This is a genomic window from Burkholderia sp. LAS2, assembly GCF_018417615.1.
Lineage (GTDB): Bacteria > Pseudomonadota > Gammaproteobacteria > Burkholderiales > Burkholderiaceae > Burkholderia > Burkholderia sola.
This window is the reverse complement of record NZ_CP071053.1, coordinates 741942-970955: the sequence shown is the minus strand read 5'-3', so window position 1 is coordinate 970955 and position 229014 is coordinate 741942. Positions and strand designations below refer to the sequence as shown.

203 protein-coding genes and 5 pseudogenes (2 of these 208 running past the window's edge) are annotated in these 229014 nt (G+C 67.1%); 102 read left to right on the top strand and 106 right to left on the bottom strand.

Annotated features, from left to right (window positions below):
- Positions 1-292, bottom strand: the 5' end (the start) of a protein-coding gene (gene folE / locus JYG37_RS24760) for a GTP cyclohydrolase I FolE (protein WP_050017185.1). The gene continues 344 nt to the left of window position 1, outside the view; the window shows 292 of its 636 coding nt (coding positions 1-292); its start codon is at positions 290-292; its stop codon lies off the left edge, out of view.
- Positions 293-388: 96 nt separating this feature from the next.
- The gene (locus tag JYG37_RS24755; RefSeq protein ID WP_050017184.1) at positions 389-1315 is read right to left on the bottom strand and encodes a LysR family transcriptional regulator; all 927 of its coding nucleotides are present in this window, start codon (positions 1313-1315) and stop codon (positions 389-391) included.
- A 117-nt stretch (positions 1316-1432) separates the two neighbouring features.
- Here JYG37_RS24755 and pobA point away from each other — a divergent pair, with 117 nt between their 5' ends.
- The 7 genes from pobA (at position 1433) to JYG37_RS24720 (ending at position 8401) form a co-directional block, all read left to right on the top strand.
- Positions 1433-2665 (top strand): 4-hydroxybenzoate 3-monooxygenase, encoded by a 1233-nt coding sequence (pobA, locus tag JYG37_RS24750; RefSeq protein WP_213346630.1) that lies wholly within the window; start codon positions 1433-1435, stop codon positions 2663-2665.
- Between the two features lie 143 nt (positions 2666-2808).
- Positions 2809-3525, top strand: a complete 717-nt coding sequence (locus tag JYG37_RS24745) for a 3-oxoacid CoA-transferase subunit A (RefSeq protein ID WP_213346629.1) — start codon at positions 2809-2811, stop codon at positions 3523-3525.
- A 20-nt stretch (positions 3526-3545) separates the two neighbouring features.
- Positions 3546-4202: a CoA transferase subunit B gene (locus JYG37_RS24740; protein WP_006482308.1), complete on the top strand. Its 657-nt coding sequence runs from the start codon at positions 3546-3548 to the stop codon at positions 4200-4202.
- Positions 4203-4290: 88 nt separating this feature from the next.
- Entirely contained in the window at positions 4291-5664 is a 1374-nt protein-coding gene (locus JYG37_RS24735; protein ID WP_213346628.1) for a 3-carboxy-cis,cis-muconate cycloisomerase, read from the top strand.
- Entirely contained in the window at positions 5664-6449 is a 786-nt protein-coding gene (gene pcaD, locus JYG37_RS24730; RefSeq protein ID WP_050017181.1) for a 3-oxoadipate enol-lactonase, read from the top strand. The genes JYG37_RS24735 and pcaD overlap by 1 nt, the downstream gene beginning before the upstream one ends.
- 10 nt (positions 6450-6459) lie before the next feature.
- A complete protein-coding gene (gene pcaC, locus JYG37_RS24725; RefSeq protein ID WP_050017180.1) occupies positions 6460-6846 on the top strand; it encodes a 4-carboxymuconolactone decarboxylase in 387 nt (128 codons plus the stop codon).
- A 196-nt stretch (positions 6847-7042) separates the two neighbouring features.
- Entirely contained in the window at positions 7043-8401 is a 1359-nt protein-coding gene (locus JYG37_RS24720; protein ID WP_213346627.1) for an MFS transporter, read from the top strand.
- A gap of 132 nt (positions 8402-8533) precedes the next feature.
- On the opposite strand, the gene JYG37_RS24715 is transcribed toward JYG37_RS24720, so the two are convergent.
- The 3 genes from JYG37_RS24715 to JYG37_RS24705 all read right to left on the bottom strand — a co-directional run bounded on the left by JYG37_RS24715 (position 8534) and on the right by JYG37_RS24705 (position 10766).
- Positions 8534-8782 (bottom strand): hypothetical protein, encoded by a 249-nt coding sequence (locus JYG37_RS24715; protein WP_050017178.1) that lies wholly within the window; start codon positions 8780-8782, stop codon positions 8534-8536.
- Positions 8783-8892: 110 nt separating this feature from the next.
- Positions 8893-9510, bottom strand: coding sequence for a LysE family translocator (locus tag JYG37_RS24710; protein WP_089493017.1), 618 nt, complete (start codon positions 9508-9510; stop codon positions 8893-8895).
- Between the two features lie 437 nt (positions 9511-9947).
- Positions 9948-10766: a hypothetical protein gene (locus JYG37_RS24705; RefSeq protein ID WP_213346626.1), complete on the bottom strand. Its 819-nt coding sequence runs from the start codon at positions 10764-10766 to the stop codon at positions 9948-9950.
- 917 nt (positions 10767-11683) lie between these two features.
- On the opposite strand from JYG37_RS24705, the gene JYG37_RS24700 reads away from it, so the two are divergent.
- Positions 11684-12532, top strand: a complete 849-nt coding sequence (locus JYG37_RS24700; protein ID WP_349631910.1) for a S66 peptidase family protein — start codon at positions 11684-11686, stop codon at positions 12530-12532.
- 8 nt (positions 12533-12540) lie between these two features.
- On the opposite strand, the gene JYG37_RS24695 is transcribed toward JYG37_RS24700, so the two are convergent.
- Both JYG37_RS24695 and JYG37_RS24690 read right to left on the bottom strand, forming a co-directional pair.
- Complete coding sequence (locus JYG37_RS24695; protein WP_213346624.1) at positions 12541-13707, bottom strand: MFS transporter; 1167 nt, start codon at positions 13705-13707, stop codon at positions 12541-12543.
- A 106-nt stretch (positions 13708-13813) separates the two neighbouring features.
- On the bottom strand, positions 13814-14122 hold the full coding sequence (locus JYG37_RS24690; protein WP_213346623.1) for an ectoine synthase: 309 nt from the start codon (positions 14120-14122) through the stop codon (positions 13814-13816).
- A 585-nt stretch (positions 14123-14707) separates the two neighbouring features.
- Here JYG37_RS24690 and JYG37_RS24685 point away from each other — a divergent pair.
- Positions 14708-15967: an MFS transporter gene (locus JYG37_RS24685; protein ID WP_213346622.1), complete on the top strand. Its 1260-nt coding sequence runs from the start codon at positions 14708-14710 to the stop codon at positions 15965-15967.
- 120 nt (positions 15968-16087) lie between these two features.
- Here the strand turns inward: JYG37_RS24685 and JYG37_RS24680 are convergent, their stop codons facing one another.
- On the bottom strand, positions 16088-16867 hold the full coding sequence (locus tag JYG37_RS24680; protein ID WP_213346621.1) for a TetR/AcrR family transcriptional regulator: 780 nt from the start codon (positions 16865-16867) through the stop codon (positions 16088-16090).
- Between the two features lie 101 nt (positions 16868-16968).
- Between JYG37_RS24680 and JYG37_RS24675 the strand changes: the two genes are divergently transcribed.
- From JYG37_RS24675 to JYG37_RS24645, 7 genes are all read left to right on the top strand, one after another.
- Positions 16969-18681, top strand: coding sequence for a bifunctional 3-(3-hydroxy-phenyl)propionate/3-hydroxycinnamic acid hydroxylase (locus tag JYG37_RS24675; protein WP_213346620.1), 1713 nt, complete (start codon positions 16969-16971; stop codon positions 18679-18681).
- 7 nt (positions 18682-18688) lie between these two features.
- A complete protein-coding gene (locus tag JYG37_RS24670; RefSeq protein WP_213346619.1) occupies positions 18689-19759 on the top strand; it encodes a VOC family protein in 1071 nt (356 codons plus the stop codon).
- Positions 19760-19795: 36 nt separating this feature from the next.
- Complete coding sequence (locus JYG37_RS24665) at positions 19796-20752, top strand: fumarylacetoacetate hydrolase family protein (protein ID WP_213346618.1); 957 nt, start codon at positions 19796-19798, stop codon at positions 20750-20752.
- Positions 20749-22710 carry an acyl-CoA synthetase gene (locus JYG37_RS24660; protein WP_213346617.1) on the top strand — a complete coding sequence of 654 codons (1962 nt, stop codon included), beginning with the start codon at positions 20749-20751 and terminating at the stop codon, positions 22708-22710. Before JYG37_RS24665 ends, JYG37_RS24660 begins: the two co-directional genes overlap by 4 nt.
- 210 nt (positions 22711-22920) lie before the next feature.
- Positions 22921-23646 (top strand): OmpW/AlkL family protein, encoded by a 726-nt coding sequence (locus tag JYG37_RS24655; RefSeq protein ID WP_213346616.1) that lies wholly within the window; start codon positions 22921-22923, stop codon positions 23644-23646.
- 341 nt (positions 23647-23987) lie between these two features.
- Positions 23988-24428, top strand: coding sequence for a DUF2844 domain-containing protein (locus tag JYG37_RS24650; protein ID WP_213346652.1), 441 nt, complete (start codon positions 23988-23990; stop codon positions 24426-24428).
- A 5-nt stretch (positions 24429-24433) separates the two neighbouring features.
- Complete coding sequence (locus tag JYG37_RS24645; protein ID WP_213346615.1) at positions 24434-25681, top strand: DUF3443 domain-containing protein; 1248 nt, start codon at positions 24434-24436, stop codon at positions 25679-25681.
- 61 nt (positions 25682-25742) lie between these two features.
- On the opposite strand, the gene JYG37_RS24640 is transcribed toward JYG37_RS24645, so the two are convergent.
- On the bottom strand, positions 25743-26861 hold the full coding sequence (locus JYG37_RS24640; protein ID WP_050017167.1) for a helix-turn-helix transcriptional regulator: 1119 nt from the start codon (positions 26859-26861) through the stop codon (positions 25743-25745).
- Between the two features lie 246 nt (positions 26862-27107).
- Here JYG37_RS24640 and JYG37_RS24635 point away from each other — a divergent pair, with 246 nt between their 5' ends.
- Complete coding sequence (locus tag JYG37_RS24635; protein WP_124654588.1) at positions 27108-29189, top strand: hypothetical protein; 2082 nt, start codon at positions 27108-27110, stop codon at positions 29187-29189.
- Between the two features lie 187 nt (positions 29190-29376).
- On the opposite strand, the gene JYG37_RS24630 is transcribed toward JYG37_RS24635, so the two are convergent.
- Positions 29377-30111: a polysaccharide deacetylase family protein gene (locus JYG37_RS24630; protein ID WP_050017165.1), complete on the bottom strand. Its 735-nt coding sequence runs from the start codon at positions 30109-30111 to the stop codon at positions 29377-29379.
- Between the two features lie 103 nt (positions 30112-30214).
- On the bottom strand, positions 30215-31369 hold the full coding sequence (locus tag JYG37_RS24625) for a glycosyltransferase (protein WP_060733715.1): 1155 nt from the start codon (positions 31367-31369) through the stop codon (positions 30215-30217).
- Positions 31370-31849: 480 nt separating this feature from the next.
- On the opposite strand from JYG37_RS24625, the gene JYG37_RS24620 reads away from it, so the two are divergent.
- The 3 genes from JYG37_RS24620 to JYG37_RS24610 all read left to right on the top strand — a co-directional run bounded on the left by JYG37_RS24620 (position 31850) and on the right by JYG37_RS24610 (position 36654).
- Complete coding sequence (locus tag JYG37_RS24620) at positions 31850-33148, top strand: dicarboxylate/amino acid:cation symporter (RefSeq protein ID WP_050017156.1); 1299 nt, start codon at positions 31850-31852, stop codon at positions 33146-33148.
- A 453-nt stretch (positions 33149-33601) separates the two neighbouring features.
- Positions 33602-35536: an NHL repeat-containing protein gene (locus tag JYG37_RS24615; RefSeq protein ID WP_213346614.1), complete on the top strand. Its 1935-nt coding sequence runs from the start codon at positions 33602-33604 to the stop codon at positions 35534-35536.
- 287 nt (positions 35537-35823) lie between these two features.
- The gene (locus JYG37_RS24610) at positions 35824-36654 is read left to right on the top strand and encodes a peptidylprolyl isomerase (RefSeq protein WP_213346613.1); all 831 of its coding nucleotides are present in this window, start codon (positions 35824-35826) and stop codon (positions 36652-36654) included.
- Between the two features lie 68 nt (positions 36655-36722).
- Here the strand turns inward: JYG37_RS24610 and JYG37_RS34870 are convergent.
- Both JYG37_RS34870 and JYG37_RS24605 read right to left on the bottom strand, forming a co-directional pair.
- A pseudogene (locus tag JYG37_RS34870) lies at positions 36723-36824 on the bottom strand (GNAT family N-acetyltransferase); the annotation flags it as partial.
- A gap of 42 nt (positions 36825-36866) precedes the next feature.
- The gene (locus tag JYG37_RS24605; RefSeq protein WP_176016747.1) at positions 36867-37823 is read right to left on the bottom strand and encodes an LAPAL motif-containing putative phage structural protein; all 957 of its coding nucleotides are present in this window, start codon (positions 37821-37823) and stop codon (positions 36867-36869) included.
- 59 nt (positions 37824-37882) lie between these two features.
- Here JYG37_RS24605 and JYG37_RS24600 point away from each other — a divergent pair, with 59 nt between their 5' ends.
- Positions 37883-38161: a hypothetical protein gene (locus tag JYG37_RS24600; RefSeq protein ID WP_143328923.1), complete on the top strand. Its 279-nt coding sequence runs from the start codon at positions 37883-37885 to the stop codon at positions 38159-38161.
- Between the two features lie 46 nt (positions 38162-38207).
- On the opposite strand, the gene JYG37_RS24595 is transcribed toward JYG37_RS24600, so the two are convergent.
- The 12 genes from JYG37_RS24595 to hchA all read right to left on the bottom strand — a co-directional run bounded on the left by JYG37_RS24595 (position 38208) and on the right by hchA (position 50380).
- Positions 38208-38495, bottom strand: coding sequence for a barstar family protein (locus tag JYG37_RS24595; RefSeq protein ID WP_050017163.1), 288 nt, complete (start codon positions 38493-38495; stop codon positions 38208-38210).
- A gap of 31 nt (positions 38496-38526) precedes the next feature.
- The gene (locus tag JYG37_RS24590) at positions 38527-39582 is read right to left on the bottom strand and encodes a MerR family transcriptional regulator (RefSeq protein WP_204383979.1); all 1056 of its coding nucleotides are present in this window, start codon (positions 39580-39582) and stop codon (positions 38527-38529) included.
- An 82-nt stretch (positions 39583-39664) separates the two neighbouring features.
- Positions 39665-41131, bottom strand: a complete 1467-nt coding sequence (gene xylB / locus JYG37_RS24585) for a xylulokinase (RefSeq protein WP_213346612.1) — start codon at positions 41129-41131, stop codon at positions 39665-39667.
- Positions 41128-42063, bottom strand: a complete 936-nt coding sequence (locus tag JYG37_RS24580; protein WP_209939483.1) for an AraC family transcriptional regulator — start codon at positions 42061-42063, stop codon at positions 41128-41130. The genes xylB and JYG37_RS24580 overlap by 4 nt, the downstream gene beginning before the upstream one ends.
- A gap of 29 nt (positions 42064-42092) precedes the next feature.
- A complete protein-coding gene (locus JYG37_RS24575) occupies positions 42093-43286 on the bottom strand; it encodes an ABC transporter ATP-binding protein (RefSeq protein WP_124631466.1) in 1194 nt (397 codons plus the stop codon).
- A gap of 3 nt (positions 43287-43289) precedes the next feature.
- Positions 43290-44324 carry an NAD(P)-dependent alcohol dehydrogenase gene (locus JYG37_RS24570; protein ID WP_176016742.1) on the bottom strand — a complete coding sequence of 345 codons (1035 nt, stop codon included), beginning with the start codon at positions 44322-44324 and terminating at the stop codon, positions 43290-43292.
- A 10-nt stretch (positions 44325-44334) separates the two neighbouring features.
- Complete coding sequence (locus JYG37_RS24565) at positions 44335-45162, bottom strand: carbohydrate ABC transporter permease (protein ID WP_050017147.1); 828 nt, start codon at positions 45160-45162, stop codon at positions 44335-44337.
- The gene (locus JYG37_RS24560; RefSeq protein ID WP_249746080.1) at positions 45150-46109 is read right to left on the bottom strand and encodes a carbohydrate ABC transporter permease; all 960 of its coding nucleotides are present in this window, start codon (positions 46107-46109) and stop codon (positions 45150-45152) included. The genes JYG37_RS24565 and JYG37_RS24560 overlap by 13 nt, the downstream gene beginning before the upstream one ends.
- Complete coding sequence (locus tag JYG37_RS24555) at positions 46093-47358, bottom strand: ABC transporter substrate-binding protein (RefSeq protein WP_245170284.1); 1266 nt, start codon at positions 47356-47358, stop codon at positions 46093-46095. Before JYG37_RS24555 ends, JYG37_RS24560 begins: the two co-directional genes overlap by 17 nt.
- A gap of 198 nt (positions 47359-47556) precedes the next feature.
- Entirely contained in the window at positions 47557-48642 is a 1086-nt protein-coding gene (locus tag JYG37_RS24550; RefSeq protein ID WP_089489966.1) for an ATP-binding protein, read from the bottom strand.
- Positions 48639-49376, bottom strand: a complete 738-nt coding sequence (locus JYG37_RS24545) for a response regulator (protein WP_050017144.1) — start codon at positions 49374-49376, stop codon at positions 48639-48641. The genes JYG37_RS24550 and JYG37_RS24545 overlap by 4 nt, the downstream gene beginning before the upstream one ends.
- A 122-nt stretch (positions 49377-49498) precedes the next feature.
- A complete protein-coding gene (gene hchA / locus JYG37_RS24540; RefSeq protein WP_011548634.1) occupies positions 49499-50380 on the bottom strand; it encodes a glyoxalase III HchA in 882 nt (293 codons plus the stop codon).
- A 360-nt stretch (positions 50381-50740) separates the two neighbouring features.
- Here hchA and JYG37_RS24535 point away from each other — a divergent pair, with 360 nt between their 5' ends.
- Entirely contained in the window at positions 50741-52408 is a 1668-nt protein-coding gene (locus JYG37_RS24535) for a fatty acid--CoA ligase (protein WP_176016741.1), read from the top strand.
- 298 nt (positions 52409-52706) lie between these two features.
- Positions 52707-55472: a winged helix-turn-helix domain-containing protein gene (locus JYG37_RS24530; protein WP_176016740.1), complete on the top strand. Its 2766-nt coding sequence runs from the start codon at positions 52707-52709 to the stop codon at positions 55470-55472.
- 16 nt (positions 55473-55488) lie between these two features.
- On the opposite strand, the gene JYG37_RS24525 is transcribed toward JYG37_RS24530, so the two are convergent.
- Positions 55489-56361, bottom strand: coding sequence for a LysR family transcriptional regulator (locus JYG37_RS24525; RefSeq protein ID WP_027813897.1), 873 nt, complete (start codon positions 56359-56361; stop codon positions 55489-55491).
- 194 nt (positions 56362-56555) lie between these two features.
- Between JYG37_RS24525 and JYG37_RS24520 the strand changes: the two genes are divergently transcribed.
- The 3 genes from JYG37_RS24520 (at position 56556) to JYG37_RS24510 (ending at position 59146) form a co-directional block, all read left to right on the top strand.
- Positions 56556-57593, top strand: coding sequence for an NAD(P)H-quinone oxidoreductase (locus tag JYG37_RS24520; protein ID WP_176016767.1), 1038 nt, complete (start codon positions 56556-56558; stop codon positions 57591-57593).
- Positions 57594-57730: 137 nt separating this feature from the next.
- Positions 57731-58720, top strand: a complete 990-nt coding sequence (locus JYG37_RS24515) for a LysR family transcriptional regulator (RefSeq protein WP_176016739.1) — start codon at positions 57731-57733, stop codon at positions 58718-58720.
- 57 nt (positions 58721-58777) lie between these two features.
- Positions 58778-59146, top strand: a complete 369-nt coding sequence (locus JYG37_RS24510; protein ID WP_176016738.1) for a BON domain-containing protein — start codon at positions 58778-58780, stop codon at positions 59144-59146.
- Between the two features lie 125 nt (positions 59147-59271).
- Here JYG37_RS24510 and JYG37_RS24505 read toward each other — a convergent pair whose 3' ends face one another.
- Together JYG37_RS24505 and JYG37_RS24500 are read right to left on the bottom strand one after the other, a co-directional pair.
- A complete protein-coding gene (locus JYG37_RS24505; RefSeq protein ID WP_006483086.1) occupies positions 59272-59427 on the bottom strand; it encodes a DUF3309 family protein in 156 nt (51 codons plus the stop codon).
- A 119-nt stretch (positions 59428-59546) separates the two neighbouring features.
- A complete protein-coding gene (locus JYG37_RS24500; RefSeq protein ID WP_023474879.1) occupies positions 59547-59753 on the bottom strand; it encodes a DUF1737 domain-containing protein in 207 nt (68 codons plus the stop codon).
- A 172-nt stretch (positions 59754-59925) separates the two neighbouring features.
- Here JYG37_RS24500 and JYG37_RS24495 point away from each other — a divergent pair, with 172 nt between their 5' ends.
- The 6 genes from JYG37_RS24495 (at position 59926) to JYG37_RS24470 (ending at position 65482) form a co-directional block, all read left to right on the top strand.
- Positions 59926-60600 (top strand): histidine phosphatase family protein, encoded by a 675-nt coding sequence (locus tag JYG37_RS24495; RefSeq protein WP_124594872.1) that lies wholly within the window; start codon positions 59926-59928, stop codon positions 60598-60600.
- Between the two features lie 19 nt (positions 60601-60619).
- Complete coding sequence (locus JYG37_RS24490) at positions 60620-61651, top strand: phosphotransferase (RefSeq protein WP_050017142.1); 1032 nt, start codon at positions 60620-60622, stop codon at positions 61649-61651.
- A gap of 50 nt (positions 61652-61701) precedes the next feature.
- Positions 61702-62466, top strand: coding sequence for an SDR family oxidoreductase (locus tag JYG37_RS24485; RefSeq protein WP_050017141.1), 765 nt, complete (start codon positions 61702-61704; stop codon positions 62464-62466).
- Between the two features lie 7 nt (positions 62467-62473).
- Positions 62474-63232, top strand: coding sequence for an SDR family NAD(P)-dependent oxidoreductase (locus tag JYG37_RS24480; RefSeq protein WP_213346611.1), 759 nt, complete (start codon positions 62474-62476; stop codon positions 63230-63232).
- 38 nt (positions 63233-63270) lie between these two features.
- Entirely contained in the window at positions 63271-64515 is a 1245-nt protein-coding gene (locus JYG37_RS24475) for an acyl-CoA dehydrogenase family protein (RefSeq protein WP_209925907.1), read from the top strand.
- A 61-nt stretch (positions 64516-64576) separates the two neighbouring features.
- On the top strand, positions 64577-65482 hold the full coding sequence (locus JYG37_RS24470) for a LysR family transcriptional regulator (protein ID WP_050017138.1): 906 nt from the start codon (positions 64577-64579) through the stop codon (positions 65480-65482).
- A 51-nt stretch (positions 65483-65533) separates the two neighbouring features.
- Here the strand turns inward: JYG37_RS24470 and JYG37_RS24465 are convergent, their stop codons facing one another.
- From JYG37_RS24465 to kdgT, 4 genes are all read right to left on the bottom strand, one after another.
- Complete coding sequence (locus JYG37_RS24465; RefSeq protein WP_176016735.1) at positions 65534-66664, bottom strand: J domain-containing protein; 1131 nt, start codon at positions 66662-66664, stop codon at positions 65534-65536.
- A 180-nt stretch (positions 66665-66844) separates the two neighbouring features.
- Entirely contained in the window at positions 66845-69229 is a 2385-nt protein-coding gene (locus JYG37_RS24460; protein ID WP_209939475.1) for a DNA polymerase II, read from the bottom strand.
- Positions 69230-69308: 79 nt separating this feature from the next.
- On the bottom strand, positions 69309-69605 hold the full coding sequence (locus JYG37_RS24455; protein WP_050017120.1) for a hypothetical protein: 297 nt from the start codon (positions 69603-69605) through the stop codon (positions 69309-69311).
- A gap of 139 nt (positions 69606-69744) precedes the next feature.
- On the bottom strand, positions 69745-70764 hold the full coding sequence (gene kdgT / locus JYG37_RS24450; protein ID WP_050017119.1) for a 2-keto-3-deoxygluconate transporter: 1020 nt from the start codon (positions 70762-70764) through the stop codon (positions 69745-69747).
- Positions 70765-70973: 209 nt separating this feature from the next.
- On the opposite strand from kdgT, the gene JYG37_RS24445 reads away from it, so the two are divergent.
- Positions 70974-71345 (top strand): hypothetical protein, encoded by a 372-nt coding sequence (locus JYG37_RS24445; RefSeq protein WP_050017157.1) that lies wholly within the window; start codon positions 70974-70976, stop codon positions 71343-71345.
- Between the two features lie 18 nt (positions 71346-71363).
- Here JYG37_RS24445 and JYG37_RS24440 read toward each other — a convergent pair whose 3' ends face one another.
- Positions 71364-72968, bottom strand: a complete 1605-nt coding sequence (locus JYG37_RS24440) for an EAL domain-containing protein (RefSeq protein ID WP_089490026.1) — start codon at positions 72966-72968, stop codon at positions 71364-71366.
- A gap of 425 nt (positions 72969-73393) precedes the next feature.
- Between JYG37_RS24440 and JYG37_RS24435 the strand changes: the two genes are divergently transcribed.
- On the top strand, positions 73394-73690 hold the full coding sequence (locus JYG37_RS24435; protein ID WP_050017117.1) for a hypothetical protein: 297 nt from the start codon (positions 73394-73396) through the stop codon (positions 73688-73690).
- Positions 73691-73712: 22 nt separating this feature from the next.
- Here JYG37_RS24435 and JYG37_RS24430 read toward each other — a convergent pair whose 3' ends face one another.
- Positions 73713-74021, bottom strand: a complete 309-nt coding sequence (locus JYG37_RS24430) for a hypothetical protein (RefSeq protein ID WP_050017116.1) — start codon at positions 74019-74021, stop codon at positions 73713-73715.
- Positions 74022-74356: 335 nt separating this feature from the next.
- Here JYG37_RS24430 and JYG37_RS24425 point away from each other — a divergent pair, with 335 nt between their 5' ends.
- Positions 74357-74887 carry a YcxB family protein gene (locus tag JYG37_RS24425; RefSeq protein WP_089489973.1) on the top strand — a complete coding sequence of 177 codons (531 nt, stop codon included), beginning with the start codon at positions 74357-74359 and terminating at the stop codon, positions 74885-74887.
- Between the two features lie 74 nt (positions 74888-74961).
- Here the strand turns inward: JYG37_RS24425 and JYG37_RS24420 are convergent, their stop codons facing one another.
- The 3 genes from JYG37_RS24420 to JYG37_RS24410 form a co-directional block, all read right to left on the bottom strand.
- Entirely contained in the window at positions 74962-76581 is a 1620-nt protein-coding gene (locus JYG37_RS24420; RefSeq protein WP_213346610.1) for a histidine-type phosphatase, read from the bottom strand.
- Positions 76582-76763: 182 nt separating this feature from the next.
- Positions 76764-77198 carry an HAD family hydrolase gene (locus tag JYG37_RS24415; RefSeq protein WP_050017113.1) on the bottom strand — a complete coding sequence of 145 codons (435 nt, stop codon included), beginning with the start codon at positions 77196-77198 and terminating at the stop codon, positions 76764-76766.
- A gap of 326 nt (positions 77199-77524) precedes the next feature.
- Entirely contained in the window at positions 77525-78883 is a 1359-nt protein-coding gene (locus JYG37_RS24410; protein ID WP_213346609.1) for an NAD(P)/FAD-dependent oxidoreductase, read from the bottom strand.
- 100 nt (positions 78884-78983) lie between these two features.
- Between JYG37_RS24410 and JYG37_RS24405 the strand changes: the two genes are divergently transcribed.
- The 3 genes from JYG37_RS24405 to JYG37_RS24390 all read left to right on the top strand — a co-directional run bounded on the left by JYG37_RS24405 (position 78984) and on the right by JYG37_RS24390 (position 82290).
- The gene (locus JYG37_RS24405) at positions 78984-79937 is read left to right on the top strand and encodes a LysR family transcriptional regulator (RefSeq protein ID WP_034203040.1); all 954 of its coding nucleotides are present in this window, start codon (positions 78984-78986) and stop codon (positions 79935-79937) included.
- A 405-nt stretch (positions 79938-80342) separates the two neighbouring features.
- On the top strand, positions 80343-81266 hold the full coding sequence (locus JYG37_RS24395; protein WP_213346608.1) for an AraC family transcriptional regulator: 924 nt from the start codon (positions 80343-80345) through the stop codon (positions 81264-81266).
- A 136-nt stretch (positions 81267-81402) separates the two neighbouring features.
- Complete coding sequence (locus tag JYG37_RS24390; protein WP_213346607.1) at positions 81403-82290, top strand: NmrA family NAD(P)-binding protein; 888 nt, start codon at positions 81403-81405, stop codon at positions 82288-82290.
- A gap of 21 nt (positions 82291-82311) precedes the next feature.
- Here JYG37_RS24390 and JYG37_RS24385 read toward each other — a convergent pair whose 3' ends face one another.
- Together JYG37_RS24385 and JYG37_RS24380 are read right to left on the bottom strand one after the other, a co-directional pair.
- Complete coding sequence (locus JYG37_RS24385; protein ID WP_213346606.1) at positions 82312-83514, bottom strand: benzoate/H(+) symporter BenE family transporter; 1203 nt, start codon at positions 83512-83514, stop codon at positions 82312-82314.
- Between the two features lie 175 nt (positions 83515-83689).
- Positions 83690-84715, bottom strand: a complete 1026-nt coding sequence (locus JYG37_RS24380; protein WP_213346605.1) for a fatty acid desaturase — start codon at positions 84713-84715, stop codon at positions 83690-83692.
- 243 nt (positions 84716-84958) lie between these two features.
- Here JYG37_RS24380 and JYG37_RS24375 point away from each other — a divergent pair, with 243 nt between their 5' ends.
- On the top strand, positions 84959-85783 hold the full coding sequence (locus tag JYG37_RS24375) for a phosphate/phosphite/phosphonate ABC transporter substrate-binding protein (RefSeq protein ID WP_213346604.1): 825 nt from the start codon (positions 84959-84961) through the stop codon (positions 85781-85783).
- Between the two features lie 53 nt (positions 85784-85836).
- Here JYG37_RS24375 and dbpA read toward each other — a convergent pair whose 3' ends face one another.
- The 4 genes from dbpA to JYG37_RS24355 all read right to left on the bottom strand — a co-directional run bounded on the left by dbpA (position 85837) and on the right by JYG37_RS24355 (position 90776).
- Positions 85837-87234: an ATP-dependent RNA helicase DbpA gene (gene dbpA / locus JYG37_RS24370; RefSeq protein WP_124556785.1), complete on the bottom strand. Its 1398-nt coding sequence runs from the start codon at positions 87232-87234 to the stop codon at positions 85837-85839.
- Entirely contained in the window at positions 87231-87428 is a 198-nt protein-coding gene (locus tag JYG37_RS24365; RefSeq protein ID WP_006483193.1) for a hypothetical protein, read from the bottom strand. The genes dbpA and JYG37_RS24365 overlap by 4 nt, the downstream gene beginning before the upstream one ends.
- Before the next feature lie 286 nt (positions 87429-87714).
- Positions 87715-89358, bottom strand: coding sequence for a malate dehydrogenase (quinone) (gene mqo, locus JYG37_RS24360; protein ID WP_502775991.1), 1644 nt, complete (start codon positions 89356-89358; stop codon positions 87715-87717).
- A 548-nt stretch (positions 89359-89906) separates the two neighbouring features.
- Positions 89907-90776, bottom strand: a complete 870-nt coding sequence (locus JYG37_RS24355; RefSeq protein ID WP_050017101.1) for a mechanosensitive ion channel family protein — start codon at positions 90774-90776, stop codon at positions 89907-89909.
- Between the two features lie 302 nt (positions 90777-91078).
- Here JYG37_RS24355 and JYG37_RS24350 point away from each other — a divergent pair, with 302 nt between their 5' ends.
- Positions 91079-92452, top strand: coding sequence for a M23 family metallopeptidase (locus tag JYG37_RS24350; RefSeq protein ID WP_213346603.1), 1374 nt, complete (start codon positions 91079-91081; stop codon positions 92450-92452).
- Positions 92453-92542: 90 nt separating this feature from the next.
- Here JYG37_RS24350 and JYG37_RS24345 read toward each other — a convergent pair whose 3' ends face one another.
- The 3 genes from JYG37_RS24345 to JYG37_RS24335 all read right to left on the bottom strand — a co-directional run bounded on the left by JYG37_RS24345 (position 92543) and on the right by JYG37_RS24335 (position 94787).
- Complete coding sequence (locus JYG37_RS24345) at positions 92543-93277, bottom strand: fucose-binding lectin II (RefSeq protein ID WP_124594895.1); 735 nt, start codon at positions 93275-93277, stop codon at positions 92543-92545.
- A gap of 175 nt (positions 93278-93452) precedes the next feature.
- Positions 93453-94274 carry a fucose-binding lectin II gene (locus JYG37_RS24340; protein WP_089489980.1) on the bottom strand — a complete coding sequence of 274 codons (822 nt, stop codon included), beginning with the start codon at positions 94272-94274 and terminating at the stop codon, positions 93453-93455.
- Between the two features lie 123 nt (positions 94275-94397).
- The gene (locus JYG37_RS24335; protein ID WP_050017095.1) at positions 94398-94787 is read right to left on the bottom strand and encodes a fucose-binding lectin II; all 390 of its coding nucleotides are present in this window, start codon (positions 94785-94787) and stop codon (positions 94398-94400) included.
- 198 nt (positions 94788-94985) lie between these two features.
- Between JYG37_RS24335 and JYG37_RS24330 the strand changes: the two genes are divergently transcribed.
- From JYG37_RS24330 to JYG37_RS24320, 3 genes are all read left to right on the top strand, one after another.
- The gene (locus tag JYG37_RS24330; protein WP_124631451.1) at positions 94986-95240 is read left to right on the top strand and encodes a hypothetical protein; all 255 of its coding nucleotides are present in this window, start codon (positions 94986-94988) and stop codon (positions 95238-95240) included.
- A 509-nt stretch (positions 95241-95749) separates the two neighbouring features.
- Positions 95750-97459 (top strand): 2-isopropylmalate synthase, encoded by a 1710-nt coding sequence (leuA, locus tag JYG37_RS24325; RefSeq protein ID WP_213346650.1) that lies wholly within the window; start codon positions 95750-95752, stop codon positions 97457-97459.
- Between the two features lie 293 nt (positions 97460-97752).
- Positions 97753-97953 (top strand): hypothetical protein, encoded by a 201-nt coding sequence (locus JYG37_RS24320; RefSeq protein ID WP_213346601.1) that lies wholly within the window; start codon positions 97753-97755, stop codon positions 97951-97953.
- 162 nt (positions 97954-98115) lie between these two features.
- On the opposite strand, the gene JYG37_RS24315 is transcribed toward JYG37_RS24320, so the two are convergent.
- Positions 98116-98436 carry a helix-turn-helix domain-containing protein gene (locus JYG37_RS24315; protein ID WP_050017915.1) on the bottom strand — a complete coding sequence of 107 codons (321 nt, stop codon included), beginning with the start codon at positions 98434-98436 and terminating at the stop codon, positions 98116-98118.
- Positions 98436-98771, bottom strand: coding sequence for a SymE family type I addiction module toxin (locus JYG37_RS24310; RefSeq protein ID WP_213346599.1), 336 nt, complete (start codon positions 98769-98771; stop codon positions 98436-98438). The genes JYG37_RS24315 and JYG37_RS24310 overlap by 1 nt, the downstream gene beginning before the upstream one ends.
- 681 nt (positions 98772-99452) lie before the next feature.
- Between JYG37_RS24310 and JYG37_RS24305 the strand changes: the two genes are divergently transcribed.
- From JYG37_RS24305 to JYG37_RS24275, 7 genes are all read left to right on the top strand, one after another.
- Complete coding sequence (locus JYG37_RS24305) at positions 99453-99800, top strand: ArsR/SmtB family transcription factor (protein WP_050017913.1); 348 nt, start codon at positions 99453-99455, stop codon at positions 99798-99800.
- A gap of 21 nt (positions 99801-99821) precedes the next feature.
- Positions 99822-100316: an arsenate reductase ArsC gene (locus JYG37_RS24300; RefSeq protein WP_089489983.1), complete on the top strand. Its 495-nt coding sequence runs from the start codon at positions 99822-99824 to the stop codon at positions 100314-100316.
- Positions 100317-100381: 65 nt separating this feature from the next.
- The gene (arsB, locus tag JYG37_RS24295; RefSeq protein ID WP_213346597.1) at positions 100382-101479 is read left to right on the top strand and encodes an ACR3 family arsenite efflux transporter; all 1098 of its coding nucleotides are present in this window, start codon (positions 100382-100384) and stop codon (positions 101477-101479) included.
- Positions 101476-102198 carry an arsenical resistance protein ArsH gene (arsH, locus tag JYG37_RS24290; protein ID WP_213346595.1) on the top strand — a complete coding sequence of 241 codons (723 nt, stop codon included), beginning with the start codon at positions 101476-101478 and terminating at the stop codon, positions 102196-102198. The genes arsB and arsH overlap by 4 nt, the downstream gene beginning before the upstream one ends.
- Positions 102199-102445: 247 nt before the next feature.
- Positions 102446-103117 carry a MarC family protein gene (locus JYG37_RS24285; protein WP_089489986.1) on the top strand — a complete coding sequence of 224 codons (672 nt, stop codon included), beginning with the start codon at positions 102446-102448 and terminating at the stop codon, positions 103115-103117.
- 107 nt (positions 103118-103224) lie between these two features.
- Positions 103225-103431, top strand: coding sequence for a type II toxin-antitoxin system VapB family antitoxin (locus tag JYG37_RS24280; RefSeq protein ID WP_089489987.1), 207 nt, complete (start codon positions 103225-103227; stop codon positions 103429-103431).
- The gene (locus tag JYG37_RS24275) at positions 103428-103808 is read left to right on the top strand and encodes a type II toxin-antitoxin system VapC family toxin (protein WP_050017907.1); all 381 of its coding nucleotides are present in this window, start codon (positions 103428-103430) and stop codon (positions 103806-103808) included. The genes JYG37_RS24280 and JYG37_RS24275 overlap by 4 nt, the downstream gene beginning before the upstream one ends.
- 58 nt (positions 103809-103866) lie before the next feature.
- Here the strand turns inward: JYG37_RS24275 and JYG37_RS24270 are convergent, their stop codons facing one another.
- Both JYG37_RS24270 and JYG37_RS24265 read right to left on the bottom strand, forming a co-directional pair.
- Positions 103867-104703, bottom strand: a complete 837-nt coding sequence (locus JYG37_RS24270) for an ion transporter (protein WP_124639190.1) — start codon at positions 104701-104703, stop codon at positions 103867-103869.
- A gap of 86 nt (positions 104704-104789) precedes the next feature.
- Positions 104790-105752, bottom strand: coding sequence for a LysR substrate-binding domain-containing protein (locus JYG37_RS24265; protein WP_176016722.1), 963 nt, complete (start codon positions 105750-105752; stop codon positions 104790-104792).
- Positions 105753-105908: 156 nt separating this feature from the next.
- Between JYG37_RS24265 and JYG37_RS24260 the strand changes: the two genes are divergently transcribed.
- The 3 genes from JYG37_RS24260 to JYG37_RS24250 all read left to right on the top strand — a co-directional run bounded on the left by JYG37_RS24260 (position 105909) and on the right by JYG37_RS24250 (position 109183).
- Complete coding sequence (locus JYG37_RS24260) at positions 105909-107078, top strand: M20 aminoacylase family protein (RefSeq protein WP_213346593.1); 1170 nt, start codon at positions 105909-105911, stop codon at positions 107076-107078.
- A gap of 70 nt (positions 107079-107148) precedes the next feature.
- On the top strand, positions 107149-107943 hold the full coding sequence (locus JYG37_RS24255; protein WP_213346591.1) for an ABC transporter substrate-binding protein: 795 nt from the start codon (positions 107149-107151) through the stop codon (positions 107941-107943).
- Positions 107944-107998: 55 nt separating this feature from the next.
- Positions 107999-109183 carry a porin gene (locus tag JYG37_RS24250; protein WP_124654331.1) on the top strand — a complete coding sequence of 395 codons (1185 nt, stop codon included), beginning with the start codon at positions 107999-108001 and terminating at the stop codon, positions 109181-109183.
- Between the two features lie 78 nt (positions 109184-109261).
- Here JYG37_RS24250 and JYG37_RS24245 read toward each other — a convergent pair whose 3' ends face one another.
- From JYG37_RS24245 to JYG37_RS24225, 5 genes are all read right to left on the bottom strand, one after another.
- Complete coding sequence (locus JYG37_RS24245) at positions 109262-110071, bottom strand: TlpA family protein disulfide reductase (protein WP_124631445.1); 810 nt, start codon at positions 110069-110071, stop codon at positions 109262-109264.
- Positions 110072-110609: 538 nt separating this feature from the next.
- The gene (locus JYG37_RS24240) at positions 110610-111200 is read right to left on the bottom strand and encodes a DUF4410 domain-containing protein (protein WP_050017900.1); all 591 of its coding nucleotides are present in this window, start codon (positions 111198-111200) and stop codon (positions 110610-110612) included.
- 222 nt (positions 111201-111422) lie between these two features.
- The gene (locus JYG37_RS24235; RefSeq protein ID WP_213346589.1) at positions 111423-112424 is read right to left on the bottom strand and encodes a hypothetical protein; all 1002 of its coding nucleotides are present in this window, start codon (positions 112422-112424) and stop codon (positions 111423-111425) included.
- A 256-nt stretch (positions 112425-112680) separates the two neighbouring features.
- Positions 112681-114024: a type II toxin-antitoxin system HipA family toxin gene (locus JYG37_RS24230; RefSeq protein WP_213346649.1), complete on the bottom strand. Its 1344-nt coding sequence runs from the start codon at positions 114022-114024 to the stop codon at positions 112681-112683.
- A gap of 2 nt (positions 114025-114026) precedes the next feature.
- Positions 114027-114290, bottom strand: a complete 264-nt coding sequence (locus tag JYG37_RS24225) for a helix-turn-helix domain-containing protein (RefSeq protein ID WP_089489994.1) — start codon at positions 114288-114290, stop codon at positions 114027-114029.
- Between the two features lie 98 nt (positions 114291-114388).
- Between JYG37_RS24225 and JYG37_RS24220 the strand changes: the two genes are divergently transcribed.
- Complete coding sequence (locus JYG37_RS24220) at positions 114389-114766, top strand: hypothetical protein (RefSeq protein ID WP_143328924.1); 378 nt, start codon at positions 114389-114391, stop codon at positions 114764-114766.
- A gap of 18 nt (positions 114767-114784) precedes the next feature.
- On the opposite strand, the gene JYG37_RS24215 is transcribed toward JYG37_RS24220, so the two are convergent.
- Positions 114785-115822, bottom strand: coding sequence for an aldo/keto reductase (locus JYG37_RS24215; protein WP_089489995.1), 1038 nt, complete (start codon positions 115820-115822; stop codon positions 114785-114787).
- A 126-nt stretch (positions 115823-115948) separates the two neighbouring features.
- Between JYG37_RS24215 and JYG37_RS24210 the strand changes: the two genes are divergently transcribed.
- The 5 genes from JYG37_RS24210 to JYG37_RS24190 all read left to right on the top strand — a co-directional run bounded on the left by JYG37_RS24210 (position 115949) and on the right by JYG37_RS24190 (position 120280).
- Positions 115949-116830 carry a LysR family transcriptional regulator gene (locus tag JYG37_RS24210; protein ID WP_050017895.1) on the top strand — a complete coding sequence of 294 codons (882 nt, stop codon included), beginning with the start codon at positions 115949-115951 and terminating at the stop codon, positions 116828-116830.
- 177 nt (positions 116831-117007) lie between these two features.
- Positions 117008-117307, top strand: coding sequence for an ArsR/SmtB family transcription factor (locus JYG37_RS24205; protein WP_050017894.1), 300 nt, complete (start codon positions 117008-117010; stop codon positions 117305-117307).
- Between the two features lie 20 nt (positions 117308-117327).
- Positions 117328-118680 (top strand): pyridoxal phosphate-dependent decarboxylase family protein, encoded by a 1353-nt coding sequence (locus JYG37_RS24200; protein WP_050017893.1) that lies wholly within the window; start codon positions 117328-117330, stop codon positions 118678-118680.
- Positions 118681-118863: 183 nt separating this feature from the next.
- Positions 118864-119331, top strand: a complete 468-nt coding sequence (locus tag JYG37_RS24195) for a cupin domain-containing protein (protein ID WP_124594904.1) — start codon at positions 118864-118866, stop codon at positions 119329-119331.
- 115 nt (positions 119332-119446) lie between these two features.
- The gene (locus tag JYG37_RS24190; protein WP_089489997.1) at positions 119447-120280 is read left to right on the top strand and encodes an SDR family NAD(P)-dependent oxidoreductase; all 834 of its coding nucleotides are present in this window, start codon (positions 119447-119449) and stop codon (positions 120278-120280) included.
- A 63-nt stretch (positions 120281-120343) separates the two neighbouring features.
- Here the strand turns inward: JYG37_RS24190 and surE are convergent, their stop codons facing one another.
- The 3 genes from surE to JYG37_RS24175 all read right to left on the bottom strand — a co-directional run bounded on the left by surE (position 120344) and on the right by JYG37_RS24175 (position 122286).
- Positions 120344-121123: a 5'/3'-nucleotidase SurE gene (gene surE, locus JYG37_RS24185; RefSeq protein WP_124556763.1), complete on the bottom strand. Its 780-nt coding sequence runs from the start codon at positions 121121-121123 to the stop codon at positions 120344-120346.
- A gap of 127 nt (positions 121124-121250) precedes the next feature.
- Complete coding sequence (locus tag JYG37_RS24180; RefSeq protein ID WP_050017889.1) at positions 121251-121559, bottom strand: AzlD family protein; 309 nt, start codon at positions 121557-121559, stop codon at positions 121251-121253.
- A complete protein-coding gene (locus JYG37_RS24175) occupies positions 121552-122286 on the bottom strand; it encodes an AzlC family ABC transporter permease (RefSeq protein WP_124631440.1) in 735 nt (244 codons plus the stop codon). Before JYG37_RS24175 ends, JYG37_RS24180 begins: the two co-directional genes overlap by 8 nt.
- 126 nt (positions 122287-122412) lie before the next feature.
- Between JYG37_RS24175 and JYG37_RS24170 the strand changes: the two genes are divergently transcribed.
- From JYG37_RS24170 to JYG37_RS24160, 3 genes are all read left to right on the top strand, one after another.
- Positions 122413-122871 carry an Lrp/AsnC family transcriptional regulator gene (locus tag JYG37_RS24170; protein ID WP_039322714.1) on the top strand — a complete coding sequence of 153 codons (459 nt, stop codon included), beginning with the start codon at positions 122413-122415 and terminating at the stop codon, positions 122869-122871.
- A gap of 226 nt (positions 122872-123097) precedes the next feature.
- Positions 123098-123667, top strand: a complete 570-nt coding sequence (locus tag JYG37_RS24165; protein ID WP_050017887.1) for a hypothetical protein — start codon at positions 123098-123100, stop codon at positions 123665-123667.
- Between the two features lie 148 nt (positions 123668-123815).
- Entirely contained in the window at positions 123816-124490 is a 675-nt protein-coding gene (locus tag JYG37_RS24160) for a YebB family permuted papain-like enzyme (RefSeq protein ID WP_124639183.1), read from the top strand.
- A gap of 34 nt (positions 124491-124524) precedes the next feature.
- Here JYG37_RS24160 and JYG37_RS24155 read toward each other — a convergent pair whose 3' ends face one another.
- The 4 genes from JYG37_RS24155 to JYG37_RS24140 all read right to left on the bottom strand — a co-directional run bounded on the left by JYG37_RS24155 (position 124525) and on the right by JYG37_RS24140 (position 127503).
- Positions 124525-125157 (bottom strand): LysE family translocator, encoded by a 633-nt coding sequence (locus JYG37_RS24155; RefSeq protein WP_124639182.1) that lies wholly within the window; start codon positions 125155-125157, stop codon positions 124525-124527.
- Between the two features lie 142 nt (positions 125158-125299).
- Positions 125300-126169, bottom strand: coding sequence for a PASTA domain-containing protein (locus JYG37_RS24150; protein ID WP_050017884.1), 870 nt, complete (start codon positions 126167-126169; stop codon positions 125300-125302).
- A gap of 110 nt (positions 126170-126279) precedes the next feature.
- On the bottom strand, positions 126280-126612 hold the full coding sequence (locus JYG37_RS24145; RefSeq protein WP_050017883.1) for a DUF2322 family protein: 333 nt from the start codon (positions 126610-126612) through the stop codon (positions 126280-126282).
- A 186-nt stretch (positions 126613-126798) separates the two neighbouring features.
- On the bottom strand, positions 126799-127503 hold the full coding sequence (locus JYG37_RS24140) for a flavin reductase family protein (RefSeq protein WP_124556756.1): 705 nt from the start codon (positions 127501-127503) through the stop codon (positions 126799-126801).
- Between the two features lie 232 nt (positions 127504-127735).
- Between JYG37_RS24140 and JYG37_RS24135 the strand changes: the two genes are divergently transcribed.
- Together JYG37_RS24135 and JYG37_RS24130 are read left to right on the top strand one after the other, a co-directional pair.
- Positions 127736-128062, top strand: a complete 327-nt coding sequence (locus tag JYG37_RS24135; RefSeq protein WP_069620320.1) for a thioredoxin family protein — start codon at positions 127736-127738, stop codon at positions 128060-128062.
- A gap of 10 nt (positions 128063-128072) precedes the next feature.
- Positions 128073-128492 (top strand): secondary thiamine-phosphate synthase enzyme YjbQ, encoded by a 420-nt coding sequence (locus tag JYG37_RS24130; protein ID WP_050017880.1) that lies wholly within the window; start codon positions 128073-128075, stop codon positions 128490-128492.
- Between the two features lie 90 nt (positions 128493-128582).
- Here the strand turns inward: JYG37_RS24130 and atsR are convergent, their stop codons facing one another.
- The 3 genes from atsR to JYG37_RS24115 form a co-directional block, all read right to left on the bottom strand.
- Positions 128583-130403: a hybrid sensor histidine kinase/response regulator AtsR gene (gene atsR, locus JYG37_RS24125; RefSeq protein WP_176016716.1), complete on the bottom strand. Its 1821-nt coding sequence runs from the start codon at positions 130401-130403 to the stop codon at positions 128583-128585.
- 1 nt (position 130404) lies between these two features.
- Positions 130405-130908: a putative pterin-binding protein gene (locus JYG37_RS24120; protein WP_050017878.1), complete on the bottom strand. Its 504-nt coding sequence runs from the start codon at positions 130906-130908 to the stop codon at positions 130405-130407.
- Between the two features lie 69 nt (positions 130909-130977).
- Complete coding sequence (locus JYG37_RS24115; RefSeq protein ID WP_050017877.1) at positions 130978-131850, bottom strand: response regulator; 873 nt, start codon at positions 131848-131850, stop codon at positions 130978-130980.
- 361 nt (positions 131851-132211) lie between these two features.
- Here JYG37_RS24115 and JYG37_RS24110 point away from each other — a divergent pair, with 361 nt between their 5' ends.
- From JYG37_RS24110 to JYG37_RS24080, 7 genes are all read left to right on the top strand, one after another.
- Entirely contained in the window at positions 132212-132799 is a 588-nt protein-coding gene (locus JYG37_RS24110) for a tetratricopeptide repeat protein (RefSeq protein WP_213346587.1), read from the top strand.
- Positions 132800-132919: 120 nt separating this feature from the next.
- Positions 132920-133747, top strand: coding sequence for a hypothetical protein (locus JYG37_RS24105; RefSeq protein WP_124655273.1), 828 nt, complete (start codon positions 132920-132922; stop codon positions 133745-133747).
- A gap of 122 nt (positions 133748-133869) precedes the next feature.
- Positions 133870-134889, top strand: a complete 1020-nt coding sequence (locus JYG37_RS24100) for a hypothetical protein (protein ID WP_124594911.1) — start codon at positions 133870-133872, stop codon at positions 134887-134889.
- Between the two features lie 397 nt (positions 134890-135286).
- Entirely contained in the window at positions 135287-138370 is a 3084-nt protein-coding gene (locus tag JYG37_RS24095; RefSeq protein ID WP_089488950.1) for an ATP-binding protein, read from the top strand.
- A gap of 119 nt (positions 138371-138489) precedes the next feature.
- Complete coding sequence (locus tag JYG37_RS24090; protein WP_205781944.1) at positions 138490-138678, top strand: hypothetical protein; 189 nt, start codon at positions 138490-138492, stop codon at positions 138676-138678.
- Positions 138679-139046: 368 nt separating this feature from the next.
- Positions 139047-139721 carry a response regulator gene (locus JYG37_RS24085; protein ID WP_050018240.1) on the top strand — a complete coding sequence of 225 codons (675 nt, stop codon included), beginning with the start codon at positions 139047-139049 and terminating at the stop codon, positions 139719-139721.
- A 79-nt stretch (positions 139722-139800) separates the two neighbouring features.
- Positions 139801-142815 (top strand): hybrid sensor histidine kinase/response regulator, encoded by a 3015-nt coding sequence (locus tag JYG37_RS24080; protein WP_213346585.1) that lies wholly within the window; start codon positions 139801-139803, stop codon positions 142813-142815.
- A 278-nt stretch (positions 142816-143093) separates the two neighbouring features.
- Here the strand turns inward: JYG37_RS24080 and JYG37_RS24075 are convergent, their stop codons facing one another.
- From JYG37_RS24075 to JYG37_RS24015, 13 genes and pseudogenes are all read right to left on the bottom strand, one after another.
- On the bottom strand, positions 143094-146144 hold the full coding sequence (locus tag JYG37_RS24075; protein ID WP_213346583.1) for a two-partner secretion domain-containing protein: 3051 nt from the start codon (positions 146142-146144) through the stop codon (positions 143094-143096).
- A 176-nt stretch (positions 146145-146320) separates the two neighbouring features.
- Positions 146321-149740 carry a GLUG motif-containing protein gene (locus JYG37_RS24070; protein WP_213346581.1) on the bottom strand — a complete coding sequence of 1140 codons (3420 nt, stop codon included), beginning with the start codon at positions 149738-149740 and terminating at the stop codon, positions 146321-146323.
- Between the two features lie 177 nt (positions 149741-149917).
- Positions 149918-151420 (bottom strand): ShlB/FhaC/HecB family hemolysin secretion/activation protein, encoded by a 1503-nt coding sequence (locus JYG37_RS24065; RefSeq protein WP_249746079.1) that lies wholly within the window; start codon positions 151418-151420, stop codon positions 149918-149920.
- A gap of 468 nt (positions 151421-151888) precedes the next feature.
- The gene (locus JYG37_RS24060) at positions 151889-152923 is read right to left on the bottom strand and encodes an acyltransferase family protein (RefSeq protein ID WP_124631820.1); all 1035 of its coding nucleotides are present in this window, start codon (positions 152921-152923) and stop codon (positions 151889-151891) included.
- A 7-nt stretch (positions 152924-152930) separates the two neighbouring features.
- Positions 152931-154034, bottom strand: coding sequence for a hypothetical protein (locus JYG37_RS24055; RefSeq protein WP_213346577.1), 1104 nt, complete (start codon positions 154032-154034; stop codon positions 152931-152933).
- Positions 154024-155316, bottom strand: coding sequence for a polysaccharide biosynthesis protein (locus JYG37_RS24050; protein ID WP_124639419.1), 1293 nt, complete (start codon positions 155314-155316; stop codon positions 154024-154026). The genes JYG37_RS24055 and JYG37_RS24050 overlap by 11 nt, the downstream gene beginning before the upstream one ends.
- Positions 155310-156512 carry a polysaccharide pyruvyl transferase family protein gene (locus JYG37_RS24045; RefSeq protein ID WP_124639417.1) on the bottom strand — a complete coding sequence of 401 codons (1203 nt, stop codon included), beginning with the start codon at positions 156510-156512 and terminating at the stop codon, positions 155310-155312. The genes JYG37_RS24050 and JYG37_RS24045 overlap by 7 nt, the downstream gene beginning before the upstream one ends.
- Entirely contained in the window at positions 156509-157756 is a 1248-nt protein-coding gene (locus JYG37_RS24040; RefSeq protein WP_213346576.1) for a glycosyltransferase family 4 protein, read from the bottom strand. Before JYG37_RS24040 ends, JYG37_RS24045 begins: the two co-directional genes overlap by 4 nt.
- Positions 157753-160047, bottom strand: a complete 2295-nt coding sequence (locus JYG37_RS24035) for a polysaccharide biosynthesis tyrosine autokinase (protein ID WP_124631818.1) — start codon at positions 160045-160047, stop codon at positions 157753-157755. Before JYG37_RS24035 ends, JYG37_RS24040 begins: the two co-directional genes overlap by 4 nt.
- Complete coding sequence (locus JYG37_RS24030) at positions 160044-160523, bottom strand: low molecular weight protein-tyrosine-phosphatase (protein WP_213346574.1); 480 nt, start codon at positions 160521-160523, stop codon at positions 160044-160046. The genes JYG37_RS24035 and JYG37_RS24030 overlap by 4 nt, the downstream gene beginning before the upstream one ends.
- Positions 160520-161680 (bottom strand): polysaccharide biosynthesis/export family protein, encoded by a 1161-nt coding sequence (locus JYG37_RS24025; protein ID WP_124654092.1) that lies wholly within the window; start codon positions 161678-161680, stop codon positions 160520-160522. The genes JYG37_RS24030 and JYG37_RS24025 overlap by 4 nt, the downstream gene beginning before the upstream one ends.
- 52 nt (positions 161681-161732) lie before the next feature.
- The gene (locus JYG37_RS24020) at positions 161733-163145 is read right to left on the bottom strand and encodes an undecaprenyl-phosphate glucose phosphotransferase (RefSeq protein WP_050018203.1); all 1413 of its coding nucleotides are present in this window, start codon (positions 163143-163145) and stop codon (positions 161733-161735) included.
- Positions 163146-163715: 570 nt separating this feature from the next.
- Positions 163716-163832, bottom strand: a pseudogene (locus tag JYG37_RS24015) (1-aminocyclopropane-1-carboxylate deaminase); the annotation flags it as partial.
- A 1-nt stretch (position 163833) separates the two neighbouring features.
- Between JYG37_RS24015 and JYG37_RS34865 the strand changes: the two are divergent.
- Positions 163834-163896 (top strand): annotated as a pseudogene (locus JYG37_RS34865) (Lrp/AsnC family transcriptional regulator); the annotation flags it as partial.
- A gap of 461 nt (positions 163897-164357) precedes the next feature.
- Here the strand turns inward: JYG37_RS34865 and mdeB are convergent.
- Entirely contained in the window at positions 164358-167105 is a 2748-nt protein-coding gene (mdeB, locus tag JYG37_RS24010; RefSeq protein WP_213346572.1) for an alpha-ketoglutarate dehydrogenase, read from the bottom strand.
- Positions 167106-167269: 164 nt separating this feature from the next.
- On the opposite strand from mdeB, the gene JYG37_RS24005 reads away from it, so the two are divergent.
- The 3 genes from JYG37_RS24005 (at position 167270) to JYG37_RS23995 (ending at position 170737) form a co-directional block, all read left to right on the top strand.
- The gene (locus JYG37_RS24005) at positions 167270-167797 is read left to right on the top strand and encodes an Lrp/AsnC family transcriptional regulator (RefSeq protein WP_050017644.1); all 528 of its coding nucleotides are present in this window, start codon (positions 167270-167272) and stop codon (positions 167795-167797) included.
- A 210-nt stretch (positions 167798-168007) separates the two neighbouring features.
- A complete protein-coding gene (poxB, locus tag JYG37_RS24000) occupies positions 168008-169729 on the top strand; it encodes a ubiquinone-dependent pyruvate dehydrogenase (RefSeq protein ID WP_176016407.1) in 1722 nt (573 codons plus the stop codon).
- Between the two features lie 420 nt (positions 169730-170149).
- Complete coding sequence (locus JYG37_RS23995; protein WP_050017647.1) at positions 170150-170737, top strand: class I SAM-dependent methyltransferase; 588 nt, start codon at positions 170150-170152, stop codon at positions 170735-170737.
- Between the two features lie 40 nt (positions 170738-170777).
- On the opposite strand, the gene JYG37_RS23990 is transcribed toward JYG37_RS23995, so the two are convergent.
- The 3 genes from JYG37_RS23990 to JYG37_RS23980 all read right to left on the bottom strand — a co-directional run bounded on the left by JYG37_RS23990 (position 170778) and on the right by JYG37_RS23980 (position 174162).
- Positions 170778-171917: an acyltransferase family protein gene (locus JYG37_RS23990; protein ID WP_213346570.1), complete on the bottom strand. Its 1140-nt coding sequence runs from the start codon at positions 171915-171917 to the stop codon at positions 170778-170780.
- Positions 171914-172741 (bottom strand): OXA-1043 family class D beta-lactamase, encoded by an 828-nt coding sequence (blaOXA, locus tag JYG37_RS23985; RefSeq protein WP_425542623.1) that lies wholly within the window; start codon positions 172739-172741, stop codon positions 171914-171916. Before blaOXA ends, JYG37_RS23990 begins: the two co-directional genes overlap by 4 nt.
- A 425-nt stretch (positions 172742-173166) precedes the next feature.
- Positions 173167-174162: a hypothetical protein gene (locus tag JYG37_RS23980; RefSeq protein ID WP_249746078.1), complete on the bottom strand. Its 996-nt coding sequence runs from the start codon at positions 174160-174162 to the stop codon at positions 173167-173169.
- Between the two features lie 241 nt (positions 174163-174403).
- Between JYG37_RS23980 and JYG37_RS35090 the strand changes: the two genes are divergently transcribed.
- Both JYG37_RS35090 and JYG37_RS23970 read left to right on the top strand, forming a co-directional pair.
- Positions 174404-174754 (top strand): hypothetical protein, encoded by a 351-nt coding sequence (locus JYG37_RS35090; protein WP_050017652.1) that lies wholly within the window; start codon positions 174404-174406, stop codon positions 174752-174754.
- 128 nt (positions 174755-174882) lie between these two features.
- Entirely contained in the window at positions 174883-175434 is a 552-nt protein-coding gene (locus tag JYG37_RS23970) for a hypothetical protein (RefSeq protein ID WP_124639404.1), read from the top strand.
- Between the two features lie 27 nt (positions 175435-175461).
- On the opposite strand, the gene JYG37_RS23965 is transcribed toward JYG37_RS23970, so the two are convergent.
- Complete coding sequence (locus tag JYG37_RS23965) at positions 175462-176337, bottom strand: LysR family transcriptional regulator (protein ID WP_027782171.1); 876 nt, start codon at positions 176335-176337, stop codon at positions 175462-175464.
- Between the two features lie 160 nt (positions 176338-176497).
- Here JYG37_RS23965 and JYG37_RS23960 point away from each other — a divergent pair, with 160 nt between their 5' ends.
- From JYG37_RS23960 to JYG37_RS23945, 5 genes and pseudogenes are all read left to right on the top strand, one after another.
- Positions 176498-177817: a DUF3422 family protein gene (locus JYG37_RS23960; RefSeq protein ID WP_124631812.1), complete on the top strand. Its 1320-nt coding sequence runs from the start codon at positions 176498-176500 to the stop codon at positions 177815-177817.
- A gap of 34 nt (positions 177818-177851) precedes the next feature.
- Positions 177852-178055 carry a hypothetical protein gene (locus JYG37_RS23955; protein ID WP_050017655.1) on the top strand — a complete coding sequence of 68 codons (204 nt, stop codon included), beginning with the start codon at positions 177852-177854 and terminating at the stop codon, positions 178053-178055.
- Between the two features lie 237 nt (positions 178056-178292).
- A pseudogene (locus JYG37_RS35140) lies at positions 178293-178445 on the top strand (putrescine ABC transporter permease PotI); the annotation flags it as partial.
- Positions 178446-178521: 76 nt separating this feature from the next.
- A complete protein-coding gene (locus tag JYG37_RS23950) occupies positions 178522-178956 on the top strand; it encodes a GNAT family N-acetyltransferase (protein ID WP_050017693.1) in 435 nt (144 codons plus the stop codon).
- A gap of 221 nt (positions 178957-179177) precedes the next feature.
- Positions 179178-180131, top strand: coding sequence for a CgnE/CgnB domain-containing protein (locus JYG37_RS23945; RefSeq protein WP_124630849.1), 954 nt, complete (start codon positions 179178-179180; stop codon positions 180129-180131).
- Positions 180132-180147: 16 nt separating this feature from the next.
- Here the strand turns inward: JYG37_RS23945 and JYG37_RS23940 are convergent, their stop codons facing one another.
- Positions 180148-180657, bottom strand: coding sequence for a GNAT family N-acetyltransferase (locus tag JYG37_RS23940; protein WP_050014396.1), 510 nt, complete (start codon positions 180655-180657; stop codon positions 180148-180150).
- Between the two features lie 307 nt (positions 180658-180964).
- Here JYG37_RS23940 and JYG37_RS23935 point away from each other — a divergent pair, with 307 nt between their 5' ends.
- A complete protein-coding gene (locus tag JYG37_RS23935; protein WP_089489031.1) occupies positions 180965-181297 on the top strand; it encodes a type II toxin-antitoxin system RelE/ParE family toxin in 333 nt (110 codons plus the stop codon).
- Positions 181294-181623, top strand: coding sequence for a helix-turn-helix domain-containing transcriptional regulator (locus JYG37_RS23930; RefSeq protein ID WP_006479699.1), 330 nt, complete (start codon positions 181294-181296; stop codon positions 181621-181623). Before JYG37_RS23935 ends, JYG37_RS23930 begins: the two co-directional genes overlap by 4 nt.
- Positions 181624-181646: 23 nt before the next feature.
- On the opposite strand, the gene JYG37_RS23925 is transcribed toward JYG37_RS23930, so the two are convergent.
- Entirely contained in the window at positions 181647-183665 is a 2019-nt protein-coding gene (locus JYG37_RS23925) for an LssY C-terminal domain-containing protein (RefSeq protein ID WP_213346568.1), read from the bottom strand.
- Between the two features lie 114 nt (positions 183666-183779).
- The gene (locus JYG37_RS23920; RefSeq protein ID WP_050014390.1) at positions 183780-184232 is read right to left on the bottom strand and encodes a hypothetical protein; all 453 of its coding nucleotides are present in this window, start codon (positions 184230-184232) and stop codon (positions 183780-183782) included.
- A gap of 333 nt (positions 184233-184565) precedes the next feature.
- Here JYG37_RS23920 and JYG37_RS23915 point away from each other — a divergent pair, with 333 nt between their 5' ends.
- Positions 184566-185213 carry a response regulator gene (locus tag JYG37_RS23915; RefSeq protein ID WP_050014388.1) on the top strand — a complete coding sequence of 216 codons (648 nt, stop codon included), beginning with the start codon at positions 184566-184568 and terminating at the stop codon, positions 185211-185213.
- A complete protein-coding gene (locus tag JYG37_RS23910) occupies positions 185210-187021 on the top strand; it encodes a sensor histidine kinase (RefSeq protein ID WP_050014386.1) in 1812 nt (603 codons plus the stop codon). The genes JYG37_RS23915 and JYG37_RS23910 overlap by 4 nt, the downstream gene beginning before the upstream one ends.
- Positions 187022-187182: 161 nt before the next feature.
- On the opposite strand, the gene JYG37_RS23905 is transcribed toward JYG37_RS23910, so the two are convergent.
- Both JYG37_RS23905 and JYG37_RS23900 read right to left on the bottom strand, forming a co-directional pair.
- The gene (locus JYG37_RS23905; protein WP_050014384.1) at positions 187183-188493 is read right to left on the bottom strand and encodes an MFS transporter; all 1311 of its coding nucleotides are present in this window, start codon (positions 188491-188493) and stop codon (positions 187183-187185) included.
- Between the two features lie 123 nt (positions 188494-188616).
- A complete protein-coding gene (locus JYG37_RS23900; RefSeq protein ID WP_124630853.1) occupies positions 188617-189642 on the bottom strand; it encodes an ABC transporter substrate-binding protein in 1026 nt (341 codons plus the stop codon).
- A gap of 237 nt (positions 189643-189879) precedes the next feature.
- Here JYG37_RS23900 and JYG37_RS23895 point away from each other — a divergent pair, with 237 nt between their 5' ends.
- On the top strand, positions 189880-190545 hold the full coding sequence (locus JYG37_RS23895) for a response regulator transcription factor (protein WP_050014383.1): 666 nt from the start codon (positions 189880-189882) through the stop codon (positions 190543-190545).
- Entirely contained in the window at positions 190532-191956 is a 1425-nt protein-coding gene (locus JYG37_RS23890; RefSeq protein ID WP_213346566.1) for a sensor histidine kinase, read from the top strand. The genes JYG37_RS23895 and JYG37_RS23890 overlap by 14 nt, the downstream gene beginning before the upstream one ends.
- Before the next feature lie 56 nt (positions 191957-192012).
- Here JYG37_RS23890 and JYG37_RS23885 read toward each other — a convergent pair whose 3' ends face one another.
- The 5 genes from JYG37_RS23885 to JYG37_RS23865 form a co-directional block, all read right to left on the bottom strand.
- On the bottom strand, positions 192013-192465 hold the full coding sequence (locus JYG37_RS23885) for a hypothetical protein (protein ID WP_050014379.1): 453 nt from the start codon (positions 192463-192465) through the stop codon (positions 192013-192015).
- An 87-nt stretch (positions 192466-192552) separates the two neighbouring features.
- Entirely contained in the window at positions 192553-193317 is a 765-nt protein-coding gene (locus tag JYG37_RS23880; protein WP_213346565.1) for an ABC transporter ATP-binding protein, read from the bottom strand.
- Positions 193314-194171 carry an ABC transporter ATP-binding protein gene (locus JYG37_RS23875; RefSeq protein ID WP_089489028.1) on the bottom strand — a complete coding sequence of 286 codons (858 nt, stop codon included), beginning with the start codon at positions 194169-194171 and terminating at the stop codon, positions 193314-193316. Before JYG37_RS23875 ends, JYG37_RS23880 begins: the two co-directional genes overlap by 4 nt.
- An 11-nt stretch (positions 194172-194182) precedes the next feature.
- On the bottom strand, positions 194183-195994 hold the full coding sequence (locus JYG37_RS23870) for an ABC transporter permease (RefSeq protein ID WP_050014374.1): 1812 nt from the start codon (positions 195992-195994) through the stop codon (positions 194183-194185).
- Between the two features lie 34 nt (positions 195995-196028).
- Positions 196029-197222, bottom strand: coding sequence for an ABC transporter substrate-binding protein (locus JYG37_RS23865; RefSeq protein WP_213346563.1), 1194 nt, complete (start codon positions 197220-197222; stop codon positions 196029-196031).
- Positions 197223-197577: 355 nt separating this feature from the next.
- On the opposite strand from JYG37_RS23865, the gene JYG37_RS23860 reads away from it, so the two are divergent.
- From JYG37_RS23860 to JYG37_RS23845, 4 genes are read left to right on the top strand one after another with little or no spacing between them, the layout of a single operon-like run.
- Complete coding sequence (locus JYG37_RS23860; protein ID WP_213346561.1) at positions 197578-198591, top strand: LysR substrate-binding domain-containing protein; 1014 nt, start codon at positions 197578-197580, stop codon at positions 198589-198591.
- On the top strand, positions 198588-200048 hold the full coding sequence (locus JYG37_RS23855; protein ID WP_213346559.1) for an NAD(P)-binding domain-containing protein: 1461 nt from the start codon (positions 198588-198590) through the stop codon (positions 200046-200048). Before JYG37_RS23860 ends, JYG37_RS23855 begins: the two co-directional genes overlap by 4 nt.
- The gene (locus JYG37_RS23850) at positions 200045-200575 is read left to right on the top strand and encodes a CMD domain-containing protein (protein ID WP_050014370.1); all 531 of its coding nucleotides are present in this window, start codon (positions 200045-200047) and stop codon (positions 200573-200575) included. Before JYG37_RS23855 ends, JYG37_RS23850 begins: the two co-directional genes overlap by 4 nt.
- Positions 200572-201165: a peroxidase-related enzyme gene (locus JYG37_RS23845; RefSeq protein ID WP_050014369.1), complete on the top strand. Its 594-nt coding sequence runs from the start codon at positions 200572-200574 to the stop codon at positions 201163-201165. Before JYG37_RS23850 ends, JYG37_RS23845 begins: the two co-directional genes overlap by 4 nt.
- Positions 201166-201410: 245 nt before the next feature.
- Here JYG37_RS23845 and JYG37_RS23840 read toward each other — a convergent pair whose 3' ends face one another.
- The 4 genes and pseudogenes from JYG37_RS23840 to JYG37_RS23825 form a co-directional block, all read right to left on the bottom strand.
- Entirely contained in the window at positions 201411-204167 is a 2757-nt protein-coding gene (locus JYG37_RS23840) for an Hsp70 family protein (RefSeq protein ID WP_213346558.1), read from the bottom strand.
- Between the two features lie 5 nt (positions 204168-204172).
- Entirely contained in the window at positions 204173-206014 is a 1842-nt protein-coding gene (locus JYG37_RS23835) for an Hsp70 family protein (RefSeq protein WP_204384059.1), read from the bottom strand.
- Positions 206011-206600 (bottom strand): annotated as a pseudogene (locus JYG37_RS23830) (DUF2760 domain-containing protein). The gene JYG37_RS23835 and the pseudogene JYG37_RS23830 overlap by 4 nt, the downstream one beginning before the upstream one ends.
- A 251-nt stretch (positions 206601-206851) precedes the next feature.
- Positions 206852-207292 (bottom strand): Rrf2 family transcriptional regulator, encoded by a 441-nt coding sequence (locus tag JYG37_RS23825; protein ID WP_050014361.1) that lies wholly within the window; start codon positions 207290-207292, stop codon positions 206852-206854.
- Positions 207293-207432: 140 nt separating this feature from the next.
- Here JYG37_RS23825 and JYG37_RS23820 point away from each other — a divergent pair, with 140 nt between their 5' ends.
- From JYG37_RS23820 to JYG37_RS23800, 5 genes are all read left to right on the top strand, one after another.
- Positions 207433-208347: an NAD(P)/FAD-dependent oxidoreductase gene (locus JYG37_RS23820; RefSeq protein WP_213346555.1), complete on the top strand. Its 915-nt coding sequence runs from the start codon at positions 207433-207435 to the stop codon at positions 208345-208347.
- Positions 208348-208473: 126 nt separating this feature from the next.
- A complete protein-coding gene (locus JYG37_RS23815) occupies positions 208474-209433 on the top strand; it encodes a LysR substrate-binding domain-containing protein (RefSeq protein ID WP_089489024.1) in 960 nt (319 codons plus the stop codon).
- A 129-nt stretch (positions 209434-209562) separates the two neighbouring features.
- Positions 209563-210693, top strand: a complete 1131-nt coding sequence (locus tag JYG37_RS23810) for a DSD1 family PLP-dependent enzyme (protein ID WP_050014357.1) — start codon at positions 209563-209565, stop codon at positions 210691-210693.
- A 103-nt stretch (positions 210694-210796) separates the two neighbouring features.
- Positions 210797-211768 (top strand): ornithine cyclodeaminase family protein, encoded by a 972-nt coding sequence (locus tag JYG37_RS23805; RefSeq protein ID WP_089489023.1) that lies wholly within the window; start codon positions 210797-210799, stop codon positions 211766-211768.
- A gap of 23 nt (positions 211769-211791) precedes the next feature.
- Positions 211792-212514 carry an HAD family hydrolase gene (locus JYG37_RS23800; RefSeq protein ID WP_124554413.1) on the top strand — a complete coding sequence of 241 codons (723 nt, stop codon included), beginning with the start codon at positions 211792-211794 and terminating at the stop codon, positions 212512-212514.
- Between the two features lie 59 nt (positions 212515-212573).
- Here the strand turns inward: JYG37_RS23800 and JYG37_RS23795 are convergent, their stop codons facing one another.
- Positions 212574-213191, bottom strand: a complete 618-nt coding sequence (locus tag JYG37_RS23795; protein WP_204384057.1) for a glutathione S-transferase family protein — start codon at positions 213189-213191, stop codon at positions 212574-212576.
- Positions 213192-213286: 95 nt separating this feature from the next.
- Positions 213287-213655: a hypothetical protein gene (locus JYG37_RS23790; protein ID WP_050014352.1), complete on the bottom strand. Its 369-nt coding sequence runs from the start codon at positions 213653-213655 to the stop codon at positions 213287-213289.
- A gap of 81 nt (positions 213656-213736) precedes the next feature.
- Here JYG37_RS23790 and JYG37_RS23785 point away from each other — a divergent pair, with 81 nt between their 5' ends.
- Both JYG37_RS23785 and JYG37_RS23780 read left to right on the top strand, forming a co-directional pair.
- The gene (locus JYG37_RS23785) at positions 213737-214204 is read left to right on the top strand and encodes a MarR family winged helix-turn-helix transcriptional regulator (RefSeq protein WP_050014351.1); all 468 of its coding nucleotides are present in this window, start codon (positions 213737-213739) and stop codon (positions 214202-214204) included.
- A 149-nt stretch (positions 214205-214353) separates the two neighbouring features.
- Positions 214354-215115 carry an isocitrate lyase/PEP mutase family protein gene (locus tag JYG37_RS23780; protein WP_050014349.1) on the top strand — a complete coding sequence of 254 codons (762 nt, stop codon included), beginning with the start codon at positions 214354-214356 and terminating at the stop codon, positions 215113-215115.
- Between the two features lie 177 nt (positions 215116-215292).
- Here the strand turns inward: JYG37_RS23780 and JYG37_RS23775 are convergent, their stop codons facing one another.
- The gene (locus JYG37_RS23775; RefSeq protein ID WP_050014347.1) at positions 215293-216192 is read right to left on the bottom strand and encodes a LysR family transcriptional regulator; all 900 of its coding nucleotides are present in this window, start codon (positions 216190-216192) and stop codon (positions 215293-215295) included.
- 101 nt (positions 216193-216293) lie between these two features.
- On the opposite strand from JYG37_RS23775, the gene JYG37_RS23770 reads away from it, so the two are divergent.
- Positions 216294-217172 (top strand): aldo/keto reductase family oxidoreductase, encoded by an 879-nt coding sequence (locus tag JYG37_RS23770; RefSeq protein WP_050014346.1) that lies wholly within the window; start codon positions 216294-216296, stop codon positions 217170-217172.
- A 353-nt stretch (positions 217173-217525) separates the two neighbouring features.
- Here the strand turns inward: JYG37_RS23770 and JYG37_RS23765 are convergent, their stop codons facing one another.
- Positions 217526-218728 (bottom strand): MFS transporter, encoded by a 1203-nt coding sequence (locus tag JYG37_RS23765; RefSeq protein WP_089489022.1) that lies wholly within the window; start codon positions 218726-218728, stop codon positions 217526-217528.
- A gap of 70 nt (positions 218729-218798) precedes the next feature.
- Here JYG37_RS23765 and JYG37_RS23760 point away from each other — a divergent pair, with 70 nt between their 5' ends.
- A complete protein-coding gene (locus JYG37_RS23760; RefSeq protein ID WP_089489021.1) occupies positions 218799-219848 on the top strand; it encodes an AraC family transcriptional regulator in 1050 nt (349 codons plus the stop codon).
- Between the two features lie 37 nt (positions 219849-219885).
- On the opposite strand, the gene JYG37_RS23755 is transcribed toward JYG37_RS23760, so the two are convergent.
- Together JYG37_RS23755 and JYG37_RS23750 are read right to left on the bottom strand one after the other, a co-directional pair.
- The gene (locus JYG37_RS23755) at positions 219886-220050 is read right to left on the bottom strand and encodes a hypothetical protein (RefSeq protein WP_012338702.1); all 165 of its coding nucleotides are present in this window, start codon (positions 220048-220050) and stop codon (positions 219886-219888) included.
- A 68-nt stretch (positions 220051-220118) separates the two neighbouring features.
- Positions 220119-222044: a transglutaminase family protein gene (locus tag JYG37_RS23750; protein ID WP_213346648.1), complete on the bottom strand. Its 1926-nt coding sequence runs from the start codon at positions 222042-222044 to the stop codon at positions 220119-220121.
- Between the two features lie 708 nt (positions 222045-222752).
- On the opposite strand from JYG37_RS23750, the gene JYG37_RS23745 reads away from it, so the two are divergent.
- Positions 222753-223616, top strand: a complete 864-nt coding sequence (locus JYG37_RS23745; RefSeq protein ID WP_050017230.1) for a crotonase/enoyl-CoA hydratase family protein — start codon at positions 222753-222755, stop codon at positions 223614-223616.
- A 49-nt stretch (positions 223617-223665) separates the two neighbouring features.
- Here JYG37_RS23745 and pdeR read toward each other — a convergent pair whose 3' ends face one another.
- Entirely contained in the window at positions 223666-225669 is a 2004-nt protein-coding gene (gene pdeR / locus JYG37_RS23740) for a cyclic di-GMP phosphodiesterase (RefSeq protein ID WP_213346554.1), read from the bottom strand.
- A gap of 584 nt (positions 225670-226253) precedes the next feature.
- Positions 226254-229014: the 3' portion of a hydantoinase B/oxoprolinase family protein gene (locus JYG37_RS23735; RefSeq protein WP_213346552.1), read on the bottom strand. Its footprint extends 878 nt past the window's final position; 2761 of the gene's 3639 nt are visible here — the last part of the coding sequence; its start codon lies off the right edge, out of view; it ends in the stop codon at positions 226254-226256.

Here is a 229014-nt window from a genome sequence, read left to right as displayed (position 1 = left end):
CCATGTGATGCTCGCAGTAGCTCTCGAAGCGGATGTCCTTCAGCACGATCATTTCGTCGTAGCCGTCGACCTCGCTGAACGTGCGCGCGAGGATGTCGCGCGGCTCCAGCGCATAGCCGGCGAAGAACTGCTCGTAGGCGCGCACGACGCGTGCGGGCGTGTCGAGCAAACCTTCGCGCGCGGGATCGTCGCCGGCCCAGCGCAACAGCACGCGGACGGCGTCTTCTGCTTCTTCACGGCTCGGCCGCGAGGCGACCGGCTCGGGCTGTGTGGTTTTCTTTCCCTTACCCATGTAGTGGCTCCATCGAAGGCCGCCTGCGGCGGCCGATATCCGGCCATTGTTTCATGCTTTCGCCGGTCGTGTGTGCGGGCCGCCGCGCCCGCTTCTTTACTTCGGCCATTCGTCCTGCTCGTCGTTGAACAGCGACGCGACGACGCCGCGCAGCCATGCGGTGCGCGGATCGTTGTGGTACTTGCGATGCCAGTGCTGTTTCAGGTCGAAGCGCGGCAGCGCGAGCGGCGGCTCGACGGGCACGATGAACGCGTGCTCGGCCGCGTACGCATAGCCGATCGCATGCGGCACCGTCGCGATCAGGTCGGTGCGGCTCAGGATGAACGGCAGGCTCATGAAGTGCGGCGTTTCGAGCACCGCGCGGCGCTGCATGCGCTGCTTCGCCAGATATTTCTCGAGCACCTCCTGGCTGCGGCCTTCGGCGCGCACGACGGCGTGGCCGCACGTGAGGAACTGCTCGACCGTGAACGGCGGCGTCTGCTCGAACGGATGGCCGCGCCGCATCAGGCAGACGAACCGGTGCGTGAACAGCCGCTGCTGGAAGAAGTTGTTGCCGTCGAGATCGGGGAAGTAGCCGACCGCGAGATCGATCGACCCGGCTTCGAGGCCGCGTCCGACTTCGTCGTGCGCGAGCGAGACCGAACGCAGGTTCGCGTGCGGCGCAAGCGTCGCGAACGCCTGCAGCAGCTTCGGCAGGAACACGATCTCGCCGACGTCGGACAGCGCGATCGAGAACGTATGCGTGCTCGCGGCCGGGTCGAAGTCGTGCGGCGCGACGAGGCCGCGCTCGATCTGCGCGAGCGCGTCGCGGGCGGCCGGCAGCAGCGCGAGCGCGCGCGGCGTCGGCTCCATCCCGCGCGACGTGCGCACGAACAGCGGATCGCCGAAGTATTCGCGCAGCCGGCCGAGCGCCGTGCTCACGCGCGGCTGGCTCACGCCGAGCAGGTCGCCCGCGCGGCTGACGTTGCGCGTGTCGTCGAGTGCGACGAGGTAGGGAATCAGGTTCAGGTCGAGCGGGTCCATCGCCGGGGCTGGTATCTTCAAAACGTATACAACATATCTCCTGAATCGCGTTGCCGCATAGTCGGGAAAGCGCTCAAATGTGTTCCATTATTCGAACCAAAGTTCTGGAGACGAACAATGCGCACCCAAGTCGCGATCATCGGCGCCGGTCCGTCCGGCCTTCTGCTTTCCCACCTGCTGCGCCTGCAAGGCGTCGATTCCATCCTCGTCGAAGCGCGCTCGCGCGAATACTGCGAGAACCGCATCCGCGCCGGTGTGCTGGAGCAGGGCACGGTCGACACGCTGAACGAAGCCGGCCTCGGCGACCGGATGCGCCGCGAAGGGCTCGAACATCACGGCATCGAGCTGCTGTTCGATGGCCAGCGCCACCGCATCGACCTGTCCGAACTGACCGGCGGGCGCGCGATCACCGTCTACAGCCAGCATGAAGTCGTGCGCGACCTGATCGCGGCCGGCGTCGAGCACGGCCATCAGATGCACTTCGAAGTGAGCGACGTCGCGCTGCACGACGTCGAAAGCGAGCACCCGTTCGTCACGTTCAAGCACGCGGACGGCCGCGCCGACCGCATCGACTGCGATTACATCGCCGGCTGCGACGGCTTCCACGGCATCGCACGCCAGACGATTCCCGCCGAGCGGCTGAACACGTTCGAGCGCGTCTACCCGTTCGCGTGGCTCGGCATCCTCGCTGACGCGGCGCCGTCGCTCGACGAGCTCGTGTATGCGCATCACGACAACGGTTTCGCGTTGTTCTCGATGCGCTCGCCGACGGTCACGCGCCTGTACCTGCAGTGCAAGCCGGATGAAGACCTCGCCGAATGGTCCGACGCGCGGATCTGGGACGAACTGCACACGCGTTTCTCGAACGACACCGGCTGGACGCCGACCGAGGGCCGGATCACGCAGAAGAGCGTGACGCCGATGCGCAGCTTCGTGTCGGAGACGATGCAGCACGGCCGCCTGTTCCTCGCCGGCGACGCCGCGCACATCGTGCCGCCGACCGGCGCGAAGGGGATGAACCTCGCGGTGGCCGACGTCCGCGCGCTGTCGCGCGCGCTCGGCGCGCGCTACCGGACGGGCGACGCGACGCCGCTCGAGCGCTATTCGGCGACCTGCCTCGAACGCGTGTGGCGCGCCGAGCACTTTTCTTACTTCATGACGAACATGCTGCATGCGTCGCCGCACGACTCCCCGTTCGTCAATCGCCTGAAGTTTGCCGAGCTGAAATACGTGACGCGTTCGCGGGCCGCCGCGCAGTCGCTCGCCGAAAACTACGTCGGCTTGCCGTTCGACGACGCGACGCCCCCCGAGCGAACCCGCCTTGACAACGCGCTGTGCGCGACTCTATGATCGGCCATCGTTCGCTAATCGAATCAAGGTTCGAATAGCGAACAAAAGCCGAGGGTCGACGAAGGCCTCCGGCGCGGCACGCGGCACGCGCGTGTCCCCTCGACAGGCCGCGCACGAGCCGCGGGTTCGCATCAGGAAGAGACATGGTCAACAAGATTTTCGAATCGCTTCAGTCGGCGGTTGCCGACGTCCACGATGGCGCGACAATCATGATCGGCGGCTTCGGCACGGCCGGCATGCCGTCCGAGCTGATCGACGCGCTGATCGAACAGGGCGCGCGCGACCTGACGATCGTCAACAACAACGCGGGCAACGGCGAGACGGGTCTCGCGGCGCTGCTGAAGGCGAAGCAGGTGCGCAAGATCATCTGCTCGTTCCCGCGCCAGAGCGACTCGCAGGTGTTCGACGCGCTGTACCGTGCGGGCGAGATCGAGCTGGAGCTCGTGCCGCAGGGCAACCTCGCGGAGCGCATCCGCGCGGCGGGCGCCGGCATCGGCGGCTTCTTCACGCCGACGGGCTACGGCACCAAGCTTGCGGAAGGCAAGGAAACGCGCGTGATCGACGGCAAGCCGTACGTGTTCGAGACGCCGATCCACGCCGATTTCGCGCTCGTGAAGGCGTACAAGGGCGATCGCTGGGGCAACCTCGTGTATCGCAAGACCGCGCGCAACTTCGGGCCGATCATGGCCAGCGCGGCGAAGGTCGCGATCGTCCAGGTGTCGGAAGTCGTGCCGCTCGGCGGGCTGCACCCGGAACACATCGTGACGCCGGGCATTTTCGTGCAGCGGATCGTCGAGGTGCCGCAGGCCGCGCACGCGGCCGAGCTGGCCGCCGAACACGCTGCATCGCAAGCCGCCTGACCGCCTGGAGGAAAACCGACATGAAACGACTGACCCGCGATGAAATGGCCAAGCGCGTCGCCCAGGACATCCCCGAAGGCGCGTATGTGAACCTCGGCATCGGCGTGCCGACGCTGGTGGCGAACCACCTTGACCCGAGCAAGGAGATCTTCCTGCACAGCGAGAACGGCCTGCTCGGCATGGGCCCGGCGCCCGCGCCCGGCGAGGAAGACGACGAGCTGATCAACGCCGGCAAGCAGCACGTGACGCTGCTCACCGGCGGCGCGTATTTCCACCACTCGGATTCGTTCGCGATGATGCGCGGCGGCCATCTCGACTACTGTGTGCTCGGCGCGTTCCAGGTATCGGCGAACGGCGACCTCGCGAACTGGCATACGGGTGCGCCCGATGCGATTCCGGCCGTCGGCGGCGCGATGGACCTCGCGATCGGCGCGAAGCAGGTGTTCGTGATGATGGAGCACCTGACGAAGCAGGGCGAGAGCAAGATCGTCGCGCAGTGCTCGTATCCGGTCACCGGCGTGCAATGCGTGAGCCGTATCTATACGGATCTCGCCGTGCTCGACGTGACGGCCGATGGCCTCGCGGTGAGCGAGATCTTCACCGACCTGTCGTTCGACGAGTTGCAGAAGCTGACCGGCGTGCCGCTGATCGACGCGACGCAGAAGGCAGCCGCCTGAACGGCAAGCGTGCCGGTGCGCGCTTTCGTGCGCACGCCGGCACGCTTGGGTAGACAATAGGCGCACGCCGTTTCCCCATTCCGATGCCATGCTCGAAGACAGCGCCCGCCTGACCTCCCTGATCTGCGGCACCGAGCCGCTCAACCGGATCTGGTCGCCTCGCGCGACGATCCAGCGGATGCTCGACGTCGAGGCCGCGCTTGCGCGCGCGCTCGCCGCGCAGCGAGTGATTCCTGCCACCGCGGTCGCGCCGATCGAACGCGCGTGCGACGCCGGCCGGCTCGACGCCGATGCGCTCGCGCACGGCGCGGCGCTCGGCGGCAATCTCGCGATTCCGCTCGTCAAGCAACTCACCGCGCAAGTGAAGGCCGACGACCCCGAGGCCGCGAAGTTCGTGCACTGGGGCGCGACGAGCCAGGACATCATCGATACCGCGACCGTGCTGCAGTTGCGCGACACGCTCGACGTGCTCGAATCGCTGCTCGACGAAGCCTGCGCGTCGCTCGCGGCGCTCGCGCGCGCGCACCGCGCGACGCCGATGATCGGCCGCACGTGGCTGCAGCAGGCGCTGCCGATCACGCTCGGCCTCAAATTCGCCCAATGGCTCGATGCGCTGCTGCGCCATCGCGCGCGCTTCGTCGAGTTGCGCGAGCGCGCGCTCGTGCTGCAGTTCGGCGGCGCGGCCGGCACGCTCGCGAGCCTGCGCGAGCATGCGGCCGGCGTGAGCGCCGCGCTCGCGGCCGACCTGAAGCTCGCGTTGCCGGCCGTGCCGTGGCATACGCAGCGTGACCGCATCGCGGAAGCCGCGTCGTGCTTCGGGATGCTGACCGGCACGCTCGGCAAGATCGCACGCGACGTGTCGTTGCAGATGCAGACCGAAGTGGGCGAGCTCGGCGAACCGGCGGCCGCCGGCAAGGGCGGCTCGTCGACGATGCCGCACAAGCGCAACCCGGTCGGCTGCGCGGCCGTGCTGACCGCCGCCGTGCGTGCGCCGAACCTCGTCGCGACCGTGTTCGCGGGGATGGTGCAGGAGCACGAGCGCGCCCTCGGCGGCTGGCAGGCCGAATGGGATGCGCTGCCCGATCTCGCGCGCCTGACGGGCGGCGCGCTCGCGCAGATCGCGCAGATCGTCGCGGGCCTCGACGTCAATACCGACCGCCTCGCCGCGAACCTCGACCTGACGCACGGGCTGATCCTCGGCGAAGCCGTGATGCTCGCACTCGGCGACAAGATCGGCCGGCTCGATGCGCACCACGTCGTCGAGCATGCGTCGAAGGAAGCCGTGCGCACCGGGGCGACGCTGTTCGACGTGCTCGCCGCCGATGCGACGGTGTCGGCCCACCTGTCGCGCGACGCGCTCGCGCGGCTGCTCGATCCCGCCCATTACGTCGGCGAGGCACAGGCCTACGTCGACGCCGTGCTCGCGCTGCACGCGGGCGCGAAACAACCAGGAGAACATTGATGCCTTTCGCCACTGTCAACGGCGTGAAACTGCATTACCGGATCGACCGTGCCGCACGCGACGACGCGCCGTGGCTCGTCTTCTCGAACTCGCTCGGCGCCGACCTGCAGATGTGGGCGCCGCAGATTCGCCCGCTCACGCAGCACTTCAATATCCTGCGCTACGACACGCGCGGCCACGGCCATTCCGACGCGCCGGCCGGTTCGTACACGATCGAACAGCTGGCCGGCGACGTGATCGGCCTGCTCGACCACGTCGGCATCGACTGCGCGCATTTCTGCGGGATCTCGATGGGTGGATTGACGGGCGCCGCGCTCGCCGCGCGCTACCCGTCGCGCATCGTGCGCGCGGTGCTGTCGAATACCTCGGCCAAGATCGGCTCGCCGGAAGTGTGGGCGCCGCGTGCGCAGAAGGCGCGCGCAGAAGGGATGGCCGCGCTCGCCGACGCCGTGCTGCCGCGCTGGTTCACCGACGCATTCGTCGACCGCGAGCCGCGCCTGTTCGACGCGATCCGCGACACCTTCGTGCATACCGACAAGGACGGCTACGCGGCGAACTGCGACGCGCTGAACGCGGCCGACCTGCGCGAGGAAGTGAAGGGCATCGCACTGCCGGTGCTTGTCGTGACCGGCGCGAAGGACATGTCGACGCCGCCCGATCAGGGCCGCGCGCTCGCCGCCGCGATTCCCGGTGCGCTGCACGTCGAATTCGACGCCGCGCACATTTCGAACATCGAGTGCACCGACGGTTTCAACCGCGCGCTGCTCGATTTCCTGACTGCGTGAGGCACCGGCGATGGACGACCAGGAACGTTATGAAGCAGGGATGAAGGTGCGTCGCGCGGTGCTTGGCGACGCGCACGTCGACCGTTCGCTCGAGAATCGTACCGAAGTGACGGAGGAATTTCAGAACCTGATCACGCGCTATGCGTGGGGCGAGATCTGGACGCGCGACGGCCTGCCGCGCCATACGCGCAGCCTGCTGACCATCGCGATGATGGTCGCGCTGAACCGCGGCGAGGAGCTGGCGCTGCACCTGCGCGCCGCGCGCAACAACGGCGTGACGCGCGACGAGATCAAGGAAGTGCTGCTGCAGACCGCGATCTATTGCGGCGTGCCGGCCGCGAATTCCGCGTTCCATCTCGCGGACAAGATCTTCAAGGAACAAGATGGGGCCGGTTAAGTGCTGGCGGTAATCTGATCGATTGGCCCGCCGAGGTTGGCGGGCCGTCGTCGATGAAGAACGCGCCGGCAGCGAATCGGTGCGTGAACGAAGGAAAGGCGCGGCCACGAGGCCGCGCTTGTTGCATCTATATCAATGTTGGATGCGACCGGATCGAGCGCTGACGCGCCCACGCCGGCCGACAAGGAGACAAGCGATGAATCGCACACCCGTGGTCGATGTCCAGACCTTCATCAACGAGCAGCCGTTCGGCGGCTTTCAATGGCTCGTATTCCTCATGTGTTTCGTGATCGTGCTGCTCGACGGCTTCGATACGGCCGCGATCGGCTTCATCGCGCCGTCGCTGCTCGGCGAATGGAACCTCACGAAGCCCGATCTCGCGCCGGTGCTCAGCGCCGCGCTGTTCGGCCTGGCGTGCGGCGCGCTCGTGTCGGGCCCGCTGTCCGACCGGCTCGGCCGCCGCTCGCTGCTGCTCGGTTCAGTGTTCCTGTTCGGGGTCGCATGCCTGATGTCCGCGTTCTCGAACACGATCGGACACCTGACGATCCTGCGCTTCATCACCGGCGTCGGGCTCGGCGCAGCGATGCCGAACGCGGTCACGATGATGGGCGAATTCTGCCCGGACAAGCGCCGCGCGACCGTGATCAACCTGATGTTCTGCGGCTTTCCGCTCGGCGCCGCGTTCGGCGGTTTCCTGGCCGCATGGATGATTCCGCATTTCGGCTGGCGCAGCGTGCTGATGCTCGGCGGCGTGACGCCGCTGCTGCTCGGCGTGCTGTTGGTGCTCAAGATGCCGGAATCGGTGCGCTTCATGGTCGCGAGCGGCCAGTCCATCGACAAGATCCGCGCCACGCTCGCACGGATCTCGCGCGACGCGCTGAACGCCGGCTCGTTCGTGCTGACCGAAGCCGCGCCGCAGACCGGCGGCAAGGGCCTCGGCGTCGTGCTGTCGCGCTCGTACCTCGTCGGCTCGGTGATGCTGTGGCTCGCATACTTCATGGGCCTCGTGATCTTCTACGCGTCGATCAACTGGATGCCGATTCTGCTGAAGGATGCGGGGCTGACGCCGAAGAGCGCGACGCTGATCTCCGCGCTGTTCCCGCTCGGCGGCGTGGGCGCGGTGCTGTGCGGCGTGCTGATGGACCGCTTCAACGCGAACCGCGTGATCGCCGTGTGCTACGCGCTGACGGCTGTGAGCGTATATGCGATCGGGCAGGCAGCCGGCAACGTCGGGTTGCTGGTGCTGGTCGTGTTCGTGGCCGGCGTGCTGATGAATACCGCGCAATCGTCGATGCCGGCGCTGGCCGCCGCGTTCTATCCGACCGAAGGGCGCGGCACGGGCGTCGCATGGATGCTCGGCGTCGGTCGTTTCGGCGGGATCGCGGGGTCGTTCCTCGTCGCCGAACTGACGCGCCGGCACTTCTCGTTCGCGGGCGTGTTCGCGACGATTGCCGTCGCGGGCGTGCTGGCCTGCGCTGCGCTACTGATCAAGCAGATGGCGCGGCCGCATGGCGTCGCGCAGCCGGCAGGCAAGATCGAGTCGCTCGGGCATTGAGCGGCGTACGGGCCGGTGCGGTGCGCCGGCCCAGTGCATGACGGATTCGGGTCGGTTGCAAGCCAATCGACCGACGCACGACAGCAGACCGGGCCGCCTTCGCGGCCCGTCGGCATTCCGGCCGTCGCACCGTTACTCCTCCGCGTCGTGTTCCTTGACGAAGTTGCGCAGATACGCGCGCAACGCGGCTTCCCGGCTGCGATGATCGTCGTGGTTCGCGGCGCCCATTTCCTCCTCGTCGCCGAACAGCGTCGGCGGCGCGCAGTAAGTGCCGACTTCGATGTTCTCGCGCAGCACGCGGATGTCGTGCGTGAGCGGGTGATACTCGGCGATCCAGTGCATGCCCTCGATGTGCTCGCCCGCTCTCAGCATTGGCTTCATCAGCAATCTCCATGCAGAGCAGCGGTGCAACCGCCGAAGCGGTCGCACGCGCCCGTACCGAAAGGGTACGCCTGCCGCACGCGAAGCTCAACGGGCGCGCTGGTGAGCGCTTACTGCGGCAGCAGATGGGCGACGAGCGGGTACAGCGACAGGATCAGCAGCACGGCCATCGTCACGTTGAAGATGCGCAGCGCGCGGGGATTCGACAGGAAGCGCCGCAGGCCGAGGCCGAACGCGGCCCACAGGCAGATGCACGGGAAGCCGATCAGGATGAACACGACGGACATCCATGCGGCGTTCATCCCGTAGTCGGCGGACAGCTGGACCGTCGTCGCGGCGGTCAGCACCATCATCCACGCTTTCGGATTGACCCACTGGAACGCGGCGGCTTCGATGAACGTCATCGGCCGCGGCTTGGCGCCGTGCGCCTTCACTTCGCCCGACGTGCCGATGCGCCACGCGAGGTACAGCAAATAGGCGACGCTCGCGGCTTCGAGGATCGTGTACAGCAGCGGCAGGCGCTTGAACGCCTCGCCGAGGCCGAAGCCGACGCAGAGCATCAGGATCGCGACGCCGATGCTGATGCCGAACAGGTGCGGCATCGTGCGGCGGAAACCGAAGTTGACGCCGGACGCGAGCAGCATCGTGTTGTTCGGGCCGGGCGTGATCGACGTGACGAGCGCGAACAGCATGCCGGCCGGCAGCGCGCTGAGGGTGAGGAATTCCATCGCGGATTCTCCATTCGGTTCGAGGCTGGGATGGAGTCAGTGTAGCGACGGATTTCTGTACAGTACCGGTACAGTTTGCTTGGCGGATGCCGGTACGGGGCGAGACTTATTGGGGCGGGTGTTCCTTCGTTGTTGTTGTCTCTCAGAAAAGATGTCCGCAGTCTCAATATGTTGTCTTTGAGGATTTGAGAAGTGAATCTGAGGTAAGCGTCGTGGACGCCCAGCCGCGGGATGGTCTTCGCTTTCCTCTATCGGTATGATAGCCGACGAGATTTGATCGACCTCGCGACTCCGCGACTCCGCGTTGACAGGCGATTAGACGGAGGTAGGCGCCGATTTCGCAATGGAGAATACGTAAATTTATGCATCTACGACGCCTATGTCTTCTGCTTAGTAAAAAATCGTGATGTCTTATTTAGGTGCTTGGCCAACTTTGACTAAAGAGCGCATTTCCTTGGAAGTTCGAACTTCACTCCGGTGACTCCCTTTGCGGCCGTGACATAATTCTCATCACCTAAGGACGCCGTTCGATAATTGGATGGCATCTTGCACTCTACACCTGGGTACATATCAAGCTCGTATATCGAGTTAGCAATGAGCCATTCTATTCTTGGATTGTTCTCACCGAGAGCATGCAGAAAAATTTTTGGTGTAACGGCTCCAATCACGGAATAGAAGATTGTTTGAAAAATAACGGTCGCAATTATGTAGCGGTATTTTTCTTTTTTAATCTCAATGCCTAAAATCCATTTTGTGATTCGTGGCGATTCATTCATGAATTTTGAGATGTATATCGCGGCTGGGGTGAGGATTATGGATAGTGGCACATAGACTGCCCCGGCGGCCACAAACAGGAAGGGAATGGTGAAGATCGCGAGAAATGACAGGGTGTGCGGGAATGTCGAAGCTGGAACGTGCGTCAATTCACCGATGACTTTTCCTGAGATGCTAAAGGCGAGATTGGAGCCAAGGGCAAATGCAATCGCAATGAGGCCTTTTCCAATCAGGGTGCTGGAAAGTGAGACGTATATCCGACAAATATCATATGTTGCTACGCCGAGGCAGTATGTGTAGAACAAAAATAGAAGTGGGACGAACAGCGTTTTGGGGTCCAGCAAGTAGATATAGATCAGGAATGGAATGCACAGTACAACGTTAAGGTACAGTTGCTGATGGCGACTGAGCCCTTCATACCAACTTAGTGAGATGTTTATAATGTTGGAAAATAAGAATCTCCCGGGATAATTGATCTGCAAGATTCTTATGCTGAGGGTCGGAATTAGTAATATTAGGCTTGTGGTGAGGTATACGGTTCGCCAACTGACTGGAATTAAAGTCATCAATACCGCCAGCATCGCAATGCATATGGATACTCTCTTTAATAAGTCCCGAAAACTTTCACGTCGACTCGGAGATGGGCGTGAATTGTTGTCGACAGGTTCGGGATTTTTTGATTTTTCGCTATTCTGCATCAGTTGGTTCGATTGTTGATGGGTTGTCGTGTTTTGGGGTGTGATGCCCGTTCCTGATATCGGCGGGAGGAAGAATAACTTTAGATTTGATGTGTCAATGGCAAATGTCGATATGCAGCAGCCGATCTTTGTTGTGATATGAATATCAAGAAAAGTGACTTTTAGTCTGTTATTGGTGAGTGATGCATATTGCGTTCATGTGGAGGTCTGATGTGGCTTGGGCTGCCGAGGAGCTGACATCAAGTAGTCACGATCCAAAATTCATGCTCAGAGAATCCTGGTTCCCACCTTGGTTGCGGCCATATCGTGCTCACCATCACTTTGATTCCGGCACTTCATCGATAGTTGCGAGCAGTTCACTATCCGAACGATGTCGCGCAAAAAATGCAGGACACTCAAGCTAACGGTGATGAGCTTTGTCGTCAGGGGGCGAGATACCTAGGCCGGGGCGCGATGTTCGCAGAGACAATTTTTCTGAGAATTTACGAGCCCAGGGCCATCTTTTCTGAGACGGGCGCAATGCGATTTGCTCACAAAAGATGTCCAAGTCCTTGATTTTTATCCGGTCCCAAAGACACCTTTCTGAGAGCCCACAAGAGCGTGTCGCCTCGCAGGTGTGAGCGGCTCGCGAGTGGTATCGGCTATATTCAGCGGATTCTTATCCTCACGCTATCCGTTCAATGGAATCAAGACGCAAGACAGTGCGCGTCGTCGCGCCCGCAGGTGTGCCCGATCCGCAAGGAATCGAGCGCGGCATCGCGCTCCTCGAAAGCTGGGGCTTCAAGGTCACGACGAGCGCACATCTCGGCAGCCGGTACCGCTATTTCGCCGGTACCGCCGAGGAGCGCGCGGACGATCTGCGGCGTGCCTTGATGGATCCGTCAATCGATATCGTCTGGCTCGCGCGAGGGGGATTCGGTTGCGCGCATCTGCTCGAGCGCCTGCCCGACGAGATCGCGACGCCGAAGACGATCGTCGGTTTTTCCGACGCGACGTCGCTGTTCTGCGCGCTCGCCGACCGCCCCGGCGTGCGCTTGTTGCATGGTCCGACATTCCACAGTCTGGCGACCAAGGTCGACGACGCGACGCGTGCCGACATGCGCGCCGTGCTGACCGGCGGCAAACGCGCTCCGCTGAGCCTGCGGCATTTGTCCGGCGCCGCTGGTGCGGTGCGGGGACGTCTGTGCGGCGGCAACGTGACGGTGCTCGCGAGCGTCGCGGGTACACGCTGGTCGCTTCGCTCACGCGACGCAATCGTACTCCTGGAGGACGTGACGGAGTTCGGCTACCGGCTAGACCGCAGCCTGACGCAACTGCGTCTGAGCGGCGCGTTCGACGGGGCCCGCGCGTTCGTGCTCGGCCAATTCACGCGCTGCCCGATCCCGGACGGCGCGGATTTCACGCTCGAGCAGATGCTTGTCGACGTGCTGAGCGGCTTCGGCCTGCCGATCTACTCGGGTCTGCCGATCGGACATGAACACCGCAACATCACTTGGCAATACGGCAACCAGGCTGCCATCGAGAACAGCACGATCCGGTTCGTCGCGTAGTGTCGAATCTAGAAGGACAGGAACGCCAGCAACCCGAGGCAGCCCATGCAAACGGACAGCACCATGATCACCGTGTCGGGTCCGAAACGCGTCGAGAACGCGCCTACCGCGACGCCTGCGAGCGGCTGTGTCATGTTGTTGAGGAGGATGACGACGCCCGTCGTCTTGCCGTAGTCGCGCGCGGGGATGATCTTCTGCCGCGTGCTCCGGATGTACACGTTGAACATCTTGTCGAACCCGACGATCAGTAGGAAGCCGAACACGTACCCCGCAATTCCCGGGCTGGCTGCCGCGATGACGCCGCCGACACAGATCGAACCGAAGCCGACGAGGCCGAGGATGCGCCTGGGGACATGCAACCTCGCCGTCATCAGCAGAATCGCGATCGTCACGCACGCACCTGCCGTTTGCAGCCCTGCGTAATAGCGTCCGCTTTCGTGATGAAAGCCGGTGACCATCGCGGCGGATGTCGCGAGCGTGACGCCGATCACGAGGTTCTCAGCGGCCGCCAGCATGATGACGGACTTGAGACCCGGGAGATGGACGACGTGAGACAAGGCCGTCTTGATCGGCGTGAACCAGGTGCCGTGCGTGCCTTCCGGCATCGTGAATTCGAACGCGCTGGCCTTTTGCCAATAGGCGAGCGCGACGTCGGCCGTGACGAACAGCACGGCCGCGGCCGCCACGACGAATTCCCAGTGCCACCAGGACAGCAGAATCGCCGCGAGCATGGGGCCGAGCACCAGGCCAAGCTGGTCTGCCAATTGCGAATACGACAGCACTTTTTCGAAGCGATGGCTGCTGAATATCTGCGGCAGCATCACCTCGCGCGCAACAATGCCCTGACTCGTCAGCATGCCGCACAACGCGGACAGCGCGATCAACCATCCGATGCCGCCGACGAGGTCGTAGGCGGCGACGCCCGCGACGCATACCGCCGCGCGGAGAATCTGACTGACGCGCATCAGTTTCGTGGGCGAATACCGATCGCAAAGCGCGCCCAGAAACGGGAAGCTCAGGTATCTCGGCAGTGTTTCGAGCGAAAACGCGATCCCCGACCAGGACACGCGCCCTGTCATCTGAAAGATGACCAGCGGCACGAGAAACAACAGGATCTGGTCGGCGAGGCGGGCAAGGAAAAGCGAATGGAAAAAGGCTTGATGCTGGGCGCGCACGAACGATCACCTTTCTTTTGCGTGGAGCACGCGATGCATGCGTACTCCTGCGGACGTTGCCGGGAGGGTGGGTACCCAGGTCCTCCCGGAATGAGCGTATCGAGCCTCAGTAAGCGGATGCTTCTGCTGACGCCAGGTTATGCCGTTCGTGTCGATCGAGCACGTAGAGGGTGCCCGGGCGGATCGGAAAGACGTTACCGTCCATGTCTTCGACCTCGCGTTCGCCTGCAATGCAATAACAGGCTTCGAGATGATTGCGGTATTGCAGAAGCGATTCCGTACCCGCACGCGCCACTGTATGACACACGCCGTAGCCCATGCAGTCCTTTTCCGTCAACAAGCGATGGCTCATGCCGGAGCCCCATTCGACGAGCAATCCATTTTTTTCGACATCGCTCAGGTTCCTGACGAACATATTCGCATTCCTTTCTTTTGCGTAAGAAGCTATTGTCCTGCTCTCGGCGGAAGCGAAGCCATGAAAAGCAAGCCAGTGCCTGTAACAGAATGGCCGGCTAAATCATGTAGTTTTTCAACATTAACCGCTGACGGCGTGGTGCGTCAAGGGCGGGATATGGGGGAATTTCCGAGGATTATGTAAATCTGCGTTGGAGGTGTTGCGACTAAGCTGGATCGGCGTATTGTAGTTTATCTACATTTTTTGGGATTGCGTGGCTTGCCGACATAGTCTGTGGCGGTGTCGATGAGTGTTTTGATAATTTGGGAAGCGTTGGGTGTTCTGTCTTTGATGGATGTATTAAACCTGCCATTTCTGCGAGGTGCGTGATCCTTAATCATCGAATTGATGCTGATTGGTAATTGTAAAAAACGCGAGGACATTGTTCCGTTGTTCGCACGGCCGCTGACGGATTTCCTCGATACCGTGGTCCTAAGCGGCGCCGTGTTGTACCACAGCGCCAATGCCGCTCAGCAAGCCAACTCGGACGAACTCGCGTTCCGGGACATGTTGCTGATTTCCATTTCCTCAGCGAGATGAGCTGTCGTGAAGTCCGAGCTGGTTCTAGAAAAACGCGCGTCGTCTTCGTTGGCGCAGTTGTACGTCTGGTTGTCGTTCAAGACGATCTCCGACATCAGTTCGACGATGATCGGCATCGTGCTGGCGACCTACGCACTCGAGGTCACGGGCTCTGCCGCGCTGCTCGGCCTGACGATGGCGTCGCGCTTGCTGGGTGCGGTCGCGGGCGGTGCCGCGGTGCCGCGGCTGAGCCGGTTTTCCCGCCGTACCCTGATCTTCGCCGCGGAAGCGGGTAGTGCACTGGCGATCGGCGTGCTGGCGACGTCGTCGCGTGCCGCCGACGCGTCGCTGATCTATTTCGTACCTTTCTTCATCGGCCTTTTCCAGGGAATGTACCGGGTGTCCATCATGTCCGAGGTTCCGGAAATGGTCGGGCAGGAGGGCCGGCATCGCTTCAATGCGATCCTCAGTGCGACCGATGGCGTGTCGGTGGTCGGCGGCAGCCTGCTTGCATCGGTGATCACGCAGTACCTGGCCTACAAGCGCGTATTCCTGATCGATTCGATCACGTTTGCGGTTTCCGCCATTGCATTTCTGATGCTGGTGGGCAACATGCCGCGCCGACATCGACCGGCCGAGGCGGCACACGTTGCTGCCGCGGCCGGCGTATTGCCAGGCACGGCGCGTTATTTGTCGGCCATCGTGATGCTGGTGATCGGCGCGCGCTTCGTCGAAGCGTTCGGTTCCGGTACGCACAACGTCGGCTTCCCGATCAGGTCGCAGCTGTTCGACGCGAATCAGCCCGCGTTTCTGTACGGCTGGCTGATGGCGGTGTGGGGTGTCGGACGGCTCGTTTCCGCGGCTGTGACGCCGCGCTCGCTGGAGCGTCTCGAATCGCGTCACCAGCCGCTCGAGCCGTATTTCATCGGGTTGCTGATTTTGACCTTCGCGTGCTTCCTCGGCGTGTTCGAGGTGCGTGGCATGCCGGGCATGTTGGGCTTCGTGTTGCTGGCGGGCGTTTTCGACGCGGCTACGGAGACGATCTACTATTCGCTCCTGCAATCGGCACCGGCGGCGTCACGCAATCGCGTGATCGGTATCTCGTACGTCGCGGAGCGCGCCGGCCTCGGATTGGGCATGCTGGCGGTCGGCTTCGTGTTCTCCCGGCTGGGAACGGACGTGACGGCGCTGCTGTTCTATGGTGGATCCATCGCGCTGGCCGCCCTGGCGTTCGTGGGCGTCAAAAGACGGCTGGTGCATGAGGCAGCGGTCCGGCAGATCGGCTGATTCCGGATGTTTTCCCTGATCCGTCCAGGCGGGCAAAGACCTCTTCTCCGGGAGCCCACAACAGGCCGACGAGCGTTGAATGATCAAAGAGGTTTCCGATCGCGGGCGAACGGTAGATCGCTAACGTTCCGGCGATTCGTTGAGCGCTGACGTCACGGCTGGCGGCAACGGGCGACTCGCAATCTCTATCGCTTCACTCCGCGGCACACCCAGCGTCTGCAAAAGGGATGAAGCTGCACGCTCGGCAAAGCCGTTCCGACTGTACCCGATCATGTCCAACATGTCGGTAACCGGCTTCTCGTTTGCATCGAATCCTAGCTCGATTGCAATGGCGGTCAGTGCCGCGCCCCCGACCGTGATAACGCTCATCAGCGGATCGTTTGCCGAGAATCTCTCGGCGAGGATCCCTTTCTGAATATCCCTCAACAACCGAGGTCCGAGGCCGCGGCTGAGTGCTCGCATGGACAGCCCTTCGCGGAGAAGAAATTGTCCCCAGACCGGCTCACTTCTGGCTCGCAGCAAAGTATGGCGCAACGACACGGAAATGATCTCGGCCGGGTCGGCGAGGCTGCCTGCGATGCGGTCCAGGGTATCCGCGAACTCCTCGAACACGACTTCCAGAACCGCGGCATGAATCGCTTCTTTTGATTCGAAGTGGTTGTAGAACGAGCCGAACCCCACGTCCGCGGCTTCCGTAATTTCATTGATCGCGACGCCTTCCATCCCTTTTTGCGCCATGAGTACAAAGGCGGCATCCAGCAGGCGTGCCCGCGTCTCGCGCTTTCGGCGCGCGCCCCGCGGCTCGCGAACCTCGGGGCCCGACGGCGCTTGCTCGTTCGAGACGGCCGGCGGCGGTGTTCTGGTGCGACGGGAAGAAGTGTTGGGCATCGGCGTGCACATGGGTTCGATGTTCCGAGTATACGTTCGAACATCAAAATTGACAAAATCATCAGTAATGACTTTAATGTCATCAAGGCGGCCGGCAGCGGCCTGTCTGAAGAATGGGAGGCAGAGCGGTGGTGGAGACAAAACTGATGTGCGAATCGGGCGTCCATGAAGGCAACGACAACGCGAGCCGTGCCGGCGGCCGCGACTTGCCGTCGGATGTAGACGTGCTTGTTGTGGGCTGTGGTCCCGTCGGCGCGGCGATCGGCGCGCTCCTCGGCCGGGACGGCGTGCGCGTGCTTGTCGTCGACAGGGCGGCGGAGATCTTCATGGCGCCGCGTGCGATCGCGCTCGACAACGACGCGCTTCGCATCCTGCAGTACGTCGGGGTAGATGAGGCCGACCTCGATACGGTGGCGATTCCATACGTCCGGATGCGCTCGCCCTGGTTCGGGGAATTCGGGCGTATCAATACGCTGGGAAGCATCGACGGCCATCCGAAGCTCGTGACGTTCTATCAACCGGACCTCGAGCGATGCTTGCGTGCCCGACTGACCGCGCACCGCACCGCCCGAATGGCGCTCGGTGTGACGCTCGTGTCGCTCGACGAGCACGCCGATCACGTCGCCGCCACGCTCGACAGCGGCCAGGGCGCGCGGCACCTCGTGCGCGCTCGCTACGTCGTCGGCGCAGACGGTGCCAGCTCGATCGTGCGCCAGTTGATCGGACGGGATTTCAAGGGCAAGACGTTCGCGGAAGACTGGTTGATCGTCGACGCGCGCAGCGTGCGACGCCCCATCGATCATGTCGAGTTCATCTGTGACCACCGGCGGCCGACGCCGCATATGACCGCCCCCGGTGGGCGCGAGCGTTGGGAGTTCATGCTCCATCCCGGCGAGACGCGAGAGGAGATGGAATCCGACGAACGCATCCGCGAGCTGCTCGCGCCGTGGGGCGACATCAAGGACATGGTGATCGAACGCAAGGCCGTGTACCGTTTTCACGCTCGTACCGTCACGACATTCAGCAAAGGACGCGTATTTCTTGCAGGCGACGCCGCCCATATCACTCCGCCGTTCGTCGGTCAGGGGCTCGTCGCCGGTCTGCGTGATGCCGCGAATCTCGGCTGGAAACTGGCATGGGTCGTCAAGGGCCACGCCACCCCGCAAATTCTCGACTCCTACGATCTGGAGCGCCGACCGCACGCCAAGGCGATGATCGGCGTCGCGAAATTCATGGGGAAGCTCGTGATGCCGCGAAATGCCGGGATCGCGTTGTTCACGCATGGTCTGATGCGATTGACGCGGCTCGTTCCGGCGCTTCGGAATCACTTCGACGAGCTCGGGATCAAGCCGAAGAATGCATTCCGGAGAGGTTTGTTCGTCCGTGGCTATTCGCCTACGCGGCTCGTGCGCGGTGCAGCCCTTCCACAGGGTTGGCTGCGTAGGCACGATGGGGCGATCCGCCTGAGCGACGACGTGCTCGGCAGCGGTCTCGCGTTGATCGGATTCGGACGGGATCCAGGCGTCGAGCTCGACGCTGGCGCGCGCGCCGCGCTGATTGCGGCGGGTGGTGTCGTGGTGCAGGTCGTGCACCGCGGGCAGCGCCTTCACCGCATTGACAACGACGGATGGGAAGACCTGGACGGTACGTTCATGCCGGGTGTCGTGCGGTTTGGCTGGGCGGCCGTGATTCGGCCGGACAAAACGGTCCTGCATGAAGGCCCGGTGGCCGAGTCGACCCGCCTCGTTCTCGAATCCCTGCAATTGCTTGGCGCGCGCACCTCGTCGTCGTCGCTATCCGATCACATTGTCCAGCCGACTTCCTGAGGCCCCCATGAAGCTCACTACTGCACAACCCGCACGGAGTCCCCGGCCGACGACGAAGGCTCGGGCGCTTTCCTATTTGATGTTCGAGCGTCCCGATCTCGAACGGGCCGAACGATTCCTCAACGATTTCGGCCTGCGGACGGTATCCCGTGACGGCGAATATCTGTTCCTCCGAGGCACGGCGGCCACACCGTTCTGCTACGTCGTCCGGCGGGCTGAAAAAAGCCGCTTCATCGGCTTCGGGCTTGAAGTTGACGACATCGATGCACTGCGCAAGCTTGCCGACGTACCGGGCGCGTCGGACGTGGAGCCGTCGCCGTGGCCCGGCGGCGGGCATCGCGTCACGCTCGTCGATCCATCGGGTTTTCGTGTCGACGCAGTCGCGGGACAAGCGCGGGCCGGCGCCTTGCCGCACCGGTCCGCGTTACCGTTCAACTCGCCCGATTCCGTCGTTCGCGTGAACGATACCCAGCGTCCGCCGCTGGAGGCGCCGGAAGTGATTCGCCTCGGTCATGTCGTGCTCGAACTCGCCGATTTCCAGGCGACCTGCGCGTGGTACACGTCTCACTTCGGCTTCATCCCGAGCGACGTTCAGGTGTTGCCGGATGGATCGCCCGCCGTCGCGTTCCTGCGACTCGATCGCGGGGCGACGCCCACGGATCACCATACCCTGGCATTGGCACAGGGATTCGCAGCGCTCTACAGTCACTCGGCATTCGAGCTGGTCGACGCGGACGCGGTGGGGATCGGGCAGCGCGTGCTGAGCGAAAAAGGATGGACGCACGCATGGGGGGTGGGGCGCCACATTCTCGGTAGCCAGGTCTTCGACTATTGGCAGGACCCGTGGGGCGACAAGCACGAACACTATTGCGATGGGGACATGTTCACGGCGGACGTGGCGACCGGCATCCACGAAGTCAGCCGTGAAGCGATGTCGCAGTGGGGCCCCCCGATGCCGCGCAGCTTCACCAAACCGAAGCTCACCGCGGCAAGCATCGCATCGCTCATTCGAAACCTCCGGACCAGTCCGGACGTCACGTTCGCGAAGCTGCGCACGCTCGCGAAGCTGTTTGCGTGACCTTCATCTTCACTCAGACCTGTTCGAGGCATCTTCATGGCATTGCACGTCCTGCACTACCGGCATCAGGGGCGCGCCCAATGGGGCGTGGTGAGGAATCACCGGATCACACCGATACCGGGCGACTACGCGACGACCGGCGAATTCGTGCGAGCACATCGGATCGATGAACTCGCCGCGCTTGGCGGAGAAACGATTCCCGAGTCGGACGTCGAGTGGCTGTCGCCGGTCACGCGCAATCAACGGTTCGTTTGCCAGGGCGCCAACTATCGCCAGCACATGATCGAGTCCGGCATGAATCCGGATGCGAAGTCATTCAACATGATCTTCACGAAGGCGACCAGCTGCATCGTCGCCGCCGATTCCGACGTCATCCGGCCGCAACATGTGCAGTTCCTGGACTACGAGATCGAACTGGGGCTCGTGCTTCGCCGCGACATCACGTCCCGGCAAGCCATCACGGACAAGAACCTGCACGAGTACGTGGCCGGCCTCGTGATCGTCAACGACTATTCCGCACGCGATATCCAGATTCCCCAGATGCAGTTTTACAAGGGGAAAAGCTATCGGACGTTCGGGCCGGTGGGGCCGTATCTGTGCCTGCTGGAGGCAAGCGATATCGCGCGGCTGCGCGCGCTGACACTCACACTGACCGTGAACGGGGAAGTGCGGCAGAGCGATTCGACCGGGAACCTCGTGTACGGTCCGGCCGAAACGCTCACCGAGCTTTCGGGGGTTCAGGATCTGGACGCCGGTGACTTGCTTGCAACGGGCACGCCGTCCGGATGCGCGCTCAGCATTCCGTCGCCGGCGAAGCAACGACTTGCCGCGTTGCTGCCCGAGCACGTGAAGTGGCGGATGTTCACGAAGGTTCAGGCCGCGCGCCCGCAGTACCTGAAGGCCGGCGATCTGGTCGAATCACGGATCCGGAGCAGGGATGGAGCGATCGACCTCGGTGTGCAACGCAACCGAATCGTGGACGAGCTCGCATGAACGCCATCGCAACCGAAGCGGACGTGCTTCGGATCGAAAACCAGGGGCCGCCTGCCGACCTCCCGGCCAGCACTTACGAATTGATCGGCCGTGGTGCGGCGATCGACCCGACCGCACCGTCCTTGTCATTTTTCCTGCGCGCCGACGATCATCGCAAGCCATTGCGCTGGACCTATGCGGAGCTGTTGCGGGATATCACGCGGACCGCGAACGTGTTTTCGCGCCTCGGCATCGATCGGCACTCGGTGGTCGCCTACGTGCTGCCGAACTTGCCGGAGACGCATTTCGTCATCTGGGGCGGCGAAGCGGCCGGGATCGTATGCGCGATCAATCCGTTGCTGGAGGGGCCGGCAATCGCATCGCTGCTCAAGGCCGCGAACGCAAAAGTGCTGGTGACGCTGGCGCCCTTTCCGGGAACGGATATCTGGTCGAAGATCCAACCGATCCTGAGCCAGGTGTCGTCGCTGCAAAGCCTCGTCCTGATCGACCTGGCCGAGCGCGTGCAGGGGTGGCGCCGAATGGCGGCACGCATGATGCAGCGTCGCGAATGCAAACGGCTGCACGGGCGCGCGGGCGTGCGGGGCGCCGTTCCGCGCCACATCGCGATCCACGATTTCGACAATGCGATGTCGCGCGAATCCGGTGATTCGCTGCTGATTCCCCGGCGTTTCGAAGCCGACGACATATCGTCCTACTTCTGCACGGGCGGCACGACGGGATTGCCGAAAATCGCGATTCGTCGGCACGGCAACGAGGTGGCCAATGCCTGGAGCGTGGGGCAGGTCGTCGGTGCCGGGATGGGCCCCGGGAAGACCGTTTTCTGCGGACTACCGCTGTTCCATGTCAATGCCGTGCTGGCAACGGGCCTGGTGCCGTTCTCGCGCGGTGCACATGTCGTGCTGGGTACGCCACAGGGCTATCGCGGCGACGGAGTCGTCAAACGATTCTGGGAAATCGTCGAGCACCACCGGATCAATTTCTTCAGCGCGGTGCCGACCTTGTATTCGGCATTGCTCGACGTGCCCGTCGACGGCCGGAATATCGACTCGCTCGAGTATGGGCTTTGCGGTGCCGCGCCGATGCCCGTGGAAGTATTCCGCACGTTCCAGGATCGCACCGGGGTCCGGATCCTCGAAGGTTACGGACTCACCGAGGGCGCATGCGTCAGCAGCGTCAACCCGCCGGGCGGCGAGCGGCGTCTCGGTTCGATCGGCTTGCGCATCCCCGGCCAGATGATGAAGGCGGTGATACTCGACGACGCCGGCCGCTACGTGCGCGATTGCGTCGAGAACGAAGTCGGTGTGCTGACGATTTGCGGGCCGAACGTGTTCGCGGGCTATCTTCAGGAAGATCAGAACAAGAGCCTGTGGCTCGATCTCGGCGACGGCCGGCAGTGGCTCAACACCGGGGATCTCGCGCGACGCGATGCACAGGGCTACTTCTGGCTCACGGGTCGCCGCAAGGAACTCATCATCCGGGGCGGTCACAACATCGATCCGGCGACGATCGAAGAACCGCTGCACCGCCACCCGGCAGTGCAAATCGCCGCGGCAATCGGACGTCCCGACATGCATGCAGGCGAGCTGCCAGTCGCGTACGTGCAGTTGAAAGCCGGCGCAACAGCAACCGAGACGGAGCTCGACACATTCATACGCAGCATGATCGGCGAGCGTGCTGCGCTTCCGAAGCGGATTCATATCGTCGATGCGATGCCGCTGACGGCGGTCGGCAAGATCTTCAAGCCCGAACTCAAACGATGGGAAACGTTCGACGCGCTGATCTCCGCGCTGAAGGATGCCGGCGTCGAGGGTGCGCGGGTGAGCATGGTGGACGACCCGTCGCGCGGGCTCACCTTGCATGTAGCGCTGAGCGATCGCGCGCAGATAGCGAACACCAATACGGTGATGGGCCGCTTTCCGTTTGCCTTTTCAACTTCGGTCGAACCCGAACATCACTGATTGTCGATTCTCGGAGTGTTTGAGGTCGAGGTAATCCAATAACTTTGCAGTGCGAAGTTACTGAAGGAGTTTGGATTAACGAAGAAGAACCCGATGCCTGTAGCGTCGCGCTTCATCAGTGTAGGGACAGCCCGCGAGTCACGTCTGGTGCTCGGGGACGAAGCAGGTTGCACGATTCTTGAACATCAACACCAAAATATGGAGACATTCATGAAACGAATCAGCGCAGGAACCGTCGTACTGCTCGCGGCCATCTCCGGCGCGCATGCACAATCGGCCGGCCAGTGGGTAGTCAATGCCGGCTGGTCCCACTTCGCCCCGCAAGGATCGGCGGATCCGCTGACCGTCAATGCGCTCGGCCAGTCGCAAGTGATGACCGGCAGCGGCGGGGAGATCGCAAGCGGCGATACGTTCGGACTGACCGCGACGTACTTCCTGACCGACCATATCGCGGCGACGACGGTCATGGGTTTTCCGCCGACATGGCACTTGAACGGCGCAGGTACGCTCAGCGGCTTCGGCGAGCTGGGGACCGCGCGGGCATGGAGCCCGGCGATCATCTTCAACTACTACTTCGGCCAGCCGAATGCACGGTTCAGGCCGTATCTGGGCGCCGGCGTCACCTACACGTGGTTCAGCAACATCAAGCTCAGCAACCCCGTTTCCACCGGCCAGATCTATTTCTCGCCGACCGTCGGGACGGCGCTCGAGGGACCGACATCCGTGTCGCTCAGCAATTCCTTTGCGCCCGTCGTCAACGGCGGCCTGACCTACAACATCGATTCTCACTGGTCGATCAACGCGTCGGTGGCGTACTCCTGGGTATCGACGCGCGCCACGCTGACTACGCGGTCCTCCGTCGGCACGGTCACGAGCACCAGCAAATTCCGGGTCAATCCGATCGTGACGTTCCTTTCGGTCGGATACCGCTTCTGAGCCGCATTGACGCGGATACGGCACTTGCGTGTTTCAACCCGCGCCCGTGTGCGGTCGTGCGGATGACGAACGTGACATCGACGTTAAGAAATATTCGAGGATACGTTCGATCAACATGAGTGACTAAAATATCAGTATTGAGTTTAATGTCACAAGATGCCGCGGCCGGCCTTCGTGAGGGCTCGTGGTGACCGGTCTCGGCGTCGAGGGTTGCTTGATTCCAATGGAGCCAGCTTGCAGCAGAGGCGTTTCGAACCTCTTGCGCTGGTGTTACCACCCGGGAGGGAAATGTGAAGTCGATTAGCTGTGCTTACGCCACTGCGCTCATCGCGGGACTGGCGATGCCATACGCGCATGCCGAATTGGGTGGCGCACCGATGTCGCTGTCCGCCGCCGATCATGCCGCGAAAGTGCGCGTGATACGGCCTGCGAATCGAGCGGCCGATGGCCTGACGGCGAACCCAGCCGCTTACATCATCCGTGAATCTACGCTCGGATCGGGAACCGTGATTCGCGAATACACATCGGGCGACGGAATCGTCTTCGGCATAGCGTGGCAAGGACCGACGGTTCCCGATCTCGCGTCGGTGTTCGGCGGGTATCTTCGCGATTACAGCGCAGGCGTGGAAGCCGCGCATGCGCTTCGTGGCTGGCGTACGCCGGTATCTGTATCGACGAGCAATGTCGTGATCAAAACAGGAGGGCACATGGGGACATTTTCCGGACAAGCCTGGTTGCCGCCTGCGCTTCCATCCGGCCTGACCGGCAACGATATCCTGTAACCCCAATGACAATGATCACGAGCATTTTTCGTACTGTCGTTCGGTGGTCAAGCATATTCAGCTTGATGACCGTCTCGACAGCTTTCCTCGTTGCGTGCGGCGGCGGCGATTCAGGTTCCGGCGAAACGGGTGTCAGCAGTTCGGGTGTGTCGGACGGCAACACCGGAAATACCGCAATCGTTACGGTCGCGCGAGGCGTTGCACGCGTCGTCAACATTCCGACCGTCAACATCAAGATTTGTGCGCCCGGAACGTCACGCTGCCAGGTGGTGTCCAACGTGCTCGTTGACACGGCATCGTATGGCTTGCGGATCGTACGCGATGCAATTCCAGGCGTCATCGACAGCCTGCCTAAAACGACCACAAGCGACGGATCGACGCTTTCCGAATGCGGCATGTTCGTGTCGAGTTATACATGGGGCACGGTTCGAACGATCGACCTGTCGATTGGCGATGAACGTGCGAGTTCCTTGCCGGTGCAGATCATCGGCGATCTCGGAACGGACAACGTGCCAAGTTCCTGTACGAACGGGAACAAGGCTGTGAACTCGGCCACCGACCTTGGTGCGAACGGCATTCTTGGAATTGGTCCGGCGCCCTATGATTGCGGCGCAACCTGTGTGAAGGTCGCGTCGTTGAGCAACTACTACGCGTGCATGGACGGAAACGCGAGCTGCGCACAAGTCACCGTGCCGCTATCGCAACAGGTCGGCAACCCCGTCGGTCAGTTTGCCGCAGACAATAATGGCGTGATCGTACAAATGCCGCAGATTTCGGCAGACGGTCAGGAAAGCGCGACGGGCTCGTTGATTTTTGGCATCGGCACTCGAAGCAACAATGCATTTCGTGCCACCACGAAGCTGATGTCGACGACGACGGGTGATGTGCCGGGAGCGTTTCTTTCCAGAAAGGTCACCGCGTTCTTTGATACGGGATCCAATGCGAATTTCTTCGATGACTCGTCGCAGATCACGTGTACCAGGAACACGCAATTCTATTGCCCGTCAACGACGACCACTTATGCCGCGACTCTGGTGGGTCTCGATGGCACGGCGAGCATGGTTTCCATCTCCGTCGCGAATGCAGATACGTTGTTCACAAAAAGTTCGACATATGCATTCAATGACGTCGCTGGTCGCTTCGGATCGTCCTCTTGGCTCGATCTCGGCCTGCCATACTTTTACGGCCGGACAATCTATTTTGGCCTGGATCGTTCGGCGGAAGGCGGGTCTGCGCCTTACGTCGCATACTGATGCCTTGAGAGGGGCCGTCACTGATCACGAACAAAATACGATCACTCGCCCCTGCGCCGCCTCAATCCTTGCACTTATGCTGCGGCAGCACCCAAAGCATCCGTCCGACCGCTTCGGCCTGATTCCGCGAATGGGTCTTTTCATAGATCGCCCGCAATTGAGTACGCACCGTCGCTAGCGACACACCCGCGCTGGCCGCACACTCATCAGGCGTCTTGCCGTTGATCAGTGCCTCAGCCACCGCCGCTTCGGCGCTCGACAAACCGAACGACTGCCGCAACTGTTGTGCGACGACGAGCGGCGCCGCGCCGCGTCGCCTGACCGTGACCAGCAGCGTCGCATCGCCGAACGTCGCATGGAGCGCCTGTCCGGACAGCGCCGCGATGCTGAGAAAAACTTCATGCGCGGCCACCAGCGTGCCCGAAAGCGCAACGCTCTCGCTCTTGCGAGTCTTCGCGACACGTGTCAACGCCGCCTTGAGTGCATCGTTCTGCGGCGCGCTCGTCGCGCTCAGGTAGCCGTTCTCGAGCTTGAGGCAGGTGGTGACGCGCAGCATCGACTCTGCCGCCCGGTTGACGAAGACGACATGCGCGTGCCTGTCCAGCGCAAAGACGGAGAGGCCCAGCTCCTCCATCAGTTCGGCGCCGAGCGTGGCGTCGCGATGCAGCACGCGCGCGTCTCGCCACAGGTTGATCGAGCGTTGCAGATGCCCGGCCATACCGGTCAGCGTCGCGCGTTCCTCCGGCGAATACGGCGCGCGGCCATGCGCTCGCAGTAGCCCGAGCAGAATGTTGTCGCTGCCGGGGCGCGCGAAGCGAATCCCCATCAGGTAGCGAAATCCCGACGGAATCTGAAAGTCCTGGAAGAACTCGCTGCGTTCGACGTCGCGGTCGGTGAGGTGATCCTGACAGCAAACGAATTCGCCGAGCGGCGCGTTCTCGACGAAGCCGCGGCGTGGATCGAGCGCACCGTAATACTGGTCGTAGCGGGCGATGATCTCGTCGAATTCCGCGCGCGGCGAATAGATCGAGAATTGCGGGGCATTGCGCGCGGCGTCCCAACTGAACATGTGAAAAACGTTTGCGCCGAGCGATTCGGATACCCGATGAAAAACTTCGAGAAAACCGTCCGGCTGCAGCGCGGCCTCATAGAGGTCCCCGATGAGTTGGTCCCGTTGCATGCTTCCCCCGTCGCTTCGCGATCTTCGTATGTGGTTTTTGTCTGACGATATTGCTTCGAATACCGAATTTTCAGGATTTTTTTCAGGCTAACACAGGTTGTTCGCGTTTCATGCGGTGTTATTTGCCGATTTTCATCCACGTGAATGATGATCGCCAAAATCGGCTTTGCGAGAATCCCTGCCATCCAGCGTGCATGAGCGGTGCATATGACACGCATCAACCAGAAGGATGTCGGGGGAAACGCAATGAAACTCACGCCTGTCGTATCCGGTATTGCAGCGCTCGTCCTGTCGGCTTGCGGTGGTAGCGACAGTTCTTCGCCACCGCCCGGGCAGCCGGCGGCTCAGACGGTCAGCGGCGTCGCGGCGGCCGGCGCTGCGATGCAGGCCGCCACCGTGAAGCTGGTCGATGCGACCGGCAAGACGGTCGACTGCCCGGCCGATGCGTCAACCGGCGCGTTTCATTGCGCGGTGACCGGCTTGACCGCGCCTTTTGCGTTGTCCGCATACGGCAACGTCGCCGATTCGCAGGCCACGCTGATCGCGCTCAGCGCCACCGCGGGCACGCAGACGATCAACATCACGCCGATCACGAACGCGATCGCGGCCACGATCGTCGGCGGCGACCCGACGAAGCTGCTGGCCGACACTGGTTTGCTGCAAAGCAAGGTCACGGCCCAGGCCGTTGCCGGCACGGTGCAGGCGTATTCGACGGTGTTGGCCGACCTGCTCGCCGCCACCGGCAATACGGGCGTCGACCTGATTTCCGGCCCGTTGACCGCAGGTGCGCCGGGGCTCGACCGGTTGCTCGACCAAGTGAAGATCAACGTGCTGCCGGATGGCGGCATCCAGATCAGCTCGGTGGCGGGCGCGTCCAGCGATACGCCGGTGCAGCTTCAGCTCGCGCCCGGCGTCGCGCCGCAGGCGAGCGACAAGGCCAGCCTGCCTGCTGCCGCGACGATCAATGGCGCGGTGGTGTCGAACCTGCCGAGCGCCAGCGATCTGGCGGCATTGCAGCGCGCGCTCAACCAGTGTTTCGCCGGGTCGACCGGCGCTGCGCGCACGGGCGGCAGCGTATCGGCGTGCGGCCAGATCTTCGTCGACGATGTCGCGTCCGGCGCGCTGAATGCAGGCGTGCCCGCCGCGTATCTGAACAACGGGATGCCGGTCGACCAGGAGTTCGGTGCGCCGGCCGGCGGCACGCCTGGCATCGTGGCCGACGATGCGATGAACAACGCCAGCTTCAGCCTGCCGGAAGTCATCCGCGTCGTCGCGAGCGACACGATGTGGATCAAGCTCGCGTGGACCCGCAGCGACGGCATTCGCGACGGCATGCAGCAACACGTGCAGCTCGCGGTGCGGCCGGGCAGTCTCGCGAATGGCGATACCGGCTGGCGCGTGATCGGCAACCAGCGCGCGGTATTGAGCAAGGTCAACGCGAACGCGCAGAAGTGGGACTGGTTGAACCCGGCCAATCCGTCGACGGGGACCCACGCGTTCGTCGATTCGCTCAACCTGCAGGTGGGCGCCGTCGACGCGTCCGGTGTCGCGGTGGACTTCGCGATCGTCAACGGCCCCGGCTTGCGCAACGGCGTGTTTCTCCAGCCGTCGAGCGGCACCTGCGACACACTGAACATCCGCGCGCAGATCGCCAGCGGGCAGACGCCGGCGCAGCTCGCCGCACTGGCGAAAAGTGCGCAGTGCCGCAACAACTTCCGCCTGGCCGGCGTCGCGCAGGACCCGGCGAACCAGGGCTTGTTCACGTGGCCCGGCGACGCACCGCGCAACAATACCGCGTGGGCGAAGCCGCAACTGAGCGCCGCCGAGCTGGCCGACATCAAGCCGTTCAGCGCCTATACGATCGACGTCTACCAGAACGGCAACACGTCGACGCCGGCCAGGCACTACACGGTGCGCTTGCGCACGCCGTCGCCGTCGCCCGATGCGCTGCGTCAGTACGCGTGGCACGACCTCGCGCAGTCCACGCGCGACAAGCTGACGCCGGGCTCTGCCGCCACGTTCGCGGGCGGCGCGACCTTCCCGCTGGCGTGGACGTCGAAAGCGGGGCTGCCGTTCGTCAAGCGCGGCAATGTGCAGATTCGCGCAACCGCGACCGGGCAGACAACGGCGACGTTCGTCAACGGTACTGCATCGGCGCCGCTCGTCCAGCCGGGTGCGGCGGTGACGCTCAACGTGCCGGGCGATCAGGGCGTCGCGTTCCCGTCGGTGGCCGGCTGGGGCGGCAACACGGACTTCTCGTTCGTGAGCCTGAGCTGGTCCGATCCGGGCGACACGGCTTTCACCGAGTCTTTCGAGTACGACCGGTAACGGGCAGCCGGGCCGATGCGTGCGGCGAACGCGCGGCCGGCGGGACGATTCGCGATCCCGTCGGCGCGTTTCCGCTCGCCGGCCTTGGCGTGATGGCGGAGCCCGTCCGTGCGCCCACACGGCATGGACGGGTATCGGGATGTCGGCGGATGAGCCGCTGCGGCGCATGCCCCGGCGACGATGCGCGCTACCAGGCCGCCGCCACCCGTGCCTTCAGACACTTGAACCCCAGCCTCACGGCGCCGACCCCACCCGCGACCGGAATCCGCGGCAACAGAAACGGATCGTCGTTCGCACCGGCACATCCGCGCCGGGTCGTCGTCGCATTGCCGTAACCGGCAGCGATGACCTGATCGCGCACGCGCGCATCCAGATCACCGTACGGATAGCAGAACGATTCGACGCATTGGCCGCTCAGCCTTTCGAGTTTCCGCTTCGATTCGGTGAGCTGAAAGTCCGAGACAGGCGACGGCACATACGACAGCGCGACGTGATCGAGCGTATGCGAGCCGATTTCATGACCGTGATCGCGCCACGCGAGCATGTCCGCGCACGTCATCAGCGGCGAACGCGCAGTCGGCGCGCCTGCGTCCCAGTCGTTCGCGCCGCCGAACCGGCCGGCGACGAAGTAGCACGTCGCGGTGAACCCGAGCGCGTCGAGCACGGGCATTGCATGCGTGAGCACATTGAGAAAGCCGTCGTCGAACGAAATGCCGAAGACCTTGCCCTGCCGCTCCCCGCGCAGGTACGGCTGCAGCTCGCGCACGCTCAGGCCGCGATAGCCGAGCCGCCTGAACAGCGTCATCTGGCGGCGGAACGCGTCGGGCGCGACGCTCAGGCCGCGCAGCCGGTCGGTCGGCGGCGGCAGCGGGCGGATCTGGTGATACATCAGGATCGGATAGCGTGAGGTGCGCGCAAGCATGGGTGGATCGCAGGAAGGCGGGATTAAACGGCCTTGCGGAAAATCCGCAGGGTCTTGAAGTCGCACTCCTGCATGCGCAGGTCCCAGTACTTCTTCCAGATATTCATGGCCATTTCGTGGTTCTCAACGGGGTCACCCAGCGCGACGGGTTGTGTCGAACCGATTTCTGATAGACGGAGAGGGTCGCGTCGATGAACGCATCGAACGAGAATTCGCGGCGGCCTTTCAGCCGCGCGCTGCGCCCCATCGCCCGGATGCAACCGGGCGCCTGCACGATCGCGCGCAGGATCGCTTCGATCGCCGCGGGCTCGCGCGGCGGGACGACCCAGCCGTCCACGCCCGGTTCGACGTTTTCGGGCAGCCCGCCCACTCGCGTCACGATCGCGGGGCAGCCGAGCGACATCGCTTCGCGGCACGCATACGACAGGCTCTCGTGGTACGACAGCACGAACGACACGTCGATGATCGAGAACGGCGCCCGTACATCGTCGAGGCGCCCGGTGAACGCGGTGCGCGACGCCATGCCGTGCCGCGCGAGCTGCTCGCGCTGCTCGCGGGACGGCTCCGCGCCGACCAGCAGCACGCGAAACCGCTCGCGCTCGGCTTCGGGCAGGCGGCCGAGCGCCGCGATCAGGTCCATCCAGCCTTTTTCGGGGGCGGTGCCGGCGCTGCTGCCCAGCACGATCGCGTCCGCGCCGGATGCCCCGAACCGCGCGATCTTGCGGCGGCGGATCTCGTCGGCCGCCAGTCGTTCGGCAGCCGGCCGGCGCACGCCGTGCTTGACCACGGTGACGTTTCCGTACGGCGAGCGCAGCGCGAGCATGCTCGCGACGTAGTCGCTGACCGCGATCGTATGGTCGGTGGCGAGCCGCGCGCGCAGCAGGTTGCCGAAACTGTCGGCGCGATAGGTATTGTGCTTGGTCAGCACGACCGCGGGCCGATACCGGCAGCCGAGCAGCGCGAGCATCACCTGCCGGTGATCGGCGGACCCGTTCACGTGGATCACGTCGAAGCGCTCGCCGGCGATCCGCTGGCGCAGCCGCAGAATCTCCCGGCACAGCCGGTTCCAGCGCGGCTTGAATTCCATGTCGAAGATCGCCACGTCGGGACTGTCCTGCAGGAGTCGCGACAGGCGGCTGCCTTCCGGCGACGCCACGGTCACGCGATGATGGCGGCTCATCGCGACCGCGAGATCGCGGACGTAGGTGTCCTGGCCGCCGCCGTAATCGCCGTGGAAGTTGGTGTACAGAATGTTCATCACGATGCCGCTTTTTTTCGGTCATTCATTTCGAAGGATTGCTGATGAAATGAATGACTCGACCTGATGGAAGCAATGACGTGAACGCGGTGCCGCGTTTCCGGCTCGAGATTGCGTGTTGGCGTCAAGCGCCGGCGTCAACGCGAATCATTTCCAAATATTACAGATCGGTTACGTGTCGTAGTGTCGATGTCTGCGCATCTTTGTGAGAATGTGTCGCGATCGCTGCGTCGCGTCGCGTCGTGCGCGACGAGACTCCTTTCCCGACGACATCAGGACGCAAATCAACCGGCGCGGCTTTCGGAATTGAAAGCTGGTGCGCCATTTGCGTTAGAATGCCCCCCCTGTCCGCCCGGGTGACCGCCGGAGACCGCCCGCAGCGGACAGATCGCCGGCATGTCGACACAGGTTTCGATTCGCAGCCGGACGCGAATGATTGGCCCGCCGTTAGCAACATACGCTTTGTAATTTGGACGACTAATGAAGAAGAAACACAACATTACCAAGTACATCGTTGTCGCGATGATGCTTGGTATTGCCGTGGGTTACGCGTGCCATAGCGCGTTTCCCGACCCGAAGATGGCGAAGGAAGTCGCCGGCTACGTATCGCTGCTGTCCGACATATTCCTGCGCTTGATCAAGATGATCATCGCGCCGCTGGTGTTTGCGACGCTGACCGTCGGCATCGCGCAGATGGGCGATGGCGGCGCGGTGGGCCGCGTGGGCGTCAAGGCGTTCGGCTGGTTCGTCATCGCGTCGTTCACGTCGCTGCTGCTCGGCCTGCTGACCGCGACGATCCTGCAGCCGGGCAGCCACCTGAGCCTGCCGCTGCCGCCGTCCGATGCGGCGCTCAACCTGAAGACGGGCGCGTTCACGCTGAAGGATTTCGTCGTGCACCTGGTGCCGAAGTCGATCGCCGAGGCGATGGCGAACAACGAAATCCTGCAGATCGTCGTGTTCTCGATCTTCTTCGGCACCGCGCTGTCCGCGCTCGGCGAAGCGGGCAAGCGCCTGACCGGCGTGATCGACGATCTCGCGCAGGTGATGCTGAAGGTGACGGGCGCGGTGATGGGGTTCGCGCCGGTCGCGGTGTTCGCGGCGCTGGCGTCGACGATCACGACCGAAGGGCTCGGCATCCTGCTCACGTTCGCGAAGTTCATGGCAAGCTTCTATCTGGCGCTCGCGTTGCTGTGGGCCGTGCTGACGCTCGCCGGCGTGACGTTCCTCGGCAAGCGCGCGTTCACGCTGCTCCGGCTGATTCGCGAGCCGTTCCTGCTGTCGTTCGCGACGGCCAGCTCCGAGGCCGCATATCCGAAGCTGCTGGACGCACTCGACCGTTTCGGCGTGAACCGCAAGATCTCGAGCTTCGTGCTGCCGATCGGCTATTCGTTCAACCTCGACGGCTCGATGATGTACTGCACGTTCGCGGTGCTGTTCATCGCACAGGTGTACGGCATCCATCTGCCGCTCGGCACGCAGATCACGATGCTGCTGATGCTGATGGTGACGTCGAAGGGGATGGCCGGCGTGCCGCGCGCGTCGCTGGTCGTGATCGCGGCGACGCTCAACCAGTTCAACCTGCCCGAAGCCGGGTTGCTGCTGATCATGGGCGTCGACATGTTCCTCGACATGGGGCGCTCGGCCACCAACGCGGTCGGCAACTCGATCGCGGCGGCCGTGGTCGCGAAATGGGAGGGGCAGCTCGACGCGCCGCGCGACGACGACGAATCGGACGGCGCGCGCGTAGCCGAAGTGAAGGTGCGTGAAACGTCGGCATGATGCACTGCAACGCGGCGGTGCAACGCCGCGTTGCCCGACCCGCGACACATGATATGCGTCGGCCTGGATTCGATACGGATTCAGGCTGGCGATTTGCGTTGGGCGCAGTAGCTTTTTCGATACTTCCGAAATGGCATTCGCCGTTTCAATTGATCGACGTCAAATTGGCGGCGATATTCCGTCAGGCAAGTGCCTGATTTTCCCGATTCCCGATCCGCCGCGGAAGTGACCATTCACTGACGCATAGTCGCGCTCGTCGCAAGCGCGGGCGATTCGCAATTTTTTTCGATTTATATAACGCTATTCTCGCCCTGCGCATTGTCGAATGCATGCCGTACGTCATACCGACCGCGCCGGATGATTCGGGGAAGAATTTACATCTCGCGGACTTCAAGCCATCTGGCCGGCCGATCCCTTATGTGAATGTTTGCCCCGTTCAGGAGAGCATCCGTCATGGTCGCCAGACAACGAATCCGGGCCGCGCTTGTCGCCGCGGCAATCGCCGCATTTGCGCCTCCTACGCACGCAGCCAACACCACCGACTGGATCGCGAACACGTACGGCACGCTCGCGGCGCACGTCGGCAACGTCGCGCGCGCGATGTGGGTCGCGCCCGAAGGCGTGATCTACACCGCATCGATGTGGGACGAGGATGAAGGCGGCGTCGCGATCTACCAGAACGGCAAGAGCCTCGGCTCGATCGGCGCGCATTCGGAATTCCAGGGCAGCGCGATCACCGGCAATGCAACGTCGCTGTTCGTCGCGCTGCAGCCGGGCAAGACGTATGGCAGCGGCGCGGTGGGGCGCTACAACCGCGCGACCAAGTATCGCGACCTCGTGATCCAGATCAGCGCGGCGACCAACCAGCCGCGCATCGACGTCGTCACCGGGCTCGCGACGGCCGGCTCGCTGCTTTATGCGAGCGACTTCTACGGCAATCGCGTGCGCGTGTTCACGACCGATGGCGTGTGGCAGCGGGACATCGCCGTGTCGGCGCCGGGCGCGCTCGCGGTGGACGGCGCGGGCAACGTGTGGGTCGCGCAGAAGCGTGCCGGCTCGATCGTCGGCTTCGGCCCCGCCGGCGCGCTGCTGAACACGATCCGGATGCCGGCCGGTTCGCGGCCGTCGGCGCTGTATGTCGATACGGCGGCCGGGCAGTTGCTGGTGGGCGACGAAGGCCCCGACCAGAACATCAAGCGTTATTCGATCTCGGGCCGGCCGGCGCTGGCCGGCACGTTCGGCGTGCGAGGCGGCTATCTCGACACGACGACGGGCATCAAGGGGCAGGTCGGCGCGCAACGCTTCACGCGCATCGCCGGGATCGGCAAGGACACCGGCGGCAACCTCTACGTGCTCAACAACCCGTGGGGCGGCAGCTGGGATCTCGGCCGCAACGGCGCGACCGACATTCATGCGTACGGCAGCAGCGGCAACCTGCGCTGGACGCTGCAGTCGCTGAACTTCGAAGGCATCGCCGCGCCGGACCCGGTCACGGACGGCGCGCTCTTCTACGGCGGCACGCACATCTACAGCGGCAGCGCGGGCGGCAAGTTCGTCGCGAACACCGTCGATCCGTTCACGTATCCGTCGGACCCGCGCATCAACATGAGCGACACGCAGCGTGACGAACACTTCGGGCTGCTCACGTCGGTCGGTGCGAACCGGATCCTCGTCGCGGCCGGCCAGAACCCGCCGGTCTTCTACTTCTATCACTTCAACGCGGCGAACGGCTACATCGCGATTCCGGACGGTTCGATTCCGGGCCCCGCGTTCAACACGACGCAGCGCGTGACGGGCGGCTTCAGCGTCGACAGCCTGGGCGGCATATGGGCCGGGCTCGACAAGACCGGCGCGATCACGCATTACCCGCTGACCGGCTTCGACGCGAACGGCAAGCCGTCGTGGGGGCCGGGCGTGGCGACCCGCATTCCGGCCAGCATCCTGCCGCTCACGCGCATCGTCTATCTCGCGGACAGCGATACGATGGTGCTCGCGCAGGGCGCGGTCGGGACCAACGACTGGACGTCGATCGGCACGCGCATCGAGGTGTATCACGGCTGGCGCGCGGGCAACACGACGAAGCCGGACCCGGTGATCACGCTGCCGCACAGCGGCGCGAAATCGATCGACGCGGCGGGCAACCACCTGTTCGTCGGCTACTGGTTCAGCAGCAGCGGGCCGCTGTGGCCGAACGTCGACGCGTTCAACCTCAACACCGGCAATCTCGACACGACGCTGGTCAACGCGAGCCCCGCGACCGTCGATACCAGCAGCGCGATCGATGCGATGTACAGCATCCGCGCGTACCGCCGCTCGAACGGCGAATACGTGGTGATGAAGAACAACGTGAAGGGGAACAGCATCACCGTGTACCGGTGGACGCCGTGACGGTTTGAACGTGCGGCCGCCTTGGGCAGCGGCCGTAGTCGCGAAGTCGTGAAAGCAATCGTGCGCGCAATCGATGCGATTCCGCGGGATTGTTGCGCAACGCGCACGCAATGAACCGCGGGCACCATGCGCGCGGCGCCGTGTCGGACCCGCTTCCCGAACCTCCCGACGTGGAAATGCGGTTCCGTGCACAATGGCAGCGACTCCCGCAGACGGTGTGCGGGCGTGCACGATGAACCGGCGCGGCTACCCCTGCCGCGTTTCTTATGCTCGAAGCGACCCAACCGATGAAGATGAAAACGACACCGAATCGCCTGTTGACGATCGTCGCGCTGGCCGGCGCACTGAGCGGCGCTGCCCACGCGCAGACGGCGGCGACCGTCGCGACCGTCAACGGCACGCCGATCACGCAGGCCGACGTCGATACGCTGCTGCGCGCGTCCGGGCAGCCCGATTCGCCGCAGATCCGTCAGGCGATCAAGAATCAGCTGATCACGCGCGTGCTGGTTCGGCAGGCGGCCGAGAAGGCAAACTACGCGGACAAGCCCGAGGTCAGGGCGGCGATGCAGCAGGCGAAGGTGACGGCCGAGGTGCAGCTGTACCTGCGCGACAACGTGAAGCCGGAGCCGGTCACCGACGAGCAGGTCAAGGCGCGCTACGACGAACTCGTCGCGGCGCTCGGTAAGAACGAGTACAAGCCGCGCGTGATCGTCGTCAAGGATCCGGTGGCGGCGGCGACCGTGCTGAGCGAGCTGAAAGCGGGCAAGTCGTTCGACGGGCTGGCGCGCCAGTACAGCCTGGCGCCGAGCCGCGATACCGGCGGCGAGCTGCCGTGGGTGAGCTTCAACACGCCGGCCGCGGAAGGCAAGACGGCCGGGCTGCCGCTGCCGGTCGCGCAGGCGCTCGAGAAACTGCCGGTCGGCGCGGTGACGAAGGATTCGATTCCGGTCGATGGCGCGCGCGCGATCGTGAAGCTGGATGCGAAGCGGCCGACGCAGGTGCCGGGTTTCGAAACCGCGAAGCCGACGCTTCAGCAGCAGTTGCAGGCGATCGCGGCCGAGAAGGCGAGTGCGCAGATGATCGGCAATCTGCTGAAGGACGCGAAGATCACGCAGTAACGGTAATGCGGCGGTGTCGAATCGCCGCGCGTGACGCGCGCCAGATCATGTTCGCGCTGGTGTCGGTCTCCGACGCGCTGCAGGTGCTCGGTCATCGTCAGTCGACGGAGCGTCAGCAGGAACGGGAGATCTTCCTGGGAAGCAGCACGCAGATGGATCGCCGGTTTCATGAGTGATGAACGGTTGCGTCGGGCGCGAGGCCACGGCGTGGATCACAGGCCCGACAACGGAATCTGCAGGCCGGCCGGGCGATGTTCGAGGACATCGGTGACCTCGTATTCGGTTTTTGCGCCGTCCGAAGTTTGCCACTGTTGCATACGGACATTGCACAACAGCACGTCACCCTTGCTGAAACTGATCTGGCTGTTGTTCACGCGCGACAGGAAGCCGGCATCCGAGATCGTCGCGTGAATCGTCGACGTGCCGTCGTACAGTCGCCACTTGTTATCGTCCTTGAACGCGAGCGACACGATCGAGAACGCCATCTTGCGATGTTCGTCGAGCAGAAGCGCATCGGTTGGCTCCGGCGCGCGAAACCATGCGATCTCGTTGCGGGCGACCGTCTCGTACACCTCGGTGTCGGTGCCGGCCGCGAAAATCTCGATGCCTTCGCGCGCGAGCGGTGCCAGCACTTGCGCGGTGGCACGGCGAACGCGGACGTCGCGCAGCAGCGTGAGCACGGGCAGGTCGATTTCGAGTATGTCGCCGTCGACGTCCAGCACCGCGGTGTGGTCCTGCATCCGCACATGCGTGATTTCGCGTCCGCGCAGCCATTTGAGGACGGCGAACAGCCCCTTCCTCGCCTTGGGTGCGGCAATGCCGAGCGCGGTCAGGATCGTGACCGCATTGGCGAGCGCCGTGCCTTCGTTGCCGCTCAGCATGTCGCGCATGCGGCCGAGCAGCGACGTCGCGAGCGTGAAGTCGATGCCGAAGCTGCCGGTCTTGAAGCTGCCGCGCACGTTGACCTGCGGCCGAACCCGATCGCCGCATAGTGCGCGCGTCGACGCGTCGAGCAAATCGCCGAACGCCAGCAGCGCGGGCGCGAGTTCGCGCACGTCCATCTCGGACGAATCGAGCGTGGGCCCGTCGTACGTCACGCGAAATCGGCTCATCGCGTCGAAGGGGCCGATTTCGGCCGGGGCGGTACTGTTTCCATTGCGTGCTGTCATGTCGAGTGCTGGCAGGAGAGGGGGACGATACCCGAAACGAACGCTTCCGGATGCCCTTCATGTTGAACGCGAATGACTGTTTGCAGGCGATTTGGCCGTCTGGACAAGACGGTTTTTCGACAGGTCCCGATAGCGCCCGGCAAGCAACGAACTTGTCCGGTCCCGTGCATGCGGTGAACGCAGCGATGGCGCCGAGGAGGGCGCGGCGGGATCCGGATGCGAATCCATTTCCGGTTGCTGCGACCATGAATCAGTTGGAAGCGCGGTGCACGCAGATCGAGGCAATGCAACGCCAATTGAACGGTGAGCAATTCCTCGCCGTGCGGGAAAAAGGCTAGCCCCGAAAGAAGGGTCGCGCGATCGTGCGGCTCCCGGCGAGTTCGATCAATCGTACTCGACACGGGATGCGAAGGCCGGATATTGCCGAGCCATGTCCTGCAGGCAGTTGCGCATCAGCCTCGCGTCGCGCGGAAAGCGGCGTTCGAATTCCGACCAGCCTTTCAGCCGAAGAATGAGCGGCATATCGACCAGCGCGGTAATGGCGTCCCGGAACGCATCCCAGTTTCTTCCATACCAATCCGGGAAACTCAACTGCTTCATCAGCCGCACGTGCAACTGTTCAGTCGATTCGATATCGTCGAGCTCGATTTCCACCCGCGTGTCGCGTGCCATCATGTTCTCCGACGGACCGGTCGCGAAACATTCAATTCATTTCGCGCGCCGTACCGAGCATCATAGCGCGCGCTTCCGGCGGCCGCGCAATCCGCTCCCGGACCGCCGGCGCCGCCAGGCACGTCGCGACGGCCTCGTACCCCGGCGCGCCGGGGTAAGGCGCCACGCGCGCAGGCGGGCTGTGATTGGCCGGGCACAACAGGATGGTTTCGTCGGGGCCGACCGCCGCGAGATCGAGGATCGCCGCCGAGCGCGTCAGCACGAACAGCGGCCGCATGCCGGCGGCCGCGCATGCGCGCAGATGCGCGATCAACGCGTGTTGCGTGGCCTGATCGAGATCCTGTTCGATCATGTCGACAATCAGTACGCGCGGACCTGCCGCTTCGACGCTGACGAGCAGCGCGGTCAGCGCCGCCGACGGCGTCGCGCCGTTGCCGGCGAGCAACGCCGCGGTGCGGTCGACGCGCGACTTCAGTTCCGGATCGGCACGCAATGCATCGAATGCCGCGGCACAGTCGTCGTCCAGCCGATCGAGGCCGACGAACACGGCGCCCGGCAACGCATCGGCCAGCCGAAGCGCGAGCCGCGTCTTGCCGCTCCCGAGCGAACCGATGATGTAGTTCAACGGCCGGATATCGCGACACTCGAACCGTTCGCCGCCCCACGGCCACGGCAGGTCGAACGCGACGCCCGCGCTGCCAGGGTCGACCAGCCGGGTGAGTTCGCCGTCTGTCGGCATCCGTCCCCGTGCCAGGCCGGCACGCATCGCGCGCACGCTGTCGAGCTTGCCAACGAGATCCTGAATCCCGCGATCGAGCGCCGCTTCGTGAGCAGCCAGCGCGGCATCGAGACTGCGCGCGTCGCCGCCGAGCACGTTCGCTATCTGCGCGAGACCGAGGCCGAGCTTGCGCAGCGCCGCGATGTCGGCGGCGCGGGCGAGATCGTCCGGGCCGTACGCGCGGTATCCGGCCGGCGTCCGTTCGGGCATGACGAGGCCGTGCCGCTCGTACAGCCGTAGCGCCTTGATCGAGATGCCGAGCCGCGCGGCGGCGGCCGAGGCGTTCAAGCGGAGTGTGTCCGTACCCATCCGTCACCTCTTTGCTGTCGATTCGTTGCGGTCAGCATAAAGGCAGTCCCAAGGGTCGGGTCAAGCGCGATCGCTCCAACGCTCAGTCGCCGGCCGCGAACTCGTCGCGCAGCGCGCGATACAACCGTCGATAGCGCGCGAGCCGGCCCGCCAGCAGATCGGCCGACGCGGGATCGGGCGCCACCGTCTCCGTGACGGGCGGCGCGACACAGACTTCTTCCAGGCTGTCGTGCGTCGCAGCCAGCCGTGCGAGCCGCGCGGCGCCGAGTGCCGCGCCGACCGCGCCATCCGCATGGCGCTGCATCGCGAGCCCGGTCGCATTCGCGCACAACCGCGCCCAGAACGCGCTTTTCGAGCCGCCGCCGATGAACGACACCGCATCGAGCGTCGTGCCGGCCGCGCGTAGCGCGCCGTAGCCGTCGGCCATCGCGAACGCGACGCCTTCCATGACCGCATACGCGAGATCGTCCGCATCGTGTTCGTTCGACAGCCCGAAGAACACGCCGCGCGCATGCGCGTCGTTGTGCGGCGTACGCTCGCCGCCGAGATACGGCAGGAACAGCGGCGCGCGAGCTGGATCGGCGTGCTCGGCGCGGGCGGCCAGCACGCCGGGCGTCGTGCCGTGCGCGCGCGCGAGCCAGTCGAGGCTCGCGGCCGCCGACAGGATCACGCTCATCTGGTGCCAGCGCCCTTCCACGCAGTGGCAGAACGCGTGCACGGCCGCGTCCGGGTTCGGCGCGAAGCGGTCGTTGCCCGCGAACAGCACGCCCGACGTGCCGAGCGACAGGAAGCCGCTGCCGGCGCCCGTGACGCCCATGCCGATCGCGGACGCCGCGTTGTCGCCGGCGCCGCCGGCGATCGTCACGGGCCCGGCGATCCCCCATTCGCGCCGCAGCGCGTCGCGCAACTGCGCGGCGGCCGCGTTGCCTTCGACGAGGCGCGGCATCTGCGCGCGCGACAGCTCGGTCGCGGCAAGCATCCGGTCGGACCAGTCGCGGCGCGCGCAGTCGAGCCACAGCGTGCCCGACGCGTCGGACATATCGGACACGAATTCGCCAGACAGGCGCCAGATCAGGTAGTCCTTCGGCAGCAGCACCTTGTGCACCGCACGAAACACGGCCGGCTCGTATTTCGCGAGCCACAGCAGCTTCGGTGCGGTGAAGCCGGGCATCGCCATGTTGCCGGTGATCGCGCGCGATTCCGGCACCAGCGCCTCGAGTTCCACGCATTCGGTACCGGCGCGCGTGTCGTTCCACAGGATCGCGGGGCGCAGCACCTGGTCCGCGCGGTCGATCAGCGTCGCGCCGTGCATCTGCCCGGACAGCGCGATGCCGCGCAGCGCGGCGAAGCCGGCCGGATGCGCGGCGCGCACCGACGCAATCGCGTCGAGCATCGCGTGCCACCACGCCTGCGGGCTTTGTTCGGACCAGTGCGGACGCGGCCGGCTGATCGACAGGCTGGCCGAGCCGGTCGCGAGGGGGACCGATCGGGAATCGGTGAGCAGAACCTTGACCTCGGACGTGCCGAGATCGATGCCGAGATATGTCACGTATGAAGCATCCTGTCTGGGGCGCGCGGCGGCACGCGTCGCGGGGGCGGCGCGTCGTCGCGGCCGTGCGGTTCGTTGAGCCGGTGCAGCGCGCGGAACTTCGACGGCGGCACCTGCTTCATCGCGAGAAACTGACGGTTGAAGTTCGACAGGTTGTTGAAGCCAACCCGGTAGCAGATGTCGGTCACCGTCAGGTCGGAAAACATCAGCAGCTCGCACGCCTCGTTGATGCGCAACCGGTTCAGGTAGCGCACGAACGACGAGCCGGTGTGACGCCGGAAAAACCGCGTGAAGGTGCTGACGCTCATGCCGGCGAACGCGGCGACGTCGGTTTCGCGCAGCATGCCGGGCAGGTTCTGCTGCAGGTACGACAGCACCTGGTTGATCGTCGACGACATGTAGTGCTGCGCGTCGCTGCGGTAGCCGGGCCCCGCGAGCACGCGCCGCTCGCGGCACGACGACAGCCGGTCGAACAGCGACATCAGGATCTCGACGCGCCGGCAGCCGTGCGCGTCAGCGAGTTCGAGCATCAGCGGCGCGACCTCGCCGCCCACGCGGTCGGGAAACTGCACGCCGCGCGCCGCGTCGTCGATCAGGTCGATCACCGGCTGCAGCTCGCTGAACGCGCCGACCATCTTTTCGATCGCATCGCGCGAGAACTGCAGCACGACGTCGCGCGACGGTACGCGTTCGCCGTCGGCGAGCTCGCTGACCCAGTTGTGCGGCAGGTTCGGCCCGGTGACGATCAGGTTGCCGGGCGCGAAGTCGCCGATGTGGTCGCCGACGAACACCTTGCCGCGCGACGCCTGGATCAGGTGAATCTCGTACTCGGGATGGAAGTGCCACTTCGCGACCGAATGCGGATAGTCGTGGACCCACGCGCGGAACGATTCGTCGCGGTGGGTGGGAACGATCTCGAGATCCGGGTTCATCGTGTGCTCCGTCGGGGCGTGCCGGCGCGCTACGGACGGGACATCGACCAGCTCGTCGCGGCAGGCGGCGTGGCGCGCGTCGCGGCCGCCGGCGGCACCGCGTGCGCGATCGGGTTCGGGTCCGGCAGCGTGACGTTGCGCTCGGTGCCGGCGTCGAACAGATGCAGCGCTTCTTCGTCGAAGCGAAACGCTACCACGGCGCCCGGCGCCGGGGCCATCGGGGCCGGCACGAGGGCCGCGCACGGCTGGCCGCGCCAGTCCAGCGTGACGAGCGCCTCGGCGCCGAGCAACTCGACGAGCTCGACCGTGCCGGTCAGCGCGAGCGTGCCCGGGGGCGGATCGCCTTCCGCGACGAGCCGCAGGTGATTCGGTCGGATCGCGGCCTTGACCTGCTGGCCGTGCTGCAGCCGCGCGAAGCGCGACGACGCGAGCGGCCAGCGCGCGCCGTTGCAGTCGACCCACACGTTCGCGCCGACCCGCTCGATCGTGCCGTCCGCGAAGTTCATCGCAGGCGTGCCGACGAACCCGGCCGCGAACACCGTGTGCGGCTGGCCGTACAGTTCGGCCGGCGTGCCGATCTGCTCGATGTGGCCGCCGCGCATCAGCACGACGCGATCGGCGAGCGTCATCGCTTCGAGCTGATCGTGCGTGACGTACAGCGTGGTCGTCTTCAGTTGCCGATGCAGCCGCTTGATGTCGCCGCGCAACTGCGTGCGCAGCTTCGCGTCGAGGTTGGACAGCGGCTCGTCGAACAGGAACACGGCCGGCGTCTTGATCATCGCGCGCGCGATCGCCGCGCGCTGCTGCTGGCCGCCCGACATCGCGCGCGGGCGGCGGTCGAGCAGCGCGTCGAGGCTCAGGGTGCGCGCGACGTCGCGCACGCGGCGGTCGATCTCGTCGGCCGGCACCTTCAGCCGCCGCAGGCCGAACGCGATGTTGTCGTACACCGTCATGTGCGGGTACAGCGCATAGTTCTGGAACACCATCGCGACATTGCGCTCGCGCGACGGCAGGTCGTTGACGACCGCGTCGCCGATCACGAGCTCGCCGCCGGTGATCGCCTCGAGGCCCGCGATCATCCGCAGCATCGTCGACTTGCCGCAGCCGGACGGGCCGAGCAGCACGATGAATTCGCCGTCGGCGATCTCGAGGTCGAGCGGATGCAGCACGGCGGGGCCGCCGTCGTAGTGCTTCGACAAACCTTTGCAGGTGATCTGGGCCATGGCTCAATCCATTTCGATCTGAATCTTGACGTCGCGCGGGTGGCCGCTCGCCGCTTCCTCGAACGCGCGCACGCCTTCGGAAAACGGGAACGTGCGCGAGATGAACGGCTTCACGTCGATCGCGCCGGACGCGATCAGCGCGAGCGCGCGCGGAAAGATGTTCGCGTAGCGGAACACCGATTCGATGCGGCCTTCCTTCGCCTGCAGCGCGACCACGTCGAGCGGCACCGGCGCGACCGGCATCCCGATCAGCACCGCGCAGCCGCCCGGGCACATCAGGCCGACGAGGCCCGCGTACGCGTTCGTGCTGCCGCTCGCCTCGAACACGACGTCCGCGCCCCAGCCGCCGGATGCCTCGGCCACCGCGTCGGCCAGCGGCCGCGTACGCACGTCGACGGTCGTGACGGCCGGGTTGTCGGCGAACAGCGCGAGCTTGTCCGGCACGACGTCGGCGAGGATCACGCGCGCGGCGCCGCCGGCGAGCGCGGCGAGCGCCGTCATCGCGCCGATCGTGCCCGCGCCGATCACGGCCGCGAGATCGCCCGGCTTCATCGCCGCCTTCTTCGCGGCCTGCAGGCCGATCGACAGCGGCTCGACGATCGCGCCTTCGGCGAACGACACGTTGTCGGGCAATCGGTACGTGAACGCGGCCGGATGCACGACGAACGGCGTCAGGCAGCCGTGGATGGGCGGCGTCGCCCAGAAGCGCACGTCGGGATCGAGGTTGTAGAGCCCGCGCAGCGTCGCGGGCGAATCGAGGCGCGGTACGCCGGGCTCCATGCACACGCGGTCGCCGACGCGCAGGTGCGTGACGGCGGCGCCGGTCTCGACGATGGTGCCGGACGCTTCGTGGCCGAGCACCATCGGCGCGTCGACGCGGAACGGGCCGATCCCGCCGTGCACGTAGTAATGCACGTCGCTGCCGCAGACGCCGACCGTATGCACCTTGATCCGGACGTCGCCGGGGCCGACCGCTTGCGGCAGGTCGATGTCGCGCAGCGCGAGTTCGCGCGTGCGTTCGAGGACGAGTGCTTTCAACGTGTTCTCCTTATTTTCCCTTGACGATCGAATTGAGCAGCCGGCTCAGCATGCCGACGAAGACGAGCGGCGGCAGCGCGAGCAGTACCGTCGACGCGTTGATCACGCCCCACGGTACTTCCTGCCCGAGCGACGTGAACGCGGACGCGACCACCGGCAGCGTCGCGCTGCGCGACGACGTGAGCGCGAGCGCGATCATCAGTTCGTTCCACACCAGCACGAAGCTGAACACGATGCCGCCGAGCAGCGTGCTCGCGCACACCGGCAGCGCGATGTGCCAGAACACCGCGTACGGGCCGTAGCCGTCGAGCGCGGCGGCTTCCTCGATCTCGCGCGGCAGCCGGCGGAACACGGGAATCGATAGCCACGTGATGGTCGACAGCGTGACGAGCAGGTACGTGACGATCATCGACAGCTTCGTGTCGTACAGCCCGAGATCGACCCAGATCGCGATCAGCGGCAGCGCGACCGCGACGGGCGGCAGGAAGCGCAGCGACAGCAGGAAGAACTGGATGTCGCGCTTGCCGCGCACCGGATAGCGCGCGATCGCATACGCGGCCGGCACGCCGAGCACCGCGCCGATCAGCACGGCCGCGCCGACGATCGCGATGCTGTTGCCGAGCCCGATCAGCACCTCGGGGCTCGACAGCACCTGCTCGTAGTTTGCGAGTGTCGGCGTGAAGAAGAAGCGCGGCACGGGCGTGACGATGTCGAGCAGGTGCTTGAGCGAATTGAGCACGGCCCAGAACAGCGGGAACGCGGCGACGAGCAGGATCGCGCCGGCGATCGCGACGGTGGAAACGGCGGCGGCACCGCGCCGGGCCATCAGTCGTCCCATTTGTTGACCCTCTTCCAGATGAGCGTGAACACGAGCGTGGTCGCGATCATCATCAGCACGGCCATGCCCGACGCATACGACACCTTGCCGGCGAGGCCGATGCCCTGCTGGTACGCGTAGAGATCGAGCGTTTCGGTCGCGATGCCCGGGCCGCCCTTCGTCATCACGTAGATCAGGTCGAACGAGCGCAGCGACTCGACCATCTTGATGAACACGAGGCTCACGAGCGGCGCCTTCAGCATCGGCAGCGCGATGTACGCATGCACCTGCCACGTCGTCGCGTAGTCGAGCCGCGCGGCTTCGAGCGGCTCGGGCGGCAGCGTCTCCAGCAGCTTCAGGATCACGACCGCGAAGAACAACCCCCACTGCCACACGTCGACGAGCGCGACCGCGTATAGCGCGAGATGCGGATCGGCGAGAAACGCGGTGTGTTCGACGCCGAGCGCGCCGAGCAGCCAGCTCAGGATGCCGGTGAGCGGCGCATACATGAACTTCCAGATGAACGCGGCCGACACGCGCGGCAGCAGCACCGGCATGATCAGCACCAGCGACGCGAAGCGGCGCCAGCGGCCGTGCACGCGCTCGAACAGGAACACCGCGAGCGCGATCCCGACCAGCACCGCGCCCGCGACCGTGACGACTTCCCACAGCACCGACACCTCGATCGCGTTCAGGAAGCGCCGGTCCGACGCGAGCCGCACGAAGTTGCGCAGGCCGACGAATTCGCTGTCCGGGTAGCGCAGCACGCGGTTGCGCAGCGCGAGGTTGATCGCGGCGATCGTCGGGACGAGGCTCAGGACCGCGAGCAGCGCGAGCGTCGGCGCGAGGAACACCCACGGCAGGCTCGTGCGGTCGCGGCGCGCGCGGCCGCGCCGGGTCGACGGTGCGGGAGAGGCCGGGCGGACGCCGAGCGCGCGTCCGCCGGCGCCGTCATTTGCGAGCGCCATGTTCGAGCGCGTCCTTCGCGTACTGGTCCGCGTCGTCGAGTGTGCCGCGGATATCCGTCTGCGTGCCGGTGAACACCTGTTCGAGCGCGATGCCGAGGTTGTCGCCGATATCCGGCCACTGCGGCGTACGCCAGATCGTCACCTGCGTGACGGGATTCGTGTCGTTCAGGCCGGCCTGGATCTGCGGCGCGACGTGCTGCTTGAAGTACGGGCTGCCGATCGTGCTCGAGCGGTTGTAGTCGCTGAACACGCCGTTGCGTAGCCGCGCCTGTTCCTGATCCTTGCTGGTCGCCCATGCGATGAAGCGGCCGGCGGCCATCCGCGTGCAGTCGTCCTTCGCGCCGACCGCCGAGATCGCGAAGCCGTGGCCATACGCGGCCGACGGCAGCGGTGCGGGCGGCCGCGTGTAGCCGACCTTGCCGGCCACGCTCGACTTGCTCGTATCCTCCATCCAGTCCGCGAACGGCGTCGATTCGATCATGAACGCGACCTTGCCCGAGCGAAACGCTTCGAGCGCGTTGCTCCAGTCGTAGGTCGCCGAACCCGGCGGCGCGTACTTGAACAGGTCGCTGTAGAGCTGCGTGGCCTTCACCGCGCCCGGCGAATTGAACGCGGGCTGGCCGCCCTTGTCGGTCCATGTGCCACCCATGCCGAGCATGAACGGCGACCAGCGCCACACGTTCATCCCCGAGCCGCGCTGGCCGCGCGCGACCCAGCCGTACAGCTTCGGCGGCGCGTTGAGCTGCTTGATCGCGGCGACGAGCTGGTCGAGCGTCTTCGGCACCGGAATGTGCGCGGCGTCGAGCAGGTCACGGCGATAGAACAGGAAGTCGCCGCCGCCGATCAGCGGCGCGAAGTACGCGACGCCGTTGTAGCTCGCGACCGCGCGGCGGCCGGGCAGGAAGTCGTCGTAGTCGTAGTCCTTCGGGTAGTACTTGAGGAGCGGCACGATCCAGTTGGCCGACGCGAATTCGGCGACGTTCGCCTCGTCGACGTAGTAGATCTGGTAGGAACCCGCGCCAGTCGACGCGTCGAGCCGCGATTTCGCGCGGCGGTCGTTCTCGCCGAAATAGCTGATCTCGACCTTCGTGCCGTTCTTCTTTTCGTAGTCGGCCAGCGACTTTTCCATTACCGACAGGCCGAGGCTCTTCTGCGCGAGCACCCGAAGGGTCGGCACTTTGCAGGTTTGCGCGGCCACGATGCCCGGCAGACAGGCGCCGAGCAGCACGCCGGCTGCGACGATTCGCATCTTGTTCACCCGTGTCTCCTTGATTCTGCTTGTTCGAATGCCACCGATGGCGGCAGGAACAATGGTGTGACGCGGGCGAGGCGATCACCACATCAAAAGAGTTCGGGAACCGATACTTTTTGCTCAGGGTTGGTCGTGCGATGCACAAAATGTGGTGGTCGGGCGCAAACCGCGCGCGTCAGCGGCGAGGCTCGCGCGTTACGCCGCGAAGCGCTCGCCTTCGGGCGTCGGCACGAGATCGTCGGGCCACTGCACCTCGAACCGCGTGCCGCCCGCGCCGGTCGGCAGGCACAGCGCTTCGCCGCGATGGGCATGCGCGATCGCCGCGACGACGGCGAGCCCGAGGCCGGTGCCGCCGGGTTGCGACTCGTCGACGCGCCGGAACGCCTGGAACACGTGCGGCGCGAACTCGGCCGGGATGCCGGGGCCGTCGTCCTCGACGCGCAGCCGGCACATGCCGTCTTCGATGCGCGTCTGGATCCGGATCGCGCCGGGCGCCGCATGGCGGCGCGCGTTCTCCAGCAGTGCGAGCAACGCCTGGCGGATGCGGACCGGGTCGCAGCGCATGCGCCGCGGGTCGAGATCGAGTTCCGGATGCTGGCCGGCGGCCTGCAGCGCGTGCGCGAACACGTCGACCACCGCGCGCACGTCGGCGGCGAGATCGGTGTCGCGGATCTCGATGCTCAGGTGGCCGCTGTCGGCGAGGCTGACCACGCGCAGATCCTCGATCAGACGCGTCAGCCCTTCGACCTGTGCGAGCAGGCTGCGGTACAGCGCGTCGCTCGGCGTGAACACGCCTTCGGCGAGCCCCTGCAAGCGGCCGCGCAGCACGGTCACCGGCGTGCGCAGTTCGTGCGCGATCGCCGCGTTCCAGAAGGTTTGCTCGTCGGTCACGCGCTGCAGCTCGCTCGCGAGCGCGTTGAAGTTGTCGGCGAGGAGCGCTGCCTCCTTCAACGAACGGTCGCCGGCGACCGCGCGCGCGCCGAGATCGCCGCGCGCGACGCGGCGGATGCTGTCCGTCACCGAATTCAGCGGCACGAGGATGCGGCGCGACAGGTTGATCGCGACGATGACCGCGATCAGCAGGCCGACCAGTGTGGTCGAGGTGATCCACACCCACTCCGGCCCGCTCGGGAGCCAGCTTTCCGGCTTGAACGACTCCGGCGAGTACTGGTACAGCAGGTAGTAGAACGCGTAGGCCGTCACGACGATCAGCACCGTGACGCCGAAGGCGATCGCGCCCATCGTCAGCGCGATCTGGCGGCTCAGGCCGTCTAGTCTCACTCGCCGCTCCACAGTTTGTAGCCGACGCCGCGCACGCTGGCCGGCACGCCCGCGACGCCGAGATCGTCGAGTTTCTTGCGCAGCTTGCTGACGTGGCTGTCGACCGTGCGCTCCAGCGCATCGCCTTCCGGCAGGCAGGTCGCCATCAGCTCGGCGCGGCTGAACACGCGGCGCGGCGCGCGCGCGAGTTGCGCGAGCAGCTTGAATTCGGTGAGCGTCAGCACGAGCGTGTGGCGCGCGCCGTCGACTTCGACCGTCGCTTCGTGGTGCTCGAGATCGATCTCGAACGGCGCGGCGCGCAGCACGCGCTGCTCTTCCTGGCGCGAGCCGGCCATCGACCGGCGCAGCACCGCCTGCGCGCGCGCGACGACTTCGGCGGGGTTGAACGGCTTGACCACGTAGTCGTCGGCGCCGATGCGCAGCCCGGTCAGCTTGTCGATGTCCTGGTCGAGCGCGGTCAGCATGATGACGGGCGTGTCGCCGCGGTGGCGGATCTCGGCGAGCACCTTCCAGCCGTCGACGTGCGGCATCTGCACGTCGAGCAACACGAGGTCCGGCTTCAGCGACAGGTGGAGTTCGAGCGCGCGGCGGCCGTCGGCGGCGTGCACGGTGCGCAGGCCGTTGCGCGCGAAATAGGCGGTCAGGATCTCGGCGATCTCGGGTTCGTCCTCGGCGATGAGGATGAGCGCTTGCGCGCCTTGGCCGGCGCCGGGAGATGAGGGAAATTCGGGCATGGCCACTCGTTCGGATTCAGCGGGGTTCCATCGAATCGCCATACTACCGTACGGCTCTGGCGGTCGAATGGAGACGGGCGGCCACGCCCCGGCGAGACGCCGCGCCAGGGCGGCGCGTACCGTCAGTGCCCGACTTCCTTCAGCAGCGCGGCGGCCGCGAGCTTGCCGATGCCGTTCGACGCGAGCGGGCTGTCGCCCGTGATCAGTTTGCGGTCCTGATGGCAGCGGCCGGTCATGTCCTTGTTCAGCACGCGCGCGCCGAGCTTTTCGAGGCTCTGCGCGACGAGCCACGGCAGCGGGCCCGGCATGTAGCCGATGTCGAGATTCGGCCCCGTGTCGAGCGCATCCGGAAACACGCAGAGCTCGTAGTCCTTGAACGGGTAGTCCTCAGGATCTTCGTCGACGGCGGCCGACAGCAGGCATGCGGGCCCGTGACACAGCGTGATGATGTGCCGGTCCTGGTCGAGCGCCCAGCGCAGCGTGCGCTTGACGTCCTTGCTGTGCGGAATGCCGGCAAGCACGCCGTGGCCGCCGGGAATGAACACCGCGATATACGGCGAATCGGCGCCGGGATGCTGGTCGAGCACGTCGGACAGCTTGAGCGGCGTCTTCAGCTTCGGCAGGTACTTGCGGTAGGTGCTCTGCACGGCCTCGTCATCGCTCGGCATCGCCCAGAGTTCGAGCTTGGCCGGATTGCCCGACAGCGTCGCGATGTCGATCTCGAAGCCGGCCTTGTCCATGTGGTGCATCGGCAGCAGCATCTCGACCGGATGGTTGCCGGTCGAGAACATCTTGCCGTTCGTCATCAGGATGTAGCGCTCGTCGGTCGCGATCATCAGGACCTTCCACTTGCCGCCGGTGTACGGATTCGGGTAATCGGCGCCGTCGAAGTCGGTCTTCGACGACGTGTACTGCGACAGCGAATACGGCGACGGGAAATACGCGTTGTTCTCCGCCGGGTCGGCGGCGGGCGTGCGGTCCGTCTGCGTCGTGTCGGAAGTCATGGCTGCTCCTTGCTCGGGGGATGGGTTCGGATGGGGCGGGCGTGGCCGGTGGGCGTCTGCGTGAGTCGTCGCGGCGATTCCGCGGCGGCGACCTGGCGTTCCGGTCATGTCCCGGTCGTGCGGACGGGTATCTCGCAGGGACGATGCGTGTTGCGATGAATCCTACAACGCCGTTCCGCGGCGAACGCCTCCCCGAACGGGTGGGTATCCCGTACCCATCGCCGTGATACGCGTCCGGACGGCTCGCCGCCGCTTTCGACAGAGACTCGCTCCCCCCGGACAGGGGGGACGCGAAAGCCGGCCGGTCCGGTATCGTGGCCGCACGCTCGACGACCCGACCAGTCGCCCATGGAGACTTTCATGCATTCGTCATACCCGTACCCGCAAGACGAACCGGCGCCGTCCGGCCATGCGTATCCGCTGCTGATCAAGCAGTTGCTTCATGCGCCGCTGGCGACGCGGCCCGAGCAGGAGATCGTGTACGGCGACCGGGTTCGGCACGATTACTGGACGTTCCGGCATCGCATCGGGCAACTCGCGAGCGGACTGTCGTCGATCGGTGTCGGCGCGGGCGACGTCGTCGCCGTGCTGGACTGGGACAGCCATCGCTACCTGGAGTGCTACCACGCGATTCCGATGATGGGTGCGGTGCTGATGACCGCCAATGTCCGGCTGTCGCCCGACCAGTTGCTGTATACGCTCAACCATTCGGGCGCATGCATCGTGCTGGTTCACCGCGACTTCCTGCCGTTGTGGGCGGGCATGCGCGACCGGCTCGACACCGTGCGGCACGTCGTGCTGATCGCCGACGGTGACGAAGCCGGTTTGCCGGACGGTTTCACCGACGAATACGAGGCGCTCGTCGCGGCCGGTTCGCCCGATTTCGCGTTCCCCGATTTCGACGAGCAGACCCTCGCGACGACGTTCTACACGACCGGCACCACCGGCCTGCCGAAGGCGGTGGCGTTCACCCATCGGCAGCTCGTGCTGCACACGCTCGCGGGCATGGCGGCGTTGTCGAGCGCGCGCGATCGCGGCCGCGTGCATCGCGACGACGTCTACATGCCGATCACGCCGATGTTCCATGTGCACGCATGGGGAATGCCGTACATCGCGACCGCGCTCGGGCTCAAGCAGGTCTATCCGGGCCGTTATTCGCCGGACGGATTGGTCGCGCTGATTGCGCGCGAAGCGGTGACGTTCTCGCATTGCGTGCCGACGCTGCTCGCGATGATTCTCGACAGCCCGGCGTCGGCGGCGGCCGACCTGTCGGCGTGGAAGGTGATCGTCGGCGGCTCGCCGCTGTCCGACGGCCTGGCGCGGGCGGCGCTCGCGTGCGGGATCGAGGTCTACACCGGGTACGGGATGTCGGAAACCTGCCCGCTGATGACCATCGCGCAGATCGACCCGCCGCGCGCGGCCGGCGGCGCATCGGCCGACGACGACATCGCGCGCCGGACCAAGGCGGGGCTGCCGTTGCCGCTCGTCGACCTGCGCATCGTCGATGCGCAGTTTCGCGACGTGCCGCACGACGGCCGGTCGGCGGGCGAGGTCGTCGTGCGGATGCCGTGGGCGACGCAAGGCTATCTCGGCGATGCGTCGGCGTCGGCGGCGCTGTGGGCCGGCGGCTATCTGCATACGAACGACATCGGCGTGATCGATCCCGACGGCCGGCTGCAGATCACCGACCGCATCAAGGACGTGATCAAGACGGGCGGCGAATGGGTCTCGTCGCTCGAACTCGAGAGCATCCTGTCGCGTCATCCGGCCGTGCGCGAATCGGCGGTGATCGGCGTGAAGGATGCACGCTGGGGCGAGCGTCCGCTCGCGCTAGTCGTGCTGACCGACGAACAGGCTGGCCGCGTCGAGCCGGAGGAATTGAAAGCGCATGTGAAGCAAGTGGCCGACCGCGGGCTGATCTCGCGCTATGCGGTGCCGGAACGGCTGCTGATCGTCGACGCGATCGAGAAGACGAGCGTCGGGAAGATCAACAAGCGCGCGTTGCGCGAGCGCTACCAGCCCGACTGACGAGTGCCCGGCAGCCCAGACGCCGAGGGCCAGGGCCACGCGGCTCCCCGCCCGGGGTAACCCCCCGAATGGGGGGCTGAACATCGCGCGCCGGTTCGAGAACAATGCGGGTCCCGTGTCGCGGACCGATACGCGCTGTGCGCGCCCACGCCGGTACGGACATCACCTACTTTTGACGGCCGGCGTCGAATCGTTATGCTGTTTTCGGCGCACGGCGAGACCGGGCCCGGTCGGCGGCTTCGCCGGCGGGCCGGCGGGCCGGCGGACACGCGATCAGCGCGAGGAGAACACGAACAGCATGGCGCCGATGGACAGCAGACAACCGGTTCGCCCGCCGGACCCCGATGCGATCGAAGTGCTGGTGCGCACCAAGCTGGCGCCGGCGTCGGCCCGCGGCATCGTGGCGCGCATCGCGCGGCTCGGCCGGCTCAGGCGCGGCCTCGACCGCCGGCTGACGCTCGTGAGCGCGCCGGCCGGTTACGGCAAGACCACGCTGCTGGCCGAGTGGCGCCATGCGCTGGTGGCGTCGGGCGTGAAGGTCGCGTGGGTGAGTCTCGACCAGGACGACGACAACGCGTCGATCTTCGCGTCCTACGTGGTCGCCGCGATCGCCGACACGACCGGCGGTGTCGGCGCCCGCGCGCAGCAGTTGTTGCGCGATCGCGCGCTGATTCCGCTGAAGACCGTATTCGACGAACTGCTCAACGAACTGGACAGCGCGGGCGTCGAACTGTTCCTGATGCTCGACGACTTCGATCGCCTCGCGTCGCCGGTCATCCACGACGCGATGTTCGATCTGCTGCGCTACGCGCCGTCGAACCTGCATGTCGTGCTGTCGTGCCGCTCGGCGCCCGCGTTGCCGCTCAGCTATTTCGAATCGCGCGACGAACTCGTGCGGGTGGACGAGAACGACCTGCGTTTCGACGACGCGGAGACGCGCGCGTTCTTCGAGCGGGTGGCCGGCAAGCCGCTCAATGCGGACAACGTCGGGCGTCTGCGCGCGGCGACCGAAGGCTGGGTGTCGGGCCTGCAACTGGCGGCCCTGGCGCTGCACGACGACAGCGACGCGGCGCGCGTGGCCGAGCAGGTCAGCCACGCGCGTGCCGGCATCGCCGCGTACCTGAACGAGAACGTGATGACGCAGGTGCCGGACGCGATCCGCCACTTCCTGCTGCATACGGCGGTGCTCGACCGGATGACGCCGGCGCTGTGCGATGCGCTGACCGGCCGCGACGATGCGCTCGACTGCCTCGAATGGCTAACCGCGCACAACCTCTTCATCCGGTCGATCGACGGCGACCGCCGGCGCTACCGCTATCACGCGCTGTTCCTGCAATACCTGCGGGAGGAGCTGGCGCTGCGCGAGCCCGGCGCGGTGGCCACGCTGCATCGCCGTGCGAGCGCGTGGTATGCGGCCGAGCGGCAATGGCCGGACGCCGTCAGGCACGCGCTCGCGGCCGGCGACTTCGATGCGGCCGCCAGCTGGGTCGAGGCGTGCGCGATGAAGCTCATCGCGTCGAGCGACGTGCGTACCGTGCTCGACTGGGTGTCGCGCCTGCCCGCGCAGGCGCTGACGGGCCGCCTGCGGTTGCGGATCGCGCATACGTGGGCGCTCGCGCTGTCGATGCAGATTGTCGATGCGCGCCGTGCGCTGGAAGCGCTGGAAGCCGACATCGCGGCCGGGCGGCTCGATACCGACACGGTTACGGCGACCGAACTGCTGGCCGTCCGCTCGCTGATCGCCGGGCTGTCGGATCACAGCATCGAATCGCTGCAGCTCGGCGAGCGCGTGCTCGCGGCCGCGCCGCCGGCCGGTTCGTGGGTCGAGCAGATCGGGCAGACGACGCTGATCTTCGGGCTCGGCTACGCGGGCCGCCTCGGCGACGTGCGGGATCTCGGCGCGCGCGCGGAACACGCGGCGTCGGGGCACGAGCCGCTTTACGCGAACGTGTACCGCCAGAACATGTCGGGCCTGGCCGAGTTCGTCGCCGGACGGCTGCACGACGCGTCGAAGACGTTCGAGACGGCGTTGCGCGCCGCCGAACGCTCGGCGGGTCGCCTGTCGGCGGCGACGGCGCTGTCGGCCGGCTATCTGTCGGCGATCTACTACGAATGGAACGACTGGGCGAAGGTGCGCGACGCGCAGGCCGACCGCTTCGACATCGCGATGCAGGCCTGTTCGCTCGGGCCGTTGCTGAGGTTCATGCAGACCGCCGCCCTGCTGCAATTCCGGTCGGGGAACGACGCGGTTGCGCACGACATGCTCGACGAAGCCGATCGCATCGCGTGCAGCCGGCAATGGCTGCGGCTGCGCGTCGCGTGCATGGCGACCGGTATCCGGCTGCATCTGGACGCTGGCCAGCCGACGCAAGCCCACCGTGTGGGGCGCGCGCTGGCGTCGCTGGTGTCGCCCGTGCCGCCGGACGAAGCGTCGAGCCACGTCGAGACGTGGCAGATGGCGCAATCCGCGCAGGCAAGGCTGCTGCTCGCCGATGCACGCGCGAACGAAGCCGCGCAGCGCATGGCGACCGTGCACGCGGTGCTGGCCGCGCGCGGGTTCGACTGGTTCGCGGCGCAGGCCGCCGTGTTGCATGCGATCGCGCTCGACCACGCGGGCGACGAGAGCGCGGCGCTCGCGGCGTTCGCGCGTGCGCTCGAATACGGCCAGGGCAACGGACTCGTCCGTACCTTCGTCGACGAAGGCGCGGCGGCCGAGCGCTTGCTGGCGCGCATGCAGAAGCGTGCCGACCGCTTTCCGGCAGTGGGCGCGTGGTATCTGCGCGACCTGGCCCGTGCGTTCGACGCGCAGCGGGCGTCGGGCGGGGCACCGGCCACGCGGCCGGGTGCGACCGGCAACCTCAGCGCGCGGGAGCTCGAGATCCTCGACTACGTCGCGCGTGGCCTGTCGAACAAGGAAATCGCCCGCGCGCTGCGCGTCGCGCCGGAGACGATCAAGTGGCACCTGAAGAACATCTTTGAGAAGCTCAACGTGACGTCGCGCATCCAGGCGGTGCGCAGCGGGCTGGCGCTCGATCCGTCACGAGTGCGGCGCGACGACGAATGACGCGCTGCCGCCCGCGTCAGCGGTGCGCGGCGAACGCGGCCACGATCTCGTCGATCGCCGCACGGATGCGCGCGGTGTGGCGCAGGTCGCGGTGCGTGACGAGCCAGACCTCGTACGGCGACGCCCGCATGCGGTCCGGCCAGATCCGCGCGAGCCCGTCGCGCTCGCCCATGTGAACCGGAATCTCGCCGACGCCGAGGCCCGCACGCAGCGCCGCACGCAGCATCAGGTTCGAGTTCGTCCGTGTGACGATGCGGCCACCGTCGATCGGTTCGCCGGCGAGGGTCGGCTTGCGGCTGGCGTCGATGTACGGCTGGTAGACGGCGAGGTCGTGGCCCGCGAACGCGCGGCCGCGCTCGGGCTCGCCGTGCCGGTGCAGATAGTCGGGCGACGCGAACAGGCCCATGTCCCAGCACGCCAGCCGGCGCGCGACCAGATCGGGGTTCTCGGGCCGCACCGTGCGGATGGCGATATCGGCTTCGCGTTTGGCGAGATTCAGGATGTGGGTCGACGTGTTCAGCGCGACGGAGACGTCGGGATGTTTCGCGTGCAGCCGTGCGATCGACGGCATCACGAACTCGATCGCGAGCGCGTCGGTCGTCGTGATCTTCACCTCTCCGGCGAGCCGCCGGTCGACCCCCTGCGTCAGCCGCACCAGCTCGTGCGCATGCTGCTCCATCGCCTCGGCGGCGCGCAGCGCCAGTTCGCCGACCGGCGTGGGCAGATAGCCTTTCGACGAACGCAGGAACAGCGTCGCGCCGAGCATGTGCTCGAGCGTCGCGAGCCGCCGCCCGACCGTCGCCTGATCGACGCCGAGCGTCTGCGCCGCGCGGCGCAGCGTGCGTTCGCGATGGATCGCGAGAAAGACGCGCGCGTCGTCCCAGTTCATCGTGTGTCCCGACTGATGCATTTTTGCATTCCCCGACCGGTAATTCGCTGCGTGCCCGCGCGCGGCATCGCCCATAGACTGGCTTCACCTACATGGCGATGCCGCGATTCGGGGATGGCCTGCGAATCGGCCGCGCATCGACGAACGTTGAGGATCATATCGTGATTGATGACGCGAACCCCCTGCCCACCCACATGACCGCGATCGAAATCGTGCGGCCCGGCGGCCCCGACGTGCTCGTGCCGGCGACCCGCGCCGTACCGGTGCCGGGCCCCGGCGACGTGCTGATCCGGATTCACGCGGCCGGCGTCAACGGCCCGGACGTATTCCAGCGCAAGGGGCTGTACGATCCGCCGCCCGGCGCGTCCGACATTCCCGGCCTCGAGATCGCCGGCGAGGTCGTCGCGGTCGGCCGCGACGTCACGCGGTTCGCCGTCGGCGATCGCGTCTGCGCGCTGATTCCCGGCGGCGGCTATGCGGAATACGCGGTGGCGAACGAGAGCAACACGCTCGCGATTCCCGACGGCCTCGGGATGGCCGAGGCAGCGGCGCTGCCGGAGACCTTCATGACGGTCTGGCTGAACCTGTTCCAGCGCGGCCGGTTTTCCCCCGGTGAAAGCGTGCTGATCCACGGCGGCGCGTCAGGCATCGGTACGACGGCGACGATGCTCGCGAAGGCGTTCGGCGCGGCGACGATCATCACCACCGTCGGGTCGGACGCGCAGCGCGACGCGAGCATGTCGCTCGGCGCGGATCTCGCGATCGACTATCGCAGCGAGGATTTCGTCGAGGCGGTCGCGCGCTTCACGGGCGGCAAGGGCGTCGACGTGATCGTCGACATCATCGCGGGCGACTACGTCGCGCGCAATTTCGCGGCGGCCGCGATGAACGGGCGCATCGTGCAGATCGGCGTGATCAATGGCCCCGCGAAGGAGCTCGACCTGTTTCCGATGCTGACGAAGCGGCTCACGCACATCGGCTCGACGCTGCGCTCGCGCACTTACGCGGAGAAGGCGCAGATCATTCGCGAGCTCGAGGAGGCCGTGTGGCCGCTGATCCGGCAAGGCACGGTCAAGCCTCAGGTCTATCGGCTGTTCGATTTGCGCGACGCGCGCGCGGCGCACGAGCTGATGGATTCGGGACGGCATATCGGCAAGATCGTGCTGGCGACGCCGGCCGCGGATCGTGCGCTTCGGGCTGCCATCGACGCAAACGCCAAGCATTCCACATGATCCGAGGACGCTTCAGCCCCCCGGTCGGGGGGCTGAAGCCGCGGCGGGGATGGCCCGACAATCGGGGCACCGAATGCGTCGCCGCGCCCCGCCGGCGCGTCGCGTGGATGCAGCACCGGACTGGACGATGAGTCGAAATGGACATGCTCGAGAACATGCGGACGTTCGTTCGCGTCGTGCAGGCCGGCAGCTTCTCCGCCGTGGCGAAGCAGACCGATGTCGCGACCGCGCAGGTGTCGCGGGCCGTCGCGAGCCTGGAGGCGTATGCGCAGATTCGTCTGTTGAACCGGACCACCCGGAAAATCGCGCTGACCGACAGCGGGCGCCGCTATTTCGAGCGTCTGCAATCGATCCTCGGCGATGTCGACCAGGCGAATGCCGAGGCCCGGAACGCGCTGGTCCGCCCGTACGGACGCTTGCGCGTGCATACGATGCCGGGGCTCGGGCAGAGCCATGTGACCGCGTTGGCTGTCGCCTATCGGGCGCGCTTTCCCGAAGTCGCCATCGAGATGACCTATTCGCAACGGATGCCCAATCTCGTCGAGGAAGGCTACGACGTGTCGGTCGTCACGGCCGCGAGCCTGCCTGATTCCGCCTGCATCGCGCATTCATGCGGCACGTCGTTCAGCGTACTGGTCGCGTCGCCGGCCTACCTGGCCCGCCACGGCGTGCCGTCCGCGCCCGCCGACCTGGCACGCCATACCTGCCTGCGCCTCGATACGCCGGCCGAAGCGAACGACGAATGGCTGCTGCACGGTCCCGGCGGCCAGACCGCGTCGCATGCGGTCACGGCCGCACCGTTCCATGCGAATGCGCCGGAGGCGCTGTCGATCGCACTGCGCGCGGGGCTGGGCATCGGCTCGCTGGCGATCTATTCGGCGATCGACGACCTGCGCAGCGGGCGGCTCGTGCGCGTGCTGCCGGACTACCGGTTGACGATGCTCGACGTGTACGCGATGTTTGCGTCGCGCCGCTTCGTGGACGCGAAGGTCCGCACCTTCGTCGAGCATCTGCGCTTGGGGTTGTCGCCCGCGCTGAAAGCCGACGCCCGCGCGCTCGACGCGCTCGCGGCGCCGCGCGGCCGCGAGCGTGCCCGTGCCCGTGCGGTGGCCGGTGTCACGGCCTGACGGCCGGCCCATCCGTCGTACCCGTTGTACCCGTTCGTTCCTGTCGAGGAGAATCCGATGAAGTCCCGTTTTGCAATCGTCGTTGCAGGTTTCGTTGCGTTGTCGCCGCTGGCCGGTCACGCGCAGTCCGCCGCACCCACCGCGCCCGCCGAGCAGGCGGCCGCGTCGCCGCGAGTGGCGAAGAAGGCCGAACGCGCGACCGACCGCGCATTCGCGAAGAAGGTTCGGCAGGCCATCGTGAGGGCGCCCGGCGTGGGCAATGCGCAGGTCACCGTGTTCGCGAAGGCGAAGACGGGCGACGTGACACTGGCCGGGAAGATCGCCGACGAGTCGCAGGACCGGGCCGCGGTGGACGCGGCCCGCCAGGTACCGGGCGTGACGTCGGTGAAGAGCAAGCTCCAGTTACGCCTGGAGGGTGGCCAGTAACGGGTAGGGTTGACGGCATCGGGTGCATGTCTTTGCGGGTCTCGTCGTGTAAAGAATCCACGGCGAAGGCTCGGGAAGGCACGCACCCGTGCCGGCTGCGACGCGTCCCGCCGGTGGCAGGGGCGTCAGATGCGACCGAGCAGTACCAGTATCACGACAATGACGACGATCAGCCCGACGGTGCCCGACGGCCAGTAGCCCCAGCTTCGGCTATGCGGCCATGCAGGAAATGCTCCGATGAGCAGCAGAATCAGAACGATGATGAGGATCGTACCGAGCATCGCATCCCTCCTGGATTTATTCGACACGGGGTGGGCTGACGCAATTCGCGTGCCGCAGGGGGCCGATCGTTCCGTAGGGCGCCGCTGTCGCATCGGACGGTGCGCGGGGGCGACCGGGATTACGCGCCGGCCTCCGTGCCGGCGGTGTCCGGCCAGAGCAGGGCCTGGGCGACGACGACGTGATCGCCGTTGAAAGTGGCGGCGGGCGAGCCGTACAGGCGATAGCCGAGCGCCAGCGCATCCGACACACGGTGGCAAAACGTGGCGTCGTCCTTGCCCGTCAGCAAGCGATAGCGGGGCAGGTCGTTGGGCGGGGAAGACGACATGGGCGGGACTCCTGTGAAGGGGGCGGATCGGGCAGTATAAGTCGGACAAACCCACGCCATCTACGAAACCAGGGTGGGCATTTACCTCGTGAATGCTCCCTCATTCAACAAATAAATTTTAAAAATGGCCGTCCGCTCGCTATGCTGAATCCTTCACTCAGGCGGGCATGCAATGGCTGAACTCTTTCTGGTACGGCATGGGCAGGCGTCGTTCGGCACCGACGACTACGACCGGCTGTCCGCGGCGGGCGACCAGCAGGGCGTGTGGCTCGGCGAATACTTCGCGCGGCAGGGCCTGACGTTCGATCGCGTGATCTGCGGCACGATGAACCGCCATGCGCAAACGGTCGCCGCGATTCTGCGCGGGATGGGCCGCGAAGGCGTCGTGGTCGATCGCCATCCGGGCCTGAACGAATACGATTTCCACGGGCTGTTCGCGGCAGCCGCCAGCGACTATCCGGAGATCGCGCGGCTCTCGGCCGGCTCGATGAAGGAACACTTCCGCGCGCTCCGGCAGGTGCTGCAGCTGTGGACCGAGGACAAGCTCGGCGAGGCGGCCCCCGAAACCTGGGCCCATTTCCAGCAGCGCGTGGCCGACGCGCGCGCGGCGATCCGCGAGGGCGGCGGCCAGCGCGTGCTCGCGGTGAGTTCCGGCGGCCCGATCGCGGTCACCGTGCAGCAGGTGCTCGCCGCGCCGCCGTCGAGCGCGATCGCGCTGAACCTGCAGATCCGCAACAGCAGTCTTTCGCAGTTTTTCTTCAACGCCGACGCGTTCCACCTCGCGTCGTTCAACGGCATCCCGCATCTGGAGGACCCCGAACGACACGCGCTGCGCACCTACGGCTGACCCACGAACGATCGCGACGATGACGAATCCTTCCCAGCAACTCGACGTAGCCCGCCTTACGCGCTATCTGGAAACCCACGTGCCGGGCTTCGAAGGCCCGGTCGACACGGAGAAGTTTGCCGGCGGCCAGTCGAATCCGACTTTCCTGCTGAATGCGAAGAGCGGCCGCTACGTGCTGCGCCGCCAGCCGCCGGGCGAACTGCTGAAATCCGCGCACGCGGTCGACCGCGAATTCCGCGTGCTCACCGCGCTGTCGGGCACCGCGGTGCCGGTCGCGCACCCGTATCACCTCTGCGTTGACCGCGACGTGATCGGCAGCCTGTTCTACGTGATGAGTTTCGAGGACGGCCGGATCTTCTGGGACCCCGCGCTGCCGGAACTGCCGAAGGCCGAGCGCGCGACCTGCTACGACGCGCTGCTGCAGACGATGGCCGCGCTGCACGACGTCGATGTCGACGCGGTGGGCCTCGCCGACTACGGCCGGCCGGGCAACTACTTCGAGCGGCAGATCGGCGTGTGGACGAAGCAGTATCGCGCGGCCGAAACCGGGCGCCTCGACGCGATGGAGACGCTGATCGACTGGCTGCCGAAGGCATGCCCCGAGGACACGGGCCGGCCGGCGCTGGTGCACGGCGACTTCCGGATCGACAACCTGATGTTCGCGCGGGACGGCTATCGCGTGCAGGCCGTGCTCGACTGGGAACTGTCGACGCTCGGCAACCCGCTCGCCGATCTCGCGTATTTCTGCATGTGCCTGCGGCTACCGTCCGGCGGCCAGGTGCGCGGGCTCGCGGGCCAGGATCGTGCCGAACTCGGCATTCCGGACGAAGCGGCGATCGTCGCGCGCTACTGCGAACTGCGCGGCATCGCGCCGATCCGCGACTGGCATTTCTACCTCGCCTTCAGTTTCTTCCGGCTAGCGGCGATCGCGCAGGGCGTGAAGGCGCGCGCGTTGCAGGGCAACGCATCGAGCGAGCAGGCGCTGCGCGTCGGCGAAATGGCCGGCCGGCTGGCCGAACTGGCCGTCGGCGTGATCGACGCGCATCGCTGATATCGCCACGCGGCGACACGACAACTCAATCAATGGAGGAGCACAGCAACATGGCAACGAATCTGTTCGACCTGACGGGCAAGATCGCGCTGGTGACGGGCGCGAGCCGTGGCATCGGCGAGGAAATCGCCAAGCTGCTCGCGGAGCAGGGCGCGTACGTGATCGTGTCGAGCCGCAAGCTCGACGACTGCCAGGCCGTGGCCGACGCGATCGTCGCGGCGGGCGGCCGCGCCGAGGCGCTGGCGTGCCACGTCGGGCGCCTGGAGGACATCGCCGCGACGTTCGAGCACATCCGCGGCAAGCACGGCCGCCTCGACATCCTCGTGAACAACGCGGCCGCGAACCCGTATTTCGGGCACATCCTCGATACCGATCTCGCCGCGTACGAGAAGACCGTCGACGTGAACATCCGCGGCTACTTCTTCATGTCGGTCGAAGCCGGCAAGCTGATGAAGACACACGGCGGCGGCGCGATCGTCAACACGGCATCGGTGAATGCGCTGCAGCCGGGCGACCGGCAAGGCATCTACTCGATCACGAAGGCGGCCGTCGTCAACATGACGAAAGCGTTCGCGAAGGAATGCGGGCCGCTCGGCATCCGCGTGAACGCGTTGCTGCCGGGGCTCACGAAGACGAAGTTCGCGGGCGCGCTGTTCGCCGACAAGGACATCTACGACGCGTGGATGACGAAGATCCCGCTGCGCCGCCACGCGGAGCCGCGCGAAATGGCCGGCACCGTGCTGTATCTCGTGTCGGACGCGGCGAGCTACACGAACGGCGAATGCATCGTCGTCGACGGCGGCCTGACGATCTGAGCGCACGATGAGGCTCGACAGCTACACCGGCCAGGCCGTGATGATCACCGGCGCCGCGAGCGGCTTCGGCGCGCTGCTCGCGAGCGAGCTCGCCGCGATGGGTGCGCGGCTCGCGCTCGGCGACCTGAACGGCGATGCGCTCGAACGCGTGGCCGCGCCGCTGCGCGCGGCCGGCGCTGACGTCGTCGCGCGGCACTGCGACGTGCGCGTCGAAACGGACGTCGCATCGCTGGTGCATGAGGCCGTCGCGCGCTTCGGGCGGCTCGACGTCGGCATCAACAACGCGGGCATCGCCCCGCCGATGAAGGCGCTGATCGACACCGACGAAGCCGATCTCGACCTGAGCTTCGCGGTGAATGCAAAAGGCGTGTTCTTCGGGATGAAGCACCAGATCCTCCAGATGCTCGCGCAGCGCGAGGGCGTGATCCTGAACGTCGCGTCGATGGCCGGGCTCGGCGGCGCGCCGAAGCTGGCCGCGTATGCGGCGTCGAAACATGCGGTGGTCGGGCTCACGAAGACGGCCGCGCTCGAATACGCGCGCCACGGCATCCGCGTGAACGCGGTGTGCCCGTTCTACAGCACGACGCCGATGGTTACCGACAGCGAGATCGGCGAGCGCCAGGATTTTCTGGCGCAGGGCTCGCCGATGAAGCGGCTCGGCCGGCCCGACGAAATCGTCGCGACGATGCTGATGCTGTGCGCGAAGGACAACACTTATCTGACCGGGCAGGCCGTCGCCGTTGACGGCGGCGTCTCGGCCTTCTGAACCGAACGAACGGAATACGGAATCTCGAGGAGTCGATTATGGACTTTGGCTACACCCCGAAAGTGGAAGCACTGCGCGAACGCGTGAGCGCATTCATGGATGCGCACATCGTGCCGCGCATCCGCCAGTGGAACGAAGAGGTGCACGCCGGCAAGTATCCGGTGTCGTTCATGGAGGAACTGAAGGAGCGCGCGAAAGCGGAGGGGCTGTGGAACCTGTTCCTGCCGCACCTGAAGGACGACGAGCCCGGCATGGGCCTGACGAACCTCGAATACGCGCCGCTCGCCGAAATCATGGGGCGCGTGAGCTGGGCGTCGGAAGTGTTCAACTGCAATGCGCCGGACACCGGCAACATGGAGCTGCTGCACATGTTCGCGACGCCCGAGCAGCGCGAACAGTGGCTGCTGCCGCTGCTGCGCGGCGAAATCCGCTCGGCGTTCGCGATGACGGAGCCCGACGTCGCGTCGTCGGATGCGACCAACATCACGACACGCATCGAGCGCGCGGGCGACGAGTACGTGATCAACGGCCGCAAGTGGTTCATCACGAACGCCGCGCATCCGAACTGCAAGATCTTCATCGTGATGGGCAAGACCGATCCCGAGGCCGAGTCGCACCAGCAGCAGAGCATGATCCTCGTGCCGCGCGACACGCCGGGCGTGACGGTCGTGCGCAACATCACGGTGGTCAATCACCACGCGCCGGAAGGGCACTGCGAGATCACGTTCGACAACGTGCGCGTGCCGGCGCGCAACCTGCTCGGTGAGGAAGGCAGCGGCTTCGCGCTCGCGCAGGCGCGCCTCGGGCCGGGCCGCATTCACCACTGCATGCGCTCGATCGGCGCGGCCGAGCTGGCGCTGGAGCTGATGGTCGACCGCGCGCAGTCGCGCGTCGCGTTCGGCAAGCCGCTGAACCGGCACGGCACCGTCGGCGAATGGATCGCGCGCTCGCGTATCGAGATCGACCAGGCACGCCTGCTGGTGCTGAAGGCCGCGTGGATGATCGACAAGGTCGGCGCGAAGGCCGCGCGCAAGGAGATCTCGATGATCAAGGCGCTCGTGCCGACCGTTTATACGGACGTGTGCGATCGCGCGATGCAGGTATTCGGCGCAGCGGGCCTGAGCCCCGATACGCCGCTCGCCGACCTGTGGACCTGGGGCCGCGCGCTGCGCTTCGCCGACGGCCCGGACGAGGTGCACCTGCAGGCGATCGCGCGGATGGAGATCAAGGGCGGCGAACCCGGTGCGACCGCGCCGTACCTGACGCCGCCGCCGCGCGGCTGAGCGGGGCGACATGGACGAACGAATGGCGCCCGCCGTAAGATCTCGGCAAGGAGATTCGGCGATGCGCCTTTCGAAGATTGATCTGAACCTGTTCGTCGTATTCGAGGCGATCTACAACAAGCGCAACCTGACGCGCGCGGCCGAGGTGCTGAACCTCACGCAGCCGGCCGTCAGCAACGCGCTGGCGCGGCTGCGCAAGACGCTGAACGATCCGCTGTTCGTCAGCACGCCGGCCGGGATGATGCCGACGCCGATGGCCGAGAACATCGTCGGCCGCGTGCGCGAGGCGCTGCAACTGCTCGATTCGAGCGCGCACGAAGGCGACGTGTTCGATCCGGCTTCGTCCGAGCGCGTGTTCCGGCTCAGCATGAGCGACCTGACCGAAGCGCTGCTGCTGCCGGCGCTCGGCGAGCTGCTACAGACGCATGCGCCCGGCATGCACGTGCGCAGCTACACGATGGACCGCCGCGAGGTCGCGACCGCGCTCGCGAACGGCTCGGTCGACATCGCGATCGACGCGCCGCTGATCGGCGATCCGCATCTGCACCAGGCGCTGCTCGTGCAGGACCGCTACGCGTGCATGATCCGCGACGATCATCCGTTCAAGGGCGACACGCTGACCCTGGACGACTACCTGTCGATGGGGCACATCCACGTATCGAGCCGCCGCAAGGGCAGCGGGCACGTCGACGCGGAACTGACGCGGCTCGGGCTGCGCCGCAACATCCAGATGCGCGTGCAGCACTACATGGTCGCGCCGCTGATCGCGATGCGCGGCGATCTCGCGCTGACGGCGCCGCTGCGGCTGCTGCAGCGCTATCCGGCGCGCATTCTGGAACTGCCGTTCGAGATGCCGGGACTCGATTACTTCTGCTACTGGCATCGCAGCGCCGATCAGGATCAGGGCAGCCAGTGGCTGCGCGGGCAGTTGATGGCGCTGATGGGCGGGATCGGCGAGGTGCGGTGAACGGTGGGGCGTGCGCGTCGCAAGTTCGCCCGCGCTTGCCGGCTCGATGGCTCAATACGAATCGTCGTCGAAGCGCGACGCTGCGGGCCGGCGCTTCAGGTCCTTCAGCCAGTCGCGGACCCTGTCCGGATCGTCGAACTCGCGCAGCGCGACGGTCAGGTCGTGGTTGCTGCGCTGCATGCCGGCAATGTCGCGCGTCAGCATGCGCATCACCGTATCGGGCGCGACCTTGGTGGACGACGCGATGCCGTAGGTTCGCCTGAAATCGTTCTCGACGTGCCCGATCTCCTGGTCGAGCTCGCGGAGCTGTTCCTCCAGGATGCCGTTGTAGTGCGTCAGCCGCGCTTCGCTCAGGCCGTCGATCGCGCGCCGGTCGATCTGTTCGATCTCCAGTTGCAGCTCCAGCAGGTGCAGGAGGTTGCCTTTCGCATACGCGTGGTTGACACGCTGCATCAGCACGGTCTTGCGCGCCTGTTCCTCGGGATCGGTTTCGCGATCGGGATGCAGCGCGCTGGCGAGCTTGCGATAGACGTCGCGGAGCGACTTGCTCGATTCGGCCTGCTCGGCTTCGCGTCGCGCCTGCGCGGCCGATTGCCGGGGCGCTTTCTTGCGCTTCGCGCGTTGGGCTTCGCGGGCCTCGTGGGCGGCCATGTCGCGCGTGTACTGTTCGTCGAATTCGGCTTGGATGCGGGCGGCGAGTTCGTCGGGCGACAGCGTGTCGAGATCGTCCGCTGGTTCGGCGGCGGGTTCCGTTTCCGGTTCCGGCTTCGTCCGTGCGGAGGCCGTCGCTGCGGCGCCGTCGTCGTCGTCGGACGGGCAGTGCCGGTTGTAGATGATTTTCAACGTCGCGTCGTCGCTGACGCCGAGCAAGTCGCGCGCCATGTCGGCGATCAGCGCGGATAGCGCGCGCTGCTCGGCTTTGCTCAGACCTTTCTGCAGGAACGCGTCGTCGAGCAGGTTGAGCAACCGGATTCGCAACGCCGTCGACGCCTGTTCGAGCGGCAGCAGCGCGTCGACGAACTTTTTCTGGAAGGCCGGCATGACCGCGTCCCATGCGCCGAGCCGCTCGCGCCGCGCCTCGATCTGCTCGACGAGCGCATTGAAGGTTTGCTGGGCTTTCGACAGGCTGGCTGTCTCGTGGCCGGGTGCGATGGCGACCGCGGCACCGCGACGTGCGGTCATGATGAGTGTCCTCCGGCCGCGGCGGGACGCGCGGCAGGCCGGTATTTTAGCCGCATGCCTGCGGGGCGGCGCGGAATGGGGTGCTTCCCCGCAGCGATCGGCGGCGCGTCGGCGCTTCACGGCGGGCACGGCCAGCGCGCCGGAATCCGCGCCCGGTGCACCGTTCGGCCCATCGGCCCGTCAGTCGCCGAACAACTGCCCCTGCCCGGAGATCACGCGTTCGAAATCGTCGCGCAGGAACGGCAGGATCGCATCGGCGACGGGCTGAAGCTGGCGGCTCAGGTAGAACGCATAGTCGATCGGCGAGCGCATCGTTTCAAGCGGCTCGGGGCCGGCCGTCGTCATCACGTAGCTGATCCAGCCGCCGCGCTGATACTGCAGCGGCCGGCCCTGCGCATGATTGAACTCGTCGGCGATGCGCGCCGCGCGCACGTGGGGCGGCACGTTCCGTTCGTATTCGCGCAGCGGCCGGCGCACGCGCTTGCGGTACACGAGCTGATCGTCGAATTCGCCGGCCAGCGTGCGGCGTACGTAGTCGCGAATGAAATCCTGGTACGGTTCGAGCCTGAACACGCGCCGGTACAACTCGCGCTGGAATTGCTGCGCGAGCGGCGTCCAGTCGGTGCGCACCGTTTCGAGCCCCTTGAACACGAGGTCCTCGCCGCCGTCGGCCGTCGCCGCGAGGCCGGCGTACCGCTTCTTGCTGCCTTCTTCCGCACCGCGCACGGTCGGCATCAGGAAGCGGCGGTAATGCCGCTCGTATTGCAGCTCCAGCGCGCTGTCGAGTCCGAACTGTTCGCGCAGGTGCGCTTGCCACCAGCGATTCACGTGTTCGACGAGCGCACGGCCCTTCGCGCCGGCTTCGTCGTCGTCATGCGCGCGGCCGAGCCACACGAACGTCGAATCGGTATCGCCGTAAATCACTTCGTAACCCTGAGCTTCGATCAGTTGACGCGTGCGGTGCATGATCTCGTGGCCGCGCATCGTGATCGACGACGCGAGGCGCGGGTCGAAGAAGCGGCAGCCCGTCGAGCCGAGCACGCCGTAAAACGAATTCATGATGATCTTCAGCGCCTGCGACAGCGGTGCGTTGCGCTGCCGCTTCGCGTCGTCGCGGCCTTCCCACACGCGCCGCACGATGTCGGGCAGGCAGTGCGCGGTGCGCGAGAAACGCGCGCCGAGAAAACCGGGCACCGATGCGTCGTCGCCGGGATGCGCGAGCCCCTCGATCAGGCCGACCGGATCGATCAGGAACGTGCGGATGATCGACGGATAGAGGCTCTTGTAGTCGAACACGAGCACCGAGTCGTACAGCCCGGGGCGCGAATCCATCACGAAGCCGCCGGGGCTGTTCTGCCCCGTCACGTCGCCGAGGTTCGGCGCGACATAGCCGAGTCGATGCATGCGCGGCAGGTACAGGTGCGTGAACGCCGCGACCGACCCGCCGGTGCGATCGGCAGCCAGCCCCGTGACGCTCGCGCGTTCGAGCGCGAAGGACAGCAGGTCGGCCTTGTCGAAGATGCGCGTGACGAGCTCGCAATCCTTCAGGTTGTAGCGCGCGAGCGCGGGCTTGTCGTGATCGAAGCGGCGCTGGATCTCGTCCATCCGCTGGTACGGATTGTCGATCGACTTGCCTTCGCCGAGCAGCGATTGCGACACGTATTCGAGGCTGAACGACGGGAAGGTCCACGTCGCGGATTTCAGCATGTCGATGCCGTCGAGGATCAGCCGGCCGGCCGCGCCCGCGAAGAAGTGGTCGGGCTGCTGACCGTGCGCGCGCCAGTCGAGCACGCTGCCGCCGCGCCCGAGTTTCAGCGGCACGCCGTATTGCTCCGCGTGCGCGTGCAGGATGCGCAGGTCGAACTGCACGAGATTCCAGCCGATCACCGCGTCGGGCTCGTGCTCGTCGAACCAGTCGTTGAGCCGCGCGAGCATCGTGGCGCGGCTGTCGCAGTAGTCGAGGTTGAAGTCCAAGGCGCCTGCGCTGCCGCTTGCGTCGCCGTTCGGCGGCCCGAGCATGTAGACCTGTCGTTGCCCGCAGCCTTCGAGCGCGATCGAGTACAACTCGCCGTGGACGCTGGTTTCGATGTCGAGCGACACGCAGCGGAGCGTCGGGCGGTAACCGGTTGCGGGCTTCAGCTCGCCGCCGGTGAGCGTGCCGTCGGGGCCGGGTTGCCCGCGAAACTGCACGCACGCCGTGATGAAGCGCTCCATCGCGTAGCGGTCGGGCGGCTGCACGTCGGCTTCGTAGACGTCGACACCGGCGGCGGCGAGCCGCTTCTGCAGCCCGGACAGATGGCGATAGCGCTTGCAATAGAGGCCGACGACGGGGCGCTGCCGGAAGTCGCGCAGCGCGAGCGGGCGCAACTCGGCTTCGCGCTCGCCGGCCAGCGTGCGTTCGGCGAGCGCCTGCTGTTCGGCCGGAATGAACGCGACGGCTTCCTGCGGGCGCAACCGTACGCGGCGCGGACCGTGTTCGGTTGCCAGCCAGAACTCGATCTCGATGCCGGATGCGGTGTCCCGCCAGTGGCGGGTGAGGATGAAACCCTGCTCGAACGCCGTCAAAACGCTTGCTCGTCGTGGATGCCCAGGCGGCGGATTTTAGCGCCTGGAAGCGCTTCGCGCCGGCGGCGGCCATCTGGCATCAGGTGGCAGGAAGGCGGAGCGCGACGCGCCATCCCGTCTGGGCCGCATCGATCGGCTGCAGCAACCAGCGGCGCGCGGCGATCGTATTGCGCTTCTGCGTGACGTATTCGTCTACCGCGAGTTCAAGGGTATCGTCGCCGACGCGGGACAGTGTCGCGGCGGCGCCGGAGCCGTCCGCGAATTCGATGACGGCGGGATGCGGCTGGGCGGTGCGCGGCGCATCGCGGTCGAGCGTCACGATGCTGCCCGGGTAGAGGTGCGAATGGTTTGTCCGCAGCAGGACGGCAGTGGGCATGAAAAGCGCTCCGGAAAACGCCGGCCTGGGCGACGTGAGCCGGCTTCCGGAGCCTACATGAAGGTGAGCGTTTGCGGGATCATGGCTGGCAGACGCCAGGATGTGCGGTGCCTGAGGCCAGACTCGAACCGGCGCCCCCTCAAACATGCCCCTCATGCTCGATCGCCCGTCCCGGCGACGAGCGCGCGGCGACCTGCATCGGCACCCCCGACACCCTCGCCGCCCGCTTCGCCCACATCGCCGTCAGAATCGGCACGAGAATCGCCGTCACGAGGCACGCGGTTGCGACGATCGCCGTCGCCGCCGGCACCATCGGCTTGAACTTCGGGATCATCTCGCCGATGATCGCCGGGTTCGCGACCGCGGCGCCGGCCGTCGACGACGCGGCCAGCCCGGCCGTCCCGTTGCCGCCGCCCAGGAACTTGTCCGCCAGAATCAACGGCACGCCCGTCACGACGATCACCGCGAGCCCGAGCGCGATACCCGGCAGCCCGCTCTTCGCGATCACGTTCAGATCGATGCCGTTGCCGAGCGCGAAGCCGAAGAACGGGATCAGCGGATGGACGCAGCGCCCGAACAAGTCGCGCAGCTGCACATCGAGATTGCCGAGCGTGAAGCCGATCAGGAATGGCAGCACCGCGCCGACGAAAAGCCGCGTCTCGAACACCGCGACGCCGGCCGCGCCGAGAATCAGCATGCTGACGAGCGGCCCCGATTCGATCGACATCAACACGAACGCACCGGCTTCTTCCTTGGTGCCGTATTGCTGCATCACGGCCGCATAGAGGCCGCCGTTGGTCATGTCCATCGACGTCGTGATCGCGAGCAGCGACAGGCCCGCGAACAGGCCCGTGCGGATACCGTCGTCGGGGATGAACCGCGCGGCGATCAGCGTCGCGAGCCATGCGACCACGATCTTCGTCGCGAGCAGCGTGCCCGATTTGCGCAGCACGACGCCCGTCGCGCGCAGGTCGATCGTCGCGCCCATGCAGAAGAACCAGACGGCGAGGATCGGCACCGTGCCCGCGATCAGGCCGTTGGTGAACGAGCCGAAGTACTTCCCGGCGTTCGGGGCGAACGTGTGCACGCACGCGCCCAGCAGCATCGGGACCAGCATGAGCCCGCCCGGAATGCGGTCGATGGCCTGTTTCAGCTTCACGTCTCCTCCGTGGACGTCGATGCGTCCCGTTGTCGAATGATGTCTGCTGACTGACTATAGGACATGATTCGGAACGGTGGTCCGTTTTTATGCGTTTCGATGGTCGTCGTATCATCCGGAAGCGACGACCGTCGCGCAGGATTGAGCGAGTGCCGGCCGCGAACCGGCAAACCGAGAAAACGATAGGGCGTAGCGGGCGAATGATGAAGATGAAAACGACGATGCGCATCGGCATCGCGATGCTGGTGGTCGGTGCGAGCGTGGGCGCGAACGGCGCGCACGCAAAGAGCGCGGTCGATTGCGGGAAGCTCGACGCGGCCACGAGCGGCCCGGACGACAACTTCCGGCCGCCGGCGTCCGGCACGGTCGTCGGCACGGGGCGCGCGTATTTCTACTCTGCGCCCGACGCGCAGTGCATCACGAAGCGTACCTTCATCGTTCCTGGCGATTCGGTGACCGTCTACAAGTCGCACGGGCGCTGGTACAACATCATGTACGTGAACGGCAAGACCGGCGACGACGTCGAAGGATGGGTCGAGCAGGATCGCGTGCGCGTCGGCGGTCAATACGGCGCGCAGTAGTCGCCTTCGGCGTCGCCGCTACACCGTCGCCCATGCGACGTCGCGCTTCAGGTTCTTCGCGCGCAGCGGCCGCTGGTACAGGTATCCCTGCGCGTACTGGATCCCGACCGCATGCAGCGCGCGATGCTGGGTTTCCGTCTCCACGCCTTCCGCGATGATCTTCATGCCGTAGTGGTGCGCGACGGTCGCGATCCCTTCGATCAGCTTCTCGCTGCCGCTGTCCAGTTGCGAGACGAACTGTCGATCGATCTTCACGTAGTCGAAAGGGAAGCGCGACAGCATGTCGAGATTGCTGTGATGCGTGCCGAAATCGTCGATCGCGAACTTCGCGCCTTTGGATCGCAGCGCCTGGAAGATCTCGGTGGTGCGCGCGTTCTTCTCGAGCAGGATGCGCTCGGTGACTTCGAGCACCAGCGTGAAGCCGGGCGGCAGCGCGCGGATCGTTTCCTCGACGACGGCCACGAACCGCGCGCGCTCGAGATCCCGCGGCGCCACGTTCACGGCGATGCGCAGCGGCGCGGACGGCGTCAGCGCGGTCAGCTCGGACACCGCCGTGCGCAACACGAATTCGGTGACCTTCGGCAGCAGCGTGCTCGATTCCACCTGCGGGATGAACACGGCCGGGCTGATGGCCCCCCACTTCGGATGGTGCCAGCGCAGCAGCGCCTCGACGCCGACCGTCCTGCGCGTCTGCACGTCGACGATCGGCTGGTATACGACATGGAATTCGTTGCGCCTGAGCGCGTGGCGCACGGCCTTCAGCAACAGCCGCCGCGGCGCCATCGCGAGCAGGTAGGCGGCCATCACGAGGCTGTCGGCCAGCAGGACGATCGTCGCGCAAATCAGCCGGTCGTGGCGCTGGACCTGTGACGCGTAGCGCGCCGATGCGACGACCGACACCTTGAACGGCCAGCGCTGCGACGCAATCGTGCTGCCGCCCGTGGGGCCGGCGTCCGTGTCCGGCGCGAACGTCCCGTGCTGATCGAGGCGGCCCGACCCCGCGATCGACAGCGTGGCCGTTTCCGCCCCGTTGGCGGTGCCGAGGGCGAGCGCGTCGGCCACGTAGTCGCCTTCGATCAGGTACAGGACGCCCGCGCCGCGCGCAGTGGCGCGGAATGCGTACAGCACCGGAATGCCGCGCTGGAACGCCGTCTGGCGCAGCAGCGTGACGGTCATCGATCCCGGTTCGGGCTCGCGCGCATACTTGACGAGCGGCACGTCGATCGAGCCGAGCGCCGACGAACATATGACGCGGCCGTCGTTCACCAGCGCGACCGCACGCAGATAGCGCAGGCGAGTGCCCACTTCGGCCAGCGTCCGGAACACCGTCGCGCACGGCTGTCCGACCAGCGCGGTCAGCTCGTCCGCGTGGCGGAGGCGCACGCCGTCCAGGATGCGGTCCACGGAAGCCACGATGTCGTGGGCCACGGCGCGCTCATGCGCGGTGACGGTATCGCGGGCGTAGCGGTCGGCCAGCACGATCGCGAACGCGGGCACGAGCACGCAAATGATCACGGCGGCGAAAAGGACGACGCGCGGCCACGCGCCGCCGCGGTGGAAAAGATGCGTCGAGCCGGGCGGGAGCGCCCGTAATCCCGCGGTTGCCTTTGGTGTTGTACGCATGGCGTGGCAAGTCGAACCGGTCGGTGCGCCGACGGCGCGCAAGCCGCATGCCTGATTCGGACCATGCGGCTTGCGCGCCGGTTTCGGGACGCCGATCGAGTCGGGCGTCGCGACGGCATCCGCTCGGCCAGTCGCGATCAGCCATTCATCTGGCAGCATTCCTTAAGAACATGCGCACATTCGGCATGTATCTCGATGTAACGTACCGAAAAAAGCCCCGGCCGCACGGTGCGTGCAGCCGGGACAAAAGACACCGTCTCTTGGCACGAGGATGGTGCGTGGCAAGTATAAGATGCGGCGCGCCATTACGTAATATCGTTGTCTAAAAATTGATGATGTTTCGGGATTGCGTCTCGAAAAGAAACATTTCAATAGGGCGCCGTGGTCGGCAATTTGCCGCCAGCGCGTCAAACCGGAGCGTTGCGATGAAAGAAAATGCCACACCGACGGTCATCGTGACCGATGGCGCCGCCGCGGCGGACGGCGGTTCGCTGTGGATCCGGATTTCGGTGGACGGGGAGGCCCGCGACTATTCGCTCGATCGCGCGCTCGCGTCGCGCGGTACGCCGCGTTACGACAGCATCCGCGGCGCGCACGGCGTGCTGTCGGAAAGAGAGCGACGGGAATTGCGGGGGTTGCTGGCGCGCATCGCCGACCCCGCGATGTGGGCCGGCATCGTCGGCACGTTCATCCAGGTGCTGACGCGCCCCGACGAGCCATGAACGATGCGGTGCCGGCGGCGCGTCAGAAGTCGTTGCGCATCTTGTGGAGCAGGCCGCTGGGCGACTGGTGCGTGTCCACGGCGGTGAGGACATCGGTCACGAACCACGGCAGGTTCAACTGCGTATCGGAATCGCCGACGCAGACGCGGATCGGCGGCGCGCTGGACGGCGAATGGGCGCCTTGCGCGGCATCCCGCGACGGCACGCAATTTTTCGCGTAGGCCTGAACCGGAACCGGCGCGATGCCGGAGGACGCACCGGCGAAGGCCGGCGCGGACACGCCGATGGTGGCAAACAGGGTCAGGGCAGCGGCAAGGGCGACGCGTTTCATGAGGGTTCTCCGGCGATGCACGTTCGACCATGCGAGCCGCCGTGAGTTCGTGGGCGCAACATGCGAGTCACTTCCCCGAACAGACTGCTGGTCGCGTACAATGCCGGCCGTCCGCGTCTGCCGCTCGCCGCAGGCCGCACCACTGCCGCGGCGACTCGCCGCACGGGTGTCGTTCCACGCATGTATATTGTCGCCGTGCATCGATCGGCCGGCGATATCGCGCCGCTTCGTTTGCACGTCTCTGTGCGCGCGCACTGCCAACCCGCCCGAGCGCGGTGCTCGCGGCGAAGCGTCCAGAGCAATTACAAGAACCAGAGAGCGTTCCGAGCCCGCCCATGAGCGATACCGAAGTCGTTTTTCAAATAACCGCGGACGATCTCGTCCACGCCTACCGCCTGCATCTTTGGCGCAGGTACAACTGGAAATACCTGCTCAAGTCATTTGCGATCGGTGCGATCGTGTACATCGTCCTGCTGGTCGGCGGCGTCCGGATAGCAAGCGGACATTTTCCGGAATGGCGCTATGTCTGGATGGCCGCGGGAATCGCGGCTGTCGTCGCGATCGGCGTGCCCATCCTGAATCATCTGATACTGCCGCGCGCAGGTCGCAAGATTTACGACCAGCAAAGGACGCTTCATCAGGTTCACACGGTCATTTTCCAAGGCGACCGGTTCATTGTCGAAACGCCGACTTCGCGCGACGAAATTCACTACGCGGATCTCATTCACTGGAGCGAGGATCGTCAAATGATCCTGCTGTATCAGTCATCGGTGATGTTCCGCGTGGTACCGAAGCGCGTGCTGAACGACGGACAAGTGGCATTCCTGTATCGAGTGCTGCTTCAGAACGGCGTGCACAAAGTCTAGCGGGCCGTGGCCGGACGGCCTGCGCCGTCCGGGTTTCGACGCGCGCTTGCGGCCAGGAGGCCCCGCGCATCCCATCACTGATACCCGTAACACTGCTTCAACCCCGCGTAGTCGTAGAAGTGGCTGTCCGGCGCGATCTTCGCGCCGTCGCACGCGGCCTGGAAATCCGTCTCGCGCTCGTTGTACAGCATCTTCACGATGAGGCGCGATCCGTTGCGATAGACATCCCACTGCATGTTCGCGGCCATCGGCGACACCTGGTCGCCGCGCCACGGATTGTTCGCATACGTGTACGTCTGCGCCTGAGGCGTCGGCACGAACACGTTCTTCAGGTTCATGATCGACGCGAACGGAATCACGATCTCCGCATGCGTGAAGCGCAGCTTCGCGGCGTGCGTCAGGTCGCCGCGCGCGATCGCGTCGACTTCGCCGAAGAAATCGTCCTGCAGCACCTTCGCCATCCGGTACGTCACCGGGTTCGCTTCCTGGATGCCGGGCCCCTTCTGATAGTAGTCCTCGGCATCCTGCAGATACGCGAGATACTGCGCCTGCTCCGCGCCGATGTACTTTTCCATCGTGACGCCGCCGGTTTCCGCGGTCATGGCCGGCGCCACCTGCAGCAGGTTGTACAGCACGTTCACCGCATCGACGGCGGTCGCGATCTTCGTCTTGCCGTCGCCTTTCAGCGTGTTGGTGAACTTGCCATCCGTCGACGTGAACGCATAGGTGCCGGTGTTCGCGAATGTGTAGCCGTCGGCGCCGAGCTTCGCGATGAAGGCCGGCGACACGAGCGCGGACAGCACCGTTTGCGCGACGTCGGCGGCCTGCGGCGCGGCCTTGATCGCCTTCAGCTTCGCGGCCACCGTCGCGTCGTTTGCATAGGTCTGGTACGCCTGGCTCGCCTGATAGGTCGCGTAGTACGGATCGCTCGTGTCGGTCACGAGATCGGTGGCCGGCTTCAGCGAATGGAAATACAGCAGGAAGCGGTTGGTGCCGGCCGGCTGCGCGACCGGTGCGCTCGCCGGATAGCCGGCCGGCGCGGCCGGCAGCGTGATGGCCGGCGCCAGCGCCGGCTGCGCGGCAACCAGTGCCGCCGAGAAATACGTCGAACTGTCGACCGCGCGATCCTGACCCGAGTTGACGACGACCACCTGCCGGTTGCCCGCCGCGAACAGCGCGGGTAGCCGCTGCGCGAGACGCGCGGCAAGTTGCTGATGTTCGCGGATGCCGGTTTGCGTGAGGTTGCCGTACCCGGGTGTCGAGATGCCCTGTACGCCGTAGCCGAGCAGCGCATTGGCCTTCATCATCGCGTACGTGTCGGCCTTGAGCTGCACGCCGAGCGGCGTCAGCGCGCCGTCGGCCTCGGCCTTGACCAGCATCGCGTAGATCGCGCCGTCGTATTTGAAGCCCGACAGCCCGCGCGAGCCATGACGGGCGACGAGTTCGGTATAGACGGGCGCGTAGCCGGCCGGCGGCGCTTCGTACGTCGCGGCGTCCTGCTGCGGGCGGTACGGCGTCTTCGTCTGGTAGTAGGTCGCGGGTGCCGGAGTCGGCGTGGGCTGCGGCTGCGGTGCGGGCGTCGTGCCGTTGTTGCCGGCCGACGCAGCGGGCGGTGTCGAATCTTCACCGCCGCAAGCGGCGAGCAACAGGCAGGCAATCGCGAGGGCGGCGGCGGTGCGGGTCGGGCGTGTCATCGTGACGGGCAACGGACGGGACGAAGCGCATGTGCGTCGTCCCGTCTTCTGGGGAAAGTAGTCGAGCCCCGAAGTGTTGCAAGCGACTTTGACAGCAGAATGTCAGAATGCGGTCGGACAATTGTCGGATTGCCGCCGAATCGACGATGATGGCCGGCCACGGCCGGCCCGTGTGCGGGCGTTCAGTGCAGCCCGGCCGATGCGATCGAGCGCACTGTATCGGTGATGTTCACGCAGCGCGACAGCCCGAAATGCTCGGCTTCACGGCGTTCCGGTTCGCTGCTCGCGATCCCGACCGCGCGCTCGCGCGGCACGCCGAGCGCTTGCAGCGCGACATCGAACGGATGCTGATTCGATCGGGAGTCCTGTTGATTGGTGTCCGTGACGACGACCGAGAAGCGGTCGAGGTTCGCGCGGCCGAACTGGCCTTCGAACATGTCGTTGAGCCGCGCGGCCGGCAGCGTTGTGACGAGACCGAGTCGATAGCCTTCTTCCGATGCGCGGTCGAGCCACTGGATGATCGCGTCGCGCTGATGGCGCGACTCTCGCGAATCCGGGGTTGCTTCGATCTGCGCGAATGCTGCGTCGAGACGGGTGACGATGGCTTCGATGACCACGGTGATTCCTTTTCAGAAACGTGATGATCCGTTCGCCGACGGGAATGCCACACACCTTAGCGTCGATCCGGAAAACGCGACCAATTAATATTTTTAGCCGACTCATACGATTCGACTAATGAATGGGGCGGCAAGCCAGAGCGGGCGCGGGCTGCGTGTCGCGCGGCATGCCCCGCATGAATGGAATCGTGTCGACGGCGTTCAACGTGATGCACCAGCGTGGCGCGCATGGTGAATGCATCGAGCATAGGCATATAAAAAAACGACATATCGAGCGATGCCGGCCCGATATGCCGCGTTGCAATGCCGTGCGCGAACAGGTGCGATCAATGCAGCTTGATCGACGGCTGGTTACGGCTTTGCAGCCAGTGGCTCAGCGACTGGAACAGCGCGCGCTTCGCGCCGACCACGCTGAACAGGTGCTTGCGATACAGGAACTTGTACAGCCCGATCGCCGCGAGCCCGTCGACGATCAGCGAGCGCGAGCGCACGCCGATGTCCGCCTGGTACACGGCGCCCGCCTGCCCGAGCGACACGACGGTGCCCGCGTCGTGGAACGTGAAGCCGGCCACCGGCTTGCCGGCGATGCGGCGCGCGAACGCGTTGACCAGATACACGGCCTGCTGGTGCGCGACTTGCGCACGCGGCGGCAGGCACCCGCTTGCACCGGTCGACGGGCACGCGGCGCAGTCGCCGAACGCGTACACGTGCGGATCGTCGGGCGTCTGCAGCGTGTCGGTCACGATCACCTGATTCGACCGGTTGAGCGCGATGTCGCCGATGTTTCGCAGCATCGCGGGGCCCGCGACGCCGGCCGCCCAGATCGTGATGTCGCTCGCGAGGCGTTCGCCGGTCGCCGTCGTCACGGCGTCCGCGCCGACTTCCGCCACGCGCGTGTCGGTCAGCACGTCGACGTTCAGCGCGCGCAGTTGCGCGTGCATCTTGCCGGACAGCCGTTCGTCGAGCGCCGGCAGGATGCGCGGGCCGCCTTCGATCAGCCGGATGTGCACGTCGCGCGCGGACACCAGCGCCTTGAAGCGGTACGTCGTCAATTGCTGGATCGCGTGCCGCAGCGCTGCGGCCAGTTCGACGCCCGTCGCGCCCGCGCCGATCACGTTGATGCAGATCGGCGCCGCGCGCCGCGCGGGCTGCTGCTCGGCGACGTGATTCGCCTTCGTGCAGGCGGAAAGGAACTTGCGGCGGAAATCCTCGGCCTGGTCGAGGTTTTCGAGGGGCAGCGCATGGCGCTCGGCGCCCGGCACATTGAAGAAGTTCGTCACGCTGCCGACCGCCAGCACGAGATCGTCATAGTCCAGCGAGCGCTGCGGCAGGATTTCCGTGCCGTCCGCATCGTGCACGGCCGCGATCGTCGCCGTGCGCGCCGCGCGGTCGACCCACTGCAGCGCGCCCTGCACGAAGCGGAAGCCGTGGCGCTTCGCCTGCGCTGCGTATTCGATCGTGTGGGACGCCGGATCGCGATGGCCCGATGCGGCTTCGTGCAGCAGCGGCTTCCAGAAGTGCGTCGGATAGCGGTCGACGAGCACGATCTCGGCCTGCCCGCGGCGTCCGATCGTATCGCCGAGACGCGTCGCGAGCTGCAGGCCGCCGGCGCCGCCGCCGACGATCACGATGTGCGGCAGGCGCGGTGCGCGGTCCATTGCAAGGGTGGGCGTGGTGTTGTCCATGTTGGGCTCCCGCTGAATGACGATTCGGATGACATTGCTCAAGAACCGACGATATAGTTTCGTACCCAGTCGAACAATTTAATGTTTATAAGCGACTCATATGTATTCACTTATAGGAAAGACCGCGACGTTCCGGCAGTTGAAGGCGCTGGACATGATCGCGCGGCTCGGCAGCGTGTCGCGCGCGGCCGAGGAGCTGAACCTGACGCAGCCGGCCGTGTCGCTGCAGGTTCGCCTGCTCGAAGAGGCCGTGGGCGCCGCGTTGTTGCAGCGGGTGGGACGCGGCGTGCAGCTGACCGCCGCCGGCGAGATCGTGGCGCGCTACGCGCGCGAGATCCTGCACCTGTGGAGCGAGGCCGGCGACGAAGTGGCCGCGCTGACCGGCGATCTCGGCGGCACGCTGCGGATCGGCGCGATCACGACGGCCGAATACCTGATCCCGCCGCTGCTCGTCAAATTCACCGCGACGCGTCCGCACGTGAAGACGTATTTCAAGGTCGGCAACCGCGACGACATCATCCGTATGCTGGCGACGCATGAAATCGATCTCGCGGTGATGGGCAGCGCGCCGAAGGAGCTGCGCACGCACGCGGTCGAGTTCGCGAAGCACCCGATGGTGTTCGTCGCGGCGCCCGGCCATCCGCTGATGCAGCGCAAGCGCGTCGCGCTGAAGGATCTCGAATCCGCGCACCTGCTCGTGCGCGAACGCGGCGCGGGTACGCGCTCGACCGTCGAGAGCCTGTTCAAGAACGCGGGCTATCGCTTTCATGTCGGATCCGAACTGTCCAGCAACGAGGCAATCAAGCAGATGGCCGAAGCGGGCCTCGGCGTCGCCTTCCTGTCGTTGCACGCGTGTGCGCTCGAACTGCGCACCGGGCTGCTCGGGCAATTGCCGTTTCCCGGCAACCCGATCGAGCGCGAATGGTATGTCGTCACGCTCGCCGACCGGCGGATCTCGCAGGTGACGGGGCTGTTCCGCGACTTCCTGATCAAGCAGGGCGCGCCGGTGATCGACGGCGCGACGGTGGCGTCGCACGAGCGGCGGCGCAAATAGATGGAGTGTATCGACCGGCCGGTCAGACGAGCCCGAAGTCGTCGTTGCTGTCCGGAATCGACGCGAGCAGCCGTTCGAGCCGGTACCAGCCGACGACGCGCAGGCACCACATGGCGATGGCGGTGCGGCGGTTGCGGGAGTCGGGGCCGGATGGAGCGCGAGCGGCGGAAGGCGAGGGCGCGATGAACGTCGCGCGTAGCGGGCAGTAATGGGGCATGACGGAGCTCCGTAGGTGTCGGATGAGGCGATCGTAGGCTTCGCGGCGCCCGCCGGCGCGCACGCAAGGATCGTCCCGAGCAGAAACGGATGATCTTTCTTGATTCGGCGGCGGCCGCGCAGGGCCGGCACGCCGGCCCGAAACGCGTCACAATGCGCGTTCGGCACCTGATCTGGTGGAGACCATCAATGAGCGATCCGATTCTTGCCGCGCCGACGGACAACGGCGTCCCCGTCAGCCTGCGCTCCAGCCGCGGGCTCGGCTGGCGCGGCTTCGGCGCATCGCTGCTGGAAATTCGCGCGGGCACGTACCGGATTCCGGCGGCCGAGCATCACCGGATCGGCGTGCATATCGGCGCGCCGGTGCGCGCGGATTGCGTGTGCGACGGCGAGCGCGTGTCGCGCATCCAGGCGCACGGCGACGTCGACGTGATTCCGGCCGGCCTGCCCGGCCAGTGGACCGACAGCGCCGACTGCCGGATCCTGCACATCGCGCTCAGCGACACCTTCGTGCGGCGCACCGTCGAACAGCTCGAACTGAAGCCGTCGCACGGGCAGATCCGCCGGCGGCTGCAGGTGCGCGACCCGCGGCTGCAGCACATCGCGTGGGCGATGGCCGCGGAACTCGAAGCGGAAGACGCATCCGATCCGCTCTACGCGGAAAGCCTGTGCACGGCGCTCGTCGCGCGGCTGGTCGACGGCCAGCCTGCGTTTCGCGAACGCAGGCGCACGCTGGCGCCGAAGGCCGCGGCGCGCGTGATCGACTATGTCGAGGCGAATCTCGACCGGCGCATGACGCTGGCCGAACTCGCGGCGCTCGTGTCGATCAGCGTGCCGCATTTCAAGGTGCTGTTCCGCGAAACGCTCGGGATGCCCGTGCACCAGTACGTCGTGCGGCGCCGGGTGGAGCGCGCGAAGGCGCTGCTGCTCGAAGGCCGGCTCAGCATCAGCCAGATCGCGCTGGAAGCCGGGTTTGCGCATCAGAGCCACATGGCGAACTGGATGAACCGCGTGCTTGGCGCAACGCCGACGGAGATCGCGCGGTCGGGTGCGCGGGGCGGGTTGCGGCTTGCCTATGACGGCGAGGATGGCACGAAGCCTCCACGTCGCTAGCGCGCGCGGACGGACGCGCGGGCCGTACCCGCGCTCGCATCCCGTCATCCTTTCCTGCTCGATTCATCCCTCCGTGCGCGCCTTTCCGGTCGCGCCTGCCGACAATCACAGCACTTTCATCCCCCAGGAGCGAATCGTGTTCGTGATCTTCGGAGCATCCGGCAACGTCGGCCTGTCGACCGTGACGATCTTGCGCAACGCAGGCCATTCCGTGCGCGCGGTGCTGCGCGACGCACGCCATAGTGAACGTTTCGTGCAGCTTGGCTGCGAAGTCGCGATCGCGGACCTGACGGACGCGAATGCGATCGCCGCGGCGATCGACGGCGCGCAGGCCGTGCAGATGCTGTGCCCGGTGCCGACGGCCGACGCCGATCCGGCCGCGACGATGACACGGGCGATCGATGCAGCGACCGCCGCGCTCGCCGCGAACCCGCCGCCGGCGCTGCTCGCGTTGTCGGACTACGGCGCGGAGCTTGATGGCAATACGGGTATCACGCGTCTGTTCCATGACTTCGAGGAGCGGCTGAAGACGATCCCCACCCAACTTACGCTGCTGCGCTCGGCCGAGCATCTGCAGAACTGGGCGCGCGTGCTGCCGGTCGCGCTCGGCACCGGCGTGCTGCCGAGCTTTCACCATCCGGTCGACAAGGTATTTCCGACGGTCTGGGCGCCCGATGTGGGCGTCGTCGCGGCACGGCTGCTGCTCGATGCACCGGAAGGCGGGCGCGGGCCGCGCATCGTCAGCGTCGAAGGGCCGCGGCGGGTGAGCGTGACGGCGATCGCGGATACGTTGGGCGCGGCGGCGGGCCGCTCGATCGTCGCGCACGAGTTGCCGCGCGACACGTGGAACGCGACGCTGCTGCGCGCAGGGCTCAGCGAGCGTCATGCACAGCTGATCGTCGATCTGTACGACGTGCACAACGCCGGGCGGATCGATGTCGAGGCCGACGTGTCGGAGCGGGTGTACGGGACGACGACGCTGGAGGAAGCGCTTGCGCAACTGGTGCGCAAGCATGCGCGTTGAGTGAAGGGGGCGCGGCGCGCATCACGCGGGCCTGCGCATCTTGTTCAACACCCCATACGCCACCGACCCGATCACGATCCCCCAGAACGCCGACCCGAGCCCGAGCCACGTCATCCCCGACGCGGTCGCGAGGAACGTGATCACCGACGCTTCGCGGTGGTTCTCATCCTCGAAGATTCCATGCACGTTCGCGCCGATTGCACCGATCAGTGCGAGCCCCGCGAGAATCGCGACGAACGCCTTCGGCAGCGCGAAGAACAGCGTGACGATCGTCCCCGCGAAGAGCCCGCCGATCAGGTAGAACGCGCCGTTCGCGAGCCCGGCGACGTACCGCCGCGCGGGATCCTCGTGCGCGTCCTTGCCGGTGCAGAGCGCCGCGGTAATCGCCGCGACGACGATCGTGATTCCGCCGAAGCACGCGACCACCAGCGACATCACGCTGGTCGCCGTGATGATCGGGCGCGCCGGCGTGTGATAGCCGGACACGCGCAAAATCGTCATCCCCGGCAGGAACTGTCCGGTGAGGCTGACGACGACGAGCGGCAGCGCGAGGCTGAGCGTCGTGCCGAGCGTCCATTCGGGCGTGATGAAGATCGGCCGCGCGAGGCTCGGCGACACGTTGCCGAGATCCGTCATCCCGAGCAGTGTCGCGAGCGCGGCGCCCGTCAGCAGCACGAGCACGATGCTGTAGCGCGGCAGCAGCTGCTTGAAGATCACGTACGCCGCGATCATCCCGAAACCGAGCACCGGCTGCGCGGTCGCGGCGGAGAACGCATGCATGCCGAACGGCAGCAGGATGCCGGCCATCATCCCGCACGCGATGCCGCGCGGGATGTGGCGCACGAGCCGGTCAAAATAACCGGAGACACCGATCGCCAGGATGATCAGCGCGGCCGTGATGTAAGCGCCGACGGCCTGGTTGAGCGTCAGTTGCGGAAACAGGCCGACGAGCAGCGCAGTGCCCGGCGCCGACCACGCGGTGACGACGGGCACCTTCAGCTTCCAGCTCGCGAACAGCCCTGACACGCCCGCGCCGATCGAGATCGCCCAGACCCACGACGACATCATTTCATTGGACGCATGCGCGGCCTGCGAGGCCTGGAAGAAGATCGCGAGCGGGCCCGCGTAGGAAATCAGGACCGCGAGGAAGCCTGCGGTGATCGCGGAAACGGACCAGTCGTTGCCGAGCGCGCGGATCGCGCCGGGTGGGGTGTTGGGTTGCATCGTCGTCGGGGAAGGCGGCGCGCGGCCGTGCGGCGGAGCCGGGACGAATGATGGTCGGAAGCCCCGGATGAGCCGCCATTCTGCGCATTGCCGACGCAATTGGCAATTCGCGGACGACGATCGGCGGTGTCGGCTTTTCGTAAGGATGGGTGCCGAAACGCGGAAACTTCTGACGTCAGGTACTGATCTGCAACACCCTGTCGACCACCGCCACCTTGATCCCGCTGCCCGTCGACAGCGATGCCGTGCCCTCGTCGAACGGATGCACGGGCGAATCGGTCGGCGTCCATGCATGGCGCGCGAGCAGCGCGCGATACCCGCCGCGGATCACGAAGCCGCCGCATTTCCGCGCATACGCGTCGCGCCGCATCCGGTATGCGCGCGGCAGGTCGTACCACGGCAGCTTCGGCAGGTCGTGATGGACGAGGTGATAGTTGTTGTTCAGGTACAGCAGCCGCATCGCGAAGCCGGCTTCGTTGATCGTGATGCGCGCCTTCGGATGCGGGGCGGCGCGATGCTCATACAGCGAGCGGATCATCGCAAGCGACAGCGCGGGCCACGTGACGGCCAGCAGGTAGTACCACCACGGCACGCCGATCGCCCATTGCAGCCACGCGAGCAGCGCGGCCACGCACGCGGCATGGGTCACCCACATCGGCAGATAGCGGAAGTCGCCGCGCCGGAACGCGGCGAACGCATCGCGGAACGTCGCGGCGATGGCGAGCGGCGGCCCGACGGCGATGCGTCCGACGAAAGTCTTGCGCGCCACCGTCAGCGCCCGGCGCCAGCGCGGCAGCCGCGCCCAGCGTTCACGTGTCACATAGTTCGTTTCGGGATCGATGCCCGGCACGGTCAGGTCTTCGTCGCGGTGATGCTCGAGGTGCGTGTCGCGATACAGCGTGTACGGATACCAGATCGTCAGCGGCGGATAGCCGAGCAGCTTGTTCACGAAGGCGGAACGCGTCGGATGGCCGTGCAGCAGTTCATGCTGCAGCGACAGGTGCCACGCGCCGAGCAGGATCAGCGGCGGCGTCGCGGCGGCGAGCGACAGGTGTCCTTCGCGCACGAGCAGCAGCACGGCGAGCCAGCCGCCGTAGATGACCACGACCAGCAGCCAGGTCAGCCACTCGGTGCGGGCGGTGAAGCGGGCGTCGAGCGCGGCGATCGCGCGCGCGTGGTCGACGTCGAAGTATTCGGCCATGGCGTTGAGGCAGGATGGATCGGGCAGTGCGGGGAACGAGCGATGGAACCGGGGCGCTCGGCCCGGGTGCGCTGGTGTCTCGCGGATCACGGTCGGCCCGCCCGGCATCGCGCACGACGGCGCGCCGGCAGGCATTCGAACGGTACCGAGGCGGCGCGGCTACGCCAACCAATCGATTCGCATTTGCTTATCGCGTTGCGGCCGATAAGCATCCGGGCCGCCGCCGACGCGTAAAATCCCCGCATGAAACCCTGGATCGCAGTCCTGCCGATGTACAACGTGACGCCGCGCCACGCCGTGCTGTGGCGCGCGCTGCTGCGCGATGCGCTCGATGCGTTCGCGAACGCGGGCGGGCCTGCCGACGTCATGCTGCCCGACGCGCCGTTCGACGACCTGCAGGCGCTGTGGCGGCGCGACGATCTGCTGCTGTCGCAGACCTGCGGCTACCCGTACCGGATGCTCGGCTTGCGCGACGTCGTGCGATTGGTTGCGACCCCCGTTTTCGACGCGGAGGGTTGCGACGGTGCGCGCTACAGCAGCGTGCTGGTCGTGTCGGCGCGCGTGCATGCGGGCGGCGCGACGACGCTCGCTGCCTGCCGCGGGTTGCGGGCCGCCTTCAACGGCGAGGATTCGCACAGCGGGATGAACGCCTTCCGGCACGCGGTCGCGCCGCATGCGCACGACGGACGGTTCTTCGGCTCGGTCACGCCGTTCGGGTCGCACCTGAACGTGCTGCGTGCGCTGGCGTCGGGAGAAGCCGATTGCGCGGCGATCGATTGCGTGACGTTCGCGTATGTGCGCGACGCGTTGCCCGATCTGCTGAAGGACATCCGGATCATCGGCGCGACGGCATCCGCGCCGGGCTTGCCGTTCGTCGCATCGCGGGCGTTGCCCGACGCGAAGGTCGCCGCGTTGCAAGATGCGCTCGATCGCGCGGTCGCCGTCGATGCGGAGCGGGCCCGCGTGCTGAGGCTGAAGGGGTTCGACCGGCTGTCGCCGGCCGACTACGACACGATTGCGCGATTCGAGCGGGAAGCCGCCGCGTATGGCTATCCCGAACTCGCGTGACGCGGGAGCGGCGCACGGCGGTGCTGGCTGCGACCGCCCGCGCCGCAGCCCGCTTACTCCTCGTCCATCAAGCGGACCTTGACCCGCTTGCCCTTGATCTTCCCCGCATTGAGCTTGCGCAGCGCGTCGCGCGCGACGCCGCGCTCGATCGCGACATAGGTCGAGAACTCGGTCACGTTGATCTTGCCGATCTGTTTGCCGTCGAACCCGGCGTCGCCGGTCAGCGCGCCGAGCACGTCGCCCGGGCGGATCTTGTCCTTGCGCCCGCCGAGGATCTGCAGCGTTTCCATCGGCGGCAGCAGCACGCTGTCGTCCGCCGGCTTCAGCTCGGCGAGCGGATGCCATTCGACTTCGCGCTTCTGCGCCTGCTCGATCGCGCCGACGCGCCCCATCTCGTCCATGCTCGCGAGGCTCAGCGCCCAGCCGTCCTGATCCGCGCGGCCCGTGCGGCCGATGCGGTGCACGTGCACTTCCGGGTCGGGCGTCACGTCGACGTTGATCACCGCCTCGAGCTGCGCGATGTCGAGCCCGCGCGCGGCGACGTCGGTCGCCACCAGCACCGAGCAACTGCGGTTCGCGAACTGGATCAGCACCTGGTCGCGCTCGCGCTGGTCGAGCTCGCCGTGCAGCGCGAGCGCGTGGAAGCCCTGCGCGTGCAGCACGTCGAGCAGGTCGCGGCACTGCTGCTTGGTGTTGCAGAACGCGATCGTGCTCACCGGCCGGTAGTGGTTCAGCAACTGGCCGACCGCATGCAGCCGCTCGTCCTCGGTCACTTCATAAAAGCGCTGGCGGATCTTGCTGTCGTCGTGGCGTTCCGCGAGCTTGATTTCCTTCGGATTGCGCAGGAACTGCTGGCTCAGCTTCGCGATGCCGTCCGGATAGGTCGCGGAGAACAGCAGCGTCTGGCGCGTCGTCGGGCACATCCGCGCGACCTTCGCGATGTCGTCGAAGAAGCCCATGTCGAGCATCCGGTCGGCTTCGTCGAGCACCAGCGTGTTCAGCGCGTCGAGCTTCAGGTTGCCGCGATCGAGGTGATCCATGATGCGGCCCGGCGTGCCGACGACGATATGCGCGCCGTGCTCGAGGCTTTGCGCCTGCGGGCGCATCGGCGTGCCGCCGCACAGCGTCAGCACCTTCACGTTCTCCTCGGCGCGTGCGAGGCGGCGCACTTCCTGCGCGACCTGGTCGGCGAGCTCGCGCGTCGGGCACAGGATCATCGCCTGCACGTCGAAGCTGCGCACGTCGAGGCGCGCGAGCAGCGCGAGCGAGAACGCCGCGGTCTTGCCGCTGCCCGTCTTCGCCTGCGCGATCAGGTCCTGGCCGGCCAGCGCGATCGGCAGGCTCGCGGCCTGGATCGGCGTCATGTCGACATAGCCGAGCTGCGCGAGGTTCGCGAGCGTGGCGGGCGTCAGCGGCAGCGCGCTGAACGGCGTGGCGGTCGGTTGGGTCAAGACAGGTCTCCGAGGTAGGGGCGGCCTTCCATCTGCTCGTAGACGACGTTGCCTTCGTCGTCCTCGAAACGTTCGAGATAGTTGCGGGCGCCGCATAGCGGGCAGCGGAACAGCAGCCCCTGGCCTTCGTCCTTGATGACGACGTCGGACTGTTCCCACTGCGTGCCGCAGCTCTGGTTTCGGCAGGTAAACACGGTCTTTCTCCAGCTGAATTCGGTTGATGGCGCGCCCGGGCGGGCGCGGCCACGGCGGGCGGCGCTCGCGCGGCTCGGGCGCGGGCCGCACCGGCGGTGGCTCGGGTTGTGTCGATGCGGGTGATGGATCGGGCGGCGACGCGGTCGCGCGTGCCGCAATTCTAGCGGAAGCCGGTGCCTCCGCCCGGCGCGCACCAGGAAAAACGGCCGCCCCGGAGGGCGGCCGTGTCGGGCGGCATAACGGTGCCGCGGGTGCCGCGCGCGGTGTTGCGCGGCGTCGGGCGCGTTACAGCGCCATGTCGGCCGACGCCTTCGCCGGACGGGCCGGTGCGGCGCCGGTGGCCTGCGACGGCACGCCGAGGTCGATCTTCGGCGGCGGCGACAGTTGCAGCACGTCGGCGGTGTACGTCCATTCCTCGACGACCTTCGCCGGGCTGTCGTTCAGCTTGGTGCCGTAGCTCGGCACGATCTGGCGAATCTTCTGCTGCCACTCGGGCGTCGCGACCTTGTCCTTGAACACCTTCTTCATCAGGTTCAGCATGATCGGCGCGGCCGTCGACGCACCCGGCGACGCGCCGAGCAGGCCCGCGATGCTGCCGTCCTGCGATGCGACGATCTCGGTGCCGAGCTTCAGCACGCCACCCTTGACCGGGTCGCGCTTGATGATCTGCACGCGCTGGCCGGCCTGCCACAGGCGCCAGTCTTCCTTCTTCGCGTTCGGGAAGTATTCCTTCAGCGCGTTGAAGCGGTCGTCGTCGGTCAGCATCAACTGGCCGGCGAGGTACTGCACCAGCGGGAATTCGTCGACGCCCACGCGCATCATCGGCGCGACGTTGTGCAGGTTGGTGCTCTTCGCGAGGTCGAAATACGAGCCGTTCTTCAGGAACTTGGTCGAGAACGTCGCGAACGGCCCGAACAGGATGATCTTCTTGCCGTCGATAATTCGCGTGTCGAGGTGCGGCACCGACATCGGCGGCGAGCCGACCGACGCCTTGCCGTAGGCCTTCGCGAGGTGCTGCTTCACGACTTCGGGGTTGTCGGTCACGAGGAACGAGCCGCCGACCGGGAACGCGCCGTAGTCCTTCGCTTCGGGGATGCCCGACGCCTGCAGCAGATGCAGCGCACCGCCGCCCGCGCCGATGAACACGAACTTCGCGTCGACCGACTGCGCAGGTTCGTCGGAATGCAGCTTGACCCACGACACGTGCCACGTGCCGTCGGCGTTGCGCGAGATCTCGCGCACTTCGCTCGACAGCGACAGCGTGAAGTTCGGCTGCGTCTTCAGGTAGCCGACGAACTGGCGCGTGATCTCGCCGAAGTTCACGTCGGTGCCGATCGGCGTCCACGTCGCGGCCACCTTCTGGCTGCGGTCGCGACCTTCCATCATCAGCGGCACCCATTGCTTGATCTGGTCGTAGTCTTCCGAATACTGCATCCCGCGGAACAGCGGGCTCGCCTGCAGTGCTTCGTAGCGCTTCTTCAGGAAGCGGACGTTGTCGTCGCCCCACACGAAGCTCATGTGCGGCGTCGAGTTGATGAACGAGTGCGGGTTCTTCAGCACGCCTTGCTTCACCTGCCAGGCCCAGAACTGACGCGAGATCTGGAACGATTCGTTGATCTCGATCGCCTTCGAGATGTCGACCTTGCCGTCCGCCTTCTCCGGCGTGTAGTTCAGCTCGGCGAGCGCCGAATGGCCGGTGCCGGCGTTGTTCCAGCCGTTCGAGCTTTCCAGAGCGACGCCGTCGAGGCGCTCGACCATCGTCATCGACCAGTCGGGCTGGAGTTCGTGCAGCCAGACGCCGAGCGTCGAGCTCATGATGCCGCCGCCCACCAGCAGGACATCGACCTTCTTCGTATCGGCGGCGTGCGCGGACGTTGTCGCGATGCACAGCGCGAGCGCCGACAGTATTACCCGTAACGTTTTGATCACAGCAGATCCCTTTTTCAACTTGGATGCATCGGTTTGCCATGCCGCCCGGCGTGCGGTTCCGTTGCGCCGAAACACGGGTCCGGAGATCCGGATCGCGAATCCGGAATTCCGGACCGGCGCTGCGCGCCGTTGCATTTGCGCACGCGAAGCCATTCGGAAGGACACCTTCGGATCGGCTTCCCGAGAGCAGGCAAGCGCCTGCGTCGCGACGGTGTGCCACGCGCCGGGGCTCTGGCGGCAAGCCTGAGCGGACGGCGCTTCAGGCTGCGTTGACCGATGCCGCGCGCGACGCGTTTTGCGGGGGCGGGGTGGCAAGGGGCGCGTAATATAACCGAACTCGGACAATGTGTCGCAGACGACGAATATCCCTGTTTTCGTGGGGTTTTTTGTGCGTCCGGGTTTCCGGAATGACGGTGCGCGACGCGGGAAAATCGATGCGGATCAGCAGGGCGGAATGGGTGTGATGGACATGCTGCTACACCGGGACGAATACGCAGGCCATCGCGGCGGCAAACGACGCGGCGGGAGAGTAACGTTTCATCGGGTCCTTACGAAACGCGCACGCGCGCATCGTCCGCACGGCGCTCCGCATCGTGCACGATATGCAATTCCCGCGTGCGGATCGGCAGCGCGCAGTCCGCATCGGCGAGCGTCTTGCGGACCTGGCGCGCGAGGCGCCAGCGCAGCGCCCAGAACGTGTCGGTATGCGTCCACACGCGCATGTTCGCGACGGCGGTGCTGTCGTCGAAGCGCATCACCATCACGTCCGGCGCGGGGTCCTCCAGCACGTCGGGATCGGCCGCGGCCAGCGCACGCAGCGCTTCGAGCGCGCGCTCGATATCGTCATGCACGGACACTTCCACTTCGAGATCGAGGCGGCGCGTCGGGTTGCGCGTGTAGTTGCGGATCGCGCTGCCCCACAGCGCGCTGTTCGGCACGTATTCGCAGATGCCGTCCGGCTTCGTGAGGCGCGTCATGAAGAGCCCGACCTCGTCGACGGTGCCCGCGACGCCCGAGCCGCCGTCGATGTAGTCGCCGACCTTGAACGGCCGCAGCAGCAGAAGCATGATGCCGGCGGCGATGTTCTGCATCGTGCCTTGCAGCGCGAGCCCGATGGCGAGGCCGGCCGCGCCGAGCACCGCGACGATGCTCGCGGTTTCGATGCCGAGTTGCGACAGCGCGCCGACGATCGCGACGATGCGGATGCCCCACACCGCGACGTCGCAGAGGATCGGCCGCAGCGTGTCGTCGACGCGCTCCTTGTTCGAGAGCAGCCGGTTCAGCCAGTTGCCGACGCGCTTCGACAGCCACCAGCCTGCTACGAGCAGCGCCAGGCCGGCGGACAGCTTGATGGAGAGGGTGGACAACGCGTTCCACAGGAACGTCCAGCGTTCCGGATGAAGATGATCGAGAAACATGACGGGATTCCGGTTTTGAAGACAGGTTGCGCGGCGTATGACACGCCGGCAGCGTTCGACTGTACACGGAGCACGGTGGTTCGCGCGAATCCCTGCCGGACCGCGTGCGCCGATTTCATACTCGTACTAAGAGAAGATTCGAAAAAATAGGATTGGTCCTATTTGGCTCATTGGGACGCGCCGATACACTCGCTTTCACGCTGCCGGATCGCGACGATCGACTGTTTGCGATGCTGGCTGTTCCCGGCCCTTTCCCCGGCCGTTTTCCGGTTTTTCATCGATAGATAGCGAGTGATGACGTCATGCGGTTAGACCTGCGTTTCCGTCTCGCACGCGACCAAGGTCAATCCGCCCGACGCGGTGTCCGCTGTTCCCCGCTTCACCGCGTGCTGCTGCGTGGGGCCATTGCGGCGGCTTGCGTGGCCGGCGTACAGGGCGCGACAGCGCAGGCGGTTCGCGACGCCGAGCCGTTCGCGCTTCCGGCGGCTGACGCCACGGACCTTGGCGACGTGCCTTTTTTCAATGCCGCCCGCACGACGTGGGGTGGCCTGCGTGCGGCGTCCGCGGCACCGCTCGACGTCGCCTACACGTCGCATGCGATGAACGTGTCGACCGGCGGCGCGCACGACGATCCGGTGGCGCGCTTCGGCGCCTGCGTCGCGTATCGCGTGTTGTGCGACACCGCGCGCGATGCGGTCGAACGTGGCTATGCGTCGCGGTTCCATTACGGTCTGGCCTCGGCGCTGCCCGCGACGGGCGCGCAGCCGGCGTTCGCGCGAGGCGCGGTCGATCTGGCATCCGCCGAGCCGTTCACGCTCGCGCAGCCGGATCGCGGCACGCGCGCCGGCGCGATCGTCGGCAGCCTGCGCGCGTCGCTGGCGCGCGCCGATCTGCCGACCGGCGTCGCCGAGCAGATCGTCCGCATGCTGGCCGGGCGCGTCGATCCGAAGCAGCGCGGCGCGGATGGCGATACGTTCCGCGTGGCATTCGAGCCCGACCACGACGCAGTGCGGCCGGGCCGCGCACGCGTGACGGCGCTCGACGTCCGCTTTCGTGGGCAGCGCGTCGCGGCCGTGTGGTTCGCGCCGCAGGCCGGCTCGCCGGGCGCCTATTACGAACTCGACGGCATGCCGCTTGCCGGCACGCGCTTCGCGATGCCGGTCGCCGCGACGCGCATCAGCTCGCAATTCGGCACGCGCGTGCATCCGGTGAGCGGGGCGCGTCACGTGCATTCGGGCGTCGATCTCGCGGCGCCCGCAGGCCGCGCCGTGCATGCGTCGGAGCGCGGCGTCGTGACGTTCATCGGCACCGAGCCGAACGGCTACGGCAAGTACGTGGTGATTGGGCATGACGGCGGCTATGCGTCGTACTACGCGCACCTGTCGGCGTTCGAGCCGACGCTGCGCACCGGCGTGCGCGTCGTGCGCGGTCAACGCGTCGGCGCGGTCGGCAGCACGGGCACGGCGACCGGCCCGCATCTGCACTTCGAGGTTCGCCGGCATGCCCGCCTCGTCGATCCAATCGAACTCGTGCATGCAGCCAAGGCGGCGAAACTGAAGGGCGCGCAGCGCGTGGCGTTCAACCGCGTGGCGCGTGACGCGCGCACTCAATTGGCGTCGGCCGCGTTCGCGCAGCCCGTGGCGATGTCGACGGCTGTCGCGCCGCAGGCGGGGTGATCGGTGCGGGGCTGCGCTTGCAGAGGGCCGAGGCACACCGGCCAATCGCCACGCCGGGCGGCGTGGCGACGACCGTCAGGCTCCTGCGGTTCAACCCAGCGGCCAGTTCAGGATCGCGATGCCGTCGTTGTAGTCGCCGTCGCCGCCATCTTCCGAGCCGACCAGCCCGAAGTAGGTCTTCTTGAAGATATCGACCTGACGCGAGCCGATCTTCGACGGCTTGCCGTTCGCCGTCACGACCACGCGAACCTTCCCCTTGCCCGAGTTCACGATCTGCGTGTTCAGGTTCGCGTCCTGCGTGCCGGCGCCCTGGAACGTCGCGGCCGGTTTCGGGTTGTCGTCGACGAAGACCTCGATCGTCTGCTGCGCGGACGAATTGACCAGCGCGGTCACGCCGAATGCGATGTTCGGCGGCAGGTTGAAGACGCCGTCGCGTTCGCCGCCGCTGGTCGGCACGGGCTCCGGCTGCACGGGTTGCGGCGTCGCTTTCGAGAAGTAATTGACCACCGCGCCGACGCCGAACTTCGCCGCGGCGCCGGGCAACACGCCCGGCGCGCCGGCCCACGTCACCGTGCACGCGACGACCTGCCCGGCCGCATCGGTTTTCACCTTGTTCTGCCAGCTGCCGACGTCGAAGCTGTACGGGATCGTCGCGATATCGACGAATACGTCGTACTGCGGCAGTTTCTCGACGAGCTGCGTGGTCATGAACTGACGCATCCGGTCGAGCACGGCCTGATCGCCGCTGGCCTGCACGGCGGTGGCGTCGTTGCCCGCGAGTTGCAGCAGTGCGTACAGATCGTCGTGGGTAAAGGGTTGTGACATGTCGTCCTCGTGTTGATGGAAAGTCTCGCGCCGCGCGGCCGGTGAACGGATTGCACCGGGCCGCGCGCGGCGCCGAGCGTGGAACGTGGGACTGCAAATGACTGCTCGAACGATTCGCAATGCAGGGCGGGCCGGTCGCCGTTGCGATGTTTCGCGACCGCCGCCGCTCAGCCGCTCAGCCGAGCGGCCAGTTCAGGAACACGATGCCGTCGTTGTAGTCGTCGTCGGCACCGTCTTCCGAGCCGACGATCCCGAAGTACGACTTCTTGAAAATGTCGACCTGCCGCGAGCCCAGGCGCGACGGCTTGCCGTTCGCCATCACGATCACGCGCACGCGGCCCTTGCCGGAGTCGAGCACCTTCGTGCCGAGGTTCTGGTCCTGCACGCCGGCGCCCTTGAACGTCGCCGCGGGTTTCGGGTCGTCGTCGATGTAGATGTCGATCGTCTGGTCGTTCGCCGCGTTGGTGAGCGCGGTGACGCCGAACTTGATGTTCGGCGGGAGGTTGAACGTGCCGTCACGTTCGCCGCCGCCGCCGATGTTGCCCGATCCGCCGCCACCGGTTTCGCCGCCCTGATTGCCGCCGCCTTGCGACGACGACTGCGCGGCCGTTTCCCCGATCGCGGACAGGCTCGCGTACGAATCGATATGCATCGCGCTGCCGCGCACGCTTTTCCACTGGCCCTTCACGAACGTGACGCCGCTGCCGACGTCGATCGTCGCGACGAGCGTGAACGGCATGCGCCCGGTGCTTTCGGGCACCTTCGACGAATAGGTGAAGCAGCCGTCCGCGACGACGCCCTTGTCGGTCGCGATCGCGAAATAGATGCCGGGGAAGTTGTTGCCGGTCGCGTAAGGCGTCGGCACGTTGAGGGTGACCTGCAGTTTCCCGTCGCGAATCCCGGCCTTCGCAATGTCGATATACAGGCCCGGGATGTCGACGTAACTTTCCGACGTCGCGACGGGCGCGCTGACGATCGAAGCGGAAAGAAGCGGCATGGATGTCTCCGGTGATGAGGCGGTTTGTTCTGGATGGGGCGCGAGGGTCCGCGGAACCCGGCGCAAACCCGCCGGCCGCCATGGAAGCGGCCGGCAGCGGGCGACCGTCGATCGCGCGTCAGGTCAGCCGATCGGCCACTGGAGCACGACGATTCCGTCGTTGTAGTCGCTGTCGTGGCCGTCTTCCGACACGACGATCCCGAAGTTGACCGTGAACGGCGAGCCGTCCGATTTCTTGCCGTTGATCGGCGCGAGGCGCGCGTCGGTCGCCGACTTCTTGCCGTTCACCGACACTTCGAAACGGATCTTGCCGTTGCCGGAATTCAGCGTGGCTTCACGCGGGCCGTCGCGCGTCGTCAGCTTGTGATACGCGGCGGGTTCCTGGCTGTCGCCGATAAACAGCTTGATGTGCTGTTGCTCGGCTGCATTCGCGAAGAAAATCGCGCGGAAATCGGTATTCGGCGGAATCGAAAACTCGCCGGCGCGATTGGATGACGTTTGAGAGTCGGCCATGCTTGCCTCCTGATAGGTATTGGATAAGGCGCGAGCCTTGTCGCGCAAACGTTTGCCGTTTGAAACGCGACGTACAAAGCATGGCGAAAAATAAATAAAAAAATATTCGGGCGAGAATGGTTATTGTTCATTAAATCGAAAGGCGGCGCTAATCGATTTACTGAAATGTGATTAATGAAGGGGATTTCGATATATTCGATGAACTATATCGATGCGTGTATCGATTTCCTGAATGATGCGCGAGCGCGCAACGCGAAGCGAGAGAGGGGGGCGCAATCGGACTTCGGAGCAGACGCTCGGCGTTCGCATATGGCAGCGTTTCGTTTCAACATCGACATCTCGGTCGTGGCCGCGCCCACCGGCCACCGTCGAACGCCCGCGCCGAAGCCCGATCGCAAGGGAGGGGTGTGCGGCGACCGGCGAAGAGGATGGACCGACTCACTCCGAACATGAATAGGGCCTCACCGGCGCCGCACCCGTGAAGCATATCGACGACGGACGCCGTCGCCTATCGGACGGGACTGATTCTGCGTCAACGCGCGTATCGCGGGATCGGGCGGGACGGAAGGCGCAGCCGTCCCCGGTTGACAGCCGTGGTCACCCTGTGATTTGATGCCGGCCATGCACGCCGCCGAGTTCCTCTTCTCGCTACGACTACTAGCCCGCTTCTCCGGGCTGGGTCTGCGGCTGCGCGCTTTCCATCTGCTTCGTTCCTGAAGCGCCAGATTTTCCCCGCATCACCGACCTGGCCCCGGTTGTCGACCGGCGCCTGAGTTCGTCTTTTTTCCGTCATCACTCCGCTCCGTCCCGGTCGCTCAACCGCCAAGGCCGTCGTTCGCCGTACCGCTTTGCCGTTGTGCCGTTTTCTTGCCGTTTTTACCGCTGCGCGCGCGGCCGGCTCTTGCCGCCGATGGCCGCCGCGCCGCGCTTCACCGACAAACAGACCGAGGACCGACATCATGATGCTGAAGAACCCCGCGACGAAATACCGACCGTTCACGCCCGTCAACCTGCCCGACCGCACGTGGCCGTCGCGCACGATCACGCAGGCGCCGATCTGGATGAGCACCGACCTGCGCGACGGCAACCAGGCGCTGTTCGAACCGATGGACGCCGCGCGCAAGATGCGGATGTTCAAGACGCTGGTCGCGATCGGCTTCAAGGAGATCGAGGTCGCATTCCCGTCCGCGTCCGAAACCGATTTCAACTTCGTCCGCGAGCTGATCGAGGGCGGTCACATTCCCGACGACGTGACGATCGAAGTGCTGACGCAGGCGCGCGACGACCTGATCGAGCGCACCTTCGCATCGCTGCGCGGTGCGAAGCGCGCAATCGTGCACCTGTACAACGCGACCGCGCCGGAATTCCGCAAGATCGTGTTCGGCCTCGATCGCGATGGCGTGAAGCAGCTCGCGGTGAACGCGGCGCGCACGATCAAGCGGTGCGCCGATGCGGCGACCGACACGCAATTCACGCTGCAGTACAGCCCGGAAACGTTCACGGCGACCGAACTCGATTTCGCGAAGGAAGTCTGCGATGCGGTGTTCGACGTATGGCAGCCGACGCCCGAGCGCAAGTCGATCGTGAACCTGCCGGCCACGGTGGAAATCGGAACACCGAATTACTATGCGGACCAGATCGAATGGATGCACCGGAATCTCGCGCGCCGCGATTCGCTGATCCTGTCCGTCCACCCGCACAACGACCGCGGCACCGCGGTCGCGGCGGCCGAGCTCGCGGTGATGGCGGGCGCCGACCGGATCGAGGGCTGCCTGTTCGGCAACGGCGAACGCACGGGCAACGTCGACCTCGTGACGCTCGCGCTGAACCTGTACACGCAGGGCGTCGATCCGGGCCTCGATTTCTCGCGGATCAACGAAATCGCGCGTACGTCCGAGGAATGCACGCAGTTGCCGATTCACCCGCGCCATCCGTATGTCGGCGATCTCGTGTTCACTGCGTTCTCCGGTTCGCACCAGGACGCGATCAAGAAGGGCTTCGCGGTTCAGCGCGCCGACGCCGTATGGGAAATGCCGTACCTGCCGATCGATCCGAACGACCTCGGTCGCACGTACGATTCGATCATTCGCGTGAACAGCCAGTCGGGCAAGGGCGGTATCGCGTACCTGCTCGAACAGGGCTACGGCGTCGCGCTGCCGCGCCGCATGCAGGTCGATTTCAGCGCGGCCGTGCAGCGCCTGACCGACGACAGCGGGCACGAAGTGACGAGCGCGCAGATCTGGTCGCTGTTCCAGCAGGAATACGTCGAAAGCGATACGCCGCTGCGCTATGTCGGCCATGAGCTGACCGAACGCGACGGCCGCGAGACGATCGTGCTGACCGCGGACGTGCACGGCGAGCGCCGCGTGCTGCGCGGCGAGGGCAACGGCCCGCTCGACGCGCTGATGCATGCGCTGCACACGCCGCTGCGGATCCAGCATTACGAGGAACGCGCGCTGTCGCAGGGCGCCGATGCGAAGGCGATCGCGATCGCCGAGCTGGCCGGCACGGGTGTGCGCGGCAGTGCGTTCGGTGTCGGCGTCGATGCGAACCTGACGACCGCGTCGATTCGTGCGGTGATCAGCGGCGTGAACCGCGCGTATGCGCGTGCGGATGAGGGTGTGCAGGCAACTTTCTTTGCCGGTCAGCCGACGGTGCAGGCCGTTGCGTAACGGCGGCAGGGGCGGTCGCGCCGGAATTCTCCGGTGCGGCCGCGTCGCCGACAGGGGCGCTGCATGGCCCGCTGAGTGCCGCCTGTAGCGCCTGCTTCATGAAGTCCACCCAAGCGCGCGTTTTCGCATCGAGATGCCGGCGCGACGGGTACACCAGCCGGGGTAGGCCGCTGCCGTTTGTGACGGCAGCAGTTTTTCTTTTTGTGTCGAGCGTGTGCAGCAGTTATCGTTCGAACTTCACTTACCTGGCTCAGAGGGCATCGGCGATGGGCCATTGAAGGAGGAAGCCAACGATGACCAAGGCTCGCGGTACAAGCGTTCACGAGGATCGGTACGTGCTGGTGCGGCACACCGCGGCGGACACTGCACGCCTGCTCGCGGATTCGGCCGTCAAGGCTGCGTACGATCAGTTGGAGGAAGAATTCGCCGCGCTCCGTGCGCTGCTTTCGCAGAATCAGCCTGGTCCGATTGGCTGTAACAATCCGCCACGTTAAATTGATCGGGTGTGGCGGCGCCGGAGCCGCTTCGGCGGCGGCCGTTGGGCCCGGCTGTAGTCATGCTATGTAATTCGATAGCACCTACTCCTGACGCTGCCTCATGCGAGCGCTGATGCGCTTCCGGCTGCAACACACTTCTTTAAGCCGTGCTCCGGCCCGTCAGACCGAAACCGTGATGCCCGCCGGCCCAGATCCCGCCGCCGGCCGCACCACGATCTCCACATGCTGGCCGAACGACGCCAGCGTCAGCATCAGTTGGTCAAGTGTCACGTTCCGGAGCCGCTCGCGCTGCTCGGGGGTGACGACCGGCCGGGCCATTTCGGAGAGCGCTGCGGCCTCTTCTTCAGTCAGGCCGCGCGACACCATCAATGCATTGAGCTTCAGTACGAGGACGGACTTGGCCGCCAGTTCACCGACGTCGTAGTAGTCGAAATCGTCCGGCACGTTGTCGGTGCGTTGATTCGATGCGTCGTAGTTCATTACGCTTCCTCCGTCATCATCGAAAGGTGCCGCTGCCGCCCGGTTCCGCGATCGATATCGGGGAATCCCGCGTTCTCGACCGAAGCGCAATCCGCGTCTTCCATCGGCGTAATCACCAGCCGCTTGTGCGACACCTCGATTCGCAGGCGCTGCTCGGGATCGAAGCCTGCTGCCTCGATCCACCGGCCGGACAGCTTCATCCACACACACATGACAGGCGGCGCCATGTCGGTGAGCCGGATGTGCGGCACGATGCGGCCAGATTGAAGAGACGAGCGAGGGGAGACAAAACAATCGCGGAAATACGTCGGTGCGTTATGATTCGCGCCAGCCATGGTTAACTCTCCTGTGTGGAGTTGGTTATGGTCAGCGGCCTGCAGGTGCTGTTTCACCTACGGGCCGCGCTCGTTTACGCAGCGAGTTTCGAGCGCCATTCCATTACATGCATCGCATGCCGAAGCAGCCCGAGACGCTTCGCGAAAACGTGCAACCACTGTAGCGGAGAACATCCGGCGTCAGGCACCGGTCATGTACGAATTCATCGGCATTGGCCATTTGGCCGATGCTTCGAATGCTTGCTGCACAACGATTCCGCGACATTCGCATTGGCTGGACGCATCGCCACGTCATGGACGATGTGTCAGAAAGCGTTTCAGAGAGGGCTTCGATCAGCCGGCCGCGTACCGCACGAGTATCTCGTTCATCACGCGCCGTTGCTGTGTTCGCCGTGGCACGTGTCGACGTATCGCGGCAATTGAACGGTCGACCGACGAGGCGAGGGCGCGAGGGGGCGACGCAGGGGCCGTACGGGAGGCGCTGTCCGTTCGACTGCACGGGCGCGGGTAGGACCAGGCCGACTGTCGTTTCGGACCGAGACACCGGCCGTATGGTGGCGAGCCGGCGCGCGCGGCAACACGTGTTCGATATCACGCCTCGTTTTGACCGACAGACCGCCCCGGCGATGCCATGCCTCGGCATCGCTTCCCCTATTTCCATATTTCGACTATTATAGAAATATGGAAACGAACGAAACCATTGCCGCCCTCGCGGCGCTCGCACATGAATCCCGCCTCGCGGTCTTTCGCGCGCTCGTGCAGGCCGGGCCGCAAGGCATGCCGGCTGGCCAGATCGCCACGTTGCTCGCCGTGCCGCCTTCGTCGCTGTCCTTTCACCTGAAAGAGCTGGCGCACGCGCAGCTCGTGACGAGCCGTCAGGACGGCCGCTTCGTGTTCTATTGCGCGAACTTCGACACGATGAACGGGCTGCTCGGCTATCTCACGGAGAACTGTTGCGGCGGCAATCCGTGCTCGCCGGTGTCCGGCTGCTCGCCTTCCGCAAAAATCGACCGCTCCCGTCAATCCTGACGCGCATTCGCGTGCTCGCCCATGACCACGAACGTCCTGATCCTCTGCACCCACAACTCGGCGCGCAGCGTGCTCGCGGAAGGCATGCTCAATCACTGGGCCGCGAAACTCGGCAAGGATGTGCATGCCTACAGCGCCGGCAGCGCACCGAGCGGCCGTCTGAATCCGTTCGCGCTGGAAGCGTTGACGAACGCCGGTGTCGACGTCGGCGACGCTCGCAGCAAAAGCTGGGACGAATTCGTCGGCGACGGCGCGCCCGAGATGCGCGTCGTCATCACGGTCTGTGACAGCGCGGCGTCCGAGACGTGCCCGTACTGGCCCGGCAGCCCGGTCAAAGTGCATTGGGGCTACGCCGATCCGTCGAACGCGACGGGCGGCGAAGCAGGCAAGCGTCTCGCCTTCGAACTGACTCGGCAAGCGATCGGCTATCGAATGCTGCAGTTGCTGGCGCTGCCGCTCGATCGCATGAGCGACGACGCACTTCACGCGGCGCTGATCGAGATTGCACAACACTGACCGCGCGCAGCGCGATGTGCGCGAAACGAGCGGCCGCTCATGACTTCAAGACGGAACCTCGTCCGATGAATACGCCCAACGTCGCGCCGCCCGGTACGGCGGTCACGCAACCCGCCATCAACTTCTTCGAACGCTACCTGACCGTATGGGTGGCGCTGTGCATCGTCGCGGGCATTGCCTTCGGCCAGGCGCTGCCCGGCCTGTTTCACGCGATTGGCCGGATGGTGTACGCGCAGGTCAATCTGCCGGTCGGGCTGCTGATCTGGGTGATGATCGTGCCGATGCTGGTGAAGGTCGACTTCGGCGCGCTGCACGAGGTGCGTCAGCACGTGAAGGGCATCGGCGTCACGCTCGTCGTGAACTGGCTCGTCAAGCCGTTCTCGATGGCGTTCCTCGGCTGGCTGTTCATCCGCCATCTGTTTGCACCGCTGTTGCCGGCGGATCAGCTCGACAGCTATATCGCCGGGCTGATCCTGCTGGCTGCCGCGCCGTGCACGGCGATGGTGTTCGTGTGGAGCCGGCTGACAGGCGGCGATCCGCTCTTCACGCTGTCGCAGGTCGCGCTGAACGACAGCATCATGGTGATCGCGTTCGCGCCGCTGGTCGGCCTGCTGCTGGGGATGTCGGCCATCACGGTGCCGTGGGCGACGCTGCTCACGTCAGTCGTGCTCTACATCGTCATTCCGGTGATCGTCGCGCAGATCCTGCGCAAGCGGTTGCTCGCGAAGGGTCAGGCCGCGTTCGATGCTGCGATGACGCAGATCGGCCCATGGTCGATCGCCGCGCTGCTGGCCACGCTCGTGCTGCTGTTCGCGTTCCAGGGCGAAGCGATCCTGAAGCAGCCGCTGGTGATCGCGCTGCTCGCGGTGCCGATCCTGATCCAGGTGTTCTTCAATTCCGCGCTCGCCTACTGGCTCAATCGCGCGGTCGGCGAAAAGCATGACATCGCGTGCCCGTCGGCGCTGATCGGCGCATCCAACTTTTTCGAGCTGGCGGTCGCGGCCGCGATCAGCCTGTTCGGTTTCCATTCCGGCGCGGCGCTGGCCACCGTCGTCGGCGTGCTGGTCGAGGTGCCGGTGATGTTGCTGGTCGTGCGCATCGTCAACCGGTCGAAGGGCTGGTACGAGCGCCGGGCTCGAGATCACGAGAGAAGCGCCCCATGACCGACTCCCTGAAAGACCTGCCGCAACTCGACGCCACGCTGTTCCGCGTGCCGGACGCCACGCAACTGCGGCCTGCCGCGCCATCGACCCATCCGCCTCGGCTCCTGCTCCTGTACGGGTCGCTGCGCGAGCGTTCGTTCAGCCGCTTGCTGGTCGAGGAAGCTGCACGCCTGCTCACGGCGATGGGCGCCGAGGTACGCGTGTTCAATCCGAGCGGATTGCCGCTGCCGGACGATGCGCCGGAGAGCCATCCGAAAGTGGTCGAGCTGCGTGAGCACGTGATGTGGTCGGAAGGCATGGCGTGGTGCTCGCCGGAGCGGCACGGCGCGATGACCGGCATCATGAAAGCGCAGATCGACTGGATTCCGCTGTCGACGGGCGCCGTGTGGCCGACGCAAGGCAAGACGCTTGCGGTGATGCAGGTGAGCGGCGGCTCGCAGTCGTTCAACGCGGTGAACCAGATGCGCGTGCTCGGGCGCTGGATGCGCATGCTGACCATCCCGAACCAGTCGTCGGTGGCCAAGGCGTTCATGGAATTCGACGAAGCGGGGCGGATGAGACCGTCCGCGTATTTCGACCGCGTGGTGGACGTGATGGAGGAACTGGTGAAGTTCACGCTGCTGACGCGCGACGTCGGCCCCTATCTGGTCGACCGGTACAGCGAGCGCAAGGAAAGCGCGGAGGCGCTGTCACAGCGGGTCAATCAGCGCAGCATCTGAGATCGTTGACGAGCCGGGGGCGACGTCGCCCGCCGCGCATGCGGCCTTACGCGTGCCCGTCGAATTGTCCGGCGCTCAGCAAAATCAGACTCGACTGATTTCCATCCCGACTCAGATTCCCGACAATTCAGTTTCTGCGGCCCGGCATACACCGTGTGCCGGATCATGGAGACATCTCCTTTTTGCGGCCGGTCTTCTCGACTGGCCGCTTTTTTATTCCCGTTCGCTACCGGAGAGCACGATCGCGATGCAGCTCGACCGCCTGATCCCTGAAATCCTGTTCGGCTTCACGGGCCTGATCGGCATCATCAATCCATTCGGCATGGCGTTCGTGTTTCTCGAACGCACGCAATCGCTGACCGAAGCCGAGCGCGCGGTGCTGTCGAAGCAGATCGCGACGAACGTGTTCTTCACGCTGCTCGTGATCTTTTTCGTTGGCGCGCCGGTACTGAACTTCTTCGGAATCTCGATGGAGGCGCTGCGCATCGGCGGCGGCCTGGCGGTGGCGGTGGCCGGCTGGTCGATGCTGAATGCGCCTGACGTACCGGCCGGCGGCGATGTCGCCGCGCACGGCGACGATCTGCCGAAGCTGATGTCGCGCGCGTTCTTTCCGCTGACGGTCCCGCTGACCATCGGCCCCGGCTCGATCGCGGCCGGCATCGCGCTGCATGCGAACCGTGCGCATACGGCGAGCGATTACGTGTTGTCGGGCATCGTGTCGGTGGCGGTCGCGGCGCTCGTCGCGTTCACGATCTGGCAGATCTACAGCCGCGCGACGACGCTCGCGCGCTATCTCGGCAGCGAAGGGACGAAGGTCGCGATGCGCGTGTCCGCGTTCCTGCTGCTGTGCGTGGGCGTGCAGATCATGCTGACGGGACTCGCCGCGTTCGTGCAGATGCTGGGCGGGCAGGCGGGGTGACCGATGGCATAGGCGCCGACCGTTCGTGCATGAAGTGTTTGCTCTCTATAACTGAGTAAGGTGATAAAATTGGTGCGTTATCGCATCAATTTTGATGGAGGTAGGCAATGCGAACCACGGTCACTATCGACGACGATCTCTACACGAAGGCCCTCCAAATGGCCGAGCCCGGAATGGATAAGGCGGACTTGTTCAGGGAGGCAATCAAGACGTTTGTACGTGTCCAGGCCGCCAAACGCCTGGCAGCACTGGGCGGATCCATGTCCGGCATGGCAGATATTCCGCGACGTCGCCAGGAACCGGAATCGCAATGAATGTGTTGATTGACACGTCAGTCTGGGTTGATCACTTTCGAAACAGAAATCAGACACTTTTCGAGCTGCTTGCGCTCGATGCCGTACTGATGCATCCGATGGTGCTGGGTGAACTTGCTTGCGGGACGCCGCCGGCGCCACGACTGCGAACGCTGAACGACCTCGGATTGCTTCAGGAATGCAATCAGGCCAGCATGTCTGAGGTAATGGCATTCGTGGAGCGCGAGAAGCTCTACGGGATGGGGTGCGGTCTCGTCGATCTGACCTTGTTGGCGTCCACGTTGATCACGCCGGGGGCGCGCTTCTGGACCCTGGATCGTCGTCTTGCAGCGTTGGCGGATCGTTTCTCGGTCGAATTCCGTCCGACTTCAAAGTGAGCTAAAGACGGCATGCGCCGGCGTCGGCCGCAGGGAAGGAATCGGAATAGAACAGGGCCTACTCTGGTCGTCGTGGCGCGGCAGCGTCAACTGGCTCGGGCGGCGGAACCGCCGCGCCGCAGTTCGGGCAGCAGCGTGTATCCGTATCAGCATTCGGGCGCTTGCGCTCCATCGCCGATGCAACCAGCTCCGCGCCCATGATCCCGGTCGGAAACGCGATGATCCCGTAGCCGAGCAAGATCGCGCACGACGTGATCAGCCGGCCGAGCGGCGTGACGGGTGTCAGGTCGCCGTAGCCGGTCGTACTCATCGTCACGGCCGCCCAGTAGACGCCGACCGGAATGCTCGTGATCCCGTGCTCCGGCCCTTCGACCAGAAAGATCACGGTGCCGAGTATCACGACGAGCACGAACATCCCGCCGATGAACACGAAGATCTTGCGCCGCGCGCGCGTGAGCGCCCGCATCAGCAACTGCCCTTCCTCGAGATAGATCGACAGCCCGAGGATGCGGAACACGCGCAGCAGGCGCAGCAGCCGCACGTCGATCAGCGCGTGCAGGCCGGGGAAGAAGAACGCGAGATAGGTCGGCAACACCGACACGAGATCGACGATGCCGAAGAAGCTGCGCGCATACGCGGCCGGCTTCTTCGCGGCGCAGAGGCGCAGCAGATACTCGGCGGAAAACAGCAGCGTGAACGCCCATTCGGCCGCGTAGAGCGCGTGGCCGTATTGCTGGTGCAGCTCCTGCACGCTGTCGGCCATCACGACGAGCACGCTCGCGACGATCAGCACGAGCACCGCGATGTCGAGCTTGCGCAGGAACGAAGGGCGGCGCGCGACTTGCGTGACGGCATCGCGCGCCGTATCGAAGGAGGACTGGATCAGCGAAATCATGGATCCGAGTGTACGGACCGCGTATCGCCGGGCCTATCGGACATGTCTGATTTGAGCCGGGCGGCATCCAGCCGCCGCGCTAGCGGTCAGATCAGCAGCGTGAGCGTGTGAAACAGCGCGAGATCCTCCTTGCGCGCCGAGCGCGCATGCTGGCGGATCACGTGCAACAGGCAGTCGATGAAGCAACGCGCCGCATCGCCGAGCGTGCTGCTGCGCCGCGTGACGATGCCGAGTTCGCTCGGCTCGAAGGTCTCCTTCAGCGGCAGCACGCGCATCCGCTCGCCGAATGGCGGCACCGCGGCGAGGATCGTCGGGCACCACGTGCACATGCCGGCCTGCTCGAGCATCGTCTGCAACATCGCGACCGACTGTGCGCGCACGATGCGCCGTTCGTCGATCCGCGCGCCGTGCCGCGTGAACAGGTAGTCGATCAGCGCGGCCTGGCCGTCGGCCGACGAATTCAGCACCCAGTCGCAATCGAGCAAATCGTGCACCGACGTCGCGCGCTCGCGCGGATGCCCGGCGCGCACCATCACCGACGTGTCGTAGCGCAGCAGCGGCTCGAACGCGAATTCGCGCGCGCCGCTGCCGGGCTGCACGTGGCCGAGCGCGAAATCCATGCTGCCGTCGCGCAGCAGCGGCTGCGCGACGGCCATCAGCGCTTCATAGAGTTCGAGGCGCACGTCGGACATCCGCTCGCGAAACTGCAGCACGGTCTCCGCGAGGAACGTCATCGTCAGCCACGGCGTGACGCCGACACTCAGCCGCCCCTCGACGCGCCCGCGCATCCGTTCGAGATCGCTCTGCGCATGCTCGAGCTGCTTGAGCACGAGCTTCGCGTGCGTGAGCAGCGTCTTCCCGTAGTCGGTGAAGCCGATGCCTTCCGGGGCGCGAACCAGCAGCGGCAGGCGCTCGCTGGCCTCCAGCTCGCGCAGCGCGCGCGTGACGGCCGCCTGCGACAGCCCCAGCGTGCGCGCCGCGCCACGGATGCTCCCGGCTTCCGCGCTCGCGACGAGCGCCTGCAACTGATGCAGCTTGATCGTGCTCATGGTGCGGGATGGTGTGAGAGGGGATGAATGCCGACAACGAAAGGTTGTCATCATAACGAAACTGCGGCTGTTCGCCGGTTTTTTCGCTGCCTACGATTTCGCCACGATCCGCCATTCCGGCGATCGGAAACCGGCACGTATCGAGGAGTATCGAGGGTGGATCGAGCACGAATTTCGCCTGAAATGGCGGCTATCGAGGCGGAGATGATCGCGCTGCGCCGCCGGCTGCACGCGCATCCGGAGCTGGGGTTCGAGGAACACGCGACGAGCGCGCTCGTCGCCGACTGCCTGACAACATGGGGTTATCAGGTGACGCGCGGCGTCGGCGGCACCGGCGTGGTCGGCACGCTCGCGCGGGGCGCCGGGAAGCGCCTGGGGCTGCGCGCCGACATGGATGCGTTGCCGATCCGCGAGACAACCGGGCTGCCGCATGCAAGCCTGCACGACGGCGTGATGCATGCGTGCGGCCACGACGGCCATACGGCGATGCTGCTCGCAGCGGCTAGGTGCCTGGCCGAGCGCGGGCGCTTCACCGGCACGCTGAACCTGATTTTCCAGCCGGCCGAGGAAGGGCTCGGCGGCGCGAAGCGGATGCTCGACGACGGGCTGTTCACGCGTTTCCCGTGCGATGCCGTGTTCGCGATGCACAACGTGCCGGGCCTGCCGGCCGGCGTGCTCGGCTTCTGCGACGGTCCCGCGATGGCGTCGGCCGACGAGGTGCGCGTGCGCGTGATCGGGCGCGGCGGCCACGGTGCGGCGCCGCACACGACGATCGACCCGGTGGTGGTCTGCGCGTCGATCGTGATGGCGCTGCAGACCATCGTGTCGCGCAACGTGAATCCGCAGGAGCTGGCGATCGTGACGACCGGCTCGATCCACGCGGGCACCGCATCGAACGTGATTCCGCCTCATGCGGATATCGAACTCAGCGTGCGCGCGCTGTCGCCGGACGTGCGCGCGCTGCTCGAACGGCGCATCCGCGCGATCGTGCACGGCCAGGCCGACAGCTACGGCGCAATGGCCGAGATCGACTATCGCTACGGCTATCCGGTGCTGGTCAACCATGCAGCGGAAACGGCATTCGCGCGGGACGTCGCACGTGAATGGGGCGGCGACGACGCGCTGATCCCGCATCTGCGGCCGATCGCGGCGAGCGAGGATTTCGCGTTCATGCTCGACGCGTGTCCGGGCAGCTACCTGTCGATCGGCAACGGCGACGGCGCGGCCGGCTGCGGGCTGCATAACCCCGGCTACGATTTCAACGACGCGTGCCTTGCAATCGGCGCGAGCTACTGGATCGCGCTCGCGGAGCGCTACCTCGCGTGAGCCGGACAGGCGGACACGCGGGACATACGGATTCGATTCACCTTCAACGACGGAAACAAGGAGACAGGCAATGAAACCATGGATGGCCGCGCTCGCAATGGCGCTGACGGCAACGACGATCGCAGGCGCCGCGCACGCGGGCGACTGGACGGGCAAGGAGATTCGCCTCGCGGTCGATCCCACGTACCCGCCGCTCGAATACAAGCAGCCGGACGGCACGCTGACGGGCTTCGGGATCGACATCACCAACGCGTTGTGCGCGGAGCTGCATGCGCGCTGCGTGTGGGTCGAGTCGAGTTTCGACGGGATGATTCCGGGGTTGCTCGCGCGCAAGTTCGACGTGATCGCGTCGTCGATGACGATCACGCCGAAACGCATGCAGCAGATCGCGTTCACGAACCGGATCTCGAATGCGCCGGCGCGGCTGGTCGCGCGCAAGGGTTCGCCGTTTCTGCCGACGGCCGCGTCGCTGAAGGGCAAGCGCGTCGGCGTCGAGCAGGGCTCCGCGCAGGCCGACTATGCGATCGCGAACTGGCAGCCGGCCGGCGTGCAGATCGAGTCGTACCAGAACCAGGACCAGGTGTACGCCGATCTCGTGACGGGGCGGCTCGACGCGGCGTTCCAGGCGTCGATCGCGGCCAGCGACGGCTTCCTGAAGAAGCCGCAGGGCAAGGACTTCATGTTCGTCGGCGCGGCGATCGACGACGCGAAATACTTCGGGCAGGGCGACGGCCTCGGGCTGCGCAAGCAGGACACCGACCTGCGCGACGCATTCAATCGCGCGCTGGCGACGATCCTCGCGAACGGCACGTATCAGCGGATCAACCGCAAGTACTTCGACTTCGACATCTACGGCGCGAAGTAAGCGGCACCGCATCGTAGCGAGCGGATTGGGATAATCCAATCAATAAGGAAAGCGAATTAACTGGAGATTGTTTTTCGTCGCGATGCCGGCACTCTGTGCGGCGCCGGCGTTCGCGCAAAGCAGCGTCACGCTGTACGGGCTGATCGATGCGGGCATCGACTATACGAACAACGTCGGCGGGCACGGCGCGTGGCAGATGGCGAGCGGCTTCGCGCAGGGCAGCCGCTGGGGGCTGAAGGGCACCGAGGATCTCGGCGGCGGCTACAGTGCGCTGTTCCAGATCGAGAGCGGCTTCAACGTGAACAGCGGCACGCTCGCGCAGGGCGGCCGGATGTTCGGGCGGCAGGCTTACGTCGGGCTCGGCAGCACGCGCTTCGGCACGCTGACGCTCGGCCGGCAATACGACGCGGTCGTGGATTTCCTTGCGCCGACGACCGCGAACGGCAGCTGGGGCGTCTATCCGTTCTCGCATCCGCTCGACAACGACAACACCGGCAATACGTTCCGGGTGAACAACACGGTCAAGTACGCGAGCCCGGATTTTGCCGGCTTCTCGTTCGGCGGCACGTACAGCTTCAGCAACGACACCGGGTTCGCGAACAACCGGCAATGGAGCGTCGGTGCGGAGTACGAGCAGGGCGGCCTGCTCGTCGGCGCCGCGTTCCTGAATGCGGACAACCCGGGCGCGACGGCCGGCGGCGCGATCGCGGGCGCGGGGTCGGTCGGCGCGGATGCGAACTTCGCGTCGGCGAGATTGCGGATTTTCGGCGCGGGCATCAACTACACCGCAGGGCCCGCGACGGTCGGGTTCGCGTATACGAACAGCAACGTCACGCGGCCGACCGCGAACGTCGGCTACCTGTTCGGCGACGAGACAATCGAACCGGTGACAGGGCCGCTCGCGGGCGGCGCGGTCACGGCGATCAAGTACCAGAACTTCGAAGTGAACGGCAGGTATCAGTTCACGCCGGCGTTCTTCGTGGGCGCGCAGTACGTGTACACGACCGTGCGCTACGACGCGACCACGGGCAGCGCGAAACCGAAGATCCATTCGATCGGGCTGATGGCCGACACCAACCTGTCCAAGCGCACCGACGTCTACCTGATGGGCGCGTACCAGCGGATTGCCGGCGACGCGACCGGCTCGTCGCTCGATCAGGCCTATATCCCGGGGGCGGCGGATCTATCGTCGACGTCGAAGCAACTGATGGTGCATGCGGGGATTCGGCACAAGTTCTGAGTGCGTGACGCGGGAAGACCGGCGGCCGGCATCGTGCAGGGCGCGCACTGCGTGCCCGGCGCGTGGGGTCGCCGGTCATTACTGCCCGAAGCGTTGCGTGACGGCATCCTTCAGCCGCGCGGCGGTCAGCTCGCCCATATGCGATTCGACGAGTTCGCCTTTCACATTGAAGAACAACGTGGTCGGCAGCCCGCGCGAACCATACGCGTGCATCGCGTGCAGCGAAGGGTCGAGCAGCACGTGATCGAAGCGCAGGTTCTGCTGTTCGAGGAACGCGCGCACGGCTTGCGCGTTTTCCCCCTGGTTGAGCATCAGGACCGTGATGCCCGGATGGTCGCGCTGCGCCTGTTCGAGGATCGGCATCTCACGGCGGCACGGCGCGCACCACGTCGCCCACAGGTTCACGACGACCGGCTTGCCGACGAAGCCCGCGGGCAATACGGGCGTCGAATCGAGCGCCTGGAGCGGCATCGCTGCAAGCGGCGGCGCGCTGCGCTGCAACGTCGCCAGCGTGCCTTGCGCGATGCCCCACGCACCGAGGCCCGCGACGATGCCGGCCAGCACCGGCCGTCGCAGCGCGGGCAGGCGGCGCAGACGCCAGCCGGCGAACACCAGCGCGGCCGCGATGCCGATGCGCGCGTCGAAGCCGCCGTCGCCGAGCGCGACGATCGCGCGCGGCGACGCCGCGTAGTCCGGCCACCATTGCGCGACGTAACCGGCACGCGCGGCAATCAACCCGAGCAGCAGCGCGTCGAGGATCAGGCCTGACGCGGTCTTGTGATGCCCGTCCGGCGGACGACGCTGGATGACACGCGCGACGAGCCACGCCAGCAGCGCGGCGACGGCGACCGCGACGACGCGGATCGAGAAGGGACCGATGCTCAACATGAAATAGGAAGAATGGACGTGATCGAGCGGGACAGAAGACGGGATGGTCCGCCGCGACGATGAAGCGGTCGACGGTCGTGCGGCGTTTCGACCGGTTGCCGCGCATGGGGGTTCCCTCCGCGAACGTAACGGCGTGTTGCGGATCGCGACAGGCGCCCGGGGCAGCTCAGGACTGCGTGATGTGCACGCCGACGTGCAGCGAATCAGATCGGTCTGGTGTGGTGTCCGCCGGTATCCCGCACAGGGATCTCTCCTTGACGGCCGCTCCGCTCGCGAGCGGCCGCTTTTTTAGCGTCGTGCTTGGCGTGGTGCGTGCGGGTATGAGTATCTTGTGGCGGTCGGTGGGCGCGGCGGCATCCGATGCATATCGGCTGGTTCAGCGGGATGGGAACGCTGCAAGATGCGAGCGCTGGGCATTCACTCGCGTATTGCCTGACACCCGGTTTGCGACCGGCGAGGCTGGTCGTTGGCGGCGGCACAGGGGCTGCCGCCATGGCCCGACGGGCCGCGCATCCACGAGCCGTCGGGGCGCCGGGTCTTACAGCTTCTTCGACGCCGTCGATGCCGCGTCGCCTTGCGTTGCCGCGGTCGCCGGATCGAGCGTCGCGATCGTCTTCTCGGTGAATTTCTCGTACAGCCAGTCCATGCGCATGCTGTCGATGCCCGCGATACCGCCGAGCGCATACGACGCCGACACCTTGAAGTGATCGAGCGGATGATTGTCGGCATCGGCGAACGTGACGGTGCCGTCGACGTAATCGCTGCCGGCCATGAAGCCGAACATGACGGCCGAGAAACTCGAGCGCACGCGAATGCCGGTGACTTCGACATTCAGGTGCATCGCATCGGTTGCATCCGCTTTGGCCAGCAGCTTGCGTGCGTCCAATGCCTGTTCGATTTTCTCCTGCAGTTTCTTCGCATCGAACTTCAGGTTGTCTTTCAACGCTTCCTGCGCGGCGTTGTCGAGCGTGACCTTCACGATCACGGGTTTCTTGCCGAATTGGGGTGTCGATGCGGTCACGGTGGCCCCTGCCGGATCGCGGGCGTCGCGCGTCACGCTGCTGGCGCAGCCCGACAGGAAGCCGATCGTCACGAATGCCAGTGCGGCATGGCGGATAAGAGATTTCATGATTTGGTCTTTGATTGAGTTTATTTGAATGGGCCTTGTGGCCGAGCGGGAATTTAGCACGGCGCGATCCGATTCAAATCGCCGAATAGCGGGGGAAATCGATTCGGTATTGGGACGGCGCGGCGGGTTTGCACCGAGGAAGCGCCGAGATAATGTGCGGCGAGTGATGAGCGGCGTTGGAGATTTGCTCCTGCTTTCGCGATGACATCGCTTCGCGGGCGATTACTGGCCGTTGCCCGCCCGTGCTTCACCGAGCCGATACGCGGTAAAGAACTCGTACCACGGCGACCCTTGCTCGACCGGCACGCCGAGTGCCGTCGTGCGCTGTTTCAGCGCGCCGAATACATCGTTGACGAGTGCGTTCAGCGCGTTATCGCGGAATGGAACCGGTCGCGTTCGCCCCGCGGCGAACGCGCCGTACGCAATCGCCAGCAGACGTTCGCGGTCATCTGTGCCCGCGATCGTCGCGTCGATCGTTTCGACGAAGCGCGGCCGGTCCTCTTCGCGCGCTGCGGACAGGCACAGGAACACGATCGCCGACAGTTCGTGCAGGTCCTTCCCGCGCAGCAGCGTGGGCAGTCGCGCAACGATCGGGCCCACTGGTTCCTCACGCAGCGCGTCGTCGAAGTCGAGCACGGCGGCCATCGGGTTCATGTCTGTTTTCAGGCGATCGAGCGCAGGCGGGGCCGACGACGCGCCGTCCGGCCCCGCAGCGGGCGGAGACCGCAACGCATCGGCCACGTGCTGCGTCCATTCCGGAAAAATCATCCGCACGTTGCCGAACTGCTCGCCGCCTTCCGCGGCCGGATTCCACCGATAGACGATCGTGCCGCCGCGAATGAACGGCGAATACAGATGCTCGGGCGTTTGCGGCAGCGGCCGCCGGTTGATGGGCAGCCACGCGAGCGTGAGCCAGTCGTAGCGGCCCGTCGCGGGGACGGCAGCGCTCGAACTCGCGACGACCTGCCACGTGCCGCGATTCGCATAGCGGCGGCGCGCGTCGGGTACCGGGACGGTCCGGCCTTTGGCGGTGTCGAAATACGTCTTGCCCGTGACGTTCGCGCCGCTGTCAGCGGCCGGCGTGATGGTCGAGATGACCCACGACGCGCCGTCCGCCGACCGGTAGTCGGAAGGCTTCAGCGTTGCTACGTCGTGCACCATGCGCGTTTCCGCCGCGACGGGGCTTGGCGGGGCATCGGCGGGCGCGGCGAAGATACTCGGCATGGCTTTCCTCGGAATCGGGGCGCGCATCGTCGAGCGGGGCGATGTGCGGCGGCACGGATGACGGTGTCGTAACTGTAGAACGTCGTGACCGGAAACGGAAACTGGCCGAATGGGGTAATCGGTGCACGCCGTTCGCCGCTTCGCTTACGATGTGCATCCTGAGCCAACGCGCGTGCCGCTGTTTCTGTGGATCAAGGCGCGGCCGCTGGGATGAGTGGGGCCGGGGTCGGGTCCGGGGGATTGAATCGGACGGACGTCAGGGTTTCTTGTCGTGATTGGCCAGCAATTCCGAGCGACCAATGATCGCTTTCGCGTTGCCGGCCTGATCGGCGTCTGAAAAACCGGCGGCCTCGATGACTGGCGTGAGCGCTTTGAATGCGACCTGCGGCTTGGCGCTGCGGAGTGATCCCATGCCTTCGTTCCATGCATGCAGCATCTGCTTCGCGATCCAATGCCAGCGCGTCTCGTTCCTTGCTGCTTCGACGATATCTTTTCCCGTCGATACGGCCGAGTCGCACAGTGCTTCGACCATCTCGCGGTATTGCTTCGGCGGGATGCCGAGACGCGTGTTGAAAAAACGCTCCAGCGTCTTCCCGGGGGCCCACGTTTTTCGACCGTCGATGCTCAGCCCCGGCGGATTGTTCGCAAAGCGCGGATAAGCTTCCGTGGTCACGATGTCGTAGGCGGGTGTGTAGATGACGTCGTCGATGTTCGAGTAGAGGAGTGCGATGTTCTTCGCGTGGCAGTCCGCGTTGCGCACGACGTAGTTGGTGATGAGTTGCCAGCCGAGTCGCTCGGCCTCCCGCCGCCAATTGGCAGGACCGATGTAGGGCTTTGTTGCGTTGAGAACCTGTTCGGTCGACGGACGGTACTTCTCGTGCGGCGGCAAGCCAAGCAGGCTGCAAGCGTCTTCGAGGCCAAACGCCGGTTTGCCTTGGTCGTCGATGTCGAACCGGTCAACGACGAGCACACGGCCGTCGTCCGACATCGTGGTCTTGGCTACTTGGGCGACGCCGAGTCTTGCCAGCACCTGCATCGTGTAATGCTCGTTGAAGCCCAGATAGGGTGTTTGCTCGTCTGACCCCTTGATGATGTGTCGACTCGTACGGAGTGTTTGCTTGCCCGGCGTTGCATGAACCGACGGGGATTCGGGGGCGAGGAATTTAGGTACGGCGCCGGAAATTGCCGCGCGCGCGTAGTACCGAACAAGTTCCGCGAAGCGGGCGGTTGTGATGTCTTCGTGCAGCAAGCTTTTCAGGTCGAGCGGGTCGAGTTCGCCGCCTGGCGTACCGCCTTCGGGTGTGACGGTTACGCGGCCGATTCCGGCGCCGCCGATGACGGCCAGGAGCGAAAGGTCGGTTCCGTCGAGATAAGGGCCGAACTCCTCGCGAATCACCTGAAAAAGAAATCCTTCGGGCAGATTCTGCCGGAAGAAGGGATGCAGGTCGCGCGGCCAAATCCAGGCATCTTCGCGAACGGGCATGGTCAAACTGGCAAAGTCGGTATCGAGGGCGTCTCCGGTGTAACGCAATGCATAGTCGTCCGCCTGGCGATAGAGGTGAGCAACGAGTTTGCCTTTGACGTACACATGAAGCCGCATGGTCACGCGTCTCCCATCGTGCGCTGTTCGGCCAGCACGTCATCGAGGGTGCGCCCATGCCCGCGCTTCACCACGCGCAAGTCATAGCCAGCAGCCTCCAGCAGCCGAACGAGCGCAGATACGCTCATGTCGCCTCGCGCGAGTGTCTCCATCCGTGCGAGCGTCGTGCGTGCGACACCGGCGTGCGCGGCCAGCTCTTTCTGAGAAAGTCCTGCTGAATGGCGGACCGCTCTCAGCATCTCTCCAACATCGGCCAAGGTTGTCATTTGTAGCCCCAGGGCGTCAAAAGTCCTCACATTGACTGATATTGTAGCCCTTGTGCTACAAATTCGCATGTAAAATTGGTGTCCGCAGGGCTACAAAATTGAACCGACAGGATGATTTTGTATCCCTGTGGCTACTGTGGCCGTTCTGCGGCGACAGCCATTGGCGGTGGTCCTGTTCCCGGACCGCGCGTACGGACAGGCTCCGTTCATGTCGCGGGCCTTTTCAGGACGGGGCGCGGTCAGAACTGGTCCCGGGTTTTTCCGGCCGCCCACGCGATGCGCAGCGCCTGCACGACGCGGCCGCGAAGGCCACGATCCTGCCGTTCATCGACGGCTTGCGGGACGGGTTTCGCACGACGGTCGGCGAGCGCGGACTGAAACTGCCGGTGGCGAGCGTCAGCGTATCGCGCGCCCGCGCGATGTACGGTTCGACAGACAAGGTCGTGCTGCTCGGCCACGCGCGCGTGCTGGCCTGATGCCGATGCCTTCGCGGCTTACCCGCGCATCGGCGGATTCAACCGCGCGAACGCCGCCTGCCGGCGATACGGAAAATACGGATACGGCGCTTCCACCGCGCTCGCCGCATCGAGCTTCGCGACCTGCGCATCGGTCAGCGCCCAGCCGACCGCGCCGAGGTTCTGCCGCAACTGTTCCTCGTTGCGCGCGCCGACGATCACCGACGACACCGTCGGCCGCTGCAGCAGCCAGTTCAGCGCGATCTGCGGCACCGTCTTGCCGGTTTCTTCCGCGATCGCGTCGAGCACATCGACCACGTCGTACAGGCGTTCGTCGTCGACCGGCGGCCCGTAGCTGGCCGTTTCATGCAGGCGGCTGCCTTCGGGCAGCGGCGCATTGCGCCGGATCTTGCCGGTGAGCCGGCCCCAGCCGAGCGGGCTCCACACCAGCGCGCCGAGGCCCTGGTCGGCGCCGAGCGGCATCAGGTCCCACTCGTAGTCGCGGCCGACGAGCGAGTAGTACACCTGGTTCGCCACGTAGCGCGTCCAGCCGTGCCGGTCGGCCTCCGCGAGCGACTTCATGATCTGCCAGCCGGCGAAGTTCGACACGCCGATATAGCGCAGCTTGCCCGCGCGCACGAGATCGTCCAGTGTCGACATCACTTCCTCGACCGGCGTGCCGGCGTCGAACGCGTGCAGTTGCAGCAGGTCGATGTAGTCGGTGTCGAGGCGGCGCAGCGCGTCGTCGACGGCGCGCACGAGCCGTGCGCGCGACGTGCCCGCGTCGTTCGGGCCGTCGCCGGTCGGCAGGCCCGTCTTGGTCGAGATCAGCACCTGGTCGCGGCGCCCCTTGAGCGCGGCGCCGAGGACGCGCTCGGACGCGCCGTCTGAATACACGTCGGCGGTGTCGAACAGGTTGACGCCGGCTTCAATGCAGATGTCGATCAGGCGGCGTGCTTCGTCGACCCCGGTATTGCCCCAGGCACTGAACAGCGGGCCGGCGCCGCCGAACGTGCCGGCGCCGAAGCTCAGGACAGGGACCTTGAGGCCGGAGCGGCCGAGCGTACGATATTCCATGAGCGTTTCTCTCGTCGTGTGAGCGCGGCGCGGCCGCGCGTCGATCGTCAGGCGACCAATGTACCGTTTGCGGCTTTCCCGGATAATCCAGAAGACGACGAAAATATCCTTCGGAAGGAGCGAACAATGCTGCTCGACAACCTCGCGCTGTTCCTGCGCATCGTGGAGAAGGGCGGGCTGGCCGCGGCGGGCCGCGAAGTCGGCCTGTCGCCGGCCACGGTGTCCGAGCGGCTGACGGCGCTCGAGCGCCACTACGGCGCGGCGCTGCTCACGCGCACGACGCGCGCGATCAGCCTGACCGACGAGGGGCGCACGCTGGCGGAGGGTGCGCGACGCCTGCTGGCCGAGGCCGATGAACTCGAAAGCCGTGTGCGGCTGGGCGTGCAGACGCTGTCGGGGCCCGTGCGGCTGAGTGCGCCGGCCGATCTCGGGCGCGAGCGCGTCGTGCCGGTCCTCGACGCGTTCCTGGCCGCGCATCCGGGCGTGACGGTCGACCTGCATCTCGGCGACGGGTATGTCGACCTCGTCGGGCAGGGGCTCGATTTCGCGATCCGTCGCGGCACGCTGGCAGACAGTTCGTTGCGCAGCCGTTCGCTCGGCCGTGCGCGGCGTGTGGTGTGCGCGGCGCCCGCGTATCTCGCCGCACGTGGCACGCCGATACACCCGGACGAACTTGCCGCGCACGACTGCATCGTGATGCGCTTCGGCCAGGAGCTGTATGCCGAATGGCCGTTCAGTATCGACGGCGCATTGAAGCGCGTGGTGGTGCGCGGCCGGCGCGTCGCCAACGACGGGGCGCTCGTGCGCGCGTGGTGCGTCGCGGGGCACGGCGTCGCGCTGAAATCGCTGGTCGACGTCGAACGGGACCTGGCGTCGGGCGCGCTCGTCGAGGTGCTCGGCGCGTTCTCGCCCGGCGACGTGGATCTGCAGATCGTCTATCCGGGGAGTGCGGCGCAGCCGCGGCGTGTGCGCGCGTTGATCGACAGGCTGGCGGAGGCGCTCGCGTAACAGCACGTTGCCCGCGCGGCCGGCGAGACGATGCGACGGCGATCTCGCCGCGATCGCATCGAATGCGCGACGGTGCGTGCGGGCGCGCGGCATCGCAGGCTGAAACCGCTGTTCAAGCCCATTGCCCACATTTCGTCATTTAGCTAATATTCAAAACGTCAAACGAAGCCGAACCCCATGGACGACGTGATCCGCATCAGCGCCTTGGCCAACGAAAGCCGTCTCGCCGTGCTGCGCTGGCTCAAGCAGCCGCGCAAGCATTTCCCGCCGCAGCCGCACGGCGACTTCGACGAACTCGGCGTGTGCTGCACGTACATCACCGAGAAGCTCGGCATCGCGCCGGCCACGACGACGCGGCACATGCGCATCCTCGCGGACGCCGGGCTCGTGCAGGCGACCCGCGTCGGCAAGTTCACGTACTACAAGCGGATCGACGGCGCGCTGCAGCAGCTCGGCCGCGATCTCTCGCAACTCTGACCCTGACCGAGGCAACCGACATGGACGAACTCGCCCTGCTGGCCGACGCCGATCGGCGCGCGCACGCGTATCTGGCTGCAACGAACGAACGGCGCGCGTTTCCCGATGCGGCCGCGCTGGCCGGCCTCGCGGCGTTCGACGAAGCGCTGCCCGATACGGGACGCCCGGCCGACGACGTGCTGCGCCTGCTCGACGAGCACGGCACGCCCGCAACGGTCGCATCGAACGGCCCGAACTATTTCGGCTTCGTGATCGGCGCGACGCTGCCGGCCGCGGCGGCGGCCGAGCGGCTGATGCTCGCGTGGGACCAATGCGCGTCGTCGTACGCGAATTCGCCGGTGGCCGCAACGCTCGAGCGCCAGGCCGCGCGCTGGGTCGTCGAGGCGCTCGGATTGCCCGAAGGCAGCGCGGTCGGTTTCGGCACGAGCGCGACGGCCTGCACGCTCGTCGCGCTGGTGGCCGCGCGGCGCGCGCTGCTCGCGCGCAAGGGCTGGGAGATCGACGAGGACGGCCTGATCGGCGCGCCCGAGGTGAAAGTCGTGATCTCCGCGCTCGCGCACATCACGGTGAAGAAGGCGCTGCGCGTGCTCGGCTTCGGAATGAAGCGCATCGTCGTCGCGCCGGTCGATGCGCACGGCCGGATCGACCCGGCGCAGTTGCCGCCGCTCGACGACATGACGATCTTCTGCGTGCAGGCCGGCGAAGTGAACACCGGCGAATTCGATCCGTTCGCGGCATTGATTCCGCCCGCGAAGGCGGCCGGCGCGTGGGTGCACGTGGACGGTGCGTTCGGCCTGTGGGCGCGGGCGTCGTCGAAGCGCGCGCTGACGGACGGCGTCGACGGCGCGGACAGCTGGACGACCGACGGTCACAAATGGCTCAACACGCCGTACGACGGCGCGATGGTGATCTGCCGCGACGCGGCCGCGCTCGCCACCGCGATGAACAGCGACGCCGTATATCTGAGCGGCGCGCAGGATGCGCAGAAGAACCTGAACCTCGAATTCTCGCGACGCGCGCGCGGCATTCCCGTGTGGGCCGCGCTGCGTTCGCTCGGCCGTGCCGGCGTCGCGACGATGGTCGAGCGGCATTGCGCGCAGGCGGCGCGGGTCGCGGACGGCCTGCGGGCGGCCGGCTACGACGTGCTGAACCGCGTCGTGCTGAACCAGGTGCTCGTGCGCGCCGGCACCGACGAGGAAACGGCGGCGATCCTCGAAGCCGCGCAGGCGTCGGGCGACGTGTGGTTCGGCGCGACCGTGTGGCAGGGGCGGCCGGCGTTCCGGATCAGCGTGTCGTCGTGGCGCACCGAGGATGCGCACATCGATCGCCTCGTCGCATTGCTGACGAAGCTGCGCGGCGTGCACGTGGGGTGAGCGTCACGCGTCGTTTGCCGCCTGAATGGTTGCGCGTGCAACGTTCTGGCATTCGATGCAATGCAGCGCAGCCGGTGGGGTTCGCGGCACGTCTGCAAGCGTGAAAATATCGGACAATAGCCATTCCGCGCGGGCCGCGCCGGCACCGCGTCCAACCGAAGCATTCACGCTTGCGAGCTCCCCATGTCGACTCCCTGTCCCCGGGAATTGCTGAAGGCCGCCGATATCGCGAAGATGGAACCCACGCGCGCGGTGCATTCGCTCAATCCCAATGCCGTGCGTCTCAAGCGGCAACTCAGCGACCTGACCGGCCTGACGCAATTCGGCGTTCACCTGCTCACGCTGATGCCCGGTCACGAATCGGCCGAATATCACCGTCACCTGTACGAAGAAGAATTCGTGTACGTGCTGTCCGGCGCGGGCTCGGTGACGATCGGCGAGCGCACGAATGAAATCGGGCCCGGCGATTTCATCGGCTTTCCGCGCGGCGGCGAAGCGCATACGGTGCAGAACACCGGCGAGGCGCCGCTCGAATTGCTCGTCGGCGGGCAGCGGCTCGAACACGACGTGTGCGAATACCCGCGAATCGGCAAGCGGCTTTATATCGCGGGCGAGCTCGAGGAGTATGTCGAGCTGCCGAAACGGCCATGACGGTCGATTGCACGTCATTACCGGAGCAGGCCGTTCGGCCAATGAGGATGAATTCGCTTCCCCGCGGCCCCGTCGCGCTTATGATGCGGGAACGCCACTGACAGGGTCCCACGCCATGGACGCGCCGCTGCCGCCGATCTCTGCCCCGATTGCCGAAACCGACACCGAAACCGCTCCAGAAGCCGAAGCCGCCGGCGAGCCGCGCGCGTCGCGCGTGCACCGGCCGGTCGCGCTCGTCACCGGCTCGACGTCGGGGATCGGGGCGGCCGTCGCGCGTCGGCTGGCGGCCGACGGCTACGCGGTGATCCTGCATTCGCGCAGCTCGGCCGACGCCGGCCGCGCGATGGCGCGCGAACTCGGCGGCGCGTACGTGCAAGCCGATCTCGCCGACGATGCCGAACGCGTGCGGCTGATCCGCGACGCGCTCGCGGTGCACGGCCGGCTCGACGTGCTCGTGAACAATGCGGGCGTCAGCCGCGTGATTCCGCATGACGACCTCTCAGCGGCCACGCCCGACGTGTGGCGCGAGATGCATGAAATCAACGTGATCGCGCCGTTCCGGCTGGTCGCCGAAGCGGAAGCCGCGCTGCGCGAGTCGGCGTCGCGCGGGCGGGCCGGGTGCGTCGTGAACGTCAGCTCGCATGCGGGCATGCGGCCGAAGGGCGCGTCGATTCCGTATGCGGCCGCGAAGGCCGCACTCAATCACACGACGCGGCTGCTCGCGCGCACGCTGGCTCCCGCGATTCGCGTCAATGCGGTCGCACCGGGGCTCGTCGATACGCCGCTGACCGCCGACTGGACGGAAGCGCAGCAGCTCTGGCGCGAACGTGCGCCGATGCGCCGCGCGGCGACGCCGGACGATATCGCGCAGACGGTCGCGATGCTCGTCGCGTCCGATTACGTGACGGGCGAGATCGTGATGCTCGACGGTGGCTTGAATCTGACGTGATGCACTGAGGCGGTGGACACGTATGGCGCGCGTGGCAGCCGGGTCATTCGAAGGCGCTTGCGATCAGCCGAGGTTCGACCGCAGCCGCGCGAGCGCCTGATCGTGCGTGCGCTCGAACTTGAGCGGCGTGACCGAGATATACCCTTCGCCGAGCGCAACCGTTTCAGAATCCGCATCGTCGTCGCGCGGTGCGCGCGCGAGCTTCAGCCAGTGATAGTCGATCTCGCGCGGATCGCGTCCCGACACGATCTCTACACCCTGCAGCGTGCCGGCGCCCTGGTTCGTCGCCTTCAGGCCACGCACGTCGTCGGCTGGCCGCGGCGGGAAATTCACGTTGAGGCACGCGTCGCTGTCCCAGCCGGCGGCGACGAGCCGGCGGATGACGTCCGGCGCATGCGCGAGCGCGGTGCCCCACGGCACCGCGTTGCGGTCGGTGAAGGCCTGGCTCAGCGCGATGGCCGGTACGCCGACCAGCATGCTCGTCATCGCCGCGCCGACCGTGCCGGAAAACACCGTTTCGGTGCCGAGGTTCGCGCCGCGATTCACGCCGGACAGTACGACGTCGGGCCGCGCGCCCTTCATCAGGTGGCTGACCGCGATCGCGACGCAATCGCCGGGCGTGCCGCGCACCGCGAAGCGCCGCTCGCCCTTGCGATGCACGCGCAGCGGTTCATGCAGGCTCAGCGAATGCGATGTGCCGCTCTGGTCCTCGGCTGGAGCCACGATCCACACTTCGCGCGCGAGTTGCGTGGCGACCTGTTCGAGTATGTCGAGGCCGGGAGCGTCGAATCCGTCGTCGTTGGTGAGCAGGACACGGTCGAACAGCGGGCGGGTTGCTTGCATCGGGGCGATCCTCGTGAAGGGCAATGGCAGGGGAGGTGCGGTGTGGCGCAAGCCACAAGGCTAGCATTCCGGCGCGAGGATCGTCGTGTCGTGGAAGGTGCGTGCCGGTGCGGCAGTCCGGACCCGCTCAGCCGAGCAGGTAGCGCAGCAGGCCGGCCGACGCGACGCCGACGATGACCGTCGGCAGGATCGACAGGCGTGTCGCCGCGACGAGCGTGATCGCGAGCGCGAGCAGGTCGGCCGGGCGCGTCGACACGAACGCCGGCGCGATCACCGAGATCAGCACGCAGCCGGGCACGTTTTCCATCACCGACGCCATTCGCGGGCTCAGCGTGCGGTTGCGCAGCAGCACGTAGCCGAGAATGCGCGACAGGTAGGTGGTCGACGCCATCAGCACGATCGTCGCGACGGTGCCGAAATCCGGAAGCTCAGGCATCGCGTGGCTCCCACAGCAGCGCGGCGATCAGCCCCGCGCCGGCGCCGGCCGCGACATACCACGCACCGGGCAGCGCGAGATGGGTGGCCGACGCGACGACGAGGCTCACGAACCACGGGCGGCTCGCACGCACGCCTTTCCACATCCCGCGCAGCAGCACCAGAAACACGGCCGTGAACGCCATGTCGAAGCCGTACTGTTCGACGTCGCCGATCGTCGGGCCGACCGCCGCGCCGAGCGTCGTCATCGAGATCCACGTCAGGTAGAGTCCCACGCAGATGCCCGCGTAATAGGGCACGCTGATATGCGTGGCCGAGCGCTCGCGCGCGTCGGCGAGCGACATCGCCCAGCTCTCGTCGCACATGAAGAACAGCGCGACGAACGCGCGGCGGCGCGGCAGGCGGCGGAGGTAGGGCGCGAATGCGGCGCCCATCAGGATGTGGCGCGAATTCACGAGGAACGACATCGCGACGATCAGCGCGATGTGCGGCGGCGAGGTCCACAGATGGATCGCCGCGAATTCGGAGCCGCCGCCGAAGTTCAGGCCCGTCATCATCGGCACCTCGAACAGGCTCAGCCCTTTCTGCGCGGCCTGCGCGCCCAGCACGAGCGCGAACGGCACGAAACCCAGCATGACGGGCAGCGCCGCGCGCAAACCGCGACCCATCTCGGCGACATAGGCGGGCCTGTCGCGAAGCCCGGACGACGTTGAAACGCTACTGCTCATTACTCCTCCTTCGGGGGGGGGAATTGTCTGCTTTTTTGACTCGAATCGGGTTGCGTTGTCGCCAGATTTTTCTCAGAATTTGGCATTGAACGTGTGATATGACAATTTTTTGGAATCGGATGCCAAATGAAACTTGACGCTATCGACCGCCGAATCCTGAGCGCGCTGCAGCGCGACGGCCGCATGCAGAACGTGGAGCTCGCGCAGGAGGTCGGGCTGTCGCCGTCGCCGTGTCTGCGGCGCGTGCGGTTGCTCGAGGAAGCCGGCGTGATCGAGAAATACGTGGCCGTGCTGAACCCGGCGAAGGTCGGCAAGGGGCTGACGATCTTCACGCGCGTATGGCTGAAGGGGCAGGACGCGGAATCGGTGAACCGTTTCGCCGAGGCCGTCCAGCAGATGCCGGAAGTCGTCGAATGCCACCTGATGGCCGGCGACTGCGATTTCCTGCTGCGCGTCGTCGCGGCCGACATCGACGATTACCGGCGCTTCCAGATGGAATACCTGACGCGTATTCCCGGCGTGCTGAGCGTGAAGACCGACATTCCGATGCAGAAGGTCAAGCTCACGTCGGCGCTACCAACCTGAAGCGGGGCGGGGCGTGCGGCGATGCGTCGACGAGCGGTCATGGCACGGTGACAATCGCCCGATAAACTGACGGGGTGAGTCGCATCGCACGGATTGCCGGTGCGGTCGCACGCCGGTCGATGTGCAAGCAACTAACGGTCAATGCCGACGCGATCGGCCGAACGGCGCTGCATAGCGCGCCAGGTCGTGCGTCGCCGCGAATGCGTTTCTTCCTGTCGAGCCCTACATGCAGCCATTCAATACGCCGTGGAATTCGCTGGAAATCGTCAAGCTCGTGCTCGGCGTGCTGACGCCGTTGTCGGTCGCCTGTCTCGGCTGGCTCGTCGCGCGCCGGCTGAAGCGGCTCGAACTCGTGCAGTGGACCAATCAGCGGCTGATCGAAAAGCGGCTCGCGCTGTACGACACGGTCGCGCCGCAGCTCAATGCGCTGCTGTGCTTCTACACGTGGATCGGCTACTGGAAGGACATCTCGCCGGACGACGTGATCCGCGCGAAGCGCGACCTCGACCGCACGTTCCACATCTACCGCTACCTGTTCGACGACGACGTGTACGACGCGTATCACACGTTCATTCATGCGCTGTTCGAGATGCATACGGGGCCGGGCCGCGACGCGCGGATTCGCTCGCTGATCCAGGCGCCCGACGGCGACCGCAGCGTGCACGGCTCGTATGCCTGGAAGCCGGTGTGGTCCGAGCGTTTCGCGACCGCGAGCGTCGTGCCGAAGGACGACGTGCTGCGGCACTACACGCGATTGATGGAGCGGCTGCGCGTCGCGCTGGGGGCGACGCGCTGACGGCTTCCACGCTTCGGCGCCTTGCGCCTCGTGCCGGTATCGAAATCCGCCACCCGGCGGCGCGGATTCGCACCCTCGCGCATGAACCGGATGCGGTGCGCGGCAACGCCTGCCATGCTCGCTCCATGTTCACTTGCGCGAGGCTCGTATGGTCGTCGACACCGGCCGCCAGCCGTCTCTGGTCCGCTCGCCCGGCGCACGCCGCGGGCGCCGCTTTTCCTTCGGTTCGCCCGAATCGCATGCGATGGCGTTGCCGGTCGAACCGGAAATCGGCGACATCGTCTTCATCCGCGTCACCGTGCGGCCGTTTCTCGAAGTGGCGAGCGCGACGCGCTCATGGACGAATCACGTTGGAATCGTCGTCGGCGAGCGCGGCGGCGAGGCGCTGATCGCGGAGAGCACGTTTCCGCTATCGCGCGTCACGACGATGTCGCGGTTTGTCGCGCGTTCCGACTGCGGCGCATGCGTGGTCGCGCGGCTGACGCAGCCGCTCGATGCCGCGCAGCGACGGCGGCTCGTCGACGCGGCGAGGCGCAGGATCGGCGTGGTGTACGACACGGGTTTCAACCTCGCGTCGCGCCGGCAGTTCTGTTCGCGTTTCGTGCGCGAGATCGTGCGCGATGCCACGCGGATCGTGCTCGGCGACGTCGAGACCTTCGACATGCTGCTGCGCCGGAATCCCGGTCATCCGCTCGGCCTCTGGAGGATCTGGTACTTCGGCCGGATTCCGTGGCGTCGCCGCACGGTGACGCCGGCGAGCTTGTTCGAGAGCGACAAGTTGCGTGTCGTGGCGGATACGCGCGAGTGCAAGGCGGATGGGTGAACAAGGGGCCGGGTATTACGCATTCGCGACGGGGTTAGTTGCGCCCCGCCACCGCGAGCCGCGCCGCGAGACCCACGAATACCGACCCGAGCAGATACTGCGGCACCTTCGACGGCCGGCGGCGTGCGCCGATCCGCTGGCTCAGCCGGCTCGCGGACAGAATCACCGCGCCGTTCACGACGATGCCGATCAGGTTCAGCACCGTCGCGAGCACGAGAATCTGCACGGCGATCGAACCCTGTTCGGGCCGCACGAACTGCGGGAACAGCGCGAGCACGAACAACGCCATCTTCGGGTTCAGCAGGTTCGTCGTCAGCCCTTGGCGAAAGATCGTCGCGGTCGAGCGCTGACGTTGCGACGCGACGGGCGACAGCGCAGTCGCATCCGAACGGAATGTCTTCCACGCGAGATACAGCAGATACGCGGCGCCTGCGAAACGTACCGCGTCGTACGCGAGCGGCACCGCGACGAAGAGCTGCGACAGACCGAGCGCGGCCGCGAGCGCGTGACAGTAGGTGCCGGCCTGGATGCCCGCGAGCGTCGCGAAGCCGGCGCGCCGCCCCTGGCTCACGCTGCGGGACGCGATCAGCAACATGTCGGGGCCGGGTGTAACGGTCAGCGCGAGACACGCGCCGGAGAACAGCGCGAGCGTGGAAAAGTCGATCATGGCATTCCCTTTTGCTGGTGCGGCGTAAAAGGGAACCCAGTTTAGGAGGGCGTGCGAGGCCGGTCAATCGAGCGAACGGACGATGGCCGGACGGCACGGATCGCGTGGCGCGTGCATCGCGCATGCGCGGCCCGCACCCCCCTCACTGTTTGCGACAGGCCACCTGATAGTCGATCACGGTATTCGCGGATGGCCGGTCCGGCTCGCCGCCCACCGTCGTCACGCCGAGCACGCCGGCCGCGTTCCGGTAGCGCAGCGCGCAATACCCCATCCCGGTGCCCGAACACGCTTCGGCTTCGACGATGCCGTGCTTCGCGAGCGTCGCTGCGCCGTCCATCGCGTCCGGTTTCTCGCGCGGACGCAGCGGCTGCCAGCCATGCGCGATCAGTATCTTGCGTGCCGCGTCGAGCGGCTTGCCATACACGTTCGGCACGACCGCGTGGCCGTTGCAGTGTGTGCTTTCGGCGGCGACGCGGGTCAGCCGCAGTTCGCCGTTGTGTTCGTGCAGCTCGCCGACGGGCGGCGCCGGGCCGTCGCCGCCCCAGATCAGCAGCGCGCCGCTTTCCAGCCGATCGGCCGAGCCGAGCTGCCAGCTGGCCTTGCGTGCGGTGTAGCCGAGCGCGACGAGCGTCGTGTCGTCGAATACGCCGATATTGCCGTTGCGCGCGAAGCAGATCGCGCTCGTGCCGGCGCTGAATCCGCTCGCGAACGTGACGACCGTGTAGCGTCCGAGCGGTGCCTCGGACGTCACGATCCAGTTGCGCTGCGCGACCTCGCGGCCGGCCGCCGTGGTCGTTTTGGCGCGATATTGCGTGCAGAACGGATCGAGCGAACCGTTTTCAGGCGAGCGCGGCAGCGTGCCGAATGGCACGAGCGACGCCCCGGCGATATCGGAGCCCGTGCGCAGCGGCTCGGCCGATGCCGTGCCACCGAACGTGGCACTGGCCAATACCGCGATCGAAACGATCGAAGCAAGATGGCGGATGAGCGGTGACGCAATGGAAAGCAACACCCAGACTGTCCCCGGGGAAAGTGGAACGGGCGCGACAATCGCGCTTTTTCGCCCGTATGTCACGGTCGCGCGCACCGCCCGGCGGCCCGCCCCCGTGCCGCCGCCGACTCTCAGCCGTTCGCGACGACGTCGATGCGCAGCGCGTCGCCGCCCGCGACGATCGCCAGGAGACGATCGACGTTCGGGTGAGCGCCCGGACGATTGCGTGCGTCGGCCGTATGCTCGGCGAACACCGCGAGGCCGTGTTCGGCCGACTTCGCGTCGAGCGTGCCGAACGCCTGCTTCAGATAGTGGTACACCGCGAGCGAGCCCTGCTTGCCCGGCTGGTTCTCGATGGTCGCGACCACGTCGCCGTTCGCGCCGACGAGATCGATGCGCGCGATGCCGTCGATGGCCGGCAGTTGCGCGAGGTTGTCCTTGAATACTTGAGTCGGTTGAATCACTGAAAACACTCCGTCGGTTCGGTCATCGGCCAAGGTGCGTGGCCGGCCGTATCTTATCCGATCGGCTTGGTCGCGCCGCCGCCGCGGCACGCGTCGTACAGCGCGCCCGGCATCGCGACGCCGAATACCGCGTCGATCATCCGCGTCACGTTCGCCAGCGATGCCGCCGTGCCGACGCGTGCGGCGTCATGACCGCCCGGTACCGGTCAGCACACCCGCCTCGCGCGCGCGCTCGATGTCGGGGCTGCGATACGCGTGCTCGGGAATGTCGGCGAGCCGCGACGGATGCACCTGGCGCGGCGCCAGCCCGTAGAACTTCTGGAAGCTCATGATCAGCGGCGACCACTTGTCCGGATCGATGCGGTCCGGATGACCGTCCATCAGCAGGTCGGGGTGCGCGTGCACGCGCTGGATGCGCATCTCGAACACGCGAATGCGGCCGCGCAGGTCGGGCATGTCGTCGCCGATCCCGTATGTGGCCGCGACGACCGCCTCCATATGCACCGGGCATTCGAGCGCGCGCGGCGGCGCGACCGTTTGCGACGCGGCCTCGGTGAACCCGGCCGTGCCGAACTTGTCGGGTTCGAATACGTAGCCTTTCGCGCGCTTGCCGTCGGGCACCGGATACGTGCCGGTCGTGCGCGCGATCCGGTCCACCGCGTCCGCCTGCGCCGACGATGGCAGGTTCAGCACGCATTCGCCGGTGCGCAGCAGGTTGCGGGTGGTCTGCGAACTGGCGGCGATGCCGATCACGCCGCGCCAGCCGAGCCAGAACGCGGACGAGATCGGCGCGAGATTGGCCGTGCCGTTTTCGTTCAGCGTGCTGACCAGCACGACGGGCGTGCCGAAGTAGAGGATGTTCGGTTCGGTGACGCAATGCGGCGCATTCATGGTCGAGTCCTTCGTTGACGGGATCGGTTCTCATGCTGAACCCGTCGCGGCGACGCGACGCTCCGAATCTTGTCGTGTCATTCCGAACGGTGCGCAAAAAGGCGCCGGCGCCGCGCCGGACCGAGCCGGCAATGCGCGGGCTTTTCCGCTACAGTAAGAAATCGAAGGCCGCGCCCGCTTTGCATCACGCGGGCGCGCGCAGTCACGTTCCGCCAACGCACACGAGGGCCTGATGGACACCGAGCAACGCTACACCGCCAACGCGCCGACCCGCGCGGAAGTCGACGCACTGGGCGGCGCAACCGTCATCGAATTCGGCGCGAACTGGTGCGGGATCTGCGCAGGCGCGCAGCCCGCGATCACGGCGTCGTTCTCCGCGCATCCTGCCGTGCGGCATCTGAAGATCGAGGACGGCCCCGGCCGTCCGCTCGGTCGCTCGTTCGGGGTGAAGCTGTGGCCGACGCTGGTATTCCTGCGCGATGGGGTCGAAGTCGCGCGCGTCGTGCGCCCCGCCGACGCGAAGCAGATCGAAGCCGACGGCTTCTCGGCGCTGGCCTGAGGTCACGACGATGCAACAGGCCATCACGCACGTCGGCGTCGATACGCGCGGCAGCGGCCTCGTCGAAGTCACGCAGCAGGTGCGTGCGTTCGTCGACCAGCAGGCGATCCGCACCGGCCTGCTCACCGTGTTCTGCCGCCATACGTCGGCGTCGTTGCTGATCCAGGAGAACGCGGATCCGTCGGTGCAGCGCGATATCGGACGCTATTTCGCGACGCTCGCGCCCGAGGACGACACGCGCTACGAGCACGACACCGAAGGCGCCGACGACATGCCCGCGCATCTGCGCACCGCGCTCACGCAGGTGCAGTTGTCGATTCCGGTCGAGCACGGGCGCATGGTGCTCGGCACGTGGCAGGGAATCTATCTGTTCGAGCATCGTCGCGCGGCGCACCGGCGCGACATCGTGCTGCATCTGATCGGCGAGTAGGCAAAGCCGGCGAGCGGGCTAGCGGACGGAAACGCAAGCGGACGGAAACGCAAGCGGACGGAAACGCGTAACGCCGCGCCCGCGCGCGGCTCAGGCGAGCAGCTTCTCGACGAGCGCGCCGAGTTCGCGCAGGTGAACCGGCTTCGGCAGGAACGCGTCGAACGCCCGCTTGTTCTCGCGCAGCGCCGCCGATTCATACGCGCTGACGCCGAGAATCGCCGGATGCCGGCCGTCGTCGTCGGGCTCCGCCACCGCGCGAATGCGCCGCGCCACGTCGAATCCGCTCAGGTCCGGCAGTTCGAGATCGAGCACGACGAGGTCGTAGCGGCCCGTACCGAAGCGTGCGACGCCTTCCTGCCCGGTGCAGCACAGATCGGCCTCGACGCCGAGCGCCGACAGCATCGCGCCAAGCGTCTCGCGCGCGTTGTCGTTGTCGTCGACCACCAGCGCGCGCCGGTCGCGGTGCGGCAGCACGGGCGGCAGCGCGGGCACGTCGCCGGTCGCGGTGCCGGCCGTATCGACGCCGGGCACTTCGACCGGCAGCGTCACGACGAACTCGCTGCCTTCGCCGACCGCGCTGCGCACGTCCACATGCCCGCGCAGCGTCGTCACGATTTCGCGCACGACCGCGAGCCCCATGCCGATCCCGTCCACGTGCAGCCCGACCGCGTCGTTCGCGCGATAGAACGGCTCGAAGATCTTCGACAGATGCTGCTTCGCGATGCCGGCGCCGGTATCGCGCACGGCGATCTTCACCTGCTGGCCGGCCGGCGCATCGGCGAGCGTGATCGCCACCGTGATCGAGCCGCCGGCCGTGTACTTGACCGAGTTCTCGATCAGGTTCGACAGCACCTGCCGCAGCAGCTTGCGATCGGAGCGGATCGCGAGGCCGGGCGGCTCGACGCGCTGCGTGACCGTGATCCGTTTCGTCGCGATCCTCTCGCGCAGCGGTTCGAGCGCCTCGGCAAGCAGCGGCGCGATGCCGACGGTATCCAGTTCGGCGACGCGTTTCGTCGAGCGCAGCTTGATGTAGTCGGTGAGGTCCTTGACGAGCGCTTCCAGCGACAGCGCGGAATTCTGCAGCCGCCGGATCGTCTTCAGGTTCGCGTCGGACTGCGGGCGTGCGAGCAGGATCTCGATCGATCCGCAAATCGCCTGCAGCGGCGTACGCAGTTCGTGGCTGACCATCCCGAGGAACGCGTTCTTGGCCTCGATCATCTCGAACGCGCGGTCGGACGCCTTGCGTTCCGCATCGAGCGCCGCGTTCTGCCGTTCGAGCAGGTCGTCGCGCGTGCGCATCGTATAGAACAGCAGCAGGAACAGCGCGCACAGGATCACACCGAGCACGATGCCGAGGATCAGGATCGCGCGCTGCTTGTCCTTCAATTGATGGAACGTGAAATCGCGCTGCGCCATTTCGATCGCGCGGAAGTAGTTCGCGAGGCCGTTGACCTTCGGCCAGTACGCATTGACTTCGTCGATCACCTGCCGCGCCTGCTTCGGCGAATCGCGCAGCAGCGGCACCTCGCGCTTCAGGCGCGTCATGAATTCGCCGAGCGCGTCGATCTCGTTGCGCGCGCGCGGGATGCGCAGCCAGTATTGGGACACTTCGGACGGCCGCTGCAGGAACCCGAACGACACCGACAGGCTGTCGAGCTGCATCTGCACGTGATCGAAATCGTCGTCCTCGCGCGTCGCGTAGAGAATCAGCTGCCGGTCGAAGCGCGTATAGACGTTGCGGTATTGCGCGGCGGTCCAGAACACGCCTTCACGCGGCCCCTCGAGCACGCCCTCGTTGACCGAGGTGGCGAGGAGATCCCACAGCAGGAACGCCCACGCGGCGAACCCCATGATCCACAGCGAGCCGAGGATCAGGATGATCTTTCTATTTTTCCATCGCCGCCGCGTCATGTCACTTCACGGTCAGACCGATGATCTGCCACGCGAACTTCGCTTCGCCGAGCGGCGTCTTCAGCTCGTCGGGATACTGGTCGCGCGGATACATGATCCACAGCGGGCCGTAGTTGTCGTTGCCGAGCACCTTGCCGTTCATCGTCCGCGCGAGGATCACGCCGTACCTGGCCGCATCGGACACGGGAATCGTGAACGTGTATTCGTCGATGCAGCGGAATTCGATCTGCGTGCCGTGCGCGCCGACCGTCTTCAGCACGTCGGACAGGCGCGGGCCCGTGAAGGCGGCCTTCGGCGTCCAGCTCGTCGACGTGACGATCGTATGTTGCGGCAGTGCCATCAGCGCCTGCTCGGAAAAGACGTAGGTCATCTTCCCCTGCTGGTTGCTCTTGCTGATCTTGCCGTCGACGGTGAACGTGAACGACGACGCGGCCCATGTCGCGGCGGCCATCCCGAGCAGGCAGGCCGTCAGCAGGCTTTTGGTCCAGATGGTTGAAACGCGCATGTCTTTTCCTCGGTCTGGTGATGCGTGTAGCGGGTTGTCGCGCCGGTCGCCGTTCCCGGCGCCCGGTTCTCAGTTCGTCGCCGTCGCCGCCGGCAGCGTGAGCTTCAGCTCGCGGGCGACTTCCGCGAACAGGATCGGCAGGCGCACCGGCTTTTCTTCGCAGCGCGCGTTGTAGTGCGATACGATGTGCGCGATCTCGTCCTCGCTCGCTTCGCCGGTCGAGATCTTGCCGGTCAGCAGGAAGATCGGCGCGCCGCTGTTCTCGCTCGAGCGGATGCCGCGCACGAGTTCGGCGGCCGTCTGGTCGCCGAGCATCCAGTCGAGGATGTAGCCGTCGAAATCCTCGACTTCCAGCGCCTTGCGGAAGCTCGCGCCGTCGAAGTACGGAATCGCGTTCACGCCTTTCTCGATGAAATATTCACAGACCGTTTCGGCGACGTCGTGCGAATCGTCGACCACGGCGATCCGCGCCGCATACACGTTCGGCTGCGCGGAGCGCAGCTCGATCACGTCGACCGGATACGTGCGGCCCTCGCGTGCGTGCTGGCGTTCGGTGACGATCCATTCGCCCTGCCACTGCAGCGCGACGAAGTCCGTTTCGATCTGGCTGGTGGCCTTCGTCGAGATTGCCGCGCGGCAGCGCAAGCGCTTCGATTCGATCACGAACGTCGCGTCGATCATCTCGGCCGCGGCCGGCTGCGTGCCCTTGTCGTCGAGCAGGATCGCGGGCGGCACGCCGAAGTGCGTCGCGATGTCCTGCAACTGCGACAGGTTCCACGGGATCAGGCCCTTCATCTTGCGCGTGACGACCGAGAAGCTCAGGCCGAGCACGTTCGCGATCGTCGTGTTGTGACTTCGCGGCGGAATGCCGTTCCGGTTCAGGAGATCGCGCACCTTGTTGGCGGTGATGAGATCGACGTTGGCCTGCTCGGTGGTGGACATCTCGATGGGGTCTCCAGGGGTTTTGGTGAGGAAGAGCATATCAAAGCTGACGCGTCACGCAAACTTTAAACACGCGAAGGGCCTTGACATGCCATTTTTCTCCATTATTATTGCTCACCACGTCACTATTGTTTGTCGCGTCATGTTTGGAGCGCGATGCCGGCACAGTCGGGGCAGCGAAAAGCGGCGGCAATGAAACAGTGACGGAACGATTCGAAGAGAGCCTGAGAGAGCCTAGGGATGCGTGTCGGCGTTGGCGGATGGAATTGTATCCGCTGCGCCGCGCGCAAACCGGGTACGAGCTCGCGGGGTGGAATAGCTCGAAGCATTGCGGCGCCGATAAAACTTGAGGAAAGTACCCATGTATCGCCGTTTACTCGCACTGGGGCTGCTGTTGCTGCTGGCCGCGTGCGCGCAGGATCCGTCGGTTACCGCCGGCACGGTACGGATCTGCGACGACACAGGTTGTTCCTATCGCCCTAAAGATCAGGTCTCCTATCAAAAAAGGGGCGATGCGGAAGACCGGGACGATCCACGCATCGCCGCGCTCAAGCAAACCGCGAAGACCCAGCCGAAGGCCGCCTACGACCTCGGCCTGCGCTATTTCCGCGGCGACGGCGTGCGCCAGGACAGCTACCAGGCGCTCAAGTGGATGCGCGAGGCCGCCGAACGCGGCGACCTGAACGCGCAAAAGGCGCTCGGCAGTTTCTACCTGTTCGGTCTCGAGGAAATGGGCTCGGATGCGCGCGAAGCGGAGAAGTGGCTGTCGATCGCGGCCGGCCGCGGCGACAAGGAATCGAAGAAGCTGCTCGACCTTGCACGCAAGGCTAAGAAGGAAGACGAAGAAGACTGGAAATGGCGCACGCAATGGCGTGACGTCTATTACGGCTACTGGTACTCGGGCTATCCGTACTACGGCGTCTGGCAGCAGACGTACTGGTACTACTGACCGGGTATCGAGCAACGGGGCGGCAGCGGGGAGACCACCATCGCGCGCCACGCCGGGGGGCTTATCGAAGTTCGCACGAACACATAAGCCGAACAACGACGCTAATCGATCGATAACGACATGAAGACCAACCTTTCCCAACGTCTCACTCAAGGCGCGCTGGTTGCAGCGCTTGGCGCGGCCGTCGCGGGTTGCGGCGGCGTGGTGACGCCCGGCGGGCAGAACGCCGGCGTGACGGGCGCGGCGGCCGGCGGCGCGAGCGCCGGTGCCGATTCGCAACTGCAGCGCTGCCCGTCGCCGCTCGGCACGATCGCGGTCGACGACGGCCGCAACGCCGACTGGTGGGGCCAGTTCGGCAGCGCGACCAAGGTGACGAGCATCGATCCGCTGCTGCGGCTGGCGGTGCAGCAGTCGAACTGCTTCGTGATCACGTCGATCGGCAACCAGAAGAGCGACGCGCGCCTGTCGCGCATCACGCAGTTGCAGCGCAACTCGGGCGAATACCGCGCGGGCTCGAAGCAGCAGAAGGGCCAGCGCGTCGCGGCCGACTACTACATGGAACCGCAGATCGTGATCAACGATTCGCCGATCGGCGGGATCGGCAGCATGATCGGCGGGCTGATCGGCAACAGCGCGGTGGCGGCGGTGGCGGGCCACCTGCAGACGAAGGCGTCGGTGGTGACGCTGACGCTGTTCGACGTGCGCTCGGCGGTGCAGATCGCGGCGTCGGAAGGCAGCTCGACGGCGACCAACTACGGTGCGGCGCTGGGCGGCTTCGGCGGCGGGGTAGGCGGCGCGCTGGCGGGCTTCTCGTCGACGCCGGAAGGCAAGGCGACGGTCGTCGCGTTCATCGACGCGTACAACAAGATGGTCGTCGCGCTGCGCAGCTACAAGGCGCAGGACGTCAAGGGCGGGCTGGGCCGCGGTGGGCAACTGCAGGTCAATTGACGTCGCCGGGCCGGCGGGGGCCGCCGGCCGACTCCTGATTTCTGATTCTTGATGGTCGGTGCGCGCGGCGTGATTCGCGCGTACGGGCTTCGTTCGTCCTGTACGTTTGGAAGGTGATCCCGATGAAAGCCGTTGCACTGATCGCATTGACCTGCCTCGCGCTGACCGCTTGCGGCGGCGACGACAATTCCTCGCCGGCTTCGTCAGGCGGATCGGGCACGAGCAACAACGGCGGCAGCGGCGGGACAGGCGGCACGGGTTCGGGCGGAACGGGTTCCGGCGGCAGCGGCGGTTCGGGTGGTTCCGGCGGCAGCACACTGACGTGGCGCTACGAGGCGCAGCCTGTTGCGGCCGACCAGGCGGGCTTCCTGACGCTGGTCAACAGCGAAGGCGCGAAGGGCTACCGCTATCTGGGCGACTACTTCTACAGCGCGGCCAACGGTGGCACGCAGTCGATCTTCGTGAACGACGGCACCGCTCAGACGTATACGTACCAGTTGCAAACGGCGTCGTCCGACATGACGTCCTTCGTCAACGCGGCAAACGCGCAAGGGGCGAGCGGCTACCGGTACGAAGGACCGCTCACGTACGGCGATCTCTATCGCAAGGACGGCGGCTCGTCGGCCACGTACACGTACACGACGACCGGCCTGCCGGCCGATGCGAACGCGTTCCTCACGCAGGCGAACGGCCAGGGCCAGTCGGGCTACTGGTTCGTCGGCCCGCTGATGGTCGGGGCCGCGCAGGCGAACGTATACATGAAGAACAACGCGTCGAACGCGACCTATACGTACGACGCGCTGGCGCCGACGTCGACCGTGAACGACTTCATCGCGCAGGCCAACAGCGAAGGCGCGAAGGGTTATCGTGCGAAGGGCGCGATGGCGTTCGGCACGGCGATCTCGTGGATCTACGTGAAGGACCAGACGCAATCGCCGACCTTCACGTACCAGTCGGCCGCGATCCAGTCGACCGGCGCGAGCTTCGTCCAGCAGTCGAACACGTTCGGTGCGCAGGGCTCGGCCTACCTGAGCGACCTCGCGCTCGGTTCGCCCGTGCCGGCGATGGCGTCGTTCTATTTCACGCCGAAGAACTGCACGGGCTTCCTGTGCACGACGCTGAATCCGCTCACGCAGAACTGAGCGGAAACGTCCGGCGCAGCAGCGTCGCGCGGGGCAGTCATTCGCGAATGACCTGCGCGCGTCCCATCGAGTGCCTCAGGTGCGACCCGCGATGCGTGTCCGCATCTTTTGCCGCCGGCTTGCCGGCGGCATTTCGTTTACGCGTACACCGCGCGTTGCCGTTCCCCTGCGTGACGCAGCGGCCCGGATCAGACGAAATGTCGCATCAAAGACTCGGTCAAGTTCAAAAAAATTATTCAAATTATTCAGACGAGTACTAAAAAGGACTGCATCGACTGATTTCCCCCGAGTCGTTTGGCATGATCGGGACAATTCCATCCCTTTCATTCCATCGTGACGTCCGTTCGGGCCGAGCATCCGCTCGACCGCGGAACCCGACGCGTCGTCGCGCCAGGCCATGCCGTACAGCACGCTTCAGTCCATTCGCCGCTATCAGAGCATTTCGATGTTCGGCGGCGCCATTGTCGTGACGATCCTGATCCTCGTCGCCTGCGGGCTCGGGATCGTTTCGATCGTCTACGGCTACCTGGACGGCGAGCGGCGCAATTTTCTGAACGGCGTCGAGGAAACCGTCGACGAGATTCAGGTGAGCGAGACGTCGTTCCGCAACGGCGTCGCGAATACGCAGCTGATATGGCGCGAGCTGGACCCCGCACCGGCCGACGTCGTGGACGGATTCTTCGCCAACGGCGAGCAGCTCGCGATCAAGCCGTATCCGTCGCTGGTGGTCGGTGTACCGGGCCAGACGGCGCAGCGCGACGAGGTGGCGCGCTATCTCGCGCTGTCGTTCATGCTGTCGCGCATCTGCGCGGCGAGTTCGCTCAATCGCGGGCGCACGTTGGAGGGGTACCACTACAGCACCCGCACGGGACTGTTCGGTCTCGTGCCGCATCTGTCGCGCGACAATCCGGCGCTGGCTACCGCCGATGCGCGCGCGCACGTGCTCGACGCATTGCGCATCGACTTCACACACACGCCCGAACTCGGTGCGGACGGTCGGCCGCACGTGCACTGGCTGCCGCCGTACGTCAACCCGGTGACTGGGCAGGCCCGCATCCGGATCGCCGCGGAGGCGCGTGCCGACGGCCGGCCGTTCGCGGTGCTCGTGACCGAGTATGCGCCCGAGTATCTGCTGTCGTGGCTGCAGGATCGTCATGCGACCGGCGTGTTCTTCATCACGGCCGCCGACAACCGGCTCATCACGGTCGATCCCGCCGTCGAGCGCACGCAGGCGCTCGATGCGCGTCTGCTCGAGCTGGACGTCGCGCACGGGCTCGCGGCGCCGGCCGAGGCGATGTTCCGCGACGGCACGATCGTGTTCCGCGGTCCGCTCGGCGCGACCGGCTGGACGATCGCCTATATGCTGTCGTGGGCCGACGTCGCGGCCGCGATCGGCGTGCAGGCCGGTGCGCTCGTCGCGGCATCGCTGCTGGCGATCGCGGTGATGTGGCTGTTGCTCATGCGTTTCTACCGGCGCGTGCTCGTGCCCGTCTACGCGCGCTCGGCCCGCGTGTTCGACAGCGAGGATCTGTGCCGCAGCGTGATCGGGATGGCGCCGGTCGGCATCGGGCTCGTGTCGCTGTCCGATCGCCGCGTGATCCTGGCGAGCGACGTGCTGGCGCAGATGCTCGTGCCGTACGGTGGCAATCCGCAGGCGCTGACCGCGCAGGTCCTCGCGCAATACGAGGTGTTCGTCGCGGACGGCGGGGCGGGCAGGACGATGATGACCGAACTCGTGCTCGACGCGCACGGCGCCTCGCCGCTGCATCTGGAGGTCATTGCGCACGGCGCCCGTTACCAGGGCGAGGACGTGATGATCGCGGCCTTCGCCGATACGTCCGCCCAGCGCCGGCTCGTGCATCAGCTCGAGGAAGCCGTGCGCGCGGCCGATTCGGCGAATGCAGCCAAGTCGTCGTTTCTCGCCGCGACGAGCCATGAGATCCGCACACCGCTGAATGTGATCCTCGGCAACCTCGAGCTGCTCGAGCGCACGGCGCTCGATGCCTCGCAGCAGAGTCGCGTACAGACGCTGCGCGCATCGGCCGAGGGCCTGCTCGCGATCGTCAGCGATATCCTCGATTTCTCGAAGATCGAGGCCGGTGCGATGTCGGTCGAGTCGATCGAGTTCGACGTGATCGCCGTGATGGAGCGCCAACTGGCCGCGTTCGCGTCCGTGGCGAAGGCGAAAGGGTTACCGCTGTTTGCCGATATCGATGCGAGCGACGCGCAGCGCATGCGCGGCGATCCGACGCGGCTCGCACAGGTGGTCGGCAACCTGTTGAGCAACGCGATCAAGTTCACGAGCGAAGGGCGCGTCGTCGCGCGCGTGGCGGTGGGGCGCAACGCGCGCGGCGCGCCCGAGCTCGCGATCGGCATCGAGGATACGGGCATCGGGATCGATCCCGCGCAGCAGGCGAGGCTGTTCAAGCCGTTTTCGCAGGTCGACGCGTCGATCACGCGGCGCTACGGCGGCACGGGGCTCGGGCTCGCGCTGTGCGATCGGCTGGTCGCGGCGATGGGCGGGACGATTTCGGTCGACAGCGCACCGCGCGTCGGCAGCCTGTTTACCGTTCGCCTGCCGTTGCGCATGGCCATTGCGCCGAAATGTCCGGTCGGCGCGGGCGCCGGGCAGACGCTGATCGTCGTGTCGCCGGAGGATGCGTGGCGCACGTTCGCGTTTCCCCATCTGCGCGCATGGGGTTTCGATGTCGCGATGCATCCGAGTCCGATCGGAATGGCCGCCGGGTGCCTCGCGCGTGCTCACGCGATCGTGCTCTTCGGCGATTCCGATCGATGGCGGCGCGACGAGCTCGACAGCCTCGGAGGGGGTACGCCGATCGTGCTGGCCACCCCAGACGGCCCGCTGCAGCCGGACGTTGCGGGCCGCACGATTCGCGTGTCGAGCTATTCGCTGAGCGGGCTGCGCACGGCGATCGGGCAGGCGCGGGTCGCGACGGCGGAATCGCGGCGCGGGACGCGTGGCGCTGCGGATGCCGGCCGGCGGGCGGTGCCGGCGGTGCCGGCATCCGATGCGCGCGGGCTGAGGGTGCTGGTTGCCGACGATACGTCGGTCAACGGCTCGATCTTCCGCGAACAGCTCGACGTGCTTGGCCATACGGTCCGCTGCGTGTCGTCCGGCGCGGCGGCGCTCGATACGCTGGCGAACGGTGCATGGGAGGTGCTGCTGCTCGGCGCCGACCTGCCCGACATGCCGGCCCGTGAACTGGCGGAGGTCGTCCATGCGCGCGCGCTGCCGTGCGACATGATCGCCGTGGTATCGCACCTGGGGCCGGACGACGCAAGGCGTTATGCGGTATCGAACGTCGAATGCGTGTTGACCAAGCCCGTGACGCTGGCGGACCTGCGCCGCAGTCTGGCGCGCATCGCGCGGCGGCGCGGGACGGGCGCGCCCGCCGAAGCGGCAGACAGGCGACGGGCATCGGATGCGATGGCCGCAACGGTGGATTGGCCGGGACGATAAGAAAACGACACGCGAAGGCAGCGCAGACCGCCGGCGTCAAACAGGGAAGGCAGACACGCGGCATCGTGCCGGTGCCGCGTGATTTCGACTGAAGAAGGAAGGGTAAGGCCGTGCGCTATATAGGAAAGGTGTTCGGGCTGCTGCTTGGATTCGCGACGTTGCCGGAGAAATCCAGACGGGATTTCCTCACGAAGCTGAACGAATTCATGATGATGTCGCCGTCGCAGAAGCGGCGGGCCATCACCGAGTGGCAGCACGCCGCGGGCGATGGAGCGGATGAACCGGGCAAGTCAGTGGACAAACGATAGACAGGCTGCGGCTCGGGCCACCCCGCAGGGCAGAACGGATCGACGGCGTTGGGGCGCCGTCGATTGGGCGTGCATGGGCGGCGGATCGCCGAAAGGGTCTGCCGCGGCAAGGCCGTGCCCGGTCACGGCGGATGGCGAGGCGACTATTGCGTCGAGCCCCGGCCGCTGTGCGTGGCCGCACGCCGGTGCTCCCGGTCGCACTCCGTCGCATTGAGGCAACGCAGAACCCGCCTATTATCTTAAAATTACGCTGCGCACCGCCCGGTTCGCTGAACACCGCAACGCGATCGTGTTGCGAGATGGATTCGAATCCCGGCGCGTCGCACAACATGGCACGTCGGGCCGCGTGTATCGGGAGAAGAATAGAGATGGATGAATTTTTTGTGCGAGTGATGGTGGCAGACGATCATCCATCGTCCGCACTCGGGATGTCGCAGGCACTCGCGGGCAGCAGCACGATCAGGCTGCTCGGTACTGTCTCGAATTCGACCGACCTGGTGGCGATGCTCGACGAGCAGCAGAGCGACGTGCTCGTCGTCGACTACGTGATGCCCGGCGGCAAGTATGGCGACGGTCTCGCGTTGCTGTCGTTTTTGCAGCGCCGCTATCCCGCGCTTCATCTCGTGACGATCACGATGATCGACAACCCGAGCGTGCTGCATGCGATTCAGCGGCAGGGTGTCGGATGCATCCTCAGCAAATCCGACGCGATTTCGCATCTGGTTGGCGCGGTACACGCCGCTTACGTCGGCGCGAATTATCTGTCTCCGTTCGTCAAGCAATTGCTGGAGGGCACCGAGTCGTCGTCGGGCACACGGGTGCTGACGGCCCGCGAGATCGAAGTCGTGCGACTTTACGGGGCCGGCCTGACGGTGGGTGAGATCGCCGTTCAGCTTCACCGCAGCAAGCAGACGATCAGTTCGCAGAAGTCGAGCGCGATGAAGAAGCTCGGCATCGTGCGCGATGCCGACCTGATCCGCTACGCCAGTGAAGGCAAGCTCCCGGACATGCCCGGCGCCGACGCGCCGGCGCACGGCGAATAGCGGCATGCGATGCGCGATCCGGTGTCGGTTCCGGCGGCGAGCAACGGCTGCCGGCACACGTTTCGGCACGCGATAGTCGATGCCCGCCAAACTGAAGCGATTCGCCAGCCAGGTCGCCCATGCCGGCCGCAAGCCGTTCGATCCCGGCCGGGTGCGCCGTCAGCAGCAGTTCCTGCTGTATGGCGGCGGGATCGCGGTCACGCTGTTCATTCTGATTTGCGCCGCGCTTGTCGTGCGGCTCGACGTGCAGGACTATCGCGCGCAGGCGCGCTCGACTTTCCTGTACCGGGAAGCGCAGTTCTTCGGGAGCATGCAGGCGGTCGACATGGTGCTGGCGACCTACGGGAGCCGGATCGAGCAGCTCTGGAATCAGGGCGCACGGCCGTCGCCCGACGCGCTGACACAATTCTCGGCGGCGGGCGGTGTGCTGGGCGCAAGCAACGGCGCGGGTGGCGAGACGCTACTCGCCTTGGCGGAAATCACGCCGGATCGCCCCGCCGCATCGTATGCTGGCTATCTCGGTGCGTTGCTCGGCCTGTTCCGGAAGGACGACCGGTTGGTCCCGACGCAACCCTCTGCGCTTACATCCGACACCGAACCGTTCGGTGGCTACCTGATCGGGCTCGATGGCCGGTTTCTCGCCGTCGTGGGGCCGGGGCTCGTCGCACGCGCCCGTTCGCTCGGGCCGGGCATCGATCTGACGGCGCTGATTGCCCGGACGATGCCGACCGGGGTCGCGAAACAGAAGGCGTTCATTCAGAGCCGGCTGGTCATGCTCGATCGCCGTTTCGACCCGTTGTCCGGACGGGACGTCGTGCGGTTCGCGCGTCGGCTCGACGACGCGGCCGGACGGCCGTTCGGATGGCTCGTCGTCAACGGGGCGTACCGGGTCGACGATGCGATGGTGCCGCGTTCCGACGATGAGGACGTCGCGGTCGTCGACGCGCGCGGGAACATCGTCTTCGGGCGCGAGCGCGACCCGGCGATGATCGAGCGCGCGCTGCGCGACGCGCGCGAACCGTTAGGCGAAAACGTGGCCGTGCGACGGCGCGGCGCGCGCTTCATCGTCTACGATCGCTTGCCCGGGTCCAGCCTCGTCGTGATGACGACTTTCTCGTGGCGCAGCGTATTGACGGCAACCCTCGTCAGCTTGAGCGTCACGCTCGGCGCCGCGCTGTTCGGCATCGTGCTGCTCTGGTCGACGATCGTGCTGTTCGATCGCCGCGCGCTGCGTCCGGCGAACCGGCGCGCGATCCGCCTGATCGAGAGCGAGGCATTCAACCGGACGCTGATCCGCCACGCGCCGGCCGGGCTGCTGCTGCTGTCGGTGACGGACGGCGAGACGATGCTGCGCAACGATGCGGTGCTCGCATACGACCGCGGCGTGCCCGGGCTGTCGCTCGGCAAGCGCATCTGGCAGGCCTACCGCGAGCGCCACGCGGGCAGCAGCGCCCGGCGCGGCGTCATGCAGCACGAACTGGCGATCGAGCACCCGGATCACGACACGGTCTATCTGGCGGCACAGGTCGTGCGAACCCGGTTCCGTGGCGTCGATGTGTTGCTGTGCACCTTGACCGACGTCACCGCCCGCAAGCTGACGGAAGACAAACTGAAGGAAGCGCGCATGGCGGCGGATGATGCGAACAAGGCGAAATCGACGTTCCTCGCGACGATGAGCCACGAGATTCGCACGCCGCTGAACGCGATCGTCGGCAACCTCGAGCTGATGGCGCGCGCCACGCTGCCGTCGATGGAGCAGCGCCGGCTGCAGACGGTCATGTCGTCGTCGGATGCGTTGCTGCGCGTGATCAACGACGTGCTCGATCTGTCGAAGGTCGAATCCAACCAGATGGCGCTGGAAGCGGTTCCGTTCGATGTGCGTGCCGTTCTGCACGACGTCGCGGCGATCTTCCGCCCGCTCGCGGACGCGAAGCATCTCGCGCTCGAATGCCGGATCGCGCCGGAACTGGCCGACGGCTACGTCGGCGACCCGAGCCGCCTGCGTCAGATCGTGTCGAATCTCGTCAGCAACGCGATCAAGTTTACCGAGCACGGCAGCGTGACGATCGATGCGCGCTTGGCCGGCGCATCGGGCGACCGGCGCGGCGTCGAGATCGCGGTGCGCGATACCGGGATCGGCATTCCTCCGGAAGGCCTGCCGACGTTGTTCGATGTGTACGTTCAGACCGATCCGTCGATCTACCGGCGCTTCGGCGGCACGGGGCTCGGGCTGCCGCTTTGCCTGCGTCTCGTGCGGCTGATGCAGGGCGATCTGACCGTCGCGAGCCGGCCAGGCTCGGGCACGACGTTCACGGCGTCGCTGCCGCTGTCCGACGCGCCGCACGGGTGGCGGGCCGCGTTCGACGAGCCGGAACCCGGGGCGCCGCCGCTGCCGATCCTTGCGGACGACGAGACCCCGCTACGCGTGCTCGTGGCGGAGGATCATCCTGCGAGCCGCACGCTGCTGCGCGATCAGCTGGATGCGCTGCATTGCGACGCCACGCTCGTCGCGAATGGCGTCGAGGCGATGCGTGCGTACTTCCAGCAGCCGTTCGACGTGGTGCTGACCGATCTCGGCATGCCCGAACTCGACGGCTTCGCGCTCGCGAATTTCCTGCGCGAGCAGGGTGCGACCGTGCCGGTGATCGCGATGACCGCGCATGCGACCGACGAGGACCGGCGCCGCTGCGTGCAGGTGGGGGCGGTGGAAGTCGTGCTCAAGCCGTTGTCGATCGATGCGCTCGAGGCGGTGTTGCGTCGGCACGGGGGGCGTGGTGCGGCGGAGACCGGCGCTCGTCCGGCCGATTTCAGCGGTCGAACGCCGCCGGTGATGACCGACGAAATCCGCGAGAAATTGCGGGCTGCGACGCTGCGCTCGCTCGCGGCGATTGACGAGGCGCTGCCGCGCGGCGACGCCGTTCCTGTCAGGATCGAGCTGCACTCGATGCGGGGCGGCTTCGCGCTTGCCGACAATACCGAAGCGCGCGACGCCTGCGCAGCCATGGAGCGTATCGTGAACGAGGGCGGAGCCGAGGCGCTCCGGGCTCACTGGGTTGCGTTCCGCAGCGAGATCGAACGGCATCTCGAGCGTTGACTCCGGGGCGCAGCCGTTCGGCGCTCAGGCCAGGTCTGGCCGAAGCCCGCGCGTGGCCGCACGACTGATAACTCATCGTAAAGGTCGGCACTGCAAATGCCGTGGCGACCTTTACGATGAGCTACCAGTAAGGTGGCGGGCCGGTTTCGAATGGCCCGGACCGGAAACGAGATGGCCGGCAGTTTCGTCGAAGCCGCCGGCCATTGATTTTTCCGCCCCCCACTTTTGAAACGAGCGGGGGCCGTCACGCCAAACCCTACGGTTTCAACGCACCATTATCAGTCGACGGGACCGTACTGCCACCGTCCGTCGATCTTGCCGAAACTCATGCCGACCGTCGAATAGGGCTGGCCCGGGCCGCTGGCCGAGCTGGTTTCGATGTGGCCGCTCTCCGTATTGAACCCCACCAGTCGGCCCCAGTAAAACGGACCGTAGACCGGCGACACCAGGTTCAGACGGCTGCTCGACGTCGAGGCCCGGATCGTGCCGGCGTTTTCACCGACCAGGCCGCCCAGGTTCGAACGGGTGCCCGCAATCGTGCCGGTGGACGATGCATCCTCGATGAGGGCGTCCTTGTCGTTCAGGCCCGCCAGGCCGCCGACGTTCGAGTCGTCCGCCGCAGCATTGCCCGACGCCGACGCATGACGCACGATCGCCTTGTTGCCGCGGTTCGCGCCCACCAGTCCGCCGGCACGGCTACCGTTGCCGGCCGTCACGTCGACGGCGGCCTGCACGGTGTCCAGCAGCCCCGTGTTCAGGCCCACGAGCCCGCCAACGTCGCTCCCATCTCCTGCGCTTGCCTTGCCTTCGGCGCGCGCGTTCGACACGGTGCCGTCGTTGGTACCGACGAGCCCGCCCACGTGGCTGTTGCGGCCGGCCTTCACCGTGGCCGTGGCGTGCGCGTTGCGGATCGTGCCGCGGTTCGCGCCGGCCAGGCCGCCGACATGGCCGCTCGCGAGGTCGGTCACGTCACCGGTCGAGCGCACGTCGTCCAGCGTGCCGCGCGCGTTTTCGCCGATGAAGCCGCCGATCGCCTTCGCACCGGCGGCCGTGACCGAGCCGGAGGCGGACGCGTTCGCGATCGTGCCGCCGTCGCGGTTCTTGCCGACGAAGCCGCCGACATACCCGCCTTTGCCTGCCGTGACCGTGGCGGAGGTCGACGCGTCGCGAATCGTGCCGTAGTTGACGCCGACGAAGCCGCCGGTGCTCGTGTTGTCGCGACCGGACACGCGCCCGCCGCTCGACGAGCGAACGATGCGGCCGCCGTTCATCCCGACGAGCCCGCCGGCACTCTGCACGTCAGGGTTGAACTGCTGGTCGAGCGGGATGCCGGGGCGGCCGGCGAGCGTGACGTCGGCGAAGGCTTCGCTGTCGGCGATCGTGCCGACGTTGGAGCCGACCAGCCCACCCACGATGAACGCGTTGTTGCTGCCGGATACGCGCCCGGCGAAGCGCGCGCGATCGATGGTCCCGACGTTCCGGCCGACGAGGCCGCCCATCTGGACCGTGTCGCTGCCGTTGTACGACACGCTCATGTTTTTCGCGGTGACGTTGGTGATGCGTCCGCCCAGATTGTCGCCGACGAGGCCGCCGACGAACGCAGCGCGGGCGGCCGAGGTGCCGTCGACGACGAGCGAATCGAGCGTCAGGTTCGCGAGCGTGCCGCTGCTTTGCCCGAACAGGCCGATGTTCGGGCCGGTGTTGGTGATCGACAGCCGGCTGATCGTGTTGCCGAGGCCGTCGAACACGCCGTGGAACGCGCGGTCGCCGCCGATGCTGCGGAAGCTCGCGTTCGCGCCGTCGATCGTGTTGCCGATCACGTAGCGGCCGCCCAGGTTCGCATCGATGCTGCGCAGGTCGGCAACGGTATGCAATACCTTGTAGTCCTCGCCGTTCGCGCGGAACGACGCGTTGTCGCCGGACAGCGTCACGACGGCTTTGTCGTTCAGCGTATGACCGTTCTTCGCGTTGAGCTCGAGGTGCGCGTTGCGGCCGGTGAGCTTGACTGCTTCGTTGATACGGATCTTGTCGGCGGCATTGACGTTCAGGCTGGCGTTGGCGCCAGTGGCGGACAGCGCCTGCTGCAGATCGACGTTGCCCTTCTGCGAGGTCAGCGTGAGCGAGCGATCGCTGTTCCAGGCGACCGGGCCGCTAACCGTCAGGTCGCCTTGCGTGTTGGTCAGTGCGACGTTGGTGGTGCCGAGGTTGAGCGACAGCGTGTCGGCGTCGATCGACGCGCCGTCCGGATAGAGGCTGTCGGCCTGGTTGCGTGCGACGCCCGCGTTGGCGGCTTCGACGGTCCAGGTGCCGGCGGTGTCGCCGGCGCGCGTGTCGACTGTGGTGTCGCGTGCGACGCGAACCTGTTCGCCGCGCGTGATGACGGAGCCGGCCGGTGCGCCGGCTTCGGCCGCGCTCGTATCGAGCTTGCCAGCGACCTTGACGGTGCCGCCGTCGAGCGTGATCTTGCCGGCGCGGTTGGCGAGGCCCTTCGCTTCGATCGTGCCGGTGTTGTTGACCACGGCGTTCAGCAGGTTGCCGGCCGCGTGCGCGGTCATCAGCACTTCGCCGCCGTCGGCTTTCAGCAAACCGCCGTTGGTGGCCTGCGCGTCGACCGCACCGCCCTCGACCTGCAGGCTGAGCAGGTCGTTGCCGTCGAAGTTGACCTTGAACGCGTTGCCGGCGCCGAGCGCGACGCGGCCCATCTTCGCCTGGATCACGCCGTTGTTGGACACGCGCGCGCCGAGCAGCGCGACGCTGCCGCCGTCGGCGGCGGTGATGTGGCCGTCGTTGACGATCGACGCGGTGGAGTGACCGGAGAAGCGATAGTTGCCGGCGAGGAAGTCGGTGTCGGCGATGTTCTGGGTGGACGCGACGAGGCCGCCGACGTTGATCTGCGCGCCGGAGCCGAACAGCACGCCGTTGGGGTTGACGAGGAAGACCTTGCCGTTGGCGTCGAGCTGGCCCTGAATCTGGCTGCCGTTGTTGCCGACCACGCGGTTCAGCGCGATCGACTGCTTGCCGGGTTGATGGAACGCGACGCGCTCGTTGCCGGCGATGCTGAAGTCGTTCCAGTTGGTGATGAGCTTGTCGGTGTGCTGGTTGATGGACATCGACTTGCCGTCGTTTTCGCGAATGATGTCGGCCTTGCCGGCGGTGATGTTCTCGCCGGTGGGCAGTGCGAAGGTGGGCAGGGCAGTGAAGCCAAGCAGGGAGAGGACGGCGGCGGCGCGCTTGGCGCTGCCGGGCTTGGCGCGGCGGCGCGCGGTTTCCCCGACTGCGCTCCAGCATCCCTGGGTCTGGTTCCAGACCAATGCGTAGGTCTTGTTCATCGTTTCGTTATCCAGATTGAGTTTCATGAACCCGGCCGACCGTGAAGGCCGGTCGACCGAGGGTGACAACCGGCGGCCTCGCGGCCGCCGGCTACGAGCGGACAGGCCGCTCGCAACAGGCGACGGCGTCCGGCATGCCGTTCAGGCGGCGGAGCCGGAACCGTCCGGGTTCAGGCTCAGGGCTTCACCTGGCCATAGTTCACGCCGACCAGCGCGCCGTAGGACTGGTCGTAGCCAGCCTTCACGTCGACGCGGCTGGTGCTCGACGAGCCGTAGACGAAGCCGAAGTTACCGCCGACGAGCCCGCCCAACCGCGCGTACCGGCCGCCGGAAACCGTGCCGCTCGACGACGAGGCGGTGATGACACCGGCATTGCTGCCGACGAGGCCGCCGACGTAGCTGGCGTCGCCGCCCTTGACGGATCCCGTCGCGCGCGACTGGTCGATCTTCCCGAGCAGACTGCCGACGAGGCCGCCGACCTGGCTCTGCCGGCCGGCTTCGACGTCGCCCGATGCGGTCGATCGTGCGATGTCGCCGCTTTCGTTGGCGCCGACGAGGCCGCCGGCCGACGAGAAGTCGCCGGCCTTCACCGCGCCGGTGGCACGGGAATCGGCGATCGTCCCGAGGTTACGGCCTGCGAGGCCGCCCGCCTTGCTCGATTGCCCGGCCACTACCTTGCCGTTGGCGCTCGACGTGCGGATGATGCCGGTGTTGACCCCCACGAGGCCGCCTGCCGAGCTGTTGTTCAGCACGGTGACGTTGCCCGACGCGTTGGAGGAGTCGAGCGTGCCGGCGTTGATCCCGGCAAAGCCGCCCGCCGTGCTGTTGTAGCCCGCGACCACTTCGCCGGATGCGTCGGATGCCTCGATGCGGCCGCCGTTCGTGCCGACGAAGCCGCCGACCGTGCTGTTGTGGTCGCCGTCCACGTTGCCGGTCGCCTGCGAGGTCTCGATGAAGCCGAGGTTTTCGCCGACGAAGCCGCCGAGCGTCGATTGGCCCGCGGCGCGGAGGTGACCTTGCGCAACGGATGCATGGATACGGCCCGCCTTGCCGTTGCGCCCGACGAAGCCGCCGGCGAGGCTGTCTGCACCGGCGACGACGTTGCCCGTCGCGGTCGACGCGTCGATGTCGCCGTCGTTGTAGCCGGCGAAGCCGCCCGCGGCCACGGCCTTGTTGCCCGCCGTCACGTTGCCGTTGGCTTGTGACGTCCGGATTCGGCCGCTGTTCGAGCCGACGAGGCCGCCGACCGTGCTGGACGCCGCCGCGAACACGTCGCCGTCGGCCGTGGAGGAATCGATGTCGCCCAGGTTCACCCCTGCGAGACCGCCCGCGACGCTGCGTTCGCCGACGCTGACCTTGCCGCTGGCGCGCGATGCCGTGATGGTGGCCATGTTGATGCCGACGAGCCCGCCCGCCACGGCATTGTTGCGTGCGGTCACGCTGGCAGACGACGAGGACTGCTTGACGATGCCGTTGCCGTCGTTGATGCCGACGAGCCCGCCGACCTGCGCGTTGGCGCCTGTCGCGTTGATGGTGCCGGCACTCGACGAGCGCTCGATCATGCCGGTGTTGTACCCGACCAGGCCGCCCGTGGCGCCGTCGTGCGCGGCGTTGATGCGCACGTCGGCCTGGCTGTCGCGAATCAGCGCCGAGACCGGCGGCTTGTTCAGCAGCGTCAGGTTCTCGCCCACGAGGCCGCCAACCGTATTCGCGTAGCGATCGGTGTCGATGCGGCCGGACACGCTGGCGCGCTCGATCGTGCCGCCATAGTTCGAGCCGACGAGACCGCCGACGAATGCGGGCCCGGTCGTCGAGACCGTGACGTTTTCGGCCGTCACGTTCGAGATCGTGCCCGAGTTGCTGCCGGCGAGCGTGCCGACCGAAATCGGCGAGCCATACGGCAGACCCGATGCGACCGTCACGATGTCGCGCAGGCTGAGGTTGGCGATGCGGCCGGCGTTGTGCGAGAACAGGCCGACGGTCATTTTGCCGGGGTTGGAAATGTTCAGGCGACTGACCGTATTGCCGAGGCCGTCGAACACGCCGTAGAACGCGCTGTCGGCCGCGATGCTGCGGAAGCTCGCGTTCGCGCCGTCGATCGTGTTGCCGATCACGTAGCGGCCGCCCGGGTTCGCATCGATGCTGCGCAGGTCGGCGACCGTATGCAGCACCTTATAGTCCTCGCCGTTCGAGCGGAACGACGCATTGTCGCCGGACAGCGTCACGGCCGCCTTGTTGTTCAGCGTATGGCCGTTCTTCGCGTTGAGTTCGAGATGCGCATTGCGGCCGGTGAGCTTGACTGCTTCGTTGATACGGATCTTGTCGGCGGCATTGACGTTCAGGCTGGCGTTGGCGCCAGTGGCGGACAGCGCCTGCTGCAGATCGACGTTGCCCTTCTGCGAGGTCAGCGTGAGCGAGCGGTCGCTGTTCCACGCGACCGGGCCGCCGACCGTCAGGTCGCCTTGCGTGTTGGTCAGCGCGACGTTGGTGGTGTCGAGATTGCGCGAGAGGGTGTCGGCGCCGATCGAACGATCGCCGTTTACGCCCGCGTTGGCGGCCTCGATGGTCCAGGTGCCGGCGGCGTTGCCCGCGCGCGTGTCGATGCGGGTATCGGCGGCGACGTCGACGCGCTCGCCGCGCGTGATGACGGAGCCGGCCGGTGCGCCGGCTTCGGCCGCGCTCGTATCGAGCTTGCCAGCGACCTTGACGGTGCCGCCGTCGAGCGTGATCTTGCCGGCATGGCTGGCAAGGCCCTTCGCTTCGATCGTGCCGGTGTTGTTGACCACGGCGTTCAGCAGGTTGCCGGCCGCGTGCGCGGTCATCAGCACTTCGCCGCCGTCGGCTTTCAGCAAACCGCCGTTGGTGGCCTGCGCGTCGACCGCACCGCCCTCGACCTGCAGGCTGAGCAGGTCGTTGCCGTCGAAGTTGACCTTGAACGCGTTGCCGGCGCCGAGCGCGACGCGGCCCATCTTCGCCTGGATCACGCCGTTGTTGGACACGCGCGCGCCGAGCAGCGCGACGCTGCCGCCGTCGGCGGCGGTGATGTGGCCGTCGTTGACGATCGACGCGGTGGAGTGACCGGAGAAGCGATAGTTGCCGGCGAGGAAGTCGGCGTCGGCGATGTTCTGGGTGGACGCGACGAGGCCGCCGACGTTGATCTGCGCGCCGGAGCCGAACAGCACGCCGTTGGGGTTGACGAGGAAGACCTTGCCGTTGGCGTCGAGCTGGCCCTGAATCTGGCTGCCGTTGTTGCCGACCACGCGGTTCAGCGCGATCGACTGCTTGCCGGGTTGATGGAACGCGACGCGCTCGTTGCCGGCGATGCTGAAGTCGTTCCAGTTGGTGATGAGCTTGTCGGTGTGCTGGTTGATGGACATCGACTTGCCGTCGTTTTCGCGAATGATGTCGGCCTTGCCGGCGGTGATGTTCTCGCCGGTGGGCAGTGCGAAGGCGGGCAGGGCAGTGAAGCCAAGCAGGGAGAGGACGGCGGCGGCGCGCTTGGCGCTGCCGGGCTTGGCGCGGCGGCGCGCGGTTTCCCCGACTGCGCTCCAGCATCCCTGGGTCTGGTTCCAGACCAGTGCGTAGGTCTTGTTCATGAGATTGTTGTTCCTATGGAAAGGTACAGGGTGTTCGCTTCGTATCGATACGTATACCTAACGAAACGGGAAAGGCCGAAGGCATGCAGGACGCACGCTTTCGACGATGCGGGCGACGGGGCCGCCCGTGCTACTTGCGGCTCGCTCCTGCCTGGCGGGCCGCTTGTCGTGTACCGCTCAGAAATACTGGGCGGCTTGCAACCAGACGCTCGGCGACCGCGTGGCCGACGCGACCGGATCGGCGTAACCGACCGGCAGTGCAGCGGTGACGCTGACTTGATGGCGCGCGCCGAACCAGCTCGCGCCGATGCCTAGCGATGACAATTGCACGGTGTTGCGCTCGCGGGACCATCGCTGCTTGCTGAGCTGGATGCGGCCCGTGTCGGCGAACGCGCTCAGTTGCCAGCCGGGCGCGACGAGATAGCGCAGTTCGGCCGTGGCCTGCCAGCCCTGATCGCCGCTGCCGGCGCCGAGTGCGAATGCGCGCACGCCGTACGGGCCGCCGAGGCTGAATTTTTCCGATGCGTCGAGATTGCGCGACGACAACTGCGCGCTGAATTGGGTGTAGAGCTGGAATCGCGCGCCGAGCGCCTGCAGCCGCAGCGCGCTGACATTCAGCTTCGCGAACTGGCCTTGGGTATGGACGTAGTAGTCCATGTCGAGCGGATCGTTGCCGCTCAGGTGGCCGATGCCGAGCGTGGCGGAGAAGCCGGTCCGGCCGCCGCCGCCGAGGGTGTCCTGATGGTTGCCGCTTACGCCGAACGACCACAGGTCGACGGTCTTGTCGTTGACCACGTCGAACGCGCCGTACACGTCGCGCAAATGCTTGTTTTCGTAGACGACCTGCGCGTCGAGGCTCGTGCGCCTGCTGCGCAGCAGCGGCTGCGTGACGAACGCGGAGCGAACGTCGGCGCCGCCGTGGTAGCGGAGGTCCTTGAGGCTGCCGCCGATCCGGTAGTTCATGTCGGAATACGCGACGCCGACGTGCGTCGATGCGGGGCCGACGGGCAGTTGATACGACGTGCGGTAATAGCGCTGATTCGTATTGCTCGTCAGTCCGCGCAGCGAGAAGCGATCGCCGACGCGCAGCGGCGCATTGACGTCGACGCTGCCGGTCGCGCGGTAGCGGCCGGTCAGCGGATCGCCGAAGTTGTCGAGTTCGATCGAGCCGGTGGCGAAGCGGCCGGGTTCGGCATCGACCACGAGATCGGTCGTGCCGGGTTCGGCGCCGGGCCGCAGCGTGCCCTTCGCATCGACGCCGGGCATCTCGTTCAGCAGCATGAGGCTGCGCTCGAGGCGGTTGCCGTGCGCAATCTCACCGGGCTGAAGCGACGCAAGCGGCTGCCGCAGCGCGCGGTCGAGCACGCGTGTGCGGTTGTGCAATTCGATCTGTCCGTAGCGGCCTTCGACGACAGCGATGCGCACGACACCGTGTTCGATGTCCTGGCGGGGAAGATACGCGCGGGCGAGGACGTAGCCGTGTTCGCGGTAGTACGTCGTGATCCGGTTGGCGGCCTGCTGCAGATCGCCGAAGCTCAGGTCGCGGCCGACGAAATCGGCGAGCAACGGGTCGAGCTGTGCGGCGGGAATGGCCGCATTGCCTTCAACGGCGAATGCGCTGACCGGAATGCGTGGGCCGCCAGCCGCAGCAGGCGAGGGCGCTTCGCTTGGCGCAGGCATCGCGAGATCGGGCGCGGCCGGAGCGGGCAGCGCCGGGCGGAGCGTCTCGACGTCGCGTAGCGACTGTCCCGCATTGGGGACTTGGACTTGTGCATGCGCGAGACCGTGAAGCGACAGCGCGAGACCGGTCAGGCACGCGATGTGGAACGGGCGGGATCGCTTTCGGACGGTAGGATCGGGGCGGCAGGACGGCCAGGCACCGGGCATGGCCGCTGGCGTGGCGGGAGGAAGAGCGGGTACTTGCGCCGGCATCGGGGGCGTCCCGGGCACGGCGTCGAGAGAACGGATGAAATGGATTTTCGACCTCGAACGGTTGCGCCTTTGGGCCGAAGCGTGGTCTTCCGCTCCGGCCGTTTGGATTGCCGACGATGTTACGAAATGGTTCCCTCAATGAATATGGAACAAGTACGAGCGACTTGTTTCCATCATTCATTCTTGTCAGATTCTTCGATTCAATCGCGTCCGTGCTCAAGACGCTGCTGCACGGCGCTTCCGCGACAACCGGTGTTTCAAGACAGCAAGTATCGGCCGCTCGATCCACGCATGACAGGCACAGCCGCATGCGCAGACAGCGGCCAGCGTCGCGAGCGCAGCCGCTGTGCCCGACCACGTGCCGGCGTCGAGGCGCACCCCGACGATCTTGTTCGCTGCACCGATCACGTACGGATGCAGCAAATAGATCGAATAGCTCGCATCGCCGAGGCGGGCGAGCATCGCGTTCCCGATCGTCCAGCCCCGCAGGTCGAGCGCGACCGCGGCGACGATCAGCATGCAGGCCGGCACGCCCCACCAGACGACACGTTCAAAGCCGGTCGGCGTGCCGGACAGGGTGGCGGCGAGCGGTATCGCCGCGAGCGCCGCTACGGATGCCGCGAGCCACGCGAAGCGCGGAAGTCGCCCGGCGATGCCGGTTTCCAGCAGGCGGCAGGCGAGTACCCCAAGCCCGAATTCGAGCACGAACGGCTGACCGAGATGGGCGGCGACTTCGCCTGCCGGGCCGCCGGCGGCCACGTACGCGCAGAACAGCGCAAGCGCGAGCGCCGCGAACGTCGTTGCATGGCGGGCGCGGACGAACCACATCGATCCGGCGATGACGAGATAGAACAGCATCTCGTATTCGAGCGTCCAGCCGTTGAGGTTCAGCGGCCCCCAATGGCCGTTCTCCTTCACGTATGGCACGAAAAGCAGCGACTTGACGAGATAGTCGAGGCCGGCCGTCGTCGAATTCAGCCATTGGGGCTTCACGACCGCGATCGCGAACACGCCCAGCGTGGTCAGCCAGTAGAGCGGCACGATCCGGATCAGGCGCCTGCGCAGGAAGGCGTGCCCCTCGCGCGGCGCGACGACGGACATGATGAACCCGCTGATGACGAAGAAGATATCGACGCCGGCCTGCCCGAACGGAAGCGTGCCCATGTGATAGCCGACGACGGCGAGCGCCGCGAAGGCGCGTGCACACTGGAGGTTCCGGAAGATGCCGGTCTGGACGGGGAAGGTTTGCATGTCGGGTTTAGCGGGTGATGTCCTTGTGCGGCAGGCGGGCGGGAGTCGGCGTGCCGTTCGTCGCGGCATCGCGCTTTGGCCGGCGTCGACCGGCACGCGGTTCGAATCCCGCGAACTGAAGCGCGCACAGCAAGGCGACGCTGGACAGGTGGCGTGTATAGCTGCCGAGATCGGGTTCGAACAGCATCGATACGGCGACGTGACCGATGACGACGCAGGCGAGCAGGTCGCGGGCCGGATGTGTGCGATGCCGTGCACGACGCCACACGGCGGCCAGCGCGATCCACACGAACAGCTGCATCGCGACTTCCTTGGGGCCCACGTCGAACAGCAGCGGCAGATTCAACCGCAGCACCGCGTACGCATAGTTCGCGCAAAAGGCGACGAACGAATCGGGCGCGACCGGGTTGTAGAAACTCGTGCGCGCGCCGAACGGCGAACCGTAGGCGAGATAGTCGGCTGCCATGTCGCGGGGATGCTGGAGCAGGTAGTACACGTCCGGCGGCAGCAGGAACAGCGCGATCGCGGCAGTGCCGAGCAGCAAGGTCTTGCCGCGCCATGACAGGTGCCGGAACAGGAGCGCGGCCAGCGCGACCGCGAGAATCAGCGCGAAGTAGCTGCGCACGACGACCGCGTAGCCGGCGTAGAGCGCAACGACGGCCACGAAGGTCCAGGCGGCCGGGCGACGCCGCGCGATGCTGGCCAGCACGAGCGCGATCAGCACGACGAGCGTGTCCTTGCTTGCGACGAACAGGTTGAAGAACACGCACGGCGCCAGCAGTACGACGGTCGCGGCCAGCGACCCGACGCGGCGGCCTTCGCCGACGATCCGCCAGATGAACGCCGTGCCGATCGCGGCAACGAACAGCGACGTGCCGGCCGGGCCGAGCAGCGCATAGAACTTCGCGACCGCATCGAACGACGTGCCCTCGTAGGTGCTGCCGCCGCCGATCTGGCTCTGGATCTTCTCCGCGTCGCGGAACACGAACTCGGGCAGGAACGTGCCGGCCTTTGCGTAGACGATCCAGTAGACGAATACGATCATCGCGCCGACGGCGCGCGTCACGCCGCGGCTCAGTGCCGGGCCACCGGCAATCAGGTTACGCAGCATGCGGGGCGGCCTCCGTGCGTGCGGCCGCACGGGACCGGCCGGTGCGCGCGACGATCAGCGCCAGCGTGGCGACGATGCCGGCGCTTGCCGCCAGATGGGCGATGGCCGCCCCCATCGCACCAGCGTGAACGATCAGGCTCCATGCGAGCGGCAGGTACGTCAGCGCGAGCGCGATCATCGACAACATCGCGGCGCAGCCGGCACGCAGCGCGATCGCGGCCGTCCACAGCACGTCCGCCGCGCCGCGCAGCACGAACGACACGAGCAGTGTGGCGAGCAATGCGACCTGCCCGGTGCCCGCGGGCTCGTGCGCAAACGCGAACAGGTCGCGATGCAGCGCAAGGACCGCGGCCCCCGCGATCGAGGTGACGGCCACGCTGGCCACCGTCGCGCGCACGGCGAGCCGGGGGAACGTGCCCGGTGCGTCGGACAGCACGCGCACGAAGCGCGGGCCGGCCGTCACGACGACGGTCGAGAAGGCGAGCGCCTGGATCGCGTTGGCGATCGACCACGCGAATACGTACCGGCCGAGCGCATCGGCGCTCAGGTGGCCGCCGCCGATGAACCGCTCCGCGTATTGCAATGACGCGAGGACGATGCCGGCCACGTAGAACGGCAACCCGTGCCGCCAGATCGACAGGACACCGCGCTCGCGCACGGCCGGTGCGCGCGCCGCCTGCGGGCGGTCGTGCGCCTGGCGTGCAACCGCGCCGATACGCCGCCACGAAAGCACGACGACGCACGTATTGGCCGCGAACCACAGCGCGAAAACCGATTCGATCGAATGCAGGGCGCCGACGAGCAACCCCGCTCCCGCGACGCCGGCCCATGCGCCGGTGCGGACGAACAGCAGCAGCGAGCCGGCGCGAGGTCGATGCAGCGAGAACAGCCAGCCGTTCGCCTCGAATGCCGCATGCTCGGAGAGCGCGACGAGCAGCACGCACCACGCGAGCCGCGTCGACAGGCCGACGCGGGCGAGCAGGGCCGCGTCACCGTTGGCGGTCGCCACGGCGAGCGTCGCGACGAGCGTCAAGTAGAGGCCGCCGTACGCGACGCAGAGGGTGCGCATCGCGCCGAACGCGGGCAGCGGATCGGGTTCGCTGAGCCGCCGGTTGAGTTCGGGACTGAAGCCGAGGCCGAGCAGTTTCGATGCGATCACGGCGGCGGCGACCGCGAGCCCGTACGCGGCAACCGCGTCGAAGCCGAGCGCACGCGCGACGATGATCGCGAGCGTGAATTTCAGGCCGAGCGCCAGGCTGCGCAGGAGCAGGCGCGTCAGCATGGCATGGCCTCGTCGGCTTCGACTTTTGTTTCGATGTCGGAATCCGCACGACGGGCCGCACGCAGTGCGTCGATCACGCGTGCGCGTGCGGCACGGATGCTCGCAAAGCCGCCCTGCGCGGCGTTCCGGAACGCCGCAACTGCGCCAGGTGCGAGGATCGTCCGGCAGACGCGTGCCGGATCGAAATCCGCGCCGTTGATGACCCAGTCGTCGAGCTTCATGTCCGCATACGCACCGAAGCCCTTGCGCTCGTAGCTGACGTGGAAGGCGGGTACGCCGTGCAGGATCGATTCCAGCGCGCCGTGCAGGCGAACCGATACCGTGACGTCCGGCCGGTCGGTTTCGAGAAGCGTCTTGAGCGGCGTCAGCGGTTCCCGGATGCCGAGGCTGCGGTAGTACGCGGGATCGTCGTTGCCGCGCCCCGTGCTTTGCACGGCAAAGCTGACCCGGCACGTTGCGCGCACCTGCTCGATCAGCCGCGCGATCGATGCGTCGTAGCGCGCGCGTCGTTTCGCGCTCCACGCGGGTGCGCGGCGCAGCACGAATGCAACATGGCGCGCGGTGTCGCTGTTCGGCGGGGTTTGCCGAAGGATGGTCTCGCTGCGATACCCGAAGTCGAGCACCGCGAGATCCGGCACGCGCCGCGTATTCGGATTCGCGGCGAGGAAGGCGGCGGAGCGGTCGTCGCGCACGAACACCGAATCGAACGCGCCGAGCAGCGACTGCAGATGCATGGCGACGGCGCGTGAGGACAGCACCGGGCCGATGCTTTGCGGCAGATAGACGGCGGGCTTGCCGGAGGCAAGCGCAACCCGCATTTGCAGCAGGTGGCCGGCTTCGAGCTTGAGCGCTTCGATGGCCGTGCGCGCGCGCAGATAGCCGCCACCGACGCCGACGATCAGGTCGACTTCGTCGAGCAGGCTGCGCAGTGCTTTCAACCTGCCGTTGACTCGAACGGGCAGCGCGGCGGCGGCGGCGGCGACCAGCCGGTTCGTGCCGCGCTCCGCGAGCACGGGCGCCGCGCATACGTCGTCGTACGCCGGAAACGAAGCCGGATCGGCCGCGACGATCGACACGCGGACGGCATCGCCGAAGGCCTCCCGGAGCAGGCCGACGGACAGGTCGACCAGCAGGCCGTCACCGGAATTGCGGGCGCTGTACGCGTGCAGCAGCGCGACGTGAATGGGGGGCGTCATGCCGGGCCTCGTCTGGAAAGGGTGTGATAGAGGTCGAGCGTGTGCGCGACCATCGTCTCGGCCGAGAATTGACCGAGGGCCGCCGCGCAGTTCGCTCGCATCGCGTCGCGTGCGGCCGGATCGTTGGCAAGCGCGACGATCGCGCGGGCGAAGCGCGTCGTGTCGTCTTCGTTCGGCACCACGACGCCGATGCCATGCGTGTCGATCAGCTCGGTCGCGCCGGATACCCGCGTGGCGACGATCGGCACATGCGCGGCCATCGCTTCGAGACACACGTAGGGAAAGCCTTCGTAGCGGCTCGGCAACGCGAACAGGTCGAACGCGGAGAAATAGCGGCTCGCGTGGTTCACGCGGCCGACGACGTGAAGATTCGGCGGAAGATCGTCGGCCTCGTTGCCGGCCGCCGTGACGAAGTCGCCGGACCCGATCGCGACGATCTGCGCGGTACGGCCGCATTGGCGATACACGCCGCGCGCAATCCGCACGAGACGGTCGATGCCTTTCTGATGATCGAAGCGCCCGACGAAACCGACGACGAGGGCGTCGCGCGCGACGCCGAGTGCGTGTCGTGCCGCCTCGCGCGGCATCAGGGCGGGCGGTCGGACGCCGTTGACGATCGTGTCGATGCGCGCGGCCGGAATGCCGAGCGCTTCGTTCAGGTGTTGCGCCTCGTCGCGCGAGACGGCGACGATCCGGTGCGTGCACAGGCGGCCGAGCAGCCGCTCGATGGTGCCGTAGAACCGGCGCTGGCGGTTACCCAGCGTCGGGTTCAGCGTATAGACCGCGTGCGGCGTGTACACCTGCCGCCACGGCCCCGGGCACAGGCGTGCGATCGCGCCGGCTTTCGAGCTGTGGCTGTGCACGATGTCGGGACGGATGCGCAGCAGGTGGCGATAGACGTGGGCGACCGCGAGCGCGTCGCGCCAGCCGACCGCGCGCTGCATCGGCACCGCATGCACGCTTGCACAGCGTGACAGCACGCGCGCATCGAGGATCGTTGTGTCGAAACGCGGGCCGTGCGGCACGATCAGGTGCAGTTCGATGCCGTCGATTGCGGCGAGTCCGTCGATCAGGTCGGCGAGATGGACGGCCACGCCGCCGCCCGCGGCTTCGACGACGAGCGCGATCCGCAGGCGCGCCGCGCGGGCCGGGGCTTGCCGGGAGCCCAATTCGGTCGTGGCGGAAACGTCCGCCGGCGCGGCATCGCGTATCGCGACGCGTTCGAGGTGACGGGTATCGCTCATCGCGGCTCTCCCCGGCGGCGGGACACGAGCGCGCGCAGCGTGCGGCCGATCGACGATGCCAGGCCGCAACGCGGCGGTGCGTAACGGTACTGCGTATAGCGATAGGCGCCGTAGCGCGAGCCGTACCGGCCGATGTGCGGATCGACGCCGTTGAGCAGCACGCCGCTCGCGGCGATACCGTTGTGCGCGAGGCGCCGCATGGCTTCGTCCAGTTCGGCGACGCGTGTCGTGGCGGCACGCGCCGTGAGCAGCACGGTGCCGGCGTGGCGGCCGAGCGTGACCGCGTCGGTCACCGCGAGAATCGGCGCCGCATCGATCACGACGACGTCGTAGCAGGCCGACAGCACGTCGAGCAGCGCGGCGACGCGTTCGTCGGCAAGCAGCTCGGACGGATACTCGGGCACCGCGCCGGTCGGGATGAAATCGAGGCGCGGCACCACGTCGCGGCAGGTCACGTCGGCTGGCGCGGCCGTGCCCGACAGCAGCTCGGCGAAGCCGCGCTCGCGCGGGACACCGAGCGATTCATGCAGATGACCCTTGCGCAGGTCGCCGTCGACGAGCAGCACGCGCTCGCCGTTGGCCGCGAGCAGCGCCGCGAAATTCGCCGCGACGAACGACTTGCCCGCACCCGGCGCCGGGCCGGTCAGCAGCAGTACATTGTTGCGTGCGCCCTGCATCGCGAAGCGCAGCGCGGTGCGCAGGCTCCGCAGGCTTTCCACGGCCGGATCGTGCGGGTGCCGCGCGCTCAGCAGGTTCGGCCCCGGCGCGTGCTGCGCGATGCGCCGCGCCATCTGCCGCTGGGCCGCCGAATCGGGAATCGTCGCGTAGACGTCGATGTCGAGATGACGCTCGATCTCGTCCGCGTGACGGACGCCGCCGAACAGGAAGTCGCGCGCAAAGGCGAGCGCGATGCCGAGTGCGAGCCCGATCAGCGCGGCCGCCGCGATCACGACGGGTCGCTTCGGGCGTACGGGATCCTCGGGCACGATCGCCGTATCGACGAGCCGCACGCTGCCGGTCTTGCCGGCCTTGACCAGCTCGAGCTGCTGCGTGTTCGCGAGCAGCGCCGTATAGAGATCGGTGTCGACCTTCACGTCGAGCATCAGCCGCACGGCGTTCTGCTGCAGGTCGGGCAGCCGTCGCACCTGATGCTCGAAGCCGCGCTGCTCGCGGCCGAGCGTGGCGATCTGCGCGTCGAGCGCGACCATGTCGGGGTGGCCCGGCGCGAAGCGTGCGGCCATCTCGTCGCGCTTTTGCTGCAGCTCGAGGCGGCGCGTGGTCGCGTCGGCCGTCTGCTGCAGGATCAGCTTCGCTTCCTCGGTCAGGTCGATCGTGCCGTTCGCGTTGCGCATGTCGGTGTAGCGCTGCTCGGCGTCCTGCAACTGGCGCTTGAGTACCGGCAGCTGCGCGTTGAGGAACGCGAGCGATTGCGCCGCGTCGGCGGACTTGCGCTCGATGTGCTGGCGCACGTAGTGGTTCGCGACTGCCTGAAGCTGCGCCTGGATCCGTTGCGGATCGGGGCCGCGCAGCGTCGCGACGATCACGCCCGACTGCTTGATCTTTTCCTGGACGTCGAGGCCGCGCCGCAGCGTGTCGATCGTCTCGGCGCGCGATTCGCGCACGAGCGTGAAGCGGGTGGCCGGGTTCGCATCGACGCGCGCGACGTCGATCGCGATCGGGCCGCTCGCGGTCGGGAAGGTTTCCACGTGCCCGATGCGGCCGGTGACGGCCGACGGCAGCGCGGGCCCGGTCAGCCGGTAGCGCTGGCCGTCGAGCAGCGTCAGCTCGAAGCGCTCGCCTTCGAGCGGCCGGGGCACGTCGAAGCGCGCGACCGCGATCGCTTCCTCGCCCCACGCATAACCGCCGAACCCGAGGAGGCCGGGGTGCGCGAGGCCGGTGTTGAAACGCGACACGAAATCGCCGACCAGCGGAAAGCGCTTCGGCTGCACGACGATGTAGCTGCGCAGCTCGTCGACGGCACGCGTGACGACGAGCCGCGACGCGAGAATCTGCGCTTCGGCCGCGGCGCTCGACTTGATGTCGAACAGCGACGACACGTCGCCGAGCATGCTGTTCGCGGCGGCTGGGTCGCCGCTGTCCTCGACCTGGAGCAGGATGTCGGCCTGGTATTGCGGCGGGGCGAGAAATGCGTACAGCGTGCCGGCGCCGACGCAGGCGGCGGTTGCCAGCGCGATCAGCCAGCGTTGGGACACGAGCACGTCGACGACGCCGGCGAGGTCGAGCTCGGCGCCGCGATCGTGCGATCGCTCGCGGGAAACAGGAGAGGTCATCGATTCGGTCCGGAAAGCGGGGTGGAGGGGGAGGCGGCCGGCGCGATGCGCACGCACCACGCGTCGACACCGCGCTCGATGAGCCGCAGGCTGTGTTCGAACGACGCGCGCGGGCCGAGATACGGGTCGGGCACGTCGAAGCCCTGACCGGTGCCGCCGAGGCGGAACACGCGGCCGCACAGGAACGGGTGGCGGCGCTCGAGCCAGCGCTTCTGCTCGAGGTCCATCGTCAGGATCAGGTCGGCGCGTGCGGCGTGCCGTGACGACACCTGGCGCGCGCGGTGCGTGGCGAGGTCGAGGCCGCGCGCGCGCATCAGGTCGATGGCGTGCGGGTCGGCCGGCTGGCCGTCGAGCGCGCCGATCCCGGCCGACTGCACGTCGACGCCGGGCAGGCGCGCGCCGAGCAGCGCCTGCGCCATCGGGCTGCGGCAGACGTTGCCGACGCACACGACGAGCAGCGTGGCGATGGCGCTCATTTGACGGCGAGCGCCGCGGCGGCGCTGGTGCTGACGCCGGGCAGCAGCAGGCTCAGCACGCGGCTGAAGCGCACCAGGCCGTTGCCGTCGACGTAGACGATGTCCTTCGGCTGCAGCGCGAACTCGTTGGCGAGCACCATCGACACGGGGGAGCGCGCGTCGAGGTGGAACACCTGCGGATCGCTCGTCTGCGAGCCGCGGATCACGAACATCTGCGCGGCGTCGGCGGTATTGGCGTTCACGCTGCCGGCCTGCGACAGCGCGTCGGACAGCGTCAGCCGGCCGTCGCGCAGCGGCACTGCGAGCGACGGCTTGTTCACTTCGCCCATCACGTACACGCCGTAGTCGCTGCGTGCCGGCACGTGCAGCAGGTCGCCGGCGGCCAGCACGACGTCGGCGGGATTGCGGCCGTCACGCAGCATGCGCGTCAGGTCGAGCGGATAGGACACGCCGTCGCGCACGAGCGTCATGCGGCTCTGGTCGGCGGCCGTGCCGAGCCCGCCCGCGCGGCCGAGCGCTTCGTAGAGCGTCATCGGCACGTCGTTGACGGGCTGCGCACCCGGCGTGCGGACTTCGCCGTCGATATAGACCTGCTGCGAGCGGAACGACGCAACGCGCAGTGTTACTTGCGGATTGCGATAGACGCGCGACAGCGCGGCGGCGATGCGTGCCTGCGCGGCGTCGGCCGTGAGACCCGCGACCGGCACGCTGCCGGCGAACGGGAACGCCAGGTTGCCGTGCGAATCGACGACGAAGCCCGCGACCGGGTCGGCCGCGCGCGGCGCGTTCTGCTGCGCGGCGCCTTGCGCGGCGGCGAGTTCGGGGTGATCCCAGACGGTGATCTGCAGCACGTCGCCGGGGCCGAGGCGATAAGCGCCGGGCGCGGCCGCCAGCCGGTCGGATGGCAGGTGCTGTTGCTGCGCGGCCTGTGCGTCGAGTTGGCGAATCAGGCTGGCGTCGATCGTCGTGATCCGGAACGGAACGCTCCCGCCGGCGTTCGCGTGTCCGGCAGGCTGGCCGGCGGCGGGCGGTGCGCTCATCTGCATGCCGGGTGCGAATGCACAGGCCGAGAGCGCGACGCTGACCGCTGCGGCCAGCAGCGTGCGCATGCGGTAGGGACGTGCGGATCCGGCCCGCTCGATCATGGCGGAAGTCATCAGTCATCCTTATCGTGATGCGGCGACGCGCGGTAGCGGTGCCGCGTGCGTATCAGTACGCGTTGCGGTGGGACCAGCCGCGCAGGGCGGTGGCCAGGACGATGCGCATGTCGAGGGCGAACGACCAGTTGCGCAGGTAGTGGAGATCGGCTTCGACGCGGCGCTGCATCTTTTCCACGCGATCGGTCTCGCCGCGCAGGCCGTTGATCTGCGCCCACCCGGTGATGCCCGGCTTGACGCGGTAGCGGTGGATATAGCCGTCGACGATCTTCCGGTAGAGGTCGTCGTGCTCGAGCGCGTGCGGGCGCGGGCCGACGACCGACATCTCGCCGCGCAGCACGTTGAGGAACTGCGGCAGCTCGTCGAGGCTCGTGCGGCGCAGGAACGCGCCGACCCGTGTGATGCGCGGATCGTCGCGCGTCGCCTGGTGCACTTCACTGCCCGTGTCGTGCAGCCGCATCGTGCGGAACTTGAAGATCGTGAACGCCTGGCCGTCCGCGCCCTTGCGTTGCTGGCGGAACAGGACGGGGCCGTGCGACGACAGCCGGACTGCTGCCGCGATCGCGAGCAGCAGCGGCGCCATGCCGACGAGGACGATGGCCGCGAACACGCGATCGAAGATCGCCTTGTGCAGCAGCGCGCGCGACGACAGCGGCGACGCGACCAGGTTGATCGCCGGTGCACCGACGAGGTCGATCATTTCGCCGTCGAACATCGCGAGCTTGCTGACGTCCGGCATGAAGCGGATGTTGACGAGATCGTCGCGGAATGCATCGAGCACGGCCATCACGATGCGCGCCTCGCCGATCGGCAGCGCGAGCCAGACTTCGGGAATCGCGTGCGTGCGGACATGCTGTGCGAACGTATCGAGATCACGGAAGCGCGGCATGCCGCCCGGGCTCGTCGTATCGGCGCGGGCGATATCGAACATCGCTGCCGCGCGGAATCCGGCCGACGGCACACTGGCGATGCGGTCGAGCACGGCGTCGCGATGGGCGCCGGAGCCGACGATCGCGACGAGGCGATCGCTTTCCTGCGGGCGGCCGATCCGTTCGAGCGTCGTGCCGGCGACGACGCGCGACGCGACGAGCGCGATGCCGCTCGTTGCGGTCCAGAGCAGGTACCAGGGCAGCGGAATGGCGAGGGTCGGCGCGAGCACCCGCATCACGAGCGCCGCGCCGGCCTGCGCGATCAGCCACGCGAACGCGATGAGCAGTGCGGTGCGGTGCCTGGCGGGGCGGGCCGGTGCGTGGTAGAGGCGGAGTGCGGGAAACAGCATCAGCGCGAAGGTCGCCGCGCAGGCGACGGCGGCCAGTTCGGACGAACGGTCGACGTCCGTGCCAGGCAACACGAGCGCGGCGGCCAGCGCGCCGAACGAAATCAGTGCGACGTCGGCAATGCGCGCGATCAGGCCGCCTGCGGCACGCGCTGCATGTGCGTGCCGTGGTTCGAATGAAGTATCCATATACCCTCCTGCTGCCGTTCTGATTGAGATGGACGCCCGTTGTCCCGATTGCGACGCGATATCGCACGCTCGGCCGGAGCGGAGCGTGACCGCTGTTTCCACTGCATGGGAAATGCATCGGGGAAGGAGGCGCTGCTGCGGTGGTGCCGGTCGGCCTGATGAGTTGCGACGGATCTTTTCGAGCTTGGCGCCATGAAGGGCGAATGCTTGCGAAACGTTGCGGCCGACTCGATGGGGTCAATTTTCAGGAAGCAGGGGCCTGATTTATATAGAACGCCTACTAAATTCCAGGGGAATGGATTAGTACGAGTACGAATCAGTGGAATTTCTGTCCGAATGAACGAATGACGGAGTCGGACTTGACTTTAGAAAGACGTGCGATGCCGGGTCGTCGAGGTGGACGGATCGCAACAAGCGGAGCGCGGCGGGCGAAGAAGGGCGGGATTGTGGCAGCCGAAGAAATTGCGTGCGGGACGGCGGGCGCGTAGAGGGAGCCGCAGCAACGGTGAGCGGGGCGATTGCCGTGATCAACGCGCCGGCGCGCGACTCGTGGCACGCCGGCGTTTCATGTCAATCCGGTCGCCCGTTCCGGAAAATCTCGCTATACGCGCTCAACGCCGGCACGCCGCCGAGATGCGCATACAGCACCTTCGACCCCGGCTCGAATTCGCCGAGCCGGACCTTGTCGCGACAGGTGCGCTCGTTCATGGTACTCAAGGAGATTCTTTCGACGCATGCGCTGCCGGTGTAGCGCATCGTGATGCGGCTGACCGCGCATGCTGTGTTGGCGGCGTGCGGGCAAAACGAAGTGAGCACGATCGGCACACGGAGTCGCACCTGTTGCGCCGCACGACCACGGCCAACCTCCACGCGTTCGAACACGGCGGTAAAGGCATAGCCTCGCTCGTCGCCGTGACAAGTCGACGCGCTACCGCTTGCGCCGTGTCGGGTCGATGCCGTTTTGTTCGAGTAGCTTTCGCAGTCTTGTGTTATTGCCCCACAGCGTAGCGAAGGCTATCAACATCACGAGTTTTGTGGTCGCACCAAGCAATTCCGAGACCGTCGCATCCGGACCTAGCGTCTTTAGCGCGCCCATCATCTCAAATTGTGTGCTCGTGTTCCGCGACTATCTTGCGGGAAATGTGTCGAGTGGAGACTCGACGAAAATTCTTGAGACGGTTGAAAAAGCGCTCGACAACATTGCGTGTGCGCTCAGCGTTGCCACGGCGCTCCGCCGGGCTGCCGCACCGTTTTTCCGAGCCGTTCGCGCGCCGTGTGCAGCATTGCCTCATCGAGTTCACCGTCATCCGCCAGCGCCTTCAACGCGGCGAGCACGATGCTCGCTCGATCGACTTCGAAGAACGCGCGCAGCGCCTCGCGCGTATCGCTGCGGCCGAACCCGTCGGTGCCGAGCGTCACGTAGCGGCGCGGCACGTATGCACGGATCAGCTCGGGCACCGCGCGCACGTAGTCGGTCGCCGCGATCACGGGGCCTTGCGTCGCGGCAAGCTGCTGCGTGACATAAGGCTCGGCCGCCGTGTCGCCGAGTCGCGACAGCCGTTCGGCTTCCATTCCGTCGCGTTGCAGTTCGCTGAAACTCGTGACGCTCCACACGGCGGCATCGATACCCCAGTCGTCCTTCAGCATCCGCTGCGCGGCGAGCATTTCGCCGAGGATCGCGCCCGCGCCGAGCAACTGCACGTGCGCCGTTGCGTTCGAACCGGACGGCAGCCGGTGCATGCCCTTCAGGATGCCTGCGCGTCGCGTGGCCGGATCGTCGTCGGGCATCGACGGCTGCGCGTAGTTCTCGTTCATCACCGTCACGTAATAGAACACGTCGCGCTGTTGCTCGACCATCTCGCGCATGCCGGCATCGACGATCGTCGCGACTTCGTACGCGAACGCCGGATCGTACGCGCGGCAGTTCGGGATCGTGGACGCCGCAAGATGGCTGCTGCCGTCCTGGTGCTGCAGCCCCTCGCCGCCGAGCGTCGTGCGGCCCGATGTCGCGCCGACGAGGAAGCCGCGCGAGCGCTGGTCGGCGGCGGCCCAGATCAGGTCGCCGATGCGCTGGAACCCGAACATCGAGTAGTAGATGTAGAACGGCAGCATCGGCAGGTCGTGCACGCTGTACGCGGTTGCCGCGGCGATCCACGACGACACCGCGCCGGCCTCCGAGATGCCTTCCTCGAGGATCTGCCCGCGCGTGTCCTCGCGGTAGTAGAGCATCGAGCCGAGATCCTCCGGTTCGTAGCGCTGCCCGAGCGGCGAGTAGATGCCGACCTGCCGGAACAGGTTCGCCATGCCGAACGTGCGCGCTTCGTCCGCGACGATCGGCACGACGCGCGGGCCAAGCGCCGGATCCTTCAGCAGCGCGGCCAGCATGCGCACGAGCGCCATCGTCGTCGACATCTCGCGGCCCGCCGCATCCAGCGCGAACGCACCCCAGGCCGGTGTCGGCGGGACGGTGAGCCCCTCCGACGCCACCATCCGCCTTCTGGGCAGATAGCCGCCCAGGGCAGCCCGGCGAGCGTGCAGGTAGCGCATCTCGGGGCTGTCTTCGGCGGGTTTGTAGAACGTGAGCTGCTCGACGTCGAGATCCGACAGCGGCAGCCGGAAGCGGTCGCGGAACGCCTTCAGGTCGTCGACGTCGAGCTTCTTCTGCTGGTGGGTCGTCATCCGGCCCTGGCCGGCCGAGCCCATTCCGTAGCCCTTCATCGTCTTCGCGAGGATCACGGTCGGCTGGCCGCGATGCGCGAGTGCGCGCGCATACGCGGCGTGCAGCTTGCGTGCATCGTGGCCGCCGCGGCGCAGGCGATCGATTTCCGCGTCGGTGAGCTGCGCGGCGAGGGCGTCGAGCGCCGGGTCGCGGCTGAAGAAGCGCGCGCGGTTGTACGCGCCGTCGTTCGCGGAGAAGGTCTGGAACTGGCCGTCGACGGTGTCGGCGAACGCGCGGGCGAGCGCGCCCGCATGGTCGCGCGCGAACAGCGGATCCCAGTCGGATCCCCACAACACCTTGATCACGTTCCAGCCGGCACCGGCGAACAGCGCCTCGAGCTCGTCGATCACGCGGCCGTTGCCACGCACCGGGCCGTCGAGCCGCTGCAGGTTGCAGTTGATCACGAACACGAGGTTGTCGAGCCCCTCGCGCGCGGCGAGCGACAGCGCGCCGAGCGATTCGGGCTCGTCCATCTCGCCGTCGCCGAAGAAGCCCCACACCGTGCGCGCGGCCGTGTTCGCGAGGCCGCGATGCTGCAGGTAGCGCATGAAGCGCGCCTGGTAGATCGCGTTGATCGGGCCGATGCCCATCGAGCCGGTCGGGAACTGCCAGAAGTCGGGCATCAGCCACGGGTGCGGATACGAGCACAGGCCGGGCCCGGCGATCTCGCGGCGGTAGTGCTTCAGGTGCGCGTCGTCGAGGAAGCCTTCGAGATACGCGCGCGCATAGACGCCCGGCGACGAATGCGGCTGGAAGTAGACGAGGTCGCCGCCCGTGCCGCGTTCACCGTGTTCACCCTGTTCGCTGCTGCCGTCGGCCGCTGCCGCGCGGAAGAAATGGTTGAAGCCGACTTCGAACAGGTCGGATGCCGACGCGTAGCTCGCGATGTGGCCGCCGAGCTCGCCGTACGCGCGGTTCGCACGCACGACCATCGCGAGCGCGTTCCAGCGCAGCGCGGCGGACAGCCGCTCTTCGAGCTCGGCATCGCCCGGGTAGGGCGGCTGGTCGTGTGCGGCGATCGTGTTCAGGTACGGCGTGACGGGCCCGCGCGCCGCCGCCAGGCCGCTCGCGTGCGCATGGGCGGCGAGCCGGTCGAGCAGGAACTGCGCGCGGTCCTTGCCGACGTGCGCGAGAACCGCGTCGAGCGCTTCGAGCCATTCGGCGGTTTCTTCCGGGTCGGCGTCGGCGTGCGCGAGGTTCGCGCGCCGCGTGGCGTCGAGTCCGTTCGACAGGTCCGTCATCGCAGGTCTCCCGCGCACCGGTTCGAAGCGGTGCGCAATCAGTGGCAATCGGTCGGATCATGCTACCCGCCGATCTGCAAAATATGCGTCTGATTTCATTGGGATTTCTCGTGCGGATAGTGTAAATATTCCGGTTATGGCCACTCTTCCGGAATATTTCGACCATGAGCGCAAACCCGCGGCGGCTCGACCGCATCGACATCGGCATCCTGAACCAGCTTCAGCAGAACGCGCGGATCACGAACGCGGAACTCGCGCGCGCGGTGAACCTGTCGGCCACGCCCTGCTTCAACCGCGTGCGCGCGCTGGAGAAGCTCGGGCTGTTCCGGCAGCAGGTCACGCTGCTCGACCCGGAGCCGCTCGGGCTGCGGATCAACGTGTTCATCCAGGTCAGCCTCGAGAAGCAGGTCGAGGATGCGCTGCAGCGCTTCGAGGAAGCGATCTCGCAGCGGCCCGAGGTGATGGAGTGCTACCTGATGTCGGGCGACGCCGATTACCTGCTGCGTGTCGTGATGCCCGACATGCGCACGCTCGAGCGCTTCATCATCGAGCGGCTGACGACGATTCCCGGCGTGTCGAACATCCGGTCGAGCTTCGCGCTGAAGCAGGTGCGCTACAAGACCGCGCTGCCGCTGCCGGCGGCGGGGCTGACGCTGGTCGATCCGGACGAGTCGGCGTCCGACTGGAGCTGAATGTGCGTCGGCGGGCGAAACCGCCGGCTTGCCGACGAAACGGCGACAGTCGCCCGACACCGCCGAAAGGGATCGAACGAAACGTGCGCAAGTGCGTTGCACGTTCACGACGCCTCGCGAAACGATCGCGTATGCTCGTCCGTTCCGTGGCACAGGAGGCCATCGGAGTCGGTTCATTCGTGTGACGACCCATCAACGAGCGAGGGCACCATGGCAAGACAGACGATGGCGGAATACCTGGCGAAGACGCTGGCGGCAGCGGGCGTCGAGCGCATCTGGGGCGTGACGGGCGACAGCCTGAACGGCCTGTCGTTCAGCCTGAGCCAGATCGGCTCGATCCGCTGGATGCATACGCGGCACGAGGAAAGCGCCGCGTTCGCGGCCGGCGCGGACGCCGCGTCGACCGGGCGGCTCGCGGTGTGCGCGGGCAGCTGCGGCCCCGGCAACCTGCACCTGATCAACGGCTTGTACGACTGCCACCGCAATCACCAGCCGGTGCTCGCGATCGCCGCGCACATTCCGTCGACCGAGATCGGTCTCGGCTACTTCCAGGAAACCCATCCGCAGGAGCTGTTCCGCGAATGCAGCCACTTCGCGGAGCTCGTGACCAACGCGTCGCAGTTCCCGCGCGTGCTCGCGCGGGCGATGCGCACGGCGATCGACGAGCGCGGCGTCGCGGTGATCGTGCTGCCGGGCGACATCGGGCTCGGCGACGGCCCGGAAGAGCCGCCGGCGTGGAGCGAATCGGCCCCGCCGTCGATCCTGCCGGCCGATGCCGATCTCGACCGGCTCGCGGCACTGCTCAACGCGTCCGACGCAGTCACGCTGCTGTGCGGCAGCGGCACGCAGGGCGCGCACGACGAGGTGGTCGCGCTGGCCGACACGCTCGGCGCGCCGGTCGTGCACGCGCTGCGCGGCAAGCAGTTCGTCGAATGGGACAACCCGTTCGACGTCGGGATGACGGGGCTGATCGGCTTCAGCTCGGGCTACCACGCGATGGAATCGTGCGACACGCTGTTGATGCTCGGCACGGACTTCCCGTACCGGCCGTTCTATCCGTCGAACGCGAAGGTCGTGCAGATCGACTGGAAGGGCTCGCAGCTCGGCCATCGCGCGCCGCTCGCGCTCGGGCTCGTCGGCACCGTGAAGGAAACGATCGCGGCGCTGCTGCCGCGCTTGACGCGCAAGACCCAGCGGCGCTTCCTCGAGAACGCGCTGAAGCACTACGCGGCCGCGCGCAAGGGGCTCGACGATCTCGCGGTGGCCGAGCCGCCGGGCCGCGCGATCCATCCGCAATACCTGACGAAGATCGTCGACGAAGTCGCGGCGGAAGACGCGATCTTCACGGCCGACGTCGGCACGCCGACGCTGTGGGCCGCGCGCTACCTGACGATGAACGGCAAGCGGCAACTGCACGGCTCGTTCAATCACGGGTCGATGGCGAATGCGATGCCGCAGGCGCTCGGCGCGCAGGGCGCGCATCCGGGGCGGCAGGTGGTGTCGCTGTCGGGCGACGGCGGGCTGTCGATGCTGCTCGGCGATCTGCTGACCGCACGCCAGCTCAAGCTGCCGATCAAGATCGTCGTGTACAACAACAGCCTGCTCGGCTTCGTGTCGATGGAGCTGAAGGCGGCCGGCTATCTCGACACGAACGTCGACCTGAGCCCGACCGATTTCGCGGCGATCGCGAAGGGCGCCGGTATCTTCAGCGTGCGCGTCGAGCATTCGGAGAACGTCGAGCAAGCGTTGCGCACGGCGTTCGAGCATGACGGGCCGGCGGTGGTCGATGTCGTCACGTCGAAGTACGAACTCGCGATGCCGCCGAAGATCGAGCTCGCGCATGCGAAGGGCTTCAGTCTGTTCATGCTGCGCGCGATCCTCAGCGGGCGCGGCGACGAAATCGTCGAACTGGCGAGAACCAACTTGCGGTGAAGGTCGGTCGCGCGCCGTGTGGCGAGCATGGCGCGCGGTTCACAGCCCGGGCCGTGCCGCCGGCTCTCGCACGGCTTGGGCTGCCAACCTCCATGCGGCGGGCGGATAGTGGTTTGCGGGAGAGGGACATCGCGGGCCGAAGTCCCGACCCCATTTGTGTCGCCGGGCGCTGACAGTCGACGATTTCGCGGAGACCCGGACGGCGCTGCCGATCCGGCACGAATTAGTCAGGCAAATCAGGGTCAATCTTCACGTCACCTTAAGTTTGCGTTTCCTAGAATCGATTGACCGTCGCGCGTCCTGCGGCGGGTCGATTCGCCCCAGGAGGATGCGCATGAACCTTGCCCGTATCGCCGTAGCCCTGTCCCGCGCAGTCGTCGGCCCGCCGCCGCTGAGCGCGCAAGCGTTCGAGGCCCGCGTATGACGTGGCCGAACGCGTGGCGTGTCTCGGCACTGTTCGTGCGCGAGTGGGTTGGCCGGCCGGCTGCGGTGGGCGCGTTGTGCCCGAGTTCGCGGCATCTGGCGCGCGAGATGGCCGACACGGTGCCGGACGGCGACGGGCTCGTCGTCGAACTCGGCGGCGGCACCGGCGCGATCACCGCGGCGCTGCTCGAACGCGGCGTTGCGCCGCGACGCCTCGTCGTGGTCGAACGCTCGCCGGCGTTCGTGCGGCATCTGCGGCGACGCTTTCCCGGTATCTCGATCGTGTCGGGCGACGCGCGACAGCTCGAACGGTTGTTGCCGCCGGACGCCACGGTCGACGCGATCGTGTCGTGCCTGCCGCTGCGCACGCTGCCGCGCGAGGACGTGACGGCGATCGTCGGTCAATGTCATCGCGTGCTGTCGGCCGCCGGCGTGATGATTCAATTCACCTACGACCTGCGCCCGCCCGGCCGTCACCCGCTGGGCGATTCGTCATTCGTCGCGTGCGACAGCCGGATCGTCTGGGCCAACCTGCCGCCCGCGCGCATCGTGACCGTGCGTTGCGCCGCCGCATACGCAGGCTGACCGCGCCGGCTTCTGCTTTGCTCGCCGCCACCCGCAGGCGCTAGACGCGCGCGCTGTCCGTCACGTGCACCGCGGGCCGCGACGCAACCCGCTTGATGAAGCGGTCGAGCGGCGTCGCATAGCCGCGTGCGATGACCGCACTCAATGCTGCCGACAGCGCCAGATCGGCGACCAGCAGCGCGAGCTTGTCGTCGCCATGCGTGGCAGACGGCGGCCAGAACGTGCGCAGCGCGCCGAGCACGATCAGATGGAACAGATACAGCTCGTAGCTGAGCCGGCCGCTCCAGCGCAGCGGCGCGAGCAGGCGGCCGTGAGCAGATGCGTGTTTCGCATGCGCGCCGATCAGCAGCACGGCCGTGCCGAGCGCCATCGCGGATACGCCGAGCACGTGGCTTTCGGCGATCGGCCACGCGAGATAGAGCGCCGTCATCGCCGTTGCCGCGAGCCATTGCACGGGCGCGGCCGCGAGTCCCTGCCAGCGCGCGCGTTCGGCGAGCAGCGCGGTGCAGCAGCCGATCGCGATGCCGTCGAAGCACGCGAAGTACGCGTACAGGAAGCCGCCTTCGTCGCCGGGATGCGTGTAGCGATACACGGGACCGGTCGCGGCAATCAGCAGCCAGAACGCGAACAGCCGCGTGTCGCGACGCAGCGCGATGCACAGCAGCGGAAACGACAGGTAGAACACCTCTTCGACCGACAGCGACCACAACACGCCGAGCGCGTAGTTGACCCATCCGTATGCGCCGATCAACACGTTCATCCAGAACGTGAGCGACGCCAGGTTCACGAGCCAGTACGACACGGCGATGCCCTGCGGCGCATGGTTCGTGAAGATCGGCACGCCGGCCGCCGCGAGGCCGTCGACGAGCGCGAGCAGCAGAAGCAGGCACGGGACGATCCGCGCAATGCGCGACACGTAGAACGCACGCACGTCGAGCGCACCGAGGCTGCCCCAGCGGTGGCGCGCATTGGACGCGATCAAGTAGCCCGAGATCGCGAAGAACATCGTCACGCCGTAGTTGCCGTTGCGCACGATTGCATGGACCGCGTCCCAGCCGAGCACGCGTGCGAGCGCGGTGTCGCGCAACGGATACGCGATGTTGAAGTGATGCAGCAGGACGAGCAGGATCGACACGCCGCGCAGCAGGTCGATGCGGGCATTGCGGGGACCGGCGCTCATTGTGGCCGGGCCGGTTCGGCGAGCGTCGGCAGCGCCGCGAGGAACGTGTCGCGCGAGCGCAGGCCCGCATTCGGCGTTTGCCGCTCGTCGTCCTGGATCAGGTTCGCGAACACCAGCGTGCGCGGCCCTTTCGTCGCCCAGCCGACGAACCAGCCGTACGCGTGCGCAGCATCGTACCGGGAGCCCGGCGAGCCGGTGCCGGTCTTGCCGTGCACGGTCCAGCCGCCCGGTTGCGCGTCGATCAGCGTGATGCGCTCGGTCATGTCGTATGCGTGTGCGCTGACGGGCAGCGTCCGCTGCGCGATCTTGCGCATGAACGCGACCTGTTCGAGCGGCGAGATCCGTAGCGACGAATTGACCCATGCGCCCATCACGCCGGGGAGTTCGCCCTGCTGGCTGGTGACGTCGGCGTTGCCGTAGCCGAATGCGCTCGTGTACTGCTGGAAGCGTCCTTGCCCGAGCGCCTGCGCGACCTGCTCCGAATACCAGAAGATCGACAGCTTCATCCAGCGCGCCGGGTCGGTCGGTTCGCGCCACGGCGCGCCGCCCCAGTCCGGGTAGCCGGCGTGGAAGTCGAGCGTGGGCGTGTGCGCGTCCTTCAGCACGCCGGCGTCGAAGCCCATCAGGCTGATGGCGACCTTGAACGTCGATGCCGGCGTCACGCGAGTCGTGCAGTCGCCGTGCTGCACGAGCATCTTGCCGGTGGTCGCGTCGGCGACGACGGTGCAGACGGGATGGGCGTGAGAGGACGCGGCGGCCAGCAGGCCGGCGAAGACGAACAGCGTGTCGCGCCAGTGTTTCAAGTGCAGCTCCTTGGAAAGCATGCGGAAGGTGTGCGGGATGGGCGGGAAGCGGGAGGCTCGTGCGCACTCGAAGCGAGGGCCGGCATCGATGACGAGGGATTGCCGCCGTCGGGATGGATCACAGTGTATCGATGGATCGCGTGCTGTCGACCTGTCATGGTTGACGGGGCGTGGGTGATCATCGCCGGTTCAGGCGGCGCATGTCGATCACACGCTCATTGCTGCGCCGATGAAAAGCCCGCCGGCAGACCGATGCGTGCGGACGGGAAAAAACACGTTGTGCAGACGGGCGCGGATGTCGCCATGTAGAACATGGTCGCGTTTGCCGCGTGGCGGCGGGGGGCGGCTGCCCGTGGTTGCGACGCGTTACTGGTCCGGCTCCAACCCGAAGTGCAGGAGCGTTTCCCGGCGACAACGTGCTTCCGCGTCGGCTACCGAGATGACGCTCAGCGTGCTCTTCGATCGGTCGATCGACCCCACGTCGAAGACTTTTCGTTGCGGTGGCGCGGGCGAGTGGAGAACCGGCAGGGTATCGCGCGCGACGGTAGCCGTATTTGAAGCATGCGTGTGTCCATCACGACGTTCGTGCGTGACGAGCCCGGCAATGAGTGGCTTGAACTGCGAGAAGCGAATGGGACGATTGGCGTTCGGCGCGCGACGGCGTCCGGCCGTGGGCTTCGTGATCCGGAATCCGGCGATTGAACGGTGTTTCTGAGTCGTCCGTATATCCCTTTTTCGATCAAGTATCGTTGCAGCGCCAGGACGGACGCGCCATCAGGCACAACGTTGAACGTCATCACGCGATGCGATCCGGCCGCGCGCCAGAAGTCTCGCCCGGAGCGCGTCGCGTAAAGCGCACGCAGAGACCGAAGCGATCCGTCGGCCAGTCCGACCGGATAGCCCTGAAAATACTGGAACAATGCGGCCTCGTCGCCATGCGGGCCGGGAATGGGCGCATCGAAACCCAATCGTGGCCACGCGTGATACCCGCACAGCCGACGCCCACCGGGCTCGGGTGGCGCTTTACGGCCGCCTATTGCGAATGCGGTGATCCGCGCGATTTTCAACCTATCGCACGCCCTGACGATCCGCCACGGCATCGCCGCACCGAGCCCGACGACAGCGTTATCGGCGAGATCGACGGCCCCGAGTTCGGGTAGGGACGCGTCGTGGGTTTGAAGCACGGATACGCGGTTCTCCGATCGGATCAGTCCCGGATGGGTGACGGAGAATGTCAGTCGATTCGTGCTATCGAGATACACCTGAATATCCGACCCGGCAGGTGTGCCGCACAGCGAAACCGGCAGTTCGTCCGGCACGTCGCCGTCCAGGCCGAGGCGCGCGGCGATATCCAGATCGTTGCGATCGACCGTGAGCCGATCGTCGAAGTACGGCATCTCGTATGGCAGGACGCGACTGAGATCGACGCGCTGGACGATCATGGCTGCAGGCGACGAGTGGAAAGCACCCAGCATATCGCCGCGAACCCGGCGGGCCGAGTCCACCAAACGGCTGATCGGCGTCGAAGGGATTGCCCGACGGCGCAAGCGCGACGTGCGGGGCGCGATCCCTGCACATGCATGCCGTTTTTTGCACGACCGACCCGTTTTTTTGCACGGCGTTGATACGGCCTCTTCTAAGCTGGGCATGTGTCGAACAGCCGAGACGGCCTCCGTCCGCGCCATGACGTTCATTCATCCCTTTCCCACGTTCGATGTCACCGGCCGCCGGTTGCGCGCCGGCGCGCCCGCCAACGTCGTGCCGTCCCCGCCGCCGCGCCCGCGCGTGCAACTGCCCGTCACGCTGACGGCCGACTCCGTCGACGCCGCGCACGCCCGGCTTGCCGCGTTGCTGCATTCCCCGCTCGGCGTGTACGTCGTCAGCGCCCGCGCCGTGCGCAACGTGATCCACGTGCAGTTCGACATCGCGCCGGAAGACCTGGATTTCGCGCTGCACACGCTGATCGCGCAGCAAGTCGACGCGGTGATCGGGCCGGTCGCGCGTCGACTATGCGTCCGGCCCGCCGTCCGTTGAATCGGGAACGGCGATTGCTCGGCTAATCCGCCGCCGACTCGCCCGCCGCCGTGCTGTCCGCCGGCTGGCGACGGCGGACGTTTGTGCGCTGCGTCGAACGCGGCGCTACCCCTGAACAGGGAGGGCCTATGTACCTTACGGAAGAAGTGCGTATTGCGCGCCCGGCTGCCCGTCGCGCGCATACCGCGGCGTTGCCGTCGGGCAGGCAGCTTGCCCGGCAGTTGATGGTGACGGTTCGCGCGGCGGACGTGCTGCTGCGCCAGGCGATTCGCGTGCCCGATCGCCATCAGTGGTCGGTCGACGCCGAACGCGTCGATGCGGCCGGCGGGCCGCTTGCCGCGTGGGATTCCCACGTGACGTTCCGCATCGTCAAGGCATTCGCGCCGGCGTTCGATGCGGACGCGTGCGCGGCCGACCCCGATCAAGCGGCGGTCGAGATCCGATTGTTTCTTCCCGAACAGGCTTACGTCGCCGAGCGGCGCATCGGCGTCTTCGGCCGACGGCACGGCCAGCGGTTCAGCGCGACGCTGTCGGTCACGTCAGGCTCGCAGTGGGGCGGCCGGCGCAGCGAGCACGTTCCGCCGGCCGGGCGGTACGTGCATGGCGACACGCTGGAAGCGCTCGTCGATACGGTCGCCGGCATCGTCAATGCGGCGTTGCGCGCGGACTGGCATGGGTGACCTCGTGGCGAGCGGCCGCCGACGGGCTCACGCGTCGCCGGTCTGCCCGGTCTGCCGCTGCAGGTCTTCCATCAACTGTTCGGCGAGGAAGTCGCACGGCGGCCGTTTCGACTTCGTGCTGCGCGCGAGAATCAGCTCGAGCGGCGGCAGGTCGGGCAGACCGTGCGAGCGGCCGAGCATCGACAGTTGCGCGGGGATCGCGCAGCGGGCGAGCGGCGCGACCGCGAGGCCGGCCTCGACCATGCTGAGCAGCCCGAGCAGGCTCGGGCTTTCATACGACGTCCGGTACGGCACTTTCGCGCGTTCGAGGCTGCGGATCGCGTTCTCGCGCGCGACGCTGCCCGGCATGAACACCGCGATCGGCAGCGGCCGCTCCTCCCAGACGCGCGGCCCGTTCGTCATCGCGGCCCACGCCATCGGCTCGTGGCGGATGAAGTCGCCGGTGAGCCCCTTGATGCGCGTCCCGCAGACGAGATCGACGGTGCCCTCCTTGATCAGCGGCGCGAGCGCGCTGCTCGGCAGCCCCATCACCTGGATCTCGACCTTCGGGTAGGTCGCGGAGAATTTCTTCAGCACCGACGGCAGCAGCGACGACGCATAGTCGTCCGGCACGCCGATCACGACCTTGCCGGTCACTTCCGGCCGCACCACGGCCGCCCATGCCTCGTCACGCAGCGCCAGCATTCGCCTGGCGAACCCCAGCAACACCTCGCCCTCGCGCGTCAGCACGATGCTGCGCGGCTTGCGCACGAACAGCGGCCGGCCGATCGCGTCTTCCAGGCTCTTGATCTGCATGCTCACGGCCGACTGCGAGCGGTTCACGGCCTCGGCCGCGCGGGTCATGTTGCCGGTTTCCGCGACGGCGACGACGGTGGCCAGCACGTCGTGATCGAGCATCTTCATGGGTATCAGGAAAACTGAACGTAACGATCAGCATTATGCGTTTTTATTGTTGCTGTGTGTCTGCCATAGTGCGATCACGCTGGCGTTTCGCCCGAGGGGGCGCGGCGATCGGGCCGGACGATCCGGCGGGCGGGACTGAACAGGAAAGCGTGGTGAATCGATGATGGACCATCCGTTGCGCGCCGCACTGGCCGCGGAATTGCATGCCCGGCCGTTCCTGCGGCTCGCCGAAGCCGTGTCGCTCACGCATTACGCGATCTACGCGGACGGCCAGCCCGACATCCACGAAACGCTGCTGCACGCGCTGTGCCGCGAGACCGGCATCGACGCGCCGCACGAAGGCGCGACGCACTACGCGGTGCAGTCGCCGTGCGGCTGGCACCTGAAGTGGGAGCGCCACACCGAATTCTCGACCTTCACGTTCGTCGCGCCGCGTCGCGACACCGGTTATTTCGACGATCTCGCGATCGACGGCATTCCGGCTGCGTGGTTCGCGCGGCTCGCCGGTATCCGGTTCGTCGCGGTGCGGATGGAACTGCTGTCCGGCGACGCCGCGCGGCGCGTGTGCGGCGACCTGCGCCGCTGGATCGACGGGCCCGCGCTCGTCGGCAGCAACGTGCTCGGCGGCGGCAAGGTGTTCTGCGACTGGCACGTGCGCGACGATGGCTTCATGCGTTTTCTGGTGGTCGACGACGATTTCCGCGAGGAGCAGGGCGGCCGGCTGTTGCAGCGCCTGTACGAAATAGAAACGTACCGAATGATGGCGCTGCTTGCGCTGCCCGTCGCGCGCCGGATGAGCCGCGAGCTCGACGAAATCCACGCGGCGCTGCATGCGCTGATGCAGCGGATGGACGCGAGCGGCGCCGATGGCGACGACACGGCGCTGCTCGTCAAGCTCACGCATCTCGCGGTGCGGGTCGAATCGTTGTCGGGATCCGGCGCGCGCTTCAGCGCGTCGCGCGCGTATGAAAAGCTCGTGCTGGCGCGCATCCACGAGTTGCGCGAGGAGCGTATCGAAGGGATGCCGACGATCGCCGAATTCATGGAGCGGCGCTTCGCGCCGGCGATGGAAACGTGCCGCAGCGTATGGGCGCGCCATGAACAGATCGCCGCGCGGATCGCACGCGCGGTCGACCTGTTGCGCACCCGCGTGAATCTCGCGCAGGAAAAGGACGTCACGCGGCTGCTGGCCGGCATGGAGCGCACCGCGCGCAACCAGCTTCATTTGCAGCACGCGGTCGAAGGGCTGTCGGTGGCCGCTATTTCGTACTACGTGCTGTCGCTCGCGACCGCGGCGTTCAAGGCGCTGCACGTGATGAACCTGCCGGTCGATCCCGAACTGGCGGAAGGGCTGCTGATCGCGCCGGTCGTGTTCGCGGTGATTCACATCACGCGGCGCACGCGTGCGCAGCTTGCGCGGTCCGAGGCGGCGCATGACGGCGCGCCGGTGCCTGCGGCGGCGTTGAAGCAGGCTGGCTAGAACATCAACGACATATCAACGCAAAGGAGTGGAGATGACTTTTTCGCGGAATCAAGCGGGGTTTTACAGCGGTTTCGATGCCGTGTTCGACGAGCCGGTGCCGAACGATGCCGGTGTGCCGGAAGCGGCGCGCGTGACGTCGTATCAGGCCGTGCTGCAGGAACCGATGACGTCGCTCGTCGGGAATACGCTCGATCGGCCGGAGGTCGCGGCGGTGGCGATTCTCGGGTACAACTGACGCGCGTTTCGTTCGCATCGTTTCGACATAACGCCGGCGTGTCATTCGAGCGAAACGCCGGACGTCCGAGCGGAACGGCCTTGTCTTCCGTTCCGTGTGATTGCATTCAGCCGGACGCCTTTTGCGCGTCGCACGAGCGCTGCCTTCCCTCTTCGATCTTTCCGCCCCTGTGCGAGCGCCAGTTCGACGAACGCACGCGCGGTCGCACTCCGATACGCGCCCTTGCGCTGCAACAGCACGGCCGTGACGATCGGCGTGATCGTCGTGAACCGGATGATGATTGCGCACGAGCGGTGCCGGATGGCCGACTTGAAGGCGACGTTCGCAGCGGCGCGAACGCATGACGCCCCGCGATATCGAGCGACCATCACGCGTCGCCACGGAGCATGACGACGCGCTATAGTCGTGCGACGCCGGTCGCAGATGCCCCACGCCCGGTGGTCCTTTCATGCACGTGTTCGCCTCGATGACAGCCCATCCCGACGTTACCCTTCAATTGACCGACACCGAGCAACCGGCCGCCCGAGACTTCATCAGCCGCAAGCTCGGCGAATTCAACCACGCGATGACGGGGCGCGCCGATACGGCGGCGCTCGACGTTTACGTGACCGACCCCGCGACCGGCGACGTATTGGGCGGTCTCACCGGCCGCACGTCGCTCGGCCTGTTCTTTATCGATCTGTTCTATCTGCCCGAATCGCTGCGCGGCGGCGGCTTCGGCAGCCGATTGCTGCGCGAGGCCGAAGTGGAAGCGAAGCGGCGCGGTTGCGCGCGTGCGGTGCTGTACACGATCTCGTTCCAGGCGCCCGATTTCTATCGAAAGCACGGTTACGAGACGTTCGGCGAAGTGCCGTGCGAGCCGGAAGGCGCGGCGCGCGTGTTCATGGTCAAATTGCTTTGAAGCGGTTCGCGTTGCGCGGCAAGCACGCTCGCGCAGCGCGAAAGTCGGCATCCGGGCGTCGGCATCGGGCGTCGGCATCGGGCGTCGGCATCGGGCGTCGGCATCGGGCGTCGGCATCGGGCGTCGGCATCGGGCGTCGGCATCGGGCGCGGGGGGGGGGGGGGGGGGGGGGCCGCCCCCCCCCCCCCCCCCCCCCCCCCCCCCCGCTTCCGGAGATACGCATGCTGAACCTGCACCGCGCGCTCGGTTTTCACCCGGCGCTGCGCGACAAGCTGGCACGCGGCGAATCGGGAAAACTGCTGGTCGGCTATGACACCCGCAACCGCGACACCGCGTTGCGCGCCTTTTCCGCCCTGCCCGATTCGCTCGACGCGACCACCCTCTGCCTCGAAAGCACCGCGCCCGCCGATATCGCCGCCGCACTCGACGACGCCGACCTGTTCGTGCTGCTGTACGACTCGTCGTGCCTGCCGACGCCGTCGCCGAGCGGGCCGCCATTTCTCGCCGCGATCCGCCCCGCGATCGTCGAACACTGGGGCAAATCGGTTTTATTCAAGGATTACGGCCCGCACCTCGACGAGGCGTTCGCCGAATCGCTCGACGACATCGCCGCGCGCAACGGCCGGCTGATCGAGGCCGCCGCACGCGCGTCGCAGATCCGCTTCATCGACGAAGCCGGCAACACGCTGACGGGCTCGCTCGCGCCGGACCAGAAATGGACGAGCGTGGACGGCATGGGCAACCTCGACGTCGTGCCCGGCGAGATCGCGACGCACGTGACGGACCTGAACGGCACCGTCGTGTTCAGCGGCACGTTTCTCGGCACCGTGCCGTTCGCGATCAAGTACAAGGTGGCCGAGCGGCTCGCGACGCTGCATGTCGAGCACAGCACGATCGTCGATTTCGACACCGACGACGCGGGCTTCCGGCGCGATTTCGCGACCTATCTCGACCGGCACGCGAATCATCGGCGGATCGAGGAATTCGGCATCGGCACGAACCTCGGCATTCGCGGCCTGTACGGCCGCAACGCGGGGTTCGAGGAACGCCATCCGGGCCTGCATCTCGGGCTCGGCGGCGGCGAAAACGGCAGCCACCATCTCGACCTGATCTTCGCGCGCGGCACGCTCGCGCTCGACGAACGGATCGTGTTCGACGGCGCGTTCGCCGTCTGACGCGGCGGCGGGTTGCTCAGGCTTCGGCGGCCGCCGCGTCGCCGAGCCACTTGAACATCACGAAGCAGTCGACGAAGCCGAGCCGCGCGTGACGGTATGCGCGCGGCACCCGGCCGACGATCTCGAATCCCAGCTTCTGCCACAGCGCGACCGCGACCGCGTTCGTCGCGACCACCGAATTGAACTGCATCGCGAGGAAACCGCGCTCGCGCGCCATCTGCTGCGAGTGCTCGCACATCAGGCGCGCGACGCCGCGTCCGCGCGCGGCCTCGCTCACCATGTAGCCGCAGTTGCTCACGTGCTTGCCGGGCCCGGCCGCGTTCGCCTTCAGGAAATACGAGCCGAGCACCACGCCGTCCTCTTCGGCGATCCACGTGCAGAGCGGCGCGTCGAGCCACTGTGCGCGCGCCGCTTCCTGGGTCGGCTCGGGATCGAATGCATAGGTTTCCTGAGCAGCGACGATCGCGCGGTAAGTCGGCCAGAAGCGCGCGAAATCGTCGTCGGTCATCGGGCGAATCGTGATCATGCGGGGTCTCTCGTGAGGTGATGTCGGCAGGCCAGACGGGCGAACGAGCGATCGTACCGCGATTCATCGACGGTCGCCGTTATCGCCGCGCTGCGCTGCGATACGCGCGTCCCGTCGCACCATCCGTAGCGGCCATTTGGCCGAATCGTCACGCGCCATCCCGGATGAAAAAATGATCGTCGTCCGGGAAGCCCGCTCCACGCCCTCGAATCCCGAACGATGAAGACGCCGCATGCTCATCGGCCGCCCAGCCATTGCGATGTGAACCGCCCCGCTCCATTTACCTTTTTGTAGCTTATAAGTTACAATGCTCTCCAAGTTCGAACTTCTTCGCTATCAACGCGACGACGGTCGCGAGCCGTTCACCGAATGGCTGAACGCCGTCCGTGACAAGCCCGCGCAGGCGCGAATCCGCGAGCGGCTGCGCCGCGTGCAGACCGGCAACTTCGGCGATTGCGAGCCGGTCGGCGAAGGCGTGATCGAACTGCGCGTCCATGTCGGCGCCGGCTATCGCGTGTACTTCGGCCGGCACGGCGGCGCCGTGGTGCTGCTGCTGTCCGGCGGCGACAAGGCGAGTCAATCCGACGACATCAGGCGCGCCAAGGAACACGGGTCGAACTGGAAACGGAGGCAAACATGAACAAGCTCAAAGGCGCGGTATCGCACCACGATGCGGAAGTCGCCGAACTCGGCGCCGACCGCGAGCTCGCGGTCGCCTATCTGCGCGTCGCGATGGAATCGCTCGACGATCCCGACAACCGCGCGGCCGGTCTGCTCGCGCTGCGCACGGTCGCGGAAGCGTACGGCGGGCTCGGCGCCGTCGCGGCCGAAGCCGGCATCAGCCGCGAATCGCTGTATCGCACGCTGTCTCCGAACGGCAACCCGACGCTGAAAACCCTGCTCGCGGTACTCAAGACCGTCGGCCTGCGCCTGTCCGTCGTTCCCGCGCAGCCGTCGCACGCGTAAGGGCGCACGTCACACCTGCCCCGTCACGGCTGAACCATCCACACCAGCAGCATCTGATCCGGCGCGGCCGTCATCCCCGCCGGCGGATGCGCGATCGTCGGCTCGACCGCCAACGCGTGTGCGATCGTCGCCGCATCGTCGATCGTCGTCGTGTGCACGATCGTCATCAGCCGCGCCGGCCGGCGCAGCGTTTCGCGATACAACGCGCCATACCACAGCGGCCGCATGCCGAGCGCATCCTGCAACACGTACGGATAACGCCACAGCCGCAGCACGAAGCGGCTTTCCGGGTGGGCGGGATCGACGCGGACGAACACGCGTCGCGTGCTCTCGCCGTGCGTATAACGCGGCAGCACGGGCAGCGTATCGGCGGGCGCCTGCGGCAATAGCCAACGCAGCGCGGTGGCCGGCGACCACGGCGTCGCGCGCTGCCAGCCGGCCTGCGCGAGATGGCGGTCGAGCGTGTCCGACGTCGCGCTCCATTGCAGCGGCAGATATTCCTCGCGGTCGCCGCCGATCTCGGTGCGCCGCGCCGGCACGCGCTGCCACCCGCCGCGCAGCCACTGGTCGACGGTCATCGCGACCACGTCGCCGACATGCGGACGCGCCGCGCGATCGAGCTGCCACTGCGCGGGCACCGTCCATACGCCGGCCGTCGCGAGCACGACGACGACCGCGACGAGCGCGCCGCGCGGCTGCACGTGCTCGCGCACGCGCCAGTACGCATAGGCGCCGGCGAGCAATGCGAACCAGGCGAGCCCGAGGCTCCATCCGCCCAGCAAGCCCGACAACCAGGTATCGCCGACGTACAGCCGCGCGAAGCCGCCGAGCACGATCCACAGCACGACCGCCGTCACGACCGGAATGCGCCACCGCGCGGGCCGGTCGCGCGCCAGCACCCAGCCAAGGCCGCTGCTCGCGAGGATCGCGAACGCGGCGTCGCCGTCCGGCAGCGGCACGTGCAGCGCGCCGGGCGGCAGGCTCGCAGGCGTCGCGCCGGGCGCGCCCGCGCCGAACACCGGCACGAGCACGACGGCGACGCCGATCGTCGCGAGCCACCATGCGGCCGTCAGCCAGCAGCGGTGGATCATCAGCCAGACGAGAAACGCGGCCGCGACGATCAGCCCCGTGTCGTGTCCGTGCAGCACGGCGAGCGCGCTCATCGCGGCGTCGGCGGGCGGCGTGCGCAGGTGCTGCAAGAACGCGTACAGCGCGATGTCCGCGTGCATCAGCGGATCGTTCGCGACGACGTCCTGCACGATCCCCGCGAACAGCCACACGCAGCCGACGAACAACAGCGCGAGCACGGGCACCGCGCCCGGCAGCCCGCGCAGGTACGCGATCCCGTCGTGCAGCCGCGCGCCGAACCGCGGCCAGCGGCGCACGCATGCATGCACGGCTTCGGCGAGCGCACGACACAACAACGGCCAGCCGCGCCGCAGCGCGACGCGCACGCCGATCCACACGAGCGCGACCAGCGCGGCCACGACCAGCAGGATCGCGGCGACCCGCACACTGATCGCCGCGGCCAGCGCGGCCGACGCGCCGAACAGGATGCCGGGCGCGACGTGCACGGGCGCCCACACGAGCGCCGAGATCACGTTGACCGGATAGAACAACCGGCGCGGCAGCGTCGCGCAACCGACGACGACCGGTACGACCGCACGCACCGGCGCGAGAAAGCGCGCGAGCACGATGCTCTTCATGCCGTGACGCAGCACGAATTCCTCGCCGCGTGCGTACGCGTTCGCCGAGCCGAAGCGCGCCCACGCAGTGCGGATCATCCCGCGGTAACGTCGTCCGAGTTCGTAGCTGATCCCGTCGCCGATCACCGCGCCGACGGCCGCGACGCCGATCGTCGCCCATGCGTCGAGCGCGCCCGCCCCGATCAACGCGCCGGCCGCGAACATCACGGCGCCCGCCGGCACGACCGTGCCGATCAGCGCGATCGCCTCGGCGCACGCGGCCACGAACACGACCGCCAGCACGAGCAGCGGATGCGCGCCGATCGCGCCGATCCACGCATGGATCGTGTCGCTCATCGCACACTCCCGAACGGTGCGGCCCGATACGCGAACAGCGGGCCGGGAGGGGCATTGGATACGTTCATCGCGACATGCGCACACTCGCGCCGGCGTCGGAGGCTAGGGGGTGGGTCAATCGAACTCGTGTTGCCGCGCGTCGGCCTCGAGCGGTGCGTCGTGGTAGCCGACCGTCGCGATCTCGTGCAGGTAGCGCGCAAGAAACGCGCCGATCGAGCCGGCGGCCTCGTATTGGTGCACGTGACGGAACTCGTGAGTCAGCAGCCGGCGCGTGTCCTGCCCGCGCAGCACGTACACCGCATGACCGAGCGTGAGGCCGATCGTCCCGGGCGACAGCAGCCCCGTGTCGCGGGCGATCGCGGCAAGCGTCGGCGTGTCCGGAAACGGCATGCGCTCGACCGTCATCACGCGAATCCGCTCCGGCTGCGCGACGCCCACCGTGCGCGCGTCGTCGGCCTGCCCGAGGGTCAGCGGCGCGCCCTGCGCGAGCCCGCGCGCCGCCTCCGCTTCGGCCCAGGCAACGGCGACAGGCAGCGCGGACGGCAGGATATCGGCCAGCTCGATCATTGCAGGACTCCTCGGTTCGCGCAGATGGCATCGGGCACCAGTTTAGTCCCGAATCGGAGCGGTTCGCGGGGCGAGCCGTCGATGCCGCGCCGGCCCGCGTCCGGTACAACGATCATCCGGGAATACCCTGATTCGCGTGCGCTGCGCACGATACGCTTGCCGATAAATTATTTCGTCGCAGTGCGCATTCCGCGATCAACCCCCTTGAAAATTTCTCGAACGAGTACCGTTTTCGGGTTCGGGGGCATATATTGGTCAGAAGAACGGCCGCGGCGACAACCGGACAGCCACGACGGCGACGCGCGGCGTCATCCCGAAGAGGACCGCTGGAAGATGATCAGGGTAATTCTGGCTGACGATCACGCAGTCATGCGGGACGGACTGCGTCACATTCTGGAGATGGCCGGCGGTTTCGAGATCGTCGGCGAGGCAAGCGACGGCTCGGGCACGCTCGCGCTGGCCGAACGCATGGCCGCCGACGTGCTGCTGCTCGACCTGTCGATGCCCGCGCCGACCGGCATCGAGCTGATCCGGCTGGTCAAGCGCCAGGCGCCGTCGCTGCGCACGCTGGTGTTGACGATGCACGCGGAAGCGCAGTACGCGGCGCGCGCGTTCAAGGCCGGCGCCACCGGCTACCTGACGAAGGACAGTGCGACCGCCGAACTCGTCGAGGCCGTCGGCAAGGTGGCGGCGGGCGGCGTCTACGTGAGCCCGTCCGCGGCGGAAAGCCTCGCGCACACGCTGCGCGCACCGGCTCAGGCGCTGCCGCACGAGCGACTGTCCGCGCGCGAGTTCGACGTGATGCGCCGCATCGTCGCCGGTCAGACCGTCACGCGGATCGCGTCCGAACTCGCACTGAGCGCGAAGACGGTCAGCACGTACAAGACGCGGATCCTCGAGAAGATGGGGCTGCCGCACGAAGCCGCACTGGTCCGCTACACGGTGCGCCACGATCTCGACCTCGGGGCCGACGACGCATGATGGCCGCCTTCCGCTTCCCGCCCGCACCGCCGTCGCCGTCGCCGTCGTCGGACAACGACGATCCGGACACGTCGCGCCTGTTCATGTCGTCGCTGCCGCCGGGCCGGCGCGAACGGCGGCTCGCGCTCGCGACGGTACTCGTGTCGGCCGTGATCTTCGCCGCGCTCGCGCCGTTCGCGGCGATGCCGCTCGCGCCCGGCTGGGCGTTCATTCCCGTTTACCAGTCGGCGATCGTCGTCAACGACATGGTGACGGCCGGCCTGCTGCTCGGTCAGTACGCGATCCTGCGCGAGAAGCCGCTGCTCGTGCTGGCGGGCGGCTACCTGTTCACGGCGTTCATGGCCGGCACGCACATGCTGACCTTCCCCGGGCTGTTCGCGCGGACCGGCCTGCTCGGCGCCGGCGAACAGACCACCGCATGGCTATACCTGTTCTGGCATGGCGGCTTTCCGCTGTCGGTCGCCGCGTACGCGCTGCTGCGCGCGACGTCGCGCGGGCATCCGGCCCCGAGCCCGGCCCCGCAGCGCCGCGCGGCGATTCCGGTCGGCCTCTGCATCGCCGCCGCGATCGGCGCGACGGTCGCGCTCGCGCTGCTCGCCACCGCCGGCCACGACCTGCTGCCGCGCATCATGAGCGGCAACCGGATGACCGCGACGATGACGAAAGCGATCACGGTCGTCTGGGGGTTGAATCTCGTCGCGCTGATGCTGATGTGGCGGCAGCGGCGCCGCCATTCGGTGCTCGACCTGTGGGTGATGACGGTGCTCGTCGCGTGGCTGTTCGACATCGCGCTGTCGTCGATGCTGAACCACGGGCGCTTCGATCTCGGCTTCTACGCCGGGCGCGCGTACGGCCTCGTCGCGTCGGGTGTCGTGCTGTTCGCGATGCTGTTCGAGAACGGCCGGCTGCACGCGCAGACGGTGCGCGCGCTGGCCGGCGCACGCTTCCAGCATCTGCTCGTCGTGCAGAAAAGCGCGCAGCTGAACGACGCGAACGAACGGCTCGAACAACGCGTCGCCGCGCGCACCGCGCAGCTGAGCGCGTCGAACCGCGACCTGCGACGCGAAGTCGAGGAGCGCGTGCGCGCGGAGCGGGCGTTGCAGGCGTCGCGCGAGGAGCTGCGCGAGATCGCCGCGATCAGCGCCAGCGCGCGCGAAGCCGAGCAGCGCCGCATCGCGCGCGAACTGCACGATGAACTCGCGCAGTCGCTCGCGGCGCTGAAGAACGATCTCGAATGGCTGATCGACCGCGTGCCGCAGGACGACGCATCGCTCGCACGCAAGATCGCGGCGATGCATGCGCTCGCGCGCGGCGCGGTGGCCGCGACGCGCCGCATCGCGTCGGACCTGCGCCCGCTGATGCTGGACGATCTCGGCTTCGCGGCGGCGATGCAATGGCTCGTGGAGGATTTCCGGCACCGCCACGGGATCGCCTGTTCGCTGCACGTCGAGCCGCCCGAACTGCAACTCGACGAACCGTATGCGACGGCCGTGTTCCGTATCGCGCAGGAAGCGCTCGCGAACGTCGCCCGGCACGCGGCCGCGTCGCACGCGGACGTCGAGCTCGTGTGCGGCAGCGAAGCGATCGCGCTGACGATACGCGACGACGGCGCGGGCTTCGATCCCGCGGTGCCGCGCAAGTCGGCTTCGTTCGGGCTGGTGGGGTTGCGCGAGCGTGCGTATCTGGTCGGCGGCACGCTGCGGATCGCGACGACGCTCGGCGAAGGCACGACGGTGGAGGTCGAGATTCCGCGGGTGCCGGCGCCCGTGGCGCTCGCGCATGGCGGGCACGGGGTTTCGCGGGGCTAGACGGGCGGCGGGAGACGCCGGACAACGATGGCTTGGTCGACTGCCTTCGTCGAGCGCGCCGCTTTCAGCATGCGCTCGAGTACTTGCCGTCGAACCGGCATGCGTCGTCCTGTTTCAGGATCATCGAAAACCGGCCGACGCTGCGATAGCGCCGCACGCCATCACGCCCGCGCCGCGACCATCCCCCGCTCCGAGCGCGTCCACGCGACCAGCGCACCGACGCCGAGCAACGCGAGGCACACGATCGGCACGATCATCGGCCCGAACGCGGTGCCCGTCACCTTGCCCGCGAACGGCATCAGGTTCTGGCTGAAGAAGCCGCCGAGGTTGCCGATCGAGTTGATCGCCGCGACGCTCGCGGCCGCCCGCGCGCCAGTGAAGTAACGCGGCGGCATCGACCAGAAGCACGGATACAGCAGCGGGATGCACGCGCCACCCAGCACGAGCGCGATGAAGCGCAGCGGCGTCGACGGCAGCACGAGGCTCAGCAGGAAGCCGAGCGCGCCGAGCGCCGCGACGATCGCGATCGTGCGGAGGATGCTCTTCGCGCGACGCAGCTTCGCCGGCAGCCACACCAGCAGCACCACCGCGAGCGCCCACGGCAGCATGCTCAGGAAGCCATTCGTGGTGCTCGACACGCCGAACGATTTCACGAGCGTCGGCAGCCAGTACGTGACGCCGTACAGCGACGTCGACATCAGCATGTAGGTCGCCGCGAACAGCATCACGCGCGGATCGAGCAGCGCCTTCCACGGCTGACCGTGCTCGGCCTGCGCCGGCTTCTCGCGCTCCAGCGCGGCCGCGACGATCTGCTTCTCGCGCGCGTCGAGGAACGGCGCTTCTCGGAACGACGCGGGCAGCACGCGAAACACGACGATCGCGACGACCACGGCCGGAATGCCCGTCGCGACGAACACCCACTGCCAGCCCGCGAGCCCCCACACGCCGTTCAGGCTCAGCAGCACGCCGCCGACCAGCGAGCCGAGCATGTTCGCGAGCGCGCTGCCGAGCGTGAAGATGCCGAGCACCTTCGCGCGGTAGCTCTGCGGAAACCACAGCGTCAGGTAATAGATCACGCCCGGATAGAAGCCGGCCTCGGCGATGCCGAGCAGGAAGCGCAGCGAGCAGAACGCGGGCATCGACGTCGTGAAGCCCATCAGCACCGTGATGAGCCCCCACGTCAGCATGATCCGCGCGAGCCACACGCGCGCGCCGTAACGATGCAGCGCAAGGGTGCTCGGCACCTCGAACAGCAGGTAGCCGATGAAGAACAGCGACGACGCGAGCCCGAACGCGGCTTCCGTCATCCCGAGGCTGTGCACCATCTGCAGTTTCGCGAAACCGACGTTCTGCCGGTCGATGAACGCGATCAGGAACATCACGACGAGGATGGGCAGCAGGCGCCGCGCCATCTTCGACATGATGCGCTGTTCTTCGGCGGACGCGGGGTCCAGGGTGTCGGTAGCGTTCACTTCAGGCTCCTTGGGTGAATCGGTTGCATATCGGTTGCTTGTCGGTTGCATCGGCGCCGCGCTTGATGAACGCGCGGGCGTCACGTGGTTCGATAAACGGACTCGGATCGCGGCCCGCGTGGCTCAACCCGACCGGTAGTCGTCGAGCATCGGCGCGAACATCTCGTGCCACGCGCGCGGCTTCGCCTTGATCGTGCCGGCGAGGTACAGGAATTCGACGTAGTCCATCAGCTGGTTCGGCAACACCGAGAAGCGCGTGTCGGGCGCGGCGAGCATCCGCATCACGTCGTCGTGCGACACGCCGACGCCCGACGACGACGCATAGAGCGCGGCCGCCGCGCGCGGGTCCTGCGCGATCATTCGATTCGCCTCGTCGAGCGCGCCCAGAAACGCGGCGGCGAGCGCCGGCTCCGCATCGACGAGCCGCTTCGGCGCGAACACGACGTCGAGCGTCAGCGGGCCGAGCACGTCGACCGAATTCACCACGCGATGGATGCCCGGCTGCCGCAATTCGAGCGTCGAGAACGGCGGCGACGTGAAGTGCGCGGTCACGCCGTTCTCGCGGCGGATCAGCGCCTGCATCGCCTGCGGATGCGGCAGGTTCACGGTGATCGAATCGAGTTGCGCGAAATGCGTCGGGCCGAGCTGCCGGCTCGCGACCATCTGCAGCACGACCGCCGACAGCGACGTGCGGATGCCCGGCACCGCGATCCGGTCGGACGGCGTGAAGTCGCGCAGCGACACGAGGCCCGCGCGGTTCGCGTTCAGCGACAGCGACGTGGTCGACAGCCCGCTGACGCCGATCACCTCGACGTTCGGAATGCCGCGCGCCCGCGCCCACAGCTCGATGAAACCCGGCGCGCCGGCGGCCGCGAAATCGAGCGTGCCGGCCATCATCGCGTCGTTGACGGAATTGCCGCCGTCGAGCAGCACCCATTCGACCGCGACGTCGCGCACGCCGCGGCGCGCCGCATGCCGCTCGAACAGCCGCTGCTTCTCCATCACGAGCAGCGGCAGGTACAGCACGCCATAGCCTTTCGAGATCCGCACGGTGCGCGGCTTCGCGCGCACCCGCGCCGGCGCCCCGAGCACGCCCAGCACGCCGAGGCCGGCTGCGATCAACGCGCGGCGGCGCGGCGACGTCGTCATGCGCGCGCCGCCGTGCAGCGGACGGCCTGCGGCCACGCGCAGGCCGGCGTGGCGCCGGGGCGCGCGTTCGTCGTGCCCGTGACATGCTGCATGTTGCCGTCTCCATGAATATTTCTGGTATTAATGCCGTCCTTGCATCCTGCTTCCGGCTCGACACAGGTTATCGGCCGAGTCTGAGAAAATGCTGACATCCCGGCCCCGGGAAAACCCCTAACCCACCTACCTTCAAACGGCACCATGCGCATTCTCGTCGTGGAGGACGATGCCGAAATCGGCGCGGCGATCCGCAGCCGTCTGGCCCGGCTCGGCCACGCCGTCGATCTCGAAACCGACGGCGCGACCGCGAACGGGCTGCTGCGCGTCGAGCGCTTCGATCTCGTCGTGCTCGATGCGAACCTGCCCGGCATGGACGGCTTCACGGTACTGCGCAACCTGCGCGCGACGGGCAGCACGACGCCCGTGCTGCTCGTCACCGCGCGCTCGGCGATCGACGACCGCGTGAGCGGCCTCGGCCTCGGCGCCGACGACTACCTCGTGAAGCCGTTCGACTACCGCGAACTCGACGCACGCGTGCAGGCGCTCCTGCGCCGCAACAGCGGCCATGCGAACGACGTGCTGACGCTCGGCGGCCTCGTGATCGACCGCAGCAGCCGTCTCGCGGAACTCGACGGCCAGCCGCTGTCGCTGTCGCGCCAGGAATTCGCGCTGCTCGAAATCCTCGCGAGTCGCCCGCAACGCATCTTCTCGAAGGAAGAACTGCTGAACCAGTTGTTCAGCTTCGGCAACGAGCCGACCGCGAACGCGGTCGAGCAATACGTGACGCGCGTGCGCAAGAAGCTGCAGGGCAGCTCGGTCGAGATCCGCACCGCACGCGGGATGGGGTATCAGATTGCCGCGCATTGACTGGTTCCCGAAGACGCTGTTCGGGCGCACGCTGCTGTTCATCGCGCTCGTCGTCGCGACCGGCGCGCTCGCGCTCGCGGCGATCGCGCGCTACTACGCGGGCGTCGCGGCCGAACGCGCGTACGACCAATTGCTCGCCGGCGCATCGATCCAGGTCGCCGAAAACCTCTACGTGCAAGGCGGCGTGCTCGCGCTGAATCCGCCGGTGGCCGCGCTGTCGACGCTGTCGCGCTACGACCTCGTCTACTACAAGGTGGTCGATTCGCGCGGCGTGGTCGTGGCTGGGTACCACGATCTCGCGAGCCCCGCGACGCTCGCCGCCGCGAAGCAGGGCCCCGCGTTCGCGAACGCCGTCTACCAGGGGCATCGGGTGCGCACCGCGACGATCGCGCGCTTCATGCCCGAGGAAAGCACGCCGGGCTGGGCGCTCGTGACGGTTGCGCAGACAACCAACGCGCGCCAGCAGCTGACGAACGACATGAGCATCAAGGTATGGACGCTGATCCTGCTGATGAGCGTACTCGCGATCGGCGCGAGCGGCCTCGCGATCCGGCGTGGCCTGCGCCCGCTCGCGCAGATCGGCACGATCATCGCCGCGCGCGACCCGGCCGACCTGCGGCCGGTGGCCGTCGATACGCCGAGCGAGATCGACGCGATCATCGGGTCGATCAATGGCCTGATGCACCGCCTTGCCGAGCGGATCAACGCGATGCAGCGCTTCATCGCCGACGCCGCGCACCAGATGCGCACGCCGCTCGCGCGGCTCGACGCGCAGATCGAGCTGCTCGACGGCGAATCGGATCCCGCGCGTCACGCGGCGCGGCTCGATGCGTTGCGTGCGACTTCTTCGGACGTCGGCCGGCTCACCGGCCAGTTGCTCAATCATGCGATGGTGATTCATCGCACCGAGGCCGTGCCACTGCAACCGGTCGAACTCGTCACGCTCGCGAAAGAGGTCTTGGGCCGCACGATTCCGCTCGCCGGCGAACGCGACGTGGCCGTTGCGTTCGCGAGCGACGCGCCGCACGCATGGATCGACGGCGATGCGATCAGTCTTCAGGAAGCGCTATCGAACGTGCTGCACAACGCGCTGCTGCACGGCCACGCGGACGACATCGTCGTGTCGGTCGCGACCGCCGGCAATGCGGAGGGCACGGTGACGCTGACCGTCACCGACAACGGGCGCGGGATACCGCGCGAGCACTGGGACGCGGCGTTGCAGCCGTTCGTGCGAATCGCGCCGGACGGCAGCGAGCGGCGTACCGGGTCCGGCCTCGGGCTCGCGATCGTGCAGGAAGTGATGAAGGCGCACGGCGGGCGCGTGGGGTTTGCGTTTCCCGATGCGGGCGGGTTCGCGGTGGTGCTGACGTTTCCGCGCGCGGCGGCGACGCACGCCACGAGCGACGATTAGGCAACCGCGAATCCGGCGCACGCACGTTCGATCGAACGCCACCGGGCGACACGCGTTCAGTCGTCGCTGTCCCGATCCGCGTCGTCGGCGTTGCGCTGCGCGTGTCGCGCAACCAATTGGTCCAGCTCGTCATACTGGCGCTCGCAGAACAACCGGCACAACGCATCGACATCGACGCGCTTTCTCACGTCGATCGTGTCGACGTGCTGCTCCAGCTTGCCCTTGCCGATGCCGAAGAGCCCCTTCTTCATCCGCATGGACACCGCATTCAACTGGAAGCCGTCCGAATGCGCATCCGTCAACGCGGTCACCCACAGCTCGCGCTGATCGTCGGCATGCTGCAGCACGAGCGCCGGCAGCGGGCCGTCCTGCGTCTCGTTCCATTCGACGTGCTGAGCAGCCCAAGGGAACGCATCGAACGCATGAACGAACGACGCGTAGTCGGTCGCGCCCTGCTGATCGAGCTGGTTGAAATCGTAGCCGACTTTCTGGATGGAATAGGTCAACATGGCGCGGTGCTCTCCGTGGTGTCGATCGCGACAGAACGCCAATCTACTCCACATTTCGCGGCGCCTGGCAGCGCCTGCTTGCGCCGCCTACGCCGCCACCGCCTCCCCACCGAGATACGCATCGCGCACGCGCTCATCGTCGAGCAGCGTTTTCGCGGGCCCTTCGAGCACGACGCGCCCCGTCTGCAGCACATACCCGTAATGCGCGATCTCCAGCGCGAGGCTCGCGTTCTGCTCGACCATGAACACCGTCACGCCTTGCTTGTTGATCGCGTCGACCAGCTCCAGCACCTTGTCGACGTACAGCGGCGACAGCCCCATCGTCGGCTCGTCCATGCAGATCAGTTTCGGCCGCGCCATCAGCGCACGCGCCATCGCGAGCATCTGCTGCTCGCCGCCCGACAGCGTGCCCGCGCGCTGAGCGAGCCGTTCGCGCACCCGCGGAAACAAATCGAGCACACGCGCGTAGTCGTCGGCCACAGCCGCACGATCGCCGCGCGTGTAAGCGCCCATCAGCAGGTTCTCGCGCACGCTCATGTCGCCGAACAGCCGCCGCGCTTCCGGCACGGCCGCGATCCCGCGCCGCACGCGCTGCGGCGTCGCGAGCGCGGTCACGTCGTCGCCGTCGAAACGCACGACGCCGCGACGCGGACGCATCAGCCCGAGGATCAGCTTCATCGTCGTCGACTTGCCGCTCGCGTTGCCGCCGAGCAGGCTGACGATCTGCCCGCGGCCGACTTCGAAATTCACGTCGAAATGCACCTGCACGGGCCCGTAGAACGTGTCGAGGTGTTCGAGTTTCAGCAGCGCGTCGGTCATGGTCGTATCGGGTCCGGAAGATTGCAAGCTCATGCGGCCGCCTGCGCGGCGCGCTCGGCCGGCGTGCCGCCCGCATGGCGGCGGCCGAGATAAGCCTCGATCACGCGCGGATCGTGCCGCACGTCGCGCGGCGCACCTTCGGCGATCTTCACGCCGTTGTCGAGCACCATCACGCGATCGGACACGCGCATCACGAGTTCGAGCTTGTGCTCGATCAGCAGGATCGTCAGCCCGCGCGCCTTCAGCGACTGGATCAGTTGCAGCATCTCGGCCGTTTCCGTCTCGTTCATCCCGGCCGTCGGCTCGTCGAGCAGCAGCAGGCGCGGATGCAGCGCGAGCGCGCGGCCGATCTCCACACGCCGCCGGTTCGCATACGACAGGCTGTGCGCCGGATGATCGATGCGCGGCGTCAGCCGCTCGCCGAACCCGGCGACGATCGCGCGCGCCTCCTCGCGCAGCGCGGCTTCCTCGCGCCGCACCGCCGCGGGCCGCACGAGCGCACGCCACACCTCGGCCGCAGCGCCGAGCGCGGGCCAGCCCGGCCGCGCCGCGCGCAGCCGCGCATGCGCGCCGATCAGCACGTTGTCGAGCACGCTCAGGTTGCCGAACACACGGCCGTGCTGGAACGTGCGTGCGATGCCGAGCGCCGCGAGCCGTTCGGGCGCGGTACCGGTGATGTCGCGGCCGTCGAACGTCACGCGGCCGGCATCGGGCCGGTCGGCGCCCGTGATCAGGTTGAACAGCGTCGACTTGCCCGCGCCGTTCGGGCCGATCACGCTCAGCAGTTCGCCGTCGGCGAGCGTCAGGCTCGCGCCGTCGAGCGCGGTCACGCCGTCGAAGCGGCGCGTCAGGCCCTGCACGTCGAGCAGGGATCGGGTGGTCGTCATCGCAGTCCTCCTCACACCGTGCCGAGCAGGCCCTGCGGCCGGAACCGGACGAGCAGCAGCAGCACGAGGCCGTAGATCAGCATCCGGTAGTCAGCCGCCCAGCGGAACAGCTCGGGCAGCCCGATCAGCGCGATCGCGCCGACGATGCCGCCGAGCACGTTGCCGAGCCCGCCCAGGATCACCATCGTCAGCGCGAGGATCGATACCTGCGAATCGAAGGTCTGGTGATTGATGTAGCTGTACAGATGCGCGGCGATGCCGCCGCTCACGCCCGCCGCGACGCCGCCGACCGCGAACGCGATCGCCTTGTAGCGGTTCGGCGCGATGCCGTGCGCACGCGCGGCGACGTCGTCCTCGCGCACCGCGCGTAGCGTGCGGCCCAGATGCGAACGCAGCAGCCGCACCTGTACGAGCGCGAACACGACGAGCACCGCGAACGTGAACCAGTACGCGGCGCGCGCGGTCGTCGCCCACGGCAGCGGCGCGATGCCGGTGATGCCGAGCGGGCCGCGCGTCAGGCTGTCCCAGTTCAGGATCACGAGACTCACCACTTCGCCGATCCCGAGCGTCGCGATCGACACGTAGTGCCCGCGCAAGCGGAACGCCGGATAGACGAGCAGCGTGCCGAACACGGCGGTGATCGCGCCCGCGCACGGAATCGTCACGGCCGGCGACCAGCCGAGATCCGACGACAGCAGCGCCGACGCATACGCGCCGATCACGAGCAGCGCGGCGTGGCCGAGCGAGATCTGCCCGACCGTACCCGCGACGAGCGTGAGACTCAGCGCGAGCAGCCCGTACAGCCACGCGTTGGTCAGCGTCTGCAGCACGTAAGGCGATGCCCCGAGCCACGGCAGCACGGCCGCCGCCGCGATCAGCGCGACGAGCACCGGGCGCGGCACGCGCACGGCTTTCGCGGCAGCGAGGAAGGTGCCCGTCATCGGCTCCGGCGGCAGCGCACGGTTCGCACTGAACAAGCCGTTCGGCCGCCACACGAGGAAGACGATCAGCAGTCCGAACGCGAACAGGTCGCGATAGCTGGTGCCGAACAGCGCGACGCCGTAGCTTTCGACGAGACCGAGCAGCAGGCTGCCCGCGATCGCACCCGGCACGTTGCCGAGCCCGCCGATCAGCAGCGCGACGACGCCCTTCAGCGTCGCCTGGAAGCCCATCGCCGGATCGATGCTGTTGTAGTACATGCCGACCAGCAGCCCGCTCACGCCACCGAGCGCGCACGCGATCGCGAACACGGTCTGGTTCACGCGATCGACGTCGACGCCCATCTGCAACGCGGCGTCGCGATCCTGCGCGGTCGCGCGCACGGCCCAGCCGAGCCGCGTGAAGCGCAGGAAGCCGTACAGCAGCGCGGCCGCCGCGATGCCGATGCCCGCGATCAGCAGGTCGAGCGAGCCGAGCGTCGCGCCGGCGATCCGCACGTGCCAGTCGGGCAGCGGCGTCGGCACCGCGCGCGGGTCCGCGCCGAACGCGAGCTGCGCGAGCTGATCGAGGATGAAGCTGATGCCGATCGTCGCGAGCAGCGGCGCGATGCGCGCGGCGTGGCGCAGCGGCCGCAACCCGATCCGCTCGATCGCGATGCCGAGCGCGCCGCACCCGACCACGACCGCCGCGAGCGCAACCGGCAGCGGCAGCCCGAAGCGCGTCAGGCACAGCCAGCCGATGAACGCGCCGACCATGTACACCGAGCCGTGCGCGAAGTTGATCAGGTGCGACACGCCGAAGATCAGCGCGAGCCCGACCGCGAGCAGCGCGTAGATGTTGCCGACGATGAGGCCGTTGAGCGTGTAGTCGAGCCAGGAAGCCATCAGGATGCGTCCGTCATGTGCGTGCGGTTCGGGTTCAGCGCGCCGCGAGTTGCGACTTCGCGCCGTCCCACAGCGCCCACTGCCCCTGCTTCACGACCAGATACACGGTGCGCGCGCCGGCGACGCGGCGCGTCTGCGGATCGAAGCGCACCTTGCCGAAGATCACGCTCGGCACGTCGCTGATCTTCGCGAAGCCGTCGTGCGCGGCCTGGCGCGTCGTGCCGTAGCGGCGCAGCACTTCCGCCGACAGGATCAGCGCGTCGTACGCGCGCGCGACGAACGAATCGGGATCGGCGTGGAATTTCGCGCGATAGCGCTGCACGAACGCCTGCACCTCGGGGCGCGGTTCGGCCGGGAAGAAGTTCGATTCCGTATAGACGCCTTCGACGGCCGTACCGCCCAGTTCGAGGAACTTCGGCGAATACACGGAGCCCACCGCCGCGATCGGCAGCGCGACGCCCGACGTGCGCGCCTGGCGCACGATCTGCGCGCCGTCCGCGTAGTACGAGATCAGCACGATCGAATCCGGCTTCGATTCGCCGATGCGCACGAGCGTCGAGCGGAAATCCTTCTCCGCCGGCTGGTAGCCTTCGGCCGCGACGACCTGCGCGCCGAACCCCGTCACCGCCTTCGCGAAGATGTCCTTGCTGGTGCGGCCCCAGTCCGTGTTCAGGTACAGCACCGCGATCCGCTTGAAGCCGAGTTCCCTCACCGCATAGCGCGCGAGCAGCGGTTGTTCCTCCGCCTGGCTCAGCGCGGTGCTCCACAGATAGTCGCCGCCCTTCGTGAAATCCGGATGCGAATTCGTGAAGCCGAACTGGATCAGTTGCCCGCGCTGGTAGATCGGCGACGCGGCCATCGACGTCGCGCTCGAGAAGTCGCCGAGCTCGATCGCGATGCGCGGATCGGCGACGAACTTCTGCGCGATCGCCACCGCCTGGCGCGGGTCGCTGCGACTGTCCTGGAAGTCGATCGCGAGCGGCCGGCCGTGAATGCCGCCGCTGCCGTTGATCTCGTCGAGCGCGAGATCGAAGCCGCGCTTCCACTGCTCGCCGTATTGCGCGTCCTGGCCCGTGAGCGGCCCGCTCGCGCCGATCACCACCGGCTCGCCCGACACGCCGGCCGCGAGCGCACCGCCTGTCGACAAGCCCCATGCGGCGGCGAGCGCCGCCACCGTGCCCAGCACGCGCCACCATGCGCCGCGCGCGTCGTTCCCCGAAACGTTCATGCGTCCCCCTGCTTCAGTCAATCGAAAAGAGTGAGGGCATGTAACCATCGGGTTCAGGACGATCCAACGAAGTTTTGCGCATATCGATATCGCACGCGGCGCGAAGCGGATGACGCTCATGATCGATCCAGGCTACCCGCTGCCTCGATCGACATGCCGGCATGCGTCGCATCGCGTTGATTCGATTGGCCTTTCGTTTTTGTCACCCCGCGCAACCGGCGCGCATGCGCGCATGGCCGGCCGCCGCGACGATCGCGCGCTTCGCAGTTTTCCCGCTGTCGATAGCAAAAATCATTATATGAATCGCGCATGCTTGCACTCCTACAATGCGCAAATCGCATCATCGGAACGCGTCATGGAGTTGCATCAACTCGAAGCCTTTTCCGCGGTCATGTCGGCCGGCAGCGTCACCGGCGCGGGCGAACTGCTCGGCCGCTCGCAGCCGGCCGTCACGCGGCAGATCCAGGAACTCGAAGCCGATCTCGGCTACGCGCTGTTCGACCGGCACGGCCCGCGCGTCACGCCGACGCGGCGCGCGTTCCTGCTGTACGAGGAAGTCGAACGCTCGCTGGTCGGCCTGCGCGCGATCGAGGCGCGGGCCCGCGCGCTCGGCGACGACACCGCCGAACCCGTGCGCATCGCGGCCACGCCGTCGCTCGCGGCCACGCTCGTGCCGACCGCGCTCGCCGCGCTGCCCGACGATACGCATGCGCCGCACTACCAGTTGCGCAGCGAATCGGCCGAGCATGTGGTGCACGAGGTGCTGGCCGGCACGGCCGATGTCGGCGTCGTCACGCTGCCGATGGCGCATGCCGGGCTCGACGTGCACTGGATCGCGCAGACGCCGTGCGTCGCCGTGCTGCCGGCCGGCGATCCGCTCGCGGCGAAACCTCGCATTGCGCTGCGCGACCTCGCGCGGCGCCGCATCGTGACGGTCGCGAACCGGCATCGGCTGCGCCAGCGGATCGACGCGGCGTTCGCGGCCGCGCGTGTCGAGGCGCGCGTGTTCATCGAAACCAATGCGTCGCTGAATGCGGTGATGGCCGCGCGCGCGGGCATCGGGATCGGCATCGTCGATCCGGCAACCGGCGTCGCGCTGCCGGTGGACGGGGTCGTCGCACGCCCGCTCGACGTCGACATCCCGTTCGCGTTCGGCGTCGCGACGCCGGCCGGCAAGGCGCGCACGGCGGCCGTCGATGCGCTGCTCGACGCGCTGCGCCGCACGACGCGCACGCTGCTCGACGACGTGATTTTTCACGACGCCGCCGCGCACGATGCGCTGCTGCGCGGCGACCGGCTGCGCACCGAACGCACGGCGCGCCCGCCTCGCCCGACACGAACCCGCCGCGCGCGCTCGGAGGCCGCATGACGACGCCACTCGACGCACTCGAAGCACGGCTCGCACAGGACCTGCGCTGGCTCGACCTGCCCGCGCCGTCGTGGGTGCCGCCACGTGACGTGGACGGCGCGCGCGTGCTCGACGTCGCGATCGTCGGCGGCGGGATGGCCGGGCTCGCGGCATCCGCCGAACTGCGCCTGCTCGGCATCGACAACCAGTGCGTGATCGATCGCGCGCCGGCCGGCTACGAAGGCCCGTGGGTCACGTTCGCGCGGATGGAAACGCTGCGTTCGCCGAAGCAGCTTGCGGGCCCCGCGCTCGGCCTGCCGGCGCTGACGTTCCGCGCGTGGTTCGAAGCGCAATACGGCCGCGACGCGTGGGATGCGCTGTACAAGATCCCGCGCGCGCAATGGATGGAGTACCTGCGCTGGTATCGGCGCGTGCTCGACCTGCAGGTGCGCAACGACACGACGCTCGTCGCGTTGCGTCCGCGCGAGGACGGGCTGCTCGCGCTCGACGTGCGCGGCAACGGCGAAGCGCAGACGCTGCTCGCGCGGCACGTCGTGCTCGCGACCGGCCGCGACGGCCTCGGCGGCCCGTACGTGCCGCCCGTCGCGCAACGCGCGCCGCGCACGCGCTGGGCCCATTCGTCCGAGCCGATCGATTTCGCCGCGCTCGCGGGCAAGCGCGTCGGCGTGGTCGGCGCGGGCGCGTCCGCGTTCGACAACGCGGGCACCGCGCTCGAAGCGGGCGCCGCACGCGTCGACCTGTTCTTCCGCCGCGCGGACATTCCACGCATCAACAAGCTGACCGGCATCGGCAGCCCGGGCCTCGTGCACGGCTACGCCGATCTCGACGACGCGACGAAATGGCGCTTCATGCACTACGCGCTGACGTCGCAGACGCCGCCGCCGCGCGACAGCGTGCTGCGCGTGTCGCGTCACGATCATGCGCATTTCCATGCGGGCAGCCCGATCGAGACGCTCGCCGACCACGCGGACGGCCTCGACGTGACGACGCCGCGCGGCCGCTACACGGTCGACTTCCTGATCTTCGCGACGGGCTTTCATTCGGACTGGACGACGCGCGAGGCATTCGCGTCGTTCGGCGCACACGTGCGGCGCTGGAAGGATCGCTATCGGCCGGAACCGGCGCGATGGCTCGACGAACTCGCCGAGTCGCCCGATCTCGGCCCAGCGTTCGCATTCCAGGAGCGCGAGCGCGGTGCGTGCCCGGCCGTCACGCGCATCCATTGCTTCAATCATGCGGCGAGCCTGAGCCACGGCAAGCTGTCCGGCGACATTCCGGCCATCAGCGCAGGCGCGCAGCGGCTCGCGCGCGGCATTGCGAGCCGGCTGTTCGATGCCGATCGCGACCGCCACTACGACGCGCTCGTCGCGTACGCGAATGCCGAACTGCAAGGCGACGAATGGCGCGACGTCGACGCCATCGGTCACTTTGACGACGAAGGAAAACCGAAACGATGACTGACTCTCTCACGCCGGCGGCCGTGCCGGATACGATCGATGCGGCAGCCGGCCTGCGCGAAGGCGACGCCGTCGCCGCGCTGCGCCGCGCACGCGGCAAGGTGCTGTTGCATACGCAACTGAGCGAAGCCGCACTGTTCGATCCCCCCCTGCCCGATCTTTCGCCGGTCGAGCGGCTGCATGCGGCACGCTATGTCGCGCGACAGTCGAACGCACACGCGCTGACCGACATCTATCGCACGCGACTGCTCGACGCAGGCGGCACGCTCGACGATATCGAACGAGCCGATGCCGACGCGTTCGACGCGCTGCCTCGCCGCGTCGGCGCGATCCTGTTGCACGCGAAGCGCCTGACGCACGCGCCGGTCGACGCACGCGCGGCCGATCTCGCCGCGTTGAAATCGGCCGGACTCACGACATCCGCGATCGTCGCGTTGTCGCAGCTCATCGCGTTCGTCGCGTATCAGTTGCGCGTGGCCGCCGCCGCGCGGGCACTTCAAGCGCGCGCCGCCAAGGAGGCCGCATGACGACTACGGCCCACGGCTTCACGTTCGACACGCTCGGCTGGCGCGCATGGCTCGACACGGTATCGCTCGACGCGGCGACACCCGATCAGCTCGCGGTGCTCGACGCGAGCCACCCGCAAGCGAAAACATCCGACTATTACCTGCTGCTCGTCCATCTGCCCGAGATCCTGCTGCAGCGCTCGGGCGTGTTCAACGCGATCATGTACGGCCCCGGCGGGCTGTCGCGCGCCGAGCGCGAACTGGCGAGCACGGCGGTGTCGCGCGTGAACGGTTGCGTGTACTGCGCGTCGGTGCATGCGCAGCGCTTCACGCAGCTCGCGAAACGCACCGATGCGATCGAGCAGGTGTTCGACGATCCGGCGACGGCCGGCACGACGGCGCGCGAACGCGCGATCGTCCGCTATGCGATTGCATTGACCGAACGGCCCGACGCGATCGATGACAGCGATATCGCCGCGCTCGAGGCCGAAGGGCTCACGCATGAGGAGATTCTCGACCTGTCGCACGCGATCGCGATCTTCGCGTGGGCGAACCGGCTGATGCTGACGCTTGGTGAGCCGGTGTTTCCGGAATCGGCGGCGGGCGCCTGACCGCACGCAGGAACGTGCCGCGTCGCGCCTTGTGCGTCGACAACAAAATGCTCGTCTCGGTGTTGGCGATTCCCGTTCGGTAACCGCGCGCGATGGCGCAGAAACCGGATCAGCGGAAAAGCGTCGCGAAGGGGTGTCGCATGCCTGAATGAAACCGGCTTCGACGTCGTGCCATGGGTGGCGCGACGTCGACCGAGACCGGACGCTTCGATCCGCGAACGAGATCGACGCATCCCGCACTGCTCTCAATCACCCAGCAGCTTCAATCCGGCCGGCAGCGTTTCGCCGAACACGCGCACCGTATCGGCTTCGTCGAACGCGATCGCTTCACGGACCATGTCGATCCACGCCGCCGACACGTTGGCGGCCGACAGGCGCTTGACGACGGCCTCGCGCGTGTCGTCCGGCAAATCGCGCGAGCGGTCGCCCGTCATCCGCGCGATCTGTGCGGCCGCGAACGCAGCCGGTTCGACCTGCTTCCAGTCGAGCGCGAACAGCGCATCAAGCCAGCCGTTGACGATTTCCGCCGGCACGACGCTATGCGCGCTGCCATAGAACGGCCGCCTTGCACCGATCCGCCCGAGCGCCCACGCGCACAACGCGCGATCGGCCGGCTTCTGCAATTGCGCGATCAGGCGCTCGGCCAGCTCGACCTTGCGCGCGACGGGCAGCCGTTCGAGCGACGCGGACAATCGCGTCATGTCGGCCGGCCCGACCTTGGCCGGATCGAACGGCAACTTGCGCCGCTTGTCGTCGGACGGCTCGAGGAACGCGATCGCGTCGCGCACCTGCGTCTGCGCATCGTCGTCGAGGCCGCCGGCCACGCGCCGCCACAGCGTCCACCACTCGGACCACACCTGTGCATCGGTCACATACTGAATGCCGTCGTCGAACAGCGGCCACAGCTGCTCGATGCGCCATGCGTCGAGCGGATGGCCGAAACCCGGACGCAGGCAATACCCGGCGAGATTCAGCCACGCGCGCTCGTGATCGGCCGAGCGCCGCCGCCGCCGAACCCGCGCGAGCAATGCGTCGAACAGTTCGCGCGCGAGCGCGACATCCCAGTCTTCGCGCGCACCGAGCACCTGTTCAAGTTGCGCGCGCAACCGACGCGTGTCCTTCGGCGTGACGCCCGCGGCCTTGCTGCCGAACGAACGCTCGATCAGCTCGAGCGCCTGGTCGAGCCGCGGATGCCGCGCGAGCGCCGCATCGTCGCCTTGCACCGGCGCATCGCCGCGCAACTGGAATTCGAGCCGCCAGCGGCGCGCCGCGTCGCCCGTCGCGATGCAATGCATTTCGAGCGTGCCGACCTCGGTCAGCGACGCGGTGAGCTTCACCGGCGTTTCGCGCGCGTCGCCGCCCGCCTTCGCATCGACGACCGTCGCGATCGGCGGCAGCCGCACGAAATCGCCGCCGTCGAGATCGACGAGATCGCCGGGTTGATACTTCGTGTCGGCCACCGTCGACACGAGGTGGAAACGCACCGGCTGCCCGAGCTGCAGCGCGAACGTGCGATCGTCGAGGCGGATCTCGCGGCCCTCTTCCGCGCCGCGCGGCAGCAGGCAGACGCCGCGGGCGGCTGCGTCGCCTTCGCCGTCGTCGAGCACGAGGAAATAGCTGCGCGCGGAGCCGCCGCCGATGCGCGGCGCATGCCCGGCGCGCGCAAGCCCGTAGGCCACCGCGCCGCGCGCGACGGCCACATCGGGATGCGCGTTGTGCAGCACGTCGAGCGGTGCGCCGCGCCACGCACCGAGCGTCTGCGCGAGACGGCCGGCAAGCGCGCCCGCGCGGAACACGCCGCCGTTGAGCAGCAGCGTGTCCGGCAGCGGGCCTTCCGCATGACGGTTCAGGAACGCGGCGACGTGGCGCGTGACGGCCGCGTCGCTCGCATACGGCAAGCCGAATTCGACGATCGCCGCGCGCGCACGGCGCGGCAATTCGCCGGCCTCGACCTGCGGAAAGAACCCGTCGACGACGATCTGCTCGACTTCCTGCCGCGTCAGCTCCGCCGAACGCGCACCGCCGACGAGCTTGCTGCCCGCGCCGAGCAGCGTGACGGTGACGGACGCCGGCGCGTCGTCACCGAGCAGCCGCTCCTTCGCCGCGCGGCAGCGCTCGACGAGTTGCGACAGGCTCGCGGCCGACAGCCGCGTACCGGGCTCGGTCAGCCGCGACTCGACCAGGCGCGCGAGCGCGAGGTCCATGTTGTCGCCGCCAAGCATCAGGTGGTTGCCGACGCCGACGCGCGTGAAGGTGGGTTGGCCGTCGTCACCCGGCGCGACGTCGACGAGCGTGAGGTCGGTCGTGCCGCCGCCGACGTCGCAGATCAGCACGCGCCGCGGCGCGGCGAACGTCTCGCGCAACGTGTCGCGCTGGCCGTACAGCCAGTCGTAGAACGCGGCCTGCGGTTCTTCGAGCAAGCGCAGCGCCGGCAGCTTCGCGCGCCGCGCGGCCTCGACGGTCAACGCACGCGCGCCGTCGTCGAACGACGCGGGCACCGTCAGGATCACGTCCTGCTGCGCGAGCGGCTCATCGGGAAAACGCGCGTTCCACGCGTCGCGCACATGCGCGAGATAGCTCGCGCTCGCATCAACCGGCGACACCTTGTCGACGCCATCGGCCGCGCCCCACGGCAGGATCGCCGCGAGCCGGTCGACCGCGGCGTGCGACAGCCAGCTCTTCGCGCTCGACACGAGCCGGCCCGGCACCTGCGCGCCGAGCGTGCGCGCGTAGCGGCCGATCACGGCCGGCGGCGCATCGGTCCTGGCCGATTGCGCATTCGCCTTCGGATCGGCCGCCCACGGCAGCCACAGCGCGTCCGGCGGCAGCTCGCCCGCCGCCGGGTGATAGCGCACCGACGGCAGCAGCGGCTGCGCGGCCACCGCGCCCGGGCCGACCAGCTGCTCGACGTCGAACACGCGGATCGCGTCGGAACCGGCCTCGACGTACGCGACGACCGTATTGCTCGTGCCGAGGTCGATGCCGACCGTATAACGCTTCATCGCGCTCAGGCGGCGCCGCGCACATCGAACTCGACCTTCCAGCGCTCGTTCGTGCCGCTCGGGATCGCCTCGAGTTCGAGCGTGCCGGCTTCGGTCACGCGCGCATGCAGCTTCACCGGCACGACTTCGCCGACCGTACGCCCTTCGGCGGGCAGCGTCGCCTGGATTTCCTCCAGCTCCTGCAGCTCTTCCGCCGACCAGTAGTCGAGCAGCGTGCCGACCTGGTCCTGACGACGCACCGACGAACCGAAGAAGCGGAACTGCACCGGTTCGCCGACGACGAGACCGAACTCCTGCGGCGGCAGCGCCGCGTCCGTGCCCTCCTCCATCCCGAACGGCGCGACGCACAGCGCCTGCACCGGCGGCTCGAGCCCCGGCACCGCGGGCATCGCCGATTCGATCGCGACGTAGTACGCACGCGCCGTGCCGCCGCGAATGCGCACGCCGCGGCCGCGCTTCACGTAGCCGTAGTACGCCGCGCCGCGCGCGACCGCGAGATCGAGATCGGCGCCTTCGAGCAGGCGGGCGGGCGGCGCGCCTTCGGCGGCGAGCCAGTTGTTGAGCGTGTCGAGCACGCGCTGCGTGAGCAGCGTCGACTTGAACACGCCGCCGTTGAACAGCACGGCGGTCGGATGCAGGAACGTCGCGCCTTGCGGCAGCGTGCGCTGCACGCCTTCGAGCGTGTCGAGCGCCGCGACCTGGCGGCCGAGGAACGCCGCGAGATGGCGGGTGATGCCGGCGTCCTGCGCATACGGCAGGCCGAGCTGCGTCAGGCCGACACGCGCGCGGCTCACTGGGCGCGCGGCTGCATCGACCTGCGGGAAGAAACCTTCGAGGATCGTCTGCGTCAGTTCCGCGCGCGTCAGCTCGGTGCGGATCGAGCCGCCGATCAGCTTCGAGCCGCGGCTCGGCACGACGAGCGGCACCGCGTCGGTGGTCGGATCGGACAGCAACGTTTCCTTGGCCGCGCGGCACGCGTAGGTCAGCGCGCGCAGTTGCCACGGATCGGCCTGCGTGCCCTGCTGCGCGAGCTTGCGTGCGACCACGTGCGCGAGCGCGAGGTCCATGTTGTCGCCGCCGAGCAGGATGTGCTCGCCGACGGCGACGCGATGCAGTTCGAGATTGCCGTCGCGCTCGACCACCGCGATCAGCGACAGGTCGGTCGTGCCGCCGCCGACGTCGACGCACAGGATCAGGTCGCCGACCTGCACCTGCTTGCGCCAGCCACCTTCGCTTTTCTGGATCCAGCTGTAGAGCGCCGCTTGCGGCTCTTCGAGCAGCGTCATCCGCGTGTAGCCGGCGGCGCGCGCGGCCTCGGCCGTCAGTTCGCGCGCGGCCGGGTCGAACGACGCGGGGATCGTGACCGTCACGTCCTGGTCGGCGAACGGCGCGTCGGGATGCGCGTGGTCCCACGCTTCGCGCAGGTGCGTGAGATAGCGGATCGAGCTTTCCAGCGGCGACACGCGCGCCACTTCCGGCGGCGCATCGCTCGGCAGGATCGCCGCGCGGCGATCGACGCCCGGGTGGCACAGCCAGCTTTTCGCACTCGACACGAGGCGGATCGGCGTGCCGGCGCCGCGCGTGCGCGCCATCTCGCCGACCGCGAACGCGCGCGAGGCCGTCCACGGCAGCGTCAGGTCGCCCTGCGTCAGCTCGCTTTCATGCGGCAGGTAGAGGAACGACGGCAGCAGGTCGCGCGATTCCAGCGCGCCCGGTGCGGTCAGCTGCGCGATCGGCAGCACCTGCTGCACGATCTTTTCGCCGTCGCTCGTGCTGCTGTCGACGTACGACAGCGCGCAGTGGGTCGTCCCGAGGTCGATACCGATCGAATAGCGCGGATCGCTCACAGTTCCACCTCCGCCGGTGCGATGACCGATGCGTCGTGGCTGCCCGTCAGCTTCGGCAGGCGCACGTCGGAAACACGCCAGCCGCGATGGCTGACGGTGCCCGTGAACGGCGCGGAGCCGACCACGTTGCCGGTCACGCGCACGGCCGTCGCGTCGAAGCCGGCCGGCAGCGTCACGCGGCTGCCTTCCGCTTCGTCGCGCACCGGCACGATCGTGAAGTGCTCGCGCAGCGCCGCGCGGCAGCCGTCGTGCACGAGGCGCGCGGCCGCGCCGATGTCGGCGTCCGCATAGCCGGCGATGTCTTCCTCGACGAAATCGATGAAGCGCGCATCGCGCTGCAGCAGGCCGAGCAGTTGCAGCGCGGCCTGCGGGCTCGCTTCGCGCAGCTCGGGGGCCGGCGCCTTCACCGGCGCGGGTGCGACGGGCGCGGCAGCGGGGCCGGCGTCGGGACCGGCGCGACCGGCGCCGGGGCGCCGTCGCGCACGCGCAGCACGCCGGCCGCGAACTCGCGGTTGCCGAGCACGGAGAAGAACGTGCCGACGGCCAGCGACAGCCGGCCGAAAAAGGACAGGTTGGATTCGGGCATGGGGTCTGGACTCCTGTGGGCTCGCGGCAGGGCGAGCGTTTCTTGCCTGGGCGCCCGGCGGCGGCGTGCGGCATGCGCACTGCCGCCGCCGGGCGCGTGATTCGAACGCGCCCTCGCGGGTGCGGAAAACCCGTATTTTGCCCTGTGGCGGGCGAACCGGGCAGAAGTCGGGGGACAGAACATGGCGGCGCGGCGGTTTCGGCCGCGCCTGCGCGTGCGTGACGCGCGTACGGCGGCCGTGCTGCGCTGCGTCAGCGCGGCTTGCGCAGCCGCGCCGCCTTCGCTTCGAAATCGCGCGACAGCATGCCGAGCGTGACTTCGCCGAAGCGCGCGAGCAGCGACGCTTCAGCCTCCTTCAGCGCCGCCGACAGATGCGCGTTGACCGCCTGTTCGACCAGGCATTCGGGCGCGTCCTCGGACACCAGGTCGGAAAACAGCGGCGGCTCGCCCACCGCGCGATAGACGTCGAGCAGCGTGATGTCGTCGAGCGCGACGCTCAGCGCCCAGCCGCCGCCGTGCCCCTTCTCCGACTGCACGTAGCCGCAATCGCGCAACCCGCCGAGCAGGCGCCGCACGACGACCGGATTCGTGCCCAGCATCGTCGCGATCGTCTCCGACGTCAGCGGGCCGTCGGCCTGGTCCATGTGGATCAGCGCATGCAGCATGCGCGACAAACGGCTGTCGGTTCTCACGGGCGGGATTCCCCTCTCTCGAAACTTCTGAAGTTGCATGAATGATACCATCGCCCTATCATGCAACTTCTCGTGTTTCATGAGTTGGCCGCCAGCGAAGCACGTCTATCCGTCACACAGATTCAGAAAGGAGTGGATGCATGGATACCCATCATGAAGTGATCGTGATCGGCGGCAGCTTTGCCGGGCTGTCGGCCGCGATGCAACTGGCGCGCGCACGCCGCCGCGTGCTCGTGATCGACGCCGGCCGGCCGCGCAACCGCTTTGCCGAGCATGCGCACGGCTTCTTCGGGCAGGACGGCAAGCCGCCCGCGCGGATCGTCGCCGAAGCGAGCGCGCAGCTTGCCGCGTATCCGACCGTGCAGCGCATCGACGGCGAAGTACGTGCGGCCGAACGCGACGCGGATGAACGCTTTCACGTGACGCTCGCCGACGGCAGCCGCGCGAGCGCCGACCGGCTGATTCTCGCGACCGGCATCCGCGACGAACTGCCCGCGCTGCCGGGGCTCGCCGAACGCTGGGGCATCAGCGTGCTGCATTGTCCGTACTGTCATGGATACGAAGTGAGCGGCCAGCGGCTCGGCGTGCTCGCCACGCATCCGCTGTCGGTCCATCAGGCGATCCTGATTCCGGACTGGGGCCCGACGACGTGGTTCACGCAGCGCGTGGTCGAAGCGAACGAGGAGGAAGCCGCGTTGCTCGCCGCGCGCGGCGTGCGCATCGAACGCTCGCCGGTCGTCGAGATCGTCGGCGACGCGCCGCGTATCGACGCGCTGCGGCTCGCCGACGGGCAGGTCGTGCCGATCGACGCGTTGTTCGTCGGCGCGCGCACCGACATGGCGAGCGACCTCGCGCAGCAGCTCGGCTGCGCGTTCGACGAAGGGCCGCTCGGCACCGCGATTCGCGTCGATGCGTGGAAGCAGACGAGCGTCGCCGGCGTGTATGCGGCCGGCGATGCGTCGAGCCTGATGACCAATGCGACGTTTGCATCGGCATCGGGCGTGGCGGCCGGCGTGGGCGTACATCGATCGCTGATTTTCGGGCTGGACGCGTAGGCGGGTGGACAGCGGGGGCGTCACGGTCGTCGATGTATCAGGCGAAGGAAGCGGGCGCCTTCCGGCCATCCTCACCGCAGCCACCCCGCGCCACGTCGATAGCTTCGCCGCGCGATCTGCGGTTTAATGCTCGATACCCTATGCATTAAGAGCCATGAAATGCTCGACCTCGACGACCTTCGACTCGTCCGCGCGATCGGCACGTCGCGCTCGCTGGCCGCGGCGGCCCGGCTGCTCGACCTCACGCCGCCCGCGGTCACGATTCGGCTGCAACGGATGGAGGCGCGCCTGAACGCGAGGCTCGCCGTGCGGCAGCCGAAAGGGATTGCGCTCACCGACGAAGGGCAGCGGCTGTACCAGGAAGCCGTCGGCATTCTCGAGCGCGTGGAGGCGCTGCCAGTCAGCATCGCGGGCGACCACGGCGACGTGCAGGGCACGCTGCGCGTCGTCGCCCCGCTCGGCTTCGGCCGCAAGTACGTCGCGCGGATCGTGCGCGACGTGCAGCGCGCGCATCCGAAGCTCGAAATCTCGCTCCATCTGTCGGAAAGCCCGTTGACCAGCGCATCGGGCGCCGACGTGGTCGTCCACGTCGGCGGCCTCAAGTCGTCTTCGTGGATCGGCTATCCGCTCGCGCCCAACGAGCGCTTCCTGTGCGCGAGCCCCGCGTATGCGCGCCGCCTCAAAGACCTGAACCATCCATCCGACCTGACGCGCTACGACTGCCTGTGCCTGCGCGAGAACGACGAAGACATCCCGCGCTGGCGCTTCTCGCCCGGCCGCGGCGTCAAGGGCGAATCGCGGCGGGCGACCGTCATCCGCGTGACCGGCGCGCTGTCGTCCAACGACGGCACCGTCATCACCGAATGGGCGCTGGCCGGGCTCGGCATCGTCGAACGCTCGGAGTGGGACGTCGCGCAGTTGCTCGCGAACGGCAAGCTCGTGCGGCTGCTGCCCGGCTGGAGCCTGCCGCCCGCGCCGGTGACGGCGCTGTTGCCGTCGCGGACCGGCCGCTCCGCGCGGCAGCGGGTGTTTCTCGACGCCGCGCGGCAGTTTCTCGATCCGCCGCCGTGGCGCGGCAAAGCGTGAGCCGGGGCCGCGCTCCGCGAGAGTCGACAGATTAAATTCTGCTTAATGGCGGATTAGTCTCGCATTAAACATGATGCGGGCTAGCCGCCGTACAGTGTCCACATCGGCAACCTCGTCATCGGACGCATCGTGGACCTTCACACCCTCAACACCCCCGCCGCCTTGATCGACGTCGGCCGCATGCAGCGCAACATCGCGCGCATGCAGACGCATCTGGACGCACTCGGCGTGCGGTTCCGGCCGCACGTCAAGACCACCAAATGCCGGCACGTCGTCGACGCGCAGATCGCGGCGGGCGCGCAGGGCATCACGGTATCGACGCTCAAAGAAGCCGAGCAGTTCTTCGCGGACGGCATCCGCGACATCGTCTACGCGGTCGGCATGGTGCCCGCGAAGCTCGGCCAGGCGCTTGCGCTGCGTCGGCAAGGCTGCGACCTGAAGATCGTCGCCGACAGCCTGCCGGCCGCCCATGCGATCGCCGCGTTCGGGCGCGAGCACGGCGAACGTTTCGACGTATGGATCGAGGTCGACGTCGACGGCCACCGCTCGGGCATCCCGCCCGACGCCGATTTGCTGATCGATGTCGGCCGCGCGCTGACCGACGGCGGCATGCTGCTCGGCGGCGTGATGGCTCACGCGGGCTCCAGCTACGAATACGACACGCACGCAGCACTCGTCGCGATCGCCGAGCAGGAACGCAGCCGCACCGTGCGGGCCGCGGAGCGCCTGCGGGCCGCCGGGTTGCCGTGCCCGGTCGTGAGCATCGGGTCGACGCCCACCGCGCTGGCGGCGGAACGGCTCGACGGCGTGACCGAAGTGCGCGCCGGCGTGTACGTGATGTTCGACCTCGTGATGCACAACATCGGCGTGTGCGAGCCGTCCGACATCGCGCTGTCAGTGTTGACCACCGTCATCGGCCATCAGGAAGAGAAAGGCTGGGCGATCGTCGACGCGGGCTGGATGGCGATGAGCCGCGACCGCGGCACGCAGCGCCAGGCGCACGATTTCGGCTACGGGCAGGTCTGCACCGAAGCGGGCGACGTGCTCGGCGGCTACCTGCTGAGCGGCGCCAACCAGGAACACGGGATCGTGTCGCGAACCGGTACGCCGGATACGGGCATCGCGCAGCGGTTTCCAATCGGCACGCGGCTGCGCATCCTGCCGAATCATGCGTGCGCGACCGGCGCGCAGCATCCCGAATACCAGGCCGTCGGCGACGACGGCGCCGCGCAGACGTGGCCGCGCTTCTACGGGTGGTGAGCATCAGTCCCCGCCGCGTCATCCGCGCATTGACTATTTGTCCAAATCTGGACAAACTTTAAATACCCTGAATTCGTCTCGTGCCGACCAGGCACCCCCGACCATGCCGACCGACGCCCGCCTCCTTCTCCTCGACCGCGATGCCGTCGAGCCCGCCCTGCAAGCCGGGCAAGTGATGGCGGCCGTCCGCGAAGCCTTCGTGCTGCACAGTCAAAGGGCCGGACGCGTATTTCCGGTCGTGCGCGAGAAACTGCACACAGGCGGCGTGTTCGGCATCAAGTCGGGCGACGTCGCCGATCGGGACTTGCTCGGCTTCAAGGCGGCCGGGTTCTGGCCCGGCAATCGGGCGCGCGGCGGCGAGCCGCATCAGGCCACCGTCGCGTTGTTCGATCCGGCGACCGGCCGGCCGCTGTGCATCATGGACGGCAACGCGATCACCACCGCGCGAACCGGCGCCGCGGGCGGCCTCGGGCTGCAACAGCTCGCGCGTCGCGACAGCACGCGGCTCTGCGTGTTCGGCACCGGCGTGCAGGCGCGCGTGCAGCTCGACTACGCGCTCGCGCTGCTGCCGCAGCGATGCACGGTGCAGTACGTGACCGTCAACGGCGAGCCGGATCCGGCGTTCGAAACGCACTTCGTCGAACGGTGCACGATCGGCGTGGCGCGCGACCGGAACGATGCGGTCGCCCATAGCGACGTGGTGATCACAGCCACGCCCGGCGGCGGCGCGTTGTTCGACGCGGATGCGGTTCAGCCGGGCACCCACCTGACCTGCGTGGGCGCCGATACCGCGGGCAAGCGCGAACTACCGGCCGGCGTGCTGGAACGCGCGCGCATCGTCGTCGACGATCACGATCAGGCGCGCACCATCGGCGAGTGCCAGTGGGCGCCGGATTTGCCGCGCACGGAAATCGGTGACATCCTCGCGGGTGCGGCATCGGTCGATCGTGCCGCGCACGAGATCACCGTCTTCGACATGACGGGGCTCGCGCTGCAGGACCTGACCGTCGCGCGCTTCCTCTATCGACACGCGCTCGACAACGGCACCGGAACCGCCGTTCCGTGGCCCTGGTAAACGACTTCCCGCTTTCAACCGCCATGCGTCTCGCCAAAGTTTCCGCCGTCTCGTTCGACCTCGACGACACCCTGTGGCCGTTCGGGCCGTCCGTCGTACGGGCCGAGGCGACGCTTCGCGCATGGTTGATCGAGCACGCGCCGAATACCGAGCGCGTGCTGCCGACGCAACAAACACTCGCAGCGCTACGTGAGGAATACGAACGGTTGCGCCCCGATCTCGCGAGCGACTATCGCGCGATGCGAATCGGGTCGATCCGGCTTGCGCTGGAGCGCGCGAACGAAGATGTCTCGCTGACCGAGCGCGCTTACGACGTCTTCTATGCGGCGCGCAATCGCGTCGAGTTCTACGAAGACGCGCTGCCGGCGCTCGCGTGGTTGAGCGCGCGCTTTCCGTTGATCGCGGTCACCAACGGTAACGCCGACCTTCGGCTCACGGGCGGCGGCGAATTCTTCCGCACGACGCTCAGCGCGCGTGCATTCGGCTTCGCCAAGCCGGAACCCGAGATCTTCCATGCGGCGGCGGACGCACTCGGCGTGCGGCCGGCCGAATTGCTGCATGTCGGCGACGACTTCCACCTCGATATCGTCGGCGCGGTGAATGCGGGGCTTCAGGCCGCGTGGATCGTGCGCGAGCCTTCGGCTGAAGAAGAACCGACGCCCCCGCATGCGGTAACGCCGCATCTCAGGTTGAGCGATCTGGCGATGCTGTGCCGTGCGCTGGGTGCGCCCGATACGGTTTCGTGATCGCGGGCGGGCGCGGCGCGTCATGCCCACGCCGCGCATGGCCCGCCCGCGTTTCACCTTCACGCCGCCTTCCTCGCCTCCGCGATCCGCTGCGGCGCCTTCGGCCGCGCATACAGCCGTTCCAGATACGCGCGCAGTTGCGGGAACGGTTCGATCAAATGGCATTCGCTTGCCCAGTCGATCAGGTACGCCGTCACGCAATCGGCCACCGTCAGCGTATCGCCGACGATGAACTCGCGCCCCTCGAGATGCGTGTCGAGAATCGCGGCCATCGTCGCGAAATCCTCGCGCGCCAGTTCGATATCGGCCGGCGAGCGCTTCTCCGGCGGATAGAGGAACGTGTGCCGCGTGATGCGCCACAGCGGCTGCTCAAGCTCCGTCACCGCGAACATGACCCACCGATAGGCTTGCGCCCGCAACGCCGGATCGACGGGCAGCAGCGCCTTCTCCGGGTACTTGTCCGCGAGATACAGCACGATCGCGGCCGATTCGGGAATCACGAGGTCGCCGTCCACCAGCACGGGCACCTTGCCGGCCGGATTGAGGCGCAGGAATTCGGGCCGCTTGTGCTCGCCCTCGAGCAGGTTGACCGACACGAATTCGAAATCCGCATCCAGTTCCTTCAGCCCCCACAGCGCGCGCTGCGAGCGCGTGCCGGCAAATCCGTGAAGCTTCATCGCCAGTCTCCATCCATGAATGTCGGGAAAATGTCTGCATGCCGGGCACGACGGATCGAACGAAGCGACGCGCGCCGCGCGGCATCACGCGTCGCTCACGCGCCGGGAATCGCCAGCACCGGCATCACGTCGACCGACACGCCCGGGAACAGCGTGAAATGCGGATGACCTTCGAACAGCGCGGCGGCCGCGTCGTGCGACGCCGCCCGCACGACGGTGAAGCCGGTCAACGCATTGGTCGTGTCGCGGATGCCGGCCGCGTCGATGTTCTTGGTCTTGCCGAGCGGCCCGCCCAGCTCGACGATCGCGTCGCGATGCCGGTCGACCCACGCATGCCATGCGGCGATGCCGTCGCGCTCGCGCGTGCGCCGCTCGTCCTCCGGCAGCGCGAGCCATGCCTTCATCGCCGGGCTATCCTGGCTCCCGAGAAATACGGCGAGATACAACTGTGGTTGCGCACTCATGCCTGCTCCTCCGATGACGGACGCGGCGGGTTGCCGCGCCTCGACCTTGACAAGATAGGTTGATATCAACACAATTGCAACATGGCACGAAAAGAAAAGCTTCCCTTCGAAACGACGCTGATGGTGCGCGATTGCTGCCTGTGTTTGCACATGCAGCGCGCGGCGCGCAATCTCGCGCGTATCTTCGACGACGTGCTGCGCCCGCTCGACCTCACCAACGGCCAGTTTTCGCTGCTGATGTCGTTGAACCGGCCGCAACCGGCGCCGATGAAATCGGTCGCGTCGCTGCTCGCGATGGACCGCACCACGCTCACCGCCGCGCTCAAGCCGCTCGAGCGGCGCGGCCTCGTCACGATCGTCCAGGATCCCGACGATGGACGCAGCCGCCTGCTCTCGCTGACGCCGGCCGGGCACGACCTGCTGGCCGAAGCGTTCCCGCTGTGGCAACAGGCGCACGCCGAGATCGAGCGGCCGTTCGCGCCGGGCGAAGTCGACCAGTTGCGCGGCCAGCTGCGCGCGCTATCGGTCGATCCGGGCTCGCGCGACTGAACGGCGCTCGGATCGCGCCGCGGCGGTCGCGCGCACTTCCTGTCACGCGCTGTCAGCAGACATTGCGCACGCCGGTCGCACCGCCCGATTCGGTGGCAATATCGCTCGGCACGACAATCAGTCCGGTATCCATCCATCAGGAGACGAGTATGGGCAACAACGAGAAAGGCGCGATTTTCCGGTCGCTTCACCGCGCGGGCCAGCCGCTCGCGCTGTTCAACGTGTGGGATGCCGGCAGTGCGCGCACGGCGGCCGACGCGGGCGCCGTCGCATTGGCCACCGGCAGTTGGTCGGTCGCGGCGGCCAACGGTTTCGCCGATGGCGAGCAGATGCCGCGCGCACTGATGATGGACGTGCTGGAGCGGATCGTGCGCGCGACGGACCTGCCCGTCACCGTCGATCTCGAAAGCGGGTACGGCGAACGGCCGGAGGATGTCGGCGACACGATCATGCTGAGCATCCAGGCCGGCGCGATCGGCTGCAACCTCGAAGACAGTTTTCCGGCCACGGGCGAACTGCGCGACGTCGACGAAGCGGCGGCCCGCGTCGCGGCAGCCCGGCAGGCGGCCGATCGCGCGGGCGCCGACTACTTCATCAACGCGCGCACCGACGTGTTCTTCACGGCGGCGGCCGATACGCACGACGAACGCTTGCTCGACGCGACGCTGGCGCGCGCCCGCGCGTATGCGGCCGCCGGCGCCGACGGCCTGTTCGTGCCGGGCCTGCGCTCGCCGGCGCTGATTCGCGCACTGACGGCCGCGTCGCCGCTGCCGGTGAACGTGATGCGCGTGTCGGAAACGCCGACGATCGCGGAACTCGCCGAGTACGGCGTGGCGCGCATCAGCCACGGGCCGTATCCGTATCTGCAGGCGATGAAAGCGCTGGCGGCGCTGGTCAAGCAAGGCGGGTAACGGCTTCACGGGGCGGCGGGTGCCTGCTGCCCATCAAACGACGACCTTCCGTGTCATCGGCGCCCGCTTCCGCGCTTCGGTTGTCGCGCGTTTGCCGCAGCGCGTGGGTCGGCCGCATGAGCGACGACGACGCGCGGCGCCTGCTCGACGCACACGCCCCGGCGCGCTGATCGGCGCTCAGGATGCCTTGATGAAATCGATGAACGCGCGTAGCGCCGGCGGCACGAGCCGCCGCCCCGGGTAATACAGAAAAGGCCCCGAGAACGGCCGCCACCACGGTTCGAGCACAGGTTCGAGCGCGCCGCTGTCGACATGCGGGCGCAGCCAGTCTTCGAACAGATGCACGATGCCGGTACCGGCGATCGCCGCATCGACCATCAACTCCGTCGCCCCGCCGATCTGGACCAGCAACGGCCCCGCGGCCGGCTCGACCCGCACGACCTCGCCGTCGCGCTCGAACTCCCACGGCGGCATCGCGCCGCTGGCGAAACGCCCGCGCAGGCACCGATGGTCGAGCAGGTCGCGCGGATGTTGCGGCCGGCCGTGCCGGTCGAGATAGCCGGGCGCCGCCGCGGTCGCGAACCGCTGGATGCGCGGGCCGATCGGCACCGCGATCATGTCCTGTTCGAGCCGTTCGTCGTAGCGGATGCCCGCGTCGCATCCGGCCGCCAGCACGTCGACGAAACTTTCGTCGGCCGTCACTTCCAGCCGGATGTCCGGATACGCATCGAGAAAGCGCGGCACGATCGCCGGCAACACGAGCCGCGATGCGCTGACCGGCACGTTGAGCTTCAGCGTGCCGGCTGGTCGGCCGCGGAACTCGTCGATACCGTCGAGCGCCGCCGCCACTTCGGTCAGCGCCGGCCCGAGGCGCGCGAGCAGGCGCTCGCCGGCTTCGGTGGGCACGACGCTGCGCGTCGTGCGATGCAGCAGCCGCACACCGAGCCGCGCTTCCAGCCGGCGCACGGCCTCGCTCAGCCCCGACGCGCTGAGGCCCGTCACGCGTGCGGCGTCGCGGAAGCCGCTCGCGCGTGCGACGGCCATGAATGCGTTCAGATCGCCGAGATCGGTTTGCATTGTTCGCCTTTTCGTACAACCCGTGCGAATTATGCCCGCTTATCGCGCAGCCGACTCGTCCTTATGCTGAACGCATTCATCTCTTCGACAGGAGCAAGGTCATGCCCGATATTCGCCACACCGCCACCTTCAGGCTCGGCGATCGCCACGTCAAACGGATCGGCTACGGCGCGATGCAGCTGGCGGGCCCCGGTGTATTCGGCCCGCCGAAAGATCGCGAGGCCGCATTGAACGTGTTGCGCGAAGCCGTGGAATCCGGCGTCGACCATCTCGACACCAGCGACTTCTACGGCCCGCATGTCACGAACCAGTTGATTCGCGACGCATTGCATCCGTACCGCGACGATCTCGTGATCGTCACCAAGATCGGTGCGCGGCGCGGCGACGACGCATCGTGGCTGCCCGCCTTCGCGCCCGACGAACTCGAACGGGCCGTGCACGACAACCTGCGCAACCTGGGGCTCGACGTGCTCGACGTCGTCAACCTGCGCATCATGTTCGACACGCACGGGCCGGCCGAAGGATCGATCGAAGCGCCGCTGACCACGCTCGCCGAGCTGCAGCGGCGCGGGCTCGTCCGGCACATCGGCCTGAGCAACGTCACGCCCGCACAGGTCGCGCAAGGCCGGCGGATCTGCGACATCGTCTGCGTGCAGAACCACTACAACATCGCGCATCGCGGCGACGATGCGCTGATCGACGCGCTGGCCCGTGACGGCATCGCGTACGTGCCGTACTTTCCGCTCGGCGGCTTCTCGCCGCTGCAGTCGTCGACGCTGTCCGGCGTCGCGGCCCGGATCGGCGCGACGCCGATGCAGGTCGCGCTCGCGTGGCTGCTGCGCCGCGCGCCGAATCTTCTGCTGATTCCCGGCACGTCGTCGGTCGCGCATCTGCGCGAGAATCTCGCGGCGGCCGATCTCGATCTGCCGGCCGACGCGCTCGCGGCACTCGACCGCATCGCGGACGCCGGCGCGGCCTGACGTGCGGCCGATCGCCCGGTAGCCCGTGCGACACGAGCCGCCGGGCCGCTAGGGCGTGTTCACGCTAATAACGGGTTTGCGAACGTGCCTTTCCGCCCGCAGTGCAAGGAGTAAGGAGCGCCGTTTGGCCGTGCCAAACAAGCGACGCACGACGCCGCAATGTGGGCGGAAAGGCACGTTCCCCTGTTTGGAAAAATTCATTCGCGGGGCTGGCCCCCAGAAGGGCCGATCGCCGCGTCATGCTCCTCGCGAATACGTCGAGTATTCGCTTCGTCGCAATCCTCGCGCTCGGCCCTTCTGGGGGCCAGCGCAAACCCGTTATTAGCGTGAACACGCCCTAGGCCGCCAGACGGTCAGGACGCGACCACGCCGACCCGCTTCGGCACGCCGGTCACGATCGTCGCGACCGCCACCGCGAGCACGATCGCCGCGCCGACGAACACGCCTGCCGCGCCGTTCGCGTCGAACACGACGCCGCCGACGGCCGCGCCCGTCGCGATCGCAAGCTGGATCGCCGCGACGATCAACCCGCCCGCGCTCTCGGCTTCGTCGGGCACGGTGCGCGTCACCCACGTCGACCATGCGACCGGCACGCCGCCGAACGCCATCCCCCACAACGCGACCAATACCGCGTCGATCATCGGCGCGCGGCCGAGCACGACGAGCGCGATGCCGAGCACGACCATCAACGCGGGCATGCCGATCAGCATCGGCCGCAGCCGGTGTTCGAGCACGCGGCCCGCGAGCGACGTGCCGACGAAGTTCGCGATGCCGTAGCCGAGCAGGATCGCCGACAGTCCGTTCACGCCGACGCCCGCCACCTGTTCGAGGAACGGCCGCAGATACGTGAAGAACGCGAAATGTCCCGTGAACACGAGGATCGTCGCGAACATCCCGAGGCCGACGGTCGGCCGGCGCAGCACGTCGATCAGCGTGCGCAGCCGCGTCGTGCCGCTCGGCGGCATCGACGGCAGCGTGAGGATCTGCGACACGAACGCGATGCCGCCGATCACGGCCGCGATCAGGAACACGTTGCGCCAGCCGATCAGGTGGCCGAAGTAGCTGCCCATCGGCGCGGACGCGATCGTCGCGACCGCCACGCCGCTGAAGATGATCGACAGCGCGCGCGGCACCATCGCCGTCGGCACGAGCCGCATCGCGGTGGCGGTCGCCATCGTCCAGAAGCCGCCGAGCGCGATGCCGAGCACGACGCGGCCGAACAGCAGCACGCCCAGGTTCGGCGCGAACGCGACGGCGAGGTTCGATGCGACGAGCAGCACCGAGAACACGAGCAGCACGCGCCGCCGGTCGATCGTGCGCGTGAGCGCCGAGATCAGCAGGCTCGTGACGAGCGCGACCGTGGCCGTGGCCGTGACGGCTTGCCCGGCCACGCCTTCGGTCACGCCGAGGCTGTCGGCCATCGGCGTCAGCAGGCTCGCCGGCAGGAATTCGGCCGTGACGAGCCCGAACACGCCGAGCGCCATCGCGAATACCGCGCCCCAGGCCGGTTCGCGGGGGGCCGCCGTCGAGGCGGCCGAGGAGATTCCGGGATTCATGCGGGATTCCGTGTCGGTTAGGGAAAGTACTGATGAGGGCGTATCGTAAGGAACAGCGGCAGGACGGTCTATGACATACAATCCGTTGTTATTGATCGTTCGTCCGAATCTCGCCATGTCCGAGCCCCTGCTTCCCCCGATCCCCGACGCGCACGACCTCGTCAGCGAGTTGCTGCTGGGGATGCGCCTGAGCGGCGTCCAGTACCGCCGCATCCAGGTCGCGCGGCCGTTCGGGCTGAATTTCGGCCATGCGCCGGGCCGCGCGCAGTTTCATTTCGTGGTGCGCGGGCCGGTGCTGCTGCGCGACGCGTCGGGTGAGACGATGCGGCTCGAGGCCGGCGACGCGATCCTGTTGCCGCACGGCGGCATGCACGCGCTGGTATCCGATCCGGATGTGCCATGCCGCGAGATCAACGGCTTCGAGATCGCGAAGATCTGCGATACGGTCGCGTCGGTGGCGTCGGCCGGCGTGTCGCCCGCGACCTGCGCGACGACGGAGCCGGGCGCCGGCGATGCGCTGATCTTCAGCGCGTGCATGGAACTCGACCTCGGCGGCATGCAGCCGCTGGTCGGCACGATGCCCGCGTTCATGCACGTGGGCACGCTGCTCGCGCGCTACCCGGAGATCCGTCCGATGCTCGACGCGATGGAGCGCGAAGCGTGCACGGCGCGCGCGGGCTTCGCGGGCATCCTCGCGCGGCTCGCGGACGTGGTCGCCGCGTTCATCGTGCGCGGCTGGGTCGAGTGCGGATGCGGCGACGCGACCGGCTGGGTGCAGGCGCTGCGCGAGCCGAAGCTCGGCCGCGCGATCGTCGCGCTGCATCGCGACCCGGGCCGCAACTGGAGCGTCGCGGAGCTCGCGACCGAAGCGGGCGTGTCGCGCTCGGTGTTCGCCGAGCGCTTCCTCGCGGCGACCGGGATGACGCCCGTGCGCTACCTGACCGAACTGCGGATGCGGCTCGCCGCGCAGTGGATCGCACGCGACCGCGAGACGATCGAAGCGGTCGCGTACCGGCTCGGCTACGGTTCGCTCGCCGCGTTCAGCCGCGCGTTCAAGCGCGTGGTCGGCAAGCCGCCGGGCGCCGTGCGCGCGGACGGCGACGTGCGCGCCGAAGCGTAACGCCCGGCGCGCGGCGTCGGCGCCGGGCCGCCCTGCATCACTTCAACGCGTCGAGCCGGTCGACCAGCGCCGTCGCGCACTGCACGGCGAGCGCCGCGCACTGCTCCACATCGACTGCCGCGCCGGTCGCGACCGTGCCCTGCACGATCCTGCCCAGCAATTCCTTCGAGAGTTCGGCGATCTCGTGATCCCGTTCCGTCATGATGTCCTCCTGCGCGTCGGCGATTCCGGTGATTCGCCCGTTCGGAGCGAATGCCGTGCCCGCGCCGTTCAACGCTGCTTCGCCCGCACGACGATCTGCGCCTGCGTGTCGCGCTCGATGCGCTCGAGCGACGCGTGCAGCGCCGCGAACTCGTCCGGCGTGCATACCTGACGGCCGAAATCCGCGCTCATCCGCCGCGTGACCTGCACGACGCGCGCGGCCGCATCGAACACGTAATGCGACGTGAAATCGACGAAGCGGTCGTGCACGGCCGCATCGGCCGGCAGGTCGGTCACGACCACGCCCGCCGGCAGCACGATCTGGCCAGTCTCGTCGAACGTGCCGCCGACGCAGCCCCACGGCTGCGTGCGCACGGGCTCGGCCAGCCAGGTTTCGACCTGCGTCGCGATACCGCCCGTCAGGCTCGACAGCGCGGGCAACGCGGTCGTGCCGTCCGGCCACACGAAATGATCGAGCGTGCCGGCGATCGTCACATCGAACGGCCCGTCGGTCGCGCGCCGGTCGCTGGTCGACAGTTGCGCGCGGCCGCGCAGGCTGCTTTGCCGCAAGCGCTCGTTCGCCAGTTGCGCGAGGCGGTCGCGCGACGCGCGGCGAAACAGGTTGCGTTCGAGTTCGGCGGTCCAGCCGTCGTCGCGGACATAAGCCTGAACACGCGCGGCGCCCGGCTGCGCGGCATCGATCGCGATTCGCGCGGTGCGGCCGCGCGGCTGCGTGGCCGGCGTGCGCGACAGCACGCCGGTATCGACGAGCAGCGCCGGGCGGTCCATCACGATCGGCGGCAGGTAGCCGAACGCGATGCCAGCCGTCGTCGTATCCGCGTAGAGCGCGAGATCGGGCAGCCACGTGATCGCATGATTGATCGCGCCGCCGCCGTAGCCGGGCACCGACGGCAGCGTGTACACGGCGCCGAGATTGATCAGCACCGGTTCGCTGCGAATGCCGACCGCCGCGAGCAACGCGCCGAACAGCGCGACGTGATCCTTGCAGTCGCCGTAGCGGTTGCGCAGGATGTCGGTCACGCGATGCGGCGCGGCGGCCGTTTCGCCGAGAAACAGCCCGACGTAGCGCACGTTCGCCTGCACCCAGTCGTACAGGATGCGCGCCCTGTCGCGCGGATCGACGGCATTCGCGGTGAGCGCGCGCGCCAGTTGCACGACGGCCGGATCGTTCGCGCTCGGGTCGACGGCCGCGTTGCGGTAGCGTGCGGCGAACGCCGCGTAGTCGGGCAGCGTCGACACGACGAGCCGGTCGCCGTAGGTCGGATAGCCGACCGCGCCGCTCTCGATGCGGTCGTACGCGCCGTGCCGGTAGTCGAATTCGTAGCGCGTGCGGCCGTTCGCCGTGACGGGCGGCAGCGCGACGTAGCCGCGCGCATCCGCATACAGCGGCATGTCGGCCGGCAGGTCGAAGATCAGCCGCTGGCTGTCGACCGGCTCGCGCGACGGCTCGACGGTGTAGCCGAAATAGCCGCGATTGACCGGCTTCGTGCGGGTCTTGCGGAACGCGACGCGCGTGCTCGACCCGGCCTCGACGCCGGGAAACACGACGGTGCGCAGCAGCCCGTCCTGGAACGTCGGCGCGCCGGCCGAGCGCGGCTCCTGCACGTCGCGGATGCCGTCCGCACCGACCGGATGCGCGACGCCGTCGCGGTCGATCGTCTCGGCCGCGACCAGCTCGACCTTCTCGAGATTCCTGTCGAACCACACGTAGCGCTGCGCGACCGCGTCGATGCCGTTCGCGTCGTTCGCGCGCAGCGTCGAATCGTCGTGCTCGTCGAGCGAACCGTCGTGCTGGATCACGAACTCGTGGACGTCGCTGACGAGCGTGACGGGCGCCGCATCGGCTGCCGCGCGCGAGTCGCTCATGTCGCCCATGCCGCCCGTGTCGCGCATATCGGCCACGGCCGTACCCGCGCCGAGCGCCACGGCGCACGCGAACAGGCAGCCGGTCCATCGGGAAGGAAAACGCACCACGTCGAAGTTCTCCGCGCGTTCGTTGCCGGACGCCAGCGCCGCGCGCCGGTGCGGCAGCCGTGCCTGCATGACGCGCACATGACGGCCGCCCGCGCCACCCGCGCGCGTGGCCGTCGTGCGGCCCAGTGTGGGCGCCGTGCCGGCGAGCGTCAAGCCGCGCCGTCGGGAAGGAAACGTGATGCCGAGCGACGGCGCTTTCGAGATCCGTTGACCGCGTGATTGCGTTCGCGTCGCGGGCGGCGTGATCGGCTTCGGCATCTTGCCGACGGCGCGGCATCTCGAGCGGCGGCGTCCGAAACCGATCGACACCGCGCGGCCATGTGCGCCGCGCGATCTCTCACGCTCGCGGCGAGACGAGCCGCCCCAACGCCGGTCGCCCGACCCGCCACGGCCGATCGGCGTCCCGACGCGCTTTCCGGCGCGTAAGCGACCGGCGACGCCGGCCGCGTCATCGCCGCCGCGCCCGCTCCGCGCCAGCCCCCTCCGCCCCGCCGACGTCGGCCCCTCGTTCCGCCGTCCGTCGTCCCCGCCGCTTCGCCCGAACGCGATCCGCACCGGCGTCCCGGTCGTGCGTTTTTCCCCGCAATTCGACATTTGTGCGCGCGCAACAATGGCGATGCCTCGCGCCGGGCGCCATGCAGGCGACCCGATTCCCGCATGGCGCCTGGCGCGGCGCGCTTTAAAAACCACATCTCACGAGGACATACCATGCAACTCCAATCTCATCCGGCATGCCGCCCGTTTTACGAAGCCGGCGAACTCTCGCAACTGACCGCCTTCTACGAAGAAGGCCGCAATGTCATGTGGATGATGCTGCGATCGGAGCCGCGGCCGTGTTTCAACCAGCAACTCGTCACCGACATCATCCATCTCGCGCGCGTCGCACGCGACTCGGGCCTCACGTTCGACTTCTGGGTGACGGGCTCGCTCGTCCCCGAGCTGTTCAACGTCGGCGGCGACCTGAGCTTCTTCGTCGACGCGATCCGCAGCGGCCGGCGCGATCAACTGATGGCCTACGCGCGCTCGTGCATCGACGGCGTGTACGAGATCTACACCGGCTTCGGCACCGGCGCGATCTCGATCGCGATGGTCGAGGGCAGCGCGCTCGGCGGCGGCTTCGAGGCCGCGCTCGCGCATCACTACGTGCTCGCGCAGAAGGGCGTGAAACTCGGGTTCCCCGAGATCGCGTTCAACCTGTTCCCGGGCATGGGCGGCTATTCGCTGGTCGCGCGCAAGGCGAACCGCGGCCTCGCGGAATCGCTGATCGCGACCGGCGAAGCGCATGCGGCCGAGTGGTACGAAGATCAGGGGCTGATCGACGAGACGTTCGAAGCAGGTGATGCGTATCTGGCGACGCGCACCTTCATCGACGTGGCGAAGCCGAAGCTGAACGGCATCCGCGCGATGCTGCGCGCCCGCGATCGCGTGTTCCAGCTGTCGCGCTCGGAGCTGATGGACATCACGGAAGCGTGGGTGCATGCGGCGTTCACGATCGAGCCGAAGGACCTCGCGTACATGGAACGCCTGGTGATGCTGCAGAACCGGCGCGTGTCGAAGTTGCGCACGGTGTAATGCGACGGGCGCCGCCGACGGCCGGCGGCGCCTTTTTCCGGAACGACGCTCAAGCGATCAGCCTGAGCTTTCTCGTCTCCGCGAGCCACGCCTCGAACGCCTGCGCCGGCATCGGCCGCGCGTAGTAGTAGCCCTGCGCGTGATCGACGTCGAGCTGCTTGAGGAATTCGGCTTCCGCATGCGTTTCGACGCCTTCGGCGACCACCGCGAAATTCAGCGCCTTCGCGAGCGACACGACCGAGTGCACCAGCGCCTGCGAGCGCGGGTTGCGGTCGATGGCCGTGATGAAGGTGCGATCGAGCTTGATCGCGTCGAGCGGCAGACGCGACAACTGCGACAGCGACGAATAGCCGGTGCCGAAATCGTCGAGATGGATCTCCGCGCCGAGCTGGCGGAACTGCCGCATCAGCCCGATGGCCGCCTCCTCGTCCTCGATGAAGCAGCTCTCGGTCAGCTCGATGTCGAGCAGGCCGGGCTTCAGCCCCGCGCCATCGAGAATCGACGCGAACTGATGGACGATGTTCATGTCCTGCAACTGCCGAGCGGACACGTTCACCGCGATCCGGATGCCGAGCCCCTTCGCTTTCCACGCGGCGGCCTGCGCGGCCGCGGTGCGCATCACCCAGCGCCCGAGCGGCGCGATCAGCCCCGACTCTTCCGCGAAACGGATGAACTCGATCGGCGCGACGAGCCCGCGATCGGGCGACTGCCAGCGGATCAGCGCCTCGACGCCGTGCACGTCGCCCGTCGCGATGTCGACGACCGGCTGGTAGTACAGCACGAACTGCTCTTCCTCGAGCGCCTTGCGCAGGTTCGTGTCGAGCCACATGTACTTCGCGACCTTCTGGTTCATCTCGAGCGAGAACACGCGATACGTATGCTTGCCTTCCTCCTTCGCGACGTACATCGCGGTGTCGGCGCAGCGGATCAGCGTCTCGAGCGAATCGCCGTGCTGCGGGTACATCGCGATGCCGATCGAGCAGCTCGTGTAGACCTCCATCAGCCCGAGATGGATCGGCGTGCGCAGCCGTTCGAGGATGATCTGCGCGGTCGCTTCGAGCAGCGGGCGCGTGCCGTGTTCGAACAGCACGAGGAATTCGTCGCCGCCGAGCCGCGCGAGCGTCGCGCCCGACGGCAGGCAGCCGTTGATGATCGCCGACACGTCCTGCAGCAGGCGGTCGCCGGTGATGTGCCCGTAGTGATCGTTGACGCGCTTGAAGTTGTCGAGATCGAGGAACAGGATGCCGACCTGGCCGCGCGTATTGGCGTCCTCCTGCACGATCGCCGCGTGGATGCGCTCGCTGATCGCATGGCGGTTCGGCAACCCGGTGAGCACGTCGGTGTTCGCGAGTTCGGTGAGCCGCTGCTGCGCGTTGCGCTCCTCGGTGATGTCGATGCCCGAGCAGATCAGGAACTGCTCTTCGACGCCGCTGCCGCTCTGCACGAACTTGTTGCGGAACTGGAACAGGCGCGGCCCGTTGACCGTATTGATGTAGCGCTCGACCGCGAACGACTGGTTGCTCGCGAAGAAGCCCGTGATGTTGGTGCGCGACTGCGCGCCCTGCTCCGGGCTCATGAACAGCTCGAACGCGCTGCGGCCGATCACGTCGACCTCGCGCTTGCCGGTCACTTCCTCGCACAGGCGGTTGAAGCGCTGCACCATCCCGTTGCGATCGAGGATCACGACGAGCGAATTCACTTCCGACACGACCTGCTCGGCGAACGCGAGCCCGTGCGACAGGTCGCCGGCGACGGACTCGGTATCGGAATAGGCGGACGCCGTGCCGGCCCAGTCGACCGTATTGACCTTCCTGCCGACGAGGTGGAGGCTGACCGTGCTGCCGAACAGCACGATGTCGAGCACGAGGTGCGACGTGACGCCGGTCAGCGCACGGATGCGGCCGGCCTGTTCGACCGTCAGCGCGACCGCGACGTTGGTCAGCCCGCGGACCGCGGCCAGTTCGAGTGCATTGCTGTCGCTGCCGAGACGCCAGCAGGGGCTGCGCGTACCGACGTGCGCCTCGAGCACCGCGCTATCGTTTTCGTCATCCATGGACACGCCCCGATCCAAAAAAAACGCACAGTGTAGACGGAGGCGAGTGACCCCACCGCCTTCCCGGGCCGCGACGCACGTGCCCCGCAGGGCGGCCGTGATTGCCGTGACAGCGGCCTCGTCCCGTACTTGTTTGCAGCTGATGCGACCGGCGTTCGCGCGTGATGCGCGCAGGTTCTGCCTTACGGAATGATGAGAGCCATCTTATCAAATGACAATGAAGATTTGCACTCACATTTAGAGAAGTGTGTCAAGGAATCGGGACTCGATTGGCAGACCGGAGTTTTCATGATTGGCGGCTGGCGAATGCGCGCACGGGGCGGTGCGCATCGGGAGCGGCGTGCCAGGCCCCAAAGCCCCGCCGGGCGGGCGTTCGGGGCCGGTCCATCGATATGGGGCCTGATCTTTCGGGAGCCTGTGGCGGCAGGGTCGAATCGGATCCCGTGATCCGCAGTTTCCCGTGTTTTTTGATTCCGTTCGTGCGCGAATACGCGGCTTTATTCCACAGTTCGTTGCAATATCCTCCGCCCGCCCCCGTGGGCCCCCCCCCCCCCCCCCCCCCCCCGGGGGGGGGGGGCGCGGGCTCAGCCTGCCGCGCCGTAGCCGCCGCCGCCCGGCGTTTCGACGACGAACACGTCGCCGGGCGCCATCTGCGCGCGGCCGATGTGGTCGAGCGCCTCGACCGTGCCGTCCGCCCGCTCGATCGTGTTGCGGCCGAGCGCGCCGGCTTCGCCGCCCGCCGCGCCGAACGGCGCGTGGACCCGGTTGTTCGACAGGATCGACGCGGTCATCGGCTCGAGGAAGCGGATCCGCCGCACCGCGCCGTCGCCGCCGCGCCAGCGCCCACCGCCGCCCGAGCCCGCGCGGATCCGGTGCGAATCGAGCCGCACCGGGTAGCGCCATTCGAGCACCTCGGGATCGGTGAGCCGCGAGTTCGTCATGTGCGTCTGCACCGCGGCGACGCCCGCGAAGCCGTCGCCCGCGCCGCTGCCGCCCGCGATCGTCTCGTAGTACTGGACTCGATCGTTACCGAACGTGAAGTTGTTCATCGTTCCCTGGCTCGACGCGACGCAGCCGAGCGCGCCGTACAGCGCGTTGGTGATCGCCGACGACGTCTCGACGTTGCCCGACACGACGGCCGCCGGGTAGTCGGGATTCAGCATCGAGCGGGCCGGCACGATCACGGTCAGCGGCTTCAGGCAGCCGGCGTTCAGCGGAATGTCGTCGCCGACGAGCGTGCGGAACACGTACAGCACCGCCGCCATGCAGACGGCCTTCGGCGCGTTGAAGTTGTTGTCGAGCTGCGCGGACGTGCCGGTGAAATCGATCTCCGCGCACCGCGCCGCGCGATCCACGCGGATCGCGACGCGAATCTCCGCGCCGTTGTCGAGCGGATAGCGGTAAGCGCCGTCCTGCAGCGCGCCGATCACGCGCCGCACCGCTTCTTCGGCGTTGTCCTGCACGTGCGTCATGAACGCGAGCACGACGTCGCGGCCGAACTGCGCGACCATCCGGCGCAGCTCGTCGACGCCCTTCTGGTTCGCGGCGACCTGCGCGCGCAGGTCGGCCATGTTCTGCTCGACGTTGCGCGCCGGATAGCGGCCGGATGCCAGCAGCGCGCGCGTCTCGGCATCGCGCAGCACGCCGGCCGACACGAGCTGCCAGTTGTCGATCAGCACGCCTTCCTCGTCGATATGGGTCGAATCGGGCGGCATCGAGCCCGGCGTCGTGCCGCCGATGTCCGCGTGGTGGCCGCGCGAGCCGACGTAAAACAGCGGCGCGTCGGCGCCGTCCGCGAACACCGGCGTGATGACCGTCACGTCCGGCAGGTGCGTGCCGCCGTGGTACGGGTCGTTCAGCATGAACACGTCGCCGTCGCGCATGCGGCCGCGGTTGCGCTCGATCACCGTGCGGATGCTCTCGCCCATCGAGCCGAGATGCACGGGCATGTGCGGTGCGTTCGCGATCAGGTTGCCGTCGCCGTCGAAGATCGCGCACGAGAAGTCGAGCCGCTCCTTGATGTTCACCGAGTACGCGGTGTTCTGCAGCCGCAGCCCCATCTGCTCGGCGATCGACATGAACAGGTTGTTGAAGATCTCGAGCCGCACCGGATCGGCGTCGGTGCCGAGCGAGCGGCGCGTCGGCAGCGGCGTTGTGCGCGTCAGCACGAGATTGCCCTGTGGGGTCATCTCCGCGCGCCAACCAGGTTCGACGACGGTCGTGCCGTTCTGCTCCGCGACGATCGCGGGGCCGTCGATCGCGTCGCCGGCGCGCAGCGTGTCGCGCACGACCAGCGCCGCGTCGTGCCACTGGCCGCCGGAATAAAAGCGCACGGCCGCGTGCGCTTGCGGCGCCGCGCCCGCCTCGCGCGGTGCGAGCGGCGCGATGTCGACCGGCGCGTCCGAGCGGCCGATCGCCTCGACCGACGCCAGCTCGGCGACGAGCGGCGTGCCGGGCATCAGGAACGCGTAGCGCTGCCGATATGCGGTTTCGAACGCCTGCTGCATCGCCGCGACCGAGCCGGCCGGCACGTCGAGCGCCGAATCGGTGCCCTGGTAGCGCAGGTGCACACGTCGCTCGGTCGTGATCCGCTCCGGCGGCACACCCTGTTCGAGCAGCGCGCCGATGGCCTCGTCGGCCAGCCGGTCGAGCGCCGCGTTCAGCGCCGTCAGCGATTCGTCGGACAACACGGCTTCCACCGCGCGCTCGCGCATCGCGGTCTGGTCGGCGAGGCCCATCCCGTATGCGGACAGCACGCCCGCGAGCGGATGCGCGAACACCTGCGTCATCCCGAGCGCATCGGCCACGCCGCACGCGTGCTGGCCGCCCGCGCCACCGAACGTCGTCAGCACGTAGCGCGACACGTCGTGGCCGCGCTGCACGGAGATCTTCTTGATCGCGTTCGCCATGCTGCCGATCGCGATCTCCAGGAATCCTTCGGCGAGCGCCTCGGGCGTCTCGCGCCGGCCGGTCGCCGCGTGGATCTCGTCGGCGAGCGCCGCGAACTTCGCGACCACGCCGTCGCGATCGAGCGGCTGGTCCGCATGCGGGCCGAACACGCGCGGGAAATGATCGGGCTGGATCTTGCCGAGCATCACGTTGCAGTCGGTCACCGTCAGCGGGCCGCCGCGCCGGTACGCCGCCGGCCCCGGGTTCGCGCCGGCCGATTCGGGTCCGACGCGCAGCCGCGCGCCGTCGAAGCCGAGCACCGAACCGCCGCCGGCCGCGACCGTGTGGATGCTCATCATCGGCGCGCGCATCCGCACGCCGGCCACCTGCGTCTCGAACACGCGCTCGAATTCGCCGTTGTAGTGCGACACGTCGGTCGACGTGCCGCCCATGTCG

Bases quoted from the DNA above. Each gene is read 5' to 3' on its own strand.
- pcaC (WP_050017180.1), top strand. From the start codon at position 6,460: ATGGACGACCAGGAACGTTATGAAGCAGGGATGAAGGTGCGTCGCGCG.
- JYG37_RS24690 (WP_213346623.1), bottom strand. From the start codon at position 14,122: ATGTTCGTCAGGAACCTGAGCGATGTCGAAAAAAATGGATTGCTCGTC.
- JYG37_RS24395 (WP_213346608.1), top strand. From the start codon at position 80,343: ATGAGCGATCCGATTCTTGCCGCGCCGACGGACAACGGCGTCCCCGTC.
- JYG37_RS24660 (WP_213346617.1), top strand. From the start codon at position 20,749: ATGAACGCCATCGCAACCGAAGCGGACGTGCTTCGGATCGAAAACCAG.
- JYG37_RS24020 (WP_050018203.1), bottom strand. From the start codon at position 163,145: ATGGATACTTCATTCGAACCACGGCACGCACATGCAGCGCGTGCCGCA.
- JYG37_RS24615 (WP_213346614.1), top strand. From the start codon at position 33,602: ATGGTCGCCAGACAACGAATCCGGGCCGCGCTTGTCGCCGCGGCAATC.
- JYG37_RS24300 (WP_089489983.1), top strand. From the start codon at position 99,822: ATGACCACGAACGTCCTGATCCTCTGCACCCACAACTCGGCGCGCAGC.
- JYG37_RS35090 (WP_050017652.1), top strand. From the start codon at position 174,404: ATGACGTTCATTCATCCCTTTCCCACGTTCGATGTCACCGGCCGCCGG.
- JYG37_RS24105 (WP_124655273.1), top strand. From the start codon at position 132,920: ATGAAGACCAACCTTTCCCAACGTCTCACTCAAGGCGCGCTGGTTGCA.
- JYG37_RS24640 (WP_050017167.1), bottom strand. From the start codon at position 26,861: ATGCAACGGGACCAACTCATCGGGGACCTCTATGAGGCCGCGCTGCAG.
- JYG37_RS24195 (WP_124594904.1), top strand. From the start codon at position 118,864: ATGTCGACTCCCTGTCCCCGGGAATTGCTGAAGGCCGCCGATATCGCG.
- JYG37_RS23745 (WP_050017230.1), top strand. From the start codon at position 222,753: ATGCAACTCCAATCTCATCCGGCATGCCGCCCGTTTTACGAAGCCGGC.
- JYG37_RS23915 (WP_050014388.1), top strand. From the start codon at position 184,566: ATGATCAGGGTAATTCTGGCTGACGATCACGCAGTCATGCGGGACGGA.
- JYG37_RS23910 (WP_050014386.1), top strand. From the start codon at position 185,210: ATGATGGCCGCCTTCCGCTTCCCGCCCGCACCGCCGTCGCCGTCGCCG.
- JYG37_RS23815 (WP_089489024.1), top strand. From the start codon at position 208,474: ATGCTCGATACCCTATGCATTAAGAGCCATGAAATGCTCGACCTCGAC.
- JYG37_RS24745 (WP_213346629.1), top strand. From the start codon at position 2,809: ATGGTCAACAAGATTTTCGAATCGCTTCAGTCGGCGGTTGCCGACGTC.
- JYG37_RS24595 (WP_050017163.1), bottom strand. From the start codon at position 38,495: ATGGCACGCGACACGCGGGTGGAAATCGAGCTCGACGATATCGAATCG.
- JYG37_RS24620 (WP_050017156.1), top strand. From the start codon at position 31,850: ATGAAGAAGAAACACAACATTACCAAGTACATCGTTGTCGCGATGATG.
- JYG37_RS24475 (WP_209925907.1), top strand. From the start codon at position 63,271: ATGGACTTTGGCTACACCCCGAAAGTGGAAGCACTGCGCGAACGCGTG.
- JYG37_RS24470 (WP_050017138.1), top strand. From the start codon at position 64,577: ATGCGCCTTTCGAAGATTGATCTGAACCTGTTCGTCGTATTCGAGGCG.
- JYG37_RS24555 (WP_245170284.1), bottom strand. From the start codon at position 47,358: ATGCGAATCGTCGCAGCCGGCGTGCTGCTCGGCGCCTGTCTGCCGGGC.
- JYG37_RS24330 (WP_124631451.1), top strand. From the start codon at position 94,986: ATGAACTATATCGATGCGTGTATCGATTTCCTGAATGATGCGCGAGCG.
- JYG37_RS24755 (WP_050017184.1), bottom strand. From the start codon at position 1,315: ATGGACCCGCTCGACCTGAACCTGATTCCCTACCTCGTCGCACTCGAC.
- JYG37_RS24430 (WP_050017116.1), bottom strand. From the start codon at position 74,021: ATGAAACGCGTCGCCCTTGCCGCTGCCCTGACCCTGTTTGCCACCATC.
- JYG37_RS24165 (WP_050017887.1), top strand. From the start codon at position 123,098: ATGCAGCCATTCAATACGCCGTGGAATTCGCTGGAAATCGTCAAGCTC.
- JYG37_RS24410 (WP_213346609.1), bottom strand. From the start codon at position 78,883: ATGGACAACACCACGCCCACCCTTGCAATGGACCGCGCACCGCGCCTG.
- JYG37_RS24525 (WP_027813897.1), bottom strand. From the start codon at position 56,361: ATGAACTGGGACGACGCGCGCGTCTTTCTCGCGATCCATCGCGAACGC.
- JYG37_RS23780 (WP_050014349.1), top strand. From the start codon at position 214,354: ATGGGCAACAACGAGAAAGGCGCGATTTTCCGGTCGCTTCACCGCGCG.
- JYG37_RS24280 (WP_089489987.1), top strand. From the start codon at position 103,225: ATGCGAACCACGGTCACTATCGACGACGATCTCTACACGAAGGCCCTC.
- JYG37_RS24170 (WP_039322714.1), top strand. From the start codon at position 122,413: ATGAAACTTGACGCTATCGACCGCCGAATCCTGAGCGCGCTGCAGCGC.
- JYG37_RS24320 (WP_213346601.1), top strand. From the start codon at position 97,753: ATGACCAAGGCTCGCGGTACAAGCGTTCACGAGGATCGGTACGTGCTG.
- JYG37_RS24665 (WP_213346618.1), top strand. From the start codon at position 19,796: ATGGCATTGCACGTCCTGCACTACCGGCATCAGGGGCGCGCCCAATGG.
- JYG37_RS24230 (WP_213346649.1), bottom strand. From the start codon at position 114,024: ATGCGGCTTCATGTGTACGTCAAAGGCAAACTCGTTGCTCACCTCTAT.
- JYG37_RS24495 (WP_124594872.1), top strand. From the start codon at position 59,926: ATGGCTGAACTCTTTCTGGTACGGCATGGGCAGGCGTCGTTCGGCACC.
- JYG37_RS23945 (WP_124630849.1), top strand. From the start codon at position 179,178: ATGCTGAACCTGCACCGCGCGCTCGGTTTTCACCCGGCGCTGCGCGAC.
- JYG37_RS24160 (WP_124639183.1), top strand. From the start codon at position 123,816: ATGGTCGTCGACACCGGCCGCCAGCCGTCTCTGGTCCGCTCGCCCGGC.
- JYG37_RS23865 (WP_213346563.1), bottom strand. From the start codon at position 197,222: ATGAACGTTTCGGGGAACGACGCGCGCGGCGCATGGTGGCGCGTGCTG.
- JYG37_RS24520 (WP_176016767.1), top strand. From the start codon at position 56,556: ATGACCGCGATCGAAATCGTGCGGCCCGGCGGCCCCGACGTGCTCGTG.
- JYG37_RS24085 (WP_050018240.1), top strand. From the start codon at position 139,047: ATGGATGAATTTTTTGTGCGAGTGATGGTGGCAGACGATCATCCATCG.
- JYG37_RS24605 (WP_176016747.1), bottom strand. From the start codon at position 37,823: ATGACAGCACGCAATGGAAACAGTACCGCCCCGGCCGAAATCGGCCCC.
- JYG37_RS24050 (WP_124639419.1), bottom strand. From the start codon at position 155,316: ATGCTGACGCGCCTGCTCCTGCGCAGCCTGGCGCTCGGCCTGAAATTC.
- JYG37_RS23870 (WP_050014374.1), bottom strand. From the start codon at position 195,994: ATGGCTTCCTGGCTCGACTACACGCTCAACGGCCTCATCGTCGGCAAC.
- JYG37_RS24680 (WP_213346621.1), bottom strand. From the start codon at position 16,867: ATGTGCACGCCGATGCCCAACACTTCTTCCCGTCGCACCAGAACACCG.
- JYG37_RS24060 (WP_124631820.1), bottom strand. From the start codon at position 152,923: ATGCAAACCTTCCCCGTCCAGACCGGCATCTTCCGGAACCTCCAGTGT.
- JYG37_RS24645 (WP_213346615.1), top strand. From the start codon at position 24,434: ATGACAATGATCACGAGCATTTTTCGTACTGTCGTTCGGTGGTCAAGC.
- JYG37_RS23990 (WP_213346570.1), bottom strand. From the start codon at position 171,917: ATGAGCGCCGGTCCCCGCAATGCCCGCATCGACCTGCTGCGCGGCGTG.
- JYG37_RS23760 (WP_089489021.1), top strand. From the start codon at position 218,799: ATGACATACAATCCGTTGTTATTGATCGTTCGTCCGAATCTCGCCATG.
- JYG37_RS24175 (WP_124631440.1), bottom strand. From the start codon at position 122,286: ATGAGCAGTAGCGTTTCAACGTCGTCCGGGCTTCGCGACAGGCCCGCC.
- JYG37_RS24385 (WP_213346606.1), bottom strand. From the start codon at position 83,514: ATGCAACCCAACACCCCACCCGGCGCGATCCGCGCGCTCGGCAACGAC.
- atsR (WP_176016716.1), bottom strand. From the start codon at position 130,403: ATGACGCGGCGGCGATGGAAAAATAGAAAGATCATCCTGATCCTCGGC.
- JYG37_RS23970 (WP_124639404.1), top strand. From the start codon at position 174,883: ATGTACCTTACGGAAGAAGTGCGTATTGCGCGCCCGGCTGCCCGTCGC.
- JYG37_RS24445 (WP_050017157.1), top strand. From the start codon at position 70,974: ATGAAAACGACGATGCGCATCGGCATCGCGATGCTGGTGGTCGGTGCG.
- JYG37_RS24610 (WP_213346613.1), top strand. From the start codon at position 35,824: ATGAAGATGAAAACGACACCGAATCGCCTGTTGACGATCGTCGCGCTG.
- JYG37_RS24120 (WP_050017878.1), bottom strand. From the start codon at position 130,908: ATGCGCGTTTCAACCATCTGGACCAAAAGCCTGCTGACGGCCTGCCTG.
- JYG37_RS24200 (WP_050017893.1), top strand. From the start codon at position 117,328: ATGGACGAACTCGCCCTGCTGGCCGACGCCGATCGGCGCGCGCACGCG.
- JYG37_RS24715 (WP_050017178.1), bottom strand. From the start codon at position 8,782: ATGAAGCCAATGCTGAGAGCGGGCGAGCACATCGAGGGCATGCACTGG.
- JYG37_RS24315 (WP_050017915.1), bottom strand. From the start codon at position 98,436: ATGAACTACGACGCATCGAATCAACGCACCGACAACGTGCCGGACGAT.
- pdeR (WP_213346554.1), bottom strand. From the start codon at position 225,669: ATGGATGACGAAAACGATAGCGCGGTGCTCGAGGCGCACGTCGGTACG.
- JYG37_RS23925 (WP_213346568.1), bottom strand. From the start codon at position 183,665: ATGAGCGACACGATCCATGCGTGGATCGGCGCGATCGGCGCGCATCCG.
- JYG37_RS23995 (WP_050017647.1), top strand. From the start codon at position 170,150: ATGACGTGGCCGAACGCGTGGCGTGTCTCGGCACTGTTCGTGCGCGAG.
- JYG37_RS24135 (WP_069620320.1), top strand. From the start codon at position 127,736: ATGGACACCGAGCAACGCTACACCGCCAACGCGCCGACCCGCGCGGAA.
- JYG37_RS23875 (WP_089489028.1), bottom strand. From the start codon at position 194,171: ATGACGACCACCCGATCCCTGCTCGACGTGCAGGGCCTGACGCGCCGC.
- JYG37_RS23900 (WP_124630853.1), bottom strand. From the start codon at position 189,642: ATGACGACGTCGCCGCGCCGCCGCGCGTTGATCGCAGCCGGCCTCGGC.
- JYG37_RS24510 (WP_176016738.1), top strand. From the start codon at position 58,778: ATGAAGTCCCGTTTTGCAATCGTCGTTGCAGGTTTCGTTGCGTTGTCG.
- JYG37_RS24245 (WP_124631445.1), bottom strand. From the start codon at position 110,071: ATGTTGAGCATCGGTCCCTTCTCGATCCGCGTCGTCGCGGTCGCCGTC.
- JYG37_RS24575 (WP_124631466.1), bottom strand. From the start codon at position 43,286: ATGGCCCAGATCACCTGCAAAGGTTTGTCGAAGCACTACGACGGCGGC.
- JYG37_RS24130 (WP_050017880.1), top strand. From the start codon at position 128,073: ATGCAACAGGCCATCACGCACGTCGGCGTCGATACGCGCGGCAGCGGC.
- blaOXA (WP_425542623.1), bottom strand. From the start codon at position 172,741: ATGCTTTCCAAGGAGCTGCACTTGAAACACTGGCGCGACACGCTGTTC.
- JYG37_RS23980 (WP_249746078.1), bottom strand. From the start codon at position 174,162: ATGATCGTCCAGCGCGTCGATCTCAGTCGCGTCCTGCCATACGAGATG.
- JYG37_RS24040 (WP_213346576.1), bottom strand. From the start codon at position 157,756: ATGAGCGATACCCGTCACCTCGAACGCGTCGCGATACGCGATGCCGCG.
- JYG37_RS23950 (WP_050017693.1), top strand. From the start codon at position 178,522: ATGACAGCCCATCCCGACGTTACCCTTCAATTGACCGACACCGAGCAA.
- JYG37_RS24225 (WP_089489994.1), bottom strand. From the start codon at position 114,290: ATGACAACCTTGGCCGATGTTGGAGAGATGCTGAGAGCGGTCCGCCAT.
- JYG37_RS24565 (WP_050017147.1), bottom strand. From the start codon at position 45,162: ATGGGACGACTGATGGCCCGGCGCGGTGCCGCCGCCGTTTCCACCGTC.
- arsH (WP_213346595.1), top strand. From the start codon at position 101,476: ATGACCGACTCCCTGAAAGACCTGCCGCAACTCGACGCCACGCTGTTC.
- JYG37_RS24190 (WP_089489997.1), top strand. From the start codon at position 119,447: ATGGACGCGCCGCTGCCGCCGATCTCTGCCCCGATTGCCGAAACCGAC.
- JYG37_RS24425 (WP_089489973.1), top strand. From the start codon at position 74,357: ATGAGCGATACCGAAGTCGTTTTTCAAATAACCGCGGACGATCTCGTC.
- JYG37_RS24070 (WP_213346581.1), bottom strand. From the start codon at position 149,740: ATGAACAAGACCTACGCACTGGTCTGGAACCAGACCCAGGGATGCTGG.
- JYG37_RS24420 (WP_213346610.1), bottom strand. From the start codon at position 76,581: ATGACACGCCCGACCCGCACCGCCGCCGCCCTCGCGATTGCCTGCCTG.
- JYG37_RS23800 (WP_124554413.1), top strand. From the start codon at position 211,792: ATGCGTCTCGCCAAAGTTTCCGCCGTCTCGTTCGACCTCGACGACACC.
- JYG37_RS23885 (WP_050014379.1), bottom strand. From the start codon at position 192,465: ATGTTGACCTATTCCATCCAGAAAGTCGGCTACGATTTCAACCAGCTC.
- JYG37_RS23920 (WP_050014390.1), bottom strand. From the start codon at position 184,232: ATGATCGAGCTGGCCGATATCCTGCCGTCCGCGCTGCCTGTCGCCGTT.
- JYG37_RS24065 (WP_249746079.1), bottom strand. From the start codon at position 151,420: ATGCCTGCGCCAAGCGAAGCGCCCTCGCCTGCTGCGGCTGGCGGCCCA.
- pcaD (WP_050017181.1), top strand. From the start codon at position 5,664: ATGCCTTTCGCCACTGTCAACGGCGTGAAACTGCATTACCGGATCGAC.
- JYG37_RS24545 (WP_050017144.1), bottom strand. From the start codon at position 49,376: ATGCCCGAATTTCCCTCATCTCCCGGCGCCGGCCAAGGCGCGCAAGCG.
- JYG37_RS24340 (WP_089489980.1), bottom strand. From the start codon at position 94,274: ATGCCGCTTCTTTCCGCTTCGATCGTCAGCGCGCCCGTCGCGACGTCG.
- JYG37_RS23935 (WP_089489031.1), top strand. From the start codon at position 180,965: ATGCTCTCCAAGTTCGAACTTCTTCGCTATCAACGCGACGACGGTCGC.
- JYG37_RS24075 (WP_213346583.1), bottom strand. From the start codon at position 146,144: ATGAACAAGACCTACGCATTGGTCTGGAACCAGACCCAGGGATGCTGG.
- arsB (WP_213346597.1), top strand. From the start codon at position 100,382: ATGAATACGCCCAACGTCGCGCCGCCCGGTACGGCGGTCACGCAACCC.
- JYG37_RS24635 (WP_124654588.1), top strand. From the start codon at position 27,108: ATGAAACTCACGCCTGTCGTATCCGGTATTGCAGCGCTCGTCCTGTCG.
- JYG37_RS23930 (WP_006479699.1), top strand. From the start codon at position 181,294: ATGAACAAGCTCAAAGGCGCGGTATCGCACCACGATGCGGAAGTCGCC.
- JYG37_RS23765 (WP_089489022.1), bottom strand. From the start codon at position 218,728: ATGAATCCCGGAATCTCCTCGGCCGCCTCGACGGCGGCCCCCCGCGAA.
- JYG37_RS23960 (WP_124631812.1), top strand. From the start codon at position 176,498: ATGATGGACCATCCGTTGCGCGCCGCACTGGCCGCGGAATTGCATGCC.
- JYG37_RS24650 (WP_213346652.1), top strand. From the start codon at position 23,988: ATGCCATACGCGCATGCCGAATTGGGTGGCGCACCGATGTCGCTGTCC.
- JYG37_RS23795 (WP_204384057.1), bottom strand. From the start codon at position 213,191: ATGAAGCTTCACGGATTTGCCGGCACGCGCTCGCAGCGCGCGCTGTGG.
- JYG37_RS24035 (WP_124631818.1), bottom strand. From the start codon at position 160,047: ATGACCTCTCCTGTTTCCCGCGAGCGATCGCACGATCGCGGCGCCGAG.
- JYG37_RS24270 (WP_124639190.1), bottom strand. From the start codon at position 104,703: ATGATTTCGCTGATCCAGTCCTCCTTCGATACGGCGCGCGATGCCGTC.
- JYG37_RS23965 (WP_027782171.1), bottom strand. From the start codon at position 176,337: ATGAAGATGCTCGATCACGACGTGCTGGCCACCGTCGTCGCCGTCGCG.
- JYG37_RS24055 (WP_213346577.1), bottom strand. From the start codon at position 154,034: ATGCTGCGTAACCTGATTGCCGGTGGCCCGGCACTGAGCCGCGGCGTG.
- JYG37_RS23850 (WP_050014370.1), top strand. From the start codon at position 200,045: ATGACTGACTCTCTCACGCCGGCGGCCGTGCCGGATACGATCGATGCG.
- JYG37_RS24240 (WP_050017900.1), bottom strand. From the start codon at position 111,200: ATGAAATCTCTTATCCGCCATGCCGCACTGGCATTCGTGACGATCGGC.
- JYG37_RS23955 (WP_050017655.1), top strand. From the start codon at position 177,852: ATGACTTTTTCGCGGAATCAAGCGGGGTTTTACAGCGGTTTCGATGCC.
- JYG37_RS24235 (WP_213346589.1), bottom strand. From the start codon at position 112,424: ATGCCGAGTATCTTCGCCGCGCCCGCCGATGCCCCGCCAAGCCCCGTC.
- JYG37_RS24285 (WP_089489986.1), top strand. From the start codon at position 102,446: ATGCAGCTCGACCGCCTGATCCCTGAAATCCTGTTCGGCTTCACGGGC.
- JYG37_RS23770 (WP_050014346.1), top strand. From the start codon at position 216,294: ATGCCCGATATTCGCCACACCGCCACCTTCAGGCTCGGCGATCGCCAC.
- JYG37_RS24080 (WP_213346585.1), top strand. From the start codon at position 139,801: ATGCCCGCCAAACTGAAGCGATTCGCCAGCCAGGTCGCCCATGCCGGC.
- surE (WP_124556763.1), bottom strand. From the start codon at position 121,123: ATGCAAGCAACCCGCCCGCTGTTCGACCGTGTCCTGCTCACCAACGAC.
- JYG37_RS23820 (WP_213346555.1), top strand. From the start codon at position 207,433: ATGGATACCCATCATGAAGTGATCGTGATCGGCGGCAGCTTTGCCGGG.
- JYG37_RS24110 (WP_213346587.1), top strand. From the start codon at position 132,212: ATGTATCGCCGTTTACTCGCACTGGGGCTGCTGTTGCTGCTGGCCGCG.
- JYG37_RS24305 (WP_050017913.1), top strand. From the start codon at position 99,453: ATGGAAACGAACGAAACCATTGCCGCCCTCGCGGCGCTCGCACATGAA.
- JYG37_RS24500 (WP_023474879.1), bottom strand. From the start codon at position 59,753: ATGTCGTCTTCCCCGCCCAACGACCTGCCCCGCTATCGCTTGCTGACG.
- JYG37_RS24025 (WP_124654092.1), bottom strand. From the start codon at position 161,680: ATGACTTCCGCCATGATCGAGCGGGCCGGATCCGCACGTCCCTACCGC.
- JYG37_RS23805 (WP_089489023.1), top strand. From the start codon at position 210,797: ATGCCGACCGACGCCCGCCTCCTTCTCCTCGACCGCGATGCCGTCGAG.
- JYG37_RS24625 (WP_060733715.1), bottom strand. From the start codon at position 31,369: ATGAACATTCTGTACACCAACTTCCACGGCGATTACGGCGGCGGCCAG.
- JYG37_RS24560 (WP_249746080.1), bottom strand. From the start codon at position 46,109: ATGGCGCTCGCAAATGACGGCGCCGGCGGACGCGCGCTCGGCGTCCGC.
- JYG37_RS23790 (WP_050014352.1), bottom strand. From the start codon at position 213,655: ATGAGTGCGCAACCACAGTTGTATCTCGCCGTATTTCTCGGGAGCCAG.
- JYG37_RS24490 (WP_050017142.1), top strand. From the start codon at position 60,620: ATGACGAATCCTTCCCAGCAACTCGACGTAGCCCGCCTTACGCGCTAT.
- JYG37_RS24375 (WP_213346604.1), top strand. From the start codon at position 84,959: ATGAAACCCTGGATCGCAGTCCTGCCGATGTACAACGTGACGCCGCGC.
- JYG37_RS24675 (WP_213346620.1), top strand. From the start codon at position 16,969: ATGGGAGGCAGAGCGGTGGTGGAGACAAAACTGATGTGCGAATCGGGC.
- JYG37_RS23880 (WP_213346565.1), bottom strand. From the start codon at position 193,317: ATGAGCTTGCAATCTTCCGGACCCGATACGACCATGACCGACGCGCTG.
- JYG37_RS24465 (WP_176016735.1), bottom strand. From the start codon at position 66,664: ATGACCGCACGTCGCGGTGCCGCGGTCGCCATCGCACCCGGCCACGAG.
- JYG37_RS24580 (WP_209939483.1), bottom strand. From the start codon at position 42,063: ATGAACCCGGATCTCGAGATCGTTCCCACCCACCGCGACGAATCGTTC.
- JYG37_RS24405 (WP_034203040.1), top strand. From the start codon at position 78,984: ATGTATTCACTTATAGGAAAGACCGCGACGTTCCGGCAGTTGAAGGCG.
- JYG37_RS24535 (WP_176016741.1), top strand. From the start codon at position 50,741: ATGCATTCGTCATACCCGTACCCGCAAGACGAACCGGCGCCGTCCGGC.
- JYG37_RS24630 (WP_050017165.1), bottom strand. From the start codon at position 30,111: ATGCTTGCGCGCACCTCACGCTATCCGATCCTGATGTATCACCAGATC.
- mdeB (WP_213346572.1), bottom strand. From the start codon at position 167,105: ATGACGGACCTGTCGAACGGACTCGACGCCACGCGGCGCGCGAACCTC.
- JYG37_RS23940 (WP_050014396.1), bottom strand. From the start codon at position 180,657: ATGATCACGATTCGCCCGATGACCGACGACGATTTCGCGCGCTTCTGG.
- JYG37_RS24515 (WP_176016739.1), top strand. From the start codon at position 57,731: ATGGACATGCTCGAGAACATGCGGACGTTCGTTCGCGTCGTGCAGGCC.
- JYG37_RS24530 (WP_176016740.1), top strand. From the start codon at position 52,707: ATGGCGCCGATGGACAGCAGACAACCGGTTCGCCCGCCGGACCCCGAT.
- leuA (WP_213346650.1), top strand. From the start codon at position 95,750: ATGCTGAAGAACCCCGCGACGAAATACCGACCGTTCACGCCCGTCAAC.
- JYG37_RS24155 (WP_124639182.1), bottom strand. From the start codon at position 125,157: ATGATCGACTTTTCCACGCTCGCGCTGTTCTCCGGCGCGTGTCTCGCG.
- JYG37_RS24600 (WP_143328923.1), top strand. From the start codon at position 37,883: ATGTTGAACGCGAATGACTGTTTGCAGGCGATTTGGCCGTCTGGACAA.
- JYG37_RS24255 (WP_213346591.1), top strand. From the start codon at position 107,149: ATGAAACCATGGATGGCCGCGCTCGCAATGGCGCTGACGGCAACGACG.
- JYG37_RS24310 (WP_213346599.1), bottom strand. From the start codon at position 98,771: ATGGCTGGCGCGAATCATAACGCACCGACGTATTTCCGCGATTGTTTT.
- JYG37_RS24210 (WP_050017895.1), top strand. From the start codon at position 115,949: ATGCTGCTCGACAACCTCGCGCTGTTCCTGCGCATCGTGGAGAAGGGC.
- JYG37_RS23775 (WP_050014347.1), bottom strand. From the start codon at position 216,192: ATGCAAACCGATCTCGGCGATCTGAACGCATTCATGGCCGTCGCACGC.
- JYG37_RS23840 (WP_213346558.1), bottom strand. From the start codon at position 204,167: ATGAAGCGTTATACGGTCGGCATCGACCTCGGCACGAGCAATACGGTC.
- poxB (WP_176016407.1), top strand. From the start codon at position 168,008: ATGGCAAGACAGACGATGGCGGAATACCTGGCGAAGACGCTGGCGGCA.
- JYG37_RS24480 (WP_213346611.1), top strand. From the start codon at position 62,474: ATGAGGCTCGACAGCTACACCGGCCAGGCCGTGATGATCACCGGCGCC.
- JYG37_RS24435 (WP_050017117.1), top strand. From the start codon at position 73,394: ATGAAAGAAAATGCCACACCGACGGTCATCGTGACCGATGGCGCCGCC.
- pobA (WP_213346630.1), top strand. From the start codon at position 1,433: ATGCGCACCCAAGTCGCGATCATCGGCGCCGGTCCGTCCGGCCTTCTG.
- JYG37_RS24735 (WP_213346628.1), top strand. From the start codon at position 4,291: ATGCTCGAAGACAGCGCCCGCCTGACCTCCCTGATCTGCGGCACCGAG.
- JYG37_RS23895 (WP_050014383.1), top strand. From the start codon at position 189,880: ATGCGCATTCTCGTCGTGGAGGACGATGCCGAAATCGGCGCGGCGATC.
- JYG37_RS24335 (WP_050017095.1), bottom strand. From the start codon at position 94,787: ATGGCCGACTCTCAAACGTCATCCAATCGCGCCGGCGAGTTTTCGATT.
- JYG37_RS24590 (WP_204383979.1), bottom strand. From the start codon at position 39,582: ATGGGTACGGACACACTCCGCTTGAACGCCTCGGCCGCCGCCGCGCGG.
- JYG37_RS24455 (WP_050017120.1), bottom strand. From the start codon at position 69,605: ATGCCCACTGCCGTCCTGCTGCGGACAAACCATTCGCACCTCTACCCG.
- JYG37_RS24485 (WP_050017141.1), top strand. From the start codon at position 61,702: ATGGCAACGAATCTGTTCGACCTGACGGGCAAGATCGCGCTGGTGACG.
- JYG37_RS24095 (WP_089488950.1), top strand. From the start codon at position 135,287: ATGCCGTACAGCACGCTTCAGTCCATTCGCCGCTATCAGAGCATTTCG.
- JYG37_RS24275 (WP_050017907.1), top strand. From the start codon at position 103,428: ATGAATGTGTTGATTGACACGTCAGTCTGGGTTGATCACTTTCGAAAC.
- JYG37_RS24030 (WP_213346574.1), bottom strand. From the start codon at position 160,523: ATGAGCGCCATCGCCACGCTGCTCGTCGTGTGCGTCGGCAACGTCTGC.
- JYG37_RS24115 (WP_050017877.1), bottom strand. From the start codon at position 131,850: ATGTCCACCACCGAGCAGGCCAACGTCGATCTCATCACCGCCAACAAG.
- JYG37_RS23785 (WP_050014351.1), top strand. From the start codon at position 213,737: ATGGCACGAAAAGAAAAGCTTCCCTTCGAAACGACGCTGATGGTGCGC.
- JYG37_RS24005 (WP_050017644.1), top strand. From the start codon at position 167,270: ATGAGCGCAAACCCGCGGCGGCTCGACCGCATCGACATCGGCATCCTG.
- JYG37_RS24205 (WP_050017894.1), top strand. From the start codon at position 117,008: ATGGACGACGTGATCCGCATCAGCGCCTTGGCCAACGAAAGCCGTCTC.
- JYG37_RS24655 (WP_213346616.1), top strand. From the start codon at position 22,921: ATGAAACGAATCAGCGCAGGAACCGTCGTACTGCTCGCGGCCATCTCC.
- JYG37_RS24670 (WP_213346619.1), top strand. From the start codon at position 18,689: ATGAAGCTCACTACTGCACAACCCGCACGGAGTCCCCGGCCGACGACG.
- JYG37_RS23855 (WP_213346559.1), top strand. From the start codon at position 198,588: ATGACGACGCCACTCGACGCACTCGAAGCACGGCTCGCACAGGACCTG.
- JYG37_RS24740 (WP_006482308.1), top strand. From the start codon at position 3,546: ATGAAACGACTGACCCGCGATGAAATGGCCAAGCGCGTCGCCCAGGAC.
- JYG37_RS24180 (WP_050017889.1), bottom strand. From the start codon at position 121,559: ATGCCTGAGCTTCCGGATTTCGGCACCGTCGCGACGATCGTGCTGATG.
- JYG37_RS23845 (WP_050014369.1), top strand. From the start codon at position 200,572: ATGACGACTACGGCCCACGGCTTCACGTTCGACACGCTCGGCTGGCGC.
- JYG37_RS24345 (WP_124594895.1), bottom strand. From the start codon at position 93,277: ATGTCACAACCCTTTACCCACGACGATCTGTACGCACTGCTGCAACTC.
- JYG37_RS24265 (WP_176016722.1), bottom strand. From the start codon at position 105,752: ATGAGCACGATCAAGCTGCATCAGTTGCAGGCGCTCGTCGCGAGCGCG.
- JYG37_RS23860 (WP_213346561.1), top strand. From the start codon at position 197,578: ATGGAGTTGCATCAACTCGAAGCCTTTTCCGCGGTCATGTCGGCCGGC.
- JYG37_RS24720 (WP_213346627.1), top strand. From the start codon at position 7,043: ATGAATCGCACACCCGTGGTCGATGTCCAGACCTTCATCAACGAGCAG.
- JYG37_RS23755 (WP_012338702.1), bottom strand. From the start codon at position 220,050: ATGACGGAACGGGATCACGAGATCGCCGAACTCTCGAAGGAATTGCTG.
- JYG37_RS24100 (WP_124594911.1), top strand. From the start codon at position 133,870: ATGAAAGCCGTTGCACTGATCGCATTGACCTGCCTCGCGCTGACCGCT.
- JYG37_RS24380 (WP_213346605.1), bottom strand. From the start codon at position 84,715: ATGGCCGAATACTTCGACGTCGACCACGCGCGCGCGATCGCCGCGCTC.
- JYG37_RS24140 (WP_124556756.1), bottom strand. From the start codon at position 127,503: ATGAATGCGCCGCATTGCGTCACCGAACCGAACATCCTCTACTTCGGC.
- JYG37_RS24710 (WP_089493017.1), bottom strand. From the start codon at position 9,510: ATGGAATTCCTCACCCTCAGCGCGCTGCCGGCCGGCATGCTGTTCGCG.
- JYG37_RS24215 (WP_089489995.1), bottom strand. From the start codon at position 115,822: ATGGAATATCGTACGCTCGGCCGCTCCGGCCTCAAGGTCCCTGTCCTG.
- JYG37_RS24355 (WP_050017101.1), bottom strand. From the start codon at position 90,776: ATGTTTCTCGATCATCTTCATCCGGAACGCTGGACGTTCCTGTGGAAC.
- JYG37_RS24505 (WP_006483086.1), bottom strand. From the start codon at position 59,427: ATGCTCGGTACGATCCTCATCATCGTTCTGATTCTGCTGCTCATCGGA.
- JYG37_RS24350 (WP_213346603.1), top strand. From the start codon at position 91,079: ATGCGGTTAGACCTGCGTTTCCGTCTCGCACGCGACCAAGGTCAATCC.
- JYG37_RS24440 (WP_089490026.1), bottom strand. From the start codon at position 72,968: ATGCGTACAACACCAAAGGCAACCGCGGGATTACGGGCGCTCCCGCCC.
- hchA (WP_011548634.1), bottom strand. From the start codon at position 50,380: ATGACTTCCGACACGACGCAGACGGACCGCACGCCCGCCGCCGACCCG.
- JYG37_RS24045 (WP_124639417.1), bottom strand. From the start codon at position 156,512: ATGACGCCCCCCATTCACGTCGCGCTGCTGCACGCGTACAGCGCCCGC.